Here is a 230686-nt window from a genome sequence, read left to right as displayed (position 1 = left end):
AGAAAATGAATTTAGCCGTTTCACCTTTATTAACAGAAACAAAGCCTTTATCCATATAACTCAGAATTGGGTGCGCCACATTTTTTGCAATGATTTTCGGTGTAAATAACGTTTCTTGATAAGCATTTTTTAAAGTATTCAGCTTTTGCCATTTTTCATCACTATTGACCATTCCCCATGCCACATCTTTTTCAGGGAAGCCTTCATAATATTGCAGGTCAATTGCATCGACGGCAGAGTTCGCCATCTTCAACGGTCCACTCACACCCGGTTCTTTATCCGCTTCAATGATAAAACTGTTCTTTGGTGTGGCTAAATTACACAGTTTATCCGTCGCGCACTTCTTCGAATCTTTAATATTGAGAACATTGTCCAGCTCATCATAACCTGGCTTCAAGTTTAACCCTTTAAGGTGGGACTCCATCGCTTCAAGTGCTTGTTTTTTAAATTCAGGGGAGCTATTCGTAATGATAGGATTAAACACGGGATCCATCGTACCAATTTCCGGCTTATGATGGATATTCACTTTACAGCCAGGGAATGCCCCCGCAGTAAAGAACTGCGCAGTTGCAATCGTTCGCTGTAGGCTATTAGTGTAAATATAGATATCATCGCTGCTGGTTGGACATAATTCATTCACAAATAATTTATTGCTATCGAGCCACTCTCTAAAATAGTGCCCCATATACACTTCGAGCGCCCCACCCTTTGTCGTTAAATAGCCACTTTCTGCATCCCATGCTGGCCACTTTTTATCGGTTATTTCAGTCAGGATCCCTGTATTAACAATAGGAGTACGTAAATTATGACGACTTAGAACTAAAACTTGGTCTAATTCCATATTTTGTGCATTATCTGTACTTGCCAGTGCGGGGGCGATTGGTGCTAATAACGCCGCAGATAAACACACTGTTAGCATTTTATATTTCATCAGCATACTCCTACCATAGTTTTTAAATTGATTAACATAATCAAACAATAAACACTGCAATAAAATAAAGTATAGTGCTTATATGAATTTCGGAAACATATCCTCTAATAATGAAGCAGTTATCTTTTTTTTCTGCGATTAATATCCCAAAAATGCTCCTTAACTAAAATAACCATCAAATATTGACATTAACTAGCCATAATTTAAGATGAATTTTCACTATAAGGATAAAATGCAATGAATATTCAGCCCGCCACTGTCGAACATTACGATGAGATCATTCATCTTTGGGAGGCTTCTGTAAGAGCAACTCATGATTTTCTGCCAGAAAAGAACATAGAAATGCTAAAAACACCCATTAGGGAACAATACTTACCTAATTTGTCTGTTTTTGTGACTTTTGATCCTAACGGCAAAATAGCGGGCTTTTTAGGTACGGGCGAAAATCGTCTAGAAATGTTGTTTATTCCCCCCCTTGCAAGAGGGACAGGCATTGGTAAACAACTCCTGAATTACGCCATTGAACACTTAGGTGTGAATGAAGTTGATGTGAATGAGCAAAATCCGCAAGCAGTTGGTTTCTATCAACACATGGGATTTGTTCAATATGCTCGTTCCGAACTTGATGGGGAAGGAAATCCATTTCCTTTACTGCATATGCGATTAGCTAAATAGCGACAGATTGTTATAGATAATGGCTATTCATCACTGTATTCACCAGAAAATGATTAAATACGTCATACTGACTAAACGTAAAAGGCGTATTTAAGCTTAAAATTTCCAGCTTATGAGGCGCATACTGGGCGTTATAGCATGGATGGTGATGGACATAGTCATTTCTGACAAAGCCATTTTTTTCATAGAAATGAAGACGTTTTCTTGCAACTTCATCGACTAATGGGTCTATCTCCAACACTATCTGTGGGTACAACTGGCACAGTGCGGTCAACGATTTTTGGCCGTAACCTGCCCCACGAATATGTTGGTCAATCGCAAAATGTTCAATATAGAAAAAGGCATCAATAGCCCACCCACCGATAAATCCAACAAACTGATTGTTGTCTGTAATTTTATATAAATAGTATTGCTCTAGAGGGAGTAATGCCGCTCGCCCTGCATAAGAACGTTTTTCATGGTCAGGAAATGAAATATCGTATAGCGCATTAATTAATTCATTATCGTGTTTATCATTTACAGAAATTCTTACCAGCTCAACCATTTCCCCTCCTAAATGACTCAATACAATCAACCTCAAATAAGACATTCTTTAAACATAAAAAAGCCACTGTCATTGTGTAACCTTTTCGGTAACGTCAACAACAGTGGCTTATATTACTTAATTGACAGCGAAATTACTGGCTTTTTTCAGCTTCCGCTTTGGCTTCTTTCGCTTCAACATCGCGATACCAACGTGGGTGATGTTTCTTCGCCCAGCGACGGCTAACTTTACCTTCAATCATGCCGTTGATAGATCCTTTAACCCAAAATGCCATATACATGTGGATTAAAATTGCATGGATCAGAATAATTGCCGCTAATGCATGAATCAAAATACTCCAACGCACCATCCAGATTGGGAATAAATGTGCGAAATAAGGACGCCACATGATAATCCCGGTGACCAAAAGTACAAAAATCATACTCATGATACTCCAGAACATCATTTTTTGACCGGCGTTGTATTTGCCCACATCAGCCACTTTATGTTCATTACCTTTGAGAACTTGAACAATATTCAGTAGCCAAGGAATATCTTTTCTATCTGGGATATTGTGTTTTACAAAGCGCACAAACATAAACATCAGCACGACGAAAATAAGCACACCGAAGAAAGGATGCAAAATTCGTCCCATCTGTGGCGTACCGAAAGTTTCAGTCAGCCACTTCAAGGTTGGGAAAAACAGTGCAATACCCGACAATGCGACTAAGAAGAAGCTGATAACCACTGTCCAGTGGCACGCCCGGTCAATAAATTTAGTCCGAACGATCATTTTGCTCTTTTTACTCATGGTCATCTTTCTCCTCTTCATCATCCACTTCTTTGTTTGGACCAATACCCACATAGTGGAAAATCAGCCCTGCAAATGTGGCGATAAAGCCCGCTACCGATAATGGTTTCAGGATGCTTTGCCATAGATTAATTGGTGTATCAATCTGTGGGTCTTTTGGTAATCCATGATAAAGCTCAGGTTTATCCGCATGATGTAGCACGTACACCACATGAGTTCCCCCAACACCTTCAGGATCATAAATGCCAGCTTGGGCATAACCCCGTTTTTGCAGTTTTTCAACACGCTCCGCGCCGTATTCCAGCATTTCGTTTTTAGTACCAAAACGAATAGCACCTGTCGGGCAAGTTTTCACGCAAGCCGGTTCTTGCCCCACGGCAACACGGTCAACACATAATGTACATTTGTACACACGATTATCTTTTGGATTTAATCGAGGAATGTTGAACGGGCAACCCGCGATACAGTAACCACAACCAATACAGTGTTCCGATTGGAAATCCACAATACCGTTAGCATATTGAATAATCGCACCCGCAGATGGGCATGACTTCAAGCAACCTGGATCGGTACAGTGCATACAGCCATCCTTACGGATAAGCCATTCCAATTTGCCTTGCTCACTGACTTCGCTAAAACGCATCACTGTCCAAGATTTGGCACTTAAATCGGTTGGGTTATCGTAAACCCCAACGCAGTGTCCTACTTCATCACGGATATCATTCCATTCTGAACATGCCACCTGACAGGCTTTACAGCCGATACAGGATGACACGTCAATCAGTTTGCAGACTTCAAATTTATCGTCACGCGCCTGTGGTGGAGGCGTAATGCTATTGGTCGCGGAACGTTTAATAATGTCTTGAGATTGCATGGACATAGTTCCCTCCCTTACGCCTTCTCAATGTTAACTAAAAACGCTTTATACTCAGGAGTCTGAGAGTTAGCGTCCCCCACAGATGGCGTTAACGTGTTGGTAATAAAGCCTTTTTGCGTTGCACCCTCAAAGCCCCAGTGAATAGGTAGACCCACTGTTTCAATCGGTTTACCGTCAACCATCAGGGTTTGCAGACGTGGTGTTACCACGGCAATCGCTTTAATAAAGCCGCGTTTACTGCTGACTTTAACCTTATCACCCAAAGCGATACCTTTGGATTTCGCTAAGGTTTCACTGATTTCCACAAACTGTTCTGGCTGAGCAATGGCGTTCAAGCGCGCATGCTTCGTCCAAGTGTGGAAATGCTCTGTTAAGCGATAAGTGGTTCCGACATACGGGAATTCTTTATGATCGCCAAGACGTTTCTTGTCATCTTCAAAAATTCGCGCAGCAGGGTTAGAAACTACATTTGGATGTAGTGGGTTAGTTCCCAATGGCGTTTCAAATGGCTCGTAGTGCTCAGGGAATGGACCTTCTGCCATCTTATCAATTGCAAACAGACGACCTAAACCTTCTGGCTGCATAATAAATGGTCCAGTACCGACTTCTGGTGCCGAAGCGTTAAAGTCAGGAACATCGTTTCCGACCCACTTCTTACCGTTCCACTCAATCAGAACCAGATCTTTATTCCATGGCTTACCTTTGGTATCACAAGAGGCACGGTTATAGATAACACGGCGGTTTAATGGCCATGCCCATGCCCAACCCAATGTATTACCAATGCCGGATGGGTCGCTGTTATCGCGATTCGCCATCTGATTGCCTTTTTCGGTCCAGCTACCCGTGTAGATCCAGCAAGAAGATGCCGTTGAACCATCCGCGCGTAACAGAGCGAATGAATTCAGAAGCTCGCCTTTTTTCGCTTGTAAGTTGCCATCAGCATCATATAAGTCGACCAGTGCAACCCCGTTGTTCTCTTTCGCCACTTCTTCCGATTCCGGATGGAATTGACGTTTATAATCCCAACGCATTTGCAGCAATGGTTCGCGACCTTTACCACCTTCTTGTTCATACATCTCACGGATTTTGTGCAAGATACCCGTTAAGATTTGACCATCGTTACGCGCTTCACCCGGGGCGTCCGCCGCTTTCCAATGCCACTGTAACCAGCGACCGGAGTTAGCAATGGAGCCATCTTCTTCCGCAAAGCAGGTTGAAGGTAGACGGAAAACTTCCGTTTGAATGGAAGCTGGGTCAACGTCGTTCATTTCGCCGTGATTCTGCCAGAAGTTCGCTGTTTCGGTGGTTAATGGGTCAACCACGATTAAATATTTCAGCTTACTTAAGCAGCTAACCACTTTGTTTTTATCTGGGAACGAGGCAACTGGGTTAAAGCCTTGGCAGATGTAGCCGTTGACTTTATCTTTGCTCATCATGTCAAAATACTTCATAACATCATAAGCTTGATCCCATTTAGGTAACCAATCAAAGCCCCATTGGTTCTCTGGTTGAGCCGCATCACCGTAGAATGATTTCATCAAGCTGACGAAGAATTTCGGATAGTTGCTCCAGTAGTTAACCTGATTGGGTAATGTGGCTTTTGGCGTATTCGCGGCTAAATAGCTATCAACATCTAACTGTTTTTCTGATGGCAGCGTTAAATAGCCCGGAAGGCTCGTCGATAGCAGACCTAAATCTGTTAAGCCTTGAATGTTTGAGTGTCCACGTAGCGCATTCACCCCACCACCACAAATCCCCATGTTGCCTAAAAGCAGCTGGATCATCGCCATGGTACGGATGTTTTGCGCGCCCACTGTATGCTGAGTCCAACCTAATGCGTACAGGAATGTCCCCGCTTTATCTGCGGCGCTCGTGGTTGCCAGAATTTCACACACTTTTAAGAAGTCTGCTTGTGATGTACCACAGATTCGTTCAACCATTTCAGGGGTATAGCGGGAAACGTGTTTTCTTAGCAGATTCCAAACACAACGCGGATCTTGTAACGTGTCATCACGTAATGCATGACCATTTTCATCAAACTTATAGTTCCAACTGGTTTTGTCATAACGACCTTTTTCAGCGTCATAGCCACTGAATAAGCCATCGTTAAAGTCAAAATCATCTCTAACAATCAAAGATGCGTTGGTATAGTTCTGAACGTATTCTGCATTTATTTTATTATTTTCAATAAGATAAAGTAGAACACCAGAAAGGAAGGTAATATCCGTTCCTGAACGAATTGGCACGTAATGATCGGCCACCGATGCGGTACGCGTGAAGCGCGGGTCTACCACAATCAAGGTTGCATCATTATTGTTTTTCGCTTCAATCGCCCAACGGAATCCGACAGGGTGAGCTTCAGCGGCGTTACCGCCCATCACCACAATCACATTGGCGTTTTTAATATCAACCCAGTGGTTGGTCATCGCACCGCGACCAAATGTTGGAGCAAGACTTGCTACCGTTGGTCCGTGTCAGACACGCGCTTGGTTGTCGACCGCTAACATACCGAGCGATCGTGCGAATTTTTGGGTTAACATCCCCGTTTCATTGCTAGCCGCAGAGGCGCAAAGCATCCCTGTTGATAACCAGCGATTGACAGTGGCGCCTTGTTCATTTTTTTCAATAAAGTTGGCATCACGGTCATCTTTCATTAAGCGGGCAATGCGCGTAAAAGCATCGTCCCAGCTAATGCGTTCCCATTTATTCGAGCCTGGTGCGCGATATTCAGGATAACGTAAACGACTGTCACTACGAATGTAATCCAGTAACCCCGCCCCTTTCGGACACAGAGCACCGCGATTCACTGGATGATCGGCATCACCCTCAACGTGGAAGATGGCAGAGCGAGCATTCATTGCCCCATCACCCATACTATAAATCAGCAATCCACAACCCACGGAACAATAGGTACAAGTATTACGCGTTTCTTTCGAACGCAATAATTTATTTTCACGTACATTAGCCATTGCCATTCCTGGCATAAAACCTAACGCAGCTACAGTTGTACCTGCCATCCCGCCGGCGCAGATTTTAAAAAACTTTCTGCGACTGACGTTCATTATTAACCTCTTTTTATTTTTGTATATTCGCGGGAGAGAATATCAGTCACTTGTAATTAGATATTGCCTAAAATCAATGAAAGTGAAAATAAAGGTTAATTAATGTCATTTAGGTAGTTAATTAGCCATTAAAAATACCACTTAATGGGTAATTATTGTTAAATTGATTTGGATCAATTAGATAGATTATTTGAATTAAGTAATAAATTAAGTTAAATAAAGATAATGCAAATGAATTTTAATTAGATTAGAAAATGTTTTCTATATTGTGGTTTATACCTACATAAAAATAGATAACCAATCCATATATTAAGCTAGACATTTAAAATTAACTTAATATATGGATAATTATTATTTCCAACCGCTAATAATAATACCAGCACCAAGTAAAACCACCAGCGCACCAATCAAATCTGTAGCGGCAAGGGAAACACCATCAACGACTTTTAGCCAGATCAATGCCGTCACAATATAAATGCCTCCATAGGTTGCATAAATACGTCCGCTGGCTTCAGGGTGTAACGTTAACAACCAAACAAACAGTATTAAACTGAGTACGGTGGGTACTAACAGCCAAATACTTCCCTGTTTTTTCATCCATAAATAAGGGAAGTAGCAACCTAAAATTTCTGCTATCGCAGTTAAAAAAAATAATCCAATAATTTTTAATGACATAAAAATGTTTTCTTCTCAATAAAATCACTATTTATGCCACCTAATAATAGGTGGCATATTGTTTAAGCTTGCTTAACAAATAGCAGAGATACACGTCTTGCAATAGGCAAAACAAATAATACTGTTGGGAATGCAATCATCCATGAAATAGCCCATGAACTAATCCAAGGCTCATAAATTTCGGAGGTGAATCCTAGCGCACGAAGAGTACTTATTAGTGAAACAATACCGCTCATCACCAAAGATAAAAAGAAAGGCACCAGAAAAAATAGGGCTCTCATAGGAAGTTTAGGTATACCTAATACATAATTACGGTCTTGATATGACATACAGTCTCCATTAATCAGCGGATACACAACAGCATATAACTGTTGGTACAACAAAGTTATATGCGTTGATTAACGTAAACGCTTACGAGTCTTAGAGACCAATTGAGAATCATTCTAATCTTTAGATATACTTTGTCAATATACCTTTTTACACCTGCCCTAATCCATTTTATGCAGATTATCCTGATAAGGAATTAAGCACTTCACTATTGCAAATTCTACCTATCCATTTATTATACGCCGTATAATAAATTAGAGCGAGAATACAGTGATGACGACTGGACATGTATTTATTGCAACCAGCATTGATGGCTTTATAGCCCGTGAAAACGGCGATATCAGCTGGTTACTTCAATTAGATTCAACCGGTGAAGATCACGGTTATGATACATTTATTGCCAATATTGATGTGATTATTATGGGTAGAGGTACCTATGAGACAATAAAACATGTTCAACCTTGGTTTTATAATCGTCCGGTCATTGTGCTATCAAAAGTACTCGCTCAAGAAACTATCCCTGAAGAATTAATAGGAAAAGTACGCTTCATTGACCTATCCCCTAAAGAAGTCATGCAGATGCTAAAAGTAGAGGGATATCATCATGCCTATATTGATGGCGGGAAAGTAGTTCAATCTTTTATTTCTGAAGGCTTGATTCATGATCTTATCATCACTCGAATCCCCATTTTATTAGGTTCTGGTCGCCCATTGCTTGGTAAAATTCCTAACGATATTCACTTATACCATACACAAACTAAAACCTTTGATTCTGGATTTATCCAATCCCACTATGAAATAAAACAATCCTCGGATGAAGGCGAATAATGATGGATAAAGCATTGGTAGCAATAACACGAACGGTAGGACGCCCAAATAAGAAACAACCAAAAATATCAGCGGAGGCAATTGTCAGTGCAGCAATCATATTTATTGATTCCCATGGATTCTCAGCACTCAGTATGCGATCGCTCGCTAAAGAAATGGGCATTAACCCCATGACAATTTATTACTATTTTGAAGACAAAGAGTGTTTAGTCAAATCGATTGCTAACCATGTTTACGCTAAGGTAATGCCTTGTTTATCGAGAACACCCATCGAACAAATCAAGCACCTCTTAACTGAATACCGAGAATGTATTGTTCGTTATCCTGAATTAACGTTATCAATATTTAATCACCCAAATGCGTTTCCTGAAGAGGCACAGCGGATAACCAATACTCTAATCGAGCTTGCGATAGAATTAAAATACTCTTTAGAGCAAGCCACGCTCTGGATACATATTTTAATTGATTTTACTCATGGCGCTGCACTCGCTGTATCAAATAGGAAAAATATGGATAATTACATCAGCGATATAAATTATTACCACCAAAGTATTGATGCTTTATTATATAATTTAAATAATGACTATATTTAATAACATAGCTAAGATACTAAACAATGGTTTTGAATAATATTATTTATTAGTTAGTTAAATAATTTATTCCCATTGTAATTAACGTTTTCAGGTATATTTCTTTGCTCACATAAACATTTAGAATATTTAATTTAATTAAATAGAGAAAATATGAGCAAAATTAATACATATATTACAAAAACGTCTATATTCCTCCCCGGTGAAGCCGTTGATAATAAAAATATAGAACATGTTTTAGGTTATATTGGTGAAAAGGCATCCCGTTCCCTTCGAATTGTGCTGAAAAGTAATGGAATCAAAAAACGCCATTATGTCCTCAACCCTTCCTCTGGCGTGGCTAATTTTAACAATGCACAAGTTACTGCAAAATCCATTCATGGATTAGTTGATAGTGATTTTTCCCTCAATGATATTGAATGCCTAGCCACAGGCACGACGCTGCCCGATCAACTAATGCCAGGTCACGGCGTCATGGTTCATGGGGAACTTGGAAATAAACCCTGTGAAGTTGTTTCAACATCCGGCATTTGCTTAGCAGGCTTAACTTCGTTGAAATATGCTTATTTGTCCGTCAGTTCTGGAACAACTACCAATGCAGTTTCAGCCGCATCAGAAGTTGTCTCTCCCGTTTTACATGCACGTAATTTCCAAGCTGAAAATGAGGCATTGGTCGAACAATTAGTTCAGCGCCCAGAAATTGCTTTTGAAAAAGACTTTCTACGTTGGATGCTTTCCGATGGAGCCGGTGCATTCTTGCTGAAAAATCAACCTAATCCACATAGCTTATCATTACGCATTGATTGGATTGATATCTCATCGTACGCGAATGAAATTCCTGCATGTATGTATGCTGGGGCAGAAAAAGACAGTGACGGAAAATTAATTAGTTGGAAGCAGTTGAAACAAGAAGAATGGATTACACGTTCAATTTTTTCCATTAAACAAGATGTACGTTTACTTAATGAAAATATCATCGCCTTAGCGCTAAAAAAACCACTACAAAAAGTCATCGAAAAATATGGAATTTCAGCAAATAATATAGACTGGTTCCTTCCCCACATTTCATCCGAATATTTTCGTCAACCGGTATCTGAATGCTTGACTGACCTCAACTTTGCGATCCCTCAAGAGCGTTGGTTTACCAATCTCTCAGAGCGAGGAAATACTGGCTCTGCCTCAATCTACATCATGATCCATGAATTATTACATTCAGGGCGTTTAAATAAAGGCGAAAAACTCTTATGCTTTGTTCCTGAAAGTGGTCGTTTCTCTGGTGGATTTATGCATCTAACCGTTGTTTAATTCACTGTTATTAAAAAAAGATATGCTAACCACCTGTTCAAATGGACAATTAAGAATAAATGCAAAAAACTAACTTCTGATAGATAGGTCGTAGAAAAACTACGACCTTGGTAATATTGAGCGGTCTAACTTATTTTTTCGTCGCTAAAATTACACTAGATGCTTTGACAATAGCGGTAACTTTACTGCCTGCCTCTAATTTCATCTCTTCAATGCTATTATTTGTCACAACGGCAGATAATTTCGTTCCGGCATTCGTTGTCAAATGAACAACAGCATTCACACTACCTGTTTCAATCCCATCAATACGTCCACTGAACTGGTTACGAGCCGAAAAAAGATACTCGTGCTCATCCGAAACTAAGACAACCCATGGCGCCTTAATAATCGCAACAGCCTGCTTACCTTTTGCCAAGCCTAACAACTGAGTGCTATTTTTCGTGATCACCGCAGAAATTGTTTCACCATTACCTAAGCTTAAAACCACTTCATCATTAACGGCACCAGCCACAACTGATTCGACCGTTCCTGTAAGCTGATTACGTGCTGAAATTGACATAGAAAACCTCATTTAATGGAACATCAATGAATATTGAAACGATAGTAAGCTTTTTAAATATTGTTTACAAATAATCAAATTTTTTGATCCTTACAAGTGAGTGACGAATCACATTTAGACTTTGAAGCCATAAAATTTATTGTTCTCATGAAAAAAAATGACTTATTTGTGAATTTTAAGTTTTAATTGTTAAATATTAGATCCTAAATTTTAATTAATACCTCACCAGCATATCCTAATTTTTATTTTCATGGGAATAATCTTACTTTTATTTAAAACTGAATGAAAAAAATTAAAAGGCAACAACAATTTATTTAGTTTGTGTAATACGTGAATTCACTATAATTTAATCAACAGGAAACCTTTAATTTATTCCATATAATTACACACAGAAAAATTAACCATTTTATTTAAGAGAATTTTAAAATGAGAAAAATTCAAAAAAGCTATTTATTCTCTATTATGTCAATTTTATTAACCTTTAATGCTGCTGCGGGTGAATTAAAAAATGACTCATTTCCAAGTAGAGCACTAACTAGCTTGCAACCTTCTGATATCCAAAACCAAATTAATAAAGCAGAGATGGAAGCTATTCAGATTGGAACACAATATACCGATAGTAAAGCGGCAGAATTAAATACTGCAATAGAAGCTTCTGAAAAAAATAGTCAAAGTTATACAAATAAAAAAGTGACTGAGTTAAATACTCGAATTTTAACTTCAACAACTCAAGCTATTAGCGTTGGAACCAATTATACTGATGAGCAAGTGAAAATTTTAGATTCCAAGATTCAAAACGCTCAGGCTAATGCTGCCACCGAAAGTAGCCAATATACCGATCAAAAAACTGAGCAATTAAATAAAAATATTAAAGAATCGCAATCCAACGCCATTACTGAAAGTCATCAATACACCGACCAGAAAACTCAGCAACTGAATAATAATATTAAAGAATCGCAATTCAATGCCATTACTGAAAGTCATCAGTATACTGACCAGAAAGCACAGCAGCTGAATAATAATATTAAGGAATCGCAATCCAATGCCATTACTGAAAGTCATCAATACACCGACCAGAAAACTCAGCAACTGAATAATAATATTAAAGAATCGCAATCCAATGCAATTACTGAAAGCAATCAGTATACTGACCAGAAAGCACAGCAGCTGAATAATAATATTAAAGAGTCACAATCTAGTGCGATAACAGAAAGTCACCATTATACAAATCAAAAAGCTGAACAATTAAATACCTCGATTAAAAGTGCTCAATCGAAAGCAATCAGTGATAGTAGAAACTACACAAATCAACGTGTTGATATGTTAGAACAAAATATGAATGGCAGACTCAACTCACTGGATAACAAAATGGATAAAAATGCCGATCGAGCTAACGCGGGTATCGCATCTGTTTCTGCAATGGCTAACATCCCGTATACCAACAACACCAATTTTAGTATGGGAATGGGTTTAGGAAATTATCGTAATGGCAACGCCGTCGCATTTGGTGGACAATATCATGTCAATGATAATATGAATATTCGTAGCTCCATTAGTTGGAATAATGAAGACAGTGCAGTTTATGGTGCTGGTATTGCAGTTGGTTTTTAAACTTATTTCCCAATCAAAAACACCCTCATATAAACTAAAAAAGACTCACTGATATTCATTTATCAATGGGTCTTTTTCGTAAAATTAATTTATAGGTATTATATTAATCCGCGGAGCAACCTGTTGTAAACGGTGCTTTTGTGGTTAAAGCCGCTATCGCTTCACGATAACAAAGCTCCAGTTTTGCTCGGCTATCTGCCGTAATATCAAGATCCACCAAATAACCATCATTAATACCGTAGATCCAACCGTGAACCATAATATCCTGCCCTCTTTTCCATGCAGATTGTAATACGGTGGAGTGGCCCAGATTATAAACTTGCTCAATCACGTTCAATTCACATAAGCGATTAATACGCTCTGTTGGTTTCAGTTCACCTAACATCCTACTATGTTTAAACCAAATATCTCGAATATGCAGCAGCCAATTATCAATTAAACCTAATTCCTTATTGTTAATCGCAGCCTCAACACCACCACAGCCATAATGCCCACAGACAATAATATGTTCCACTTTGAGCACATCAATAGCATATTGAATAGCAGATAAACAGTTGAGATCCGTGTGAACCACCAGATTCGCTATATTTCGATGAACAAATAGATCGCCAGGGCCAACTTTAATTAATTTTTCAGAAGGTACTCGGCTATCGGAGCAACCAATCCATAAAAATTTAGGTTGTTGGTCTTTTGATAATTGTCGAAAAAAGCTAGGGTCTTGTTCTTTAATCGACGTTGCCCATTCCCTGTTATTCACAAATAATTCTTTAATTTTATCCATCGCCATGTGGCACGCTCACTTACAAATCTTGCTATATATGATATTTAAAACGTGTTTATCAAAACGCAATCAATTTAATTAATATGCCTAAATTTACCAGAAGATTACTCTCAATCGGTTAATATGCAAAAAGTAATTTGTAGAGTGCGTGGTGTTGCTCGCCGAGCCACCACCGTTCACATTGGTCAACAAAGAGCCAGCTGCGTTCGTGACAAACTGCTCACCCACGGAGACTTTGCCGGTACTGAACCCGCCACTTTGGCTATCGACCTTGTAGTCAGCTTTGTTTTTGATATCCCCAAAGCCCAGCGTCCCCGTGTCGAGTGTGTTTTTGTCTTTGTCTGCCGTCCATGCGATAGCCGCCCCATCCAGTTGGGTGTGTCTATCAACGGTGATATCAAAGCCGCCTTTGCCCGCTTGAATGCCCGTTTGTTTATCCACCGATTGATAATCGCTGTGCATCTCGGTTTTAGTGGCATTGATGCTGCTGTTCACACCACTCGCTTGGCTAACGCTGCCACCCGCACTCATGCTGGTCTGTTTGGAATCGTATTGGTCGATGGTTTGCTGGCTCGACAGGGTTAAGTCGCCGCCGACCGTGGCTTTGACCGTTTCGCCTTTGAGGTGCGCCCCTGTCACTTTCTAGCGTAGTGATTGATTAGATGAGTGAATTTGAAGGTATATATGTGAGTATGGAAATAGGGATATAACTAAATACGTCTGTAAAATTGAAACACCGACAGCTAAAGAAGAAGGGGTTAAAACCAGACACTATACAGTGGGTTTCCCCGAGCCGCGGTAAACCCAACCCCAGCCCACAACTGACGCTCAGCGGTAAATGGTTGAGTGAGTTAGGGTTTACGGTGGGTAGCAACGTCACTCTCACCCGCCAAGCCGGACAATTGATTATCCAGCGGGTTGAGGGGTGTGAGATCGTTAAGGTAAATCCCAGTATAGAACTGGGATCCAACTATTTATTTGAAGTTAAGCTATAAGTAAAAATAATTTTTATATTCTTATTTTTTACTATTTTTTTGTTCTTCATAATTTTGTAAGTATTTCTCTAAAGGAAATGCGGTTCCTAATTCATGCAATTCCCCTGTATCTTTATCTATAACAAAAGGTGCATTTCCAGCGAGCTGAGCAGAAAACTCTCCTGTTTCAAGGTATTCTTTTGATTGGTAACAAAAGAACCATCCTTCAGAAAAGCGTCCTTGCAACGTAATTACTAATGGAGAATCAGTATGTTTCAAGTATTCATCAGCTTTTTTTATTGCATCATCAAAAGTAATCATTAGTTTGTTCTCAATAGTTGAAATGATTTAAATTGGCTTAAATCCGCAGGTTTGCCCGTTTGTCCATCAAGATACCTAATAGTCCCATTTTGGTTAACAACATTAAATACATGCCCGGTTTGTCCCGGGCCATAGGAACCATAGACAATCCCCCTAGATCCTGAACCTGCATTTAACATTTGCTTAGAGATATTATCGGCCGTAGGTACACTTGTAAATTTAGCCCCATATTGTTTTTCTAATACACTAAGTGGTACCCCTTTGTTACTTGGATTTGGCAATGCTGACGCAGGGTTTCCAGATAAAGTAGAGTCAGTGGCAATAGAGCAGTTAACGCAATTATGGGTACGTCCTGATTCAGGATATCCAGGATTAACATCTCGTATTCCCAATGAGGTAATCCCTCTTGTCCAGTGATAGACACCTGCTTAATGACAAAACACGGGGTTTCCGGCGGAAATTGCAGTTGCGTTTTAGTTATCGGAGCCAATAGACTCACATCAGGGGCTTTTGCCTCAAACTGTTGCTGATGAGCTTGTTGCTGTTGATTCTGATGGTTAAATAAGCGATCTGTGTTGTCTGGTTTTAACAATGAAGCTGTAACTTGTGTAGGGAAACAGAACGGAAAAAACACTAATCCAACAAATATTGAGCGAGTCGTAATCATTAATTTTTTTACATCCATGTCGTATTTATTAAAAAACGACAAAACTTTACATTAATTCTTACAAATGACAATAAGTTAAATTTACATTTTTTGTTAAAAGAGTAATAAGAAGGGAAATTTTACACAAGCAAGTAATAGAAATTAAATTTCAATTTAAATTCAATTATTTAATAGAGAAAAAGCTAATTGATATTCTAATGAAATCTATTTTCCCCACTTAAAAAGAAACCGATTGCTTATCGCCTTGTTAAACTAATTCAATAAATTATAAACTTTGATTTTATATAAAACATAAGAAAAATTACGTTATTTCATCTGGTAAAGTTACGTGTGTTTCAGAATATTCTTGATATGTAATCAGACTAGCAATCTTAATTTTTCTACGCTTCTGCCATTTGCATTTTTAGCCAAAATGCTTGCTGGCATGCGTTAAAAAACTCTTTTCTTTGAGGTAAAACAGAACACCCCGCAGAATCAATAACTTGCCAAATAATCCAACGCTCAGGACATTGGCTATCATTATCGGGAATAGATAATTCAATTTCTTCAGAGCATTGAAGAATAACCCCGTCATGAAATCGCCACTGCCGGATAATTTGCATAACTTCCGACTGGGCATCTTGCTGGCGCTGATCAAAAATAACTTCACATACGGCCTGCTTTTTCATGGTACCTAATATGTATTTTGCTAACATAGTTTCGTTTTTTTCATAAAAATATCGAGCCAATCGCATGCTTAAACAACCTTTATAAACACCTAAAAATCTTAACTCCGTAAAATAATTAGATATCAATTACAAAGTCTAAATAAAACCTAAAAAATACCGTTAATCCTATATCCTCTATTACACTTAAATTATACGTTACTTTATCATTTCAAAAACGAAAGGTTTGTTATGTTTAAAAAATTACTTTTATCGATCATTTTAAGCTGTACGGTTGTTTCTGGCGCTATAGCCAATTCGACCTGTTTGCCTGTGACTAATCAAAGTTTAACGAAAAGCGGTTTACCAACCCCTAAAAATAGCACCTCTTTTGCAAACTACACAGAGGTCACTAATAGCGTTTTCAGTGCCATAACTAAAGATATGACCTCAGAAGAGAGAAATGATGTAGTGTGCACCAAAGATGCCTTTAGCTATTCTATCTATATGTCTAATGAGCAGAAAATCGCGAAGATATGTGAAACAAAAAGCGGCTGTGATGATTTAAAAACCATTTTCCTGGTTATTGCTAACATCGACATTAATGAAGGAACGGAAGCAAAATTAAAAGCGGCAATGGCAAAAGCAGGTATTACAGAAACCAACATTAGAGATACTCCGGCAAAACTAGAGCAATTTATAGGCCAGTACGAAACACAGTTTACCCAGCATTTTGGCGATTTAGAGTAAGGTTACTTTCCAGTCAAACCTAATATCGTTGAGAAATTTAAAAAACGGCTTTATAGTTTTTATCTAATTTTAACTTCCTGTCGATACAAAAAAGCCCTCATATTGAGGGCTTTAGTATTTTTATATCTACATTAATGTCAACAACAGGCTGTACTTAACTTAGAAACGATACAGGCTAAATGCTTTCGGATTAATGATTGGCTCTTTACCTAATAGGATATCTGCGGTCATTTCAGAGGAAACTGGGCTTTCAGTCATACCCCAGCCAGTTGCTGTGTTAATAACCAGACCTGGATATTCCTTAACTTCAGAAATAATTGGGTTTTCATCTGGTGCGATAGCCATCGCTCCGCTCCACTGGTCAATTAATTTAGAGTCTTTAAATGCAGGGAACTCAGTTTTCAATTTTTCTAGAGATGAATTCAGTTCTGGTAAGTCTGGTAATGCCGTCATATCACGGTTTTTCTCAAATGGAGAAACTTCATCTAATTTCCAGCTGGTCTCTTGGGTAAACGAGTTAATCAGCTGTTCGTTTAATGAAATATGAACAGGGAAGTCTGGCAATGCTAACAATGGCAGGTATTTATAGCCATAAGTGAAGGATTCTTTAACAACAGGTGCCACTATCACGCGTGGAGAAGTTGCATAGGTTCCATCGGCTTGTTCACGGAAGTAAATATTGCCCGGCAGAGCAACGTTTCCACCCGGTGCATTTGGTGCCGCGCTAATCAATTGTTGTGATTGATAAGCTGGTAATGTTGGAACATCTACACCCAGATTTTGCATGAACAGACGAGACCAAACGCCGCCCGCAACAACAACTTGAGAAGTTTTGATTGCGCCTTTTTCAGTCACAACATCAGAGATCACACCCGCTTGAGTTTCTAAGCCACGCGCTGCACAGTTGGTATAGATTTTAATACCAATTTTCTTCGCGTATTCAGCCATAACGAATGCAGTAACTTCTGCATCGAAACTACCAGAATCTTCTTCGAAACCTGCAATTTTCCAATCAGACTTAGCACCCCGAAGACGCTGATTTAACTCGCTTCCTTCGATCATGCGTGTTTTGAATGGAATATCAGAGCCAACGTTTTTATGGCGCTCATCCATCCACTGGCGAACGTGAACCAGATCTTCTTCATCCAAAGGGACTTCTACACGACCTTGAGTACGATAAGTGGTATCAACACCCACCTTCGCATTCATATCACGCCAGCGATGTTTGCCTAAATGGTGTAATAAGAAGGTTTCATCGGTCATTTTGTATGTAATTGCCTGACCATAGAATCGAGATGATTGCTCTCCCGCAATGTTCCCTTTTTCTACAATCACGACAGATAACCCACGCTCAGCAAGGTTAATCGCCGTCATTACACCTAAGATACCAGCCCCAATAACAACAACATCAGATTGTTGTGGCAATGCGCCAGGCGTTCCTTCAACAAAACCAACACGTGGTTTACCCGGAACAAATCGCCCTTCACGAGTCAACATCGGAGTTAAAATACCGGCTCCCGCTGCGACAGCGACTACAGAACCACCAATAATAAATTTTCTTCTGGTTATTGCCATTTCGACACAATTCCTTATACACGATCAATATTACTTACCTAACAATTTCACCATTTTATATTATTTGTTAATCATTCGTAAACTATTAGTAAATCATGTTTATTTTATGTGTAATCCCACTTTTTTGTCTAATTACTCAGTTAAAAATAAATAAAAACTTCATTTGTTAATTTTTAAAAATTTTATCATCTCATTGAAAATTATTGATTTAATTGTATTTTTCCGGCGAAAATAATAGCCCTTTGATTTTAAAGGAAAACACATAATAATCCATCATTTTTAGATTATTATTCATTAGCAACTAATGCTTATCGCTATGAAATAATCTCACTTAAAGGCTAACATTATGTGATTAGATCTAAATCACCCATTATGTTAGTAAAAAATACAGATTTTATGAGTGGCGTATGGGTAAGTTATATATTGATATTGCAGATAGGTGTTGAATTTCGAGAATTATGACTACGGTACAAAAATGTTAGAGGATGGCTTCACACATCAAAGCATCAATCAATACTCCGAATCATTTAACTATAATGCCAATCGAACCATCATTGCGTTATGGAGTTGCACTCCTTTCACAATAACTTCTCGACGTTCAACTATTTCAAATTGATGATTTTTAAAAAATTCTTCAGCTGATAAGCTGACATATGACCATAGCTTGTTGATGCTTTTCGTATTAGCCACTTCAACAAGTTTATTCATAAGTGCGGCACCAATTCCGCAGCGAGGCTTCATAACAAAAAAATGGTCAATATACCCGTCATCTTGAAGATCTGCATATCCAACAATCTCTTCATCAATATATGCAATAAACGGCTTTAATGTGTCCATTTTGCTTTGCCAATGCTCACGCTCATATAAATCAGGCGCCCAAGCTTCAAGCTGTTCTTCTGTATAATACGCAGCTGCAATACGATGAACTGAGGTATAAAATATTTCATGCAGTTTTTCTGCATTCTGAGGTTGATAAGACTTTATTTGAATTTTCATATAAATCAGATAGTCACACCTCCAATATCTTTTAAAAACAAGATATTACCCTACACAACTAGGGATGTTGTATTTTAATTCCATTTTCGGGCTTGCGCTTAAACATAATCGTCGTGGATTCAAGAATACCACCAACCGATTGAGCGAAATCAGGAATTTCACCACTTATCTGCCATCCAAGGGAATTATATAAGCTAACCGTTATCCCTTTAGTATTGGTATCCAATGTTAAAAGCCTCAATCCTAAGTTCCATGCAACTTGCTCAGCCTCTTGCATCAATTCTCTTGCAAGTCCTTTACGCCTATATTCAGGTAACACCAATAACTTACAAATTTCTCCTCGGTGTTTACCATTTGGTTTTGCGCATAATTCAAGACCAACAACCCCAACGATTTGATTGTCTAGCTCTGCTGAGATCAGCTTAAAACTATTCGTTGATAACGAATGATTGACGTCAATCCAATAGTTTCTCATCTCATTAATTTGAGCTTCTGCATCAGTATATCCAACGCTTGCACCGCCAAGGACGCACTTATAAAGTACGTTAACAAGCTCATCGATTTTATTTTCACTTAGTTTTTTATCATAGCAATTAATTATCATATTGAGGCCTCAAATTAGAGATACCATTACACAGAATATAATTAGATTTAATCTATGTCTTAATTGAGTTTGCTTGTAACCAAAATCTAGCGAATTGGTTCGAGTTTCCCAGATAATTTGGAGTTAGTTTAAGTATAGAGGGCTGAATTAATAGGGAATGTACAATATCTTTTGGCTTGTCACGCTTAATTGCTTTATTGGCTAGTTCCATAAACCGCCAGTATTGCATAGCGAAATAGTAGCGATTTAAAACGGTATCAGTAAACGTCGGTAGAATGAAATTTTGCTAGAGTGTTTGATAACCTTTGGAATTTATTTGGAATTGAAAGATTTCAGGAGACTTGATTGGAAGTGAAGATGGCGGAGGAGAGAACCATACACGGTTATTATTTCATTGATAATTAATGTTTATTATAATTCCAACTTTCATTTTATACAATTTTCTATACAACCAAGGTCATTGCTAGGCTGTTTTTGATGCCTAATTTTTCTTGGCTTAATGAAACATCTAAGCTGCATAAATATCATCAATGTATAGTTTTATTGCAGATAATGAAATGCCAGCCAGAAATACCCCTCCCTGTAACCTGCCCGTATATTTCACTGACTCCGTTTCAAACGGAATGAGTGATTATCACTGATGCGATTTCAAATAACGGCAATGATTATTTGCGCACCTCAATAAGAGATGTACAAAATAGAATGGGTAGGCTGGTGGACTTATTCGAATTGTCCCGATATTTTCGGGTTAGTTGAACTGATCATCTTTTAGGGAGTTAGTCGCAGGCTAGGCTAGTAATTACAGCTAAATACGCTATTAGCTCAACAAAATGTTGACCTTTCGTTGAAGTACGTTTACCTCGCCACTATCTTGTAAGCATTGGTACAACTGGCTTTAAAGTTCATTTAGCCATGATCAATTCGGATTTATGTAAGGTAACACTAAGCGTATAGCCCCCATTTACATAATGTCAAAATTTCTAGGACGTTAGGTCAACGTAATGTCAAAATTGATGTGGCTAATGTCAATAAAGTGTACTGACACTGCCGTCCTCACTAACAACAAAAAATACTAACCGCAAGCGTTCAATGACTAAGTCTGGAACCTTATTTATTTGGGCTAAATATTGTTTTGTGTTCGGCACAGCTATACCGTATTTGTAGTCATCGTTATCCATCCTGAATATGATTTGTCCTATCGCTGTTTTAAAATCTACACCTATCGATTTAGATTGCCCTTTGGCCTCAATCATCCATGACTCTCTCGATTCAGGGTGAACACAAGATAAATCGACATTAGGTTTATTTTCAATATTAAATCCCTTACTGATAAAATGCTTCTCTATTGATTCCTGTACAAAGGATTCGTTGGGATATATATGTTCTCTGTGATATCCCTTCTTTTTTATATTATTCATAATAAGTCATTCTTCTTTCCAATATTCTATTTATGTCAATACTAAACTAAATCAACTCTTATATTTCTCTTTCGCTAACAGGTAACTATCTGCGCCCCTGCGAGCCAATAACCATTAGACCATTCGTAGAGACCTGTAGCAGTTACTGTATTTCCTTTCTGGCCGGTCATAAGCTCCAGCGCATTAATATCGAATGCCACTATCTTTAATGGGTACGGGCTGCGCTTGTCACTCTCAGCCTGAATAGTCATTGTGGCCATAACTTTACCTATGGCGGTTCTAACTCTTTCAGGGGCTTTTGTTACCGTTCCTGATGTAGTGATCCTGATTAATTTTGCTTTTCTCATTGCTGGTTTATTCATTCAGTATAATTATAATACCCACGTTGAATTATTCTTTCTTTGTAACAAGCTCAGTGCCTTTATAAGTATTTTACTCCATTAATTGCTCGCTAATTCAATGAATGTATCAATCCAACATAATTGAATTTAAAGTATGAAAAAAGTTAATGAAATCATCATGATTTTACCGTTTTACTGATAGGAATATGTAATGAAATCATTATTATCAAAGCCATTACTTTTGCTTTATACAATCTACGCATGTAGTTCTTTCAGTGATGAAAACTTAAATGCTGGGTACGCAAAATTACTAGCTCTCTCATTAACCGATGATATTAGTGCCTCAAAACTTAATTCTGATGGATTTAACTACGAGAAATACTCTTTACCGTATGAATTTAAAAACCTTTACATAACAGATGATTATTCCTTTTCTATACAATTAAAAAGTAATTACCTTAAAGTTAAATCTTCACGAATTACTATTGATTCTGTAGGCGATCTACGCGCCCGTTGGGACATTTTGAGTATCTCCGCTTCACCAAAGGTTACCTACCAAATAAACGAAAGACTTAGCCTAGAAAACGAGCTTGAATTTGGTTATGCAAATATGAGTAATAAATCCTCATTCCATGGTAGCCAGCTAATGAGAGATACATTGCGTGATGAGGGGTTGTTAGATTGGAATATGAACTCATTTCATATCACGCCTAAAATTGGACTAAAAAATACAAATAAGTTAGACAATAATGATGAAATAAATATATACGGGCATCTATCGTATATGTTTGCTAATGGCTTAGGGAATGAAAAAAAACTAAACATTAATAGTAATACAGGGACATGGTCCATTGGTGGCGAATACATTATGACTGACCTAATCAGCTTAAATGGTATAAACTTCAATCTTATCTTATCTAATGATCTTGGTGGATTCTATGGAAACAACTATAGAGAACTGTCATTTGGCTTTATTAATAACACTTCGTTAGCATTAGAAACCCCCATTAATATTTATGATAATCAAGTAAAATTACGAGCTGGGGTTGGCTATTTATCAAGCGATAACGCCCATGGAATAGCCTTAACGTTGGGAATAAGGTAAGCATTCAACTTCCACCAGAGCGATGGGCTGTTATTTTGCCCCTATGTCACTAGCCCATCGTGTCAGCCTCCTAATACTACTTGCTAACCTATCGTATCCTTTAAGTATTGTCCTTATTTATGGGTAAAACTCCATCTAACGGCTTCTATTACTTCACGTTGTAATATGGCTATACCGCCAAAGGTGTATCGATATACCTTGATTGTGCTGAGTTGGATCAATCGACCAACAAAATAATTGTAGGTAACTACGAAAGTTTTGTAGTTTAAATTTTACTCATCCCAAAGTGACGGTTTCGGGTAAATCAAATAGTCGATACGAATAATATCATTTCGCTGGCAACCAGAGTGGCAACCTCTCTTTTGGCAACCAAATTTTCAGCTCTAGCCTTAACTTTTGCCTTTAAATCTCGTTCCCATCATTTTTTCTTAGCGCATTTACTTATCGCTTGATGGGGTTATATCTCATATTGGGAGACTATTTCTCTTATAGACATTACGCCAATTCGGTAAGCCGACTCTAGTCTTTTAGACATATTCATATCCTCAAAAAAAATTAAAGAACTCACTATGATGAGCTGTGTTATTTGCAATAAAAAACCCGCTGTAGCGGGTTAATAACAATGTTGATTTTGCTTTACTTGCATTCAGGCTTGCTTGGCATCGGCATCCAGTGAGTAATATGATTACGGCTATGTTGAACGCTCCCAACCAACCTTACATTTGTGAACTCGCCAGAGTAACTAGCTACTCCAATTCCATTTTCTGTATAAACAATAAACATAGAGAATACATCGTTTGTTTTTGGTAAAGAGTCGATTACGGAAATCCAATTCATCATAAGGCCTTTGTTATTTGTATAGGGCTGTAGATTATTACATAAAAATGTATTTCGAGGTTCATCTTTGTAATATCTACTTGAGATTACTACCTTTTTAAGGTTGTGGTCATTCACGATTAACGTATAGTGACGCTTATTCATAAACTATTATTCTCTACTTTGCCCCGATCATCTGGGGCATTTTTATTTCTAATCGCTTCGGTTTCTCGTATAACTTTATCGAAGGATAACCTAGAGAAGCATTAATTATTGTCATGCATTGATTGTGCTAAATCGGAGTAATCAAAATCTATCAATCTACCAGCACAAAACATACCATTTTGCTGGCAATCAAGTCATAGATGAAAATATGTTATTTCAATGCGTACCATTCTGCGTACTTTTCACAACATTATGATTTAATTTGATTATAACGAATCATTAGAATGAACAATCTCCCCTCTGCGTACCTATTTTATTTTAGCTGGGCTTATAAACTTGTTTGATACGATGTCAGGTTTTGACAAGTTCTGATGCCAACATTCAGCGGATGAAATATCCAGCAAAATATCGCCTTTTTGGTGGATACCAAAGCGGATACCTTATTAGCAATTTTAACTATCGCCAAAACAGGTATCCTCAACGATGATCCCCCCCCTAACGCTCATACGCTATAGCTGGTGGAACGCGTACTGTCGTTTCTGTAGTTGATTTGACGCTATCAGAAGGCATAGATAAAGGGCACATTATCACTAAACAGATTAATGAGGCTGGCTATCAAACGAAAGGCGGCACGGCGTGGGATAAAAATATTTATTCAGAGTGGAAGAGCCATAAGGGTATAAAATTAAAATATATGTTATAAGACCCTTAGTTAGTATAAATAGTTAATTTTGCTTATCTAACTCACCCGTTTAATCTAAAAGGGATTGAGCGAATAAAAAATCAGGGTAGTTTTACTTTAATTCTTACCCTCCCCATATAACCATGAAATTAATAAGGAGAATGTTATGAGCGAGGTTACTTTTGTATGTAGTGAGTGTGAAAAAGAAAGTTCAGTAGAATCGAATGATTACGAGACGGAAACCGAAGTCGATGAGGGTGGTATGGGAACTCGAGTTGAGTATTGGACTGAAATTGAAACTGAATGCGAGTGTGGGAATAAAATAGAAATAATGCTCAATGATACTGAGTATCCGGAAGGTAGTTTCGAGGGTGAAACAGTCCATTCATTTTCAGGTGCAGATAGTGTAACTATTGGTTAATACTTAACTTTCTGTAATGATAAGGAAGACCAGTCTTTATAGATTGGTCTTCTTTCAGAATTGATGCTTTCAAAGTTGTGGGTTACATATGCTTCATGAGTGTTTATTAGACATGTTACGCTGGAAACCATACCATGATTCAATGTCTTCGCCGTCACAAAGCCTTTCTTTAATTGATGCTAGGAAGGTATCTCTAGCTGTTTCTGATGCGAGAAAAAGATTTTCACTGTGATGGTTTGAGCTTACAACCCAAGTGTTGTCTTTATTCCCTTTTGCACATTTATATAATCCACGATCACTTACATCTAGTACTGCTTCATAAAGGGCTATAACCTCTTCATGATCACTGTCTACATCATCTAGCCATGTATCAAAATCAGTAGTAGACGGCATATTAAACCTCCATTTGCGTCGGTGTTTATTCTCATTGTGGATTAATGTTTAACTTAACAAGTTTTAGCCCCATGAGAAATAGTAATAAAAATCCTAATGCCCCAATGTGGTACTAATCAAAACAGAGTGAAAAATAGTCATGCGATATTTTTCACTCTGTCAATAATAACCTCACCATACTTTAAGTTATACAACTACCTTACCAATCCTTATCATCCGTAATGTTATCAACATGGTAGTATTTATCCTTAAGAAACCTTGAGATTTTATCCGAATTAACGTTAGGATTTGTTAGGATTGAACACATGTTAAACCTTAAAAACTCAGCTACGGTACACATCTATATAATAATATATTTAAACTCACATAAATCAGTGATGATATGCATTTCAATCCTAATATTAAAAATAAATTATTAAGCAACATCCTCATTACTTGCTGTAATAAATCCTAAATCAGCTCCAAATGCTTCCCGAGGAAATCCTCTAGAAGACAATCCCATGTGGTTAAAGCTACATCCTGGCATGTTCGGCTTGGAATCTATAAGGTCGGCAACTTGTCTAAGCCAATTTGAGTTTGGCGCAATACGTTTAACTAAATACCAAATAACACAAACTAACCCATAGATTCGTTCTTTTTGAAGATTGGTAGAGATCAGTGAATCAAAATAAGCTGTTTGCGGTATCATTAAAGGCACATATTTACGATTCCATATTCTCGAATGATGTGCACATCTATTACGTAATATATTCAATCCATTTAACCAGTTAGCAAATGATTGAGTGTTATTTATATCGAATCGCCGTGTGATTTTTTTTTGCAAATTGCCTTTGAGCATTAAATAATATTTCGACATTTGCCCAAAATCCCACGTTTCAACCGCAACCCAAAATGGAATTTCCTTTTCCTGATCAAGATGCCAATGAATACACTCATCTCTACTCGTCTTTATTTTTCCATTAAGAGCAGTTAGCCATTGTTCGAATTTGCTATTTTCCCCTGACGTAAATCGAGGGTTCATAAAAGAAGCTTTTCTGTATGCAAGAGGGTCTAATCGACCTATTTCATGCGCAATAACTGACCTAATATGTATTTCTATGCGTTCTAAAGCATCTAGCATCAATAAACGAAGTTTTTTATCAAACAAATAGAGGTCATAGGCACTTTCAAAAGTTGTTCCAGATAGAAACTGGTCTGTTCTGCGTGAAAGGTTATCATCACCAGTAACAATTATTCTAGCTGTATACCAAAACCCTGATAACCGATAATAACCAACCTGAGTTAATTTTTTTATCGCTCGCTCATGGTCAGAAATATGCATTCCCCTTTCAAGTAAAAGGCTTAATTGCTCGGCATATTCCTTATGTGGTTTAGCTGCTATCATAATGATTTATTTAATTTTATCTGAATCATAAAATAGAAGGCCCGACCATGAGACTCACAAGGCATTTAAGCATGGAGAAACAGGGGATCGGGCTCAGTTGAGATAAAATTTACTACATATGCTAAAGAAGTCAATAGAGACAATAACGCTAGCTTTTCCCTTATTCAGACTTTTACATACCTAAAACTCAATATATAGGCAATTAAAATTCCACATGCACTATATATAGGTTTATTGATATCACCTATTAATGTGCAAGAAAAATATTTATCAACACATCGTGATATTAGTCTCAAATAAAAAATTAATAGTGTTTGTTATACTCAACTCAATATTGAACAGAACTACATGAAAAGCAGTTGACCTTAACATTTCTGTACATCCAAATTTGCGCACTAATTACGCCAACCATTGCCGCGACAGACTTTGAGCCGGTTATCACTCTGCGCAATTCGCAGTTCCGTGCGCAATTTCTAGATTGACCTTAGCATTTCTTAGCATTCGATTTGAGCACAAATCACCTCTAAGCGTTGATACATCTAGCTTTACCGTAGTTCGCACCTTGCGCACTAATTCGCAGAATGCCGATACATGCGTGCACAAATAATTTATATATTTTTTAAGGTGATAGCCATTCATGCGACTGGGTAGCGATTAATTGAATTACAATTTAATGCGTGAGGTTTCGTGAGGAGACATTGACTAAGAATACAAGGCTTTATTACGTTATCCTTATCTTAATACCCGATGTTAACTTATCTACAAATGGTATAAATGCCTGCCAGTAATAATCATCTAATCTTGCTCGTTCTGCTACTAACTTATCGAATGTAACCCACCTCATGCCTTTAGGTTTTCTAAAGTCATAAACATATTTAGTGAAATCACTAACATCTGAGCTATAGCCCCAAATAGCAAACCGCCCCACTCTAACCTTACGCCTTAGTCGATCTCAATGGCTACTTATTCGTGCTGCTCACAAATAGATCAAACCCAAAGGAGTTAATTGTCACCCTTATGGGTACTGTGGCGTTTTACCTTATATGCTTTTGGTGTATTCGTCGCAGGGGGATTTTGTTGTTTTAGCGCCAGTGTTTTAGTGGCCATTTAAATATCTATATATACAAAAAACGATTTTTCTTTGGGATAACGGGATAAGTTACTTATTTCCATTTAATTTCATAAGGTTAACTTATCCCAAACACTCTATTTTCTTATCCCAAACTTTTTATTTTTGGGATAACTTTGCCTTTTTATTAACATTTACAACAATTTATTATCATTTATTTTGGGATAACTTGGGATAACATGGGATAAATAGAGATAACTTAACCAGCTAATTTTATTACTCTTTTTATTTCTTATCCCGTTATCCCACTTATCCCAACGTTTTTGATTCATCACGGAAACTTTGTTCTGGTAGGCTATTCCTCCTCGCTATCAATTAAGACAACAAATCGCTGTTGGCTGCCATTGATACTGATAGTTTTACCGTCTACACGCCCTGATTCTGGTCTGACTAAAATACCTACCTCGTCGAGTGCCTCCGCCCCCAGTTTCTTTTGAATGCCTGAGAGTATTTCATCTTCGAACACAGACGGGATTATGTGATATTCGTTCTTGCCATCCTCTCTGCGCCCCGAAACTAAATAGCCTGCAAGGTTTGTTATCCTCCCCGCGTAAGTTCGGTCTAAATCTCCGTTACGCTTGCCGTAGGTGTAGGGTTGAAAACGGGTTAATCCATAGCGTTGAATAAAATCCCTTGCCCGTTTGACGACTTGGTATTTTTCGCGGTTACCCGTTCCGTAGTTCTCCAGCCACTCATTGAAACTATTACGAATAAAACGACTACACTCCGCTACATTCCAGCCAGTGATTGACGTTGATAACTCTGCGGTAGCGTCCAGCATGGCAAAACGTGTGGCGACTCGCTTAACCTGTGGCGACGCATCTTCAGGTAAACTTGATAACCATTCATTTTCTTTGAAGGTCACTTTCTGGTTGGCTGTGTCCTGATTATTAGCGAGATACTCAATCCATGCTCGACCAACTGCCCCACAATGCCGCGTTGATGCGCGTTTGATGGCGCGTGAATGCAAATCACCGTCATCAAGACTGTGAAACTCGACAGTATCAGTAAATGGTACGCTGACCAGACGCACTAACTGCCCCGCTTTTGGGGTGACACCATTACGAATGAGGTATGTTTCAAAATCTTCCTCACCCGTTGATAACGCCACAATAGCCCAACGTAAAACAGCTTTGTTTCCGCCGTCTTTATTACCTTGGATGCGCCCCGTACCATTGAATAAACTGTAGGCACTTCCTGCTACATGTCGCACATCATTACCCTGTCCAATTTCGTCAATCGGCATAAATCCATCATTTCGTGAAGCTGCTTCAATCGTTAGCCCGTACTTTGTCGCATCCCATGTTAATTTCAGTTCATCGGGTACACCGTAAATACTTGAGGCGGCTTCTACCGTAGTGGTTTTCCCTGCGGAGGATTGAGCAAATAAATGAATACCAAACGAGCTACCCCCTGATAGAGAGTTTAGTGGCGCAGCTAAGGCGACTAATCCACCTAAAATCATCGATTGGTTGCCTTTCATTAAATTACCGACATTCTTTCGCCAGCTTTCAGCCGTTCCCCTGACGATATAGCCCGCAACAGCAGACGTTCCACCACAAAAGGCAACAGGACGACTAGGCGTACCAATAATGTGACCATCTGGCATCACGTATGCCCCATCATGCCAACCCGCGGTATGTGTGATTGTCCATTCGTCGCGCTTTCCTTTTCGTTGAAGATAGTTCGCCAACAAATCTAACTGACCACGCTTCGTGGTGATATTGACACCCCGTGAGCGCAATCGCCCCCATCCTTGAGGTGAGCCTAGCTCACGCCTTGGAATAGCTTCATAGATAATACGATTGCTACCTTCTTGCCTCATCTGAATAACTAAATAACTGTCTTTCCCATCAGAGCCAATGCCTACCGTCTCCATTTCATCCGAAAACCATGTTTCTTTTTCGTCAATGTCACCCGTCGTATTGTTTTGCTTACGTTCGATGTAATACAAACCACCGTGTCGTTTATCAAAAAAGGGGGCTAAATCATCGTGAGTTTTGATTTTCTTTTTCGCATCGATGCGGATCACGTTGTCCTTTTTCACTACGTTACCTTCCTGTTTAGCCAACTCAGCACTAAACACCTGTTTTGCTGCCTCAATACCGTGTGATAGACGGTAATCATCCCAATCGGCTTTATCATCAGTAGTAGGCGGTAAAACCGCAATACCATTAACTGCCTTAGCTGCTTTCTCAGCCGCAAGCTTTCCCGTGTTTGGTTGGTCGGGCTTAATATCGTTATCCCCTGCAATGATAATCTTGCTCTCTGGGTATTTACTCCGCATTACCTTAGCCACATGAATTAAATTACCCGCATCAATTGCTGCCACCGCATAGGCTTCAGGATTGAGTAAATGGCACGTCATAGCAGTAGCTAATCCCTCGGTAATAATTACCGTCGAAATGCTTACAGGTTCATTAATAGGGTAGTAACTGCCATTCTTCGCACTATCGAGTAACAACCGTTTATCGCCATTGGGTTTAATGGTTTGTGCGGCTGTAATAACGCCGCCAGCATCCACTAATGGAATGATAAGAGAACCGTCCGGCAATAAATCCATCTCAAAACCGTGTAACCCTTTTGCCTTGAGATAATCCGATTCTCCTTGCTGAACATGCTCAATAAGCCGGTTATATCGCGCCGTAAAACGTTGAAGTTTTTCTCGCTGCTGGTTAGCTTGGTTTTCTGCTCGTTGTGCTCTCTGGGCTTCCTGTTGCGCTTTTACGTCATCGTTACAGCAAACGGGTGGATTGGCTGAACGAGTATCTATTCCGATAATATCAGCGACCGCTTTTGCGGCTTCGGTGACGCTGACACCAAGAACACGCTGAACTAAATCTAACCCATCACCTGAGCCACACTGGTTACAAATAAACGTACCGTTACCGTCTTTATCATCAAATCGAAAACGGTCTTTACCGCCGCAATGAGGACAAGCGGTATGCTTATTGAGAGGCACTTCTGCCCCAAGATTAGAGAGTATGGTTTGCCATTGCCCGTTCGCTTTTAATTTCACCTCGCGGATAACATCAATCGATTTCATTTCGTCGCCTCCGCCAGTGATTGCCAAATTTCACCATTTAAATCACAAGCAATAGCAATAAGGTCTAAAAGTTCTTTAGAGCACTCAGTCGCCGCCTGCTCCAATATCACGGCAAATAACGAACTACATTGCTGAGCCTTGTAAGCAGCGGCATCTAATGGAAGAGGATTACACACGTTTCACCTCCGATTTTTCCTGAACCTCCAATACCTCTATGCCGATCAGCGTAGCAATGCGTTCCAGCCAGTAGTAAAGCTCCTGTTTTTTCGGATCATCAATCGATGGCAATACTTCGCATAAAACATGGATTAAGCCCTTTCTCACTCTCAGCAAACGGCTACGGCTTCGTTCTTCTGGTGGAAGGTAATCGACATGCCCAAGCATTTCGTCAATTTCAGCTTGGATACGGAAATAATTGTCGGGGAGTAAACTGTTCATACGCTTTCTCCTTCAGCAAAACGAGCAGAGAACAAGCAAGGAGAATCAGGCAGCATTGAACGAGCCTCTTGTTCGCTGGAAGCAATAACGATGAAATACTTAAATTGCTGGCATGAGAAAAAGCGCCATAGGAATTTAGGGCGAGTTTGGGTAGACTTATACATAGCCATAGTGTTACTCCGATTAACATTGTGGTTAAACGCCTCGATAGTGTTGGTAGCACTTCGGGGCGTTGCCTTTTGGTGAATCGCACCTTCACTTTTAAATTTATCTCCAAGTGAATCGCACTTCAACCCTTTCCTTGCATTTTTTTTTGCGTATACTGACTCGCACCAATCGCATGGAGATCTAGTAATGGCGACAAGTTCAACTAACAATAAATCCCAACAGCTAAATGCCCGCTTTCCACATGAAGTAGTAGCCGATTTAGAGAAAAATTTAGAAGATGGTGAGAGTAAAGCGCAATTTATAGTTACCGCAGTAAAAGCAGAAATTAAACGCAGACAACGCAAAGCCAAGCAATCAAACGAATAACTAATAATCTGCCTCCGCTGAACAAACAGATTAAGAATACCTACGCCATCTTTTTTTTGGTTACCATTACTTGATAGGGAAGCATCTAAAGTGCTTCCCTTTTTTGTGAACTGACAAAACTCGATATCATTCTTTGTAGTGCTGCCAATAACAAAGTGAAAAAATTCACCTTTAGCAAATGATGTATATTCTCCACGTTTTAGATTGGTAAAATGCTTTACTAAATGATGACCTACTAGTAGAGATTCACTAACTTGGTAGGCATTTGTAATGATACTCATCATATTAGCCACCAATCCGCGTCATAGGGCTCATCAAACTAGCAAACTGCTCAATGCGTTGACTGACTTCACGTAACGCTTGAGTCGCCGATAACCCCGAGTTAATGGCATCCTGAAATGCCGCCTGTTCAATCTTCTGCATACAGACTAATAACCCTAACTGCTGTTCATCTGCGATTGCTCGCTCACCAGTAAGTAAGCCTGTTAATCGATTTTCGGTACGAGCTAGATTAATGTAATGATATTTCTCTGCGCCTAAGTCTCGGAGTGCGTCGCGTGACTCATGATAATGTGGTAGATATTCACGTCGAATAGGTTCAGCCGCGCATTTCTTACTAAATGCTTTGGTTACATCTAGCTTGAATTGCGTCATCTGTTCATGATTACGACCACGAACAATACGGCACATAAAATCAAATTGGTTTTCATTGAGTAGAGCGTATTTATTAATACTCGCACCCGTTGAATGTGAGCACGTCTCCGTTTGAAACGGAAGCGTGCCAAATTGACGTAAATTCTTTGCATTCTTTTTTACTAATTCAAAAAGGTTCTTATGTTTAATTCCGATGCGTTTAGCAAACAGGCGGCTATCTATTCTCGGCTCAGTTCTGTGTTGAATTAAAATAGGCTCTTGGCTGATTTCAGGGTGTGAAAATCCCTGACCCATTACGGTCATTTTATTTTTCATGGTCTTATGTCCTTATTACTCGATTGGGTACAACGATAAAATTAATTCAGATTGTGATTTTGAAATACCTTCATATCCGCCAGCATTGGCGCGGTGGTTGATGAGGTTAATTACCTTCAGCGCGTCTTTCTGGCTGCGAATACGATAACGGTAATGTGATCCAATGCCGTCAGGGTTCAGTTCGTCAATGCGCTCTAATTTAATATTTAGCTTTCTTTCTAGCTCCGAAGAATAATTACGACCTGACGATAAATGGCAGTGAATTAATATTTCATTCTCGGTAAATCCATTAATTCCTGTACCTAACATATATAAACGGGCGCGGTGTTTTTTCGGTGGCTTCTTTTCCATTAAGCTACCTCATTAGAACGAGATTCAGCAATTTTATTGGCGATCCACTCATCCACTTCCGATTCAACGAAAGCAATAGAGCGAGAACCTATTTTTACTGGCTTTGGAAATTGACCTGTTCCAATGAGATGATAAATCCACGCTTTACCATAGCCAGTACGACGCATAGCTTCAGGTAAACGAATGAGGTTTTCTTTAATTGGATTGACTACTGGCATGCTGCCCTCTGCTATCTAGTTAATACTACGCCTTGATAGACGCTCTTAGACTCAGGGGTATATTTGCATGAAAAAATGCTTTTTGATCATACCCTCAGGCATGATGGATGTCGGCAATAAAATTACCCTTAGGGCTAAGGGTGATCCTTAATAATATTTCAATAAATACCCTAAGGGTAAGTCACAGCTATGCCCTCAGGGTAAGGATACCACGATACAATTTACACTGAGGGTTAGGGTATTTTTAACGTTTGATCGGGCAAGCCACCTGTTCTATAGCTTTAGCTTGAGCATTTGAAAATTTTTTACTATCTTCTAATTCTTTAATAATCGCCTCTTGGTTTCCTCTGGTCATCCTGTCGTTTTCTGGGTCATATTTCGCCCATTCCCGATTTCTGATTTGAATTGCCAAATAAAGGGGATCATCTTCTCTGTACCTTTTTAAAAGAATAGGTCGCTCGCTTTCAAGCTTACGAAGTTGCTTCCTTAAGGAGTCAACTTCCATTTTTAGTTTTTCTACATCAGCTTCGCTTGTAGGTTTGTTATCAATATTAGTTGATACATTTGGAACAACATCTTCCAATGGAATAGATAAATCTATACCCAGCTTATCAGCTAACGTTTTTAAGTCTGACCGCCTAAATCCATATTTATCAAAATGAGGCGCAGACCAATGATCATTATTCAACCAACCTGCCATTATTTTACCTCTTAACTCTCAATCAAAATGGGATATCTAGATCTTCAAAATCCATTGGTGGCTCAGATGGCATAGGAGGTTCTGTAACCTCTGGCATGTACGTTTGCTCATGAATAACCTTGAGTAACGATTCTAGTTCAACATCTTCATAGCCACCGTCAGTTTCCTCAATAGTTCGCGCAATACCTTGCTTAACCCAAGCAGGTAATTCTTTGTTAGCATTTTCTATATATAAGAAATCAGCTATCTGAGATTCACTCACATGTGGCTGCTGTAACCTAATCCGTGTAATTAATTCTCTCAAGCTGATAAATTCATTTTCCCGAGCCTTGAGTGCCTCTGCAATATCGATCATAACGTCACCTCACGACCTCTGTAGTAGGAGCTATGTCAGCTAGTAGAGGTGTACTAGTTTTCGGGGATCAGCCTAGACATAGCTTTATTCTTAACAGTCTATAAAAGTCTACTACAGGCTATTTTTACTGTCTATTTGTCCAGTAGATTTATTTCAAACATAAAAAAACCAGCCGTTTTATTGGCTGGCTATTGCTGGTGGGTTAAGCGCGTTTAAAGTTACCATGAATCACATTATCGCCGTTCTCTAATGCGTCCATGTAATCTGCATACCATTGAAGCATTTCTCTACGACCATCAATATACTGAGCGTGGTTATACGTTCCACGTATAGAGTTTTTATCGACATGCGCTAACTGTGTTTCAATCCATGCTGAGTTATAGCCTTGCTCATGTAGGATGGTGCTCATTGTGTGCCTAAATCCGTGACCTGTGGCTCTCCCACTATAACCCATGCGCCTAATCATCGTATTAAGTGCCATATCTGATATGTGCTTTCTATAATCAGTACGGCTGGGGAATATATATTGATAACTTCCACTAATGGAGTGTATTTGCTTCAGCAAATCAATAACCTGATCCGATAGTGGTACAATATGAGGGCGGCGCATCTTCATTTTTTCAGCCGGTATTTCCCATACTCCAGTATCAAAGTTAATTTCTGACCATTCTGCTTTTCTCAATTCTCCTGGTCGAACTCCAGTTAAAATAAGTACTCTTAGTGCCACTCTAACAATCTGGCTACCCATATACTTATCTATAGAAGAAAGAAACTCTGGTAATTCACTTACTGAAAGGTAGGCGTAGTGCTCACGTTTATGTGGAACAAAGGCGCTAGCTAAATCTGGTGCAGGGTTATACTCTGCCCTACCAGTAATAATGGCGTACCTCCACACCTCACCACAACGTTGGCGCACTTTCTTTAGCTTCTCCGTTGCTCCGCGCTTTTCCATAATAGAAAGCACGTCGAGTAGTTCCATTGGTTTGATCTCGGCAATCGGGCGATTACCTATATAGGGGAAGACGTCTTTTTCGAAAGCATCCATCATGTCATCACGATAACCAACAGACCAGCGATCCTTTCTGCCCTCATACCATTCAAGAGCAATATTTTTAAAGGTGTTTACAGTTTTGTTAATTATTGCCGCTTTTTCTGCTTTTCTGACTTCACTTGGATTAATGCCATTGGCAACCTGTTTTCGCGCTTCATCTCTTTTCGCTCTTGCTTCGTTGAGAGTGACAACAGGATAGATACCTAACGATATCATTTTAGTTTTGCCTGCGAACTGATAGCGATAACGCCAACCTTTCGAACCATTAGTTTCAACTAATAAAGATAGTCCGTTACCATCCGCCAGCGTGTATGCCTTTTCTTTTGGTTTGGCGCGTTTAATTGCCATGTCAGTTAGCTTCATAAATCACCAATATTGTATAGGAAAATCGTAGAGGAAATTTCTATACAAAAAACTATACAATAAATTGTAGAGATTTAGAAAGACGTTAGTAGACTTAGGTAGAGTGAGATTTCGTTAGAATGCTTGATTTTACTGGGATTAGTAGACTTTGAGAGACTTGATTGGAAGTGAAGATGGCGGAGGAGGAGAGATTCGAACTCTCGGATGGTTTCCCATCGGCGGTTTTCAAGACCGCTGCCTTCAGCCGCTCGGCCACCCCTCCGCAATGACGAGCACTATAATCATCTGCGCTTTCAATGTAAACCCCTAATTTGTTCGTTCGCTTTAAAAATAGACGCACATTGATTCAATGGATGAAATTATCAACATTTTTTCCTATTCCAACAGGGTTTACTTGGGTTATTGCTGGTTTTTTGCTAAATTTGCGGTCTACTTTTGTTTGGATAGAAATTAAGTATGTTGGTTTTTAATAATCAAGAAATTGAAACAGACTCGCAAGGCTACCTACTTGATAGCCAACAATGGAGCGAAGATCTTATTCCGCTACTCGCTGCGCAAGAAGAAATTGAACTCACTGACGAGCATCTCGAAATTATCCGTTTCGTTCGTGCGTTCTATTTAGAATTTAATACATCACCAGCGATCAGAATGTTAGTTAAAGCGGTTTCTCAGCAGTTTGGGGAAGAAAAAGGCAACAGCCGTTATTTATATCGACTGTTTCCTCAAGGTCCTGCGAAGCAAGCGACAAAACTTGCAGGTCTTCCTAAACCCGTAAAATGTATTTAAGAACACGCTAATAGCGGACGGAAAAATCCGCTATTGGTTCCGTATGCCAATTTTCACTAAAGTAGTGATCGATTTTAGCGCCTGGAGGCCCGCCTGCTTTCAGCCAGTCATCGACAAATTCAATATCCTGCTCGGAACCATAAATAGCCAGTTTCACACTGCCATCATCCCGGTTATAAACAAAACCTTTGATCCCATTTTGATTCGCCCAATGATAGGTTTGGTAACGAAACCCAACACCTTGGACTCGTCCATAAATATAGAAATAACGACCTGTTGCTGTCATATAAGCCTCCGATGTCATTACTTAATCAATTAAAACCCTCTGACGCAGTTGTTTTTTATTCATTCAGCAGATAATCTGATTATTGAGGCACTGCTTTTCGTTATTACTTAAAGACAGTGTATTGCGTTATGAGTAATTGTCCACACATTGGCTTGAAAACGCACAGCACTGCCCACATGTAGTTTACAGTACAAGCAAGGCTTTTAAGGAGGTCGCTATGATGATCACCAGTAAATATGGAATCGGGCAACAAGTCAGACACAAACTTCTCGGCTACCTTGGGGTAGTTGTTGATGTTGACCCTGAATACTCGCTCGACCAACCACATGATGATGACATTGCATCCAACAGTACATTACGCGATCTGCCTTGGTATCATGTCGTCATGGAAGATGATAATGGGGAAGCGGTTCATACTTATTTAGCAGAAGCACAGATTACTTATGAGATGACTGATGACCATCCAGAACAACCTTCTATGGATGAGTTAGCAGAATCGATAAGATCCCAACTACAAGCTCCGCGTCTACGTAACTGATCATGAACGCAATCCAGTAAAGCAGCCCACCAGCTGCTTTATTTTTTCACATTACCGTCGATGAACTCACGATGCTTATTTTTCTAAACCTAATGCTGGAATTTCTTGTTTAGGGCATTTATCCATCACGCACTGTAACCCCGCATTCACGGCAATTTTTTGTGCCTCTTCGCTAATAACCCCTTTTTGTAGCCATAAGACTTTAGCTTTAATAGCGACAGCTTCATGAGCAACACCGACTGCTGCATCAGCGTTTCTAAAAACATCAACCATATCAACAGGATTAGGGATTTCACTCAGCTGTGCATAAACTTGCTGTCCTAATAATGTTTGCCCCGCGAGCTTCGGACTCACCGGAATAACCTGATACCCCTGATGTAAGAGATATTCCATGACTTCATAGCTTGGGCGGTCTGTACGGTCACTCGCGCCAACTAATGCAATTGTCTTAACGCTCGTTAGAATTTCAGCAATTTCTTGATCTCTCATCAAAATATCTCCCAAAATCAGTAAACTATTCATATACATTATGATATATGTTGTACATCTTTGTTCACTCAATTTTTAAGATGCGTGACAGCTATCTATTTGTGATGCCAATCTTGTTTAAGGGAACCTCATGGAATCTACCACCCGAAAAATCGCAGCTTCAAAAAATATTGCTTTAGTTGCCCATGACCACTGTAAATCATCCTTGCTCGGTTGGGTAACCAAAAATAAAACGAAATTAAGCTCACACAAGCTGTTTGCAACAGGTACTACTGGGAGCTTAGTCAATAAAGAAACACGTTTACCCGTTACCGGTATGTTGAGCGGCCCAATGGGCGGTGACCAACAAATTGGTGCCATGATTGCAGAGCAGAAAATCGACCTACTCATTTTCTTTTGGGATCCGTTAAATGCCGTTCCTCACGATCCAGATGTCAAAGCGCTTCTGCGATTAGCCACTGTATGGAACATTCCTGTTGCCACTAACCCTGCTACTGCTGATTTTCTGATTACCTCCCCTTTCTTTGATGGGGAAATTGATATTGTGATCCCTGATTATCAAAGCTATTTAAATAAACGCACTAATTAATAGTACGCCTGAAAATAGTCGTAAATGAATAAAAAACTGCGCCATCAGTATACTCAATGGCGCAGTTTTCATTTTTAAGCTCTGAATTTTAATAAGCGATTTTTAAGGTTTTTTCTGTCTAGGTACGCCCATTTGCCTTAGCTCTTCAACAAATTCGGATGGATTATCAGGGTTATACAATAACCATGCTTGCTGCTTCGCTCTCGTCAACGCCACATAAAATAGTCGTCGCTCTTCCGCATGTTCAAAATGTTCTGGTTGCGGCAGCAAAGCGTCTTCAATAATCGACTCCCGCGCAGGCGCTGGGAATCCCTCTTTACCACCATTTAAACCACAAATAATGACATGATCCGCTTGTTGACCTTTCGATGCATGCATGGTCATAAATTGAATTTTCAATTTCGGCCAGCGTGTTTCCGCTTTATTAAGAATTTCCGGTTTTAAATAATGGTAACGAGCCAAAATTAAGATATTTTCATCATCTAAAACATAACCACTCATTTTATCCAGCAAACGCTCTAGCGCATCTTCATACAATAAAACAACTGATTTCTTATTACCTTTTGTTAGGCTATTTAATGGCTTATCTAACTGGCTTGGGTTCTGTAACACAAAACGATTCGCAACATCACCAATGCGCTCATTAAACCGGTATGTTGTATCTAATGCGCATAAATCCCCTTCACCAAAATGCGTTTTAAATGACGTCGTCAAATCCAATTCAGCGCCACTAAAGCGATAGATTGCCTGCCAATCATCACCAACCGCAAATAAACAGGTTTGCTTATTTTGTTGGCGTAATGCATGTAATAATTTGGCTCTCAGTGGTGAAATATCTTGGAATTCATCAACTAAAATATGTTTCCACGGGCTAATAAAACGCCCTTTTTCAATAATATTGACCGCTTGATGGATAAGACCGGAGAAATCAATCGCACCTTCATCTTTGAGAGCACTCTTCCAAGCTTTCAATAACGGAGCCATTAAACGAATTCGTTTTTGGAATAGCGCACGAATTTCTTCCCGCGTATTGTCAATCATCTCTTTTTGGCTACCGCCATGAGAGCGGATCAAACTCAACCAGCGTTCTAGTCGAACGACCACTTTGCGACTAATTTTTTCATCATTCCAAAACTCACCGTCAGGAATATTCCACTGCAATTCTTCTGACAGCCACTCTCGCCAACCTTTCGCTTGGGCTTTTTTACTGGAGCACTGCTCTCGCCATTCATTCAACAAGAGAGATTGACGTTTGTCGGTATCCGACTCTAACGCACTAATTACCGGTGACTTATTGCTACCTTCGCGGATAATCTGCAATGCAAGTGCGTGAAATGTCTTCGCTTCAATCTCTTTTTGTTGTAAACGAGACTGAATCCGCTCATTCATCTCTTCCGCAGCTTTACGCCCAAACGCCAACAATAAGATTTGCTCAGGTTTAGCCAGCTCTCTTAATAGAAGCCATCCTGCCCTTGCAACCAGCACCGATGTTTTTCCGCTGCCCGCTCCCGCTAAAACTAAAACATTATCTTCGCCATTAATGACTGATAATGATTGAGAATAATTTAATGGAGAGGATTCAATATGTTGGAAAAAATCATCGTAGCGCGTTAGAACTGACTGGCACCAATTCTGGTTATTTTGCTTACGGCATTGCTCACTATTCGTTAGCCACTGCCTGCAAAATTGGTAATGTGCGGCACAGTTTTCAAATAAAGGCATGCGAACGAGGGGTAAAGGAAGTGATGAAAACTGCTGAGTGATCCTTTCTTTTATTGATTGCAAGCTACGTAAACTTAACCACGCATCTTGCTGAGTTTGTTGTAAAATCGACTGGGTTAAAGACGTTAATACTTGAGCACTGACCTCGCTCATTTCGACGCTCCATTGCTGCCATTTTTCATTCAAAAAATGGTAGAAACGCTGAGTTTGTTTCCACTCTGTGCCGTGTAAACGAACGACTTGTTCATCTAAAACTTCAAATTCCAATTCCCCCCAGACGATCCCTCGCTTACAGCGAATATCGACTAGCTCATTGAAGGGAATAAGATATTGATGGTTTTCACCACTAACTTCGATGCCTGCATTAAGTAAGCGAACCCGATTATAGGGATGCTGAGCCAGGCGCTGTCCAATCTGTGTCGATTTCAGTTCCATACGTTCTGCACCTGTGTGAATCATTCGTGAAAATAATCAAAGCATAATTGCTAATAGTTTTTTATTCTACGTAAACACGTTATTCTATATAGATAAGGATTTGTCTTACCACTGAGGTACTTTGTGCTAACGCTGCTAACCAGTTATCGTCGTGTGCTCTATAACAGCCATATTTTATATTATATCCGAATCTTAATTGCGCTGACAGGCACAACCTTGGTTCCATGGCTTTTAGGCTTAGAGCCTAAAGTCACGATCCCTTTAACTCTAGGCGTTGTCGCTGCCGCACTCACTGACTTAGATGATAGATTGACTGGCAGAATAAAAAATTTAATTATCACTTTATTCTGTTTTTTAATTGCCTCAGTCTCTATTGAGTTACTTTTTCCTTACCCCGTTTTATTCTTTTTTGGGTTAGCATTCTCAACCTGCGGTTTTATCTTACTTGGCGCATTAGGGCAACGTTATGCCACTATCGCTTTCGGTGCTCTGCTAATTGCAATATACACCATGCTGGGCGTACCTATTTTTGATACTTGGTATATCCAACCAGCGCTCTTATTAACTGGCGCCATTTGGTACAACATTCTCACTCTCATCGGGCATATCCTTTTCCCTGTTCGCCCACTACAAGATGCCATTACGCAGTGTTATCAGCAGCTTTCGGCTTATCTTGATGCAAAGGCAAACTTATTTGATCCTGATCTTGAAGATGACTATCAGCAATCAGTCTATGATTTAGCCTTAGTAAACAGTACGTTAGTCAGTACAATGAATCAGGCAAAAATATCGCTACTCAGCCGATTGAAAGGCGATAGAGGTCAGCGAGGCACGCGTAATACATTGCAATATTACTTTGTCGCCCAAGATATTCATGAACGAGCTAGTTCATCACATATTCAATATCAACAGCTTAGCCGTCGTTTACGTCATTGTGATATTTTGTTTCGCTTTCAACGCTTATTAACCATGCAAGCCAGAGCCTGCCAGCAGGTTGCTCAATCCGTGTTATGGCGCAAGCAGTATCAACATAATCCACGCTTTGAGCGCACATTTACGTATATTGAAAACTCCTTGCAGCTACTCCAGCAACAATCTCCTGAATTGCATGAAATCAAAGCATTACGAAATTTGCTAAAAAACCTCAAAGGAATTGATGTCCAACTAAAAGGCTTGAGCTTAGGCCAAGCTTCTTGGCAGCAAAATAATAAGCAAATTGAGCAGTTATCTGACGAATCAGTCTCGGGTATTCGTGATGTATTTGCCCGCTTCAAACATCATTTAACCCCAAAATCCTCGCTGTTTCGCCATGCAGTGAGAATGTCAGCCTTGCTTTGCACTGGCTACGTGATTATTCAATTATTTGATTTGGAACGCGGTTATTGGATCTTACTCACTAGCTTATTTGTTTGCCAACCCAACTATAATGCGACAAAGCGCCGTCTAGCATTACGTATTACAGGCACTTTGTTAGGCATAGCCATTGGGTTACCTTTACTCAATATCGTGCCATCCATTGAGGGGCAACTCACCCTAATCGTTATCACCGGGCTATTGTTCTTCATGTTCCGTAGCAGCCAATATGCTCAAGCAACACTGTTTATTACATTGCTAGTGCTATTTTGTTTCAATTTACTCGGTGAAGGTTTCGAAGTCGCATTACCTCGAATTATCGACACTCTAATTGGCTGTTTTATCGCATTACTTGCCGTCAGTTTTATTTGGCCTGACTGGAAATTTCGACAGTTACCGCAAGTAGTGCAGAAAACGATGGATAGCAACTGCCGTTATTTAGATGCGATTTTACAGCAATATTATCACGGTAAAGATAATAGCTTGGAGTACCGTGTTGCGAGACGTGACGCCCATAATAATGATGCAGAATTTGCTTCAATTGTTTCAAATATGGCATCGGATCCTAAGTCATACCAAATCACGCAAGAACAAGCGTTCCGCTTACTGTGTTTAAACCATACATTACTGAGCTATATTTCAGCACTCGGCGCCCATCGAGAGCAAATGCAAAACGAAGCGAATCTCACCTTATTAAATGATGCAATCTGCTATATCGAATCGTCTATTCAAGTCACATCCTTAGATCCCGCTATTATTGATGAAAAGTCAGAGCGCCTAAGAGTGAGCTTACTGAATCGCATTGACCATGCCTCTAGCGATGACGATGAGAAAACAGTCTTGATCATGGAACAAACTAAATTACTGGTTGAATTAATTCCTGAAATAAAATCAATGATTAAACAGATTAGCTTGTCATAAAATAAACTGATGAGCGGGCATTAAAACCTATAAATGGTCATGCCCGCTGATTTGAAAGAATGAAAATTAGTTCATGCTGTTAAACCAGTTAATGAGCTCCTGCCGAGTTCGAGAAGGTAATACTTCACTATGGCACCCCTCAATAGCCGCAGCCAATCCAATCAACTGTTTTACACTTGGTATCAGCTTCCCATGCTGTTTTAGTTTCAAGAAGCACGCTTTAGCCCCAATCATAATGAGGTCTTCAGCATGGAAAATCCCAATTTTCCCAAGCGCCCTCTCCATTGCCATGTTCATATTAGGCAAGTCCTTGATGCGTACCGCCGCTGACTCTCTTTGTTGAGTTTCTTCCATGGCTGAACGGTAAGCTAATTCAATAATGTGACTCAATATTGATGGGTTACACCAGGCCTCTTCCGGAAGTTGGTAATAGCGCATCTCTAGAGGAATGCCTCTTTTGCTGTATACCAACCGCTCAAACCCAACTGATTCAAAATAGCTACGAGAAAACAGGCACCCACGAACATAGAATTGCCCATCCAGTACTAACCCCACCAGTGCATTATCAATGCACAAACAGTATCCACCGAAATGGTTTTTCTTTTTTAGCGCGCCAAACTGCCCCAAAATTTGTTGTAAAAGGGAACTTCTTTCATTTTGTAATGACACTTTTCCATCTCCTTATGAATAAAAAAAACACAATCGTCCTTGAGCTTCAAGCAATAAAAAAACAACTGTTTTTACATATAATTATGTTTAATCGATTTTAAAGTTTCAGTTAAAAATGCCAAGTATAACTCGCATAAAAACCACAAAGTTGCGAAGCGCTTTGTAAAAATAGCCTTGATATTGTATAAATATACAGTTACTGTATGTTCATACAGCACTTATCTCCATGAAACATTGTTCTACATGTAAAATTGTAGCGAGGTGAATTATGAGTATTTCTACTTGGAATAGCGCAACAACACATTCTCTTAATCATTTTACTAATGATAGCTTCACGCATGATCGTCTTACACATAGCAATTTAGGAAACGTAACCCCAGCAATGAGTTTTGCTAATGGTGCAATACAACAAGGTATGGTGAGCGAGCTAGTCTATAACGAACAACACCCAATTATGGATTACATCTTGCTACCGATGTTGCGCCAGTTTGGTATTCAATCACGTTGGCTATTATGGCTGAGCCCAGATAAAAAACTGAGTAAACACTGGTTAGAGCAAGCTGGTTTACCCACCAACAAAATCATGCAATTTAACCAAGTTAATTCAATTACGACCATTGATGCCATGGAAAAAGCATTAAGAAGCGGTAATTACAGTGTCGTATTAGGATGGTTGCCAGAAATAAATGAGCAAGATTTTATTCTTTTACAAAATGCGGCAGAAGCAGGTCATTCGATGGGATTCATTATGAGACCAGAAAAAACATATAATACAAGCTCAGCGGATATTAGACATCAAAACCTTTTAAAGATTCACGCCAATAACATTCACTAAACAATAATAAGATTTTTCTTACGAAATTTTACATTCATCAAGATAATTATAAAGAAATATATTTAAATTCTTTAAAAACAATAAGATGCGTTTATTAACAACAAAATGGGTAATATATTTATCTCTCTGATTTCAACGGTAAAAAAAGACTTTTTTTAACCTTTATTGCTTACCATACTTGTATCTTTTGGAGTTCGTTGTAGACTTTAGCCTGTTAAGCTCATGACATTATTTTTTTACTTTTCGTAAATTTTTGTGGATAATGTCAGCTGAACCTAGCAATTAAATTGAACCAATGGCAAATAATAAGGCTCACGAAGCCAAGCCAATATTGGATGATAACGAGGCGTAAAAATGAAAAAGACAGCTATCGCGGTAGCAGTAGCAGTGGCAGCATTTGCAACTGTTGCACAAGCAGCTCCAAAAGATAACACTTGGTACACTGGTGGTAAATTAGGTTGGTCTCACTACGAGCACGCTAAATTTACTGATGAAGACGGTGACACCGTTGGTACTGGCAAAAAAACTCGTGACCAATTAGGTGCGGGTCTGTACGCAGGTTACCAATACAACCAGTACATGGGCTTCGAAATGGGCTACGACTGGTTTGGTAAAATGAAGTACAAAGGTGAAAACCCAGGTAGCGTTTCTTCAATGGGTGTTTCTCTGACTACCAAACTGAGCTATCCAATCATGGAAGACTTAGACGTTTATACTCGTCTGGGTGGTATGGTTTACCGTACAGAAGCTAAAGTTAACGCTCTTGGTAAAGAAACTGACACTGGCGTTTCTCCAGTTTACGCACTGGGTCTTGAGTATGCTATCACTCCAGAATTAGCGACTCGTTTAGACTACCAGTGGGTTAGCCGCATGGGCGACAAAGACAACATCGGTGTTAGCCCAGATAACGGCATGCTGAGCGTTGGTCTTGCATACCGTTTCGGTCAAGAAGCAGCTCCAGTTGTTGCTCCAGCAGTAGTTGCTGAGCCAGCAGCTCCAGTTGTTGAAAACAAACGCTTCACTCTGCGTTCAGACGTTCTGTTTAACTTCAACAAAGCGACTCTGAAACCAGAAGGTCAGCAAGCACTGAACGAACTGTACAACGAACTGAGCAACATCGACCCAACTCAAGGTCGCGTGCTGGTAGTTGGTTTCACAGACCGTATCGGTTCACAAAACTACAACCTGCCACTGTCACAAAAACGTGCTCAGTCAGTAGTAGACTACTTAGTATCTAAAGGCGTTCCAGCAAGCGCAATCGCTGCTGAAGGTCGTGGTAAAGAAGATCCAGTAACTGGTAACAAATGTGACGCAGTTAAAGGCCGTGCAGCTCTGATCGAGTGCTTAGCGCCAGACCGTCGCGTTGAAATCGAAATCCAAGGTACAACTGAAGTTGTAACTCAACCAGGCGCTTAATTTATAGCCCTAGTTTGAATTTCGAACTAAATATAAAAAGCCCCAATTTTTTGGGGCTTTTTTTTCATCCTTAGAAATAAAGATCGTTACAGTAATCCATTTGTTCAACTGCAAATCGTTACTCTTTCTCCGACTTACCTAAGATCGCTTGAAGATCATGCTTCAATAAACTCATTTGGCTCTCATACTTATCTTTATGTTCCGCATCTTCAATTAGCTGAATAATCGTCTCTGATAAGGTTTTATTCCGTTTTACTGCCAAATTAGATAGTCGTTGCCAAACCGAATAATTTAAATCAATCGACTTTTTTCGAGTATGTGGATGTTCAGCATTAAAGTGACGTTTACGACGCGCACGAATACTCTGTTTCATACGGTTATCTAATTGAGGGGACATGTGATCTGCAATCCACTTCAATACATCCACAGGCGTATTTTCCAGCTTTAACAACAGCTCAATTGCCTCTTGCTCCGCACTTCTTTCTATATATCGGGTAATAGGCTCCCCGCTTCTCGCTTTATTGACTAGATATTCCCATTTCCAGCCACATTCAAGATTTTCAAGTTGCTGATATTTCATATTTTTTCCCGAAGAAAATCGTACCTATCATTATATTAGCAATAATATAAGAAAAATGCTCAAGGTGGATTTCATTTAATCGATTATCCATTGATTAACACAAAGAAAATAACAGTAAATAAAAAAATAGTGTACAATTCGCATCCACACGTTAACAAACCACTAAAATCGCATGTCCACTTTTGAACACATACTTCTTATCTATGGGATTGGAGGAGTATGTTCAGCGTTATTCGCCCTGCTAGTAACCAAAGATCCTAGTTTTTGCATGAGATTATTGAGCGCGCTTCTGATTGGCTTTACATGGCCACTGAGTTTACCCGTCGCACTCATGTTTTCTTTATTCTAACTCGATATTTCGACAAATATTGCTGCAAGATTAGCGTTCAAAGGCTAATATAACAATCTTAAGCCGAAAATATTTTAAGGTAATAAATTAGCCTGAAATTGTATATAAAACAGACGGCATAGAAATAAACTCAGGCATATGCGCCCTGCTGATTGGCAGGCATTTATTGATAACCATACTAATAGCAGATAATTATAGTGATCAGTCAAGAATTAACATGGCAAGGCCTAACTCCTAACTTATCGTCTTTTCAGACAAAATTTGTCTCTTCAGCGACGTTGACTCCAGCAACATTGGCTGATATTCAACCAAGATTATTCGATGGGATGCAGCATTTCATTCGTGAATATGCTCAAACGCGCTTTATGTTCATCAAGTCTGACGAAAGTGAAGAGTATCTCAAACTATTTACTGACACTATCACCCCGCTATTGGATAAAACCCAAGCTATCAATGGGGACTATCAGTTATCTGAAGATAAACAACGATATCAATGGCAAAACGATGTTACTGGTCGTTTTTCCTCACAAGAAAAAATTGCTTATCGACACTGGATTGAACCGGAACAACTGTTCGGCTATATCACACCAAATCAAAATCTAGTCCCAGGTTTGCTACACCAAATTAACGGTGGAGTCCTCGTTATTTCTGCTACCTCGTTGGTTACTCAGCCATTAATGTGGACTCGGCTAAAAAATATGGTGACTCGCCGTCAATTAGAGTGGCTGCCACATAGTGAAAATCAAACCTTACCGATTGAAATTGAACCACAACCACTTGAACTCAAAGTGATTGTGGTTGGTGATAGACTCATACTAGAAGAGTTCGAATTTGCAGCGCCTGAGCTATTTGATTGTTCAATATATGCAGAATATGAGCCTCTCATGTTTTTCGAAGACGAAGAACAATTAAGCTTATGGATGAATTTTATTAAATTCATTATCAACAGCAACCAGCTACCTGAAATTGCAGCTGACGGCTGGCCTCAGTTTATTTTGCAAGCGACACGTTGTTGCGAAGATAAGTACAATTTACCGCTCGATATTAACTGGCTAACTCGAAGCTTAATCAATGCGGCTCAATACGCTAACGAAGGTCATTTAACGGCTGAATCATTCTCTCAAGCCGAAGAAAATCGTTTATGGCGTCATTCTTTCCTTGTTGAACGCAATCAAGACGACATCCTGCAAGAGCAAGTTTTGATTAAAACTGAAGGAGAAGTTGTTGGGCAAATTAACGGGCTATCTGTCTTACAGTATCCGGGATACCCTGACGCAATTGGTGAACCATCACGGATCACCTGCGTGGCACATCTAGGCGATGGTGAGTTTACCGACGTCGAGCGCAAAGCAGAATTAGGTGGCAATATTCATGCAAAAGGCATGATGATTATGCAGGCCTACTTAAACTACGAATTAAAATTAGAGCAACCTCAGCCTTTCTCTGCCTCCATTGTATTTGAACAATCTTACGGTGAAGTTGACGGTGATAGCGCTTCATTAGCTGAACTGTGTGCCTTAATTAGCGCATTATCATTACAGCCTATCGACCAACAAATTGCCGTCACTGGCGCGGTTGACCAATTTGGCTATGTTCAGCCTATCGGTGGTGTTAACGAAAAGATTGAAGGATTTTTTGATATCTGCGACAAGCGCGAGCTGACAGGTAATCAAGGTGTCATCATCCCAATGTCTAATGTCCGCCACCTATGTTTAAAAGAAGAAGTGATTAAAGCCGTCAAAGAGGAAAAATTCCATATTTGGCCGGTAGAACACGTTGCTCAAGCAATTTCTCTATTAACGAAACAACCTTACTTTGAACAACAAGTAGAAGGTGATAACGTACACTTGTTAGCTTTAATTCAAGAACGCATAAACCAAGCAAATTCACCGGATAAGTCTAGATTACCTTGGTTTTTAAAGTGGATGGGCTAAGTAAAGATTGAGTAAATATTAGCTGATCGGAGTTGTTCAGCGTACAAGTGTAAGCTATTCTGTTGGCCTACACATAATAAAGGCTATCTGAAGATCATGGTTGATAAACGCGAATCCTATACAAAAGAAGATTTAGAGGCTTCTGGAAGAGGCGAATTATTTGGGGAAAATGGTCCTCCATTGCCATCAGGTAATATGTTGATGATGGATCGCATCATCAAAATGACCGAAGATGGTGGTACATTTGATAAAGGCTACGTTGAAGCTGAACTGGATATCAATCCAGATTTATGGTTCTTTGGTTGCCACTTCACGAATGACCCTGTTATGCCAGGTTGCTTAGGTCTTGATGCTATGTGGCAACTGGTTGGTTTTTACCTCGGCTGGTTAGGCGGTGAAGGTAAAGGTCGTGCGTTAGGTGTTGGTGAAGTGAAATTCACTGGACAAGTATTACCGACCGCAAAAAAAGTCACTTACCGTATTAACTTTAAACGCGTGATTAACCGCAAGTTAATTATGGGATTAGCTGATGGTGAAGTGCTGGTAGACGGCAAACTGATTTATGCTGCAACAGACCTGAAAGTCGGCTTATTTAAGGATACAAGCGCGTTCTAATCGTAGCTTGCCTTAAATGCAAACCTCCGCAAATGCGGAGGTTTATAATTTCAGGGGGATGGTATTAAATTATGCGTCTAATTAATTTCCGCAAAATAATTTAATGATCCTCGTTAAATGACCAATTAAACGGCTACTGCCGCTCTGTCCTCCATCGCTTTTCGCCAACCACCTAGCCAATGCGAACGGGCATCTACTGCCTGATAAGGACATAATTCTTTGGAACGTCCGGTTAAGCCTGCTTGATAACCTCTTGATAACGCTCTTTCTAAACGATCTCGCTTCTGTCTTTTCATGCCTTACTTCCCTCATCATTTAAATGGAAAAGAAAACAGCATCTATTTTTTGTTAATAGATACACTATACAAATAGCGCCCGTCCATGAGAAATGCAAGTAAAGAATTTCATATTATTGTCATAATTATGATAAATGTGACCTACATTTCGAGATAATCACAACCTACTGATATTCAAATGAATAAAAATAAATTCATTATTTATCAGTTAATTAAGTTTTTTAATATTCACTTTTTGAATTGTAAAATAACAAAAAAATGCACTACGTTTTACGGTAGTGCATTCATTTCACAACAAAATCATGATCAAATTATGGCTTGCTTATCTCTTGCGCAATATCTGCCGCCACTTTTTGCCAACCACTCGCTAATGTTCTGACTAATTCAGGATAACCATCTTCTTGCTGTTCTAATTGGATATCAAAGTTGCGGCGTACAACTTTGTCGCCACGCATCAATGTCCAAAATCCCTGCACTAACACTTTCCCATCATAACGACCATTAAATGCCGTTAGAGTGATATCTAACGTCTCAGGTGAGTTCTGCAAAGGTTGTAATGAGATAAATCTATCCGGTAGAGCAGAAGATAGCTCACGCACCATTGATTGCCCTAATTGTTGCTCTAACGGGCTTGCCCATAAATGCGCACTCGCATTTGAATAAGCCACATCGGACGTTTGGTAAGTTATCCCATTTGATGTCAGCACATCCGCCAGCGTAATACGCTGTAACCAGATTTGTCCTTTATCCATCACGGCCACAGATTGAACTTCAGGGGCCTTCATCGGTAATTGATAATACATTTTTTCTGGGGTGCTACTACAAGCCGCCAGGAGAAAAACGCCTATCGCTAATAGATATCTCATTATTTTTTCACTCCTTTAGGCACAACGTCCTTGCTTGGTTCTGCTTCAAACACGAGCGCATTGCTCTTATTATTCAGCGTGCGCAGTAGTGGTTGTACTTCACGCAGTACTTGATCTAAACGCTGCATATCATCAACCATCTTATTATAGGCTGGTGAGCCTGGTTGGAAGCCTTGCATCGTTTTGTTTATCTCTTTCAGTGATTTTTGCATGTCAGCAGGTAAACTCTGGAACTCTTTGCTAGACATCAATTTATTCAACTGTGTAAACATCACATTTGCTTCTTGAACCAGTTTTTGACCTTCAGCTAATGTTTGCGTTGTTTGTTTCAACATAGGCTCAATTGGCATATTGTTGATTTTATCCAGTACAGCAATCACTTTCTGTTGGATCTGCGCTAAACCACCACTATGTGTTGGAATAATTTTATAGCCAGCAATAACATAAGGGCCTTTGTACTCTGGCACATCTGGAATAAAGTCGAGGTCGATATACAGTGCACCCGTTAATAAATTACCGGACTTTAACGAGGCTCTTAAGCCATTTTTCATCGCCAGATTCAGTTCATTTTTCAGGTTAAAGTCTTTACCAACATCCTTAGAAAAACGCTCTGGTTCGATATGAATAAGAACAGGAATACGGAAGTTATTATCCAGTGATTGATCCAGACCCGCTGTATAGAATGGCACTTGTGCCACTGTACCTAAGCGAATACCGCGGAATTCTACTGGCGCACCCGGCTGTAAACCGCGCACAGAATCAGAGAAGAACAGCACAAAATCTTGGTATGTGGTGTATAACGAATCCTGAATACTTGATTGGGTATCAAACAGTTCGAACTGTGCATTCTCTTTAACTGTTTCTCCTGGTACCCACCCTTCAGGCACATCAAAACTCACGCCACCAGTTAATAATGTCGCCACCGACCCCATAGAAACATGCACACCTTGGGAAGACATATCAAAGGCAATACCGCTATCTTTCCAGAAACGCACGTTGCTACTAATTAACTTGTCATATGGTGCATTGATAAACAGCTGATAACGCATATCGCGTTTATCCATATCAAAATTACTGGTTTCAACAGATCCGACACGATAACCACGGAATAACACAGGGTCGCCAGCATTTAACTGCCCTGCTTTGTCACTGGTTAAAATAATCCGTTTACCTTTAGCATCAGGAGACGCCAAAGGCGGCGTATCTAATAACGTAAACTCAAAATGTTCTTTTGCCGCTAACCCCGGCTGCAATTCAATATAAGCCCCTGATAACAGAGTACCTAGCCCTGTTACCCCATCACGACCTATCGTAGGTTTCACTATCCAAAAGGCAGAATCAGAGCGTAGCAAACCTTCCATTTCAGGATTCAAGCGGGCTTTAATAATCACGCGGCTAAAATTAGCATCGAGGGTGACGCTTTCAACCACCCCAATATCCACGCTACGGCTTTTAATTTTGGTTTTACCTGCTTCAACCCCTTCCGCACTGTAAGTGATTAACGTCACTTCTGGGCCTTGATGGCTGAAATGGTAAAACATGATCCAAGCACCGATGAGTAGAGTCACAATCGGGATCACCCAAACCGGTGACCAGCTCTTTAACTTACTCACTTTAGCATTGACCTGTGGTGTTTCTTGATCTGTCACCCTGCGGCTCCTTCTTGTTCAACAGTCTTAACTGCATCTCTCTTTTCACAACGATCCCATGTTAAGCGAGGATCAAATGTCATTGCGGCAAACATCGTTAAAATCACCACTACACCGAAGAAAATAACCCCCAGTGCCGGTACGATATTCATTAACTGCCCCATTTGAACCAATGCAGTCAAAATGGTAATCACAAACACATCGATCATTGACCAGCGACCAACATACTCCACCAACTCATAAATAAAATGCATTCGATGAGGATCACGGTTACCAAACCCTTTAGAGTCGAGGCATAGCCACGCTATACCAATCATTTTCAAGGAAGGCACCATAATACTGGCAATAAAAATAATCATGGCGACGGGGAATGAACCATCTTCCCAAAGAAGGATCACACCATCCATGATAGTAGAAGGCAGCCCACTACCTAAGGCGTTTGTTGTCATCACCGGCAGAACGTTTGCGGGAATATAAAGCAAAATAGAAGTTAACAATAATGCCAAAGTCCACTGCAAACTTTGCTTTTTACGTACGCTACCATGAGCATGGCAACGCGGACATTCATGTTGGTCTGCTGGCAAAATTGCCGTACAAACTAAACATAAACGCACATCTTGACTAATTCCTGTTTTCCCAACAATCAGCGGCTTATTGAGTTTGGGCGCCTCTTCAATTCGGTTCCATAACCAATGTCGATCTAGGCACTGGAACGCTCGCACTTGCATCATACAAAATGCGCAATAAGGGAGAAAACTCATCCCAATGCCAATATCACCATAAGCAATTAACTTAACAAAACTAACTAATACCCCCGCCAAAAAAATCTCCGCCATACACCATGATTTCATCTGAAAGAGAATTCGGGTTATAAGCACTTTGATCGATTTGGGAAGGTGAACCTGCAGCCCTAACAAGATGATAGTCACCATGCAAAATGCAGGAATAATCAAAGAAAATAGGAGAAAAAACAGCGCTAAGCCGCTGTAACGCGTCCCCATAATAATCTCGATGATTTGAAACATGGAGATTTCATTCTCAATGCCAGCTGCACTCATTTTTACAAATGGGAAAAGACAGGCAATTACCAGCATAATCAATGCACTAAATGCATATGCTGCGGGTTGCCTGTAAGGATAACGCCACTTGGATATGAGTGTTGTTTCACAACGCGGACATGTGGCTTTATTTCCTTGTTCCAATTCAGGAACAGCAACCATCATGTCGCACTGTGGACAGAGCACATGTTCATGGGGCTCATGAGAACACAAGGTGTTTTCTCTCCTTTTGATTCAAGCCGTCATATCAACCGTTTTTCAACAGCTCTAGCTCCTGCCAACGATCAAACGCCTGTTCTAACTCTTGTTCTTTAGCGGCAAGTTCAGTTAACGCTTGCTCAGTCACATCATGTGGCTGATTAAAGAAATCTGCATCGCCAATTTGTGCTTGAAGAGTTTCAATTTCCCCTTCAAGTTGCTCTAATTTCGCCGGTAATTGCTCTAATTCACGCAATAAATTATAGCTAAGCTTATTTGCACGTTTAGGAGCTTCTTTTGGCTTAGATTCTTTTTCTGGCGCAGCTACTTTACTGGTTTGCTCTGATTTCAGACGTACGGTTTGTGCTCTTTGTTGTTGAGCATCATTATAGCCCCCCACAAAGCGGTTAATTTCGCCGTTACCTTCGAAAATCCAGCACTCTGTTACGCTGTTATCCACGAATTCTCTATCATGGCTAACTAATAAAACGGTACCTTGATACCCATCCACCAGCTCTTCCAGTAACTCTAATGTTTCAACATCAAGGTCGTTGGTTGGTTCATCGAGGATCAGCAAATTACTTGGTTTTAAGAATAAACGCGCTAATAATAAGCGGTTACGCTCACCACCGGATAACGCTCTTACAGGCGTCATCGCGCGTTTTGGCGGGAACATAAAGTCTTGCAGGTAACCCAATACATGACGAGGTTTACCATTAACCATGACCTCTTGCTTACCTTCCGCAAGGTTATCCATAACAGTTTTATCTGGGTCCAGTGCTGCGCGGTGCTGGTCGAAATACGCAACTTCAAGTTTAGTCCCACAGTGAACGCGTCCACTATCTGCTTGTAAATCGCCGAGCATTAAACGTAACAGTGTGGTTTTACCACAACCGTTAGGTCCTACCAATGCAATTTTATCGCCACGCATCACTTGCGCAGAGAAATCTTTCACTAAAACTTTATTATCAACTTGATAATTAACGTTTTCTAACTCAAATACAATTTTACCGGAACGCGCTGCTTCACCCACTTGCATACGCGCAGTGCCCATCACTTCGCGACGTTCCGAGCGTTCTACTCGCAATGCTTTCAGCGCGCGAACACGGCCTTCATTACGGGTACGACGCGCTTTGATCCCTTGACGGATCCAGGCTTCTTCCTGTGCTAATTTGCGATCAAACTCCGCATTTTGCATCTCTTCAACACGCAGCGCTTCTTCTTTATTGATCAGATAATCATCATAGTTACCCGGCCAAGAAGCGAGCTGACCACGGTCTAAATCGATAATACGGGTTGCCATATTACGAATGAAAGAACGGTCATGGGAAATAAAGACGATGCTACCTTGGAAATCTTTCAAAAAGGTTTCTAACCATAAAATGGTTTCAATATCTAAGTGGTTAGTCGGCTCATCTAAGAAAAGCACGCGAGGATTGCTGACCAAGGCACGTCCTAATGCCGCTTTACGCAACCAACCACCAGATAATGAAGATAACTCCGCATCCGCCGGTAAACCCAGTTTTTTGAGCACATCATTAATACGCGAGTCTAATAACCAGAGATTTAAGTTATCCAGAACTTCTTGAAGGTCTGCCAGCTTATTTAAGTTTTTCTCGCTTGGATCAGATTCCACCAGCTTAGCAACATGGTGATAATCTTTTAAATATTGTGCTTGTTCAGCAACACCTTCGGCCACAAAGTCAAAAATAGTGCCTTCCACGTTACGCGGTGGATCCTGCTGTAAGCGAGCAACAATTAAATCTTGTTCATAAGTTAATGAACCATCATCCAGTGGCTGCTCTTTCGTCAAGACACGCATCAGGGTCGATTTTCCTGCCCCGTTGCGACCCACTAAACAAACACGTTCATTATCTTCAATATGAATTTCAGTATTGTCTAACAGAGGCGCATCACTAAACGCGAGGTATGCACCCGATAAATTAATCAAAGCCATTAATTCTGTTCCTTACTCTGCGTGGCTAATTAACCAGCAGTTGTGAATTTGACGGTTACGTGCGAAGTCTTCTGACAGTGTCTTAGCGGTGATTTCTTGTGCTTTTAGGCCAAGTTCAGTCAGTGCTTCGAGATCCATTTTAAATCCGCGCTTGTTGTTGGAGAACATCACGGTACCACCGCGACGCAACATACGTTTCAAATGGGTGATTAATTGCACATGGTCACGTTGAACGTCAAAGGTTCCATCCATACGTTTCGAGTTTGAGAACGTCGGTGGATCGATGAAAATCAAGTCAAATTGCTCATCAGTATTGGCTAACCAATTCAAACAATCCGCTTGCATTAAACGGTGCTGGCGACCTGTAAGCTGGTTGGCTTGCAAGTTTTTCTCTGCCCACTCTAAATAGGTACGAGACATATCCACAGAGGTTGTGCTCTTCGCACCACCTAGCCCCGCATGAACGGTGGCAGTACCGGTGTAGCAAAAGAGGTTTAAGAAGTCCTTACCACGGCTCATTTCACCTAACATACGACGAGCAATACGGTGGTCGAGGAATAACCCAGTATCCAGATAGTCAGTTAAGTTAACTAACAATTTAGCGTTATATTCATTCACTAAAAAGAAATCATCTTTCTGCGCTAATTTTTCGTACTGTTGTTTACCTTTTTGGCGCTGACGCGTTTTCAATACTAATTGATTCGAGGTTAACTCAAGGACATTCATTGTCGCGGTGATCACATCGAACAGGCGCTGACGCGCTTTACGCTCATCAACGGTTTTTGGCGGTGCGTATTCTTGAATAACGACTTTGTCGCCATAAATATCCACAGCCACATTGTATTCAGGTAAATCCGCATCATATAGACGGTAGCAATCAACACCTTGCTGCTTCGCCCATTTCACCAGTTTTTTCTGGTTTTTACGTAAACGGTTAGCAAAATCTGGTGAAATTTCCGCAATAGTTTCTGATGGCGTTTCCGCTAATTGATAGTTTTTCTGTACACAATCCAGTGGACCATTTTTCGCTTTAAATTCACGTTCAGAACGTAATTGTAAGCAACTTAATAATTCAGGAGATGCGCTGAAAATCGATAAACGCCAGCCTGGGAAACGCGCTTTCACAATACGACCAAATTGGCTATGTAATGCGATTAATGCTGGTTCACTTTCCAGACGCTCACCGTATGGTGGGTTACTGATAATGGTTCCCTTGATATCCGTTTTAACTGGGTTTTCCAGCGCCGCAGCATCACCATGATTGAAAGTGATTAAATCTTGCAATCCTGCACGACGAGCATTAGCACGCGCCATATCCAGCACACGCTTATCAATATCAAAACCATAGAAACGGGAAGTGGTATCTTTCAAGCCTTGGCGGAAACGTACCTGAGCTTCCGTGACAACTTCACGCCATAATTCAGGGTTATGTTTCAACCATGCATTGAATCCCCAATGCTGGCGATATAATCCCGGCGCTCTATCTGCGGCAATCATTGCCGCTTCAATTAATAGTGTTCCAGAACCACACATTGGGTCGACCATTGGAGTATTTTTCTGCCAACCTGAACGACTAATAATTGCTGCGGCTAACGTCTCTTTTAATGGTGCTTGTCCGGCAAGGTCACGATAACCACGAATGTGCAGTGAATCTCCGCTCAAGTCGAGTGCCACACTTGCGCGTTCTTTATTTAAGTAGACGTTAATACGAATATCGGCTTCTTGGCGAGCAACATTCGGGCGCTGGTCTAATTTACGCACAAAGCTGTCGACGATGGCATCTTTCACTTTCAATGCCCCGTATTGGCTATTGCGGATCTCTTCGTTGGTTCCAGTGAAATGCACCACAAATGTGTCATTCACATCGAAGATTTCAGACCAATCAATCGCTTGAACACCCAGATATAAATCAAGATCGCTATAGACATCAAAATCATTCAACGGTAATAAAATACGGGATGCCAGTCGACTCCACAGCAGACTTTGATACATCACACGGTCATCAGCCTGAAAATAGACGCCCCCTTGTGCCACTTTGCACTGGCTAGCGCCTAGCGCTTCCAATTCAGTTTTCAGTAGTTCTTCCAGGCCTCGAGCTGTGCTGGCAAACAGAAAATTCATAGTATTTATTACCGATTTCGATGAAAAATTGTTGCGCATTATAGCTAATCTCATGCACTTGTCATAAAGTTGCTGCACAACAATTATAGGATTAAAAAATGATTACGCTTTCGCGCCTGTATACACACCCAGTCAAGTCAATGAGGGGCATTCGTCTATCTCATGGTTACGCTGATATCAGCGGATTGACGTTTGATCGTAACTTTATGGTCACCACATTAGAAGGTAAGTTTATCACTGCGCGCAAATATCCGCAGATGTTATTATTTACCCCGGCTATGCTCAATAATGGGCTTTATCTAAAAGCACCTAATGGTGAAAGCGCCACCGTATTGTATCAGGACTTTAATGAGAAGCAGAGTCCTACAGAAGTTTGGGGCAATCATTTTCATGCACTTATTGCACCTGATGAGATAAATAGTTGGTTAAGCAGCTTTTTTGACGAGCCAGTCCAACTAAGATGGTTAAGTCCTGAACTATCTCGTCGAGTCAAAAAGCACCAAGACGTTCCCTTATCTTTCGCCGATGGCTACCCATTTTTACTTATCAATGAAGCCTCAGTACAAGAGCTACAACGCCGCTGTCCTGCCAGCGTAAAACTCGAACAATTTCGCGGTAACTTAATTATTACCGGCGCTAAGCCGTTCGAAGAAGATAGTTGGAAACGCATTCAAATTGGTGATGTAATCTTCACCTTAGATAAACCTTGTAGCCGCTGTATTTTGACCACCGTCAGCCCAGAAAAAGGGATCAAACACCCCCATGCAGAGCCTCTTGCTACACTGCAAACCTTCCGGATGGATGACTCCGGTGATGTGGATTTTGGACAAAATGCATTAATCGAAAATACGGGGATCATCCGCGTTGGAGATACCCTCACTGTATTGGAAACTAAGCAGCCAAAACAGTATCCATTACGCGATAGAGAAGCGCCTATTGCTCAGGCTACAAAGCCAACTCCAACCACCGTAAACCTAGTTTTTGAAGAGATAGAATATAGTGGAAATACTGAGCATGTGATCCTTGAACAGCTTGAATCTCACGGACTTTCAATCCCTTATTCATGCCGCGCGGGAATTTGTGGACGTTGCCGAATTTCACTGCTTGAAGGGGAAGTTACCCCACTAAAACAAAGCGCTATCAAAGATAATGGAGATATTTTAGCTTGTAGCTGTATTCCAAAAACTGCCATCAAGCTTGCTTTTAATCAAGCTGATTAAATAAAAATAAAGCCTCAACTAAGAAAATAATCTTTTAGTTGAGGCTCTTAATTACAGATAAATTTTTCCCATATTCTTCAGCTACATTTATCGTAAAAATTTTATCATGCCTATTTTTCATTTTATTTATTTTACATGGAAAACTTTATTCCGCACATAAGTAATCGAAATACGAATATGATCATCAGTGATCAATTACATAGCATTTCCATATAATAGACGCTTGGTTCTCGATTGATAATGCATCATTCGATCGTTCATGATCTTAATTGGATCACAGAATCGTAAAGTACGATCCGGTAATTCTAATGATGGCTCAGCTAATAAACATAAGCTTGCTGAGTGACCCGCTTCTGCAATAATAAATGTTGAATAAACATTGGTATTTTCTAAGCACACTTGAATTAACTGACCACGTTCTGGCGTACTCATAAAATGGAAACTGGAAAAATACCAACTTTTTGGCATTTGGGGCTTTAAAAAGCGGTAAGCAACTAGGCTATTTAAGACTAATTCCGCTCTCTCTTCATAACTAATATTTAATCTCTTGGCTTGCTCATCAAATAAATAAAACTCTGCCGCATCTTCAATACTAAAAGGCATTTCATTTTGTGCAGAAACAGTCAACATTTTAGCTGGAAAACAAGACCGAAATATCATGCCGTTGGCGAGATCTAACATCACTCTGTCATGGTCACGATCAAAATACCAACGCCAATGATCATCAGGTTTAATATTCATAAACGATCCTTTAGCGATGTTATAAGCAAATAAGCTTTGTTTGGATCCTTTATTAAGATCCCTTTAAACATATCTCTGTTATATCCTAAAGCTTAAAAGAAAAAGATACACGACAGACTGATCAATATTAAGCAAACGTCAATATCGGCTTTTTTAAAAACGAATTAATCAGATGAGCGAAAACTATATGTAGCAAAGCTATAACTATATGCCGCACAACTACACGTATAACTTGTCATTTAATGGATATAATTTATGTTCAATCTTAATATAGGATAAAAGGGGGAATAAATAAACCCCCCTTGTATAATTAATCACCATTTTTTAGATGTGATTAACAATATCCTTTATTAATTTTGGTCCGTGGTAAATAAAACCAGAATAAATTTGGATTAATGATGCCCCTGCTTCCATTTTTTCTCTGGCTGCAGTTAATGAATCAATACCACCAACACCAATAATTGGTAACCTTCCATTTAATTCACGGGAAATAAGTTTAATGACCTGGGTACTCTTTAATTGCACCGGACGACCACTTAAACCACCCGCTTCATTACAGTAATTTAAACCTTGAACTAAAGAACGATCCAATGTGGTGTTCGTCGCAATAACGCCATCAATATTATGTCTCACTAAACTGTCAGCCACTTGCACAATTTCTTCTTCAGTTAAATCCGGTGCAATTTTGACCGCAACAGGAACATATTTCTGATGGAGTGATTGCAATGCTAATTGCTTCTCTTTAATGCCACTTAATAAATCATCCAGCGCTTCCCCATATTGTAATGTGCGTAATCCAGGGGTATTTGGTGATGAAATATTAATCGCGATATACCCTGCGTGGGCATACACTTTATCCATACAAATTAAATAATCGTCTTTACCATGCTCAACGGGCGTATCTTTATTCTTACCAATATTAATCCCGATAATCCCGCCGTAGGTTGATTTTTTAACGTTCTCAACAAGGTTATCAACCCCTTTATTGTTGAAACCCATGCGGTTAATAATCCCTTCCGCTTCAACAACTCTGAATAATCTTGGTTTGTCATTTCCATCTTGAGGACGTGGTGTAACGGTTCCAATTTCTACAAAACCAAATCCCATAGCACCAAACGCATCAATGCACTCGCCATTTTTGTCGAGTCCTGCGGCTAGACCTAATGGATTTTTAAAGGAGAGTCCCATACAGGTAACGGGTTTGGTTGCAATGGATTGACGAAGGAGGAATTGGAGAGGAGAGTGGTTTAAACGCTGAAGCTGACGAAACGTTAATTCATGGGCCTTTTCAGGGTCGAGCTGAAACAGTGCCTTTCGGGCAAGGTGATATAACATAGCTATTAACCTACTTTCTGTCTAAGTACGATTGAATATGCATTTCTCTACACGACACACTCAAACTCAGCGCGTGCAAAAATACCCCCAAACCTGTTTTACCAAATAGGGTTTGTGAGTATACAAGTGAGATTGGCTTGATAAAACGGCACATATGCTACCCCAACTGTGGGGTAATAATCCATGAAAATATCACTAAAAGTGCTAATTGTTTTGATCTTCTACCATAAAAAAGCCCTTAGACTCGAAAATCTAAGGGCTTACATGCATTTATTCTAAGAATTAACTGCCTACTATCCTAAGAATTAACTTTCTAGCGCTTTAGTTATCTTCTCAAACAGATCTCCAGAAAGATTTTCTAACCCTTTCAGTTTTTCCAGAACCTCACGCATTAAACCTTGGCGCTTCGCATCATAACGTTTAAAGCGGATTAATGGCTCAATTAATCGCGATGCCACTTGCGGGTTACGGGTATTCAGATCCACTAAGATCTCATACAGGAATTGATAACCACTGCTATCTTCCGCGTGGAAGTTAACTGGGTTACCCGCCGTAAATGAACCCACTAATGCACGGACACGGTTCGGGTTAGTCATGCTAAATGAGCGATGATTTAATAGTTCACGTACTTTTGCCAGAGTGTTTTTAGCTGGATTGGTGCCTTGCAGCGTAAACCATTTATCCATCACCAAGCCATCATGATGCCAACGATCGTCAAAATCTGACATCAGCTCAGCATGACATGGCAAGCCCGCTTCGTTTGCAGCGGTTAATGCCGCGAGTGAATCGGTCATATTATCCGCACTGCGATATTGAGCTTCCACCAGCTTATTCGCTAACTCACGATCGTCCGCTGCCGCCAAATATTGCAAGCATGTATTACGCAGTGAACGCAGTGCAATATCGCCGTGATCAACGCGATATCCATCAATATTAATCGAACGATAAACAGTTAAGAATTCATCGTGCATTTCATTCGCTAGAGTTGAGTGGATAAACTCAATTGCGTTATGGATTGCCACAGGATCAATAACACTAAACAACTCCGCAATTTCATTTTCTGAAGGCAGAGTCAAAATTAAAGCCGCTAATGCAGGGTCAATATTATCACTGAGCAATACAGCGCGGAATGCATCCACAACATGCTCAGGCAGAACTAGCGCTTCCCCTTTATGCAGTTTTTCTACGTTAATTTTGGCGTAGTTATTAATCAGTTGCTGCGCCGCATCCCAGCGAGAAAATTCATTGCTCGCATGCTGCATTAAAAATGCCAGTTGTGCATCCGTATATGGATAATCCAATTTTACTGGCGCAGAAAACTCACGTAATAAAGAAGGCACCGGGCGAGAAGTCACATGGTCAAATACAAAACTTTGTGACGCTTGAGTGACATTTAAGACTGAGTTAACCAAGCTTCCATCACGCTTAAGTGGGATCACTGCACCATCTTCACCGTACAATTCGATATCCAATGGAATATGCAAAGGCTGTTTTTCTGCTTGGTCGGCAGTTGGTGGCGTCATTTGGCTAACATGCAGCGTATATTGTTGCTTTTCTGGCGAATATTCATCACGAACGGTCAACACTGGCGTTCCTGATTGACTATACCAGCGACGGAACAGAGACAAATCCACGTTCGATGCATCTTCCATCGCCTGCACGAAATCATCACAGGTTGCAGCGCTACCATCATGGCGATGAACATACAGCTGGATCCCTGCTTGGAACATCTCTTCTCCAAGCAAAGTGTGGATCATGCGGATGACTTCAGACCCTTTTTCATACACTGTCAGTGTATAAAAGTTGTTCATCTCGATCACTTTTTCAGGGCGGATCGGGTGAGCCATTGGACTTGCATCTTCCGCAAACTGCGCCGCCCGCATGACTTTGACATTATTAATACGGTTAACTGAACGTGAACCTAAATCAGAGCTAAATTCTTGATCTCGGAATACGGTCAACCCTTCTTTTAAACTTAATTGGAACCAGTCACGACAAGTAATACGGTTGCCTGTCCAGTTATGGAAATATTCGTGACCAATCACAGATTCAATATTCAGATAATCTTTATCTGTGGCAGTTTCGCTTTTCGCTAAAACGTACTTCGAGTTAAATACATTCAGACCTTTATTTTCCATTGCGCCCATATTGAAGAAATCAACGGCAACAATCATATAAATATCAAGGTCATATTCTAAACCGAAACGCTCTTCGTCCCATTTCATTGCATTTTGCAGGGATTTCATGGCCCATGGCGCACGGTCTAAGTTGCCTTTATCAACAAATAACTCTAATGCGACTTTGCGACCAGTACGAGTCACAAACTCATCGCGTAACACATCAAAGTCCCCTGCGACCAATGCAAATAAGTAACTTGGTTTCGGGAATGGGTCTTCCCATTTTACCCAATGGCGACCATCGTCCAATTCACCTTCCGCGATGCGGTTACCGTTAGAAAGTAAATAAGGATAGCGAGATTTGTCTGCTGTAATTTTGGTGGTGTAACGCGCTAAAACATCGGGGCGATCTTGGTAATAAGTAATGTGGCGGAAACCTTCTGCCTCGCACTGAGTACACAAAGCTTCACCAGAAACATATAAACCTTCTAACGCACTGTTTTTCTCAGGGCTAATCTCATTAACAATACTCAGTGTAAACGCCTCTGGTAGCGATTCAATGATAAGCTTGCCTGATTCTTCTTTATAGTTTGTCCACGCTTTACCATCGACTTTAAGGCTAATAAGAGTTAAATCTTCACCAAATAATTCTAAGGTGGAAGATTGCGGATTAAGGCGTTTCACCTTACTGATAGCGGTCACTTTGGTTTTGGCGGGATCAAGGTCAAAATCAAGGGATATTTCTGTAATTGTATAATCAGGTGCTTGATAATCTTGACGATATTTCGCTTGTCTTAACTGAGTCATAGGTAACCTTTTTATTCGTTATATCCGTGTCATAGTCTCTTTCTACTGTATACAATACTATAAGATGAACTAATGTGAATGGACTTGAGAAACATTTTCATCACAAATTGCGATATTTTTCTATTATTTCCCATCAAATTTATGAGAGTAGTATCCAACTTTGTGGGCATGCGGTTTGCCTGTTGGTGCTATAGATCTATTAAATCTAAATTTACATGTTAGTATCATTCAGTGATTATTGTTCTGAGTATGTTATCGAACAGTAAATGAAGATTCGTTTAGAATAATGACCACGTTGAACGCGTTTAACTCAACAGTTAATTGGGTGGATTAAAGTTGAATTATCTTCCAACAACATACAGATAGAATAAAACTTCTATCTTTTGTTAAAGCGGGTATACTTTTTCAACTTTAACGATTTAGCAATTAGTCAGCTCCGCGAGGAACTCTGCGCGCATGAATTTAGACGTAACACCGATTATTACATCACTGCTGGATACCGATGCTTATAAGCTTCATATGCAGCAAGCCGTTTTTCACCGCTACAACCAAGTTCCCGTTGTCGCTGAATTTCGTTGCCGTAGCAGTGATATTTTAGGTGCCTATGCCAATGAGATTGAACAACAGATTCAATTGATGGCACAGCTTTCTCTTTCGGATGATGAATATCAGTACCTGCGTACTCTGCCCTTTTTCACCGAAGACTACCTCTCATGGCTAAAAACATTCCGCTTTAATCCTGAGCAAGTTGTCGTCAGTGTTGCTGATAATGGTCAACTGGCAATGCGAATCAGTGGTCCGTGGCGCGAAGTGATTATGTGGGAAGTGCCACTATTAGCGTTAGTGAGTGAAATTGTTCAACGTGACAGACACCCTACCATTACCGCTGATGATGCTGTTAACCAACTGCACAAATTATTGGGACTATTTTATCAAGAAGCCAGCGAACGCCAATTGAATCTATCGGGTTTTAAGTTGATGGATTTCGGTACTCGTCGCCGTTTTTCCTATAAAGTGCAAGCGGCTATCGTGGGTATGCTCAAGCAAGAATTCCCTTATTTAGTGGGTACCAGTAACTACAAATTGGCTCGTGAATTGGGCTTAATGCCTGTAGGCACTCAAGCGCATGAATGGTTCCAAGCTCATCAACAGATAAGCCCTGAACTCGCCAATAGCCAACGTGAAGCCCTACAAAGCTGGCTAGATGAGTACCCAAATCATCTAGGTATCGCCCTCACCGACTGTATTACGATGGATGCTTTCTTGCGTGATTTTGACCGCGAATTTGCTAATCGTTACCAAGGATTACGTCACGATTCTGGGGATCCTATTGAATGGGGTGAAAAAGCCATCGCCCATTATCAAAAATTGGGCATTGACCCACTGAGTAAAACGCTGGTGTTCTCCGATAATTTAGACCTGCAAAAAGCCTTGGAGCTATACCACTATTTCCACAAACGGATCAATTTAGTGTTTGGCATTGGCACAAGACTTACATGCAACATTCCGAACGTGGTTCCGATGAATATCGTGATCAAGCTGGTGGAATGTAATGGCAAGCCCGTTGCTAAATTATCCGATAGCCCCGGAAAAACCATCTGTGAAGATGATGAATTTGTGAATCAGCTACGCAAAGCCTTTGACCTTCCTAAAATGGAAAAAGCCTGCTAAAAACAAATTAATAACCCGATAGCGATTTTTTACTTGTTTCCTGCCAAATGGCAAGTAACATAGCAGATTACCCCTGAAATATGGGATTTCGGAAAAGATGTCGGGTTATCGCTTTTTCTTATCGTGAGTTTTCTTCTTATATAGTGTTTCTTTGTAAACCCTTAAGCAGTCAACCCCAATAACGCATACTCGTCATCTCATATCGTTAATATTATTTAAAAGAGAGTAATTTTTATGATCGTTGCGCCTGTAGTCGATGTACTGCAAGGCCGTGTGGCGGTGGGCTCTGAAGTCACCGTTCAAGGCTGGGTACGTACAAGGAGAGATTCAAAAGCTGGTTTTTCTTTCCTCGCCGTTTATGACGGTTCATGCTTTAACCCATTACAGGCTATCATCAATAATAATTTATCTAATTATAATGACGAAGTCCTGCATTTAACCACAGGCTGCTCTGTGGAAGTCACCGGTGTCGTGACAGAATCTCAAGGTCAAGGCCAATCTTTTGAATTGCAAGCAACGTCCGTGAAAGTCGTTGGTTGGGTTGAAGATCCTGACACTTACCCAATGGCAGCCAAACGCCACAGCGTCGAGTTTTTACGTGAAGCCGCTCACTTGCGCCCACGCACTAACTTAATCGGTGCTGTTGCACGTGTTCGCCACACATTAGCGCAAGCTCTGCATCGTTTCTTTGATGAACAGGGTTTCTTCTGGGTCTCTACCCCACTTATCACAGCTTCAGATACTGAAGGCGCAGGTGAAATGTTCCGTGTTTCTACACTGGACTACAACAACTTGCCACGTAATGACAAAGGCGAAGTGGATTTCAGCGAAGATTTCTTCGGTCGCGAAGCCTTCTTAACCGTTTCTGGTCAGCTGAACGGCGAAGCTTATGCGACTGCATTAAGCAAAATCTACACCTTTGGTCCAACTTTCCGTGCTGAAAACTCCAACACCAGCCGCCACTTGGCTGAATTCTGGATGTTAGAGCCTGAAGTGGCATTTGCTAACTTAGATGACATCGCGGGTCTGGCTGAAAAAATGCTGAAATATGCATTTAAAGCGGCATTAACAGAGCGTCGTGATGACCTTGAATTCTTTGCTGAGCGTGTTGATAAAGACGTGATTAACCGTCTGGAACGTTTCGTGAATTCTGATTTTGCACAAGTCGACTATACCGATGCGATCAAAATTCTCGAAACTTGTGGTCAGAAATTCGAAAACCCAGTTTACTGGGGTGTCGATATGTCTTCTGAACATGAACGTTACTTAGCAGAGCAGCACTTTAAAGCGCCTGTGGTGGTTAAAAACTACCCGAAAGATATTAAAGCTTTCTATATGCGCCTTAACGAAGACGGTAAAACCGTTGCTGCGATGGACGTCTTAGCCCCTGGTATTGGCGAAATCATCGGTGGTTCTCAGCGTGAAGAACGTTTAGATAGACTGGATGCACGTTTAGAAGAAATGGGCATGAATAAAGAAGATTACTGGTGGTATCGTGATCTACGCCGTTACGGTACCGTGCCTCATTCTGGTTTCGGTCTTGGTTTTGAGCGTTTAATTGCTTACGTCACTGGCGTCAGCAACGTACGTGAAGTGATCCCATTCCCACGTACCCCAAGAAACGCGGCATTCTAATGACTATTGCCCGTTATACGGCTTAAATGGTTATTCATATCGGGTCACTAAGTGGCCCGATATTGTTATCTCTACTGTTTATTATTAACTATTGGCCCTGATTGAATATTTTGAGAGCACTGTCACAGTTTTCCTTTTACTACCCTATTTTTTGCTTTTTTATTAACGATTCCTATTCCGACTAAGAATAATCTGCTTTGAGCGTGTTGCCATTCTTATTTGTCAGTACACTTTTCCCTCATCAATGAATGATATCGTTCGAAAAAAGTTCAATTTGTCTTTCAAAAAAGTTCCCTCTTTTTTGTAAAATTTTTTCAACTGGTAGGATGAGTGATCATTTTTTACTCTATTTTTTACATTTAGAAACACCTTGTTACCATTTGTTTCAGAATCTTCGTTTTTGTAGCATTTTGGGGGTAGATAAATTTATCTACCAATGGAACACTGGACGCCGACTAAAGACGACACTAATCTCTCATAAATAGTTCAAAAGAAATTTATGGATTATTTTTGGCAGTGGCAGGTGTCCGAATAACACCAATGAGGGTAATAATAATGATGAAACGCAATATTCTTGCAATGGTTATCCCAGCTCTGTTAGCTGCTGGTGCAGCAAACGCAGCTGAAATCTACAACAAAGACGGCAACAAATTAGACCTGTACGGTAAAGTTGACGTTCGTCACTACTTCGCTAACTCAGAAAGCGGCGAAGACGGCGACGATTCACGTGTTCGTTTAGGTGTTAAAGGTGACACTCAAATCACTGACCAACTGACTGGTTTTGGTCGTTTCGAGTGGGAAACTAAGACTAACAAAACTGAAACCAACAACGATAACAAAAACCGTTTAGCTTACGCTGGCCTGAAATTCAAAGATTTCGGTTCTATCGACTACGGCCGTAACTACGGTGTTATCTATGACACGAACGCATGGACCGACGTTTTCCCATTATGGGGCGGCGACACCATGGCTCAAACTGACACGTTCATGACTTCACGTAACCGTAACCTGTTAACTTACCGTAACAACAACATGTTCGGTTATGTTGATGGTCTGAGCTTCGCTCTGCAATACCAAGGCAAAAACACTGATTCTAACAAATCAGGCGCTTCTAAAGAAGCTGTAGATACCAATGGTAATGTAACTGGCTGGAAAGATGGTTACAAAGACAACGGTGACGGTTACGGTTTCTCTACCGCTTATGACTTAGGTTGGGGCGTGACTCTGGGTGGTGGTTATTCTAACTCTGCTCGTACTGAAGCTCAAAAATACGGTAATTCTGCTGCACGCGGTGACCGTGCTCAAGCATGGAACGTTGGTGGTAAATTTGACGCTAACAACGTTTACTTAGCAGCTATGTACGGTGAAACTCTGAACACGACTCACTTCGGTTCAGCTCACGAAATTGCTAACAAAACTCAAAACGTTGAATTAGTAGCTCAATACCTGTTCGACTTCGGCCTGAAACCATCTTTAGGTTATAACCAATCTAAAGCTAAAGACATCGCTGGCGGCGACGGTGACATCGTTAAATACATCTCTGTAGGTTCTTACTACTACTTCAACAAAAACATGTCTGCAGTTGTTGATTACAAAATCAACCTGCTGAAAGACAATGACTTCTCTGAAGCTCATGGTCTGATGACTGACAACGTAGTTGGTCTGGGCTTAGTTTACCAATTCTAATTATCAGTTAACTGATAATCTGAAAACAGTAAATCATGTTTTTGAAAGCAGCGCTCCGGCGCTGCTTTTTTATTGCTCGCATTTTATTCCCCCACCATCGAATCTGCTAACCGTCTTATTTGTTAATAATCCCACTAATTAGATTAACTCACTGGTCTATACTCAATTTTTGGTTAAATTTGATGTAATGGCTATCTAGCTCACAAGATCACACCAATTTTTAGTAAAACAATTGGCAAAAACCCTCTTCCAAGTTACTCTGATGGCTCGACATTTTCCGTTATACCTCTTTTCAGCTAAACCACAGAGTTTTGGAATCGACAATATGTTTGAGAAAATCATTTCTGCCCCAGCTGACCCTATCCTCGGTCTTGCTGATAGTTTCCGTGCTGATCCTCGCGATAACAAAATCAACCTCGGTATCGGTGTCTACAAAGACGAATCAGGTAAAACCCCTGTTCTAGACACCGTCAAAAAAGCAGAGAAATTCCTGCTAGAAAACGAGAATACCAAAAACTACCTCGCGATTAGCGGAATGCCGGAGTTTGGTCGTGTCACTCAAACGCTGCTGTTTGGTGCTAACCATGAAATCATCAGCTCACAACGTGCTCATACAGCGCAAGCACCTGGTGGTACAGGCGCCCTGCGTATCGCTGCCGATTTCATTGCTAAACAAACTAACGCAAAACGTGTTTGGATCAGCAACCCAACGTGGCCTAACCATAAGAATATTTTCGAAGCAGCTGGCTTAGAAGTGCTGACTTACAATTACTACGATGCCGCCAACCACGGTATGGACTTTACTGGCATGCTGAACAGCCTGTCATCTGCGGTTGCTGGTGATGTGATTGTTCTTCATGGCTGCTGCCATAACCCAACTGGTATTGACCCAACACCAGAGCAATGGACCCAACTGGCTGCTCTGTGTGCTGAAAAAGGGTTATTACCTGTATTCGACTTCGCTTACCAAGGTTTTGCGAAAGGTTTAGATGAAGATGCAGAAGGCTTACGCATTTTCACCAAAAACAACCCAGAAATGATTGTTGCTAGCTCATTCTCGAAAAACTTCGGTCTGTACAATGAGCGTGTGGGTGCTTGCACCATCATCGCCAAAGATAGCGATAACGCTGAGCGCGCATTTAGCCAAGCGAAAGCGGTTATTCGTGCTAACTACTCAAACCCACCAGCACACGGTGCGGCGGTTGTTACCACTATCCTGTCTGATGAAACATTAAAAGCTGAGTGGATCCAAGAACTCACTTCAATGCGCGAGCGTATCAAACGTATGCGTCAACTGCTGGTTAAAACATTGGAAGAGAAAGGCGCTAAACAAGACTTTAGCTTCATTATCAACCAAAATGGTATGTTCTCCTTCAGTGGGCTGACTAAAGAGCAGGTAGAGCGTCTACGTAGCGAATTTGGTATCTATGCCGTAAGCTCTGGCCGTATCAACGTGGCTGGCTTAACACTGGAAAACATGGTTCCACTGTGTGATGCCATTGTGAAAGTGCTTTAAGATTCAATTTGAATCTGATGAATTGCAAAACACCCCATATGGGGTGTTTTTTTGTTTTTACATCAATAAGGATTACAGAACGTTAAGAAAATGCTCTGTTGTAGACACCGCGCCCCAATGAGGCACTGGCGAATTCTTTTTAGATTGATTTTCCAAATTGCTTTCATGCTCAATCCGCTGCTCTGCAAGCAGTTGAATCAAACGGTCAATCGTTAAATCCACATTCTGTTGTGAAAGCTTTTGATGATTGTTTATATGGCTCACCTGCATCACATTAGCCATCGAGCCTTGGTGATTATTATGACGTAGCGTGACCGTTCTTCCGCTGTATGACTGATAGGTTGTCTCCGCAATGCTAGGAGATACTTCCTGATAACTGATAGCATCTATCTTAAAGTCAATCAGAGCCACTTGATTACGCCCTTCAAAATCATTAATGGCCACATTTCCTTGCCCATGACCACTCACAATATAGAGATCATCGCCTTTCTCGCCGGAAAGCTTGTCATTGCCCGTTAAGGAAACCAAAACATCCTGCCCCATACCTTGTGCCAGTAAGATATCATTACCCTCTCCGCCATACAGGACATTCTCACCACCAAAAGCAATCAGTTTATCATTCCCATTCCCGCCCTTAATCACGCGACCTTGAGATGAATGGTCAACAATTTCATCATCGCCATCTAAGGTGTCGATCAATAAGTGTTCGTTAGGGGTCTTTATTAAGATGCCATCATTACCTGCGGTTTGTTTCAATGGCTTAGCTATTCCCTTTAATGTTTCAGCTAATTCACTCACTGGCTTCCAGGTTGCCAGTCGACCAGACTGTTTAGCTAAATCCTGTTGAGTCGATAAGTAGTCCACTAATGGGGTCATTCCATTTTTTGTCGGCAAGAAATATTCCGCACCTAACTGCTCATAGTGATGTACTGTAACACTGGCTTTTCTGCCATCTGTTAGTTGTTTGATTTTGACGATTTTTCCCGCTTGAGAGACATAAAGGTGATACTGAATTTCCCCGAAGGCATCCTCAATCACTTGTGGTTTAAAGTTAATTAAGTGAATGTGGTTGTCACCGAGATTGTCTTCCAAATAAACTACGCCAGAATGGTTTCCATCAATAACATAGTGGTCATTCCCAGCTTCCCCCATTAAGGTGTCATTTCCTTGGCTTGACAACAGTAAGTCATCGCCTTCACCACCACTCAAAAAATTGTCTCCGGCGCCACCATATAACACATTATTACCATCAATAGCTTTGATATTGTCATCCCCCTCACCACCTATCAGTATGTAGCTTTCTCCACTTTTGTTGATAATTATGTCATCACCACCTTTCCCATCAATGATATGCCGCTCAGACAAATAGCCTACAGGTAATATAATTTCATCGGCACTTTCACTACTCTTAGAAACAGGTTTCAGTGGCGTAAGACTCTGAGTCTGCAAATCTAATGAAAACACATTGCTGTTTCTATCCTGAATCAAAATAATATCGGTCAATTTGTCATCAACATTGACGAAATTAATCGCTAATTGCCGCTGACCGAATTTATCCTTGCTATATAGCGTTAACCCCTCCATTGACAATGCATAACCATTATCGGTAGGCAGAAGTAAAATGACTTTATCATCTGCCGTAAATTGCCCATTAACCGATGCAAAATCAAAGGTGATTGTCGAACGCTCATCTTCCGCATGTACGATTTGATAGGTATCTATTCCGCGGCTGGCATGAATGTAACTTCCAGAACTAATCAGTGATAATAGATTGTTCTTATCATCCCCCTGATACACCAAATTATCTGCTCGCCCAACTGGCGTAAACCATCCCCAACTTGGAGCTATATGATAGCGATTTTGGTTGATGGTAATGGCGTTTAACGTTTCATCAATTTTGACTGATTTACCATCCGAACTTGTGAGTTGGTCATTTTCTTGAATATAGCTAATATTGAAGAATTGAGTCGGCATCCCTTCATCTAACGCTTTTATCTGGCTGGTCATCACAAAACCATCTTTCGTATGTAACCGATAAGTATGGCTGGCTTTTTGTTGACCTTGGCTCACCGTAGTTACGTTATTCAAGACAATCGTCACCGAGCTCTCGACATTGCTGTAAGTAAAATCATCCACCTTGGAGCTAGGTAATGAAATGACGAGATACAAGTTATTATCTTGAAGATAGACCTGTTTTATTTCATTCAGTGAATACGCTAGGCTAACAATGCTTTGAGATTGGCTGGACTCATCAATAACCACTTTTACGTGATACTGTTGATGGTTATGTTGGTAGATTGGGTTAAGCGTCGTTTTTGTTTTGACTGCTTTTAGTTTCCTATCCCAATAACGGTTCGTCAGATAAAGGTTATCCACATCCGTCGTCCAATCAAAACGTCGGATATGGTAACTATCATCGCCCTGACCGCCCACTGCCGTTCCTTGGGTTAAAATCAGTTTATCGTTACCACCTTCCCCAATAAGTAAATCTTTACCCAATCCACCATCAAGAATATTAGCCATATCATTGCCACGTAACTGGTCATTGCTATTTCCTTTGATGAGGATATTCTCGATACTTTGTAAATGGGCAACCGAAATAAATTGATGTGTAAACTGATGTTTATAGTGCAGACTATTTAACGCTAAATTGGCATGGACATCATAACCTTCAGGTAAGCCATCGACCACTATTGTGTCTTGTCCTTGCTGACCATCTAGGTACTTTGTTGGTTTATTATCATCACGGGAACGAAGTGACGTTAAACTACTGTCCCGAATATAAAACAGGTCGTCTTTATTTCCCCCCGCAAAGTATTTTTCCCCAGAAAGAACTTGGAAGGCATTTTTTTGTTCTTGATGGCCGATAAGCAAGTCATTGCCGTTCCCTGTATTCCAACTCGTTCCTCGGCTATACGGGTTCTTAAGATAAAGGCTAATGCCTTTTTTATCATTAACTAAATGCTCACTTTCTAGTCGCTCGTTTTCACGTAATATCTGTTGCCCTAATACCCCAAACTCTCTTTTCTTTGAATAAAAACTAAGTTGTTCAGGGGCCGATTTCGCTAATTGGTCTTCTAACGATAATGTCGCATCACCATTTGATATACGATGGCGAGTTTGAAATTCATCAAGTAACGGGTTTTTGTAGACCAAATTTAAATAATAGCGTTCGTGGGTTGGTACACTTCCTGTACGCTTTTGGTCAATAACCTCTTTGGCTTTTTTATGTGGGCGAAAATGTTCCCGTAGATTCCGATTTCTATCACCATAAAGATTTGCTAAATTTCGATACCAAGCCGTCTTTCTTATCACCTTATTCGCAAAGATAAACTCGACCTCTTCCTCAGTGAACGATGGTGCGCCTTTTGCCGTATAGGTTGCAACCCAAGTATGCATACCATGATATACATTTGCTAGAGTTCCGTAAAAATGATTACCGTAGTCATCAACTAAATAATATCGGGGCTCATTTTCATAAGTGGGTTTCTCTATAACCGTCAAATGATGATCAAAGCCGGCTTGTAAAATACCGTTTCTAAACTGTGCAAGATCCATTTGCCACTCTTGTTCTTTAAATGCATTGATATATAACTGGGTACTCATTTCTTGTTGGCTACGTAACGTGGGCTCTAGTCCTAGCGCCCCACGGATCCCTTCCTCTAATTCACGATCCCAATCAATATCAATCACTGCTTTAATCTTTTCGACAGCACGAACACCGTTATAGACCCAGCCGCCAACCAGTAATATTCCGCCAATAACTAATCCCGCCACAGGGACTGAGGAAGCGCCTACCAATACCGCAATAACCGTAACACCATTGACCACCGCACTAACAATCGAAAATGACGCATTAACAATTAAATCTTGGCGCTGTTTCGGGTCTGTCACACTATCTAACTTAGATAGGCTATCGTAGGCTTGGTAAATATCAATGCCCATCCCAACTAAATTAAAAATCACCACAACACCGATCGATATCCTTGCTCTAACAAGTGAAGTAGCATTTTTATTTGAGGCGATATTGAGCAACATCGGCTGTATTATCATGTCACCGTAATTAAAAAAGGCTGAAGCGCAAAGTAAATAAAATTGTTTTTCTAATTCTTTAGCCTCTTCGGCGCTAATATCAGGGTTATCCAATCTATTTAAAATTGAATAAGCCCCAATGAGGCTTTGGATAGCCCCGGCCCCCCCCATGCTTTGCCCAAAGCGATTAGCAATCCGGTGAAATAATGGAAGTCGAGTACCGGCCTGCCTAATATTTTGTAATGTGGTTGATGAAATAGACTCGTGTTGAAGATCTACATCGTTTGCTAAATATTTAAATTGTTTTTTAAGCACGCCAGACTCAGCAAAGTTTGCATCACGTTCCACCAATTGATAAATATCCGCAGAACTTAATTGCTCATTAAATATTTTCATAAACGCAATATCATCTTTATTCCCGTCCATTAACGTAAAATACATCGCCAATTTTTCAGGTGAAAAGCGTATATTCTTATGCAGATTAGGTAATGCCATATCTCCATGAGTAATAGGCTTCCCATCTATCGTCGCACCAAGATGCTGTAATTTAGAAAAGGCTATTTTTTCTCCATTTAATTCAACCCAACGATTTTGAGTCGAATTAAACTCCGCCTGTTCCATAATTAACGTTCGCTGATTTAACGGTTCAGATAGCGCCACTTTCAATTCATTATCTTCAAGATTGATAAATTGAAGGTTGGTTCTAAAATCGCCATCGCTAGTTAATTGAAATCCTGCCGCGACTCCCCGAGAAATAGATTGTCCATCAGCAAGCTCTATCGTTTGATTAAAATAGTTTTTTAAATGTTGTTTGAACTGATGCTTTGCAGTCTGAAGAGAGGCATTTTTACTGGTAAATTGGATGCCCTGAGGGTCAAATAAACTGAATTCATAAACACCATTACGTTTCACGTAAATAACGGTATAGCTCGTCACTTTCCCTTTCAAGAATACAATCCCATTTACCGAGTCAGCCTCAGTGGAAAATAGTGTTGAGATTGATTGATCAGCAATCGTGGTCCCACTATTTTTAACTCGCGTATTGATATCCTGCTCATATTGCTGCATTTTATCCAGCAATACCTCATCAGAGTCCGTTAAAATACCTTGTTGTTTAGCCCATTCAAGTTGTGCTTTTTGCTCTAAGAAATTTCTCGCGGCATAACTGTCTGTCAGATGATATTCAATGGCATATACAGCACCTAAAGTTTGGTCGATAGATTGAGCCGGCTTATCTGAGCGAATTATTCCATGATTAATTAAACCGCTATGATATCCCGTCTCCATTCTATTTTGATAATTCAATAACTGATTATATTGTTTCAAACGTTGAGTTTGGTTATTTTCATAAGCATCTAATGCCTCTGAAAATGAAAGCCCTTTCAGGGGTGCGTTTTCCCCATCAAAATGGCTATCACTAATCTGGCTAAACCCCTCTAATTTATCACTAAAAAGCATAAATTTATTATGGTCAGTAACCAAATCTAATATTTTTCCTTTATCAATCCCATCACCTGCCGGAAATAGAGATTTAAGTAACTCAATTGAGTGATCACTCAGATTATTTAATACCGACAAATCATTTTTAATGGCTAACAGCAACATTTGCATTTTTATTGCTTGTCGCGGGTGAGACGATTGCAGATCCGGCTCAGTACTCTCCGATAACCATGAACGTAGCTGAGTTTTATCTTTGTTCAGCGATTGATTATATTCCGCATTGACGAACGGGTCGTGAAGTGCAATTTTGAATTTTCGTTGGTCAAAATTCCCGTGCTCATTCGTAAAATCGTCTGCTAAATAAGGATGATCCGTCAAACGGATCACGTTAAGATCCTGTTCTCCTAGTGCTACTTTTTCAAACAACGCTTGAATTTGTTGCCCTTTTGTTGTGGATACCGCTCCTCGCTCATGAGTAAATTTCGACAATACTTTAGTCTCGAGCCCATGCTGTTTTAACGTCGCTTCAAGCTCAGAAGTAAAGCTGCGATGTTCCGCAGCCTCGGTGATCATCCCCTTACTCAAGGAGTGATATAGAATAAGTTGTCGCTCCATTTCACTATCGTAGTGCTGACGCTGTTGTTGAATTGCCGCAACATCCACATTAAGCTCGAATGGATTGACTAAGCTTTTTTTCCGCGCCAATTCAATCCGCCCTTCAATAAAGCTGTCTGATATTTTACGTTTGGGATCAAAATATTGCCCAATATCTCCTTCGCTCCATTTTTTATTTAATGGCGCACGATAACCTTGGTTAATGAGTAGTTGCTGGAAATTAGAAAGCTGCTCAACATCATTAATAATAATGGCGCCTTGAGCGTTCATCTGAAAATAGGTGGATATCGCTTCGGAGGAGCCTGTTAAGGTATTTCGCGCCTTTAATTTTTCAGGTAAAAAAAACGTAATCGGGAAGTTTTCTTTCATGACGCTTGCCGGGTTTGCATCATCAGCCCCATGATGAATTAACTCCATACCATTTGTACGGTCAAGTCCCTTGTTTAGCTTATTTTTGATCTCTTTAATTCTGTTATTAGTGATGCCATTGTCCCGACCTTCATGCTTATTATATTCGGCTTCATTGGTATAAAACGCTTTCTGGCGTGAGGTTAGCTCATTATAATTCACACTGGCTTTCCACTCTGCCCAAGTTGGCATTTCACTCACTTTGACATAGTGTTCCAGCTCTGAAATTGGGAAAATAATACTGAATAAATCATAATCGGCGGTCATTGCTTTTCCTGTTATAGGATCAGCAATAACATGGAATGGTTTAATATTACCGTCATCTTCATGGTATACATGCCAGAAGTATTTTCCATCTCGATTTATTTTTTTTAACAAAAAAACCTTTTCCTGCCCATCAAGAATGGATATTGTTTTACTGTATTCACTACTATTAACTGTCTCTAATGGTTTAATTTCATTATATACAGTTAATTCATTGACTCTCTCTGGTGTTAGCTCAAGAATAGTCGATTTTGCATATCCATCATCAATCGCCAGTTGTGTATATGAATTATATTTATTTTTATTTTCACGCCCTGATCGTTTAGCATATTCCTGTAGTACAGGAATAAAGCCACAGTGTGGTCCCCAATCTGAGCTTTTGCTTTTAATCTTTAATCCTTTACTACTATACTCCCCAGATAAAATTAAACTCGCTGATTTTTTATCTACAGGGCGAATACCTATGATAATATTCTCTTCATTTGCAATTTTCGCAATCACTGTTTGGTGGGATTCAGGTATCCCAGTAATAATCTTTCTATCATCAGAATTAATGGGTCTTAACTCTAAATTAATATCCTTATAATTAACTTTAGTATTATTAAGATCGAGCTTTAATTTCGATTCAATGTTAAAATCGTTAATATCAAAATTTTTATCTACCTTGTAAACCAATCCTTCATTACGAGAGATGAAAATATCGCCCCCTAATTCTGATAAATTCATGGAGTTTCTTTCTATTAAAGAATTTAATTCAAAACCATCAATAACATCTGTATATATGTGAAATGTTTTACCATTAATTTCAGATTTAATTTTAATTAATCTTTCTTCAGGATTAAAGCCTTTATAAATGATCCTGTCTCTATCGTTAATATCTATAGATACTTCTCTTTCTGCTAGCAATACATTTTCCGTAATTTTAATTTCAGATTCATTTAACTCTCTTAAATTAACATTACCATCATAGTTATACTTATAATAACCTATTTTAAAATCATTATTTTTCAATTGATTGAAGTTGTAACTATCTGATTGGTTTAATACGAAATCCTTTAAGAAATTAAAAAACGCCTCTTGGTTATCATATTTTTTGATTCCTGAGATTGGATCGAAAAATGTGAACTCCCAAGACTTTGTCGCTGTATTAAAATCTGCCGTTATTGCCATCACATGAGTTTCTGAACAGAATTTGTATCTTAGGGGATCGTGTCCATGACTAGTTTCATTATTTAACTTCATTATGAATTCATTTAATGAAATCTCTTTTTTAAAATGATTATCATATTTACTCCCTTTATGTAACTGATCCCTCTTCATCCCTCTTAATGTGTTTAAAGATTCAGCTTTAGTATAATTATCTCTCTGAATATCATTAAAAATAACCTTTAAAAAAATCTTCGCATCATGTTTAGTAAAATTTTTATCCATTGGTCTATTTATTTCACTAAAATGTTCTTTTAACTTTATAAACAAGGGATCTTTTGAAATTTCGAGGCCTTCGTTTGACTTAAAGAAATCATCATCAGCAATAAGTGCAGAATAATATTTCCTAGATTTTATTTTTTGTGATTCGGTAACAGATTTATAATACTCACCTTTAAATTGACTATCCTCATATGTCGTATTTATAACGTAATCAATATAGTCTTTGAAACTTCTCCCATTAATATCCTCATACGTAGTTTGTTCAAAATAATTATAATTTCTTACGGAACTTTCATAAATTTCCTGATGCTTAACTGCATCAAAAACAAACTCATTTAAGAGCGCTTTCGCATGTATTTTTAATGCGTCTGAACGTGTTTGCCTTAAGGCATCCTGACCTGTTTCATGATTATTGACTACATCTAATAGAGTGTTTAATTGCTTAATATAATCAATATGTTGGTTATTACTCGCGTATATTAAATATTCATTTGATAGACCATAACAATAGCCTGGTGCCTTCGTATGACTAATACCATATTCGCTTAATAATTTATTTCTTAACATCTCATTTTCAATAGAGTTTGCATATAAATGTAAGTTAACTTGACCAAAATCCATTTGGAATTCCTCATATATTTTATAAATATTCAATCAATATTTAGTCATATTGAATTAATTTTATAAATAGATTAAAAACATAAAAAATCAATAACAATAAAAATTAATTAATTACAATTAATTTGAAGACTAAAAATATCAAGATATTTTTAATTTAGCCAATTTAATATAAAAAATAAGATTCAATTCAATAAACCAAAAGTTATTAATATTAATTTATTAAGCCCATCATTAAGCTTAATGGTAGAAATGTGAATTAATTATCAGAGGTGGGAATAAAAATGCCCCATAAATGGGGCACTTTTATTTATATTTTTACCAAACCGGTAATTCATCCTGTAAGAAAGGATTAGAAATACGCTCATGCCCTAATGTGGACATCGGACCGTGTCCCGGAATAAAGTGATAATCATCACCAAGAGGCAGTAATTTGTTCTTAATCGATGCGATAAGATCTTGATGGTTCCCGCGAGGGAAATCGCTGCGCCCAACTCCACCTTTAAACAACACATCGCCCATGGAGATGAGTTTGTCAGCATGGTTCACAAAAACAATGTGACCGGGTGTATGGCCAGGGCAATGCAGCACATCAAATTGAATATTTCCACACGTGATGCTATCCCCCTCTTCTAACCAATGATCTGGTGTGAAATCAGGGCAATCACCGATATAAAACATCGCATTTTGCTCAGCGAGATTTTCAATCCAGAACGCATCTTCTTTCTGTGGACCATAAATCGGTACACCGAAATGTTTTGCAAGGGGAGCTGAGGCGCCAATATGGTCAGAATGACCGTGGGTAAGTAAGATTTTTGTTAATGTTAATCCGCGGCTTTCAATGGCGGCAATCAGCTTTTCAGCCTCACCACCGGGATCAACAATCACTGCATTCATTGAGGTTTCATCCCAGATAACCTGGCAGTTTTGCATAAACGGGGTTACTGGGATAATAGTATATTTCATCGAACAATCACTCCATAATCTGTGTCACCTACGCACAGATTACCATGTTCTCACTGGACCTGTATCGATATGAATGAAATTGCTTTTCGGATAATAGCCCACACCGCCAGCACTCATTTTTAATGCCGCTTTACGGATGTTACTTAGCTGTAAGCCTTCAATATGGAAATCCATCGCTTGCCCACGGGTATGGTAGCTTTGTTTAGCCACACCTGAGCCCTTACGACGCAATGCATTATTCGTTTCTAATGAACGGTAACCCGAAATCAGCTGAACTGGCTTATTGGTTCCCATCATCATTTGCAGTAAATAAATTTGGTCAAATAACTTAGGGTCAATGGTTTTCACTTTCTCACAACGATAATCACGGAAAAGGTGATTTAAGCGAGCTAATTCAGATTTATTATAACGGCGACCATCGAAAAATTCGGTCTTTAAAAACTCACCTGTATTTAAGTTTTGAAAACGTAAAATTCTTGGGCGAGGTGTACTCATTGCAGCAAGTACATGATTAGGTAATAGTCCCAGACCGATTGCGGCAGCACCAATTCCCAACCACTTTCTGCGGTTTTGATCAATCATATCCATAGGTGATAACTCAGGTGTTAATTATTCGGTAAATATACATTTCAACTTCATCAGTCTAGCAAAGGATATTTAGCTTTAATGTATAATTATGTAAAGAATTGCGTAAATTAAGGAAAATCCATCACTTTTATGCAAAAAGGTGAGTGAAATCACTTATAACATGCCGATTAAGACGACTTTAATTCCTTACTGCGTATGATATGTAAACACAATGCATTCAATATATAAATATATTAAAACGGAATTGTTAGGAAGATTTAGGAATTAATGCAGGAAATAGCATCGAGGAGCCTAAGCTCCTCGAGTAATAGTCACTATTTTAAAATTACTTTGATTGCAGGAAGATATTTTTCTGCGTTATCAATACTGCCATCATATTGATAGATATCAGCCCGGTATTGCGGTTGGTCATCTTTATCAACCCACGCAGTTTGATAATAAAGGTACACAGGAATACGGTCAGGAATATTCACATAACGTGTTGAACCTTCTTTTAGTGCCCCATCAATACGAGTCTGAGCCCAACCTGCATCCCCCAATAATATCGTCGCTAGCTCACTAGCTTTATTTACGCGAACACAGCCTGAACTGATTGCTCGGGCATTTTTATTAAACAAGCTATGGTTTGGTGTATCATGCAAATAAATCGCATCTGAGCTTGGCATATTAAACTTATAACGCCCTAAAGAGTTACTTGAGCCTGGTGCTTGACGAATGCGATAAGGGAAATTTGCTGGCGTAATATTTTCCCAGTCGATTGTATAAGGGTCAATTTCATAAGCATCTTGCCCCCAACCTGAATAAACCGTATAGCCTTTACGGCTAAAGTAGCTTGGATCCATTTTACCTTTCGGTGCAATATCCTTACGCGCCAAACTTGTTGGCACGCTCCAAGGTGGGTTAATCACCACATTATTCAGTGCGCTGCTCATAATTGGCGTTTTACGATCTGCACGTCCAACAATCACTTTCGAATCCAAAATGATGTCGTTATTCAGATAAAAATCCAATGTGTACGCAGGAATATTCACCAAGATTCCAGTACCGCTACTTTCCGGCACAATACGTAAACGCTGAATATTCAGTGCCATCAGCCCCGCTTTTTGTTTTGGCTGCATATTGAGCCAAACGCGCGTGCCTTTACCAATCACACCATCTGCTTCTAAACCATATTGAAGCTGAAATTTTTTCACTGCGTCCACTAAGTCATCGCTATACACACGGGCATTGGCGGTGACTTTATTGATCTCTTCTGGCGGTGCGGATGCATCAACGGCTTCACCAACCGCAGAGGCTTCCAATAATCCATCTCGCACTAAAATCTCACGGAGCGTAATAACATCATCACTGGCTTGCCCCGGTTTTAATGCTTTTGTACCCGTAATTTCTAACGTATCCTCCGGCAATGCGAGCTGTTTTAGCATCTCTTTACGCATCGGTTGATACATCGCGTGTTTCGGTGCTTGAGCCTTCACCCACTCACCCAGACGATGTTCAGATTCAGCCTCTAACCACGGTTTCATTTGTGCCGCAGTCGGTGCAATAATTTTATAAGGGCGGCTGGTGTATAACCAATATTGTCCCGTTGACTCAACAGAAGAAAGATACTGTAAATAACCCAACATAGCGTCGGATAAAATAGCATCACGCCCCATTTCGCTCAGCTGGCTATTTTCCAATGAAACTAACCATTCGCTAAATTGAGGTTGGAAACCCGCTAAGGCAAGCTCGGCTAATTGTTGTTGAAACTGACTAATTGCTGTTTCATCTTGCCATAACAATTGCATTTGCCTGTCTGCATAAATTTTTGCCAACTGGTCCGCAAACACCAATTTTGTTTCTACAGGCAAAGATGCGTTAAGCTTTTCCAAGCTCTCTTTTGCCGTGACTTTACTCACCTCTTCAGCGACGACTGATTGAGGCTGTTGAATTTCCATACTGTTTTGCTGCGTATTTTCTGCTGCGGAAAATGCAGGGAACTGCATCGCCATCAGCCCACATAATACTGAGATCTGCAGAGCTTTCACTCTTCTCTTTGCCATACATCCACCTTAAAGTTACTACATGGATAACATTATTTTTTTATTATAGTGACACTATTTGATTATATTTAACTCTGAGAAGAATGTTATAGGAATTGACTAATTTTGTCTTTATTGATGAAAAAGTTATTGAGGTAGGCTATCTGAAATGAGCACTATTTATAAAAACAGCATGAGAAATAGAATTGTTTGCATTTTCCACCAAAACTAAACGATATAACATATCAAATATTGACGTCTTTTATTCTCTCAATAGAATTAATTTAATATAAGTTATATTAAATTGCCGGAATACGTCATCAATAAATAAACACTATTTTGTTAGTTAAAGGCGAATAATCACCTTTAACTAACTTTTTATCGAATATTAATATTCGGAATTGATAACAACTTCCTCACCAAAGCGACCCGCTTTTGGCAACGGTTGGTAAGAGGAGTTTGAAGCACGGAGAATACGAATCCCACGAATATCTAACTCATGAGCCGCAGCAATATCCGCATCAGCATCACCATAATAGATAGTTAATTTATGGTCACGCATCCAGCTTACTTTATTATTTTTACCAGGTTCATCACCAGCAAAAATGACCGGATTCATTTTATCCGCAGGAATTCTTAAGCCTTCTTGCACATATTGAGTCACAGTTTCAGTTTTAGTCTGTGTACGACCTGTAATAAAGTAAACTTTATCACCGCGTTCTAAGTGCATTTTAACTAAATCGATGCCCACTTGTTTTGGCATACTGAATTTATCCCACTCATTATTCATTTTTTCCCAGAATTGAGGGTTTTTCAGATAGCTAAAATCATTTGGAGAGAATTCAAGTTTTCCACGGTAAAAACCTGGGCTTGAAAATAAAACGGTGTCATCAATATCAAAACCCACCGCCATTGGCGCTTTACCTTCTAAACTCTGTTTAATCTGCTCAACAGAGACCCAATGAACCGGTTGTTGTGCCGCTAATTCCGCAACTGTCACTCCAGTGCTGACGGTTTCTGGCATTGGAATTTTGGCTTGAGATGTTGCCGTAAAGCTCAACGCTAATGCAATTGCACTTAACGTTAGTGTGATTTTCTTCATGTTCGATCCTTATAATAGTTTTATTTCGTGATTAACTACTCACGGACTGCAATGATAAAAGTTTTCATTACATAAAAATGAGATTCAAATCTCATTGCGGTCATCTATTAATGATTTACAGGGAAATGAAGATAATAAAAATAAAGAAATTAAAAATACAAAGATAATAAAAAACCGACACAGTTTCCTATGTCGGTTTTATTATCTAAAAACAAAAATTAATTATTGAGGTAATGCTTGCGGAGCAGGATTATCCTGACCAAAACCTTTTAACCCAACGACGTGAACATGTTCCGTATTACCAGTCACTTTACGCACCAGTTTATATGTGGTTCCTTTCTCTGGGCTGATGTTTTCCGGCGCAGCAATAATAAGCTGCATTTCCAGTCGGTCACATAACTCAAATAACGTGGCGATAGACTTCGCATCCAAACGCGCCGCTTCATCCAAGAACAGTAAGCGACATGGAATGATATCTTTCGCACGCAGTCGGCGAGCTTCTTCTTCCCAGCTCTGGACAACCATCACTAAGATAGACATACCCGTACCAATCGCTTCACCGGTTGATAACGCCCCACTTTCTGCTTTTAACCAACCATCAGAGCCGCGGTTAACTTCAACTTCTAACTCTAAGTAGTTACGGTAATCTAACAGTTCTTCACCAATGGTTTGCGGCAGGCGTTGCCCCATATCCATCTGTGGGTTCAGGCGTTGATACAGTTTCGCCATCGCTTCAGAGAAGGTTAAACGTTGGCTAGTAAACAGGTCTTGGTGTAATTCGCTCTCTTCGGATAGCACGCTCAGCAATAAGGCGTGGCTTTCGCGAATATTCACATTCAATCTAACCCCTTTAACCTGACCAAATGCCACCGCTTGTAAGCCTTGGTTCAGCATACGAATACGGTTTTGCTCACGCTGGATAGTTTTACGAATGATATTCGCCACACTCTTCGAGCTAATTGCCAGTTTTTGCTCACGGGCAGTTAACTCTTCGGTCAGACGCGCTAACTCAATTTCCATCTGTTCAATCGCATCGATTGGGTCATCGGTACGAATAATATCTTGGCGAATACGCTCACGCAGATGTTGGTAAACCGCAATAAAGAACTGAATTTTACGTTCAGGATGTTTAGGATCTTCAGACATGCGCAGTACATCACGCAGATGTTCGTTATCCGCCACCGCTAAACGCAGCGCTCCTAACGCCTTATCTGACATCGAACGTAAACTATCACCATCGGTATAAGCCAATTCGCGACGATGCAGACGACGCTCAACGCCATTATCTTTCACCAAGCGCATCACGGCACACCAGCCCGCTTTCGCCATCACGACTTGCTCACGGATTTGGTAATAATCTTTTTCCAGCTTACGCAGACGTTTTTGCAGGTTATCCATTTCCGCTTCACATAACGTCAGTTGTTTTTCTAACTGGTTGATGCGACTACGGTTTGCCATAACAGATTGATGTAATTCATCACGGCGAATGCTGGCACGCTCTTGTGCATCAGGGTCCGCTTTCACGCCCATTTCTTGCATTTCTGCTTCAAGTTCTTTCAACATTTCTTGCTTGGTGTCGAATGAACTGCGCAGCGATGCCAAAACTTGATGATATTGCGTGCTTTGCGCTTGTTGCTGGCGTAATAGCTCACGGGCACGAGTTCTATCGGCTTCCGCATGCTCTAAACGCTGGCGCAGTTTTTCATTCAAGTCCGCATTTTCATTGACCATACCCGTCGAATCACTGTAACTAAAGTGTGCGCGACGTTGAGCCACTTCCACCAAAGCAAAGGCTTGTTGCTTCGCATTTTGCTGGGTATGTTTCGCCAATTCATAATCTTTACGCAGTTGATCATGTTGCTCAGGATCACTGAGTAATACCGTCACAATCGGCTCTAACTTCGCCAGATTATTACCGTGTTTATTGATGAAATGAGCCGCTTCCTCAGCTTCAGAAAGCTCTTCTCGGATCTCTTCAACGCGATCAACCAGCGTTTCATCCATCAACAAATTCACTTGCGGCAATAAACGATTTAATGCCAGTAAATTTTCTTTACCTTGAGCGAACTGTTGGCGTTGTTGCTGGGTCTGTTCTTCAAATTGGTTCAGTCCACGCTCTAATTCAGTACGTTTTTGATTTAATGTACGAATTTCAGCTTCAGGATCCGCTTCAAATGCCACTGAAATATGCTGACCGATAAAGCGGCTAAATGCTTGGTGAGCACGCTGAATTTTTTGCACATCAAACGACAAGGTCGCATAACGTTCCGCCAATTCATCACGCTCAGCACTCAGTGACTCTAAATGACTCTCACGGGCAGCTCGACCAAATAGCGGTAACTCTGGGTAGCGGGAATAGCGCCATTGACGCTCTGATGAACGGACTAATACCGCATTTTCAAACTCTTGAGCATCAAAAACGCTGTCATCAAATGAAGATGGATCCCCCTCGATAAAGTACACATCATCAGGGCAATCTTGTAGATTTTCTAGCTGCTCACGAACCACAGCCAAATCTTGTACCACGATACCGTGGCGCGCAGGGCCGTACAATGCAGAGAAATACGCCGCATCTTCAATGGTAATATCGTCGTAGATTTCAGATAACAACACGCCATTAAAGCGCTCTGCCAGTGCCAGCATGCGCCCATCTTCGGCACCACTAGGCTGGCTTAAACGTTCGATTTGCTTATCGAGGTCACGGCGTTGCGCTGCAACTTCATCACGTTCAACCGTAATTTCCCTTTCTTGCTCAAGAAGTTGTTGCATAAATTCAGTCACTTCAGTGCTATTTTCGAAAGTTTCACCCGATTGTTCATTGAGTTGAGTCAGTGCTTCTTGCGCCATAATCCACGCAGGCGCTTTAGCGGAAAGCTGGCTGATACGCTGGCGAATTTGTTCCAACTCTTGGCGCATTTGCATGCGTTTTTCGCCACTTTCATTAACGCCAGTACTTAACTCTTCTTGCAGAATTTCCAACTCCGCCATCAAGGCATCAAGCTCGTCCGGCTCAACACTTTGCCCATAACGTTTACAGAATTCGCTCAGTAATTTTTCAGCATTACGCTGGCTGTCTAAACGCTGTTGCAGTTCAGATAATTGCATACGCAGCGGCTGAACACGCTCTGCTAAATGTTGTTGCGATGACCAGTCGCGCAGTAATGAACGCGCTTGCGTATATGCATCCCTGCGGCTCACATCACCTAACATAGTTTTCACCAGTTGATACGCTTGCTCAAACTGGCTATGAGCCGCATCCGCCACGCTCATTTTTTGCTCTAAAGCGAGTAAGGCTTCTGTGGCTTGCTGCTCTTTGGCTTCAAAGGTTTCCAGCCATTCATCGATATTTTCAATGGTCAGATCAGGTAGCTGGCAGAGTTCGCGAGCACGGTTTAAAGCATGAAGTGCTTGCTGATATTGAATTGCACGAGTTTGCTGTACATCCAACGCTTGCTGGTAATCTGCAAGCTGGTTTTTCAACTCATCCACTTCAATTTCAGCCGCTTGCGCACGAGCATCAAGCTCTTCGTGTTTTTCTGTGGCTTCAGCGACAACTTCACTTTGCTCTTCAAGACGATAAGTCAGCTCTTCAATATCGGCTTGGTAACGGTCAATTTTTTCTTGATGACGTAACGCCGCTTGCACCAGATTTAAGTGGTCACTTGCCGCTTGGTAATCCGCTTCGATTTCCGTCGACGCTTCGTTTTGTTCATTTAATTCACGCGCCATTTCCACACTACGAACTTGTTCAACGCGCAGCTGTTTGCGGTTGCTATACAGTTCGTTACGGGCGGCCAATGCCGCATCTAAGTGAATTCGACGTTCATTTGAGTGACGCATATAGTCCGCAGATACATAGTCTGTGGCTTCGCTGATCAAATGTTTGAATAAATCACGGTCAGATTGTGTTACGCGAATGGCTTCCAGTGTTAAACGGTTTTCACGTAATGCCGCTTCCATATCTTGGAATGCTTTACGTACACCGCTGTTTTCCGGTAATAAATAATCACGCAGTGAGCGAGTGATCGCGCTTGAAATACCGCCATATAAGGAGGCTTCAATCAAACGGTAATATTTACTACGATCCCCTGCTGAACGTAGACGTTTTGGTAGCACACCCAATTCAAATAATACTGAGTGGTAGTCCGTGATCGAGTTAAATTGCTTAAATTGGATGCCTTCTTGTTTTTCTACGCGCTCTTTCAGGTCATTCAATGGAATAACCTTAGCTTGGCGCCCTTCAAACACTTCCGTTAATACTTCCGTTGGCACTGTGGCTAATGGCACGCCTTGGATCATAAACGGTTTGATATCGACTTTTTTATCGCGCCCAGCAACTTGCTGTAAGCGAACACCGACCATAACTCGTTGATGTTTAGAGTTTAAGACATCCAGTACGGCATAACAGACACCAGGACGCAGTTTTCCGTGTAGACCTTTATCACGGGAACCCGAGGTGGCCCCTGCTTCTGTGGTATTACGGAAGTGCAGTAACGTTAAGTCAGGGATCATGGCGGTAATAAAGGCCGCCATGGTGGTGGATTTACCCGCACCATTTCCCCCAGATAGGGTTGTGACTAATTCATCAAGGTCAAAAGTACGAGCAAAAAAGCCGTTCCAGTTCACCAGCGTCAGTGAGCGAAATTTTCCGCGTTCAATCATTCTTGTTCATCCTCTTCACTGTCAGCCAGGTCTTGACTCTCATCCGTTTCGTCTTCATCGCTGTCTCTTAGCGATAATTCCCCTTCAAGAGAGACCGCTTCACCATCACGGATCATGCGTAATTGTGCTTCTTGTGGATTATCGCCACTACGCACATCCGCACCAAAGCGGAATACAGACTCATTAATAATAAATTTGCTGGAGTCATTTTGCAGGAAATAGACCATACCTAAACGGCGTAAACGGTTTAAGGAGGTTCTCAGTTTTTCCTGCAATTTTTGTTTATCAAGGTCTGAACCTGTGGAGCGTTGGTTAACAAATTTCAGTAATTTGCTTTCGTCGGCCAGCGACAATAATTCTTCAAACAGCTCTTGAGAGGTAAAGACCCCTTGGTTGGTTAGACGCTCAGGACTCAAATAGAGGTAGCACAGAATTTTACCCACCATCATGTCCAGTTCGGACAAAACAGAACGGGGAATTAAGGTGCTTGAGCGGGGACGCAAATAGAAAAAGCCTTCTGGCGCCCGGATCAGTTCAACATTATAACGAGCATAAAATTGCTCTAACGATTCCTGAAAATCCATTAAAAATGCATGATTATCAAGGTCATCAATACTAATATGGCGACCAGCACGCAGTTGGCTGTCCAGCTCAGGAAAAATAGGGTTAGCTAGTGCTTGAGCCAGTTTAACTGGCATAAATTGTTCAATATTTGTCGATGACATGTGCCTGTACCTTGGCTCCGTGATCATTAATAGCGCGCCATTCTGCCGGTAATCCCGCCAGATCAGCCTCTGCGATACCTAGTTTTACAGCCTGATCGATAATAATACGCGCAACATCAAAATGGCGTTTCTGTGGGTATTGCGTCAGATAACTCTGTAATACGTGACCGACATCCAGCGGTTTGTTATCCGTTTTATAGAACGCAAGTTGCGCTTCGATTAACGCCGCTAATTGGTCATTAAGTTCACTGAACTCTTCAAATTCCAGATCAGGTGGGAGTTCCCCCATCACCTCTTGATCATGAAGTGCCAGCTCCTCATCACGCATATCAAAAAGCCTATCCGCATTGGCATAGGTGAGTGCCCAAGGGCTATCGAGGTACTGCTGTACAGATTGACGTAAACGTTGAGAAAATATACGGTTTTTATCCATATCAATCGCTGTACGGATAAATTTGTGAACATGTCGGTCGTAACCAATCCATAAATCAATGGATTGCTGCCCCCAACTCACAATACGGTCTAGCTTGTTTTGCAAATCAAAGATCAGCCGGTCAACCATTTCCGAGAACTGCGGTGCGTTCATATTCGCTTCTTGGATGCGCAATAAATTTGCCTGTAGCTTATCGCCAGCTGCTTCTAAAGTGTCTTGCAATTCTCTTAATGTACCGGACGTTTCAGAAAGTAGCTGCTCACAATTGGCAATCGCTGCCTGCCAGTCTTGGTTTAAAAGTGCAGCAATATCATCTTTAACGCTGTTTTGTTGCTCGTCCATAATTCGCTGTGACAGGTCAATACTGTCAAAAATTTCAGCGACTGAATATTTTAATGGCGCAAAAACATGACGGTGCCAATAAAATTCATCACCACCTTCTTCGGCTGATTCCGCTGCACGCTGTAGCTCTCCCGCCACAATCGATAACTGCATCGACAATCTTAATGTCGAAAATTCGCGTTGACGAATATAGTAATCACTAATGCCAATGCCGAGTGGCGTTAGGCGATAAATCGCATTTCCTTCGACAATGTCGCTGGCAAAACGGTTAAATATTTTTTGGCGAACCATGTCGTTGATGGCGTTATTCGCTCTGACTGCCAGTGATTCGGTGGTTTGTTCGAAGCCTTTGCACACTTCTCGAAACGCATCCACCAGCTCCCCTTCACTCATTTCACCGTTAACCCGCTCACTGTTAAGCACTGCGACGGCCAGCAAAAATGCTAAGCGCTCTGCGGGTAGGGAAATCGCAAAATCATTTTTTCGTGCCCAAGACACGAGTTCAGGGACGGTCTGGGAAAAATCACTCATAAATCGTCCTTTTGGGTTTGTTTGCGTGCCATGACATGAATATATCGCCCCATGCTGATATAGGGTTCTTCACGACAATATTGTTGTTCAAGCGCCAATAACGCTGGAAAGTCTTTTTGTTGTAATTGTCTACTTTGCAAATAATCATGGAACACTCTGACGCCACTTTTGCCTAAAATATCCATACCGCAACCAATAAGCCACTCGTCAACTTGTTGAGGGAAAAGCGGATTCTGTGGCGATAATGAACGTTTGCGACGACGCTGGATATGAGGAGTTGCGAGATGAAAATTACCTAAAATTGCATTACGCATCACCAAGCCATTTGCATTATAGAACATGACAGAAAATATGCCTTCCGGTCTGATAATCTCTGCCAGTTGCTCTAATGCATATTTTTGGTCGCTAATCCATTCAAGTACCGCATGAAACAAGACAAAATCAACTGGTTCATCAAGGTGTTGAGCGATATCTTGAACAGCGCAGTGAACAAAGCTGATATTCTCGCTAATTCCTTGTTCATCAGCAAGCACCGATGCCCGTTCTAACATTTCTTCGGATAAATCGCAAAGAATAACCTGATGACCCATTGCAGCTAATTGACGAGAAAAATGCCCTTCTCCGCCGCCCGCATCTAATATGCGTAATGTTTGACCTTTAAAATGCGTTTCCAGTAACTGGGTAAGATCTTGCCAAACTACCGCTTCGCGAATTTTTCCTTTTGTCGTTCCATAAATATTTTTTGCAAATTTATCGACAATATCATCAAAGTTGCGGTCTGCCATCTGCGTTCCAGTTACCTATCATGAGTTATTTACAGCATATCAAAACCAAGAATTATAACAGATAATCTAGCTGTTTTTGCATAGTACTTTATTTTGTATCCGATTTATTTTACATGGCATTTTATTGCTGATGCAGCTACATTTGTCCCTATTCGCTTACATTATCTTCATAACAGGCTTTCTATGTTATTTCTGCTTAAAAAATACCTTGGTTCACTATTAATGCCTCTGCCCTTATTATTGATTATTGGGGGAATTGGACTGATTTTATTATGGTTTACCCGCTGGCAAAAAAGTGGAAAATCCTTGGTGACATTAAGCCTTGTTATCATCTCGCTATTAGGGCTACAACCCATTTCTGATCGGCTACTGGCGCCCGTTGAAGGCCCTTATAATAAACGTTATGAGCTTATCACCACGAATCCACCTAAAGAGATAAAATATATTGTGGTTTTGGGCGGCGGGTTTACCTATAACCCAGACTGGAGTCCTAGCTCGAATTTGCTCAGTAACAGCTTGCCTCGAGTCACTGAAGGGGTACGTCTTTATCTGCAGCATCCCGGCAGCAAATTGATTTTTACTGGCGGTAAAGCCAGTAGCCCAATCAGTAGCGCCGAAGTCGCATCCATGGTTGCTCAATCTTTAGGAGTTCCAGCGACAGATACAATCCCGCTAACCGAACCGAAAGATACGCAAGAAGAAGCCTATGAAGTTGAAAAAATTATTGGTAAGCAGCCGTTCTTGTTAGTGACTTCAGCGAACCATTTACCCCGTGCGTTGAAGATGTTTACGAGTCGTGGAATGCAGCCTTATCCAGCCCCAGCCAATCAATTGGTGATCACCAGCGATTTGAATCCTTGGGAGCGCTACATTCCTTCCGCATTTTATTTTAGCCACAGCGAGCGGGCATGGTATGAGCTCATTGGTTCAATTTGGTGGCACTTAAAGCCCGATAACACCCAGCCAATCGAAGATAATCAGGCAGAGTAAAATACAAAGGGGAAACTTATTCAGTTTCCCCTTGTTTTATCAGACCATTATTCACACTAGAAATTATGGCTGAAATTCTTGTCTTACCAATTCGAGATCTTCTGGTGTATCCACCCCTGCGCCCGGTGCCTTTTCAGCAACCGCCACATGAATTTTCTCACCATACCAAAGCACGCGAAGCTGCTCTAGCATCTCGATTTTCTCTAATGGGCTAGCATCCCACGCGATATAACGACGAATAAAGCCAGCGCGATAAGCGTAGATACCAATGTGGCGCAAGAAAGTATCACCGATGGTCTCTTTACTCTTTGCAAATTGGTCTCTATCCCACGGAATTGTCGCTCGAGAAAAATAAAGCGCGTAACCGTCTTTATCCATCACAACCTTCACCGCATTCGGATTAAAGGCTTCTTGCGCACTATGAATAGGGACAGCGAGTGTCCCCATATTTGCCTGACTACCTTGCAAATTATGAGCGACTTGGCGAATAATTTCTGGTGGGATCAGCGGTTCATCACCCTGCACATTGACAATAATTTCGTCATCGGAAAAGCCGTAAGTGTCAATCACTTCAGCCAAACGTTCCGTGCCAGATTGATGATCGGGATTGGTCATACAAGCTTCCCCACCCGCTGCGATGACCGCTGCAGCGACATCGGGGTGGTCAGTTGCAATAATGACTCGACTGGCGCCTGATTTAATCGCTTGCTCCATGACACGAACAACCATCGGTTTACCGTGAATATCTGCTAAAGGCTTACCCGGTAATCGTGTTGAAGCGTAACGCGCAGGAATAATGACGGTAAACATAGGATTACAGTCCTTCGTCTAAAGCAACTTTACGCGCTTCGTTCTCAAGTAAAACGGGGATACCATCACGAACAGGAAAAGCGAGATGATCAAATTTGCAGATTAATTCGAGGTTTTCTTTGTTGTAACTTAGTTTGCCGTGGCAGGATGGGCAAGCAACAATTTCAAGTAAACGGTGATCCATGTTTTCTCCCAAATGGATTTAAACTCACTTGGCGTCAGGATATCACATGCAGGTATCACCGTTAACTCTATTCTTGCTTATTAAGATCTCCTGCGAAGAATGAGAGGATAGTGCAGGAGAAATATTTATGTTAAGAATTCAATTAGTAAGCGATAACGTCTCTTGCCGTTATACCATCTGAATTACGAGTAACAGAGAACTCGACGTTTTGACCTTCAGATAAAGATTTGATTTTTTTATTCGCAATTGATTTGGTTGTTACGAAGATATCATCGCCACCATTACGAGGTGAAATAAAGCCGTAACCTTCTTTTGCGTCAAACCATTTAACTTGGCCCATATGTAATTGAAAATTCATATTAAAACTCCTTCTTGTTCCGAGAACAATTTTTTATATTTGTATCATTACTCTCTACACGTTATTCCATTTATTTTGCTGAACTATTTATTTCGATCAGTTCATTCTGAACTATCTATTCAAGCCAATCTATTAACATAATTAAGAGTAATTAACTTAACCAATTTATGCATCAAATGTTTATGCATATCTTATAACGACCCAAGTGTAGGTTTCAGGCACCACACATTTACCGTGAACTTAACAGTCTATTTTGACATTATGATGACAACACGAAATAGTAGAGTAAGTAGTGTCTTGCGAGGATAAGTGACTAACTCAAGAACGGGTCGTAAAATTAAAGCTAGCAAATAATCCACTTATTAATGTATTGCAACTTGGTACATAATAAGTAGATCTGCATCACATTGCAGGTATTATTATCTGAAATTAATCCTAAAAGCAAGCTGTTTTATTTCAGATAAGTGATTTTATTTCACTTAAGATTCGTTTTTCGCCTATTTTATCAAAATTCGCTTCCACAGGAAGATACCACCAATTGTCCTGTGCAAAGGAATGACATTTGACCGCATCCTTTTCAGTCATTAGCAAATTTTGACTTGTCTCTGCTAAAGGGGCGAGTTGCTGCTGGCTATAAGCTTGATGATCAGAAAATGCATGGGTATTAATGAGCGTTAATCCCTTGCTTTCTAAAGAAGAGAAAAAACGAGGTGGATGACCTATTCCCGCCATCGCAACCACATTGTTAAGCTCAGTGACTGCGCATTTTTCGCCTGTAGCTAAGTTCACTGCCATTTCCCCTTCTAGGGACATCAGTGTTTCATTTGGGTTAGGAATACCACCATTTACAATCAAGGCATTCACTGTTTTTAATCGCCCTGCACGTTCACGCATTGGCCCAGCGGGTAACCACCAGCCATTACCAAAACGACGCTGCCCATCAATGACAACGATTTCATAGTCACGTTGCAATGCGTAATGCTGTAAACCATCGTCTGTAACAATAATATCTAATTGATAGTTATCGAGTAATGCTTTAATGGCATCACTACGTTTTGGTGCCACTGCAACAGGCGCATGAGTACGATGATAAATCAAAACTGGCTCATCCCCTGCAACTGCCGTCGTTGTTGTTTGATCTAACACTAGTGGATAATGGTCAGATTGACCTCCATACCCACGAGAAACAACCCCAACACTAACACCTTGTTTCATGAGCGATTCAACTAGCCAAATAACCACAGGGGTCTTTCCATTTCCCCCTGCAGTTAAATTCCCCACAACCACAACAGGTACAGGAGCTTTCCATGAGCGAAGTAATCCGGTTTTATAGCCGATATGACGCACTAACGTTATCAATCCATACAGGAAGGATAACGGAAGCAACAAAATATAGAGCCATGATTTACCGGACCAAATTCGCTCAATCATTCTTAAATTGGATCCTATGCAATTGTGCGTATGCCCCATTTTTCGCTAATAGCGTTGAGTGGTCACCACGTTCAATGATATGCCCATCTTGTACAACCAATATTTGATCCGCATTTTCAATAGTGGATAAACGGTGAGCAATAACTAATGAAGTTCTATTCTTCTGTAATTCATCTAACGCAGCTTGAATTGCACGCTCTGATTCAGTATCCAGAGCGGATGTTGCTTCATCTAAAATCAAGATTGGCGCATCACGTAATAATGCACGAGCAATTGCAATACGCTGGCGTTGACCACCGGAAAGCATCACACCATTTTCACCAATCATCGTATCTAAGCCATTATCCAGCTTTTGTATAAAGTCCATGGCGTAAGCCATTTCAGCGGCTTTTTCAATTTCTGCTCGGCTATATCGCCCGTCTGTCGCATAGGCAATATTATTTGCAACAGTATCGTTGAATAAATATACGTGCTGGGAAACCAGAGCCACTTGGCTACGCAATGACTCTAAGGTGTAATCACGAATATCATGCCCATCAATACGGATACTGCCCTTATCGATATCATAGAAGCGGGTAATTAAGTTAGCGATGGTCGATTTACCTGAACCCGAGCGCCCCACTAAAGCAACGGATTTGCCTGCAGGAAGCGTAAAAGAAACATCCTCTAGTGCAGGGTGTTCTTTGGTTTGATAAGTAAACGTGACTGAGTCGAACTCAATATCACCTTTCACTTGAGTCAGAACTTTCGTTCCTTCATCCTTCTCTTTTTCAGTATCTAAAATCGCAAATAACGTTTGGCAAGCTGCCATTCCACGCTGGAATTGCGCATTAACGTTAGTTAGAGACTTAAGTGGGCGCATTAACGCAAACATGGACGAGAAAACAACACCTATCGTACCTGGTGATAATTGCTCTTTAATTTCAGGGAAACTTGCTGCGTACAAAACAAACGCTAATGCAAAAGAGGCAATCATCTGAACAATAGGATCAGAAATAGCTGAGGCGCTAACCATCTTCATATTTTGACGGCGCATATTATTGCTGACTTTATCAAAACGTTCAGTTTCGACTTTCTGCCCACCAAAAATGAGGACTTCTTTATGCCCTTTAAGCATCTGCTCAGCGCTAGTCGTCACATGTCCCATACCCGTTTGCATGTTTTTGCTAATTTTACGAAAACGCTTAGAAACTACGCGGATGGTGATAGAGACGACAGGAGCAATAGCAATCAAAATCAACGACAATTGCCAGCTGTTATAAAACATAATACCAAATAACGCGATGATATAAGTTCCTTCGCGAATAATGGTAATGAGAGCACCAGATGCCGAAGATGCAACCTGCTCTGAATCATAGGTAATACGCGATAATAAAGTCCCTGTGGATTGCTGGTCAAAATAGCTCACCGGCATTCCCATCATATGACCAAATAATTTGCGGCGCATACTCATCACTACTTTTCCTGACACCCAAGAAACGCAGTATGTAGAGACGAAACTTGAAGATCCACGCACGATCATCAAGCCCAAAATTGCCAACGGTAACCACTTCAATGTGTTGTTATCCGCTTTACCAAAACCGTCATCTAATAATGGTTTCAATAAAGAAATCATAAACGCATCACCTGCGGCGTTGATGATAAGAGCAATTGCTGCAACAACTAATCCAATTTTAAAAGGCGCAATGGTTGGCCATAGGCGCTTAAATGTTTGCTTTGTCGATAGGTCTTGATCATTCATGCTTTTATTACCAGACTTAATGTAAGCGCACTATTCTACAAGGGAAATTGGCGATCACCAAACCACAGATGATACCAACGTGGATTAATTTCTTTTCTGTAACGCAAAATTTCCATTTTTTCTTTTTTAAAACATATTGTTACCTGCCCCTCCTCCGCCGTATTTAGCCACTGAATATTCTTTTTAGCATAGCGCAAATAGACTTTATCTGATGGTATTTTCCATGGGCTATATCTCGCAGAGGAAACTAGTGCCAACGTTGGCTGTACTTTTCGTATAAATAACGGTGTAGAAGATGTATTACTCCCATGATGAGGAACAAATAAAATATCCGCTTTGAGCTGCCCATCATTTTGTAATACTAGCTTTTTTTCACCTTGTTTTTCCAAATCACCCGTAAGCAATAGTCGCCGATGCCCATCACTAACCTGAATTACACAAGAGTCATTATTGTGCGATATCTCAGCTAATTTCTCGGGCCACAATACTTCGAACCTTAACATTCCCCATTGCCAACGTTATCCTTGATAACAAGGAAGATGATTGAGCTGACCAAAACTGCTACGTAGATTTAACCATGGATATGCTTCAATTAAATCGGAGATACCACCAGTATGATCAAGGTGATTGTGACTTAAAATTACGTTAATAGGCGTGATTTGATGATGCTTTAAGAAAGGGATAATTTGCCGTTTAGCGTTGCTTCCATCACGCCAGCGGTTTCCCGTATCATATAAAATCCCTTGTTGATTTTGCACCATAACCACAGCAAGCCCATGCCCAATATCCAACATGGTTAAGCACCAGTCATGCTCTTCGTGCTGGCTTTGGCTCTTAGTGAAAAATAATAAAAAACCAATGCAACTTAATAAACCAAGGTAATTTTTATACCAACCAAATAATATAATAAAAGCAAATACCCAACAAAAAAACACGGTGTAAATAGACATTGTGTTAATTTCAGTCCAAAACCCGCTTAAATATGTCAGCGGCCTTAGCCCAAACTCAAGGATATTATCTATTAATCCGAAAGCAACATTATGCCAAGCGCTAAGAGGCAACAATAGCGTGCTAAAAATAACGGGTACTACTACCCAAGTAATAAGAGGCACAAACCATAAGTTTGCAAATAAGCTCATGACATTAATGCCGTTAAACAACAATACTTGAATAGGTATTAGTAAAATCAATAAACCAATTTGCAGATGAATTAGTGGCACTATTTTTCCCATGATTGGATGACAACTCAACGTAGACGAAATGGGAAAAACACGAAACCAATACAGAATAGCTAACACAGCAAAGCTTGATAACCAAAAGCTATCGGAAAGGATGGCAAGAGGATCAAACAATAAAATCCCAGCAATACTCCATAACGCCCATTGCCACGGAAAACAGAAAAATGGCTGCTTACGAACATAAATCCAAAGTAGCAATGCAAATACAGCGCGAGTTGCTGGAATCGCAAAATTCGACAACCAAGCATAGAGTAAGGCAAATATAACGCCTGAAAATAATGGTAAATTCTCACCTATCCATTTAACAGGTAAGAAAAATTGCAATAAGCGAGCGCATAAGTAACCAATTAAATAGGCGATTCCAATATGCAATCCAGAGATTGCGATCAAGTGTGTCAATCCTGTTGATTGCAATAATTGTATATGTTCGACAGAAAGCCTTCCTCTTTCCCCAAACATTAACGCATAAATAATTCCATGATTTTGTCGTGTCGAAAGTATTTCGTCGAACTGGTCAATAATTTTTTGCCGTAGAGAACATTGCTGACCAACTTGTACTGCTTGTTTGACTTTTAGTGTACCGATGACTCGTTGAGCAATGAAATGCCTTTGCAGATCAAATCCGCCCTCATTCAGAGAAGCATGAACAGGATTTAGCTTGCCAACAACCCGCCATTGCTGCCCTGCACAGACTTTTTCATGATTATTTTGTTTTAAATTCCATGAAGCATAGAGCGGAGGAAAAATTCGTATTCCATCGACTCTGTCTATTCTCGCTCTCTTTTTAGCATCATCCTGATTGAGTGGAATGCTAACAATCGTAATATCCCATTGCCGATGAGCACTACTTAGAAAGTCGATTTTCTTTCGCACTTCAACACCATGCCAGCAAGCCCAAAGGAACCCCGCTCCCATTAATGCCAAAAATCGAATGCGCTTATTGCGCCAAATAATAACCAAAGTGACTAGCAGAATAATACCGACCACTAAATAGTGACTAGAACTAGGAATATTTTGCAAGAAAAGTAGCGGTAACGTACCGATAATCAGTGCAATAGAGGCTTCTATATAAGAGAGCGTATTTTGGTAATACTGGCTATAGTTTCCCATTGACCTTAAACCTACCCACGATTATTTCTGTGCAGATAAGTTAAAGGCATCCACTGGGATTCAATAACCCTGTAAGTAAAAATTTAAAGCGTGATTCCAAAATAATGTGTAATGCAAAAGAATTAAAAATTGAGCTGCGAAGCGCTTCGCAAAAATAGCCACAAATGATGGATTAATTAAGGTGCTCGAGAGAAATATAGGGAAAATTGAAAGGGGAGATTGCAGAAATAAAAAAAACAGCGCTATATCAATATAGGCGCTGTTTTATAGTAATAATTAAGATTTACAGTCGATTATTGGCCGTAAATATTTACACGGTCGCGTAACTCTTTACCTGGTTTAAAGTGGGGAACATATTTACCTTCCAGTTCCACTTTATCACCTGTTTTTGGGTTACGGCCAACGCGTGGAGCACGGTAGTGAAGAGAAAAACTGCCGAATCCACGGACTTCAATACGCTCGCCTTCAGCTAACGTATCAGCCATATGCTCAAGTATTTCCTTTACAGCTTCCTCAACGGTTTTCGCTGAAAGATGAGACTGCTGGCTAGCCAGTCTTTCAATTAATTCAGACTTGGTCATAGTACCTCCCTAAACTACCGATACAAAGGGGTAACCGAAGTTACCCCCACTTAATTATTCGCCTTTAGCTGCTTTGAAAGCTTCAGCCATTGCATTGTTGCCGAATGCAGTATCTTCTTGCTTGTTCACAGCTGCGACAGCGTCTTTCTCATCAGCTTCGTCTTTAGCGCGAACAGACAGGTTGATTACACGGTTTTTACGGTCAACACCAGTGTATTTAGCTTCAACATCATCACCAACGTTCAGAACCAGAGTTGCATCTTCAACACGATCACGTGAAGCTTCTGATGCACGCAGGTAACCTTCAACGCCCAGAGTCAGCTCTACAGTTGCACCTTTAGCATCAACTGCGATTACTTTACCAGTAACGATTGCGCCTTTCTTGGTTGCTGCCAGGTAGTTGTTGAATGGATCTTCAGCTAACTGTTTAACGCCCAGAGAGATACGCTCACGCTCTGCGTCGACTTGCAGAACAACAGCTGCGATTTCGTCACCTTTTTTGTAGTCACGAACTGCTTCTTCGCCTGCAACGTTCCAGGAGATGTCAGACAGGTGAACCAGGCCATCGATGCCGCCGTCCAGACCAATGAAGATACCGAAGTCAGTGATTGACTTGATCTTACCTTCAACACGGTCGCCTTTGTTGTGAGTCTCAGCAAATTGCTGCCATGGGTTAGATTTGCATTGTTTCAGGCCTAAAGAGATACGACGACGTTCTTCATCGATATCCAGAACCATAACTTCAACAACATCACCAACGTTAACAACTTTAGATGGGTGGATGTTTTTGTTAGTCCAATCCATTTCTGAAACGTGAACCAGACCTTCAACGCCTTCTTCGATTTCTACGAAGCAACCGTAGTCAGTCAGGTTAGTAACGCGACCAGTCAGTTTAGTACCTTCTGGGTAACGTTTAGCGATTGCGACCCAAGGATCTTCGCCCAGTTGTTTCAGACCCAGAGAAACACGAGTGCGCTCACGGTCGAATTTCAGAACTTTAACATTGATTTCATCACCAACGTTGACGATTTCGCTTGGGTGTTTAACACGTTTCCAAGCCATGTCAGTGATGTGCAGCAGGCCGTCAACACCGCCCAGATCAACGAATGCACCGTAGTCAGTAAGGTTCTTAACGATACCTTTAACTTCCATGCCTTCTTGCAGATTTTCCAGCAGTTGATCGCGCTCAGCGCTGCTTTCAGATTCAATTACAGCACGACGAGAAACAACAACGTTGTTGCGTTTCTGATCCAGCTTGATTACTTTGAACTCAAGCTCTTTGCCTTCCAAGTGCGTAGTATCACGAACTGGGCGTACATCTACCAGTGAACCTGGTAAGAAAGCACGAATGCCGTTCAGTTCTACAGTGAAACCACCTTTAACTTTACCGTTGATAACACCAGTTACAGTTTCAGCTTCTTCGTAAGCTTTTTCCAGCATCAGCCATGCTTCATGACGTTTAGCTTTCTCACGAGACAGAATAGTTTCACCGAAACCATCTTCTACTGCATCCAGAGCTACATCGATTTCGTCGCCAACTTGGATTTCCAGCTCACCCTGAGCATTTTTGAACTGTTCTACTGGGATAGCAGATTCTGATTTAAGACCTGCGTCTACCAGGACTACGTCTTTATCGATAGCAACTACTGTACCGCGTACAATAGAACCAGGACGAGTTTCAATATTCTGCAGGGATTCTTCAAAGAGTTGAGCAAAAGATTCAGTCATATTAATGATCTTCAAGTGTCTTATATTAACGTCCATCTAGCATCCCGCCAAATGGGGTTGTTTCACATACCCCACAACATTCCTTGTCGCAAGGTTTTAACCATGCTAGAAAATAACCAGCATGGAGGTAATTGCGTATATTATCTAATTATAAGCTAAAATAAAGCCTATTATCACGATAATTGTAGAATTTTTTTCGCGTAGGTGCGTGCTTTTTCAATAACTTCCTCAATAGACATACTTGTGGAATCCAGCACTAACGCATCTTTAGCGGCAATAAGAGGAGCAACCGGACGGTTACGATCCCGATAATCGCGCTCTTGAATTTCGGTCAAAAGTCGCTCAAAGTTAACATCAAACCCTTTCTCCTGCAACTGCTTCATCCGGCGATGAGCTCGCTCCTCGGCGGAGGCATCCAGAAAAATTTTCACTGGCGCATCAGGAAAAACTACCGTACCCATATCACGGCCATCAGCGATTAAACCGGGCATCATTCTAAATGCTCGCTGGCGTCTTAACAGTGCTTCTCGCACGCGTGGGAACGTGGCTGTTTGAGATGCGGTGTTCCCGACGGTTTCTTGCCTAATTTCATTAGACACATCTTCACCTTCGAGAATAACTTTTAAACGATTTTCTTCAGGTACAAAACGCACATCTAAATTTGCAGCTAAAGGCACTAAAGCATCTTCAGATTGAATATCGACGTGGTGATGCAGAGCCGCTAACGCTAATACGCGGTAAATCGCACCAGAGTCTAATAATTGCCATCCAAATTCATTTGCTAATGCTTGGCAAAGAGTACCCTTACCCGCTCCGCTTGGTCCATCAACGGTGATTACAGGGGCGATAGCCACCATAAAAAATCTCCTTTCCTGCAAATAGCTTCAGCTACCCGCAATTAAAATCTGTGGGAGTATTATACCTACTCATCGATATTGTGAAATACGCAGGTGAGTTTGTTACAAATAAAAATAGATGAAGGTAAGGAAAATGAAAGGAAAAAATTGGTTGATAACACATTGATGTTAATCAACCAATCCAATTCAGTTAGTGACTTAATCGTGCGAGTTGCTGGAAATAATCAGGGAAAGTTTTTGCTGTACAACCCGGATCTAGAATCGTCACAGGGGTATCGGAAAGCGCTACCAACGAGAAGCACATCGCAATACGATGGTCATTATAGGTTTCGATTTCAGCGTGTTTTATCTGGGCTGGTGGTACGACACGGATAAAATCATGCCCTTCTTCTACTTCCGCGCCCACTTTACGCAGTTCGGTCGCCATTGCATATAAGCGATCTGTTTCTTTTACTCGCCAGTTATAAATATTACGAATAACTGTCTCGCCCTTTGCAAATAGAGCGACCGTTCCGATAGTCATCGCTGCATCGGGAATAGCGTTCATATCCATATCAATGCCGTTCAGAGTGCCACGCTCACATTCAACGTAATCATCCCCCCAGCGGATAATTGCGCCCATTTTTTCCAAAACGTTAGCGAATTTCGTATCACCCTGTAAGCTGTTGCAACCTATCCCAGTGACTCGAACGACGCCACCTTTAATCGCTGCTGCTGCAAGGAAATAGGAAGCGGAAGACGCATCCCCCTCGACAAGGTACTCACCCGGGGATACGTACTGCTGCTGGCCTTTAATCACAAACTTTTGGTATTGATGATTTTCAACATCCACACCGAAGGTTTTCATTAATGCCAGCGTAATGTCGATATACGGTTTGGAAACCAAATCGCCTGCAATCGTAATGACTGTGTCCTGAGAAGCTAAAGGCGCTGCCATTAGTAATGCGGTTAAAAATTGGCTAGAAACCGAGCCATCTACGGAAATATTCCCACCAACAAAGCCACCGTTTAAGCGCATCGGAGGGTAATTTTCTTGTTCAAGATAATCAATATCAGCACCACCTTCTCTTAAAGCATCAACTAAGTGACCAATTGGGCGCTCTTTCATTCTAGGCTCGCCTGTCAGCACAATATTATTTGCGCATAATGACAGTGCTGCTGTTAATGGACGCATCGCTGTGCCCGCATTACCTAAAAAGATCTCAAGCTCACCTTGATGAGATAAACAGCCATTTATCCCTTCAACTTGGCAACGAGTTTTATCTTCAGATAATTGATATTTAACACCTAGTAGGCTTAATGCATTCAGCATATGGCGAATATCATCACTGTCTAATAAGTTAGTCAGTACCGTGGTGCCTTTTGCCATGGCGGCTAATAGAAGTGCGCGGTTGGAGACACTTTTTGATCCCGGCAGATTAATGGTGCCATTAATTGAAGAAATTGGTTGTAATGTCAGGGATTGCATGAAAAGTGATTTCTCCGATGTGATTTGCTACTTTTTTATCGTTATTTAAATTAATAAGCCGACTCGTTCTTCCTGAGCAAATCGGCTTGACTACTAGTACATCATAAATTAGGCATGATGGCGTTCAAAATCAGCCATAAAGTCGACTAACGCCTGAACACCCGCCAACGGCATCGCATTGTAAATAGATGCACGCATTCCGCCAGAAACCTTGTGGCCTTTTAGTGATAATAACCCTTGGTTTTTAGCATCTTCGATAAATGTTGCATCCAGTGCAGGGTTTTGCATTTGGAATGGTACGTTCATCCAAGAGCGGTTTTCTACCGCGACGCGGTTAATATAGAATTCACTGTCATCAATTGCGCTATACAGTAACTGTGATTTTTCATAGTTACGTTTTGCAATTTCCTGCAATCCGCCTTGCTCTTTTAACCATTTGAAAACCATACCCGCTAAATACCAAGCAAAAGTTGGCGGAGTATTGAACATGGATTCATATTGCGCAAGTACCGTGTAATCGAAAACAGATGGCGTTTGAGGTGAAGCTTTGCCTAGTAGGTCTTCACGAATGATAACCAGCGTTAAACCTGCTGGACCAATATTTTTCTGTGCACCGGCATAAATCACACCATAGCGACTTACATCGATAGGTTTAGATAAAATCGCAGATGAATAGTCAGCAACAATAATTTTGTCCGCAGGGAAATCAGGCTCTTCATGGATAGCTAAGCCACCAATGGTTTCATTCGGGCAATAATGAACATAGGCTGCATCTTTGCTTAATGGCCATTCGCTCATTGGTTTGATGCTGACAACACCGTTATTTTCTTGAACGACATCAATCACATTCGGTGTGCAATATTTTGCAGCTTCTTTCGCCGCAGATTCCGACCAATAGCCACTGACAATGTAGTCAGCTGTCGTTTTATCGCCTAACAGGTTCATTGGCAGTGTGGCAAAGTGAGCACGAGCACCACCATGACAGAATAAAACTTTATAGTTATCAGGGATATTTAATAAGTCGCGTAAATCTTGTTCTGCTTCTTTCGCAACTTCAATAAAATCCTTCCCGCGATGGCTCACTTCCATCACAGAAACCCCTAAACCTTTCCAGTTACAAAATTCTTGCTCTGCACGGCGCATGACTTCAATGGGTAACATTGCCGGCCCTGCGCTAAAATTATAAACCTGACTCATTGACCTTACCTACCTTCAATATTGTTAGTTAACATCACTCAGATACCTAAAGTTGTATCATTCCGTGCCACTAGCTGCAACGGTTATTACGTATCGATGACAAAAACAAAAGGTCAAATTTGAAGGGTAAAAAAAGAAAACAATTTTGTTAATAGCGTCACAGAATCAGCTACCGCAATTTTATGAAGTAATGTGTGCTAAAAAGGGGATAAAATCTCGAATCTGCTTTATTTTGTAGTCGGGGATTTAATGATGAAAAGCGGGCGATTACCACCCGCTTTAAAGACAATAATTAGCTAATGACTTTACTGACGATTTCAATCGCTTCTTTCTCAATCAAGTGAAGATGTTCTTCACCACGGAAGCTTTCACAGTAAATTTTGTAGGCTTCTTCAGTACCTGATGGGCGAGCGGCAAACCAACCATAGTCAGTCATGATTTTTAACCCACCAATTGATGCACCGTTGCCCGGAGCCGCCGTTAAACGCTGAGTGATTTTATCACCCGCTAATGTGTCCGCTGATACCATTTCTGGTGATAATTTGCTTAACTTAGCTTTCTGCTCGTGGGTCGCTTTCGCTTGGATACGACTGTAGATTGGAGCACCAAATTTTTCAGCAAGTTTATTATAACGCTGCTGAGGATTTTCCCCTGTTACGGCTGTAATTTCTGCAGCCAGTAGGCATAAAATAATGCCGTCTTTATCCGTCGACCACGGCGTGCCATCAAATTTTAAAAATGAAGCGCCAGCACTCTCTTCACCACCAAAACCAAGGCTGCCGTTAAATAAACCATCCACAAACCATTTAAAACCGACAGGCACTTCAATGAGTTCACGGCCAATATCATTAACAACACGGTCAATCATGGCGCTGGAAACTAACGTTTTACCTACAGCAACTTCTTTGCCCCATTGAGGGCGGTGTTGGAATAGATAATCAATAGCAACAGCAAGATAGTGGTTAGGATTCATTAACCCGCTTGGGGTGACAATACCGTGGCGATCATAATCTGGATCGTTCGCAAACGCTAAATCAAACTTTTCCTTCATGCCCAGCAAGCCTGCCATCGCCCAACGGGATGAACAGTCCATGCGGATCACACCATCGTGGTCTAATGGCATAAAGCGGAATGTTTGGTCTAGCTGGTCATTAACAATTTCAATATCTAATTGATAATACTCTGCAATTTTTTTCCAGTATTCAATACCGGAACCACCCAGAGGGTCGACACCGATTTTTAACCCTGACTTTTGGATAGCTTGCATATCCACCACTTCACCGAGCGCGCGAACGTATGGCATCACCAGATCTTGTTCTGTGACAAAACCGCTGGCCATGGCATCAGCAAAATCTAAGCACTTCACGCCATCCAGATCGGCTGCAAGTAACTGATTAGCATTCTGTTCAATAACCGAGGTTAAATCTGTATCTGCAGGACCACCGTTAGCTGGATTATATTTAATCCCGCCATCTTCTGGTGGGTTATGGGATGGTGTGATTACGATGCCATCAGCAACGTCTTGATGTGCTTTGTTATAGCTTAAAATCGCGTGGGAGATAGCCGGCGTTGGGGTAAAACCGTTATCTTCTTGAACAATAACATGAACTTGGTTAGCGGCTAATACTTCAATCACCGACATAAAGGCGGCTTCTGACAGCGCATGGGTATCTTTACCCACATAACAAGGCCCTGTTACCCCTTGCTGCTTACGCAGATCCGCTATCGCTTGAGCGATTGCCAGAATGTGGTTTTCATTAAAGTTTTTACGCAGTGAGCTACCACGATGCCCAGATGTCCCAAACTTAACAGCCTGAGAAGACACATCGGGATCTGGCTGTTGGGTATAATATTGAGCCGTTAACTGAGCAACGTTAATCAAATCACTTTGAAATGGAAGCTGCCCTGCTCGTTCATGAATTGCCACTTGTTATCTCCCAAAGCACTGATGCTTAGCGTGAAACACCAGTGACTTCACAATGTTTAGATGACTATCGAGATTAGATAGTATTACTAAGGTTAAATTGTATTTACCAAAGTTAAATCGTATTGCCAACTTTTTCGATGACATTCGCAGGAAAGTTCATCTCTTGCATAATCGCATCAATCATACTGCGCTTGCGATTGGTATTGGTGTTAGTGATCACCCAATACGGCGTGCCGGGTATATGGCGAGGTTTTGATTGCTTGCCCGCGGCCAGTAATGTTTGCTCATCACCCGCAAAATAAACACGGGTACGGCCATGCATGGATTCTGTTGCGCTCTCAAAGCTTTTCGCATCTAAGCTATATAGCGTTGAAAGAATTAGCATAAAGCGATCAATCGCCTTATTTTTCTCTGCATAAGCATCAGATAATAATAATTCTCTGATCACTCTCACAGGGTTTTGAGCAACCACCTTGGTATTCATCACCGGCGCATCTTGCGGTGCTAACGGTGCTACACTCACTTCTTTTGCGGGTACTGGCTGCTGCGCGGATTTGAAATTTAGCATACGGCGTAAAATATCCGATGCACTTTCACCGATATGCTGTGTGTGACTTGCAATATAGCGGTAAAGCTCTTCATCAACTTCTATCGTTTTCATTTTTTCCCAGTACTTTCTTAATCTAAAATTCGCGCCAGATTATAAGCCAGATTTAAAAAAAACAAAACAATTAAAATTTCAATAACTTAAAACAAACAACGAGTTAAGTTTCATGGGATTTCAGTAGGTTACCTTGTTATGATTATACAGATTTGGTTTTTTGGCATCACCATGCCATGATAAGTCTTCAATCTGACAAACAACATCAATCGTAGTCCAAATATGACCGAATTACTCAATTATACAATCCATAAACCTGAAAATCCGATCACCGTCACCCCCGTCGTTTTGATCCATGGACTCTTTGGTGACCTGAATAATTTAGGTGTTTTAGGTCGTGACTTACAAAACTATTTCGATACTATTCAAATCGATGTGCGCAATCATGGTGACTCATTTCGTTCTGACGAAATGGAATACCAACAGATGGCCGAAGATGTGATTTCACTCGTAAAATCCCTTGGTTACGACAATGCCATTCTTATTGGACATTCTATGGGTGGAAAAATTGCCATGGCTGCCAGTGAAATAGCACCTGATTTCATCGAAAAAATTGTGGCCATCGATATCGCACCTGTCGCTTACAACGTTCGCCGCCATGACGAAATTATTGCAGCGCTAGAAGCAACAACTCAAGCGCACGCTAAAACCCGTCAAGAGGCTAGCGGCATTATGCGCAAATTCATTCCCGAAGAAGGTGTCATTCAATTCTTACTAAAATCCTTTAAACAAGGTGAGTGGAAATTCAACCTTTCGGCAATCAAAGCTAACTATGAAAAGATCATCGGGTGGAAAACGGTGCCTGCATGGGATAAACCCGTGTTACTGATCCCCGGCGGAAACTCACCCTATGTGCAAGCCGAGTACCGCGACAGCATTGCAGCTCAGTTTCCTCAAGCCAAAGCTTGGGTGGTTGCTGATGCTGGGCATTGGGTTCATGCCGAAAAGCCGGAGCATGTACTACGAGCGATTCACCGATTTTTAGCTATTCACGACTAATCTATCCGCCTTGACTCCTACAATCCTGATATTGAATATTCAAATCTTCAATATCAGGATAAAAGACATCCACTAAATATATTCATATTCAAATAATAAGACGAACTTCAATACACTTGTAATTATGATGACTGTATTATCTACCTTGACTAAATAATTATATTTTTCAAATCGATATATACACAGGCATTATTAAATATACAGGATGATGAATATACACAATGGAAAGTGTCAAAACACAATCAACATTATATTTTATTAGCGTTATTGCAAAACTTTCTGGCGAAATTGATTATGATGATTTCAAACAGAAAACAGAGAATATAAATCAAATTCAAGATTATATTAAAACAATAAAAGATAATTATCAGATTAAATGCAAGAACAAGCATCAGCGCGATAAAAGTATCACAAAACTACCATTCCCTACCATTCTTTATGATAACAATGGTCACGCTTTTCTGTTAGCTAATCATAATCAAGAACAAGTACTCATTCAGCGTTTTGGTCATCCTGCACCTGAAATATGGAGCCATGAAGAGCTACAGAAAAATTGGAATGGGAATTGGCTTCACGTCAAAGTTAAACAAGGAAAATTCGATATTTCATGGTTCCAAACGGAATTTATGAAGTACCGTACAATTATCACTTGGGTATTAGTTTTCTCTTTTATTTTACAAATATTAGCGCTAGCCTCCCCCATTGTGATGCAGGTTATTATGGATAAGGTACTTATTCATAATAGTTTATCAACCTTGGATGTTTTAATTTTCGGTTTAATCGTCGCGGCGATTGTTGAAGTCATATTAAAAGGGTTACGAGAGTATATTTATAATCATACCGTCAATCGAATTGACATGACGTTAGGATTAAAGTTAGTTAATCACTTATTGCACCTGCCTATTTCATTTTTTAAAAATCGACAAATTGGCGCCATTGTTACTCGAGTTAAAGAATTGGAAACTATTCGCGAATTCTTAACCAATAGCTTTTTCACTCTGTGTGTCGATGTTCTGTTCTTGTTCGTTTTCATCTATGTAATGAACTTGCTTTCCAGCACCCTCACTTTACTTTTCCTCTGTTCTATTCCTTGTTATTTATTGGTCGCTTGGTGGCTCACACCGAAAATTGAAGCCGCAGCTCAGCAACAATTTGCCAATATTGCAGTGAATACCTCATTCTTGACAGAAAGCGTTAATGGGATTGAAACCGCCAAGAGCTTATCCATTGAGCCAAGCTTTACCCGTCGGTGGGATAAACAAACGGCAGATATGAGCCAAACCAATTTTGTGTCTGGGCAAATCAGTTCACGCTCTGAACATATTGTCATGGTCATTGAAAAGGTGACGAGCGCTATCATTTTATGGGTTGGTGCATCTGAAGTTCTTGCACTGCAATTGACTATTGGGCAATTCATTGCCTTTCATATGATGGTCAATCATGCAAACCAGCCTCTCGTAAAACTGGTCAAATTATGGGGAGATTATATTCGAACCAAAGTGGCAGTAGAAAAGCTGTCACAGATCATTAATCTTCCGCAAGAACAGAGTAAAAAAGGAAATGAATCTCGACTCAGTGGCAATATTCAATTGCATAACATTAGCTTCCGTTATCAACCTAATATGCCGACCGTCCTCAATAACTTTAACCTTTCAATAAAAGCCGGGGAAACCATCGGTATTGTCGGGACATCGGGATCAGGGAAAAGTACGCTAGCACGATTAATGTTGCGTTTATATACCCCAGAGCAAGGGGGGATCTATCTTGATGGAATGCCGATTTCATCGATTAATCTACCATCTCTACGACAACAAATTGGCATTGTTTTACAAGAAAATTTCCTATTTCATCAATCTGTTTTCGATAACATTGCACAAACTCGTCCCAATGCCTCAATGGATGAGGTTGTGATTGCCGCAAAAATGGCGGGTGCCCACGATTTCATCCTTAAATTACCGATGGGCTATGACACCATTTTAGCTGAAGGCGGATCCTCTCTTTCTGGAGGGCAGCGCCAACGCATCGCCATTGCCAGAACACTGTTGTCGGATCCGAAGATCATTATTTTCGATGAGGCCACCAGCGCCTTAGATGATGAATCCCAAGCTATCATCCAAGAAAATATGCAAGAAATAGCCAAAGGACGTACCGTAATTACTATTGCCCACCGCCTTTCGACGATCCGTAATCACCAGAGAATTATCGTAATGCAGCAAGGGCAAATTGTTGAGCAAGGCAGCCATCAACAATTAATCGAGAACAATCAATTCTATACACATTTATGGACGCTTCAGCAGTCTCTTAAATAATGACACGGATGTTAACCATGAAAAAAAAACCAGCGCTCTCTCGCTATAATAGTTTTCTACCTGCACATTTATCTATTCTAAAAACACCGCCTTCTTATTTGGCATTTACCATAGCCATCAGTATTAGTGTTGGTATTTTTATCGCTATTGCTTGGTCTTATTTTGGCAAATTAGATGTTCAAGCGACTACTCAAGGAAAACTCATCGTTTCGGGTCGCACCCAAACCATTCAAGCTTTTGAATTAAGCCGCTTACAGCAAATTCACGTTGAAGATGGGCAACAGGTAAAGCAAGGGGATCCACTGCTCAGCGTTAAAGTATTAGGCGTAGACCAAGATATCCTTAGTCAGCACTACCAAAAAAACTTTCACGCCAGTGAAGAAATGATCCACCATGCCCTACTCAACCAGCAATCCATTGAAATTTCTGCTTATTACAGCCAGCTATCAGCTGCTGAGCAAGCTCAAGCACAACTCAGCTATCAAACCATTAAAAAAGAGTATGAAACCTTACTCAACGAAATAACCAATGAAATTCAGCTTAATCGCGTTAACTTTCAAGCAAGAGAACGAGAGTTAAAAGACATCAATATCTTAATGAATAATATTAAAAAACGGCTCGATGCGCATACCGCCCTGAGTCAAAAACAGTTAATCAGTCAAAAAGAATTTTTAGAACAGGAGCGCGAATTACTGCTCGCAAGAAAAGAAAAAACCACCAAACAATCCGAACTCTCTATATTAAATAGCCAACATCATGCTTTGCTCGAAAAGCAAGATAGGATTAATGCGCAAAAACACCAAGAATGGCATGAGAAATATCAGCAAGCTAAATTCAAATTTGTTTCTCTTGAACAGGAATTGATTAAAAACCAAGAGAGAAATCAGCTTGAAGTTATTCGTGCTCCAGTAGATGGGACCGTGCAACAAATTGCGGTTTATACCCTTGGAGCTGTATTACAACCAGCACAGCAATTGATGGTTATTGTGCCCAATAATCATGTGCAATTAGCTGAAGTCAAAATACTCAATAAAGATATCGGCTTTATTCAAGAAGGTTTAAAAGCGGATGTCAAAATTGACGCCTTCCCTTATACCCGCTATGGGACTATCGAAGGCGAGGTATTGTCCATTTCCCGCGATAGCACGCAAGATGACAATCTCGGTCTCGTTTATTTAGCGCAAATTGGTTTAAGCAGCAAACAGCTATTGGTGGAAGGCGAGCAAATTGAAATGACTCCAGGCTTGTCTATTGTCGCTGAAATAAAAACAGATAAACGGCGATTAATTGATTACCTGTTAAGCCCAATAAATGAATATACCGCCACAGCCATGAGAGAGAAGTAATCGATGGAACAGCAAAATAACAATGGCTTGGAAGCCTTAATATGGATTGCTAATCATTTTCAAAAAAATGTCACTCAAGAACAATTAATGCATGCCATTGGTATGCAGAATGACTCCCCCACAGATTTTGAAATCAGACAATGTGCACAGATTATTGGTTATGAAACAGAGCTCATTTCTCTCACTCGACAACAGATGCAGGATATTCCATTACCTGCTTTGGTGTTGATTAATCAACGCTGGCATATTATCACCCAAAATTCACCACTCACCGTGATTTCCCCTAAAGGAGACGGTGAGGAATCATGGGATAAATCCACCAAATACAATTACTCCGTCATTTTAATTAAAGAGCAGTTGGAGAAAGAACAAAAAAGAGCGTTTGGCATCAGTTGGTTTATTCCATCTATTATTCGCCAACGTTTTAAACTCAAAAATGTCTTTATTCTTGCCGCAATTGTGCAATTTTTTGCGCTGGTAAGCCCTCTACTATTTCAAAACTTAATCGATAAAGTACTTGTCGGGCGCAGCTTGCCTAATTTACATGTTCTTGCTTTAGGCATATTAGCCATTGCTATTGCAGAGCCTGTTTACAGCTTTATTCGTAATAAAGTTTTTAGCCATACCAGCACCCAAATTAGTGCTGAACTTTCGGGGAAAATTTATCGTCATTTAATGGCTCTCCCTCTTAATTATTTTAAATTAAGGCCAACAGGGAAAATTATCGCCCGCGTCCGTGAATTAGCCCATATTCGCCAATTCTTAACTGGCTCAACCCTGATGCTGTTTATTGATTTTATCTTTGTGATCCTTTTTATTGCGGTCTTATTTTCGTATAGCAGCGTGATGACATGGACACTGGTAGGCTCGATGGGCGTCTTTTTTGTTCTGTGGATGATCTTAGGTCCAATCATTCGCCAGCAAACTGAAAAATCCTACCAAGCCGATGAAAATGGGCTCACATTTTTAACTGAATCAATAACTGGAATCGAAACCGTAAAAACGACGGCAACTGAAAAATACTTTTTTAAGCGCTGGCAAAAATTACTCAGTCAACAGTTGATACAAGGTTTCAAAGTGTCCATGCGTAGCGTGGTCGCGACCCAATTGATGACATTAGTGAGCAAAATAACCACCGCTGTTTTATTGTGGATCGGCGTAAATGAAGTATTAGCGGGAAACATCAGCCCCGGTGAACTTGTTGCTTTTAATATGTTAAGCGCCCACGTTACTCAGCCTATTCTACGCTTTGCTCAAATTTGGCAAGACTTCCAACATACCATCATATCTCTACGTCGCGTTGGCGACATTCTTGATAAACCTATAGAAAATGAACGCCAAGGCATTGCTAGCTCAAGCACCATTCAAGGGGAAATTGAGTTTCAAAATATCCGCTTTCGCTATCAACCAGAAACCCCTGAAGTGCTAAGTAACCTGACTTTATCCATCAAAGCCGGAGAATTTATTGGTATCACAGGGCCATCTGGTTCAGGAAAAAGTACCCTCACCAAATTGTTACAACGGCTATATATCCCTCAACATGGGCAAGTTATTGTGGATGGAATGGATTTAGCGGTGACAGATACTGTGGCGCTACGCCGCCGAATGAGTGTCGTCCTTCAAGAAAGCACCCTTTTTGTAGGAACAATTGCAGAAAATATCCGATTAAGTTACCCACAAGCGAGCGAACAGCAATTAATCCATGCAGCAAAACTGGCGGGAGCCTATGAGTTTATTATGTCTCTGCCTGAAAACTTTAATTATCATTTATCTGAAAAAGGATTAAATCTCTCTGGTGGTCAACGTCAGCGTATTGCGCTTGCTCGGGCTTTAATTACTGAACCTGATATTTTAATTCTCGATGAGGCCACTTCTGCGCTGGATTATGAATCAGAATCCGCCATCATGAAAAGCATGCCGTTAATCACGCAAGGCAGAACTGTGATTAGCATTGCGCATCGTCTCAATACCATTATGAACGCCGATAAAATTTACGTGATACGAAATGGTGAGGTCGCCGAAGCGGAAACTCATCAGAACCTTCTAAAACTGAATGGCCTTTATGCCAATTTATGGCAACAACAGACGCGTTAACCTGAATAAAAAAGCATCACTTACTCTTTGGGTGATGCTTTTTTCTTAAAAGTGCTTTTTTTTTAATCTATTAAATGAATTAGCGGGGTATGCACCTATGGTACTAGGGGTTCAGCTAGGGTATCATTGCCCGCTGAATTACTGGCACACCCCTTCCGTTAGCAATAGTAGATATGGCAAAAGAACAAACTGACCGCACCACACTGGATTTGTTCGCAGAAGAACGCAGGCCTGGGCGACCAAAAACTAGCCCGTTGTCGCGGGATGAACAATTACGAATCAATAAACGAAATCAGCTAAAACGGGACAAAGTCAAAGGGCTACGTCGAGTTGAGCTGAAATTAAATGAAGACGCTGTCGCGGTCTTAAACCAATTAGCTGAAGAGAAAAACATAAGCCGAAGTGAGCTAATTGAAGAAATTTTGATGGCTCAACTTGAGCAGGTTAGTGAGACAATTGATCACTAGCCGTATCTGGGTAAATCACACAAATTTGACAGACTAACACTGTTTTTTTCGCCAAAATAAGGCGCAAAATTTTACCTATTTTCGTTCTATTTTTAGTTCTAGCAGAATCGGTAATTTATACTCTCTACTAGAAAAACAAGAGGTTAATCACTTTATGGCAGTTATAGGCATTTTCTTCGGAAGTGACACAGGTAACACAGAAAATATTGCCAAAATGATCCAAGAAAGATTAGGCAAAGATGTTGCAGAAGTTCACGATATTGCTAAATGCAGCAAAGAAGATATCGAAGCGTTTGATATCCTACTTCTTGGCATCCCTACGTGGTACTACGGTGAAGCTCAGTGTGATTGGGATGATTTCTTCCCAACATTGGAAGAAATTGATTTTGACGGCAAGCTTGTCGCACTGTTTGGTTGTGGAGACCAAGAAGACTACGCAGAATATTTCTGTGATGCGATGGGAACTATCCGTGACATCATTGAGCCGCGTGGTGCAGTGATCGTCGGTCATTGGCCAACTGAAGGCTACCACTTTGAAGTTTCTAAAGGTATGGCGGACGATAACCACTTTATCGGTCTTGCTATCGATGAAGATCGTCAACCAGAACTGACCGAAGAGCGTGTTGACGCTTGGGTTAAACAAATCTCTGAAGAGATGTCTCTGGCTGAAATCCTTGGCTAATAATGACATAGATTGTCAATTAAAAGCGGGAGCCATTCGATATGATGGATTAATCCCTCTATCTAATGAACTCGCTTTTAAGAACGAATCAAAATAATGAGACAATGCATGGTTTCTATTTTTATTTTCCATGCCTATAATTGTAAATCAGTTTAGAAGACAACTGGATTTTTGTTAAAAACGTCTCATTATTGTTAAATTTATGATTTAAAATACAGGACAAGCCCGCATGACAGACAATAATAAAGCATTGAAAAATGCAGGACTCAAAGTCACTCTTCCAAGATTAAAGATTTTGGAAGTACTTCAGGAGCCTGAGTGCCATCACGTCAGTGCGGAAGATCTCTACAAAAAGCTGATTGATATTGGTGAAGAAATCGGGTTAGCCACTGTTTACCGCGTATTAAACCAATTTGATGATGCTGGTATTGTGACTCGTCACAATTTCGAAGGTGGAAAATCCGTATTTGAATTAACTCAGCAACACCACCATGACCACTTGATCTGTTTAGATTGTGGCAAGGTTATCGAATTCACTGACGAATCAATTGAAAAGCGTCAGCATGACATCGCTGCTCGTCACGGTATCAAACTCTCTAACCACAGTTTATATTTGTACGGTCACTGTGCTGAAGGCGATTGTCGTGAAAATAGTGCTGCGCACGAAGCTAAATAATGACTTAATCAGGCGCGAATAACTAAAAGCGCGCTTTATTTAATGAATCATTTAATGTTAATTATACCCACTTAATGTTTATTAGTGGGTATTTTTATTTGAACATACTTAACATTTCCCTATTTCTGCTCTTTAGCTGAAAATTAGCGACTATTTTTTAAAAATACATAGCTTTATTTCTTCAGATAAAACCAAAATCATCCTCTATTCTTTAATTTGTTATGTGCTATTTTAATTTATACTAATTATCAAATTTGTGTGTAAGAGATTAAGGAATGAAGAAAACATATCTGTTTTTGAACATAAGTTTTTTCTTCTGGTTTCTTACTTTGATAGCGTGGTTTTTTAGATATACCATCGTGGCATCCGTTGCCTTTATATCTTCGATCATTTGTTTAGTTTTATACTTCAATTACAAAAAGGTTAGTCGCATGTTCAATAAAAAACAAAGCAAACCAGAACCCACTCCCACTATCAATAAAGAAGAAATCATGCAGCAAATTGCTGAGGAAAAAATGCAAGTATCGTCACCAATGATCAGCGAAGAAAAAACCAATACTATCATCGCCAAAGATGTTGTATTTGAAGGCAATATTACCTCCAATGAACAGGTTCATATCTATGGCACAGTCATTGGCAACATTGCTGGTAAAAATAATACCGTTAAAATCATGCAAAATGGTCAAGTTACCGGCAATATCACCAGCAATGAGTTGTGGGTAAACGGTAAAGTGGAAGGGGAATGTATTTCAGAAACCATTAGTATTGATACTAATGGTGAAATCTACGGCACGATTCGCTATTCAAATTTATCCATCAAAAAAGGCGGAATTTTTTCTGGTTTAGCAGAAGTCAAATCTGCGGTTAAATCAGAAGGTAATGTTGCCGTATTTAAAGAAAAATCCAAACAAGGAAAACCAGAAGCTCAAACACCTGACGTGGGTTCTTTATAATTAAATTTGTTAAATAGATGATATAGAATTGCTCGATAATAACTGATTTACCTTATTTATAGGTATTTATTGTCGAGTTATTTTGATTATACAAATTAACTCATCCCCAAAAGAACACGGCTTATACGTAATAAAAATAGAATAAAGGCGACATCTCTGCCGCCTATTATTAAATATTAATATTGTTCAAACATCTCTTGGATTTTTTTCGGATCTTTCGTTTGTGTTAATGCTAATTGCAGTAATACACGAGATTTTTGTGGATTCAATCTTTCAGATGCTACAAACCCATATTCATTATCATTCACTTCTGCGTTTCGCGTTGTATAGCCCGTCGGTACACGGCTAGAACGCACCACGACAACATCATCTTTCGCTGCATTGGCTAATGCATCAAAAATAGTTTTGTACATATTCCCGTTACCAACACCAGCACTCACAATACCTTTAGCGCCTTCTTCGCGCAGTGCTTTTACTGGTGCTGAAGATGCATTCGCATAGTTATAGACAATACCCACTTCCGGTAATTTATCTAACTTACTGACATCAAAAACAGGTTTATCACCACGAGGCTGAGGTGCTTGATAATAGGTGACTTTACCATCATGAATATAACCTTCTGCCCCCGCATTCACGGCATCAAAGGCTTGAACTTCTGTTGTGCTCATTTTCATGACATTGCGACCTTGGATCACTTTGTCATTCATCGCCATCAGCACGCCACGCTCTCCTGCAGATTTATCAGATGCTAATACGACAGCATTGTATAGGTTCAATGGACCGTCAGCGCCCAAAGCCGTGGAAGGACGCATTGCCCCCACCATCACAATCGGTTTTTTGCAGGCAGTAGTTAAATCAAGGAAAAAGGCTGTTTCCTCCATGGTGTCAGTACCATGAGTGATCACAAAGCCATCAGTTTTATTACAATCTTGATTAATTTTTTTGGCGAGAGTTAACCAAACTTGGTCATTCATATCTTGAGAACCGATATTCACCAGCTGCTCACCACTCAGGTTAGCAATTTTTTTAGTCTCTGGTACTGCATTGAGTAAAGAGTCAATTCCTACTTTCCCTGCTTGGTAGCTTGAACCTGTTGCAGATTCGCCACCACCCGCAATGGTTCCACCCGTTGCCAACACCGTAATATTCGGTTGTGCGAATGCGGATGCAGCAAACAGTGAAACCAGTGTGGCTAACAGCGCTTTATTTCGGTTTTTCATCCTATTTTCCTTTAACTAAAATTAACGAGCATAATATTAAAAATAAACTCACGTTATTATGTGGATTTAATCTGAGAGTTTTGTGATCGACTTTGTCATTTTAGTAAATTTTAATTTTTTGCTATTTTTCTGTCTTGAATAAAAAGCGTGAGCTCAACATAAAAAGCGTGAGCCCTAGGCAAAAAGTCCGTATCATAGCCGCTATCTGAAACAAGCCATTTACAAGTGACTGACAATGAGCCAAACATTTATTCCCGGCAAAGATGCCGCACTCGAAGACTCCATTGATGCATTCCAAACCAAACTGAAAAATTTAGGATTCGATATCGAAGAAGCCTCTTGGCTGAATCCGGTTCCAAATGTTTGGTCCGTTCATATTCGTGACAAAGAGTGCCCGCTGTGCTTTACCAACGGTAAAGGCGCAAGTAAAAAAGCGGCTTTAGCCTCTGCTCTCGGTGAATATTTTGAGCGTTTATCCACCAACTATTTCTTCGCAGATTTCTATTTAGGTAAATCCATCGCTGAGGGGGATTTCGTTCATTATCCTAATGAGAAATGGTTCCCGTTAACTGAAGATGATAGCCTGCCAGCCGGTTTGCTGGATGAGCGCTTGGTTGCTTTCTATGATCCTGACAATGCACTCGCAGGAAGCCAGCTGATTGACCTGCAATCAGGTAATGAAGAACGCGGTATTTGTGCCCTGCCATTTACACGTCAATCTGATAACAGCACCGTCTATATTCCAATGAATATCGTCGGCAACTTGTATGTGTCTAATGGAATGTCAGCCGGAAACACCGCAAACGAAGCCCGTGTACAAGGGTTATCCGAAGTGTTCGAGCGCTTTGTTAAAAATAAAATTATTGCCGAAAGCATTAGTTTACCAACGATCCCTACCGATGTGATGGCTCGCTACCCTGGTGTAGTCGCAGCGATTGAAACACTGGAAAACGAAGGCTTCCCTATCTTCTGTTACGACGCCTCTTTGGGTGGACAATTCCCAGTCATCTGCGTGGTGCTGTTTAACCCACAGAACGGGACTTGTTTTGCCTCTTTCGGCGCGCACCCTGATTTTGGTGTTGCCTTAGAGCGTACAGTCACTGAATTACTGCAAGGTCGTGGACTGAAAGATTTGGACGTGTTTAACGCCCCAACCTTTGATGATGAAGAAGTTGGTGAGCACACAAACTTAGAAACTCACTTTATCGATTCTAGCGGTTTAATTAGCTGGGATATGTTTAAAGACGATGCAGATTATCCATTCGCAGACTGGAGCTTTAAAGGCACCACGACAGAAGAATTTGCAACGTTAATGGCAATCTTCAACAAACTTGACGCAGAAGTGTATATCGCTGATTACAGTCATTTAGGTGTGTATGCCTGCCGTATTTTAGTACCAGGTATGTCAGATATCTATCCTGTAGAAGATTTACATATTGCCAACAATGCAATGGGTGCTTACCTGCGCGACACCATTATGTCCCTCCCTGATAGTCAGTGGGAAAAAGAAGATTATCTTGCTCTCATTGAACAGTTAGATGATGACGGATTAGATGACTTTACCCGTGTGCGAGAACTATTAGGTTTGGCTGTTGGTAAAGACAATGGCTGGAGCAATCTACGTATTGGCGAATTGAAATCAATGTTAGCCTTAGCGGGTGGCGATCTTGAACAAGCACTGGCTTGGGTTGAATGGACACAAGACTTCAATAGCTCCGTCTTCACGCCAGAACGCGCTAACTACTACCGCTGCTTGCATACTTTGCTGCTGCTTTCCCAAGAAGAAGAGAGAGAGCCTGCTCAGTATTATCAAGCATTTGTCCGTATGTATGGTCAAGAGGCGGTAGATGCGGCGTCAGCAGCAATTGCGGGTGAATCAAGCTTCTACGGATTATGGTCTATTGATGAAGAGCTCAAAGCATTACCCGCTCATCAAGGGCTTTTAGCAGCTTACGAAAAGCTACAAAAAGCTAAGCGTGCTAATGCTTAATAAGAAAGCCCTCCACTAAATCCATAGGTTTGTTGGGGGTTTAAGGTGATTTGAGATAAAAGCCTCTGGGCTTTTATCTTTACTTAAGCAATATTTAATTTCAATCACATAATAATTATCGAGATTCATTAACAATCATCTGTAACATTTTACTTATCGAGAGCGTTTTGAGCTGTTTTATAAAATTTTTTTATAAAATTTAAAAAATATTTTTTACATTGAAATCAAATAATTAGATGAAATTTTGACGTTTTTTGCACTGTTTTCACCCCGTTCTCTCAACACTTCATGATCCACATCAAATTTATCGTCACACCCGTTTGTTACTATAATTGCGTGCTATAATTAATCAACTTTGTAAGAGAGTGTTAGTATGAAAGCTGACAACCCTTTTAATTTATTATCTCCTGCTGTCATGGCGCAAGTTGCTGATGATGCAGGTGTTTATAAAACGAACAAACACCCAGCAATTACCTACTTGTCAGCATTCACTGCTGGTATCTTTATCTCTATCGCTTTCGTTTTCTATATTACTGCAACGACAGGTGCAGCAAGTGCTCCTTACGGTTTTACTAAACTGATTGGCGGTATCTGCTTCTCCCTTGGACTAATGTTAGTTGTTGTATGCGGTGCTGACTTATTTACATCCACTGTTCTGACCATCGTATCTAAAGCAACGGGCAAAATTACTTGGGGAAAAATGTTCCTCAATTGGTTCAACGTTTATATTGGCAACTTAATTGGCGCACTGTTTTTTGTCGCTATTATTTGGTTTGCAGGCCAATATGCTGCGGCGAATGGGCAATGGGGGTTAAACGTTCTCCAAACGGCTAACTACAAATTGCACCATACTTTTGTTGAAGCTGTCTTTTTAGGTATTTTAGCTAACTTAATGGTTTGCTTAGCAGTTTGGATGAGCTATGCCGGTCGTAGCCTAACTGACAAACTGGTAGTATTAGTTCTACCAATCGCAATGTTTGTCGCTAGTGGCTTTGAACATAGTATTGCAAATATGTTTATGATCCCTCTAGCTATCATGATTAAAGAATTCGCCCCTGTTGAATTTTGGTCAAATATCAACATGGCACCAGAACAATTTTCTAACTTAACAGTTGGAAACTTTATTACCGAAAATTTAATACCAGTAACTATCGGAAATATTATTGGCGGCGCTGTGTTAGTCGGCCTCGTTTACTGGTTAATGCATCTACGTAATAGCGAAAAACATTAATCGAAATTGGTTAATATGTTCGGTATTACAAGTACACAAAGATTTATTAAGATCCCTCAAAGATCCATTGTTAAAAGGTAAAAGTATCATGTCCGAATTAAATGAAAAATTCGCTTTAGCATGGCAAGGTTTTAGCCAAGGTGACTGGCAGAATAACGTCAACGTCCGTGACTTTATTCAGAAAAACTATACTCCGTATGAAGGTGATGAATCTTTCTTAGCAGGCTCTACTCCAGCGACTGATAAGCTGTGGGAAAAAGTCATGGAAGGGATCAAAATCGAAAACCGCACTCACGCGCCAGTTGATTTTGATACAGACGTTGCGTCAACAATCACTTCCCATGATGCGGGTTACATTAGCAAAGACTTAGAAACTGTCGTTGGTTTACAAACTGACGCACCTCTGAAACGTGGTCTTATCCCGTTCGGTGGTATCAAAATGGTTGAAGGTTCATGTAAAGCTTACGATCGTACTTTAGATCCTAGCCTGAAAAAAATCTTCACAGAATACCGTAAAACCCATAACCAAGGTGTTTTCGATGTTTATACTCCAGACATCTTAAAATGCCGTAAATCCGGTATCTTAACCGGTTTACCAGATGCTTATGGTCGTGGTCGTATCATCGGTGACTACCGTCGCGTTGCGCTGTACGGTATTGATTTCCTGATGAAAGACAAGTTCAACCAATTCACCTCTCTGCAAGAAAGATTAGAGAAAGGTGAAGACCTGCAAATGACTATCCAACTGCGCGAAGAAATTGCTGAACAGCACCGTGCACTGGGTCAAATCAAAGAGATGGCTGCTAAATATGGCTACGACATCTCCGGTCCTGCAACTAACGCACAAGAAGCTGTTCAATGGACTTACTTCGGTTACTTAGCCGCTGTTAAATCTCAAAACGGTGCAGCGATGTCATTTGGTCGTGTATCTACGTTCTTAGACGTGTACATCCAACGTGACTTAGAAGCAGGTAAAATCACAGAAGAACAAGCGCAAGAACTGATTGACCATTTAGTCATGAAACTGCGTATGGTTCGTTTCTTACGTACTCCTGAATACGATGAGCTGTTCTCTGGTGACCCAATCTGGGCAACAGAATCACTGGCTGGTATGGGTCTTGATGGCCGTACTATGGTGACTAAAAACACTTTCCGTTTCCTGAACACACTGTATACCATGGGCCCATCTCCAGAGCCTAACATGACTATCCTGTGGTCAGAGAAACTGCCAATGAACTTCAAAAAGTTCGCAGCAAAAGTGTCTATCGATACTTCATCTGTACAGTATGAAAACGATGACTTAATGCGTCCTGACTTCAACAATGATGACTACGCAATCGCATGTTGCGTGAGCCCAATGATTGTTGGTAAACAAATGCAGTTCTTCGGTGCTCGTGCAAACTTAGCGAAAACTATGCTGTACACCATCAACGGTGGTGTGGACGAAAAACTGAAAATGCAAGTCGGTCCTAAACATGCTCCAATCATGGACGAAGTTCTTGATTTCGATACCGTGATGGACAAAATGGACCACTTTATGGATTGGTTAGCAACTCAGTACGTCACTGCGCTGAACTGCATCCACTTCATGCACGATAAATACAGCTATGAAGCAGCACTGATGGCACTTCATGACCGTGATGTTTACCGTACAATGGCATGTGGTATCGCAGGTCTATCTGTTGCAGCTGACTCACTGTCTGCTATCAAATACGCAAAAGTTAAACCAATTCGTGACGAAGATGGTATTGCTATCGACTTCGAAATCGAAGGTGAATACCCACAATTTGGTAACAACGACCCACGTGTTGATGATATCGCTTGTGACTTAGTAGAACGTTTCATGAAGAAAATCCAGAAACTGCCTACTTACCGTAACGCGGTTCCAACTCAGTCAGTTCTGACCATCACTTCTAACGTTGTGTATGGTAAGAAAACAGGTAACACCCCTGATGGTCGTCGTGCTGGCGCTCCATTCGGACCAGGCGCTAACCCAATGCACGGCCGTGACCAAAAAGGTGCGGTTGCATCACTGACTTCAGTGGCTAAACTGCCGTTTGCTTACGCGAAAGATGGTATTTCTTATACCTTCTCTATCGTTCCAAATGCATTAGGTAAAGACGACGAAGTGCGTAAAACTAACTTAGCGGGTCTGATGGATGGTTACTTCCACCATGAATCCTCTATCGAGGGTGGTCAGCACTTAAACGTGAACGTTATGAACCGCGAAATGCTGTTAGACGCAATGGAAAACCCGGAGAAATATCCGCAGCTGACTATCCGTGTATCAGGATATGCAGTGCGCTTTAACTCTCTGACTAAAGAACAGCAGCAAGACGTTATTACTCGTACTTTCACCAGTACTCTGTAAGACTTTGCTAAGATTCTATAACGTAAAATAAATAAAAGGCCCCTCCCATTGGGGCCTTTCTATCTTAGTCAAAGATAACAAATTATAATTCTACATTCTGTGAGTTCCTGCTATGTCAACAACGCAAAAGACTATTCCAACGACTGAAATTTCGACCACCTCGCCACCTGCGACGTTTGGGCGAATTCACTCCTTCGAATCCTGTGGTACCGTCGACGGACCAGGGATCCGCTTTATTGTCTTCTTTCAAGGCTGCCTAATGCGCTGCCTGTATTGCCATAATCGTGATACATGGGATACCCATACCGGTAACATGGTCACTGTTGATGAGTTAATGAAAGAAGCCGTCACTTATCGCCATTTTATGAACGCTACAGGTGGTGGTGTAACCGCATCTGGTGGTGAAGCTATTTTACAGGCTGATTTTGTCCGTGATTGGTTCCGCGCTTGTAAAAAAGAAAACATCCATACCTGTTTAGACACTAATGGATTTGTTCGTCGTTATGACCCCGTCATTGATGAGCTGATGGAAGTCACTGATCTTGTCATGCTTGACTTAAAACAGCTTAATGATGAGATCCACCAAAAACTCGTGGGTGTTTCCAATCATCGCACCTTAGAATTTGCTCGCTACCTCGCTAAGCGCAATCAAAAAACCTGGATCCGCTATGTCGTTGTCCCAGGCTGGAGTGACGATGACCACTCTGTCCATATGCTCGGTGAGTTTGTGAAAGATATGGATAATATCGAGAAAATTGAGCTGCTCCCTTACCATGAGCTGGGTAAACACAAATGGGAAACCATGGGTGAAGAATACAAACTTGATGGCGTGAGACCACCGTCAAAAGAAGTGATGGAAAGAGTAAAAAGCATCCTCGAAAGCTACGGCAAAAAAGTCATGTACTAATTTAAAATGGGGCTTCCTTCGGGGAGCCTCTTTATTATCCCTTCTTCTACACTACCCCACCTATTTCCTCGTAACCAGATTACTCTGCTTTGATAATGTTGAGTTTTTAGGCATAATCCCCAAGTTAAATTTAATTTATAAATCAATAGCAGCATAACACTATAATAAACATTGCTAATTCATCACTACCAATAGGTCATTTACCATGAATAATGAACACGATCATGTCGATAACGACATATCACCTGTAGCGCCAGCACCTGAAACACCATCACTTCAAGAGCCCGTTGATAGCTTTGTATTTACGCCTGAACCTCGCGCCGTTCAAGCAGGAGAAGGCGTTGAATGGATCAGCCAAGCGTGGGCGCTGGTCAAAGAAAAATTAGGCATGTGGATCCTGATTAACGTTGTCTTTTTCCTGATTATCTTCGCCATGGCTTTTCTACCCATTGTCAGCATGTTTGTGAGTTTTGTTACTCCCGTTTTCGTCGGGGGGATCATTGCGATTTGTGAAAACCAACGCAAAACTGGCGAAGCGGATATTGGTTTACTTTTCTCTGGGTTCCAAAAGAAATTTGGTGAGCTATTTGCCATCGGCGCCATAAACTTTGCTGCCAATATGGTCGGAATGTTAATTGCATTTCTGATTGCTGGTTCGGCCATTTTTAGCTTAGTGATGCAAGCTGACCAATACGATGGTATTTCAGATGCAGCCTTATTTGCATCAACTGGAACATTTGTTTTTGCGGGCATTGTCATGGCATTAGCTAGCTTATTTGGCACTGCACTAACATGGTTTGCTCCCGCTCTTATCATGAATCATGATTTCAAAATTGGCACATCCATCTCCGCCAGCTTACAAGCAGTGAAGAAAAACCTATTACCTGGTTTCTTATTCTTCCTGATTGCCATGGTGCTAATGTTTGTCTCCATTATCCCATTCGGCTTAGGATTATTTATCTCGATGCCAATTATGTACGCAACTTACTACAGTACGTACCGCAGTATCTTTTTTACCGAGTCTAAACAGTCACAAACCAGTTCATTGATTGTGTAATTAAAGCGGACGAAGCTCACTAATTTCTTTGGAAGTTTTGCACTGAGCTCATCAACATTGACTGAAATTATCTCCTGACACCTCAGCGTTAAGTTACAACGATGAGGTGTTTTTTAATTACTAAAATCAGTAAATAAAATCATTTATAACAACAAGTTAGTCCGTCAAGCTATTATCCAGAATTAGGACTAACTTTTTTCCGCTTCTTAAAAAATATTGGTTAGTATTTCGTCGTCAACCGCTCGGGATAAGGATCGATATGTCTATTCACTTAGTTTCTAAACCCCATGATTCTGCATTCAAAGGCTTTATGACTAAGCTTGGTAATGCAAGGGATTTCTTCGAGGCACATTTACCAAGTCGTATTACACAATACTGTAATTTCGATACTTTAATACTAACGAGTGCTTCATTTATAGATAAAACGCTGCGTTCTCGCTTGTCTGATTTGCTCTATAGAGTCGAAACAAAACAAGGTTCGGGTTACTTCTATCTATTAGTTGAGCACCAATCGACTCCAGATAAATTAATGGGCTGGCGCTTAATGCATTACGCGTTCTCCGCAATGAATCAACATCTACAACAGGGTCATCATGCTTTACCCCTTATCGTCCCTATTCAGTTTTATCATGGTGATCCGTCGCCTTACCCTTATTCACGCTCATGGACAGACTGCTTTCAGTGGTCAGATTTAGCCCATGACCTTTATTGTAATCCCCTACCACTAATTGACGTAAATGCTGTCAGCGATGATGAAATTCTTACCCACCGGAAGGTGGCTGCAATGGAGTTAGCGTTCAAGTATTCAATCCGACAGGGTGACATTGTTCTGCTATCTAAACGCTTAGCACATGTGATTAAAGAAAATGAAAATCATCGAGATGATGTGATTCTAATTATTAACTATCTATTTAGTGTGATGGATTCCACTGATTACACTCAAATAGTACAGGCTTTAATCAATCAAACTGAAAAATATGAGGAAACTATTATGAATATTGCACAGAGACTCAGGGATGAAGGAATGCAAAAAGGTATAGAACAAGGCATAGAGCAAGGTATAGAGCAGGCGAGAAAAGAAGAAATTATTAACACTCGTCAGCGCATGAGGTCACTGGTCATAACGAGTTTAAGCCTGGGGCTCAGTATTGATGTTATTAGCCAAATCTCGGGATTGTCCCATTCAGAAATTCAAGTGTTGAGCTTGTGACTTAACCACTTATTTTTACAATAAAAAAGCTGAGCCCAGTCTAAAACCAAGCTCAGCCTTCAACATCAAACATATCAATTAGCCGATATATTCTAAGCCTTTCATATATGGACGTAAGACTGCTGGTACTTCAATGCGTCCATCCGCTTGCTGATAGTTTTCTAACACAGCAACCAGAGTACGACCCACCGCTAAACCAGAACCATTCAATGTATGAACCAGTTGGGTTTTCTTGTCACTCTTACCACGGAAACGCGCTTGCATACGGCGAGCTTGGAAGTCCCACATGTTTGAGCAAGAAGAAATCTCACGGTATGTATTTTGCGCTGGCAGCCAAACTTCTAAATCGTAAGTTTTGCGTGAACCAAAGCCAATATCCCCAGTACACAGCAGCACTTTACGGTATGGCAGCTCCAGTAATTGCAGAACTTTTTCCGCGTGACCTGTTAACTCTTCCAGTGCTGCCATTGATTTCTCAGGGTGCACGATTTGCACTAATTCAACTTTATCAAATTGGTGCATACGGATAAGGCCACGAGTATCACGACCATAAGAGCCCGCTTCTGAACGGAAACATGGTGTATGAGCCGTCATTTTCAGAGGAAGTGAATCTTCATCTAAAATTTCATCACGCACTAAGTTAGTTACTGGTACTTCCGCGGTTGGGATCAGTGCATAAGTGCTGCTATCCGCTTCTTCTTCCAACGGTTTAGTGTGGAATAAATCTTCACCAAATTTTGGCAGCTGACCAGTACCATACAACGTGTCATGGTTGACTAAATAAGGAACATACAACTCTTGATAGCCATGCTGTTCAGTGTGTAAATCCAGCATAAATTGCGCTAATGCACGGTGCATACGCGCGATTTGACCTTTCATCACAACAAAACGAGCACCTGTCAATTTCACTGCCGCTGGAAAATCTAAACCACCAGCCAGTTCACCTAAGCTCACATGATCTTTGACTTCAAAATCATATTGGCGAGGTTGCCCCCAACGAGTGATTTCTAAGTTTTCTGAGTCATCTTTACCGTCAGGCACTTCATCATCAGGAATATTCGGGATACTTAATGCAATATCACGGATTTCTTGTTGCAGCTTATCTAACTCTGCTTTAGCAGCATCCAATTTTTCGCCTAATTGGTTCACTTCCAGACGCAATGGCTCAATGTCTTCACCACGCGCTTTCGCTGCACCAATAGTTTTCGATCGCGAGTTACGGTCTGCTTGCAGGGTTTCAGTTTCAACTTGTAAAACTTTGCGGCGTTCTTCTAATTCACGCAGCTTTTCCACATCAAGGGTAAAACCCCTGCGAGCCAGTTTTGTAGCAACCGCGTCTAGCTCCGTACGCAGTAAATTTGGATCGAGCATGCTTATCCTGTGATTTTGTTAGTCAATTGTGAGAGCGAATATAACGCGCTCCGGCGTTATATTTAGAATATTTTATTGCTTTATAACCTTACCGCATTGACCCGATTAGCGATAGCGTTTTGTTGTGCTAATTTGATCTTGTTGGGCTAACCAGTCGAGTTTTTCAGCAATTTTGCCTTCTAGCCCGCGTGCCGTTGGGTAATAGTATTGCGTCGCTTTCATCGGTTCAGGGAAATAGTTTTCACCCGCCGCATAAGCATTAGGTTCATCGTGAGCATAACGATACTCTTTACCGACACCTAACTCTTTCATTAATTTGGTAGGGGCATTTCTTAAATGTTCAGGAACATCATAATCTGGCTGCATTTGAGCATCTTTAATTGCGGCTTTATATGCAGTGTAAACGGCATTACTTTTCGGTGCGCATGCAAGATAAACAATGGCTTGAGCAATCGCTCGCTCCCCTTCCGCCGGGCCTACACGAGTAAAACAATCCCATGCTGAAATCGCCACTTGCATAGCTCGAGGGTCGGCATTCCCGACATCTTCAGAGGCAATCGCTAATAAACGACGAGCCACATATAGAGGATCACCGCCCGCGGTAATAATCCGAGCATACCAATAAAGCGCAGCATCGGGAGCTGAACCACGAACTGATTTATGCAACGCAGAAATCAAATCATAGTAACGGTCACCCTTATTATCGAAACGCGCTGCGCGTTCACCACTCACTTCTTTGAGCAACTCGGCAGTTAACACTCGTTGACCTTGGTTATCCGCCTCCGCCATATCCGACATCATTTCCAGCAGATTCAATGAGCGCCTTGCATCCCCATTAACCAAGTCAGCGATCATTTTTCGGGTACTATCTGGAAGAACGATATTTTGTCCACCTAAACCCCGGGTGCTATCGCCCAATGCCTGTAACAGCACTTCTTCAATTTCACTACTTTCTAAGGATTTTAATAGATAGACTCTTGCGCGAGAAAGCAGTGCCGAGTTGAGTTCGAATGATGGGTTTTCGGTAGTCGCACCAATAAAAGTGATGGTACCGTCTTCAATATGAGGTAAAAAAGCATCTTGCTGGCTTTTATTAAAGCGGTGAACTTCATCCACAAACAAAATGGTTCTTCGCCCTGCACTGCGATTTTGGCGCGCTTTTTCGATAGATTCACGGATCTCTTTGATCCCTGAAGTTACCGCAGAAATACGCTCGATATCCGCTTGTGCATAGTGACCAATAATTTCAGCCAACGTAGTTTTCCCCGTTCCCGGAGGTCCCCACAAGATCATTGAGTGTAAATGACCCGCCTTAATCGCACGTGGTAATGGTTTACCTTCGGCAAGTAAATGTGTTTGACCAATATATTGCTCAAGCGTTTCTGGCCGCATACGCGCAGCCAGAGGTTGGAATTCATTTTGTGAAAAATCGAGAGATAAGTTACCCACGAGACCCTCTTTACTCCCTAGATATTAGTGAGCGCGAGAACGCTGGTCATCCAATGTGACCCCTTTTGGTACTGTAAATTTGAATTTACTTGGGTCAACTGGGCCATTTTTTTGCTGTTTTAATTGATAGGCGCTGGTTTGTCCGTCTTGTTCAACCGCAGCAAATTTCTCAATCGTCCCTTTTGGGTTAACCGTAATAGAGAAACTTTTTAATGTCCCGTTAGATTGTTTTGGTTTCAGATCAAACGTATTGCCTTGTTGGACAATAGAATACTGTTTCCAATCCTGCGGATTGTTGCGAGTTAATAGCAGGAATGGCGTATCTTGGGTAGCATCAGCTAAGTTTGTCACCGTCACTTGCTCAACAAATGGGTTGTAAAACCACAGGTTTTTACCGTCTGATACCAGAACACTTTCATCCGGCGAAGTCATATTCCAGTTAAATAAGTTAGGTCGTTCAATCCACAAGTCACCGACACCCTCTTGGATAAGATCACCTTCAGGGCTAGTTACTTTCTGAGAAAAGCTCGCTTGGAAGCTATTCACTTTACTCAGACGATCTTGAAGGTCTTGACTCGCATCTGCCAATACTTGACCTACGTTTAAACTCAGGGCTAATGCACCTAACAACATCATTTTTTTCATCGAGAAAAGACCTTAAAATTAATACCACAAGGGGCGTATGTCTTTATACACCCCTTGAATTAAACCAGCAATTATCACATGAAATATTAATATCCCATTGATGGCGGGGCTAATACTTCTCGGTTTCCATTATGCCCCGGTTCACTGACAATCCCTTGGTCTTCCATTTGCTCAACAATCCGAGCTGCGCGGTTGTAACCGATACGGAATTGACGTTGTACACCGGAGATGGATACCCTTTGTTTTTCAACAACAAATTCGACAGCTTGATCAAATAACGGGTCGAGATCCTCATCACCATTATCTGAACTTCCACCGCCTTCACTATCATCGCTACATGTCGTGATGCTATCAATATATTGCGGTTTCCCGCGTGCTTTCCAATCATTTACGACAGCGTGAACTTCTTGGTCACGGACAAATGCACCGTGAACACGCACTGGAATCGATGAGTTTGGTGGCAGATACAACATATCCCCCATACCCAGCAGTGATTCAGCACCACCTTGGTCAAGAATAGTGCGCGAGTCAATCTTACTCGATACCGTAAAGGCAATACGCGTTGGAATATTGGCTTTAATTAACCCAGTAATGATGTCAACCGATGGACGTTGGGTCGCTAAAACGAGGTGGATACCGGCTGCACGCGCTTTTTGTGCTAAACGAGCAATCAACTCTTCCACTTTCTTCCCTGCGGTCATCATTAAGTCCGCAAATTCGTCCACCATCACCACGATATAAGGTTCTTTTTTCAGCATTGGATGTTCCATATCCATACTGTCGCCAGGCTTCCAGAATGGATCTGGGATTGGGCGATTCATATCCGCTGCCGCTTTAATTTTGTCGTTGTAACCCGCGAGATTACGTACGCCTAATGCTGACATCAGTTTATAACGGCGTTCCATTTCATTGACACACCAGCGCAGCGCATTTGCCGCATCTTTCATGTCAGTAACGACTTCAGTTAACAGGTGCGGGATCCCTTCATAGATAGAAAGTTCCAGCATTTTCGGGTCTATCATAATAAAGCGAACATCTTCAGGCTTCGCTTTATATAAGATACTCAGGATCATCGCATTGACCCCAACCGATTTACCGGATCCCGTTGTACCCGCCACTAATAAGTGCGGCATTTTTGCCAAATCGGCAACAACTGGATCACCTTCGATATCTTTCCCTAAAACAATCGTCAGCGGCGATGGATTTTTTCTAAAATCATCACAGTCTAAAACTTCACTCAAATAAACGGTTTGACGTTTTTCATTCGGTAACTCTAAACCAACATAGGGTTTACCTGGAATCACCTCAACAACACGAACCGCTGTTGTCGACAATGAACGCGCAAGATCTCGGGATAACGTGGAAATTCGAGCTGCTTTCACTCCCGGCGCAAGATCCAACTCAAAACGGGTGATTACGGGACCTGGAGAGAAGCCAACCACTTCAGCTTTAACCCGATAATCGTTCAAGCGTGCTTCAATTAACCTTGCGGTTTGCTCTAATTTGAACATATCCACTGGCTCTTCTTGCTCTGGTGGACTCGCCAGTAGGTCAAGCGACGGCATTGGCGTCGTTGGTTTCGGTAACGGTTGGTCGTTACGTACTAAGAATGGGTGGAATAAACTATCCTGCTGTGGCTGCTGTGGCTGCTGTGGCTGCCCCGCAGGATGAGCAACAAATTCATTTCCATTATTTGCCGGTGTTATTGGCTGTTCTTGCGTTATCGAATGTGCTTGCACTGGCGGTTCGGTAAATGACGGCATAAACAGCGGCGCTGCAGGTTCATCATCGACTAAATCATCCACCGGCGAGAAACGCTCAAATGCCGATAATGGCGTACTTAAATCAATTTTAGGTTCAAAATCATCCAGATCATTATCCTGCTCATGCTCATCATCAGCATGGGCAGTAAAGCGATGGATATCTGAAGGTGAAGTTGGCTCTATTTGCTTTGTAGGCTCAAAAGCTGGCGTAAATGCTGGAGCAGAAGCCCAACGATGTTCAATTTCTGGCTGAGTAAACGTACTCGCAGGCATATAATCTTGATGAGTTTCTGGCTCTGGCGCAATATCTGAAGCGGCAACAGAATCAACCGCAGGCTGGTTAACCTGGAATGCAGCGTCAAACTCCTGCATATCCGTATCTGGCTCGCCGTAGCGTTGACGTTGCTGCTCTAAGAATTGAACGCGCAACAACCTTTCTTGCTCTAGCTCATCATTAGTTTTCACTTCATTTTCAGGTTCTTCAGTCGCAGACCATTGCTGATATACCTGCTCACGCTGAGATGCCTCTTCTTGACGACGTTGAAGCTCTGCATCACGCTGAGATGGAATACGAATACCATACAGCTCACGGCGAGTCGGTAAACGAACTGGATTTGGACGAGGTAATTCTGGTTCCAGATTCTTTTTCACTTGCGCGTGGCGTTCCATCGCTGCAATCGAAATACCCGCAGCTGCTAGTGCCGCAGGATCAGCAACACGGCTAGTTACCGAAGATTCACTCTCATCAGGGCTTCCCATATCAATGGTTGGCTCTAAAGGTGTAAACTGTGGCGATGTAAATACTGGGGCTGTAGGCTTAGACTCAAAAACAGGTTCCGGAGCAAAAACGGGCTCAGGCGTAAATGTTGGTTCTTGAGGCATAACAGGCGCAGGAGAAGATGCCTGAGTCGGTGCCACTTGAGGCTGATAATCATCAGGCACTTCAAAATGGTAAGTTTGCGGCTCTTTGGTCGCGGAAAATGTCGGTAAAGCTGTATTTTCTGCTGGTTGAGCAATAAAGGTAGGCTGCTCTGCCAAAGAAGCGCTTGGCTGGGCTTGCTCAATAATGGATTGCGGCGCAGCCGTTAATAGAGGATCCGCCATAACCTGTGGCTCAGTCGCAAGCTGCACATCCTCAGAAACGAGCTCAGAGACTGTTGGGGCGGAAAACAGAACATCATCCGCATCAAATTGTTGGTTTTCATCATTTGCTTGATGTTCAGCGATTTGAGCACGCTGTAGCGCCTCTTCCGTCTCTTCAACATCATAATCGTAGTCATCAAGTTCATCACCACGGGCACGGTTTGTTAGCAATGTGATAGGAAGTAATATCCCTGCCCCTATTTTTTCTGCGATCGTCAGCCAAGACCAACCCGTGAATAGGGTGAAACTGATTGCCCAGAGGAATAACAGCGCTAAGGTAGCGCCCAATGAGTTAAACCACGGCATAATTGCATTACTGAATACACTACCAATGACCCCGCCAGAGGCGAAGTTGGGTAAATCATCAAAGTTGAGCGCGGCTAAACCACAAGATGAAAGGATCAGCGCTAACCCGCCAATGAGGCGTAAAGAGAGCGAGAAAAAGTCAATATAGCGGCGTTGGCTTTCATAGTGATAAATTGCCCAACACCCGAGTAACAATAATGGCGGGATCGCAAACGCGAGAATACCAAATGCAGAAAACAGGATATCCGCACTCCATGAGCCAATACTTCCCCCTAAATTTTTAACGGGGGCATCCCAGTTAGTTTGCGACCAACTCGGGTCAGAAGGATTAAAACTCCATAGCGCGACCATAAGAAAAATCGCACAGAGGCAGATTGCCAACAAAATCACCTCTAATAGCCGTCTACCGCTACTGAGCTTTTTAAATTTGATGTACTTATCTTCGGTATATTCTTGGCTCATTATTGTTTCTTTACTGACTGATGTTCTTGCTTAATACGTGATTATCCTATGATTATTCTAACACTAATCCCCTAAACGCGCCTGCATTAAGACGATTAAGACAAATTATCACACCATAGAGACCATAAGACTCAGTATTTCATCTTACGAATAGGGTTTCAAACTCTATTTAAGGTCAAAATTCTTAATTGTTTATAGCTTTAAAATCAATAAATTGAAATGAAAATTTCTGACTAATTTTGAGTCTATCGCGGACAGTGACAAGAGAATGTTCGAAAAAGAACCATTGGGAGAATTAAAGAGAAAAATTATGGCGCTTAAAAACGGAACAACGCTGAGTAAACCCAGCGTTGAAACAGCAGTGCGACAACAATGCAGATTGCTGTGCAGGAATGATGAACACAAAGTGCAATTAGCGAGTTTTAATCACTAAACGGTTGCTTTGTTTCACTTCTTCCATAACTACGTAGGTACGAGTGTCATTTACACCCGGAAGGCGTAATAACGTTTCACCTAGCAGTTTACGATATGCGGACATATCTGGCACACGCGTTTTCAACAGATAGTCAAAGTCACCGGAAACGAGGTGACACTCTTGAATTTCTTCAAGTTTTTGAACTGCTGTGTTGAATTGTTCGAACACATCTGGCGCGCCACGGTTTAAAGTGATTTCAACGAAAACCAGCAGCGATGCATCTAAATAATGTGGATTCAACAGTGCGGTATAACCAGAAATGAAACCCTGTCTTTCAAGACGACGAACACGCTCTAAACATGGCGTTGGAGATAAACCAACACGCTTAGATAGTTCAACGTTAGAGATACGCCCGTCTTTTTGCAATTCGTTCAGTATATTCCTGTCAATACGGTCAAGGTCTTTGCCAGGACGCTTTTTATTGTCAATCATCTCTTATCTCTCTTTCTTTAATTGTTATTTTCTACATCTTATAAAACGGCACCATCTATACGTCAGTCTTCCTAAGCGGACTAGCGGGCGTGGAACCTATTCTATTCGTCATAACTGAAGTTCTCGTAAACCGAAACATATTTACTTTTGGAGCGGCTTACAATCGTCGCGACATTGCTTGAATGTGTGACGTAAAGTTAATTTTCCAGTAAGAACAAAAATGCGCCATTTCCATTGACCTGCTAGATAATTAACTCTTAGATAGATGTTTTCGCAAATGCGCAGCCGATTGTCAAAGTAAATGAATAAAAATCAGTACAAGATTTCGGTTTTTTTTTCAGTAAAACGTTTCGCAGACGCAATTCAAGATAATTCCTAAAATTACCGTTTCGTGATTAAAGCACTTTCCCTCTCATTATTTAACTCTTAATTGGTATTGCCTATCAGAATGATTTGTACCCTTCCGATGAATGAATGGTTAAATCACTTTTGTTACCCCCCTATTTCTCCTACAATCGTCCTTATGCTTTTTTGAGACTAAAAAGAGGAATTCATGAGCACAACCACACATCGCAAGTTAATCATTTTAGGTTCAGGCCCTGCCGGTTATACCGCAGCCGTTTACGCAGCTCGCGCAAATTTACACCCTGCACTGATTACTGGGGTGGAAAAAGGCGGTCAATTAACCACAACCACGGAAGTTGAAAACTGGCCGGGTGATCCTGAAGGCTTAACCGGTCCAGGACTCATGGAACGCATGCATACTCATGCGGAAAAATTCGAAACTGAAATCATCAACGACCACATTACAAAAGTGGATTTTCAGCAGCGCCCTTTCCGCCTGTTTGGTGATGATACAGAATATACGTGTGACGCATTGATCATTGCGACAGGCGCATCTGCTCGTTACATCGGTCTGCCATCAGAAGAAGCATTTAAAGGTCGCGGGGTTTCTGCTTGTGCAACTTGTGACGGTTTCTTCTATCGTAACCAAAAAGTTGCGGTTGTCGGTGGTGGTAATACTGCCGTTGAAGAAGCACTGTATCTTTCTAATATCGCGTCTGAAGTACATTTAATTCACCGTCGCGATAGCTTTAGAGCGGAAAAAATTCTGGTTAATCGTCTGATGGATAAAGTTGAAAATGGGAACATCGTTCTACATACCGACAATACATTAGACGAAGTTCTGGGTGATGATATGGGCGTTACAGGCGTTCGTTTACGTTGCACCAAAACCAATAAAACGGAAGATGTTGCTGTCATGGGCGCCTTTATTGCTATCGGTCATAGCCCTAACACCGCAATTTTTGACGGTCAATTAGCCTTAAATAATGGCTATATTAAAGTGCAATCCGGCACCAACGGTAACGCAACTCAAACATCCGTTGAAGGAATTTTTGCTGCTGGCGATGTTATGGATCACATCTACCGCCAAGCAATTACTTCAGCCGGTACTGGCTGCATGGCAGCATTAGATGCGGAACGTTACCTAGACGGGTTAGCAGACAAGAAATAATTTTTTAATCTAAAAATAGAAGCCCCATTTTTGCGTTGTCGTTCATTAAGTTCGCAGCGAAATAGAATGGGGCTTTTTATTTATTCCTATTTTAAAAATAAAGCGCTATTCCATTCTGAATTAGGAGCAAGTTTATTTTCCTCTTTTTACCCCATGCCTATACTCAATTTTATTATCTTGTTCATTCAAATAAGGAAGTGACATGGAGCCACAAACGCAGAAAGAGCCTATCAATAAGCTGGCGTATTTCATTGTTATCTTGCTATCGGTTATTCAAGGAATTGTCATCACCGCCACTCTTGATTATTCCATAGAAATTCCATTAAGCCCTACATGGGCTTATTTACCCATGATGTTGGCTATTTTTGTTCCTTCGGTTATCAGCTTTCTTATTACCAATGCCAAACAAGCGGTGTTTTATCTCAATATTATCCTAACGATTGTGCTTGTTTTTTGGATCAATACTTGGCAAAGCCTCGATGTCGGCACTTCGAACAACAATGACGCATTCCTCTCGATTACGACGCTCACTGTCCTGATTTTTTTTATATTACCTTGGATGCAAAACCGTCAGGCTACAGGAACTTGGAAAGCTAATTACAGCTGCTTAGTTGGGCACTATTTCCGTAACACCTTATTTGGTCTTTTCGCCTGTGCCATTGGGGGCTTATTAGCCCTGATAGTCAAACAAGCCAGCTTTTTATTTGGCATTGTCAATCTGTCAACACTCAGCCAATTTCTTGGTCACTACATTGTCCTTTGGGTGGCCTTTTTAGTTGGTTTTAATACCAGCTTGCTCTTTTTGCGCTCCAAATTGGTGATGCAACTGAACAACATCGCCAAATATTTCTCGCAGTTTTTCCTACCCTTACTCAGTTTAATCGCTGTAATTTTCTTAGCAGGCTTGGTTGTTTCCATATTAACTGGTGTGCATTACACAGCTTCAGAGCTAGGTTCTGGCACCATGCTCTGCTTTGTGATTTTAAATATTATCTTTATTAATGCCCTTTATGGTGATGGCACAACCCAATTCCAATTTAAATCGATTATCAATGGCTTTGTACTGATCAGCATCGTCTTATTAAATGCATTTTCTGCACTTTCTCTGTACGGTATTTTCATTCGCGTTAGCCAATATAGCTGGAGTGTGAGTAGGCTATATGCATTTACTATTGCGCTATTTTTAGCCCTGATTATTTTAGCTTACAGCATCGCAATCATTATAAAACGACACCGCTGGGCATTCTCCCTCGGCGCTATCAATAAGGTCGCTATTCTTGGTTTAATCGCCACTATCTTAGTGATTAATAGCCCTATTGGTGATTTCCAACGTATTGCGGTCAACAGCATTATGGCGGCCGTTGAGAAAGGCAAAATTAAAATTAACTACGATTTGTCTTATGACTTAGAGAAGTTAGGAGTACGGGGAAAAGAGGCGTTAGCAAAATTGGAGCAAGATCCTGATACGAAAGCACAGCTCAAAGTTGGCACTTACTCTGATGTCCCTAAACCGCTTAAAGAGGTTCTTATCATCGCCAAAGGTAGCCAACCACTACCGCAAAGCTGGTTTGATATAGAAGATGAAATCCGAGATGCATGGAATTGCACCAATTATTATAGCAACTATGAATGTCTTGGATTTATGGCCGATGCAAACCACGATGGAACAAACGAAGTGGTGATGTGCTACTCCATGCCCGAGTCCCTTGATTATGAATGTACTATTTGGCAGTCCGTGGATAACACATGGAAATTAGTCGATACGCAAAGAGAGGTATTCGATGATATGCAATCCAAAAAAACAGCATGGGATAAGCTACTCAACAACCAGTTTATATTGAAACCAAAAACCTGGTTGCAAATTGTTCCTGAATAACACACAAAAATCCCCCAAAATTATTTCAACCTAAAATGTAGGTGGCTTAACAATTATAAATTAAGCCACCTTATTTTTTCTTTGTAATAACGGTAACATCCTCTGTTAGTTCAAATTTAATTATATTACGCCCATATAATTTACCTTTATAAAACATATCGATAACAAAAATTGTTCTATTCAAATAACTGGCTTTTATTATGTAACATATCTGATGGAAGCTGTTATGATAGGCAAAAATTCGGTGAGATTTGATGACAAAGTCAACTATCTTAACTGCACTCAATAACATGAAAACTACACCTGCTAACTAAATCATTATGGATAAATCAAGACAGACTGAATTGGTGCGTTGGTTAAAGCAACACAGCGCTCCTGCTAAGCGTTGGCTCCGAATTTCTATGCTATTAGGCATAGTCAGCGGTTTATTAATTATTGCGCAGGCTTGGTTCCTCGCTGTGATCCTTCAAGCCCTCATGATGGACCACATTCCACGAGAGCAACTCCTCACTGACTTTGCATTATTAATTAGTGTCTTTATTTTACGCGGTGTTGTTCACTATCTTCGTGAACGCGCGGGCTACCGATGTGGACAAGTTGTCAGGCAGCAAGTCCGCAGTATGGTATTAGATAAACTGCAAGAGTTAGGCCCTGTCTGGGTCAAGGGTAAGCCAGCAGGAAGCTGGGCAACGATTATTCTTGAGCAGATTGAAGACATGCAGGATTACTATTCTCGCTATCTACCACAAATGTATTTAGCCACCATCATCCCAATCATGATCTTGATTGCCATCTTCCCATTTAACTGGGCAGCTGCGCTGATTTTATTTGCAACCGCACCGTTAATTCCGATTTTCATGGCACTGGTAGGACTCGGTGCTGCCGATGCTAACCGCCGTAACTTCCTTGCCTTAAGCCGTTTGAGTGGTAGTTTCCTCGACCGTTTACGAGGATTAGACACCCTACGCTTATTTTTCCGTGGCAAAGCTGAAGTCTCCCAGATTCGTGAATCCACCGAAGACTTCCGTTCTCGCACCATGGAAGTGCTGCGTATGGCATTTTTATCGTCGGGAGTCTTGGAGTTTTTCGCATCAATCTCCATTGCGGTTGTCGCCGTTTATTTCGGATTTTCGTATCTTGGAGAGTTAAGTTTCGGCAGTTATGGCCTGCCAGTCACATTATTTGCAGGTTTCCTTGCGCTGATTTTATCCCCAGAATTTTTCCAGCCGCTGCGCGACCTAGGCACTTACTATCATGCAAAAGCCCAAGCAGTAGGCGCCGCGGAATCTCTGGTGACCTTACTCGAAAGTCAAGGTGACGAACAATTACCACAAGGCGATAAGGTAATTGATGAACAACCTATTCGCATTGAAGCCAAGCAGCTGGAAGTTCTCTCCCATGATGGCACTATCCTGGCGGGTCCTCTCGATTTCACCATTGAGCCGCAACAACGCATCGCCTTAGTAGGTCAAAGTGGTGCGGGTAAAAGCTCCCTATTAAACTTATTACTTGGCTTCTTGCCTTACCGTGGTTCCATCACTATTAATGGCAATGAGCTCAATCAATTATGCCCTGAACAGTGGCGTGCTTTGGTCGGCTGGGTTGGGCAAAACCCACATTTACCTGAACAAACATTGCAGGAAAATATTTGCCTAGGGAAGCCAAATGCGACTGAGTCAGAAATTCAGTCTGCGATCGAAAAAGCCTATGTCGCGGAATTTCTACCAAACTTACCGGATGGCTTAAATACTCGCTTAGGTGATTTCGCCGCACGTCTTTCTGTTGGGCAAGCCCAGCGTGTCGCTGTCGCTCGTGTACTCTTAAAACCCTCTCGCTTGTTGCTATTAGATGAACCAGCAGCCAGCTTAGATGCTCACAGCGAACAGCGTGTGATGGAAACATTGAATCAATTATCTGAGCAGCAAACCACGTTATTAGTGACCCATTTACTTGAAGAAACCATCGATTATGACCAAATTTGGGTCATGTCTAACGGAAAAATTATCCAGCGTGGTGATTACCAACAACTGAGCCAGTCTGAAGGTGCTTTTGCCCAGTTACTCGCTCATCGCCAAGAGGAGCTTTGAAAATGAAAGTGTTACTCCCCTTCTTAGCCCTCTATCGCCGTCATTGGTTTTTGATTTCCTTAGGGATTATTCTGGCAATTGTCACGCTGCTTTCCAGTATTGGCCTCCTCACGTTATCGGGATGGTTCTTAGCCGGTGCGGCTATCGTCGGTGCGCCGGGGATCTTTTTCTTTAACTATATGTTGCCTGCGGCTGGGGTTCGTGGTGCGGCTATTTTCCGTACCGCAGGACGCTACGCCGAGCGCTTAGTCAGCCACGATGCGACATTTAAAGTGTTAGCACATCTGCGCGTGTTCGCCTTCAGTAAGGTGTTACCGCTCTCTCCGGGTGGGATCAGCCGTTTCCGCCAAGGAGATCTATTAAACCGACTGGTTGCGGATGTCGAAACCCTAGACCACCTTTACTTACGTGTTCTCTCGCCGATTGTCAGTGCTTTCTTTGTCACGTTTGTCCTGATCATTGGTTTAAGTTTCCTTGATCCTCGCCTTGCATGGACATTAGGTGGCGTTATGCTGTTCCTGCTGTTTACGATGCCATTTGTATTTTATCGTGCAGGTAAACCGATTGGACGCGAACTGACTGAACTGCGCGGAAATTACCGCACAGTATTAACTTCAGCATTGCAAGGTCAAGCCGAATTAGCCTTGTTTGGCGCGACTGCGCGTTTTCGTCAAAATTTATCAAACATCGAAAACTCATGGCAAGGTCGCCAGCAGCAACAAGCGGCACTGACAGGTTTATCTCAAGCCATCATTCTGTGTGCATCAGGACTAACCGCGACCTTGCTTTTATGGATGGCAGCTGAACATGTTGGCGGAAATACACAACCCGGTGCGCTGATTGCCTTATTTGTTTTCTGTGCATTAGCCTCGTTTGAAGCCTTAGGGCCTGTTGCCGTCGCATTCCAACATATGGGGCAAGTGATCGCATCAGCCACCCGCGTCTCTCAGTTAATGCATGCAAAACCGGAAGTGAATTTTGTCAGCCAAGGCACTACGCTCGATTCTCTTGAGAGCCTGACCATCGATAACGTCACGTTCACTTATCCAGAACAGCCTTTCGCCGTATTGAAAAATGTCTCCTTATCGATTAAACAAGGCCAACACATTGCATTATTAGGGAAAACGGGCTGCGGTAAATCAACTCTGCTGCAATTGCTCACCCGCGCTTGGGATGTGGACAGTGGCGTGATATCAATTAATGGTCAGCCAATTCAAGCTTACAGCGAAGAATCGCTACGGGGCGTAATGTCCGTAGTTCCTCAGCGCGTTCATGTGTTCAGCGATACCCTTCGCAACAATTTATTATTAGCCAACGAACAAGCCTCAGATGAGCAACTTTGCGATGTACTCACCCAAGTGGGCTTAGATAATTTGTTGGATAATCAGCTAAAATTAAACGCCTGGATGGGTGAAGGCGGTCGCCAATTATCAGGAGGAGAGCAGCGCCGCTTAGGTATCGCTCGCGCCCTTCTGCACAATACGCCGCTGGTATTAATGGATGAGCCAACAGAAGGGTTAGATGCCCATACTGAGCAGCAAATTCTTAGCTTACTCAAACAAAAATGTGCTGACAAAACGCTACTGGTGATCACCCATCGTATGCAAGGTTTAGAACAAATGGATACCATTTGTGTGATGGATAATGGCGAAATTATTGAGCAAGGCTCACACCCACAATTGTTAGCTGAGCAAGGTCGTTATTATCAATTCCGTCAACGTCATTTGGTTCAGCAAACTCGCTGAGGTGCACCATGTACCAATTAGACGATGATTCATACCTGTTCCCGCCCGTGTCTGAAGCGATGCGGGAACCTAATGGGTTACTGGCGATCGGCGGTGATTTATCATCTCGACGCTTACAAGCGGCTTACTATGATGGTATTTTCCCGTGGTTTAACCCCGGTGAAGTCCCATTGTGGTGGTCCCCTGATCCGCGAGCAGTCTTGAAAGTGGGCGACCTGCATATCAGCCGTTCCATGATCAAAACATTAAAAAAATCCCCTTATCGCATTACCATAAATCATGCGTTCAAAGAGGTGATAGCGGCTTGTGCAGTACGCAAGGAAGGCACGTGGATCCTACCCTCTGTGCAAGCGGGCTATCTCGCACTACACCAAGAGGGACACGCCCACTCTATTGAGGCTTGGCATGGTGATCAGCTGGTGGGGGGCTTGTATGGCGTGAACATGGGGCACCTGTTTTGTGGGGAGTCAATGTTCAGTAGAATGAATGATGCGTCCAAATGTGCTTTTATTACATTCTATTTTCATTTTTTGCGCTATAATGGGCAACTTTTTGATTGTCAGGTACTTAACCACCACACCGCTTCACTTGGCGCGACGGAGATCTCCCGCAGGGATTTTCTGCATATTCTTTATCGGTGGCGTGACCTGCGGATTGACCCAGCATGCTGGTTACCACAGTCAATTGATTTACCTCAATCATTTGAAAAATCACCACTTTTTAAGCGATAGAAAGTGGCAATACAGTAATTTTATCCCCAACTATTTTAAAGAAAGATCGCTTTAAAATGCGACACTTCTTTACTTAGTGTGGGTTTTTGGGCATTATCTTGCCCGTAAAAAATCACGGTTATTAGACTTAGAGGATTAGATGGCCAAAGAAGATAATATTGAAATGCAGGGAACGGTTTTGGATACCCTGCCAAATACAATGTTCCGCGTTGAACTGGAAAACGGTCACGTCGTGACTGCGCACATCTCTGGTAAAATGCGTAAAAACTACATCCGCATTCTGACAGGCGACAAGGTAACTGTAGAGTTAACTCCTTACGACCTGAGCAAAGGCCGCATCATTTTCCGTAGCCGCTGATTTTCGATTTTCAGGCAAGGCCTGACAAGACCACAGGTGCCTAAGACACCTGTGGTACTAGCTATTGTCAGATTACAGCATCCTCTGGAGAGGCCTTGTGTACGCTACTGAAGCTGTATGTCAGTGTGTGACTCTTTTCATCAAGCCCGATACTCACCGAGCCACCATTCATTAATGAACCAAACAGGAGTTCATTCGCTAATGGTTTCTTCAGGTTATCCTGAATGACACGCGCCATAGGTCGGGCACCCATTGCTTTGTCATACCCTTTCTCACACAACCAACGACGAGCTGCTTGGCTGACCTCAATCGAGACACCCTTCTCATCCAACTGAGCTTGCAGCTCAACAATGAATTTATCCACCACTTGCGTGATGATATCCATCGACAGCGCATTAAACCAAATAATGCCATCAAGACGGTTACGGAATTCCGGTGAAAATGTCTTTTTAATTTCAGACATCGCATCCGTACTATTATCTTGCTCTGCAAAGCCTATCGAACGGCGCTGGGTTTCTTGTACCCCTGCGTTGGTAGTCATGACCACAATCACATTACGGAAATCCGCTTTACGTCCGTTATTATCCGTCAACGTACCGTGATCCATCACTTGCAGAAGAATGTTAAACACATCAGGGTGCGCTTTTTCAATTTCGTCCAATAACACGACGGAATGCGGATGCTTAATGACGGCATCGGTCAGTAAACCACCTTGGTCAAAACCAACATATCCCGGAGGAGCACCAATCAGTCGGCTAACTGTATGGCGTTCCATATATTCGGACATATCAAAGCGTAGCAGTTTCACATCCAATGCTTTTGCCAGCTGCACGGTGACTTCCGTTTTACCCACACCAGTTGGTCCTGCAAACAAGAATGAGCCGACAGGCTTATGATCTAACCCTAAGCCTGCGCGATTCATTTTAATCGCCTCAGACAGCGCCTCAATCGCTTTATCTTGTCCAAAGACTAACATCTTCAGGCGTGAGTCTAAGGTTCTCAAACGGTCTTTATCGCTCGAGGAAACCGTTTTTTCTGGAATACGCGCAATACGCGCCACCACAGTTTCGATTTCAGGTACACCGATGGTTTTCTTGCGCTTGCTTGGCGCCACTAAACGGGTTCTAGCTCCCGCTTCATCGATAACATCAATGGCTTTATCCGGCAGATGACGATCGGTAATGTATTTCACCGATAAATCTACTGCCGCCTGAATCGCTTTCGCGGTGTAGCGCACATCATGGTGAGACTCATATTTCGGTTTCAATCCATTAATGATACGCACGGTTTCTTCAGGGGTAGGCTCCACAATATCAATTTTTTGGAAGCGTCGAGCCAGCGCTCTATCTTTCTCAAAGATATTGCTGAATTCTTGATAGGTAGTAGAGCCAATCACCCGGATACGCCCACTTGATAACAGCGGCTTAATCAAGTTTGCAGCGTCTACCTGTCCACCCGATGCCGCACCGGCACCGATAATCGTATGAATTTCATCGATAAACAAAATGCTTTTCGGGTCTTTTTCCAACATTTTCAGCAGCGCTTTAAAACGTTTTTCAAAATCACCGCGATATTTAGTACCTGCCAACAATGAGCCGATATCCAGTGAGTAGATTGTGCAATCTTTCATCACTTCAGGCACATCATTTTGCTCAATACGCCATGCTAAGCCCTCGGCGATCGCCGTTTTACCTACGCCGGATTCCCCAACCAATAATGGGTTATTTTTACGGCGACGGCATAACACTTGAATGGTACGCTCTAATTCAGCCTGACGTCCCACCAGCGGGTCGATATTCCCTTTCTTAGCCTGTTGGTTCAGATTGGTGGTGAAGTTGTCCATATGGTCTTCTGAGACCGGTTGCTCTTCATTTGGTGGGGTATTGTTTGCGGCATCATCCTCCGATGAAGAAGAATCTTCACCTTTAATGGTACCGTGGGAAATATAATTAACGACATCAAGGCGGCTAACATCATGCTTACGTAATAAATAAGCCGCCTGGGATTCTTGTTCGCTAAAAATTGCCACTAGCACATTCGCACCAGTCACTTCGCTGCGTCCTGATGATTGAACATGAAAAACAGCACGTTGCAGTACGCGCTGGAAACTCAAAGTCGGTTGAGTGTCTCGTGTATCATTCTCAGGTAATAGCGGCGTAGTTTGGGCAATAAAATGTTCGAGTTCTTGTCTCAGGGCAACCAAGTCGACCTTACAAGCCTCTAAAGCTTCACGCGCAGAGATATTGCTCAATAATGCCAGCAATAGGTGCTCCACAGTCATAAATTCATGGCGATTGTCTTTCGCTCTGGTAAAAGCAACATTTAGACTAAGCTCCAATTCTTGATTGAGCATAAGCACCTCCCAAAATTGATATTAAGACTCTTCAGACTTTCTCTATAGTACACAATAAAGGATATTCATGTTCCCTTGCAAAAGCATTGACTTGAGCGGCTTTTGTTTCTGCAACTTCAGCAGTATAGACACCGCAAATACCTTTACCTTGAAAATGTACATCTAACATTATCTGTGTAGCGCGTTCTTCATCAAAAGAAAAGTATTTTTGTAACACCTCAACAACAAAATCCATCGGAGTATAATCATCATTATTTAACAATACTTTATACATCGATGGTGGTTGCAGCGTCTTTTCAACTTCATCTTTAAAAATTGTGTCAGTTTTAAATGTGCCCAGAAAATCACTCATTACTTTCGTGCTCAGTCGTGTTGCTCAGTGTGGAAATTCAATTTAAGCATAGCCTTTATTATCAATGATATCTATTCACTAAATAGCAATTCAATAAAGCTAAGCCATTAAAAATACTTTGTCTTCATTTTGGTACTGAATTCTCAATTTATCCCAGTGTACCATGGGCTGATAACTAACTTACAGCATCTAAATTTTGTGATATACGTCAAAAAATTTAAAATTTCACGAAAAACGCTCATCGGATTATTTTCAGTTTATTCAAAAAGCCAAAATCCGACTCTTGACCAAATATCCCTATTCAATACAGTATGAAATGCGAGCGATTAACTTCGTATTTATACCTAGTTTGCATGTGTATTTTATTCATGCGCTTAATAATAACTTAACCCATTGATTAATAATTATTTAAATGGCATTAACCCTTAGTTTTATGTCATTTTCAACTATCATTTAACCTCTTGATTTAACGATATTCTTTAAATGGTTTTGGGGAAGTCATTTTCTTAGCCATAAGATAAATTTCACCTTATTTCTTGACCTCCACTAACACTTTACTGTATATAATTACAGTTATTATTTACCTGTTTTTATATACAGTATTTTATGTAAGGAGGATGCACGATGGTTACGATTAAAGTTCGCTTCGCTGCGAGTATGAAAGGCAAGTTACCCATGGGAACTTTCGACGCGCTGAGAAATGAGATCACAAAAAGATTGAGCCCTAAATATCCAGATCTCAATATCGATATAAGTTGGGGTTCTCAGGCTAATGTGTCTATTGATGGTCTTGGAAAGAATGAAAAGAAAACCTACATTGAAGAAACACTGGAAGAAATATGGAATGATGGGGACTGGATGCCTGAAATGAAAGAAACTGAAGAGGTAGAATATTTCGATAAGTGATCTGAATGCGCCAACAACTCGAGCTGGCGCAGTTTTTCAGTTACTTCTTTCGCTACACATTTAACTTCAATTTCTAGGCTGAACTGAAAACTCAACCAGAACAATGAATTGACAATTCCTAAAATAACTCAAGTTTTGTAACACTTATTTTCTTTGCTTCATATTCATGAACCCCTATCATTTCCGTTTTACTAAGGAGATTTTTCATGAACAAATTAGGACTGTTAATCACATTGCTTGTAGTATCCACATCCACATTTGCTGAATGTGATTTCAAAAAAGCGGCTCGGAATAAAGTACTCGATCAAAAAATTGGGATTTCCGGTAATTGTGATACTCAAAAAGCCGCCAAAACTCAGGCTACGAATAAAATTGATGAGACATTAGATATTGACTCAAAAAAAATCAAAAATGAAAGCTTAGAAAAGAAAGAACATATTGAAAAAAAAGCCAATACGACAAAAAAAGTGATTGATGTTGTCAAGTGATCATTAGGAGCTAGTTTTATACTAGCTCCACGTGAGTGGGTAAATAATAATTTACCCCTTTCCTTCAAGTACTTTAATCCTCCCCGCCAGTTCTTTTATCACTGTGATTAGCGTCCCTTTAGATATTCCATTCACCGGATCGGCTTCCATCAAAATTTCTCCTGCAGCATCGCCGATGCCGATATTTCCCCTAGCAGCTTTCTGAGCGACCTCACCCTTTTCTTTTATTTCAGACAGCACATTATCTATCTGAAAATAAGGAATAGTCTCTACCACGGCCTTAATGGTAATCGTCCGCGTAGATTTAATGCCCGACAACGCCCCCTCGACCGTTAGCACGCAACTCCCTGCAGATAGAGCCATCACAAGCCCATCACTGGAGAAAACCGCAATCGCCGGATCGCTGCTGCTGTATAACAAGGTTTCCGTGTGATTTTGGGGTGCAACTGTCACGACAGATTGGTATTCCTCTCCAGCAAACAAAGCCGGCACCGCAGCCAAAGAGAGCGATGTTAAATAGCGCTGACTAACCACGGGAATTGTACTCACTAGCCCTGTTGAAAGGGATGCCACAATACTCGCGGTGCCTGAGCCAACTAATTTAACTAATCCCGAGGAGGTTACTGTGCAGACCGACTCATCCGTCGTTCGATAACTCACAGGGTATTGTGCCGCCATGTTTTCTGGCAGTACAGTGGCTTTTAATTGGGTCTGCGTACTCACTTTTCCGGTTATCGAACCTGGCGCTATTATTAGGTTTGTCGGTCCCGCAGCACCTTCGGTTGCACTGGCTAAATCCGTTTTAATAATAAACATTACCGCAATATTTTTAGGTCGCGTTTCATCCGCAGTGCGGGTCATTGATGCGCTATCAAATGAGACTTGCTTCCCCCAGTCATCCCCGCCACCATTTTTATAGTTAGTGTTCCAAGTCGCCCCCGCCTTAAACACCCCTGAAAAAGTTCCACGCCAACGGTTTGCTACCGGAAATCCCCCAGTAATACGCTGCATGGCATCTTCCTGGACTGAACCCAATAACCTTGTAGAATCCGGATCTACTGCCGAGCCATGCGCCCACCCTCGAGGAAAACGTCCCCGAAAGTCGGGTAACTTTCCATCTGGGTATAATTTGGTGAGTTCAGGGTTTTCTTTTGTATCAAATCGCTGCCCGTTTAGTTCGAGCCAGCCTTCAGGGAGCACCTCTGACAACCACATCATAATAGAGCCCACGGGCACCAGATACGGCTTCATATCAATAACCGCTTGGGCTATTCGGTTTTTTAAGTATTGTGTACGATTTGCGAGCTGTTTCGCCTGAACATTCGAAATTCCATCAGAACCACCGACCACGCGATCGGTTTTTTCTATCTGGTAAATTCCCTCTTCCCAGACTTCTTCTTCAATTAAATTTGTCATAAATATCCTGTGTCGTTCGGCGTAAATAGAACGAAGGTAATTAAAAAATCCAAATACAATATTCATAATTGTAAATTGAAATATATTTCTACGTTTATCTACTTTTTTTTACATCATTGATAACGTGTCATCATGATAAATGAGATAAATTAAACGACGATAACCAACAGCAATGACATAGCACACGCCTATATAGCTTAGGCTTAGCTCAACCCCCATACAAACGGTCTCACATGGGGTTGAGCCTTTTTTATATGTGTGGCTTAAATTCTTCCTCCGACTCTGGTACACCATACAAGCTCAAGATCGCCGAAAATAATGAATCGGACACATTCGGTGAGCAAATATCTCCTTCATTAATTAGCAATATTCCCCGCTGTGCCAGTTGGGTTAAGAATGCAATAAAATGCTCGTCCGTCTGCTGGTAATCAATCCGTTCCTTCAGTTCAGTCAGTGTTTTCATATCAATCTTGTTACCTCCATCCGATTGGGATTTGACTGTAATCGTTCAGAGCTATGCAGTTTTTGAATGCATCCACGCGCCAAGCGATATTTGCCGAAGACAGCTTCGGGTGCCGATCAATGAATGGCATAGCCTCGCCGGTCAAACTCCGGCAATCGGCAAACATAGACTGACATTGACTCAACTTAGGGAGGAATTCCTCCGTCAAAATATCACTGACAGACGATCTGAGGGCGCTACAGCCATTGAATACACCTTCCATATTTTCTACACCGAGATTGGTTGCAAATAATCCCACTGGAATGACAGTTAACGCTTCGCATTCGGAAAAAGCACGGTTAAAACCAGTGACTTTGGTCTGATACCTGAAAAGCGAGTCCGGCAAGATGGACAAGGAGGTGCAGCGCTGGAAAACACCTCCGAAGTAGATAACCGCTGTGTTATACCTGAACAGGTCTGCTGGGATTACGGTCAGTAAGCGGTTATCTAAAAACGCGCCTACAAAATTAGTAACCGAAGGGCTGTCCGAGAAAATACCCTCCGGAATGGATGTCAGAGATGAGCAACCGGCGAAAACATTACTGTAAGTTGTCACCCGGCTCTTCCCGGAAAATAACGCAGGCGGCATCGCTGTCAGTGATGAGCAACCACCAAATGTATAGTTGAATGTTGTCACCAGCGGGCTGGCCTGAAACAGCTTTTCAGGAACAGCGGTGAGTGTGCGGCAAGTACGAAACACATAACTATAATCAAGAACATTGATGCAGTCTCGGAATAGGGATTCCGGCAATGCGGTAAGTGATGAGCAGCCCTGAAAGGCATACGCAAAAGTTGTCGCGGAACGGCAACCAGCGAAAAGATCTTCGGGTAGTGCTTTCAGTGATGAACACTCGTAAAATACATAGTTAAACGCAGTGGCTTTCTCCATACCAGCGAAAACACCGTCCGGCAGTGTAGTGAGCGATGAGCAGCCGTGAAAGGCCTGTAAAAACGTTGTCACTAGGTGACTTGCCTGAAACAGTTTTTTCGGGATAGTGGTAAGCGATGTGCAATCTTTGAATGCCAGCGCGTACGTATTTACCCCTATGCAGTCACTGAAAAGCCCTTCCGGCAGTGTGGTGAGTGATGAGCAGCCCTGAAAGGCATTCGAAAATGTTGTCACGGAATGGCAATCAGCAAACAGATTTTCGGGCAGCACCCTCAGTGATGAACACTCATAAAATACGAAGTCGCCCATGGTGGCTTTTTCCATACCAGCGAAAAGCCCGTCCGGCAGTGTAGTCAGTGATGAGCAGCCGCGAAAGGTATTCGAAAATGTTGTCACGGAACGGCAATCTGCAAATAAGCCGGCGGGCAGCGATTTCAGTGACGAGCAGCTCTGAAACAGATAACTGACGTTTGACAGCCTGCTCATACCGGCAAAAATACCGTCCGGCAATGTGGTGAGTGAGGAGCAATTGTAAAATGCACGCTCTGCACTGGCGATATTCGGGCAGTCATCAAAAACCCCCTTATGAAGCGTTGTCAACCACTTTTGACCTTCACACCAGGTAAGTCTCCCCTGCTTACTCACTACTTTAACAAGCTCAAGCAGTTGCGCGCGCATATCAATATTGGCGGCCGAATGAAAATGCACCTCCCTGGCATTGCGGATAGTTATTTTAAATGGGGTGTTTAACGGCAAATCGCGCGAAGAGTACATCGGTTTATACCCACCACTTTGAACGCCCAACCTGAAATCCTGACACGCTTCCCCGTCATCGAATTCCAGCCAGATGTCGGACGGATCGTCATTACCACTAACATGACACAAGGTCTGACTTTGCTTCGTCAGTCTGATGATAGCGGTGGTGTAAGGCCCCTCTATCTGGGCAAAGACCGGATCGGATGTGAGGTGTATAGCTTGATTAAGCGGATCCAATATGTCAGTTGTCGCAGTTATCGCCCATCCTCCAGGCGGTAATACCCAATCAGCAGTAAAATACCCCTGATTATCCGCCAATGTTTGTAGGGTTTCCGTTTTTCCATTCGCCTTTATCGCAGTAAGCGTTACCCATGTCGCTTTTAGTGACGACTGCCAATTCGTCATAATCTGTCCGGATAGCCGCGCAGTTGAATCGCCTACTCCCCCACTTTGACTGTCAATACTCAGCATTAAACTGGCCTTATATAACGGTAAAAATTGATCTAAATGGCAACGAGCCGGCGCTATCAATAATAACGTCGCCCGTAATGCTCGCTCCTCTTCCGCGCTTAATCGAGGTCCTAAAATAATGTCATAAATCGCCCACGCATTCTCCTGACCGTAGGTATAGACGCCGTCATGCTCCCCTGTTCCGTCATAATGTAAATTCCCAATCCCTTCAATCAGTTCAATTTCACCATAACCCAATACACGCATCACTTCACGAATAGACCAGGGCGTTCCTTTATATCGATGTAATTCAAGTGCCCCTTGTAATAGCTCCTGCTTTGTTTCATTGTCATCAGCTTGCCCCCACACAGGTTCATCTATAAGCGAAAACTGCCCGGCTAATGTTGAAAGCATCGGTTCAGTCATACTGCCAATGCGTGACCAGAGCGTTATTAAAGGGATCACGTCGTTGACAACAATGAGCTCTTTATCGAGTGACTCTGCGGTGGCTTGAATGGCTTTATCTTGACGGAGACTATCAGGAAGAATGTCAATAAATTTCGTGGTATTAAGTGGTTTACCTTGTGTCATGATTTACTGTCCTCGATGCCACCAAACGTCACGCGAGCCGTATTATTGATAAATTGAGCAACTTCACCACGCATCAACGCTTGATAAGGCAATCCCGTTATTTCCACACGCCACGCCCCCGCAGCACGACAACGCTCAATCAAAGCATCAGGGTTAATATTTCGACCTATCACACTCGTTTGCCACCCCTCATAGTCTATGACAGCGGATTTTATGGCCGCCTGTATCGCTGGAAAGTAACCTTCTTGGTTCTGAGTAATAAACCATTTAAGTTGATAATCTCGACTCACGGCAATAGGCGGATCCACCCGCACAGTGTCACAAAGCGGCCGAGTCTTTTCTGCATTTAACACGTCACGAACCGCGCGTATTTCCTTACTGTTGGCCGTAGGAATAGTGCCCCCAACCAATAAAATGCGCAGTTGAACAACACCAGGTTCAGGTGAATAAACCGCTACATCAGCAATGTGTGTCGACGTTGAACGGGCCCAATATTCGTAAGCCAATATCGGTCCAGCTACGCTAAAGCTTTCGGGAGCAAGCGCAATCCGTAAACGATAAGGCTCATCTTGCTCTTGCTCAGCACCCCCTGTTGCTTCTGTCGTATTCACCACTTTAGTGATGTAGGGAAGCGGGTCGACAAGCCTATTCAATTGTCCAGCGACAAATGCATTCCCTGATAACCCCGGGGTCAAACTCACTGCAGTCACTTGAATCGCTGTTGTCCCTGCGAGTATTGTGGCTAAGCTGTTGGTCTCAAAATAAATGGCGCCATCCGAGGTGACTCGAGTCCCTTTCGGTACAGCGACATTAAAATTAAGCGGTGCATCCAAGGAAAATTGCAGTTCGGTTTGAGCGGCGATAGCTTCGGTGCGATAACTCCCCACCAGTGCGCCAATATGATCAAGAAAATACCCCTTCGCATAGCGTAATAAGTTCATTTTTCCCGCATGGTTAATTTGCACTTTTTGTTGTGAAATCACCGCTGCCAAAGTGGATAAAAACAAACGAACCGGATCGCCTGGGTATAACACCGTGTTAGCGAGCCTTTCATAAAGTTGAATGATATTTTCTTCCGTTTTCCCGGTATCGGTATCCACAAATTCCACGTCAGGCAATAACGCAAATAAATCGCTAATTGAATTCACAGTAAGACTCCAGGCTTGATTTGTATACTGACAATAGGCCGTAACTCACCCTCACGGGTATTCTCTGTAGTTTGTTCGAAGGACACCGCAACCACTTTCACGCGCGGCTCTTGCTTTTCAATTTCAGCGACAAGATGAGCGCGGTAACGTGATATTGCAGCCGGTGTCGGTTGGTCAATAAGACGGCTATCCACGCCAAAATGCCGATCGAGAAAAACACTGCCCCGAGTTGTGGCCAGAATAGTGCGGACATTTTGATAGATTTCGTCTATGCCTATTGCCCCGATCTGGATTTCAGATAAGGGTTCACCACCAATGAGAAGTGTCATAGTGCTTTCCGTAAGTTAAACAAGGAGGTGTGTTATTGCAGAAAAGGGAACTGAATTTGAATGTGATAAAATTCAGGCAATAAAAAACCCACCGGAGTGGGTGGGCTATTTGAATCTAGCTTTGAGTGGTTTACTTTTCCAACTTTTAACTAACCATTCGAACTCTTGATAATAGGTGTTTGTTTTTTCGTTCTCTCGCACTGAGTCGATAAATGGTTTCGCCTGTGCATATAATCTTAACGCTGAGTTATACGTGGCCTTTTTAAGCATTCTATCATCATATATTCCCTCTTGAATGCCTATAGCTATCCTTTCATAATGATTTAAAACATACCTTATATGCCTGCACTCATCTGTATCAATCTTTTCCCTACAAGCAAAATGTCTCATATTTTTATCTGGAGAGTTGTGCAACTCCGAAAGGCACTTATTTCCATCCAGTAACTGTTTATCTGTTCTGCTGACAAACAAAAAATCAGCAGTCTGTTTTTTTCTTGCTACAACTCTCATCGTCCAAACAGAGGCTACAGCAACAAGAATACCCACAAAAAGACCTACTGTTTTTGTCACCTCAGATGTCATTAGATAAACAAACCAATTATCACCTTCCATGAATATCTCCATATAAAAACGGGAGGTATAAACCTCCCGCAGTATGTTTTATTGTTTCTTGGATCTTATTTAGAATCCGTCAAACTCGTCACGAATGTAATTAATCATAAAACCTCCTGGCCAACATGATTAGCTATAGAGTTATTATGCAGGCGCTTAAATATGGTAAGCGCTATAACAAGTTTGGACGTGTTTCTTGCACCAACACACCATAACTATACTGCATCGCTCGAAAGCTGAAAGGCATATACTCAGAACAATCACGAACTGTCATATGCCTTGTGGTAATAATATGAGGGTTAACACGCCTATGTCAACGTCAGATCTACTTTATATTTATTAATTGTCGTGAATAGCACAATTAACACAACGGCAAATACAATATGTAGTGGCGGATTATAAAACAAGACACTACTCATAATGTTAATCTTATTTCACATTAATTATACACCAATAACTACTATCAATAAATAACGTTATAATTAATAGATAACCCACCAAAATACTGTATACATAGACAATGATGCCTACCTCCGTGTCTATGGCATTTCTATTATTCCTTCATTTAGCTTTCATGGTGTAAACTTGTCTACTCACATGAAACAATCTATGTAAAAGAAAATATGAAATACACATTATTACTACTGACATCAATCCTCATGGTTGGGTGCCAAGGAAAGAGCTATTCAGAATTAACGCCAGCAGAAAAGGCGGAAGTCAGAGCCATGCATGATAAAAATGCCAAAGCATCTAGAAAATGTAACCGAATCGAAAACCAATCTAAACGTACTGATTGCTTTCTTGATAGAGACGATGAAGATTTCAACCGAATCTATTAGCCTAAAATATCAGCCCCCTTCCCCGTAGGGCATCCATGCCCTATCTTTTATTTTTCAGAGATAGAGAAGCCTTTATGAGATTATCATCTTAGTGACAGGGTCAATTTTAGGTGCGGGGGTTAATGTACGTTTTTGGATTGGCTCTGAGGCACCCGGTAAACGTGCCGGTCCCCCCTTGCCTGTTTCATTACGCCGAATATCATCTTGTCGGGTCTTTTGCTGCGCTTGGGTCGGTAAAATCTCAATATACTCCACTAAGTTAACTTCACCGATTAACACTAAGGGTTTCCCTGTCGCGGAAGTATGCACCCATTCATCAGACACCGAACGTAACGTATATTGACCGAAAGAACGTGATCCCATCATTAAAATGTGGGGTACACCCTCGGATTTCATTTGCCGTAAACGTTCGATCTCTTGGTGCGGTGACACCCCTAGACTGGCATTAAACACCATGGTTAAATCCAGCGTATCTAGCGACTCCCCCATAAATTCGCTAATCGGCTTCCCCCCTGCCACTTCATGATCCGCAAAGATGGCCTCACTTTGTCGCTCAAAAGACTCAAACGTTCGCACTTGTGAAGGACTGACCTGAAACACAATGTCACCCAATGAACCCAGTTGAATAAGTTGACTGAAAACATCCCCTGCCAATTGAAGGGCCGTGACATTCAAGCTATCAGAACGTGCCATTTCCTGTCCCTTAGTGTTTATGGTGGTTAGAGTTGCCGCCCTCATCAAGGATACTCCCCGTAGCGCTAATATCCCCATCCACATCCACATTACCTTTCACCTGACCTTTAATTTCTAAGCTTCCTTCAATCACAACTTGCCCGTTCAGGGTAATGACCGGTGCCGTCACTTGCACGGATCCAGTGGCGCTAACGACCGCTTTCTCAACCCCCTCAAGCACCAATGTATTCGTGCTTCTGTCAACATAGAGTCGGGCCCCTTGCGTCATTAACCAGTCAATCACACGATCTTGATGACTGTCTGAAGGCGGCATATTTTGCTGACTATACACACTGCCAACCACAAATCCCGTTTCATCCCCTGAGGGTAAAAACAGACACACCACCTGTTCACCAATATCAGGAAGCCCGCCACAATCTTTATCGCGCCCCGTACGACGAAAAATGACACGTAAATCATGCGAGACCACATTGTCGAGATCGGGAAACTGGACACGGACGGTTTTCTGGCCATTGTTCGTGGAAACGACATGTCCCACACGCACAATATCCGTCAAATAATGTAACTGCTCATTCAAACTATTCATTTAATACCCCATAACCCCGCGTAAACTCACGTCAGACCGCAAGCCGTCACTTTTGCTCCAACTGTGTGAAACTTCATCAATCACATAACTTGCCGCATCCCAACGCCCAAAGTCGCGCACCGCCGTCACCATACCCGCTCGTAACGCTAAGTTCCCCATCAGCGACAAAGAACCGGTGAGCTCACGACGATTTTGATTGCGAAGCAGGGATTTCGCCAACACCTCGGCTTCAGCTAATGAGCTACATCGACGATGCACATTAAGCACTTTCCCTACCGAGGGTAAAGGGATCCCTTCATCCTTTTGTTTTTGGGCTTTATGAGGTGCTTGTGCAGGGATCAGCATTTTTGTCACAGGGTCAATTTGGACGACCGATATCGCGCCCGATCCACTCACCGTTTCGCACTCTATCGTGCCCGATCGTCCTTCTGGCGTGTATTGGTAGGTGAGTAACTTCTGACTTTTTGTGTCGAGGTATTTAACCTGACAGGCGGTATAAATATCACTGCTGCTGGCGCGAAACTGATAAAATAGCATCCCGTCATAATTTTTTTGCAGCGTGAGGGCGATAGGTTGCTTATCGTATAGACTGTCTTGATAAACAATCAATTTACGGTGAGATAACCGAACTTGCAGCCCAGCATACTCAGCGACTTTCAATATAAAGGCTAAATCTGACTGTTTTTTTTGGTCGAAACGGTCAAATATCGGATCATAATCACTGTCAAAATAGACAGTAAACCCGTGCTTTTTAGCCAGTTGCTGAACAATTTCAGATAATCGAATATTTTCCCAAGCCCGTGTTTGAACATCGCCGCGAATTTTCGAGGTCACGCCCACGGATAATGCGCCAATGGCAAACAGTGAAGGCGGTCCACTGTCGGTGACGTCATCAATTTCAAACTGACCACAATCGAGCGTGAAGCTATCACCAGGCTGGTACCAGTTTTCCACAAGGAGTTTTGCCGTTAATGTGGCGCCGCGCGCCGGAAACCACCCATGACTCCACAGCTGAGGGACATTTTGAAACGTGATATTGAGTTCATCAGATTCACCGTGTTTAGCGCGCTCAATGAAACTGAAAGCCACAATGTGGTTAGAGACATCCTCACTAATATCCACACCGTTATAGGTCACCAATAACCGGCTTCGCCGGACAAGTTCTAACATACACTACTCCTTGAGCCACGGTGGTATCGGTAATGAAGACTTCCCTGCAGGCGTGGCGGGAATAGTCAATGTCAGCCCTGCCGGGAAAAATAACAGATGCAAATAGTCAGGATTCGCCTCTTGCAAAAGGTACGCCAATGTTTCGCAGCCATAAATGTCTAGTGCTAACACATCCCACGTATCCCCCTGTACAGTTTGATAAGTCCATTGCATCAAAACACCCCTTTGCGCTGTTGTTGATACATAAATTCGCCCATCATGCGCTTAAACTCCCCCATTTTAGACTCCAGTGCGGAAGAGATTTTATCGGCAACGGCCTGTGGATTATCCGCACCTGTCACGGTAATTTGCGGTGAAAATGCCGGGAATGTGATGTTATTGGGTGCCATTGAGGCGCCTGACATCGAGGCTAATGCGGTACGGTCTTCTGTCATGCCCAACTCTGCCGCTGCTTGGCCGACTAAAGCACGACCACGTGCGGGCCGGGTTAAAGGGATCACCATCTCACGCCCTGCCTCGCCGATTTGGGCGATTTGTGGTCGATTGACGATCCCGCCATTGGCATAGGCAGGTAAAGACACATCCGGTACCACCGTTTCACTGCCACCGGTGATCCAATCCGGTAACCAACCGGTCACGCTATCAACAATACTGCCTTTTATTTTGTTCCAATAATTGAGCAAACCATCAGCAAAGGAACCGATAAATTTAGCCCCCTCTTCCCCCAGATCCACGCCAGTGAAATATTTAATTACCCCGTTAATGGCTTTCGCGATGAGCGTCAGCGGGTTGAATTTTTTGATAACCTCCATGATGCCATTAAGAAATCCACCATCAAAGGCCTGAACGATCTCATCAATAGCGCCAGTAAAATAGGTATTGACCCCGTTCCAGAGGTATTTGATATCGGCGACCACCTCATCCCAATGGGTGTACAGCAAATACCCCGCAGCGATCAATCCTGCAATCGCTGCAACAACCAACCCTATAGGGTTTGCCAATAACGCAGCACCGAATTTCCAGATGACCGGGATGGCGGTTTTAAGCGCACCGACCACCCCGCCTACACCTTTGACAAGACCAACCAGCCAGCCGGCAAACTGCAGGCCTTTAAGAACAACAAATGCGCCTGCAATCAATTTCAAGATACGCTGCCAACCACCCATGGATTGAGCAATGCCATCCACATATGCCCAGCCAGTACGAATGTCACTGATCAATATGGGTAAATATTCTTTGAGTTTTTTAATTGCCTCACTAACCTTGTTAATCACCCCATCAATTTTTGCGCCAATGAGCCCGCGATTGGCTTTTATCCACGCATTCACCTCATGAACAACGGGCAATAACACGGGTAACAATTTACGTCCAAGTGTCGAAGCAATACCCGCGGCTGCATTTTGGGCATAGCTCAACCCATCCGCAAACTCCCCGGCTATCACGGCATCAGCATCATTGAACACCAAACCCAGCGCCACTCCCTCACGCTGCATTTCAGTGAGGGCTCGGCTCCCTTTCTCGAGGACGGGCACCATATTCGCGCCGGATTTTCCCATCAAGGCCATGGCTAAATCCGCTTTATAGATCCCCTCCGGCATACTAGCAAACACGTCAGACAATTCGCGCATCATCTGTTCGCTGGACTTCAACTTTCCACTGCTGTCACGAATACCAATACCCGCGCGACGAAATGCCAATTGTGCCGATGCAGATCCTTGTGCTGCAAGCGCCAGGGTTTTATTGAGGCTTTTAAAGCCATCGTTCATCTGCTCTTGAGAGACGCCAACACTACCCGCCGCATACTGCCATTGGCTTAACGTCCCTTGATTAATCCCTAATTGTGATGAAAGCTTATTCAATTCAGCTCCGGCTGCCGCGGCATTTTTGGCTAGCATCAAAAAGCCCACGCCGCCGCCCCCAAGAGCACCACCGGTCAATGCGGCTGAAATGCTAACAATTTTTTTGCTGATCCCGCCAACTTGAGCCTGTACCTGACTTGCCGCCTTACCAATGTTGCTAATGGATGCCGTGGCTTTCTTTGTGGCCGTGGATAAGCTGCCATCCATTTTTCCAGACAGCTTCCACGCCAACTCCAACATACGAGACATGGTTATTTTTTCTCCTTAGGTTGGATTTTTTTCCACACCACTGCCGATGCGTGACACCAGTGATTAATATTACGAAGGGGTAATGCCATGAAAAAAGAGAGGTCGGTGTAGGAGAAGCGGGAGAGCATCAGTGCGGTCACCCGCAGCTCATCAACCGAGGTCAGCGCTAACTGAGCAAAAAACCCTGTACCAATAACGTCACCTTACTGGCATCTTTAATGGAAAGTTGCAGCAAATAATTGCGGTTGATGCGTGCTGCACGTGCAGCCACCGCAAGCAAAAAAGGCTTACACAACTCATGCGCGGTATTAATTTCAACCCCCTCTGAACGGACTTGCATTTCTGCTGCTTCCAGGTCTTCTCCGGTTAACTCCCCGAGACGAAGCTCCAGCGTCGTGTATTTTGTGCCATCAATGATCAGCGGCTTAGACAGCGTCACCACTTCAAGATCATTCACTTTCACGTCTTTCTTTTCAGTTGTTGTCTTTTTCGTTTTCATCGGTTTCTCACATGCCAATCGCGTCACGCGCTTCTTGTAATAAGTCTTCACCATCAACCACATAAATCATGTTGTATTTATCAATTTCCATGATCACCTCGCTGCCAAACACCTCTTTGAAATAGGTCACTTCAAATTCCAAGGTACGGTCTTGTGTTTCCCCCATCGCAAGCTTGCCCGGTGTCAGGTTTTTCGGCGTTGCACGGGTAATAAATTTATGCTGAACAGTGCCGTATTTCCCCGTCGACGGATCTTGAGTTTGTACGGCAGCCCACAATTCAATGTGGTGTGCTTGCTGCTTTTGGATCTTTTTAAAATCCGAGGTTACGGTACGAAAATTCAAGGTCATACTCATTCCCTGAAAAAGCCCTTTCACCGGACTATCAACCGTGCCCGCAATACCTGCCCCTTTGATCTCGGTCGTAATCGCTTGAACTTCAGGTAAATCCGCTTGTACTGTACCCAGTAAGGCGTACCCGTCTAGATACACCTGATAAATGACTGTCGCTTCTGTGTGTGACATACCGCCTCCTTAGCTAAACAACGTTGAAAGGTAATCAGGGTCATACTCTAACTTGAAGTGAATTTGCTCTGCCGGTGATGCGGTACCCAGGTACACATGAAAAACGGATAAGCCGTCCATCAAATCCGTGAGGCCGTTTTCATCCGCATTAAATTCAATTCGCCCACCAAGGATGTAGCCATTCGCGGTCATGGTGTTGAGTGTGATTTGCTCGCTGTTCACAATGGTTTGAACCCGTCGACGTGTCATGGCACCATCCACTTTTTGCCACCATGTGAGTGTCAGGTTATTACCGTACCAACCAAATAAGCGACGATTAGTCAGAAAATTATCTTTAATGTCTGTCACATCCGGAAAACAGGCGGTGCGGTTGCCCCATAACTTCCAACCCCCAACAAAATTGAGTGCCGTGGCAATCCCATTGGCATTGAGATAATTAGCCTGATCTAATGTGAGCCAAACATCTCCGTTCCCCGCCGTCATTCCCTGCATCTGCAGCCGTTTATTGGATGGGCTAACATACGGAACATCGTCATTATCTGCATCGGTCTGTGCAATCAACCCCGCCACCTGCGTGGCCATGCGCATCACTTTTCCGTTGAACACCACGCGAGGCCAACACAAATACAAATCTTCTTGCTGCAGATTATTTTTATTTTTGTACTCGGGCACTTGTCGATAGTCGGTGAGGTTGTTAATGGGCAAATCAGCCAGTGCCACTGCGCGAAATACCCCATTCAAGGTACTGGCTTTCATTGCCATGATGGCGGCAACGGAGGGATCATCACTGAACCCCGGTGCGAGAATGAGCCCGGGAACAAGACGATATTGCGGAAACACTTGATCCAACAGCTGTAAACCCGTGACCGCGCCTGTTTGACTGTCCACGCCACCGATAGCGTCAGAAGCTGTGACTAACTCTGGTTTTGCGTAGCTGTAACTTACCCTTAATGTCAGTGCGTTTGCGAGTTTCCCCTCACTTGAGAGCAAAATTTGCCCACGCATCGCATCAACGCTATAGTCAATGCCTTCTTTAGCCTCTTCAATACCTTCCGCGATCACGCAATCAACCGTGATCACATCGACATAGCTCAATTGCCCCACGCCTGCCACGACATTGACCGATTCATCCAAAACAGCGGCTTTGTGTTTTGACGGATCAAACAGATTGATAAATAACATCGGTGCAGTAGCATACAAGATAAAACCTGCATAAGCCGCTTCAGATAACCCCCATCGCTCAAAGTCATCCTCCGGGGTACACCCCAATGTCGCCACGGCTTCGGCATAGGTATAACACAGGGCGATATCCCCTTTTTTTGCTGCCGTCATTGACTGACCCAAACGATGGATGGGTGCGCACCCGACCACCACCGAAATCGCGGCACTGACTTTTCGTGTTGGTACCAACGATGTCGGTTTTTGTGTTGTTTTAACCCCATGAAAAAATGTCATACATTCCCCTTATTCAATGAAGAAACCCATGCGCTCGCTTTCCGATAACAGCCTGAAAGAAAACACCCGCCATCGAGGATGTCACGTCGTGCTTTCGCTACCTGCTCAGACGAAACAAACAACGGCGCCAAAAAGGGATATCGCTCAATACAAGATTGAAGTTCGCGCGGTAATGCGCCGCGAAATATCGTCCCAGGTAAGAGTGAAAATTGCGTGGTCGCCACACGTGGCCCCACATAAATACGCTGTGTCATAAAGTGAACCCAAAGTAGATGAATGGAATGTTGTGCTCCCCCGTTTTGGTGAGCGCAAATTTTGAGCTAGCTAGTCGATAAGCGATTGTGCGGGCAAAAAGAGTGAGCGTGAAAATGAGGTTTCAATCACCATATGGAAGATCGGTCCCGCTTCTTGCAATCCAGCATCGTACGGCCCCAAAGCACGCGGCGCGCCAATCAGCCATTTTAACGGTTGTGTGTGCAAAAACGTGTTATCCGCCCAAAAACGCCGTCCCGCAAGGGTTATTAATAGGTGGTCACATAAATTCATCACATCCTCAACACCACGTTCGTAGCTCGCCCGGCTTTCCGCACTGAATACACCACAAACAATGGCGACATGAATGTCATAATCCGCTTGTGCTTCACCCTCAAGCGTCCCGTCAATCGGTCGCACCAGAATAAAGGGGGCATCCGTTTCCGGTTCACCTTGACTCTCGACATGCGAAGGTTGAGACCCTCGACGAGGGGGCAACTGCCCGATATACACCGACGGTACTCGATACCGCTCCCCTTCACTGCTGTTTTGCTGGCGTGCTTCGGTTCGCATCACCCAATCTGACAAACTGGCGGTGAGCGTGTCACGAATATCACGCAATAATAAAAATGAGTTCATGGCCTTCACCTATTCGGTAAAAAACGCCTGACTTGCTGTTGAAAGTTAGCGTCAAAACGTGCCCGTGCTTTTTCAAGCACAATAGGCTCAATGTTTTCCCTTTCGGCAAATTGCGGTACCGAAGGTTCAAACACCTCCTCAATCGCCTGACGGGGCGGCATGCGATTTTTCATAAATTTGTCGGGGGAGCGCTGGAATATCCCCACATGCCCCGTTGCCGGCATGATCGCCACAAACGCATGACGAAACACGGTTCGGGAACCGTCTTTCAAAAAAGAAGCCCCTCCCCGGGTTTTACCGCTCATCGCCTTGCTGGGTTTCGGTGCAAACAAATACGCCGGTAAAGGCGAACCTTTTATCAGTACAGCGGCGGACGGTGAGGCGGATTGGACGCTGGCTTTAATAAACGAGAACGATTTAAAGACCCGTGCGCGCTTTAACCCCGTCTGTGCGGTAATAAGCCGGGTGGCATCGGTACGCATTCCGGCTAATGTTCGGTTAATGGCGGCGGCCTGAGCTTTACTGCTGTTTTTCCCTAAATCCTTCAACACCGAATTTGAGATCCCCAACCGCTCTGCCGTGATATCGCATCGCATCAGCTTACCCCCTTCGGCGCTCCAACGTGATCAGTAAAAAGCCTGGCGGCTTCTTCACCTCGCGCACCAACCAATATTCACTATCAATCAAGACTTCTTCATAGCTGACCGGATGCGGGGAAAGAGCTTCACTGCCGCACACAAGGCGGCGAATTTCAATATCGACACCTTGAGCGTACTGCGCCTCAAGTGGGATATTGGCATCCTCCACCATCATAATGGGGTGCCCGTTCCACATCACCTCTTGCCCCAACTCGTTAGGATTGAGAAAAATCGTCGCGATATCACGCTGAACCTGATCACGAAACGGGCTTATCATCTCAACCCCCTTCTTTGCGTAACGCTTTCACGCTATTTTCTAGCGCTTTTTTACTCAGCCCCTCACGGACCGCCTTGCCCGCCGCCGTCAATTCCGCTTCCAGTTCTTCAACGGTCATGTCTTTGGGATCGATTTTTTCTAGCACCGCAGTAATCAGACTCTCATCATTCGACGGGGTGATCTCCGCATTCGGTACCGAATCGATTGACGCCACTGGCATCACAACGCTCCCTGCAGACTGAGTGTCTACCGTGGCAACCAGCACAGCACCCTCTGTACTTACCGTACCGCACCCTAGCCGCACCAAACGCGCAGCTTGCGTCTGAGTCAGGGACAGAACGTCCCCCGCCGCGTAATCAACCCCATCATGAGTCACTGGAGCCGTTAATATCATCTCGCATTTTTCGCTCATATTCCCTCCCACTAAGACAGTACACGGGAGACCATAAAGGCATCCACTTGAAACAGGTTTGGCATAGGCGCAGACTCCAGCTGTAACCAACGTGCCGAACCGTTCTGTTCAATCCATGACAACGGAAAACGCGGCATCGCATCCAGTGCATACTGATTCTGGATCATGCCATATTGCATAATGCAGCCTGCATTGGTGTTACCGAGTAAAATTGCATCATCCGGAATAATGGGTTCATCCTGCTCCGTTTCCGGGTTAAACCACAGTTCATTGTAGGTAAAGAGGTCAATATTGGACGGCGCCAAACGACCATGCCACTGTACGCCGTCTTCATCATCAAACGACTCAACCTGCCCCATTTGACCGACAAAGAAATTACGAATATCCAGGCGTTCTTGGATTTTTTCATTGTCCAGTAACGCCCAAGCAACATCGCGCCCCATAATGGCCAGATTAGGTTTTAAACCACAGCGGGCAATAATGTTCTGACTCCACTTGTCCAGGTCGCGCATCGGATCACTGGTCGGGGTATCCCAGCAGCTGCCGCCCGAAAGCGTGATTTTGTGTTTACCGTCCTCGTAACCAAAATCGACCACATGATTGAGACCTTCCCCCAAGACATGCACACGCCCTTGGATCAGCGCTTGTCCTGCCATCACCTCTTCACGACGGGCTAAACGATCTTCCAGCGTGGTCAAATCTTCACCCAATAAACGGGCTGCGCGTTGCAGGGGCGTCAGTGGCTGAGAATAATCCTCACCAAAACTACGGGTCACCACATCTCCGGGGCGCGTTGCGACTAATTCTTTGGTGTAACCCGGTTTTACGGTGTTGGTCACATAACCGCTGCGCTCAACCACTTTCCCGTTCATCAGGGGATTCACCATCGCAGCAACAGTGCGCTTCCCTTTGCGAATATCCAAATCCACCGTCTCAGTAACATGCGTCTTGATGCGGTTGAAAAATTTGCTCATCAGAAAGCGGCGCGGCTTAGGAATTTGGCTCAGTGCCGCCACTAACATGCGCGGCTGATAAATATCGACTTGATTTGTCACTTTTGGCATAACTACCCCTCTTATTCGTTCCAGTTCGCTTCAGTATCAAGGAAGAAAATTCCCTGAGTACGTGCAATATCTTCGTATTGATCTGCAGTATCGGTGCCACCAAACACCAGCGCACGGCGATTAAATTCACCTGTCAGGTACACCACACTGACTTTATCTTCTTCAGTCGCGTCCACCTCTTCACTTAAAACGCCGTAAAACGTCAACGTGTCGTCGCGACTGTCTGCTAAAACGCCTTTTTTATCCGCGTTTAACGCGATCACCGAACCAACTGGATAACGATGACCGGCTAATAAATTAACGCCTTTGGTGCTGCGATACATTTCGCCGGCAAGCAAATTCACCGGGGTAAATTGACCAATTTGTGTTGTCATTGTGGCTTTCTCCCTAAGTGCGTATGAGCACCCTTTTTGATGTGTTCAAGTACCGATTTTTCCGCGGCTGCCTTGGTGCTCGCTGCCGTGCTCGCATTCGGTGCCGGTGGGGCATAAAAATTCGCATCCTCACGCAGATCGTCTTGCATTTCCGTGCGGCGCTGTTTTTCTGCGCGGAAAATCTGGCGCATCGTTGAAGCCACCGTTCGCGGGCGATCAAATTTTGCACTCTGCAGCATCGACTCTCGACCGGGACCCGACAAATCCTCCAGTGCTTGAATACGGCGGCGCTCACGACGTGCGCCGCGGCGAAGAATCGCGTTAAAGAGATTAGGATGCGTTTTTGCAAAACGATTAGTTGCCTTGTGCGTTGCATGGGATTCCCTTTCTTCATCCTCATCCTGTGCATCAGGATCGTGTTCTTCTTCGATGGGCTCTTCGCTGTCATCGGAAGCATTGGGATCGTCTTCATCGTCTTGATTATCAGACGCCGTACCATTCGAAGTGTCCTCCGGTAATTCGTCGTCTTCCTGATTATCACTACCGTCTAAAATCGGATCCTCTTCTTTACCCGGGAAGGTTTCCTCCGCTTGATGCCCTCGCTGTTGTGCTTGGTGTTTTTTACGATTGTATGCGGCCATATCTGACCCTCCGTTATGATGTGAAATTGAATGATCTTGAGCCAGCAATGTGACCACTTCGCGCAAACTGCTTAGCTCATCCGCCATACCCACGGCAATGGCGGGCTCGGCTAGCAACGTACCTCCCTGTCCAAACTGAGTAATCACGTCATCTGCTGTCGTTGTTCTAAAGAGGGCAACATCACTGATAAAAATATCTGCCAGGCCATCTAATTCAGTTTGTAATGCCGCACGCCCTTCATCACTGTCGCGTGATAACCGTTTATTCGGTGACTGGGAGGACACGACTTCAAACTCTTTGATGCCTTGCTTTTTGAGGGCTTCACTGCTGTCAGTCCATGCGGCCACCACACCAATCGAACCAAGTGACGCTGTTTTATCGGTAAAAATGTACGAGGTGGCAGCGGCTAACCAGTACGCCGCGCTGCAAGCACTGCCGCTGACATAAGCCACCAACGGTTTAATCTCGCGCGAGGCGTAAATATGATTCGCCAGCTCATGAATACCCGTGACCTCACCGCCAGGACTGTCAATGCGTAAAATGATGCTACCCACACAGGGATCGGACAGTGCATCATCCAGTGCATGGGTTATGTATTCACACGTCGCGGCTCCGCTAATATCTGAAAAAAAATCGGCGCGGGCAAAAATCGGGCCGGTAATATCAATGACCGCAACCCCCGGAGGCGCCGGCTCGATTAACCCCCCCGCTTGATATCGATCTGACTCACTCGCCGCTAAGCTCGGATCGTTACCGTCGCGGTTAGCAATCGCCATCAAGGTATCCAGCATGTCCGGGCGGATCGCCCATGGTTGCCGAGTGAGTGCGCTAAGCACCCGTTGACACGGCTTTTTAGCCATCGGTTTCCCCTTCATTATTTTGTTGATTCATCACGCCCGGCTGAAAAGTCACTGAGCCAAATTGAATCTTGTGATACTGACAAAGTGTCTGCTCTTGAGCTTGGGCGGTTAGAATATAATCAAAATCCATCCCCGTAAGTTCAGCCGCTTCCGCTGCGCGCGTGGAAAAACCACACTCCACACGCATATTTGCCGCCGTGACCTCTTTTATCGGGTCAAGCTGTCCCTGCGTCGGTCCAACCCAGATCGCCTCACAATAGGCTTGCCTCAGACGCTGTGAGTTCAGAAATCCTGGTGCATCAATCACCCCTTTGCTGATCACCTCATACAAAAAGGCTTCGTAGACGGGGCGGCATAGTGTAGTGATCAGCCATGCGCGACGCACCTTAAACGACTTCCACGCCTCCAATAACGCGGCGCGGCTGGCGCTGTAGTTGTTAGTGAATTGCTTCATCAACACTTCATGCGGTAGCTCAAGCGCCATACCGATTTGCTTCATGGTGGCGACAAAGAACGGGTCAAATTGTGCAGAAGGCCTCGTGGACTCCATCACCTTGAACTTTTCGCCATTAATCCCATCGATATAAGTGCCCACTTCCAAATTGGGACGGGATTTCTCTTTTTGCCCCCCTTCTTCAGCGTACGCATTGCTAATATCCGTCGTGTCAACGTTTTCCCGCTCCACAAACACCGCCAGCATGGCATTTATCACGGCGGCGGTGAGTTCCGCCTGGGAATATTTACTGATTTGCTGCAAGGGTTCGATAACCGGCGCAAGCACCGGCTCGCCGCGAGCTTGGTCAATGTATTCGTGCTCCATAATGTGCAGCACATTCACCCGCCCTGTCTTTTCACCGTAATACGGGACGCGCTGCCATGTGGGCATTTGAAAACTGAGTTGATCGCCTGGATGAGGCGTTCGTATATGAATGGCAATGGGAATGCGATTTTCATCGTACTCGATGCCGCCCGCAATCTCGGCGGTGTCCTCCCTGCCATCAGGATTACACACCCGCGCCGCATCAATCAGCTGCAGCTTTAGCTCAAACTCGGTACCGGGGCGCTGTACCCACGGCATCAGAATAAACACATCTCCCGATAGCTGTTGCGAACTGTTCGCGAGTCGCTGTATCTGAGAAAACGTCATCTTGCGGTTGAAATCACAACTGAGCGGATGTTCTGACCACAGCTCAAATTCACGCTCGACCTGATTCGCCCAATCCCTTGCCCCCTCCGGCGTCATCCCCAATAAGGCGGCGTCGGGTGTTGAGCGCATTAAAAGCCCTGAGCCAATGACGTTTGCTGCAATGGTTTTAATCGCACCACGCGCAGCGGGAGCATTACGGTATAAATCCTGGGAGCGCGCTCGCAACACCTCAAGATCAGGTAATAACGTACTGTTCGCAGTTAAGTCATTCGAATGCCAATTTTCCAGAGAGCCTTCGTTACTGACGCCGCGATAGCTTCCACCCGAAACTAACCCACCCCGAAATTGACTGGCCATAGCCTGCCGCGTTTGCTGGGCGAGAATACCTGTCCGGGCTTTTTCCCGTGACAATGCCCATGTCGGGGAAAGCGTACGGATGGCTTTTTCAAGGATTTGCATTAACGGCCTCTCCGATTACTTCGTGCAAAACTGAAGCTGCCAAACCGAAGCCCACCACCTGATAACGAGGCAATCAATTGCTGCTTTAATCGCTGCAGCGCAAGCACGTCAGCCCGCGTAATAGATTGCCCTGCGATACTGTAAGATTGCGCACCACTGAGCACGGCACTGATAGCGACATCAATTTGGGCTAATTGGTATTGCAATCGTTCTCTTGGCGTGAAACCCGCCATCTCCGGCTGTAATTTCGCAATGGCATCTTGCAAAGACTGAGTCGTCATAAGACCTCCAAATAAAAAAACCGACTCAACGTCGGTATCAAAACAGGTTAAGTTCGTCGCATCGTACCCGGCGCGGTTGGCGCCTCGGGTAACACGTCTTTGCGCGAAGGTGGCTCTTTCGGGGGCACGACAGGCGCTGTGGGTTTTGGAATATTCGCTAACGTCTCCCAGCGCGGGTTTAAAATACGAACAGCGGCGGTACCATAAACACGTAAGTCAAACGGTTCGTTCGCCACTCCGTCAGGCTTTTCCCACACCAACACGGTATTGCCGTTTTTGCGACGCTTAACCAGTTTTTCACTGATAAGGCCCGCGTAATATTCAGGGGTATAGCCCTTACCCGGATCGGTTGGAAAGTGACAATAGCCACCACCTTGCTTATTTTGCTGCAGGCGACTGTAAACAATGTTTTTGCCTTGCGTCACCCCCAGTGTAAATAACGCTGCATTGACTTTGTTATTGCGAGTGGGTTTTGACAGTAATGGGCGATCCGCCATGCTGCCGCCTTTAATTGAAAAAACAAGCTGGCGCTCACGGGCCTTTGTGTAGGTATACACGGTATCGGTGAAACTCCCGCCGGAGTCCACGACCGTAATCGAAATACGCATTGGACGGCCATCTTCACGGTAATACACCGTGCGACGAATAATATCGAGTTGCTCCCATACAGATAGATTGAGTGGATCACGACTAACTAACTGTTTCAAATCCCCATAAATCGCACCATACTGAATACCCCACGCCTCTTCATCAACTCCCCAACCGCAAATTTCATACTCAATACGGTCTTTTTGAGTATCGACGGCTAACGTCAGTAACAACACGGATTGAGGCACTTCCGCTGAATAATTTTCACGTCGGCGTTCTAAATACTCAGCAGACAAGGATTCCCCTGACTCTTCGTAAGGCAATCCTAAAATGGTATTCGTGAAAACCTTCATCTCTTCCGGCTTTCCTTCCGCCTGCTCAAACTGCCGGGCAATCTCAGCCCACGGCATCCAACCTGGGGGCGAGTAAAGGGAGGACAAATGGAAGCCTGCTCGCCAATGTCCTGGATTTGTTGCTATCCATTCGCCTTCAGCGAGCATCCAGCGCTTATAATTCTCCTCAATCAGAACCCCACAGTGAACACAGACCAAAGCCGCGGCGGCGGTTTCCCCTTTTTCCCACAATAAATTGCCAAACTCGATCACCTGCATCTCTTTACAGTGGGGACATGGCACATGAAAATAGCGCTGATCACTGTCCTCCCATAAATCCCATGTTCGGGAAAGACCTTTTAAGGTCGGTGTTGAAGAATAGAATATTTTGGCGTTCGGAAAAGTCGCTGTACGTCTCAGGGCAAGCCCTATCGGATCGCCTTCATCCCCTGCAGAGCCTGGATAACGGTCAATTTCATCAAAATAAATGGCACTAATGGGCATTGATGCCAATGACGCGGGACTGTTAGCGCCGCTTAAAATTAACGTTCCATTGATAAAGTCTTTTTGTAACAATGTATTACCGTTATTACGAAATAACTTATCACTCAACTTTTCACATTGCAGTAACGAGGGACCAATACGCTGTTTACTCCAGCGTTGTGCAGTTTGTTCGGTGGGCTGTAGCGCCATCAAGGGACCCGGTTGCTGATCTATCAAATACATCAACCAATTTGTACCCGCTTCCGAGGCACCAATTTGGGAGCCCTTTGCAAACACAATTTCCCGCGTGGGACTGGATGCGGAAAGCTCATCCATTATCCCCTTTAAATACGGCGTTCTATTCGTTCGCCAAGGACCCGGTGAGCTACTGCCTGATTTGGGTAATATGCGATAGGCATCCGCCCATTCACTTACGGTGAGAGTGGAAAGCCGCGCAAAACCACATGTGTAGGCGCCTCCCCAATACCCCATGTCACACCTCTTTAATTTTACTCTCCATCAGGTCAATCAGATTATTAACCTCACCGATCAGTAATTGCTTGATTTCGTGCTGGTCAGTCATGACGGCTAATTCGGGCGCTAAACGTGCAGGCCAAGTGTGCATTAAACTGGTCACCGCTGCGCCGCAAGCGCGGGCATCTTGTGCGACCAACTCTTTATCAATGAGTTCACCTTGTGCTTTTCGCACATCAATATCCGCTAAGGCCGCTAAACGTGCCTCACGGATCGCGCGGCTACGGTTAATTTTGTCGGCATCTTCCAGTTTCTCAAAGTCGTCTCCCAGTAGCAATAAAAGCCATGAATCCACTCCCTGACTTATTTCCTTGACCGGATCGGATTGCCCATCAAACGGAACTGCGGGTGTGACTTGCTCAACATGCGCCTTCGAGGCTGATGTGGGTTTATTAATTTTTCGGTTGTTCAGGTGTGCCAGACCAAAAACCTTCCGAGCATCCTTCCGGGAAAATAACGGCTTGCCTGTTTTGCTTTCGCCTGATGGTTTCAATCTGCCTGATCTCACACCGTCAGATACGGTTCCCTTACTCAGCGAAAACTCACGAGCTATCTGTGCCTGTGTCAATAAATCATCACTCATATCACCTCACCTAAAAAAGTTCGTCTGAAAATAAAAAAGTTCGCCTGAAAATAAAAAAGTTCGTCTGGACTCAAAAAGTTCGGCAAAAAGTTCGTCCGAACTTTTTTAAAATCACCACCCTCTTATAAATCAAATGGATAACAACACCGAGTATCAGAAAAGTTCGTCCGAAATTTTTTTAGGTGTCTGTCTAAAGGGTGCAGGTCGCAAGCCCTCGCAGTGGTTTTTCTGTCTCACAGTACCTTGACGGGGGGTATGATTATTTTTACCGCCAGGCGGGGCGCGCGTATCAGACAAAAACAATCCCATCCGTCCGCACCGTTCGCCCTGCAGTGTGAAGCAACAGGTGTCACCCGCCATAATCAATCTGTATTCGTATAGCTTCTTCATAAGTGGCATCCCGCCAACCCGTTAAGAAATGACGCCCGGCATCAGGTATCGGATCCGGATAGCGAGAACGTTTTAATTCCGTTTCGACCTGCAATATTGATAAGCCTGTGAATGCCTGACGCCTCACCCTGAAGCGCCCGGTCAAACCAACCTCGGTATTTCGATATTCGGGTGTTGCCATCTGTATCAGGGATCCTCTGGTGGGGAATAAAAATAAAATTGCCGTCTCTCCAGCTGTCACGTCATTTCTTCTACCCACAGCAAACGTTACTGTGACATGCCCGACAAATAACCAAAACGGTGGTATTCGTTGTTTTTGATTCTCACTATGCGCGCACTATACAAGGAAGGTAGGTCATAGCTAACACGTGAGACAGCGACAACGCCACGCATAAAAAAGGCCGCTAAGCGACCTGTTCATCTACAAATAATAATTTTGGCTGAGTGCTTACCTTACTTAGTAATGAGCCTTTGCCACATAGGAAAATCAGCCCATCGAAGCGCACCAACTATAACTGATTACCTCAAAGACTCATTACCTAAATATTGGCTCGATGTTTTTAGATGTGTGTGCATGTGGTGCACAGGGTGAAATGCGTGATACTGATTGCAAACTTTGACCTAATTTTACTTTTGCTTTCGTTACGTGACCTTGGAAGGTGTATATTGAGTCATAGAAATAAGTCCTTTTCATTGAAGTAAAAATCCTTTTCAGCCTCTAACCCATAGAGGCTATTTTTTGTCATTAAAAAGCCCCGCTATTGCGAGGCTCGTTGATATTTTTTATTAAAAGAGATGATTAAATCTTCTTCACTCAGCGCCCTTTGGAAGATAAACCGACAGTCAGAACAGCTTATTTGCGATAATTCCAACTCCATACTGCTATTCAGTGATAATCCATCAGACGAATCACACTCTGGACAATCTCCGAAATCACTCACATACTCGGTATATTCATCGGAATCCTTATATTGTGAACAATTAATGTGATGTGATTTAGGAATGAATGGCGTTAATGTGCCGCAACTCACACAGAAATCACCCTCTTCACATTCGCCTAGCCATTTAAGATTTTTATCTAATTCCTTAAACTTCTCAGGATGTACAGGGACAGAGACAAATATTTTGATAAGACTAAATCGCTCCCTTTTCATTTAATCACCTGTCTTAAACGCCTATTGGGTTTGTGAGTTATTATAATGAATTATTGTGGTTCAGCTGGGGACAACTCACCTTCCTCAAACCAGCCGTCAGTTCCACGGCCATCCGCTGCCAGATAATGAATGAGATACTGATTCGGGCCGTTATGATATTCAGCACGGGCTTTCACATGACCTTCCTCACCACTGATAGTGACTTGTACTACCTGACCTAATTCGTGTTTAAACATTTTATTTCTTCTACTCTTTTAAACAATGACCACTATGACGGAATCTCATTTAAAGAAACTTTGTGATTAACCATGAAAACTAGCCTATTACGACCTTCATATTCGCAATATCACTTCCGTATCTGCTTACACTTAATCTCTCGATGAATAACCTTAAGCTGGTATTATTCACAAACCCAATAATATTTGGGTTATTCAAATTCATAAGCATTCTTTAGCACATTCACCCTGCTCTATGCAGGGTCTTTTTTATCTTCCCACTTCAGTTTTCCGTATTACTTTCTTATTAAAAGTATACTTTACTACTTAATAAAATTTTCATTACATAAGAGAGCGGCATCAATGTATATGTATACTAATCCCATTACACTCTTACTCATATTTATCCCTATCCTTGCCTGCATGCTATTCATTATTGCTCAAGATAAAAAACAACCAGATGTAATGACAATTTTTTTAAAGTTTTCTATCTACTTGTTAAGTGCCCTCACCTTCATGAATGTCATTTTTTTTGCAAGAGCATTTACTGATTGGTATTAACGTAACTACTCCATTCTAATGCAATGTTGAATTATTTCTAACTACCTCAATCTCTCGAATGGATTTCTTGTCCGCTACTTGATTGGTTTACCCATCTTGATAGCCCATTCATCGTAAGGTGTGAATTGGTGAATAAAGTCAGCTAAATCCAATAACCAATCAGGCCACCAATTACGAACGGCAACACGACACTGACCATGAACATCACCAACATAAACTGGAACTATTCCCATAAATAATGCGTAGTGGTCATAGTTTTGTTTAATTTGTTCTTCAGTGAGTCGCTTAAAAATAGCCATTAGCGCAAACACTCCGTTCTAATGTAATCTTGCAAGCCAAGTATCATTTGCTTGGATTCTGCGATTCGTTGTCTGAGTAACCAATAATTTCCGATAGCGGGGTCAGTAGGTCTGGCGCTTGTTCCATCATCCAAGCCGGAGGTGGAATCGGTTTCGACTTTCGGACAACTGGCTCTGATGTACACCCGCTCAGGATTGCGCTCAGCAGCAATACGCAACTGGTCAATTTCAGCTTTTGCATTTGTGAGCTCCGTTGTGTGTTTGGTGTCGAGTTCGTGAAGGGAGTTAATGCGCTTTTCGTAATCTGTGGTGATAGCTACTTGCTCACTGAATTTATCATTCAATAGCGAGTAATCACCTTTCAAGTCACCATAGCTACCCATTACCCACCAAAGCCAAAATAGCAAAATGGCACAAGCGGCCATTAATGCTTTAGTTAGCGTGGTCATCATTCATTTAACCTCGCTTGCTCTTCCATTAATGGCTTATGAAAGTTTTTATTGAAAATACCCTGTAGTGACTCTTTCCGCTGGTAATAATCCCATCCCATTGAGATAAATACCGTATTAGCGCGCTGTAGCTCTGTAATCGCCTTTATTTGCCACTTGGTCAGGTAATCACGGATAGCTTCATCCTTGCCTATCTCATTTTCCTTTTTGAACTTGGCTGATTTTTTACCCAGAACAATACCGTTGATTAAATCCGCTTCTGTACTATAGTGAAAATACTGAGTTTCTTTTCCCTCTAACTGGCGCGTTGATTTTAGCGCATCTGACATTGGACGATATTCAACCCTCGCGACATCGCGCTGCCGTTGGATTTCCTCTTCTTTTTTAGCCTTTTCGCGAAATTGGATAAAACTATCGACTAATCGAACTTGTCCGTCCTTCGCTTTTTCACCACCAATAAATGGCATTGCAATCAGAAAGCCGCGCTCAGTTAATTCATAACAAGGTAATTCTTTTTTCTGTTTAGTGACATAAGAGGAGGCTCTGAAATCGGAGGCTCCTAAATGTTGAGATGCAATTAACGACTCAATGCTATTCATTACACGGAAGTGATCTCTTCCGAATTCATTAGCGATGACGTCCGTTGTTACTACTGGTTGCTTGCCTGACTTTTTAATTAATTGCTTCATAGTGTCTACCTGTTTAGTAATGAACCCTTGCCGAAATATGAAATCAGCCCATCGAAGCGACACCAGCTATAACTGATCCCCTCAAAGGCTCATTACCTAAATATTGGCTCGATGTGATTTGCACTTTCGGTGTGCATAAATCGCGGATATAAAAAAGGCCTCGCGATTGCGAAGCCTATATGTTTGCTGGAGTTAAATTTCTTACAACAATCGCCATGCTTTTTCGAACGTAGTCTCGCTGTAGGGTTGATGGCCTAATAAAACCTTGGTTAATGAGCTTAATTGCTTCCCCATCGTGCTTTATATCCTCTCACATCAATATGTGTGAATGTCCTGTAGCGACCAATGCCGTAGCTATCAGGAAACTCAGACTCCAAATAATCAGCAACCCTTTTCGGTGCCACATCTTTAACCTTGATATCTGCAGCTGTACCAAATAAGTGCTGAGATTTAGGAGTGCCGCCTACATTTTCATTATGGCTGGCACAGCGACGACCACTAACAATCACTACCGGCTTGCCAAAATGAGCGCGAACGCCTTCAAGAATTTCAACCAACTTAGGTTCAACTTGATTTGCGCCACACCCGTCTTTACATGCGAATTCATTACTATCAAAATGTTCACTTAACTTAGTCATTTCTGGCTCCAAAACGATTTTTAATTGCTTGTATAATTAATTCAAAAAGTGCATACACCTTCTTGGTACCGAGAAAACCAATTGCTGCCCCACAAAATTCCGCCAGCAGCTCCCATTCATCTGCATGCCCATTCCGTGATAACCACCAGTCAAGAAATCGGATCGACCCAACACTTATCAAACCACAAGTGATAGCCTCACCTAATGATTGCTTCCAATGCGAACCGTCTCGGCGTTCTCTGATATAGGCGATTATCGTCGCAACTGAAAAACCACCCAATAAAGGAAAGTAAGACTGCAGCCAGCGCAACACTTGCTCCCACCATTCAATTTTATCTGGCATAGACACCCCCCCCCTTATGGAGGACTCCAGTTTATTAAGGTAATAGAACGCCACCAGCTACAGAAGCTAGTGTGGGTTAATCAATTCAGTTGATATTTAGGCAATAAAAAAGGCCACCGAAGTGACCTTTAACTCTATGGAGATAATTAGCCATAAGCTTTGATAATTTTTATCTCACTTCAATCATTGTTTATTGTTCTTATCTGTACTTCTTATAAACTGAATCATTACTGATGAATTAAACAGAAAAGACATCAATTCTATGGATATACTCAATCCATAAAACAACGACAATAGGCTTGCAAAGTAAGTAACTCCGTTTTGATTAAAAATCTTACAAATAGAAGCCACACATAAAACTACTATGAAAACAGATAAAGGATACCCCATATCAACAGGAATAATATACTCGCTTATCTGGCTTTTTCCTGATTCATGACGCCTTTTAAGATGATACATAAAATCACTAGGCATAATAAACATTAACGCATAAACACCAATCCCAAACCCTAATATGCTAGGGAATATACTTAATACAGTATCTGCAGGATTCCATGGCGCCTCACTCGATGACGACCCTTCAAGAAAAAACATAATAATCGTGAAAATAAGAACTATAAGGAATTTTTTAAGGATCCTACTCCACCAGCATTTCCATGGTGCAATCACCTTATTGCACCGGGGTTCCCCCTTAAAAGCATAAGCATTCGCAATACGGAAAATAGAGCCTACGATCGGGATAGATCTAATTCTTGAATAAATCAGATATTTCATAGGCTTAGTCATATTCCTTCCTATTTTACTCTTCTTTGTTAAAGATATTTCTATTAACTTTAATGGCTTTTAACGCCTTCTTAGCTTTTTCATTTGCTAGAGAAATCAAGTTCTTAATACCCAAAGCACGGTTCTTTGTTCCTGGCGTTCTATCCGTCTCTTTGAGCTTTTCTTTGACAGGATAGTCTTCCATCTTGTATTTCTGTAATTCATTGTGTTCATCTCTATAGCTAACTTCAGCATTACCAAATTTTGCAGCCAAAATTAACTGAGCTTTTGCATTTTTTGGTAAATCATTCATCAAAGAGCCTTTAAAGCTTCGATAGCTTGTTTCCCACTTGTGTACTTCATTGGTTTTCAGCTCTAATTCAATTTCACCAGCCAAATTTCTCATCTCATCTTCTGAATCAAAATCAAAATCATCTGAGTTAGAGAATGTCACCTCTCCTTTATAGGTCTTATACCCCTTCTTAGGGATCAAGAAAAAATCTCGTATTGATTCGGCCGAGGTCAATTCTATGATTTCTAAACTATGATTTGGGAAAAGTTTAGTTGCATGGTATCCCAATACTTCATTTAATGAGCCAATTAAAGCGTTCCTAGTAGGCAGTCCTCTTGCGTCCTGAATGGCTAGAATATGTAAGCTGGGATCAAATACATATTCGAACTGAAATCTACGGCTACTATTATTTCCAGATGATGTATAACTAACCTTCCCACTCTCTGTATCAACTAACGTGTTAACATCATCAAACTTAAGAAAATACCCATGAATTAAATATTGCTTTCCGCCTTCTGCGGGGTAAGAGTATGTTGATGCTGAGAATGTAGAAAAAACATATCACCGATAAGCTTTGCAGAAATAGAACTTAACTTTTGTTTTTCTTCCCTTAAACCCTCAAGCTGTTTCTCAACTGATTTAAAAAGTTGGCAATATCCGGTTACTCCAACTTCTGAATCTTTTTTCCTATCCATAGGTAAGAGCTGAATATTATAGAATTTAAAAGTAGCCATATATTTTTCCTTATATAAACATAAGGAAAATTTTATATAAAAAAAACCGCAATTCAATGTAATTAACTACATTCGATAGATTATATCACATTTTAAATAACTGTTTTTACATACAGTGTCATTTTTCAATATTCAAAAAAAAACCCGCGATTGCGAGGCCTTAAATTTGTTTAATGCGACTAGGCATAGAATGTCCATTATTAGAAGATAATAAGCCAGTTTCGGACAAAATGCAAATACACTGTAAATTTAACCAGGTATGATGCCAATACGAACCCTGCTAAACTTAAGTTAAATTTAAATCGCATTACTTAGTGCTCTGCTGCAATAATGCTCAGTAATAATCAAAGAAGGGATACTTAATGGCTATAGGATATTTTTTACGCGTTGGTGATAAAACAACATGTGGCGGCCAGATTTTGACGGGTGATAATACCTTTATATTTCATGGGAGATCTGCTGCACGTCAGGGAGATCTTGTCACCTGTGGTAAACATTCAGGAACATACAACATACTTGGTGGGATTAGCAATGTATGGGGAAATGGCAGAATGATGGCAGGAACATTGGATAGCTTCAGTTCGTGCCCTTGTAAAGCAAGATTGATAAACTCCATCACAGATTGCTACAGTAAAGAAGATGAAAAAATGTCTCGCGCATACAGCCCCACAGTTACCAAAGATGCCATTCAGAAACCGACTAGCCAACCCAATAATAACTTTTCTAGCCCTACACCAATCAATAGCATTAATAGAATAAGAATTGATGCTCAGCATTTAATTGATTGCGCTGATGAGTTGTGCGAAAAACATCTCTATTACCCGGAAACTAAAGTTTCATTCAGAAACGATATAAAAGCCGTTGCTGATCAAGTGGTCTATGAGGTTGAGTCTGGACAAAAAAACTATGATCAAGGTGCTGCTGAGCTTAAAGAAAAAGAGCTTGATTTAGTCGAAGAATCTAAATTCTGGCTTTTAAATGGACTTTCTATCTTGGGTGGTGCGGCACAAATTTGGGCTGGTGGAGCGTTATGTGTCACTGGTGGAGGATGCTTCATTGGTGCAATGTTAGTCGCACATGGAGCCAATAACATATATGAAGGAGCCATGGGTTTTAAAGAAGGAAGGATGGACTCTCAAGGTTTCTTACGTGATGGCTACATAGCCGTGGCAACCGAATTAGGATTTGATAAGTCAGTGGGAATATTAGCTTATGATGCGGCTGACTTTGGTTTATCTCTCCATGGGAAGTTAAAACTCGTTCCTAAACTGAATGAGTTCAATCAAGTTGAAAAACCACTGTTTTTAACGAAACATGCAAGACAGGATATGGAGATGGCTTACAACCAAATTGGGCAACACCTTTTAGCATTGGAATTAGCACTTGATACCATATCTATTTATAAGCTAAATGATGACATAAAAAATGCATTTTTCCTCGAGAAGCAATCTGGCGAAGTCATGATGTTCGTCAAAGAACCAGAAAAAGTGTCTAATGTTAAGCATATTATTACTGATGACTGCACATTGATTATAGGGATCGCAAGCGAAACCGAGGGGTCTATTTATTATGAGTGCCCCAACCCTAACAATAGTAATGAAATGATTCGTATTGAAAGAGGAGAGGATTAAATAGATGACTCCTCATCTGGTCTACTATCTTTTTTTTGTGGTTGGTGTAATAGCTTACAGAGAAATACTAAAATACTATCGTCCCCTTGAAATGAGAACAAAAAAAATAAAATACATCAGACGAATACTGATTATTTCACTCTATCTGATTGCTGGACGAGGGCTTTACCTTACATCAAAGTTGGAGGGAGATACCTTATTCAATATGTTTTTCCTTATTTCTTCTGCCGCTATTTTATTTATCTGTCTTTATATGATAAGAAAACTAGAAATTTTACGTAATTAATTTTATTAAATCAAATGGGCAGGCTAGTTAAGTTTGCCCATTTATAATAATTAAAATGCATATAAAACTATTTTGTCACTTTACTAAACTCTTTTTCCGCTGTGCTCTCTTCAATAAAGCACTTACTAGTTAATTTTTCATAGAACGGCTTCCAATTTCTACGCCATGTTCTTTCGTTAAGATCAGGCACCAAGTGCTTTATTGCATTAAATGCCACAGACGACGGCATACGGTTGAAGCCTTTACCCGCACAACGAGGGCAATCTTTATAAACTGGTACCCCTTGTAATTCGGTCTGTACCTCATCTAATACCTTTCCCCGCCCTTTACAGCGACAACGGTGTGCTATTTGGCCTTTACCATTACAAGGAACACACAACTCCCCGACCTCTTCGCTTTCAACCCAAGGCTCAATAATCACAGTTCCATCCAGTTTAGTTATGCCAGGATGCTTAGTGACATCCTTGCGGCTATAAATAAGGCCTTTACCATTACACGCTGAACATGGGAAAACCGCGCCAGCTGAACGGGCATAATCTTCAAATGCCATTCTTGCCAAAATAATTAAGCAATAACCCAGTTTTTTACCCGCTGCTTTACCCACCAGCTTTGGTGTGATTTTTTTAGCGTATTGGGTTAAGGATTCCACCGTAGAAAACTTATCTTCTTCGCTAACATCATTTTTTGCCAAAAAGGCTGCCATACCAAATTCAGCTTTTGATTCCGCCATACCCATAGCTGCCATGATATCCGTACCTGTAATTCTGTCAGGTGATGTGCAGCCAGCTACATTGCCAAATGTAGGTGACTTAGGGTGAAAGTTTTTAAGTGCATTTTCTAATTTCATGATATCCGCCTCTACCAACCAAAAACACCCAAACCGATTGACCGATCGAGAAATTTAAATAATAAAACTAACTGGCTACCGTTTTCTTGCTCCCACTGCTTTGGATCTTTGTGTAACTCGCTATGGTGAACTCGACACAGTGGGATAGTGAACAAGTCATGAGCTTTTGTGCCTATGCCACCCTGCCCGTAGCCGATAATGTGATGGGCATCGTCAGCTGTGGCGCCACAAACGCAACAAAGCTGTGATTTAACCCATTTCAGATAATCGTTACTAGTCCAGCGCTGGAGCTTAGGAAACTTCATAAAGCTTGCTGGTGGCTCAGGATTTACAGTCAAATCCAATACCTGCTTTATCTCTTCAATACCATTCACCTCGTCGCTGAAAAATGATGGAGAAAGAGAGATAGGCCCTACTGATTTATCGTGTAATGAATTAGGCAACGGGATAATTAACATGCGCCCCGTGAATTTGTGTAATTCACTCACTCCTGGTCTAAAGATTGCTAATCCAAGTTCCGGTACCGTACTTGCGGTAAGAATTGAAGCCTCACGCATACGCTTTGTGCTCCATCCATTGACCAGCTATCCAGTTGACACCTTTTGCTGTAAACCGTGCTTGTGCAAACGCATATTCAGTGCCTTGCGTAACACCAGTTTTCATTTCAAATCGTCCAGCGTCTAAATGCTGCTGATATGGGGTCAATATATTGTTGAGTCGGTACATGATTCTTTTATCAAGTAAAAAGCCCCTAAATTCTGGCTCTTTCACATCAAGTAGCTTGCAGACTTGTCTAAATGTCATTGCACCAGTGGCGGAGACGTATCTATCAACAAACTCAACCTTTGGCGCCGCTTCGATTAGTTTATTTTCAAGCTGCTGCTTTTCTTCTTCCAGATCCGCAGCTAAGCGTAGTGCTTCTGAAAATGTTGTCGGTACCAGCTTTTGGTTTTCTAACTCTTGCCATCTATCCACCAGCCTCGCAGTGAACTCTGGTGATAGTTGAGCTACAACAACATAACTATCGCGCTTATTTAATTGATAAACCTGCACCGTCTGATTTTGATGATTTTTAACCTCCCCCATTGGGGGAAGTTGAATTGTTCCTCGTGTAGCAAGCCTTTCAATTGATTGCTTCACTTTGTCATGACGAGACTCGACTAACTCTGATATCTCTACGCTGGACATTGTTAATGTTTTTATCGCTAATTGATTCATGCTTTTTCTCCACGTTTTACGCAACCGCATTTGCGCTGTCATGTAAGCTGATCGTAATTTCAAACCGACCGCCCTTTACTACCCCACACCATTGCATATCAACACGCTTAACTTGCTCATCATCTTTCCAGACGTTTGCGTGTGTCAGGGCATCGAATGGCGCTTTCAAATAGTTGTCTATATCTCTCCTATGGTTTGTGGGTGGGTACATCTTCACAATGACTGACACATCGCCGGTGATTGCCATTGGTCGCTTGCGTAGCTGCTCATACACGGCAGCTATCGCATTAGCTCTGAACTTGCGACCATTTTCACTAATTAGGGTCTTTTTCCCGACGTGGCGCCAGTATGTATTGACGCTAGGCGGGAACGGCAAAATAAAAGTGATTGGCTTACTCATTGGAAACCACCTTATTCCAGATTTTAACCGCTTCAGGCTTATCATTTATCGCTGGGCCTTTGGCGCCACAACCGTGGCAATAAACATAAAACCAAGTGCGATACTCAAGTGTTTCGATGTGCAGATCCTCGCTACCGCATTTGCACTGGTGAATCTCTGGCATCTTGTCTTTCATGCTCTAACTCCCGCCAGTAGTTTATCTAGTTGTTTAAGCAAAGGACTTCCCATATCGCCGATGTAAGCTTTTTCAACAACAGTTATCCCGCAGAAAATATCCTCTTTATCCCTTTCCTTCTTTTCCTTGAACACTGGCTCAGTATCTTTTCCTCTAGCAGCCTTTAACTTCGTTATTGCCATCGGATCTACTTCATAGTGATAAACTTCAATGTTTTTATGGGATGCTTTTCGTTTTCCAATTGCCTTAACGCATCCGAGATCTACCGACATCTTTATCGCGTGATTAGCTTCTGAGTATGTGAAGCCAAGAAGTCTTTCTACATGACGCTGAGTGAATACATCTAAGTGCCTAATAGCTTTGATGACATCGATGCTTCTTAGATAAACATTGTCTCTCATGCCGCCTTCCCTAAAATTGCTTTACCTATTTCCATTAAGCGATTTTTTGAAACGTGAGTCCCAATTGCCTTTGGTTCTACAAATGGGCGCCAGATAAGAAGAATTGAGCCTTTACTATTGCCTTTTTTTTCTTTTCCCGTATTGGGATCAACAAAATTAATACGACCATCGATGATAGTTCGGACTTCATCAACGCTTTTTAGCGCCAATGAGTACCAGGATGTTGATTTATCCGCTGGCAATAACATCACTATTGGCTGGTTTTGCCTTGTGCATTGTTCAGCAGCTTTGGCGATCCATGGTTTAATCTTGCTATAAGGCGGGTTACACCATATGGCGCCACGACTACCCCAATCACTTTTTAATGCATCGTGCTCTAACGTTAAAAAATAGGGGCACAAGGCATTTTGTTCATTTGCTGCAGCATCTAACCAGAAACCAAATTCAAGCGTTAAAGCTTCAAATAACCACTGAGGTGTTTGCCAGCAATCTTTATCTTCTGGTGCGGTATTGCTTGAATAAACAGCCATCAGATAACACCTCGCTGCTGGTGGAGCTTTGTAAACATACGAATGCGCTTGTAACGTTGCTGAACATTGAAATGCTCTGATACTGAACTTAAGTGATTGAATTTGTTACAGGAAACCAAACCGCGTCGAGAGTCATTCCAGCAACCTCGCAATTCACGAATAACCCACCAACGGCGCAGCTGATGCAACATGGCGACAATGCCAAAAACGTTAGTACCGTAGATTTTTTTAGCTTCACTGCGCATCACGCTGTCACCTCTCTCGCTGCTTGTTCTGCTGCCTGCTGCCAAATACCTGCCCATGCCTTGCGTCCAACAAAGTCAGTCATACGACGAACGCCAGATTTACCCGCTAACTCAGCGGCAATTTCTTCGATACGGTTTTGTGGTTTTGAACGGGAACCGATGATGCGAGTGAATGCCTCGTCACGCTCAACTTGGTCAATGGAAACCTTTTGCTCACCCGCTAAACGGAGTGTTAAATCATCCCACTGGGTGCGTAGTGTTCTTGGGCACTGAACGTTTTTCTTCCAAAATTCATCCTGGCTAACACGTTTGTAGAATTGGCAAATCTCTTTGTGAGTTCGACCGTCTTGGCTGACCATTAAGCGAACATCGTTAGCCCATTCAGTGAAGTTGGGCTCTTTCGGTTCTTGCAGCCCAAGCTCTTTGAAGACTTCACACTTGCGGCTAAACAGCCATTCAGCACATTTTAGGTCATCCGCAGATCCCCATTTCTGGAAGTTAGGGCTGTAAATCACCGCCTCTGGGTAACGATTTAAAAAATCAATTTTAGGCTTGTCGCTGGATTCGCTAGAATTCTGCGACGAAGAGTTAGTTACTGATGGATCTTGTTTTGAAGTTACTGACGGATCGCCCTCAGATTCTGACGGGTCAAAACAGTTATTTTTGCTTGATTCTGACGGGACAGATTTTGATGCAACAGATTTTGACGCGTCAGGTTTTGACGTATCAGATTCTGCTGGTTGAGGTAATGCGGCTCTCGCTGCTGAGGCTAATTTATTAACATTAAGCTGATAGATATTGCTCGCGTTACGGTTTCCTTTTCTGCGCTTTTCTCTTGATAACCAACCGTCTTTTTCCAAATCTTTGATAGCGGTACGCACAGTGCTTTCACCCGCACCAATCTGGCGGGCAATTGTTGGGACGGATGGCCAACACACGCCCTCATCATTTGAGAAGTCAGCGAGACGAGCCATGATAGCAACGGAGGTGATCTTCAAACCTGCCGGCGCACAGCCATCCCAAACATAACTTGATAGTTTTACGCTCATACTTGCTACCTACTCGACTCTTGTGAATTCAGCTTGAAATTTATATAGCGGGACAAAGCACTCATGCTCATAGCCTTCTCGCATATAGATGACCCGTTGTTTCTCTCTGTCATAACGAATAACTCGAACAGGAATACCTCGTCTGTCACGATAAATACGATTGAGGTTATTGGGGTCTTCATTGGACATGAGCCTCTCTCCCGCTATTTGAATTAAAATCATCTACTAACCAGCGCATAAACTGGTAGTTGGTTTCTTCATAGCCATTTGGTAATTTAATCTCATAGACGAAACGACCATTACGCAATGAAACACGTACTTGCGGATGACTCGTTAAATTTGCTAAACTGCTCATGCTAGTTACTCCACACAAGTTGTTATTAGCAACCGACGCTCGGGACCGCATATCCTGAGCGTCACCCTTTCCAGCGTTACTCATCATTTAGTCACCCCATAAACTGTTTTTAATGACTCAATAAACCCAGCGGCATAACCAAATACTTTTGCTGACTTGCGATCTATCGCCTTAATCTCATCATCAGTAAGGACGCCGTCAGAAATGCTGTTTTGAATCAATATGGATAACGCGCCTTGCATTGCGCCAAGGTTCATTCGTATTTCAAATAACTCAACCGTATCTAGGCTCTCTGGTACAGCCTTTGTTGCAGGCACGATTGAATGACGTTCCATGTGATAGCCCACCAGCAACTTAGTGCCGGATAATTCTTCCATTGCTTCCAAATCATCATTTTCAAAGAAACGACAGCCATTTTTTCATACAGATTGTTGTTGAATGTGGTTTCGCTCATACCTAAAGCAGCTGCCATTGCAGAACGACCACCAGGCATTGCCTTGCACATTTGTTTAACGACTTCTTTTAGTGTTTGTTTGCACATATCTACAATTCCGTTGTTTTGTTTGTAGTTAACTCTGTTAGTTGGTTTTGTTATTGTTTGCCTGTTCCAATTAATTCATAAAGGTCCGGCCTTATTTCATGAGGTAAAACTGCATTGTTGGTAGCTTTCACAATAGACATAACCAATCTTGCATCTACACCGCCACCATGAAGCCATCGCCAAACCGTCGGCTGGCTCACGCCACACAGGTCAGCTAATTTTTTTTGCCCCCCAGCAATATCAATTGCTTTTTGAATTGCTTTGTTTTTCATTTTTTAACCCTTTTAGTATTGTCGTGAGATAAATAATAGCAATGAGTATTAATTTATACAATAGCAATGAGAATTTGATTTTTAATACGCATGACTATAAATTCGCATTCATGAAAACGACACTGTCTGAACGCCTCCAAGAGGCTATGAAATATAGGGGCAATATGACGCAAGGTGCTTTAGCTGAAGCATCGGGTGTTGCTCAGCCCACAATCTGGCGCTTAGTGAATGGAAAAGCTAAAGGATCGGTAAAATTAGTTGATATAGCTAATGCTCTTGGCGTGAATGTTGATTGGCTGGCAAATGGCATCGGCGAAATGGAAGGCCCTAATAGCGAACAAAAGTTTAGACTAGATAAATCTCTTAACATTTCAGTTTGGGATGAGTCTGGCGAAACTGATGATTTCGTTATATCCCCTATGGGTAAGCCATTATCATCTTATCGTGCGTATGTACTGAGCCGCAATACGGGGTGCGCTGAGGCACCGAACGGAAGTATTGCTATCGTAGATACTGAGATAACACCAGGAACGGGGGATCTGGTGATAGCACAGGTTAACAATTCTATTTCTGTATATAAATTTTTAGATGGTGGTAGTCACGGCTTCCTATCAGTTGATGATAACAGAGTGCCATTAATTGAGTTATCCTCTGCACAATTTATCGGTGTTGTCGTCTTTCTTGTTCGTGATTTCAGAAGGTAGCTTGTTTTTTCTTTTTGACTAACAAGCACCTCTCTATACTCACCAACCCCATTCCTCACCAAAACTATCACCATCGTCTCATTCCTCTCGAATATAACATTATAGCTTTTGGTTGCTCACTGTATATTTATACAGTAAATTGTTTTATACTTTATATTCTCAGGTAAAATTTGCAAGAATTATTCTATGTTAATTCCAATACCCTTTCGTATTTTTATGAAAATGAAAAAATAATCTCTTAGATTTCATTATCATACGCATCGCACCAAAATATATAGAATATACCTATTGCTATATTTAATACTTATTGCTATATTTACCTTATCGATACAAACGACTAGGTGGGTACAATGCAAACTAATTCAAATGAACCAATCGTAACTTTTAGTGTGCCAATGTCGCAGGAAGATGCACAGGCGTGGATTCTTCAAAAAGCTGCTGAATTCAATACGCTGGAGTCGCTTAAGGCTAAACAAGCTCAGTTAGAACAAGATAAAGTCGAACTGCAGCGCAAAATTGAAAAGCTCGATGATGAAATTTTCGAGCAGTCCGAACGCTGTAAAGTCACTATTAGTGCTTAATTAAATTTAAATGTGTGGGGTATTAGGTATGAGTGACGAAGATAATTTAGATGGTGAGCAATGGATTATTACATATGAGGGCGATAATTTTTTATTTAAAAGATTATTTAACGGAAAAGTTCTAGAGAGCTACTTCCCCGTTAAGCGTGATAAGGCAACATTATATGCTGCTGCTATTGTGAATGATTTTGAACCACCAAAGAACCTTAAAGTACCCGAAAAAACACTTGATTATGGAAAGTGTTTAAACACCCAAGAAGTTGCACCAAAAGAACCTGTTATTATCGCTAACGGTTACTCAGAAGATGAAATATTCAAATGGATGAGAGAAAAAGTAAACGCCCATACAAATCGCCAAATGGCAATAAAGCAACTTGAATTACTAGAAAAGGGTCGGGCATCTTATGAGGATGATATACGCAGAGCTACTCAACAATCTGCATTAACGCTCTCTGACCCATTATCGGATCCCATTCGTCATAAAGGTAATCATCAAAACTGAAATTAGCGTTTTGATAATTTAACTGGGTTAAGTAGCCCTGTAAATAACTAGGAAGGCGATCAAAAGAGAATTCATCATTAATTGAAAATAAAGTATCTTTAAATGATAACTTCTCAATCACAGATATATGCCAATGGTGTTTACTTAAAATTAAATGAATAAGGGCGCTTTCTCCATTCAATGGATTAAATATATTGGCAAATTTCTGACGATATTCGTGAAGTATGACATTTAATGTCAGTAAGCATAATGCTCTGTTGTTAACTTTTAATGTGTATTCTACTGAAGCTAGAGGTTTTACGTTCCGAACCCTAACTACATTATTTTTAATCTCGGAGAAGAGATTGCTTAAAGTTGATGAGGTAATTGGTTTTATGTCTGTAATGAATGGTATCAAATATTGACTTTGAGTCATTTGTATTTCCTTCTTTCTGCTGGGGTAAGGGAAATATAGCAAAGTTCCTTCTGTTGGGGAATAGCAGGAACCACAGCCGCCTGATGTGGCTAAGTTAGCTCAGGCATCTCATTAACGTGTGGAGTGATGGAGTATAGGAATGCTAATTTTAACTCGTCGTGAAGGTGAATCGCTGAATATCGGTGATGATATTAAAGTCACTGTTCTGGGTATTAAAGGTAACCAAGTGCGGATTGGTATTGAAGCACCAAAAGATACAAGTATTCACCGCGAAGAAATCTATCTCCGGATCCAAGCTGAAAATAATAATGCCAGTGCTAGTTAGTAGTTATTGATAATTTTGGTGGCGACCTGAATCTTCCAAACTATGAGGATGATGATAATGTTCTGTTCAGTAGCCACCCTTTTTTTACATCACACATAAGACCGCTGATATTTAATCAGTTCATACGGGTAAATATGTCTAATCAATATTAGCGGTCTTATCTGTGGAGTAATAACCTTTAATGAGGATCAACTCATGAGTGAAAGTAAAAAAACAAATGTACCGGAATTCCTTGGGGAATTAGATGGTGGTGTATTTGAAAATAAAGTTTCCGCTGTATTAAATGATGTTGCATTAGGTGTTTTAAATAACGGTGGAAAAGGGAAAGTTATTATTGAAATGGATATTTCCCGCTTGAATAACTCAATTGAAGAAAAGCGAGTTATGATTTCCCATAAACTTAAGTTTGCTGCACCAACGCCTCGCGGCAAGCGCTCTGAAGAAGATACCACCGAAACACCGATGTATGTCAATAAAGGCGGTAAACTTTCAGTTATGCAAGAAGATCAGGGGCAATTATTCGCTATCAATGGCGATCCTGATGGGAAATTAAGACAAGTTAATTAATTTCTTTTTTTATTTAAATACCAATCTTTAAAAATACTTTATTAAATAAGTAGGAGCTTTTATGTCTCAATTAAATGGTGATGCTATTTCTCAAATTACAGAACTAGCTATTTCTGGTATTCGTTTAGGTGCTGTAGAAAATATGCCTTGCCCTGCTGTTGCCAAACCTGACGGGCTTGAAATTGTTAATCTAGAGAAATACCAAGTAGGACGTTATCGCTTCCGTGGAGCATTAAGAACCACCAGCATTAGCGATTTCGTTAAATATAGTATTGGTTATTCTGATGCAGATGGTGTTCGTTGTTTTATCGATGCTGAAGATATGAGTGCAAAAACTATCTTTAACATTGGTACGATTGCAAAACCTGGTCACGCAGATAACTCCGCTGTTATTGGACTGAAAAAGACATCACCTTTTACAGCCGTTCTATCCATTAATGGTCGCAAGCAAGGACAAAAAGAACTTGCCGAGTGGCTGGAAGATTGGCGCGAATTCTTATTAGCGTTCGATGCTGAAGGCAATGTTTTAGATATCAAGCAGGCTATTGGTGCTGTACGTCGAATTACCATCGAATCAAGTCGTTCATCTGATCATGAAGATAGTGATTTTTCAGCTAAACGTTCAGTTATGGAAAATGTAGAAGCGAAAAGCAAAGATATTATGCCTGCCGCTTTCGAATTTAAATGTACTCCTTACGAAGAATTGCAAGAACGTGCAATTAAGCTTCGCTATAGCATTTTAACTTCACACGACACTCCTACTTTAGTGCTTCGTATTGTTCAACTCGAAAATTTAGAAGAACAAATAGCACAAGAATTCCGTGATCTACTTGCTTCTAAATTCGAAGGTTCTCAGATCGAAACATTCATTGGGAATTTTTCAGCTTAATTAATTTATGTGCCACTGATCTGGTGGCGCTATTTCTCAATGAAGAAGCTACTAACGACGAAATAGACGATTTAATCGAAGAAGAAATTTCAAACTGGAGTTAAAGCTCAGTGTCGGGATATAAAAAAACCGCCATCTAGGGGTTATTAGATGGCGGTAAAGATTGCTTAGGTATTTCTACTTTCTCTATAAAAGCAATTTAATCATAGTTCATAACATGGATTTAACAAAAAAGTTAGATAAAAAATGCCGACGCATGGGGGCATCGGCAATATGCTCAAAAGAAACTATTTAAAGGACGCTCCATTTTAAATGAGCTAAATAGAGATTACATCTAATCCACTCTAAATATAAGTGAATTTTCAGTGAAATATTTTACTCGATAGGATTAGCGTAATAGCGTAATAGCGTAATAGCGTAATAAATGAATATGAAATTAAAAAAATGCCGACACATCGGTATCGGCAATAAAATAATGCGAGCTAATGTACTTCTCCAAATAATAAGCACTCAGAATATACACCTGAATTAACTGATACTTAACTCAATTTTAAGTGAAATTTTTTGCTCGATAGGATTAAATTTAAACAGTGAAGAGAAATAAATATGAAGGTTGAGCAATCTCAAGTCACTAAGCTAGTAATAACAAATGTGAATAATCATGACCCTAGGAAAGTTATTATCTGTGGTTATGACTACGATCTATATAACGGCCAACTCTCGAGCTGGCGAAAAGAGGTAAAGACAACTGCAGCAAATGGACACGCAGGTTCAGTAAAGCGTACCGAGTGTTTGTGGTTGAATTTTTAATCTGCATGCGGGCAGATATGTGGAGATAATTATGTCTAGAATGGTATCTCTAGAAGCATGGGCAAAACTGGAATTCGGTGATGATGCGCCCAGCAAGCAAGTGTTATTGAAGTATGCGAAAGCGAACATGATGGTACCACCAGCCTTAAAAGTTGGTAAGAAATGGATGGTAGATCGTGATTCCCGCTGGGTGGGTATTGTTTCAAAACCTCAATTACCGAATTGCTCAAACGATAAACTTCAAAGGATATTATCTGATGGCAGCTAGACCCCGCGCTCATAAAATCACTATTCCAAATTTGTATCGGAAGTTAGATAAACGAAACGGAAAGGTTTATTGGCAATATAAACACCCGTTAACAGGTAGGTTTCATAGCCTCGGCACGGACGCCGAGGAAGCCGAGCAAGTAGCAGCTCAAGCAAATGTGATCATAGCTGAACAGCAAACAAAACAAATACTCAGTATCAATGACAGGCTTTCAAATATTAAAAATAAGAAAATTGGCATTAGCGTGTCCAATTGGATTGATAAATATTTAGAAATACAGCAAGAACGAATGGACCAAGGCGAGTTAAAACTAAACTCATATAAGCAAAAAATTAAGCCGCTAAATTTATTTAAACAGCATTGTGGGATGATGTCCTTAAAAGATATAACTGCGCTTGAAGTCGTTAAAATAACAGACGAAGTAAAGGCACTCGGACATAACCGAATGGCTCAAGTAGTCAGATCCGTGATTGTTGATGTGTTTAAAGAGGCTCAGCATGTTGGCCATGTTCCACCAGGGTATAACCCTGCTCTTGCAACCAAGAAACCTAGAAGCAAAGTGAAGCGAGAGCGCTTATCGCTGGATGAATGGAAGGCTATCTATCAGCAAGCAGCTATGCACCCTCATTACTTACAGCATGGGATGCTATTAGCTCTAATTACAGGGCAGCGCCTTGGTGATATCACAAAAATGAAATTCTCGGATGTTTGGGATGGAATGTTGCACATTGAGCAAGAAAAAACAGGGACGAAAATTGCCATCCCATTAACGCTGAAGTGTGATGCTATAGAAATGACGCTTGGTGATGTGATCTCCATGTGTAGGGATCTTGTTGTTAGCCCTTACCTACTTCACCATCGCCATTCTATTGCTAGGGGTAAAAAAGGCGGGGCAATATCAAATACCTCATTAACGGCCGCGTTTAAAAATGCACGTAATAAATGTGGAATTACTTGGTCGAAAGGTGCTGAACCAACCTTTCATGAACAACGTTCTCTTTCTGAAAGGATATATCGAGAACAAGGATTGGATACTCAAAGATTGTTAGGTCACAGGTCGAAAGTAATGACCGATAATTACAACGATGATCGCGGTAAAGAGTGGAAAATTGTCGTAATTTAAAGACTCAAATTTTTAAATGTTTTGGGGAGTATTTTTGGTGGGATTTTGGGGAAGAAAATAATTGCTTATAAAACAAACATAAACACCATAATACTCCTTATGCGTTTAATCATAATAAGAAAATCGATATTTTAATAAATCAATATATACAATAAGTTAAAAACAGATAAAAAACATTATCGAAATAAAACATTAATTTAATTTACGTGTAATAAAAAACTCTTCTGGTATACATATGCATTTTATGCATGTATATAAACAGTCAGTAGCAAACTTGAAGGACAGAAATATGAATACAGGTACGGTTAAGTGGTTCAATAATGCCAAAGGTTTTGGTTTTATTTGCCCAGAAGATGGCGGAGATGATGTATTTGCACATTATTCCACAATCCAGATGGATGGTTACCGGACACTCAAAGCGGGTCAAAAGGTCAGCTACACGCTTATGATTGACGGACCTAAAGGCGCGCATGCTACCGCCATTATCCCAATTATCGAAAGTGGTGAAGCGAAAACAGAATAAGCTAGGGTAATAGAGCACAGTTAATTATTTTTAAGGGGTAAATAATTAACTGTGGCTATTCCAAATTAACGACGTTCTAAATTAAGACAGTCTAAAACAAATATTATTGTTCATCCGTTGCCTGCAAATGATGCATATCACCATACAATTCAGTTAATAACTGATATTGCTCTTCATCATAGAACGCGCATTGCCCTTCACCGAAAGCTTTTGCGACTTCAATCATAAATTTCACAGTCGCAGCAATGTCTACTTCATGGCTGGCTCCCGTTGAACAACCCGGTACAACAGTTTCAGTGCAAATGGCGACACCAACAACCGGAACCGTCGTTGAAACTGCTGGTTGCATAATACTATTGAGGTGATGAAGCCCATTGCCATAAGGCGTGATATCTTGGATAGATAGCGGGAAAGTCACTGCATTTTGTCCGCTACTCCACTCCATTAAACGCAATAGATCCTCAGAAACAGGTAGGATATACCCCGATTTAACCGTCGGTGATAGCGCATAACCCTTATGGTTAATTAAGCGATTTCCTTTGGTGGTATCCACCGATAAAATTGCATCAGCTTCAGGGATCCCTTCATGAAGATTCATCGTTGCGTCTTCAAGGGGGGAATCCATAAAATCGACGGGTGTATGCGGACGAGTTGGTGCATTTGGACAGATATGCGTTGTAATGATCACATCCCCCTGTAATGCATCTCCTCTTTGCTGCATTTCAGCCAATTTTAATCCCGTTGTGATGGCAGCAATTGCGCCATCCGCATCAGAAACAACCCCAATGCGCGAAGGCCTGGCTCCCAATCCACCTAAACGCCCGATGATCCCTAACGTTGGTGCATTCTTACCTTGGGACTTGCCTTGTAAACCCGGAATGGTGATTCTGACGAAATCGCTTTGGCCTTTTTGATCGACAACCGTCGTTGAAATGACTTGAACTGAGGGGAAATCCTGGAACAACTGAACAACATCATGCCCACTAACATTCGCACAATCGAGCAGCTCATAAACGCACAAAGTTTGCTTTAGAGTCATTGTACTTCCTTTAATTCTAATTATTTTTTTTAGAGTTTTAGAGTAAACGGGCACCAAAAGAGCACCCGTTTACTCTGAATACCCCTTAACTAAAGACAAAGGGTATATTTCCTGATGAAGGCGTATTCACGCACTTTGAATGGTATTTAATTATTATTTACTGCAACTACTCATTACTGAACTTTTACTACTGATACTGCTGGATATCACAAGGTTTTTTGACTACTTGGTACTACGCTCTAACCAATAAGGATCCCCAACCATACATCCTAGGTAAGAAGCCTTACGGTAAAGATCTTGGGACAACTGCACGATAATCTCATCGGTCATTTGCGACGCAGGGAGACTCAAACACAACGCATACAACGTATTTTGTGAAGGGTCATATACTGTACTGGATACAGAAGCGACACCGGCAACTGACTCATTGACTGAAAACTCCCAACCTCGTTCAGTGATCACGCTAATGCGCTCATTTAAACTAGCTCGAGACTCTTCAGGCTCTAAATTAATTAAGTTTATGCGCTCATTTATCGGCAAACGTGCTAATAATGCGCGTCCCGTTGATGTGCCACCAATAGGTAAACGCGTTCCCGGCTGCGTAACCACTTGCAGCATGCTGTTACCAATTCGTGCATGAACAACACGGACTTTATCTTCATCTAACGCAGATACATAACTGGTAAACCCCGTATCTTTCGTCAAACTGTCTAATGCTTCTAACGCCATATCAATTAAATGGTTCATGCCACGAGCTCGGTGGGCAATCTCCATAATCAACAAACCTGGACGATAAATCGGCGCGTTATTTTTCTTTTCGAGTAAACCAAGTTCTGCCATTTGCTTTAACAGACGTGAGGCAGAGCTTTTCGGCATCGATAATTCATTGACCAACGTGGTGACCGTTAGCTCATTACCTGAGCGTAAAAATAGGCGATACACGTCGACAACACTTGTTAAAATACTCATACCTGAGTTTCCTGCACTAGCAAGCCATAATCCAGAGGCTTTCTATCTCTTAAATAAGGCACACTTAAACGCGTATGCGCCTGAAGACGAAAATCAATCTCACCAACTAACAACTGTTCTTGTTCGCAAGATGCCTCACACAAAACTTGCCCACGCGGGCCCATAATTTTACTGCCGCCAAATAGGTGTAAATCTTCTTCATGCCCCCAGCGATTTACCGCTAGAAGATGCGTGCCATTTTCTAAAGCACGACACGCTGTATTAATATCCCACATATCGCGGTCTTGAATACACCAGGCAGAAGGCGCAATCAGTAACTCAGCGCCTTGTAAAGTGAGGATCCGCGCTACTTCAGGGAAGCCCATGTCGTAGCAAATCATCACACCAATTTTACCGATTGGCGTATCAAACACGGGGAAAGTATCCCCGTTTTTGAACCACTGTTTTTCAATACCAAACGCATGAACCTTACGAAATACACCGCTGATATTTTCACAGCCAGGATTCCATACGCCCACTGAGTTATACACTTCGCCTAGACGGCTACCGCGTTCGGCAAATCCCGCTACAATCGTGATATCTAAGCGGGAAGCCAATTGACTAAACATACGATATGTTTCGCTGCCGTCAAAATCGCTGAGATCCCATAATTGAGTAGATAACAGATCACCACGATAACCGGTTGTGGCTAGCTCAGGGAAACAGATAAGTTTCGCCCCTTGCGATGCCGCTTGTTCGCACAATTGCGCCATGCGTTGCAAATTACCTGTCTTATTTCCTAGCTCAGAATCGAACTGAGCTAGCGCAACTTTAACTCGGTTATCAGTCATCCATTTGCCCTCAATCTAAATGAGAAACTTGGCGGAAGTGAATGCCTTTTTCGCCTCGGAATGCCGCTAATAAGCGCATACCAATCCAATAAGCCACCGCACCAACCAGCAAAGAGTTCAACGCTGGAACGCCAATATCTGCACCAAAAGGTCCTAGAGCAGAGGTTCCCCAGCCAACAACGACCGCACAGCACCATGCCACTAAAGTTACTGGGTTATACGCTTCACAACGCGTTGGTAAAATGCCTTGTTCTCGGGTGATATCCAGCTCTTTTCTGTCACGTTTTAACAAGTAATAATCGACAACCATAATACCCGCGACAGGCGGAATCGAAATACCAAGATAAATTAAGAAACTAATAAAGTTATCTAAAATGCCTAACATGGAAGCCACGGTACCAAAAATACCAATAATCCATGTTAAATAACGGCGGTCAAAACGCTTATTAAAAATAGCGTTCAACAGTGTGGAGAAGCCGAGTGATGAAGAGTAGAGATTGATATCATTCATTTTAATTGTTGAGAAGATAACAATCGATGCACCTAGCAACCCAGTTAACGCCATCATCAAATCAAAAACTTGGCTTGTGCGTAATGCTAAAGCCATTAATACCGCTATCATGTTGACGAAAAGCTCGCCACAGAATGTACCAATCAACGTCATCCAGAACACATCTTTCGGCTTATGCATAAAGCGACTGATGTCTGGTGTTGTTACAGCAGAGATGATAAAACCACCCGCAACCATCGTAATTGCAGCTGGCATTGTCATTAAAGGCCCGGCAGGTTCAGTGGCATTAATTAATAAACTAATGTCCTGTCCCGATAATAAATTATAAGTAGCCCAACCTAGTGCGAATAAAAATAGCGGTGTTGAAATATTCGCGGTAATAGATAAAAAGCGATACCCATATACCGTAATAATTGTCACCGCAATGCCTGTAATAAGCGACCAGGTCCCTGGTGTTAGCACGTTAGTCGCTTTATACATACCATCCGCGAAGAAACCATTTTGGACACCGAACCAACCCATTAAGGAGATAGCAATGGCTCCTCCAATTAATGCCGATCCTAGTTTTCCAAAACCAGACCACCGAGACAGTAGACTGATTGACATTCCTTCACGGCAAGCTGCCGCTCCGAGACCCCAACTGACGACCTGTAAAATTACAGAACCGAGCATTGTTGCCCAAAACGCCTGCCAAAACGTTAATCCATAACCAAGCGCTGCACCTAGCATCACTTGCGAAACGCAAGCGAGTGAACCGATACGGAGGATCAACACTTCATAAAACGGTCGACGAGCACTTTGCGGTACCCGCGCCAGAGAATAATCTTCACCTGCTTTATTTGCCATTTTTTATCCTGCTGTGTATGAGTCTTTACTTGTGATTTTTTGGCTTTTCGCTAAAGTTCCATTTAACGGAACCAGGTTTCATTTATTCTACAAGACGAATAATATCCACGATCGGTACTAAATCGCAAGTAGAATTTACCTTTTTGATAGCTTTTTTATTATCGGTTATTTAAATGGGAGGAGAAATAGGAGGGGGTAAAAACAAAATAAGCTGTAAATTAATAGGTTAAAAAACCCACATTTGATTAGAGAAATTTCACAAAATGAGTGTTCATCGATAGATAATTCTAATTTAGACACGCAAATATAGAGTAAATTATCTTTTCATTGCCGTTAATCTCACAAAATATTCGACCTAAACAGCTATTCACTAATTATTTTATCTAATAAATTGCCTTATTAGTGAGAAAAAAGTTGTAGAGATCCCCCTCTACAACTTTTCAAATAATCACTGATGGATAAATTACTCTCTTGCTAATGCATCAATCGGATTTAATCTCGCCGCATTTCTCGCGGGTAGGAAACCAAAAATAATCCCAATCGCCGTTGAACAGGCAAATGCACTGACAAGTGCAATTGGATCAAATGCAAATGTCCAGCCTGGCAGCGCCATTTGAGCAATCAGACTGACGCCATAAGATAAGCCAATTCCCATTAAGCCACCGATAAGACACACTAACACCGCCTCAATAAGAAATTGCTGCATCACATCCATCGTACGAGCACCAACCGCCATACGAATACCAATTTCACGGGTTCTTTCTGTCACAGACACCAACATAATATTCATCACTCCAATCCCCCCAACCACAAGGGAAATTACGGCGACTAAAGTCAAAAAGAGCTGCATAGTTTGGGTGGTTTTTTCCGCTGTTTTGACCAATGTATCAATATTATAGGTAAAAATATCCTTCTTACCGTGACGCAAAGTCAGCAAACGGGTCAGTTGCTGCTCAGCCACTTTCGCATCAATGCCATCCTTCACTCTAACCACAATGCTGTCATAGTAAGAACGGTTAATCAGCTTACTGTTAATTGTCGTGTCGGGTAAAAACACTTCTAGGCTTTTACTGGAACCAAAAATTGACTTTTGTTCTCCTAATACACCAATGACAGTGGCGGGCATATTTCCGATGAGCAATGTCTCACCCACGACATTCTGTTTGTTCGGAAAAAATCGTCGTTTCGTATTACCGTCAATCACAACTACAGGCGCACGCCGATCAAGCATATCCTGAGTAAATCCCATCCCTTCAGCGAATTTATTACCATAAACTTGGAAATAACCTACCCCCACTCCTGCGACTCGAGCCACCGCATCTAAATTCCCTTTACGTAATCGAGCAGAGGTATCAATGGAGCCAGTCACCGACTGAACATAAGGCTGCTGAGCAATGGCAGAAATATCGGAGGCTTTCAACGCTTGGCGATTTTCTGGGTCATCGCTGCCAAAATCTTTTCCGGGATACACCGAAATTGTATTGGTACCAATCGATTTAATATCATTCAATACCATCCCTTTGGCCGCATCGCCAATTACCATGATGGATACCACTGAGGCAATACCAATCACAATTCCCAGCATCGTCAGCAAGGTGCGCATTTTATTCACTACCATCGCGCGCCACGCCATCAATAAAGCTTCACTGAATCGGCTAATCCATTGCCCTAATGGATTTTTCTTCATCGCGACTTTTGCCGGGAACTCAACTTTCTTCGTTACTAACACACCAGAATCATTGATGATTTCGCCATCTTTGATTTCAACGATCCGCTCTGCTTGCTGCGCGACTTTCGGGTCATGGGTAACGATGATCACCGTATGCCCTTGGGCACAAAGATCTTTTAAGATCTTCATGACCTCTTCCCCTGAATGGCTATCCAGCGCCCCCGTCGGCTCATCCGCCAAAATAACCTGTCCGCCATTCATCAGAGCGCGAGCAATACTGACCCTTTGTTGCTGCCCCCCCGACAATTGGCTTGGGCGATAATGAACTCGTTCACCTAAGCCTAAACGTTGAAGTAATTGCTCTGCCCGTTCCTGTCGCTGAGACTTGCCTGCTCCGGCATAAATAGCGGGGATCTCAACATTTTGCTCCGCACTCAAATGGCTCAGTAAGTGATAACGCTGGAAGATAAACCCAAAATGTTCACGTCGTAATTGTGCCAATTGGTCATTATTCAATGTCGCAATATTTTGACCTGCAACGAAATATTCCCCTGATGAGGGTTTATCCAAGCATCCCAAAATATTCATCAACGTCGATTTTCCCGACCCTGACGCACCAATAATCGCCACCATTTCACCGGCATTTATTTTCAACGAAACATCTTTGAGTACGGTGATCTCCTGCTCACCCGCAGGATAGCGCCGCGTAATATTATGCAGCTCCAGTAAAGTCGTCATCATTACAATTCCGTATCGCTGCTGCGACCGACGATGACCTTATCCCCTTCTTGCAACCCTTTAATCACTTCCACTGAAACATCGTTACGACTGCCAATTTCAATGTTTCTCTTTTGCGGTATCCCATCATTCAAAACTTCCACTTCATAAACTTGCGGAGTGACTTCGTTTCCTAAAGCGAGTAACGGAAGGAGCAGCACATTTTTATGGGATTCAAGCTCAATCACTACCTGTGCAGTCATTTGTAGCTTTAAAAGATGTTGAGGGTTTGGCACTTCAAAACGGGCATAGTAGAAAATTGCATCGTTAATCTTTTCAGGGGTCGGTAGGATATCTTTCAGTTTTCCCGCGAATTTTTTATCTGGGGCGCCTAACACTGTAAAAGATGCACTTTGTCCCGGCTCAAGGTAGATAACATCCGCTTCGGAAACTTCTGCTTTGACCAACATTGTATCCAAATCAGCTAACGTTAAAATCGTTGGTGCCTCTTGAGCTGCAATCACCGTTTGCCCTTGTAATGTCTTGATAAACGTCACAATACCATCCATTGGCGCTGTAATTTGGGTGTACTTCAGATTCGTTTTTGCAGTATCTAAAGAGGCGCGATTACGTTTAATCTGCGACTGATACGTGGCCACCTTCGCTTTATTCACTTCCACATCGGTTCTGGCTTTATCCAGCTCTTGCTGAGCCACCGCTTGTACTTTTGATAGGCTTAAATGACGTTGATAAGTCACTTGCGCAAGCTTTAATTCAGCCTGAGCCAATGCTAAATTGGATTCTAATTCATGGATAGTTTCTTGAGATTCAGTGACTTCGTTTTGCGCTTTTTGCGGATCAATAACGGCGAGCAGATCGCCTTTTTTAACAGTATCACCTTCTTTAACGTACAGTGTTTGCAGTTGACCGCTAACCTGCGCCCCCACATCTACTTTACGTACAGCATCTAATTTACCCGTCGCCATAACCCGCTTATCGAGGTCACCACGAGTCACATCAACCGTTTGGTAGCTCTCTGGCTGCTGGTTACCAAGAAAAAACCATGCGGTCGCCAGCGCCGCGAGTAGGACAAATATGCCATAAATCCATTTTTTTCTTGATGCTGCCTTCATTAACGCTGTTCCTATTTTCAATCAGAGGGCCGCCCCTCTCTTGAAAATAAGATAGCTGAATAATTATCACTCTTCACTAAACAGATTTAAGATTAACTGCAATTTATATTAATACGCCTTACCGCGTGCCAACCATGCGACTCTTGAGAACATATTTCTCAGAGCTAATGGTACAGCTTCAGGGCCTAATTCAGCGGCACGGTTTACTGTCGCCAGCGCTAAGTCAGGTTTTGACGTCCGTGCAATCGCTTTTAAAATCACGCGGCGAGTGGATACTCGAGCATTTTCAGGAATTTCTGCAATTTCATGGTACAAACCTTGAAACCCTTCGCGATACAAAAAATGTTCCATATCCGGTGCAGGCAACATGGTTAACCGGTCTCTATCTGGCGAATTAATTTTGTTGGCGTAATGCGTCGCCGTTGCGGCATATTTTCGCCCTGCTTCATCCCCATCAGTTAATACATGCCATTCAATGCCCATTTTATTGGCAAATTTTAATAAAGGTTTTAAGCCACTTTGTGCAAAGGCAATTACCTTAATGCCTTCTGTTTCGAAGAAATAATTACACTGCCTCGCAAATTCACTCATTAGCCAAATTTCCGTTTCACCTTCAACCAGTAGCCAACAACGGGCAAATAATGCGGAAGGTCGATTAAAACGAATATGGAAAGAGATTTTACGTAACTCTTCGGCACTTAAATCCTGAGGATTCAAACGATATGCAGACACTTTATTGGTATCACGGACGAGTCGGCATAAGCTATCAATTGGCGCTTGGGAAAGTAAGTCACCAGAATTGGTTGTGGTGATCCGCTGCAAGGAGAATAAACTAAACAGCCCCCACGCAATAGACAACATAATCGGGTGTAACCGTGTTTCAGGGTCTTCCACAATAATAATTGGGCGAGCATGTTTATCCAGCTCAATATTCCCTTTAGATTGCAGTAACGATGAAAACATCCCTAAGATAATCAGGCGAATATTACGTTGATTCGGCTTCGCTATTAATCGGTTAATATTATCCAATGCCTGCCACCCCCGCTTACGAGGCTCGATACTAATCATTGGATTATCCGTTTTCACCATATGACCGCTTTTCCCTGAAAAATAGTGGCTCAACAATTGCTGCATCGCGTCCACCCCATCTTCAAGGTCATTATCACTTAAGCGTTCAGGATTATTCACCAGCGCCATCGTCAATTCTTTAATCTGATGATTAAAGTTTTCACGGAAATTGTTGCTTCCGCTGACTATCGTCTCGGGGTTTATACTATTTAAGAAACGCGCATCTCGTAAGCGAATTACGGGATATAAACGGACAATTTCTTTAATATACTTACCCACATTATCAAGGGATAATTTATTACCCCCAGAATTTAAGAAGCACTTATCTACCGTAACGCTGTTATCATCTTTTAGCTCCGCACTTACTCGGAATAAAATATGTTTTAAGTCATCCCCATTATCGACCCAAACAGAAGCTAGATTTTGGAAACGATAAGAATGATGGCGACCAGGACGACTCTCACAGAACTTTAAGACAATCTGCAAAGTACGAAAACGTGTTTCATCATCCCCTGTAGGATGGTGAAAATCATTAGCTGTGAATTGGTATTCGCGATGTTCGGGAGAGAGCAAAATATCTAAGGCATCGAGTAAACTTGATTTCCCCCATGAGTTTTCCCCGATGAGAACGGTATTATTATTAAGTTCTAAAGAAAGTCGGTTGATCCCTCTAAATCCGTATATTTCCACACGTTCCAGATACATATCTCTCTCCTTGCTATCGAAAACTGAGTTTGATTGTAACATCTTGACCACTCAAGGATCCGTGAAACAACCTGAACTATCTCAAATAAAAGCTTACTCATTAAGCCAATTAATTACTATACGAGTCAACACAGTACAAAAAAAACACGTTGCGATACATGTCCCTGTATTGAGCTTATTTAGTTGGTGATATAGGATGTTTATGCTTTATTTTCCAGCATTTTTCTCCTATTTTTAGTTAATCAGCCATTGAAAAATATTTATCACCTGCGTGATATTTAGCATCACAGGCTAAATTTATTCATGTTTCGATAGCAATGTTCATGAATGTTTAAATATAATCTGTTGTTTATATTGGCATAAATTTATATTGGCATAAATTAGTGTAGTTAATGCAGTAAAACAAAATGAAATAAAAGGGCACTAACATGTATTCAGGCTTGCTGATTATTCTTTTACCTCTGTTTCTGGGTTACTTGATACCTATAAAAAATAAAAATGTTCTTCATCGAGTTCATCAGTCTTTAAATTCGATGGTGTACGTCATTTTATTTTTAATGGGTATTACCCTTGCTTTGCTTGAAAACCTCAGCGCACATTTAGTGTCCATCTTAATTTATGCCCTGACCTTCTTCGCCTGCATTTTTGGCCTCAATGCGCTTTCTTTAATTCTCCTGGATAAACTTGATCCGTGGAAAGTCCCACAGCACAAGCAAGAAAAGCCCCCTTCACGTATCAAAATGGTATTTGAATCCTTGCAGCTGTGTGGTGTCTTACTCATTGGCTTTTTAGTAGGATTAACGGGGTTTAAATTCTTACATTATGCGGATAAAGGCAGCCAAGTGGCGCTAATGTTGCTGCTGTTACTGGTTGGGGTACAACTGCGTAATAGTGGCATGCATATTCGACAGATTTTAATTAACCGCCGAGGAACAACGATTGCCTTAGTCATGGGGGTTAGCGCCCTTATCGGTGGGGCAGCCGCAGCCTTTTTCCTTGGGCTTCCTATCAAAATGGGGTTAGCTATCGCCTCTGGATTCGGTTGGTATTCACTTACCGGTATCTTAATTACCGATGCTTATGGTCCTGTGATGGGCAGCGCCGCATTTTTTAATGATCTGTTGCGAGAATTAACTGCCATCATGTTGATTCCATTAATCATTAATCGCTATCGTTCTACTGCATTGGGAATTTGTGGCTCTACGTCTATGGACTTTACTTTGCCAGTATTGCAGCGTAGTGGTGGCGTGTCGATTGTCCCCGCGGCTATCGTTCACGGCTTCGTTTTAAGTCTAATTACGCCAATCCTTATGGCCTTCTTTACATAAGTAGAATTTCAGTCACAATAGCCGTTAATTTAGGTATCACAGGAAATTAACATGACGGGTAAACAACGAGTTTTAGTACTAGGTGCAAGTGGCTATATTGGGCAAAATTTAATTCCTAAATTATTGGAAGAAGGTCATGAAGTCACTGCCGCCGCCCGACGTGTAGACTGGATGCTATCCCAAGGTTGGTCGGATACTCGCTGTATCTATGTGGATTTACACCAGCCTGAAACCCTGAAAAATATCATGGACGAGGTGGATATTGTTTACTTCCTCGTTCATAGCATGGCGGATCAAGCCAATCTTATTGAACGTGAACGTGAAGCGGCACGCAATGTACAAAATGCGCTGCAAGGCTCTAACGTCAAGCAGGTGATTTATCTCAGCGCACTGCAACATGGGCATACTTATTCCCCGCATTTAATTGCCAGACGCTTAACAGGGGAGATTCTGCGCGAAAGTGGTATTCCTGTGACTGAAATTCGCGCATCCATAATTGTTGGTTCAGGTTCTGCGGCCTTCGAAATTATGCGCGATATGGTATATAACCTCGCCATTTTGACGCCGCCTCGTTGGGTACGTTCAAAATCATCCCCGATTGCCCTTGAAAATATCCTGTATTACCTCACCCAGTTAGCCCAACTTCCCGTGACAGAAAGTCGAGTGTTAGATGCGGGAGGTCCTGAATATATAAGCTACCAAGAGCTCTTCAAGCGCTTTATTAAAGTCTCAGGAAAGCGTCGCTTGTTAATTCCAATTCCGATCCCTGTCAGCATGATCTCCGTGCACTTTATTAGCTTGATAACTTCAGTGCCGCCGACTATTGCCAAAGAGTTGATCCAAGGCTTACAACACGATCTGCCTGCGGACGATAAACTCATTCGCGAGCTTATCCCGCAAACGCTGATTTCATTTGATGATGCAGTCAGAACCACATTAGCGGAAGAAGCCAGTGCCATTGATAACTCTGATTGGGGTTACGATCCCGAGGTGAGAAAACGCTGGCGACCAGGTTACGGCTACTACCCTAAACAAGCGGGTTTTACTTTTAGCACCACCGCATCCACTGAATCGCTCTGGCATACCGTACAGCAAATTGGTGGAAAAGAAGGCTATTTTTACGCCAATATCCTTTGGAAAACACGCGCCATTATGGACGATATGATGTTGAATAAAGTCAAATATGGCAGACCTGATCGTGACACCTTACAGGTTGGTGATGAAGTTGATGGTTGGCGAGTCATTAATATGGAACCAAATAAACAACTTAGCTTACTTTTTGGTATGAAAGCACCAGGTTTAGGTCGATTAACTTTCACTATTCATGATAGTGGAAACCTACGCTCCATTGATGTTCGTGCATGGTGGCACCCAGCGGGTTTCAGCGGATTACTCTATTGGTTTGCGATGATGCCAGCGCATCTGTTCATCTTTAAAGGCATGGCTAAGCGTATTAGTGAATTGGCTATTCAACGGGACAAAAAGCTTGTGACAGCACCGATAGTGGAAGATAGCTCCAATAAGCCAGAATAAATTTAGCGTAAAAAACCAAATTTTTATGCATAAAACATTGCATAAATATGCTTACAGGATTAATATCGCGGGTAGTTAATTTAGATATTATTGGTAAGCATGAGCATTCAATTAAAAAACATAAACTGTTTCTACGGTAACCATCAGGCACTCTTTGATATCAACTTAGAGTGCTCTGCTGGTGAAACCATGGTATTACTCGGGCCAAGTGGCGCAGGTAAAAGCTCCTTACTGCGCGTACTGAACCTGCTAGAAATGCCTCGTTCAGGTCAACTCAATGTTGCCAACCATACTTTTGATTTTGCCAAAACACCAGATGCGAAAGCCATTCGCGATCTGCGCCAAAATGTAGGCATGGTTTTCCAACAATATAATCTCTGGCCTCACTTAAGTGTGATGGATAACCTGATTGAAGCGCCATGCCGCGTTTTGAAGCTATCCAAACAGCAAGCACAAGAAAAAGCCGCTAAGCTGTTAGAGCGCTTACGTTTATCGCAATTTGCTGACCGTTATCCCCTGCATTTATCCGGTGGACAGCAACAACGTGTCGCGATTGCTCGTGCCTTGATGATGGAACCTCAAGTTCTGTTATTTGATGAGCCAACAGCCGCACTTGACCCTGAAATTACAGCGCAAGTGGTGGATATTATTCGTGAACTTTCAGCAACGGGGATCACCCAAGTTATAGTGACCCATGAAGTTGAAATTGCCCGTAAAACCGCAAGCCGTGTGGTCTATATGGAAAACGGTCATATTGTAGAGCAAGGAGATGCTAGCCACTTCGCTGCACCTCAAACCGAAGCATTTGCAAATTATCTATCCCATTAATAGATTCTGTCCCACTAATAGATATAGGATTAAGCAATGAAAAAATTATTATTAGCTACATTATTAGGCGCTGTAACCCTATCTGCGGCGGCGGCGGAAAAAGAGACCATCCGTTTTGCAACTGAAGCAACTTACGCCCCGTTTGAAATGTTTGATAAAAACAACCAAATCGTAGGTTTTGACGTGGATCTGGCAAATGCAATGTGTGAAAAAATGAATGCAACCTGCACATTCACACACCAATCTTTTGATAGCTTAATTCCAAGCCTGAAATTCCGTCGCTTTGAAGCGTTAATGGCGGGTATCGATATTACCCCTGAGCGTCAACAACAAGTGGATTTCACCGAAACTTACTATCCGAACTCCGCTGAGTTTATTGCAGTAAAAGATAAGATTACTGCCGTTGACCAGTTAAAAGGTAAAAAAATCGGGGTACAAAACGGTACCACACACCAGAAATACATTCTGGAACAACATAAAGATATGACGGTTGTCCCTTATGATAACTACCAATCTGCCATTTTAGATCTGCAAAACGGTCGTATTAATGCGGTATTCGGTGACACAGCTGTTGCTGATGAGTGGTTAAAAGCGAAAGGTAATGAAAACTTAGCCGCTGTGGGCGACAAAGTGACCGATCCACAATATTTTGGTATTGGTTTAGGTATCGCTGTTCGTAAAGGCAACAAAGAGTTGCTGGATAAGATGAACAAAGCCTTATCTGAAGTTAAAGCCGATGGCACCTACGATGCTATCCATAAAAAATGGTTTCAACAGTAGTCGATATAATTAATGAATGATTTATTCTTTTTAGCAAGTGCCGCCGGTATTACCGTCGGCCTTGCCGTTTTAGCGCTAGTCCTTGGATTGGTTCTCGCAATGCTATTTACCGCGTGGGAATCTGTTCGGTTCAAACCTCTCGCCTTTTTAGGAACCTGCTGGGTCACGCTTATCCGTGGTTTACCTGAACTACTGGTGGTGCTGTTTGTCTATTTTGGAACCCTCCAGCTTATTAACCTGTTAGGTGATGGTATCGCCATTAACTTAGGTTTCTGGCAAGGTACTTTCCAAATTGACCCGAGCATTTTCTTTGCTGATAGCGGCGAATTTGACTACACACCATTCTTCTGTGGTGTAGTTGCGCTCGCGCTGTTATATGCATCTTACGCCTCCCAGACCTTGCGTGGTGCCTTGAAAGCCGTACCTTATGGTCAATGGGAAGCGGGATTAGCACTTGGATTAAGCAAACGCACCATTTTCTTTCGCTATATCATGCCACAAATGTGGCGCCATGCCCTTCCAGGCTTAGGTAACCAATGGTTAGTGTTACTCAAAGATACCGCGTTAGTCTCCTTAATTAGTGTCAATGACTTAATGCTACAAACCAAAACCATTGTGAACCGTACCCATGAACCATTTACTTGGTACGCTATTGTGGGTCTGATTTACCTCGCTATCACCCTCTTAAGCCAATTGGTGCTAAAACGTATTGAACTACGCACCACGCGTTTTGAACGGAGTGATGCGAAATGATCGATTTAATTCTGCAAATATTACCGGGATTACCGACCAGCTTGTCGCTGACCTTCAGTGCATTATTAGTGGCTTTTATCTTAGCCATCTTCTTTACGCTGATCTTATCCCTCAAAACTCCCGTCGTTTCACAAGCGGTTAAAGCATATATCACCCTATTTACGGGTACGCCGTTATTGGTGCAATTCTTCTTGATTTATAATGGTCCAAGCCAATTTAAGTCACTACAAGATTACCCAATGCTATGGGAATTTATTTCGACACCATGGGTTTGTGCGATGGTAGCGCTGGCATTAAACAGTGCGGCCTATTCCACCCTGTTATTCCACGGTGCGGTAAAAGCCATTCCATCCGGCCAGTGGCAATCTTGTCAAGCGCTCGGGATGAGTAAACTGCAAACCATGCGGATTATTCTACCTTATGCATTTAAACGCTCGCTTTCGTCCTATTCCAACGAAGTGGTGCTGATTTTCAAAAGTACCTCTCTCGCCAGTACCATTACGATGCTGGATATTATGGGCTACAGTAGCCAAGTATTTGGACAGACATGGGATGTGATGGCGTTTGTCGCGGCAGGGATTATCTATCTTGTGGTGAATGCGATTCTGACATTAATTATGCGTCTGATTGAGCGTAAAGCACTGGCTTTTGAACATCGTAGCTAAAAATTAACAGATTGTTTTTAAATGAAAAAGCTTGGCCTTATGCCAAGCTTTTTTGTATGAAAAACATACATAACCAATCATTTCTATATATTATATTGTTTTTTGAAAGATAGACCTTTTTTGTATTGGTAGCATGAATCATTGCAAAATTATACTGATTAAATAAGGCTATCGAGATGATTACACACTCTAAATTTTCCGTTCCCTTTCAACAAGAACCTATTGTTAATTACATAGCAACAAATATCCCCGATCTATTTCAGAATAAGCTTATCAAAGTATCAAATATTAGTCCTATTCAAGCGGGTATTTGCTCCGGTCTTTCCAACTATTTTATGATGTATGAAAGTCATAATCTTGGTTCCCAATATATCAAAAAACTTAGTGACGCATTTCATATCATATCGAGTCAAGAGCATCCCAAAAACACGCTGGATAAATATGTTTTAAATTCCACTAAAAAATTTAAAATGGCTGAATTTAACACTTTGATTTATCAAGCTATCAATGAGCAAGCCGACTACATAAATTCACTTGAATTAAATAAACTCGCATTGGACATTAATAATATCTCTGTCAGAGATATTTACCCGCAAGAAGACAATGTTAGATATTTAAATAAGCTACTAAAATCAGGTGAAATTAATAGAAGGTTAAATATGCCTGATACATTCCTCATTAACTATAATTTCCCTGCTAATTTAGCTTTTTTTATAGACAAAATACTGGATAGAAACTGTTCCAGCAGCTTGCATTTATCCCAGGAAGAAATAGTGCCAATAAGAGAAAAATTGACCCATAAAATACCGTTAACAACCAATGATGCCCATTTAATTTTGACTGCCTTTTTAAAATTTGAAGTAGACAAAATGAGTCTAATTTCTGTTGATAGACGAATTCGTGCAGGGTTAATCAACAATGATGCTCAACCACTGGAAAACAGACAAAATACCAATCATTATGGCGAGTTAAAAACACTAGCTGATATAGAAATGGATATTGGTGAATCAATAAAAAGCAAAGGTTATTATTACTCTCTCGTAGAAACAATCGACCACTGTATGGCTATTTCTGCCAAAAGCAATAGCAAGAAAGTAATATATACATTTTTTGATCCAAACAATGGCATTCTATTTGATGAAGATAGCTACAGCTTTTTCAAGCAATTATCCCAATTTTTCGATGAATTTAGTACCAATGATCAAACTGAACATTCTTATGCTGGTCATGTATTACTTAACGTCCGCATAATTGATAAAATAGCCAACAGCCAAAACAAACTTAGCTTACCTGAATTTTCTGATGAAGATATTCAAACTAATATAAAAAATGTACTCATAAAAAATAAAGTAAATATAGTATTACCCAATAATTTCAAAATAAAACTGAAAAGCCATGACTTAATAAGTAATATAACCAAAATCACCATTTATAAGGGGCTAAAAAAATGGAATATCGATTCAAATGAAACTGACGTTAAAAAAATGATTTCAACTATTACTGAAAAACTCTCATTAATAAAAAACACAAAAGGTAATTTATCTATTGATAAATATGGAGAAATTCATAATAGATAGGCGTAAACCTATCTATTTTAATCACTATTTTCGCTTCAATAAACTCAATACTTCATAGTGTGCAGTATGCGGAAACATATCAAACAGTTGAACTTTGCAAACTTCGTATCCTGATAATAATTCAAAGTCTTGCGCCATAGTTTGGGCATTACAGCTAGAATAGAGAATATACTCAGGATGCATATCAGATAAATAATTGCATAAATTCTTACCGATACCACGGCGAGGTGGATTCACCAGCACTAAATCAGGAATATCTTGGCGGCTGGTGGCAAAATTTGTGGAATCTAACGCTTGGAACTCAACGTGCTGCAAACCCAGCTCTTGGGCAGACTGACGAGCACACTCAATGGCTGGCGCACTAATTTCAATTCCCGTTAGCTTGGTCGTCTTATCCGCGCAATGCAAACCAAAGCCACCCACGCCACAAAACAGATCCCATAAGCTAGTGATATTCAATTCTTTTACCCACTCTCGAGCAGTTTGATATAACTGAGATGCCACGATAGGGTTAGTTTGGAAAAAACTTTGCGGGCGAATAAACAGCGGAACTTGGTTAAATTCATCCCGCAGCACATGTTGCTCAGTGAACATAATTTCTTGTTCACCTTCTAAAATAGCCATATGTACGGGTTGAATATTGGCGGTGATCACGGCTAATTGCGGCAATTTTTCTTGTAACCAAGGTAATGCTTTCTGCAATTGCACGATTTTTTTATCGGAACGCAAGACAAAGCGCAACATAAATTGTTTGGTATGCCAGCTTTGAGTCAGCAAAATATATTTTAGCTCACCGCGCTTACGTTCAATGTTATAGGGGGTTAACCCAGCTCTCGCGATAAAAGGAATAAGCTGCGCGAAGACTTGCGAAAATTCAGAGGGATATAACGGGCATTCCGTCAGACTGACAGCGACACCATCACGGTTAACAATACCCAAAATCGGTTTTTCAACGCTACCACTGACAACCATTTTGGCTTTATTACGAAATCCTTCAAATGGCCCCGTCACGGGCGTCAAAAATAAAGATGACGCCAAAGAAGGCAATAAAGATTGCAGATTATCTTGTTTACGGGCAATTTGCTGTTCTGGCGATAATTCTAGCCACTGACAGGAGCGACATTCTCCTGCCAAATATTGTTCACAATGCATAGGGTATTTAGTGAATAATCACGGAAGGTTTATCATCAAGGTCGGATTCAGTGTCGTCATCATTATCATCCGACTCTAACTCTTCATACTCATCTTGGTTTGCATACAGTAGATTATTACTGAAAATTTCAAACACAATACCGGAAATTTGCTCTTCGGCTTGTTGTAAGAAATGGCTAAATTGGCGATAAGTAATTCCGGCTTCTAACGAAAATGATTGGCTAACCACCAACTTAGGTAGATTTTCATTATTAATTTCGAGAAAAACTTTTGCCGTTAATGAACTGGCGTTAATTTGGCTAATATTTGCCACCAGCGTAATAATCGCGGTAGGTTTAAGTTCTGCCAATGCTGAGAGTACTAACACATTATTAATAATGTCTAATTTAGCATCAAAGATCCCATCAATATTTTGCATATGAGGGAGATGCAAAGCAGCACAAGAATCACACTCGAAATAAGACGTTTTGAGTTGGTCAAGCCACTCTCGCAGCTGTGAGATATCTGGGTAACAAATAGAATCCATGAGCAATAACCTTCTTCAACTCAAAATAGCGATATACCAAAAATAACCATATTCATGCTAACCAAGTACTCATACTAACAAATCATTCATTCTAACAAATAGAAAGCGGACAATTTTCACACATAGCCAATCTAAACACCAGTAAAACCATGCCCTGCTCTACTTTTCGTCTGGTTTATCATCATCTCGCGTCGTCTCTTTTGGTTGATTGCGACGGTCACGACTCGCGCCACCCGATTTATTATCAATTCCCAAAAAAGTAAGACCATGCACAGCTCGCCAGATAATATTGATCATTGCCGGAATTAAGCAGCCCATCCCGACCAGCACCATAGAAACAATCGCGCCAGAGCTGGCTAGCCATTCCGGCAGCGTAATATAGTCATTAGTGGCAAGTAATACGGTGATTAGTAATAATATTCCTATACCCTCAAGAAATAGAACGGGTTTTGGCATATCCGCTAGTGAGCGCATCGTCCCTTTAGTCTCTTTTATGGGTTTTTGCTGTTGTTCCATGATGTTTTCCTTCGTTTTATTGCCTTATACTGACAGTATCGTCACCACCACTAGCAAATTATATATACTGCCTATAGCTATGAAAGGAAAATTCAACTTTTATTTAGAAGCTGATGTTGGCATAGTATTGGGCATTATTATTTCGTATCTGAATAGTCATTAGAATCTGAGTTCTAAATTTAAGGAGATATTATGTACACTGTTATTTTTGGTCGCCCTGGTTGCCCATACTGTGTTCGTGCTAAAGAACTTGCAGAAAAACTGAAAAATGAACGTGACGACTTCGACTATCGCTATGTTGATATCCAAGCGGAAGGTATCTCTAAAGAAGACTTATCCAAAACCGTTGGTAAAACTGTAGAAACCGTTCCTCAAATCTTTATCGATGAAAAACACATCGGTGGCTGCACTGACTTTGAAGCATACGCTAAAGAAAATCTGAGCCTGTATAAGTAATCAATCTTACAAGACATTTTCTTTTATAAAGCCCCAGATGAGCCTCTCGTTTGGGGCTTTATTTTTACTTTTTGTGCTATGCAAAAATATTTTCATCAAAAATTGCACTTTTTCTGATCATCATGAGAACTTTCCTCTTTTGTTGCAGTCTTAATTAGTGCCACTGCTTTTCTTTGATGTCCCCATATTGAGGAGCCCGATAGCCATTTGATTCTTTCATGCTATCGGGTTTTTTGTGTCTAGAACTTTTGCATTGCCCTGATAAATCACTGTTATTGAGCAAATATTGATTGAGTTAATGTTTAACAAAAAGTAAATTTGTCAGCTTGAGTAGCAAGGTCTAGAGCGTGTCTTGATTCACCCCTTCCCATTGCTATGTCCCATCTTCTTGAGAACTAATGTCCGAGGTACTCCGATCGTGCTGGAACAACTAAATCTGGATCTTTTTAATCTGATCAACGCAACGCCTGAATCCGCAAGTGGTACTATTGCGTTAGCCACGGTGATCGCCAAACGCTTGATCCTTATTTTTCCGCTATTTACTGTTGCATGCTGGTTTTGGGGTGCACAGCCAAACATGACTCGCCAACGTACCTTTGCCTGTAAAACGGCTTACGCCATTGTGATTGGCTTAGTGATTTCGTGGTTGATTGGTTATTTTGCACCACATGAACGTCCTTTCGTGATGGGAATTGGCTCTAATTTCTTAGATCACGACGCAACTCCGTCTTTCCCGAGTAACCATGGAACTATCGTCTTCACGTTTGTTTTTGCTTTCTTATTCTGGTTAAGAACCTGGGTTGGCTTCGTGTTTATGGTTCCTGCCATCGTTATTGCATGGTCTCGTATTTATCTTGGCGTTCACTGGCCGTTAGACATGATTGGTGCATTTATCTTAGGTGCTATTTCTTGCGGTTTATCTCAGTTGATTTGGGCAATGGGCGGCAGTGTTATTCAGCAGCCAATCACTCGTCTTTACCACCTCGTATTTGGTTCTCTCATTCGTAAAGGATGGATGCAACCTTAATTGGTTATTTAAAGTACTGACCTATTATTAATGTCAGTACTTTCCCCCTTCATTTTTCCCACCATTAAATATTGAGCTAAATCAAAGTTTGTTTTCATTTATTTTTAGCATCAATAACTTTATTTGAATTTATCAAATAAACATTCAAACAATTAATTAACAAATATTTCGTAACGATTTCTTATTATTTTTTGCGGCGAAAAATAAGTATTCTATTTTCGTTCTTAAATCCCCTAAAATAATTAACATATTTTTCAAGGGCATTAATTAACCAAAAAAATTAATCACGTTATTAATCAATTAATGTAAAGATGAAAATACCATATTTATCATGATGTTATATAAATTTCAAAATTGAGTTTTCTCTAAGGAATAACGTGATATTTCCTTCTGTATTTTCAAGTTATTGATCATCCGATTGACGTTAAATTTTTTATTAACATGATAACGGTTTTAATGTTTTGTATTTTTATATAAATAAATTTGTCGAGTATTCATTTTATGAACATTACCAAAAAACGACAAAAAACAGCACTAAGCCAAATTCCATTAACAATTTTATAAAAACCACTGAAAGCTGGCAAACGCAGGGGATATTTCTCTTTTGAGATAATGATCACGGCATTTTGTTCTGCTAAAATGTAGATTCTCACACTCAAAATCCACTTTTAAAAATTACTTATAAAATTGCAAAACTGATTGAAAATGAATTTCATATTCATCTTAGTTTTATTTCCAATCAGATTGTTACGTATAAAACCATTATTAATGGCTAGACAGTGTATTAACCGATTGTTTATTTACTAACCACTAATTAAACCGTCGATTAATCGTACAAAAAGATTAAGAGCCTAGTGAAATAGGCACCCAATTTTTATTTTTTGACTTTTATTTTTGGAGACTATTATGGATACAACAAAAGTTGGTTCCATCAACAAAACAGCCTCGCAAACAGGGAATACTACCGCTTGGCGTAAAACAGACACCGTGTGGATGCTCGGTCTTTATGGTACCGCTATCGGCGCTGGTGTTTTATTCTTGCCTATCAATGCGGGTATGAGTGGATTACTGCCAGTATTACTGATGTTAGTACTTGCTTTCCCAATGACATTTTTTGCTCACCGTGGTTTAACACGCTTTGTCCTTTCCGGTTCAAAGAAAGACGGTGACATTACCGAAGTGGTAGAAGAGCATTTTGGTCGTACAGCAGGTAACTGGATCACCCTGCTCTATTTCTTTGCTATTTATCCTATTTTGTTAGTTTATGGTGTTTCTATCACTAACAACGTTAACAAATTCCTGACTGAACTATTAGGCGTTGGTGCACCACCACGTTGGTTGCTGGCACTGATTTTAGTCGGTGGCGTTATGGCAATCGTGGCATTCGGTGAAAAATATATTGTTAAAGTCATGAGTATGCTGGTGTTCCCATTCATCGCCGTACTGGTCGCTTTCTCTCTGTATATGGTTCCACATTGGAGCACCGATGCTCTGAGCACATTATCTTTAGATAACGTGACTGAAGCGGCTACAGCATCCGGTGGACAAAGCATTTGGATCACTATCTGGTTAACAATCCCAGTTATGGTTTTCGCGTTTAACCATTCACCAATCATCTCTGCTTTCTCTGTTGCAAAACGTGAAGAGTATGATGAAGCGGCAGAGAAAAAATGCTCACGCATTCTGGCTTCTGCGCACATCCTGATGGTTCTGACTGTAATGTTCTTCGTCATCAGCTGTGTATTCACACTGTCTTCAGCAGACCTTGCTGCAGCTAAAGCGCAAAATATCAGTATCCTTGACTACCTGTCTGGCTATTTTGATCAGCCGTTTATCAAGTATGCCGCAGCTATCATCGCCTTTATCGCTATCATCAAATCATTCTTAGGCCACTACTTAGGTGCTCGTGAAGGTTTCAATGGTTTAGTTGAGCGTGCATATCGCGCAAAAGGCAAAACAGTTGATGTTAAAAAATTAAATCGTGGTACTGCACTGTTCATGTTAGTAACAACTTGGATTGTTGCAACATTGAACCCTGGAGTACTGGATATCATTGAAAGTCTGGGTGGCCCAGTTATCGCAATCCTGCTGTTCTTAATGCCAATGTATGCAATCAGCAAAGTTCCTGCGATGCGTAAATACTCCGGTAAACTCAGCAATATCTTCGTTGTCATCATGGGTCTGGTCGCTATCTCCGCTGCAACTTACAAGTTATTCTTCTAATTAAAAAAATTAGCAAATAATTAAGTAAATCTAAGCCCTCAATTAACCTATATCAATCTGGTTAATTGAGGGATCTTCTATAATCATCTTACTGACAACAAATACCCTGTAATTGGCAGTTTGATGGGGATCCTTCAATATAGGAAGACAGAATATGATTAGCGTATTCGACATTTTTAAAATCGGTATCGGACCATCCAGCTCACACACTGTCGGCCCTATGAAAGCCGGTAAGCAGTTTGTCGATGACCTCATCCAGCAAAATCTTCTCACTAAAACCACACGTATTTCCGTCGATGTTTATGGCTCTTTATCCCTAACAGGTAAAGGACACGCCACCGATATGGCGATTATTATGGGTTTGGCGGGTAATCTGCCTGATACGATTGATATTGATGCTATCCCAGCATTTATGCGCAATGTTGAGCAAACTGGCAAACTACTGCTGGCAAATGGTCAACATGAAGTCGATTTTCCAACTGAAGGTGGGATGAATTTCCATTCAACTAACCTACCATTACACGAAAACGGAATGACAATTACCGCGTTTGATGGCGATAACGTTCTGTATACCAAGAATTATTACTCCATTGGCGGTGGCTTTATCGTCGATGAAGAACATTTCGGTCAAGAAACTGAAAATGCGGTTCAAGTCCCTTACCCATACAAATATGCGGCTGATTTACAAAAACATTGTAAAGAAACGGGGTTATCTTTGTCTGCATTAGTAATGCAAAACGAGTTAGCCCTGCACAGCAAAGAAGAGATCTCTGAATATCTGGCTGCGGTGTGGGATGTCATGAAAGCGGGCATTGAACGCGGCGTGAGCACCGAAGGTTTATTACCAGGTCCACTGCGCGTTCCTCGCCGTGCGGCGGCATTGCGCCGTCAATTAGTGACTTCTGACAATAACAATATTGACCCAATGGCGGTGATTGACTGGATCAACATGTACGCCCTTGCTGTCAATGAAGAGAACGCCGCCGGTGGCCGTGTTGTTACTGCCCCAACGAATGGTGCGTGCGGAATTATTCCTGCGGTATTGGCTTACTACGATAAATTTATTCGCCCAGTCAACGAAAACTCTTATACCCGCTATTTCTTAGTTTCAGGCGTGATTGGTACGCTGTACAAAATGAATGCGTCCATCTCTGGTGCAGAGGTTGGTTGCCAAGGTGAAGTCGGTGTAGCCTGTTCCATGGCTGCTGCTGGTTTGGCTGAATTAATGGGGGGCAGCCCAGAGCAAGTGTGCGTCGCGGCTGAAATCGCCATGGAGCATAACTTAGGCTTAACCTGTGACCCTGTGGGTGGGCAAGTCCAAGTACCTTGTATCGAACGTAATGCAATTGCATCTGTTAAGGCTGTGAATGCCGCTCGTATGGCATTACGCCGTGTGAGCGCGCCAAGCGTGTGCCTCGATAAAGTCATCGAAACCATGTATGAAACAGGTAAAGATATCAACGCAAAATACCGTGAAACTTCCCAAGGCGGTTTGGCGATTAAGTTAGGTCATTGCGAATAATTTAATTTCTATCATATGAAAGGCCTGCAAATGCAGGCCTTTTGATTGCTGGCTAAGTACTATTACCAGACTTGATATGGTGTTTTCGTTGAGACTAATACACTAACAGTATCGACAGCGCCTTTAACTGAACTCCCAGCATCTAAAACAACTTCTTCAATAGTTTGAGTGAAAGCACTCGCCCCTTCCGCTATTTTATTGGCGAGCTGATCACTATCAATCTCAAACTTCACCTCATTTTTCACATACGAATTACTAATGCTATCACCACCACGAATAGAGCCTGAATTATCCCCTGAATTTTGTGCAAATCCAGCAGATGAACGACCCTCTGATGTTTTTGTCTCACGAGAGTACGAGGTAGTTGTATACGTCGTTGTCGTAGTTTCAGGTGAGTTGATTAAGATATCTTGACCTTCATTTACCAAACCACCCATTTTGTTAAACACCAGTTCTATCCGGTCAAATTTTTCCATGTCTGTTTTAACGGACTCCTCAAAGAGACGATATTCTTCAGCCAGTTTGGTGTAAGAGTGAAGTTCGTTTTGCAATAGAGAGTCTAACTTTTTTTTCTCTGCTTCTAAAACGCTAATTTTTTCTTGCAGTTGAGAAACCTTAGAGCCGCTCTCAGACTCTTTTTCAACTTTCTTATCTAAAATGCTCTTTAAGTTGTCAATATCATTTTCTAAACGCTGGATTTTAGCATTTAAACCCGCTTGGTTTTTTCCTTCATCTGCAAGCTTGTCATTCAAAGCGGCAATTTCTTTTTGTTTGTCACCAATCTTACCTTGAATTTCAGCAATTTTTTCTTCTTGTTTTTTATTACGATCTTGCTGGACTTTTAAGCGCTCTTCGAGTTTCTCTTTATCACCACTCGTCTTATCTAATTTAACTTCCAGCTCGTTGATCTCTTGCTTGCCCGCATCAACCTGAGCTTTGAGTTTGTCTATTTCACCACGTTGAGCTTTCATATCAGAGCGAAGTTGATTCACATCTCCTTTAGCCTTCATCAGTTCATTATTTAATGACTGCTTTTCTTCTTCACTTTGAGCAAGAAGCTGTTGCGCCGCATTCAGCTTATCTTGCGTGTCTTTTGATTGAGAAGCTTGATCTGCTAATGCTTGCTGCTGTTTTTGCAATTCTACTTTTTGTGATGCAATTTCTTTTTTCAGTGCTGACAACTCATTAGTTTTGCGAGTGATTTCTTTATTTGCCTCCGCCAATTGCTTTTGCATTCCTTGGTATTTTTCAATACCGCTTTGCAACTCACGAATAGCATTACCGCCTTTAATATATGAATTTTCATGGTTAACAGAACCAAATTCATTCGTTGCGGAACCACCATTAAGTTCATTGTTATTTAAACCAAAGTTGGTACTATCTCCCCCCTCAACGTCCCCATTGTTAACACCATTATTACGCGCAAGCCCACCTTGCATTATATGATTGTTAGTATGCAGGTTTAATGTATTACCGCCATCTACAGAACCGCCCCCTTTACCAGAATCAATCGCATCACCGGATTTCATAACGCCACTATTTTCACCGCGATTATCCGCACGACCACCATTAACACTGTTTTCCCCAATCCCTTTGGTATTTTTTTGTAAGGACAGCTGATGCATTCTTTCTTCCATGGAAATGCCCATTGATAATTCTCCATTTCAATTAATTAAATTAATAAATATATTATGAAATTGCATGAGATAATTTCAACCATTGATATTTAAATAATAGTAAAATAGTTAGCACTCAAACAATTAAAATGATTATTAAATTGAATTGGAAATATTTCAATTGAAGTTTATCTGTAAGTTTATTTAATGTTATTCATTACAAAAAAAAGAGACCTCATAAAGAGGTCTCCATATATTAATTTTATAATTAGGTTTTAATCATCCAAAAATGGCATTCCACCAGCCAGTAATGGTTTTCATGATGTAATCCCAAATACGACCGATAAACCCCGCTTCCTCTACAGCTTGTTTTGCAACCAATGGGTGCTGTTCAATCACTTCACCATTCAAAATAAAGTTAATTGTGCCCACCTTTTGGTTCAATGCTAAAGGTGCTTCAATGGAATCATTATCTAGTTTAATGTCCACTTTTAGGTTTTGTAGCTGACCTTTTGGAATAGTCACTGCCACATCTTTTTCGACCCCTAAAGGCACTTCTGAAATGTCACCAAACCAAACACGTTGTTTCTGTAAAACAGCATCCCCTTTAATCGGCGTCACTGTTTCAAAGAAACGGAAGCCCCAAGTGAGCAGCTTTTCGCTTTCAGAAAAACGAACACGGTCACTTGGCGCACCTAAAACTACCGAAATCAAGCGCATAGGACCATCAGTTGCTGATGCGACTAGGTTATGACCAGCACCACTAGTATGCCCTGTTTTCACGCCATCAACATGAAGATTTTGGCTCCACAATAAACGGTTACGGTTAGGTTGACGGATATTATTGAACGTAAACTCTTTCTCTTTGTGCAATACATACTCATCAGGCACATCGCGGATCAGCGCTTGCGCTAACACAGCCATATCCCGAGCGGTACTGTATTGCCCTTCAGAATCTAAACCATGTACGGTTTTAAAATGGGTATTGGTTAAGCCAATTTTTTGGACGTAGCCATTCATCAGGTCAACAAAAGATTCTTGACTCCCCGCAACGTGCTCAGCCAAGGCAATACTGGCATCATTCCCAGATTGAATTACCACGCCTTTATTTAAATCCAACACCGAAACACGGTCTTTCGGTTTCAAGAACATCAAGGAAGACCCTTTTAAAATCGGATTTCCTGTCGCCCATGCGGCTTCACTCACTGTCACCATATCTTGCGGCGTAATTTTTCCTGCTTTGACCGCTTGCCCGACCACATAACTGGTCATGATCTTGGTTAGACTTGCAGGATCCAAACGCTCATCAGGATTACCCGAAGCCAAAATTTTACCGCTGTTATAATCCATTAATACAAACGCTTTTGCGTCAACTTGTGGAGCAACTGGTGTCTGAGCGGCATAACTACTTGTGCTCATCACAACGAATAGACTGAATCCGATACCTGTTCCTCGAATTGCTGAGGACAATGTTGTTTTATTCATTGGTTACTCCTTTACTATTAGTGTTGCTATTACCATTCAAAGCGTTCATCACAATCAAACCATGTTTAATAAAATATTCACTAGAAACCAAAAATGCAGTCAAATTCATCGAGATACTGCAAAATATTACGCTAATTAAAATCCCCCCATACCCTAAACAAAATAAGTGATGATGACCACCGCAATTAATAAATAATAAAGTTTCTCAATTCATTAATTTCATCTATCTTGTTTAGGTCAAAAATACCGTCTTTAAGTTAAAACATAGTCATGGGAGATTCCAATGTTAACTGTCTGGGGACGTACTAACTCTTCAAACGTGAAAAAAGTACTGTGGTGCTTGAAAGAGCTGAATATTCCTTATAATCAAAAAGATGTTGGTGGCCCATTCGGTGGTGTTGATACACCTGAATATAAGAAAATGAATCCAAACAGCACAATTCCAACTTTACAGGATGAAGGCTTTACCCTGTGGGAATCCAATGCAATTTTACGTTACCTTACGGAAAAGTATGATCATTCTCACCTATTGTTAGCAACTGATCTGCAAGAAAAAGCAGCGGCAGATAAATGGATGGATTGGAGCAGCGCTAATTTGTTTGACCATATCAAGCAGATGATGAACAAAATCGTTCGCGTTCCTGAAGCGGATAGAGACCCGGCTCAAGCCAAAGTCATTTATCAAAATATCGAAAAGCTGCTGAAAATTGCGGATGATACTCTGGCGACTCAAGCCTATTTTAGCGGAGATAAATTTGGTATTGCGGATATTGCCATTGCGCCACTGTTCTACCCATGGCATGAAATTGTGACAGAACGCCCTGAATTTCCTCATTTAGAGTGCTGGTATCAAACACTGACCAAGCGCCCTGCATTCCAAGAAATTGTGATGTTACCTATCAAATAAGCATTTAGCGTGGCGTTCGTATTGAGCGCCACGGTTTTCATTTAACTCATCGGCATATAAAGTGGGTGAGTAAACTCATACTCAAACCCCATTTCTTGGCAAATTCGATTTCCATCGATTGTTTTCCCCGCAGCCTCATGCTCTTCAAGCGCAAATTCTGGCGGTGTTAAGCCTAATGATTTTGCTGCTTCAGTGTAAAACTGCCGACGCGTCGGGTGCTCAGGCGCACATAAATTATAGGTATGCCCACCATTAGACTGCTGGATCAACAGCAAAATTGCGGCGATCACATCATCTTGATGCACCATATTAACTGGCTGATTAGCCCCTTTGACTTGTTGTTTACCTGCTAAGAAGCGCCCTGCATGGCGCTTTTCACCCACAAGACCGGCTAATCTCAGTACGTCCACCTGAATATTGGGTAAGTCATGCAGCCATTGCTCAACCGCAATTAACGCTTGTGCTGAGGCTGTTTCGCCAAGTAACGGTGCATTTTCATTAATGACGCCATCCACATCACCATAGACAGAAGTCGATGATGTTAAGATAACCCGAGGAATTTGATAGCTAATTGCGCTATCAACTAATTGCTCAATCGCCACAATATACTCAGAAAGGCTGACTTTTGATGGTGGTAATAAAATTACCATCACATCCGCCTCCTCCATTAATTCACTCAAATCATCGGTATCGCATTGTAATTCTGGCATCAATTGCAGTTGATAACAGTCAATACCCACCCTTTTGGCAGCTTCAACACCATCCAAACTCGTTTTCGTTCCTGCGACCGTCATTCCCTGCGACATCAAGCGACTCGCTAAAGGAACCCCTAACCAACCTAAACCAATAATGGTGATTTTTTTCATAAGACTGTCCCGCATCCTGAGAAAGTGATTGCATCAATGCCTCATAGATTAGCTGAAAATCATTCAACTTCCGAAGCTATTTTCCAAGGGATTAATCACTATAAAAAACCGGGAACTAATTATTATGAGTTATTTTGAAAAAAAGGGTTGCATTCATAGTGTGAAATCGGATAGCTTGATTAGTATTGAATGTTTAAGCAATTATCCAAATAACTAAACGGAAGCTATTATGACTCGTATTTCACGCAACCATCATCATCACCATCATCCTGATTAGTCTTTCGGGCGATGTGTGCTGGAAGACGATCAACGACTCTTCCGGTGGCTGAAATGCGAATTGAGAAAACCCTCGGAAGATTATCTTCCGAGGGTTTTTTTATTATTAATCAAAAAGATATTTTTGGGATGTGGAGCAAAATTATGTTGGACAAATCACGTTTACGTATCGCAATACAGAAATCAGGACGTCTAAGCGAAGAGTCAAGAGAGCTACTGGCTCGCTGCGGCATTAAAATCAATTTACAACAGCAGCGACTGATTGCTTATGCAGAAAATATGCCTATTGATTTACTTCGTGTACGTGATGACGATATCCCAGGGCTGGTAATGGACGGTGTAGTTGACCTCGGTATCATCGGCGAAAACGTCCTTGAAGAAGAAGTTTTAAGCCGCCAAGCTCGCGGTGAAAATCCGCAATTTACCACTTTACGCCGCCTTGATTTTGGTGGTTGCCGCCTCTCTTTAGCTGCCCCATTAGACTTCAATTATACGGGCGCAGAATGTTTAAATGGCTCCCGTGTCGCCACCTCTTACCCGCACTTACTTAAGCGCTATTTCGATGAGAAAGGCGTGAAATTTAAATCCTGCTTACTGAATGGTTCTGTGGAAGTTGCCCCTCGCGCTGGCTTAGCGGATGCGATTTGTGACCTCGTCTCGACAGGAGCCACTCTTGAAGCAAACGGCTTAAAAGAAGTGGAAGTCATCTACCGCTCAAAAGCGTGCTTAATCCAGCGTGACGGGGAAATGTCTGCCGATAAGCAACAGTTAATTGACCGCATGATGACGCGTATTCAAGGGGTTATCCAAGCGCGCGAATCAAAATACATCATGCTACACGCGCCAAGTGACCGTTTAGAAGAAGTTATTTCCCTGTTACCAGGTGCTGAGCGACCAACTATTTTGCCATTAGCAGGCGACCAAAGCCGTGTTGCCATGCACATGGTCAGCTCAGAAACCCTATTCTGGGAAACCATGGAAAAACTAAAATCCTTGGGTGCAAGTTCAATTCTTGTTTTACCAATTGAAAAAATGATGGAGTAATTCGCCATGGAACTGGGATTCAATCAACCAATTCGCTGGTCAGACTGCCTTGAAGAGCAGCAAGAAGCTTTACTGATGCGCCCTGCTATTGCCGCCTCTGGCAACATTAGCGCCGCAGTCAGTCAAATTATTGACCAAGTGCGTACAGAGGGAGATGCTGCCCTCATCGCCCTGAGCCAACGTTTTGATAAAACAGACATTACCTCTGTTCGTGTTTCACAAGAAGCCGTTGATGAAGCCCAAGCTCGCCTTGGCGATAACATTAAAGCGGCAATGAACACGGCGATTGGCAATATTCGCCGCTTCCATGAAGCCCAAAAACCTGCGCCGATCACCGTTGAAACTCAAGCTGGCGTGGTTTGCCAACAAGTGACCCGCCCGATTGATTCTGTCGGGCTGTATATTCCGGGCGGCTCCGCACCATTGCTATCTACTGTCATGATGCTGGGAACGCCTGCAAATATCGCCGGATGCCGCAACATTATTCTCTGCTCGCCTCCACCGATTGCAGACGAAATTTTATATGCAGCCAAACTGTGCGGTATCACTGACATTTTCCAAGTCGGTGGCGCCCAAGCTATTGCTGCAATGGCATTTGGTACCCAAAGCATTCCGAGTGTTGATAAAATTTTTGGACCCGGCAATGCCTATGTGACGGAAGCCAAACGCCAAGTTAGCCAAAGCTACCAAGGCGCAGCCATTGATATGCCTGCGGGGCCATCCGAAGTATTAGTGATTGCCGATAGCCAAGCTAACCCTGCATTTACGGCATCAGATTTGCTCTCCCAAGCAGAACACGGGCCAGATTCTCAGGTCATTTTACTCACCGACGACGCGGATTTTGCACAGCGCGTTATTGAAGAGACCGAAAAGCAACTTGCGGTGTTATCTCGTGCATCTATTGCCCGTGAAGCCCTTAGCGCAAGCCGAGTGATCATCGCGGACTCTATCAACCAATGTGTTGAAATCAGTAACCGCTACGGGCCTGAACACTTGATTTTGCAAACTCGCAATGCCGATGATTTGGTTGAGTCCATCACCAGTGCAGGATCGGTATTTGTAGGAGATTGGTCGCCAGAATCCGCAGGGGATTACGCTTCAGGCACCAACCACGTATTACCAACTTATGGTTACACATCAACCTATTCAAGCCTTGGTTTAGCCGATTTTATGAAGCGAATGACAGTCCAAAAACTGTCGGCTCAAGGGTTACTAGGATTAGCCAACACCATAGAAACTTTGGCTCAAGCGGAGCAGCTGACTGCTCACAAAAACGCCGTTACCTTACGAGTCACCGAACTAAAAAAACAAAATCAGGAGTGAACCATGAGCCAGACGTTTAATGCAGCCAGCCTTGCACGCGAAAATGTAAAAGTAATGACCCCGTATATGTCTGCTCGTCGTCTTGGAGGGAATGGGGATGTATGGCTCAATGCCAACGAATACCCAACGGCGCCAGATTATCAGTTTATTGAGCGTAATCTTAACCGTTACCCAGAGGCACAACCTGCCGGCGTGATTAACAATTATGCCGCCTATGCTGGGTTATCTCCTGAACAAGTATTGGTGTGCCGTGGCGCTGATGAATCTATCGAATTATTAATCCGCGCATTTTGCGAGCCCGGTAAAGACGCAGTGATGTTCTGCCCACCAACATACGGTATGTACAGCGTCAGCGCAGAAACTTTTGGTGTAGAACAGAAAAAAATTCTGTCGTTGCCAGATTGGTCACTGAATGTCGCCGCTATCCGCGAAAACTTATCGAATACCAAGCTGATTTACATCTGTAGCCCAAATAACCCAACGGGCAACATCATCGATAATAAAGCGCTGTTGGAAGTATTAGAAATGGCGGCTGACCGTGCGCTGGTGGTTGTCGATGAAGCTTACATTGAATTTTGCCCTGAATTTAGCGTCGCTAGCTGGCTTGCCAAATACCCGAACTTAGTGATTTTAAGAACCTTATCAAAGGCGTTTGCACTGGCAGGTTTACGCTGTGGATTTACCTTAGCATCCCCTGAAGTGATTGAAGTTTTACTGAAAGTCATCGCCCCTTATCCGCTATCTACCCCTGTGGCTCTGATAGCGGAAAAAGCCCTGAATGCTGATGGCATCGCCATCATGAAAAAACGCGTGTTAGAAATTCGCGATAATCGCATTGCGCTTTCAGAAGCTTTACGTGAATTGTCTGTCGTTGAAACCGTCTACCCAAGTGAAACCAACTATATTCTGGTGCGTTTTACCGATGGCGCGAAAGTGTTTAAAGCCCTGTGGGATCAAGGCATTATTTTACGCGACCAAAGCAAGCAACCGGGGCTGGTTAACTGCCTGCGTATCACCATTGGTACTGAAATTGAAAACGTCCGTGTTATTGAAGCGATTAAAGCACTTTGCTAATTAGGAAATAATCATGAGCCAGAAAATTCTTTTTATCGACCGTGATGGAACATTAATTACTGAACCACCGACAGATTATCAAGTGGATAGCCTCAGTAAGCTCGCCTTTGAAAATGATGTCATTCCAAGCCTATTAGCACTGCAAAAAGCCAATTATCGCTTAGTAATGATCACCAACCAAGACGGTTTAGGCACCAAGAGCTTCCCCACGGAAGATTTCAATCCACCACACAATTTAATGATGCAGGTATTTGAATCTCAAGGTATCCGTTTTGATGATGTGCTGATTTGCCCACACATGCCTGCAGACAATTGCGGCTGTCGCAAACCAAAAACTAAGCTGGTAGAAAGCTACCTCAAAGACGGTGTTCTCGATATCGAAAACAGCTATGTCATCGGCGACCGCGAGACAGATATTCAGCTCGCCCAAAATATAGGAATTAAAGGGCTACGTTACAGTTCCAAAGAGCTGGACTGGAATACCATCACCAATCAACTCACTAAACGTAACCGCTATGCCTTAGTTGAACGCGTAACCAAAGAAACCAACATCCAAGTAGAAGTGTGGCTTGACCAAGAAGGCGGTAGCAAAATCAACACTGGCGTTGGCTTCTTTGACCACATGTTGGATCAAATCGCCACCCACGGCGGCTTCCGCTTACGCATTGAAGTTAATGGCGACCTGTTCATTGACGATCACCACACCGTCGAAGATACCGGCTTGGCATTAGGCGAAGCACTACGCGTCGCACTTGGTGACAAACGTGGCATTGCCCGTTTTGGTTTCGTATTACCGATGGACGAATGCCAAGCACGCTGCGCGCTGGATATTTCTGGACGTCCGCACCTGGAATACAAAGCAGAATTTAAATATCAGCGTGTTGGCGACCTGAGTACTGAGATGATCGAGCACTTCTTCAGTTCGTTATCCTATGCGATGGGCTGCACGCTACACCTGAAAACGAAAGGGAAAAACGATCACCACAAAGCGGAAAGCCTGTTTAAAGTCTTTGGTCGTACCTTACGCCAAGCGATTCGCGTTGAAGGGGATACCTTGCCAAGTTCGAAAGGAGTTCTGTAATGAAAGTTGTGATCCTCGATACTGGTTGCGCAAACTTAGCGTCCGTCGCCTATGCCGTTAAGCGCCTAGGTTATGAGCCAACCGTGAGCCGCGATACCAACACTATTTTACAAGCAGATAAAGTCTTTCTACCGGGTGTTGGCACTGCCAGCGCCGCCATGGAAAAACTGGCAGAGCGTGAACTCATTCCGTTAATTAAAGCGCTAACCCAACCTGTTTTGGGTATCTGTCTAGGTATGCAATTACTCGGCAGTATCAGTGAAGAAGGTCAAACAGAAATTCCATTGTTAGGATTGATCGACAGCCCCGTTCGCAAAATGGATGCAAACGGCTTACCTGTCCCTCACAGTGGCTGGAATCAAGTGAAAGCACTCGCGGGCAATCCCCTGTTTAAGGGAATTAGCGACGATGCCTATTTTTATTTCGTACACAGCTATTCAATGCCTATTTCCGCCAACACCATCGCGCAAACACAATATGGCAACCTGTTTAGTAGTGCCGTGAATAAAGATAACTTCTATGGCGTGCAGTTCCACCCAGAACGTTCGGGTGCTGCGGGTGCTCGCTTGATCCAAAACTTCTTGGAGATGTAAAAACCATGATTATTCCAGCATTAGACTTAATTGATGGCACCGTGGTGCGTTTACATCAAGGGGACTACGCCAAACAAACGGACTATGGCACAGACCCACTTCCTCGCTTACAAGATTATGAAAAGCAAGGGGCAAAATTGCTGCACTTAGTGGATTTAACTGGGGCTAAAGATCCACAGAAACGCCAAATTCCCCTACTGAAAAAACTGTTGGCAGGCGTGACCGTTCCAGTGCAAGTTGGGGGAGGAATTCGTACTGAAGAAGATGTCAAAGCGCTGTTGGACGCAGGGGCGACTCGCGTGGTGATTGGCTCGACGGCAGTGACCCAACCAGAGTTAGTCAAAACATGGTTCCAACGTTATGGTGGCGACGCTATCGTACTGGCGCTGGATGTGCGTATTAATCCTCAAGGTATCAAAGAGATTGCCATTAGTGGTTGGCAAGAAAACTCAAACTTATCCCTTGAGCAAGCCATTGAAATGTATCGCCCTTATGGCTTAAAACATGTGCTGTGCACCGATATTTCCAAAGATGGCACGCTGGCGGGTTCCAATGTGGATTTATACCGCGAAATCAGCCAAAAATTCCCTGATATCGCGGTACAAGCCTCTGGCGGAATTGGTAATTTAAACGATATCGCCGCACTGCCAGCTTCTGGCGCAGCAGGCGTGATTGTGGGTCGTGCATTATTAGAAGGTAAATTTACCGTAACGGAGGCAATCCAATGCTGGCAAAACGCATAATTCCTTGTTTGGATGTCCGTGACGGACAAGTGGTTAAAGGGGTGCAATTTCGCAACCATGAAATCATCGGTGATATCGTCCCACTGGCTCAACGCTATGCCCAAGAAGGTGCTGACGAGTTAGTGTTCTATGATATTACTGCCTCGTCTGACGGGCGTGTTGTCGATAAAAGCTGGGTCTCCAAAGTGGCCGAAGTGATTGACATTCCATTCTGCGTTGCGGGTGGGATCAAAAGCGTCGAAGACGCCGCGCAAATCCTCTCTTTTGGTGCGGATAAAATTTCTATCAACTCCCCTGCGCTGTCCGACCCTACGCTGATTAGCCGTCTGGCTGATCGCTTTGGCGTTCAGTGTATTGTGGTCGGTATCGACACATGGTTTGATGCAGAGACAAACGAATATTTGGTTTATCAATTCACTGGCGATGAAAAGCGCACCACCCAAACCCGCTGGAAAACCCTTGATTGGGTGAAAGAAGTTCAGGAGCGTGGCGCTGGAGAAATTGTTCTCAATATGATGAACCAAGACGGTGTACGTCAAGGTTACGATCTGGTACAACTGAAAAAAGTTCGTGAAGTGTGCCAAGTTCCACTGATCGCCTCCGGCGGTGCAGGGGAAAAAATCCACTTCCTAGACGCCTTTACTGACGCTGGCGTCGATGGCGCTTTAGCCGCTTCGGTGTTCCACAAGCAGATTATTAACATCGGTGACTTAAAGCAGTACTTAGCAGAAAATGGAGTTCAAATAAGAGTATGTTAACCACAGAACAATGTAATCAGCTTGCATGGCAAAAAGTCGATAACCTGATGCCAGTCATCGTCCAGCACGCTATTTCTGGCGATGTTCTGATGCTGGGTTATATGAACCAAGAAGCGCTGAAAGTGACCTTAGAATGTCGTAAAGTCACCTTTTTCTCTCGCACCAAACAACGTTTGTGGACCAAAGGGGAAACCTCCAACAATTTTCTGAATTTGGTGGATATTGTTGCTGACTGCGATAACGATACACTGCTTGCCATGGCGCTACCTGATGGTCCCACCTGCCATAACGGCACCACCAGCTGCTTTGCGCCGGCTCAAAGCGAATGGGGCTTTTTATATGAATTAGAAACCTTACTGAAAGAGCGCAAAAATGCCTCACCAGAAAGTTCATATACGGCCCGCCTGTATGCTAGCGGTACCAAGCGTATTGCACAAAAAGTAGGTGAAGAAGGCGTTGAAACCGCACTCGCTGCCACGGTTAATGACCGCGAAGAGCTAACTAACGAAGCCGCCGATTTGATGTATCACTTAATGGTTTTACTGCAAGATCAAGACCTTGATTTAACTGCTATTATCAAACGTTTGAAAGAGCGCCATCAGTAACTTGCTTAAGGCGCTGGCATTATTAAGCGCCTTTTTCTTTTTACTCACTGAAATATAAAGTAAAACCTTTCTTTTCGATCATTCCTCATCACAGCCTTATGAAAACCGCATTGACGATAGCGTTATATTGAATATCATCCATCACTGCTAATTTTAAATTCATTCAATATCAATAGATTACTCATTTCAATATGAGCCAATATTGGATTACTGGTGATTATTTAATATGGATATAAAAACGCTTAACTTGGGATGGTGGAACATTGGCATTTCCCCGCCTATCAAACAAAGAAATGAAAAAATAAATGGTGTCATTACGCTAGCAGAAAATTATATTTCTCAATTTTTAAACCAACGAGACTTAGATTTTTTTGCCTTATGCGAAGTTTCAGAAAACGAATCCGTTTTCCTATCTCATATTGCAAAAAAGACAAAACGAATGTTTATTAATTTAAGCAGTAAAGTCAATAACGTTATTATTGATATTGCTATTATTTATAGCTCAGAGAAATTGGAATATGTCAATCACAGTTATTTGACAAAAACACAGCCTGACGGAAAATCATTACGTGCTGGTGTTAAAGCTGTTTTTAAAGAAATAAAAAACAATGATATTATTATTTTTTATTTATCTCATTGGCCATCAAAACTAAGAAACAATGAATCTATCCGTGAGAATATTGCGACTTATATACGCCAAGATATCGATAATATGTTAAGTTTGGATATCAATACTAAAATTATTTGTATGGGTGACTACAATACTCAGCCTTACTCCGTTGCATTAAGAAAAAAACTCTTTGCCACAAGAGATTTTCACATTATTAATAAAAAAAAGCGGTTACTATTCAATCCATTTTGGAAAATATTAGCTGATGGTCAATATAACAACATAGGTACTTACTTTCATAGCAGCCCTTCATTAAATCGCTGGTATGTCTTCGACCAAATGCTTTTTTCTTCTACTTTTGTTTCAACAGAATCAACTGGAATTAAACTTGACATTGATAGTATTGACTGTCACAGAACAATTAATGATAGTAATAATAAAATCATAGATAA

At 41.8% G+C, this 230686-nt stretch carries 218 protein-coding genes, 1 tRNA gene, 1 pseudogene and 1 other annotated feature (2 of these 221 only partly in view); of the genes and pseudogenes, 79 read left to right on the top strand and 141 right to left on the bottom strand.

The annotated features are described in order from the left end of the window. Positions 1–931: the 5' portion of a bifunctional glucose-1-phosphatase/inositol phosphatase gene (gene agp / locus ACY3ZI_RS07405; protein ID WP_487376822.1), read on the bottom strand. It extends 323 nt beyond the left edge of the window; the window shows 931 of its 1254 coding nt (coding positions 1–931); its start codon is at positions 929–931; its stop codon lies off the left edge, out of view. A gap of 237 nt (positions 932–1168) precedes the next feature. Between agp and ACY3ZI_RS07400 the strand changes: the two genes are divergently transcribed. Next, a complete protein-coding gene (locus ACY3ZI_RS07400) occupies positions 1169–1606 on the top strand; it encodes a GNAT family N-acetyltransferase (RefSeq protein ID WP_487376820.1) in 438 nt (145 codons plus the stop codon). A 10-nt stretch (positions 1607–1616) separates the two neighbouring features. Here the strand turns inward: ACY3ZI_RS07400 and ACY3ZI_RS07395 are convergent, their stop codons facing one another. The 6 genes from ACY3ZI_RS07395 to ACY3ZI_RS07370 all read right to left on the bottom strand — a co-directional run bounded on the left by ACY3ZI_RS07395 (position 1617) and on the right by ACY3ZI_RS07370 (position 7883). Then, complete coding sequence (locus tag ACY3ZI_RS07395) at positions 1617–2150, bottom strand: GNAT family N-acetyltransferase (protein WP_487376818.1); 534 nt, start codon at positions 2148–2150, stop codon at positions 1617–1619. Between the two features lie 133 nt (positions 2151–2283). Continuing rightward, positions 2284–2940 carry a formate dehydrogenase-N subunit gamma gene (fdnI, locus tag ACY3ZI_RS07390; RefSeq protein ID WP_036951972.1) on the bottom strand — a complete coding sequence of 219 codons (657 nt, stop codon included), beginning with the start codon at positions 2938–2940 and terminating at the stop codon, positions 2284–2286. After that, positions 2933–3820, bottom strand: coding sequence for a formate dehydrogenase subunit beta (gene fdxH, locus ACY3ZI_RS07385; RefSeq protein ID WP_165906918.1), 888 nt, complete (start codon positions 3818–3820; stop codon positions 2933–2935). The genes fdnI and fdxH overlap by 8 nt, the downstream gene beginning before the upstream one ends. An 11-nt stretch (positions 3821–3831) precedes the next feature. Continuing rightward, positions 3832–6879, bottom strand: a complete 3048-nt coding sequence (gene fdnG, locus ACY3ZI_RS07380; RefSeq protein ID WP_211885172.1) for a formate dehydrogenase-N subunit alpha — start codon at positions 6877–6879, stop codon at positions 3832–3834. Positions 6880–7230: 351 nt separating this feature from the next. Then, the gene (locus ACY3ZI_RS07375) at positions 7231–7554 is read right to left on the bottom strand and encodes a YnfA family protein (protein ID WP_211885171.1); all 324 of its coding nucleotides are present in this window, start codon (positions 7552–7554) and stop codon (positions 7231–7233) included. A 62-nt stretch (positions 7555–7616) separates the two neighbouring features. Continuing rightward, positions 7617–7883, bottom strand: a complete 267-nt coding sequence (locus ACY3ZI_RS07370; RefSeq protein WP_036951591.1) for a DUF2798 domain-containing protein — start codon at positions 7881–7883, stop codon at positions 7617–7619. Positions 7884–8154: 271 nt separating this feature from the next. On the opposite strand from ACY3ZI_RS07370, the gene ACY3ZI_RS07365 reads away from it, so the two are divergent. The 3 genes from ACY3ZI_RS07365 (at position 8155) to ACY3ZI_RS07355 (ending at position 10604) form a co-directional block, all read left to right on the top strand. Beyond that, positions 8155–8709, top strand: coding sequence for a dihydrofolate reductase family protein (locus ACY3ZI_RS07365; protein ID WP_487376814.1), 555 nt, complete (start codon positions 8155–8157; stop codon positions 8707–8709). Next, positions 8709–9302: a TetR/AcrR family transcriptional regulator gene (locus ACY3ZI_RS07360; RefSeq protein WP_211885168.1), complete on the top strand. Its 594-nt coding sequence runs from the start codon at positions 8709–8711 to the stop codon at positions 9300–9302. Before ACY3ZI_RS07365 ends, ACY3ZI_RS07360 begins: the two co-directional genes overlap by 1 nt. Before the next feature lie 150 nt (positions 9303–9452). After that, a complete protein-coding gene (locus ACY3ZI_RS07355; RefSeq protein ID WP_036951597.1) occupies positions 9453–10604 on the top strand; it encodes a beta-ketoacyl-ACP synthase III in 1152 nt (383 codons plus the stop codon). A gap of 130 nt (positions 10605–10734) precedes the next feature. Here the strand turns inward: ACY3ZI_RS07355 and ACY3ZI_RS07350 are convergent, their stop codons facing one another. After that, the gene (locus ACY3ZI_RS07350; protein WP_036951599.1) at positions 10735–11163 is read right to left on the bottom strand and encodes a TOBE domain-containing protein; all 429 of its coding nucleotides are present in this window, start codon (positions 11161–11163) and stop codon (positions 10735–10737) included. Positions 11164–11589: 426 nt separating this feature from the next. Between ACY3ZI_RS07350 and ACY3ZI_RS07345 the strand changes: the two genes are divergently transcribed. Beyond that, a complete protein-coding gene (locus ACY3ZI_RS07345; RefSeq protein ID WP_487376811.1) occupies positions 11590–12774 on the top strand; it encodes a YadA C-terminal domain-containing protein in 1185 nt (394 codons plus the stop codon). Between the two features lie 103 nt (positions 12775–12877). Here the strand turns inward: ACY3ZI_RS07345 and can are convergent, their stop codons facing one another. Both can and ACY3ZI_RS07335 read right to left on the bottom strand, forming a co-directional pair. After that, a complete protein-coding gene (can, locus tag ACY3ZI_RS07340; protein WP_211885166.1) occupies positions 12878–13561 on the bottom strand; it encodes a carbonate dehydratase in 684 nt (227 codons plus the stop codon). A gap of 87 nt (positions 13562–13648) precedes the next feature. Then, positions 13649–14194 (bottom strand): hemagglutinin repeat-containing protein, encoded by a 546-nt coding sequence (locus ACY3ZI_RS07335; RefSeq protein WP_487376809.1) that lies wholly within the window; start codon positions 14192–14194, stop codon positions 13649–13651. A gap of 89 nt (positions 14195–14283) precedes the next feature. Here ACY3ZI_RS07335 and ACY3ZI_RS07330 point away from each other — a divergent pair, with 89 nt between their 5' ends. Further along, positions 14284–14550: a SymE family type I addiction module toxin gene (locus tag ACY3ZI_RS07330; RefSeq protein ID WP_487376807.1), complete on the top strand. Its 267-nt coding sequence runs from the start codon at positions 14284–14286 to the stop codon at positions 14548–14550. A 21-nt stretch (positions 14551–14571) separates the two neighbouring features. Here the strand turns inward: ACY3ZI_RS07330 and ACY3ZI_RS07325 are convergent, their stop codons facing one another. The 4 genes from ACY3ZI_RS07325 to ACY3ZI_RS07310 form a co-directional block, all read right to left on the bottom strand. Continuing rightward, entirely contained in the window at positions 14572–14850 is a 279-nt protein-coding gene (locus ACY3ZI_RS07325; protein WP_487376805.1) for a YrhB domain-containing protein, read from the bottom strand. Next, on the bottom strand, positions 14850–15131 hold the full coding sequence (locus tag ACY3ZI_RS07320) for a toxin glutamine deamidase domain-containing protein (RefSeq protein ID WP_487376803.1): 282 nt from the start codon (positions 15129–15131) through the stop codon (positions 14850–14852). The genes ACY3ZI_RS07325 and ACY3ZI_RS07320 overlap by 1 nt, the downstream gene beginning before the upstream one ends. Then, positions 15089–15517 carry a hypothetical protein gene (locus tag ACY3ZI_RS07315; RefSeq protein ID WP_487376801.1) on the bottom strand — a complete coding sequence of 143 codons (429 nt, stop codon included), beginning with the start codon at positions 15515–15517 and terminating at the stop codon, positions 15089–15091. Before ACY3ZI_RS07315 ends, ACY3ZI_RS07320 begins: the two co-directional genes overlap by 43 nt. A gap of 380 nt (positions 15518–15897) precedes the next feature. Further along, complete coding sequence (locus ACY3ZI_RS07310; protein WP_487376799.1) at positions 15898–16251, bottom strand: hypothetical protein; 354 nt, start codon at positions 16249–16251, stop codon at positions 15898–15900. A gap of 162 nt (positions 16252–16413) precedes the next feature. Between ACY3ZI_RS07310 and ACY3ZI_RS07305 the strand changes: the two genes are divergently transcribed. Further along, entirely contained in the window at positions 16414–16911 is a 498-nt protein-coding gene (locus ACY3ZI_RS07305; RefSeq protein WP_211885165.1) for a hypothetical protein, read from the top strand. 159 nt (positions 16912–17070) lie between these two features. On the opposite strand, the gene ACY3ZI_RS07300 is transcribed toward ACY3ZI_RS07305, so the two are convergent. The 5 genes from ACY3ZI_RS07300 to ACY3ZI_RS07280 all read right to left on the bottom strand — a co-directional run bounded on the left by ACY3ZI_RS07300 (position 17071) and on the right by ACY3ZI_RS07280 (position 21764). Further along, positions 17071–18486 (bottom strand): NAD(P)/FAD-dependent oxidoreductase, encoded by a 1416-nt coding sequence (locus ACY3ZI_RS07300; RefSeq protein WP_036951608.1) that lies wholly within the window; start codon positions 18484–18486, stop codon positions 17071–17073. 531 nt (positions 18487–19017) lie between these two features. Beyond that, the gene (locus tag ACY3ZI_RS07295; protein ID WP_211885163.1) at positions 19018–19482 is read right to left on the bottom strand and encodes a GNAT family N-acetyltransferase; all 465 of its coding nucleotides are present in this window, start codon (positions 19480–19482) and stop codon (positions 19018–19020) included. A 58-nt stretch (positions 19483–19540) separates the two neighbouring features. Next, positions 19541–20086 (bottom strand): GNAT family N-acetyltransferase, encoded by a 546-nt coding sequence (locus tag ACY3ZI_RS07290; protein ID WP_487376796.1) that lies wholly within the window; start codon positions 20084–20086, stop codon positions 19541–19543. A gap of 1025 nt (positions 20087–21111) precedes the next feature. After that, entirely contained in the window at positions 21112–21504 is a 393-nt protein-coding gene (locus ACY3ZI_RS07285; protein WP_194952185.1) for a hypothetical protein, read from the bottom strand. 74 nt (positions 21505–21578) lie between these two features. Continuing rightward, a complete protein-coding gene (locus ACY3ZI_RS07280) occupies positions 21579–21764 on the bottom strand; it encodes a hypothetical protein (RefSeq protein ID WP_487376794.1) in 186 nt (61 codons plus the stop codon). A 292-nt stretch (positions 21765–22056) separates the two neighbouring features. On the opposite strand from ACY3ZI_RS07280, the gene ACY3ZI_RS07275 reads away from it, so the two are divergent. Continuing rightward, the gene (locus tag ACY3ZI_RS07275) at positions 22057–22950 is read left to right on the top strand and encodes a Solitary outer membrane autotransporter beta-barrel domain (protein ID WP_487376792.1); all 894 of its coding nucleotides are present in this window, start codon (positions 22057–22059) and stop codon (positions 22948–22950) included. 636 nt (positions 22951–23586) lie between these two features. Here ACY3ZI_RS07275 and ACY3ZI_RS07270 read toward each other — a convergent pair. Further along, entirely contained in the window at positions 23587–23733 is a 147-nt protein-coding gene (locus ACY3ZI_RS07270) for a hypothetical protein (RefSeq protein ID WP_487377469.1), read from the bottom strand. A 1046-nt stretch (positions 23734–24779) separates the two neighbouring features. Between ACY3ZI_RS07270 and ACY3ZI_RS07265 the strand changes: the two genes are divergently transcribed. Then, entirely contained in the window at positions 24780–25034 is a 255-nt protein-coding gene (locus ACY3ZI_RS07265) for a hypothetical protein (RefSeq protein WP_487376790.1), read from the top strand. A gap of 93 nt (positions 25035–25127) precedes the next feature. Here the strand turns inward: ACY3ZI_RS07265 and ACY3ZI_RS07260 are convergent, their stop codons facing one another. The 6 genes from ACY3ZI_RS07260 to ACY3ZI_RS07235 all read right to left on the bottom strand — a co-directional run bounded on the left by ACY3ZI_RS07260 (position 25128) and on the right by ACY3ZI_RS07235 (position 31588). After that, complete coding sequence (locus ACY3ZI_RS07260) at positions 25128–25427, bottom strand: hypothetical protein (RefSeq protein ID WP_487376788.1); 300 nt, start codon at positions 25425–25427, stop codon at positions 25128–25130. Positions 25428–25842: 415 nt separating this feature from the next. Then, positions 25843–26811, bottom strand: coding sequence for an Abi family protein (locus ACY3ZI_RS07255; RefSeq protein ID WP_487376786.1), 969 nt, complete (start codon positions 26809–26811; stop codon positions 25843–25845). Between the two features lie 1424 nt (positions 26812–28235). Continuing rightward, positions 28236–30986 carry a DUF927 domain-containing protein gene (locus ACY3ZI_RS07250; RefSeq protein ID WP_487376784.1) on the bottom strand — a complete coding sequence of 917 codons (2751 nt, stop codon included), beginning with the start codon at positions 30984–30986 and terminating at the stop codon, positions 28236–28238. Then, positions 30983–31162, bottom strand: coding sequence for a hypothetical protein (locus tag ACY3ZI_RS07245; RefSeq protein ID WP_108478884.1), 180 nt, complete (start codon positions 31160–31162; stop codon positions 30983–30985). Before ACY3ZI_RS07245 ends, ACY3ZI_RS07250 begins: the two co-directional genes overlap by 4 nt. Further along, positions 31155–31424, bottom strand: coding sequence for a hypothetical protein (locus tag ACY3ZI_RS07240; protein ID WP_487376782.1), 270 nt, complete (start codon positions 31422–31424; stop codon positions 31155–31157). Before ACY3ZI_RS07240 ends, ACY3ZI_RS07245 begins: the two co-directional genes overlap by 8 nt. Then, a complete protein-coding gene (locus ACY3ZI_RS07235; RefSeq protein WP_230085084.1) occupies positions 31421–31588 on the bottom strand; it encodes a host cell division inhibitor Icd-like protein in 168 nt (55 codons plus the stop codon). The genes ACY3ZI_RS07240 and ACY3ZI_RS07235 overlap by 4 nt, the downstream gene beginning before the upstream one ends. 190 nt (positions 31589–31778) lie before the next feature. On the opposite strand from ACY3ZI_RS07235, the gene ACY3ZI_RS07230 reads away from it, so the two are divergent. Further along, entirely contained in the window at positions 31779–31958 is a 180-nt protein-coding gene (locus tag ACY3ZI_RS07230) for a YlcI/YnfO family protein (RefSeq protein ID WP_255312649.1), read from the top strand. A 285-nt stretch (positions 31959–32243) separates the two neighbouring features. On the opposite strand, the gene ACY3ZI_RS07225 is transcribed toward ACY3ZI_RS07230, so the two are convergent. The 7 genes from ACY3ZI_RS07225 to ACY3ZI_RS07195 form a co-directional block, all read right to left on the bottom strand. Next, entirely contained in the window at positions 32244–32927 is a 684-nt protein-coding gene (locus ACY3ZI_RS07225; RefSeq protein ID WP_487376778.1) for a Rha family transcriptional regulator, read from the bottom strand. Between the two features lie 15 nt (positions 32928–32942). Beyond that, positions 32943–33278, bottom strand: a complete 336-nt coding sequence (locus tag ACY3ZI_RS07220) for a hypothetical protein (protein ID WP_487376776.1) — start codon at positions 33276–33278, stop codon at positions 32943–32945. Then, a complete protein-coding gene (locus ACY3ZI_RS07215) occupies positions 33278–33496 on the bottom strand; it encodes a helix-turn-helix transcriptional regulator (RefSeq protein WP_224120651.1) in 219 nt (72 codons plus the stop codon). The genes ACY3ZI_RS07220 and ACY3ZI_RS07215 overlap by 1 nt, the downstream gene beginning before the upstream one ends. 244 nt (positions 33497–33740) lie before the next feature. Beyond that, positions 33741–34196: a hypothetical protein gene (locus ACY3ZI_RS07210; protein WP_487376773.1), complete on the bottom strand. Its 456-nt coding sequence runs from the start codon at positions 34194–34196 to the stop codon at positions 33741–33743. Positions 34197–34218: 22 nt separating this feature from the next. Beyond that, entirely contained in the window at positions 34219–34551 is a 333-nt protein-coding gene (locus ACY3ZI_RS07205; RefSeq protein WP_407901395.1) for a hypothetical protein, read from the bottom strand. Positions 34552–34753: 202 nt separating this feature from the next. Then, entirely contained in the window at positions 34754–35965 is a 1212-nt protein-coding gene (locus tag ACY3ZI_RS07200) for a tyrosine-type recombinase/integrase (RefSeq protein ID WP_487376766.1), read from the bottom strand. A gap of 174 nt (positions 35966–36139) precedes the next feature. Beyond that, positions 36140–36227, bottom strand: a tRNA-Ser gene (locus tag ACY3ZI_RS07195). 194 nt (positions 36228–36421) lie between these two features. On the opposite strand from ACY3ZI_RS07195, the gene ACY3ZI_RS07190 reads away from it, so the two are divergent. Beyond that, entirely contained in the window at positions 36422–36751 is a 330-nt protein-coding gene (locus ACY3ZI_RS07190; RefSeq protein WP_036951672.1) for a TusE/DsrC/DsvC family sulfur relay protein, read from the top strand. 7 nt (positions 36752–36758) lie between these two features. Here ACY3ZI_RS07190 and ACY3ZI_RS07185 read toward each other — a convergent pair whose 3' ends face one another. Next, on the bottom strand, positions 36759–37037 hold the full coding sequence (locus ACY3ZI_RS07185) for an acylphosphatase (RefSeq protein WP_230082502.1): 279 nt from the start codon (positions 37035–37037) through the stop codon (positions 36759–36761). Between the two features lie 217 nt (positions 37038–37254). Between ACY3ZI_RS07185 and hspQ the strand changes: the two genes are divergently transcribed. After that, entirely contained in the window at positions 37255–37575 is a 321-nt protein-coding gene (gene hspQ, locus ACY3ZI_RS07180; protein WP_006813539.1) for a heat shock protein HspQ, read from the top strand. 75 nt (positions 37576–37650) lie between these two features. Here the strand turns inward: hspQ and ACY3ZI_RS07175 are convergent, their stop codons facing one another. Further along, the gene (locus ACY3ZI_RS07175) at positions 37651–38064 is read right to left on the bottom strand and encodes a CoA-binding protein (RefSeq protein ID WP_211885161.1); all 414 of its coding nucleotides are present in this window, start codon (positions 38062–38064) and stop codon (positions 37651–37653) included. A gap of 130 nt (positions 38065–38194) precedes the next feature. On the opposite strand from ACY3ZI_RS07175, the gene ACY3ZI_RS07170 reads away from it, so the two are divergent. Further along, the gene (locus ACY3ZI_RS07170; protein WP_211885160.1) at positions 38195–38653 is read left to right on the top strand and encodes a methylglyoxal synthase; all 459 of its coding nucleotides are present in this window, start codon (positions 38195–38197) and stop codon (positions 38651–38653) included. A 102-nt stretch (positions 38654–38755) separates the two neighbouring features. Here the strand turns inward: ACY3ZI_RS07170 and helD are convergent, their stop codons facing one another. Next, a complete protein-coding gene (gene helD, locus ACY3ZI_RS07165) occupies positions 38756–40810 on the bottom strand; it encodes a DNA helicase IV (protein ID WP_211885158.1) in 2055 nt (684 codons plus the stop codon). Between the two features lie 123 nt (positions 40811–40933). Here helD and yccS point away from each other — a divergent pair, with 123 nt between their 5' ends. Beyond that, entirely contained in the window at positions 40934–43084 is a 2151-nt protein-coding gene (gene yccS, locus ACY3ZI_RS07160) for a YccS family putative transporter (RefSeq protein ID WP_211885157.1), read from the top strand. Between the two features lie 66 nt (positions 43085–43150). On the opposite strand, the gene ACY3ZI_RS07155 is transcribed toward yccS, so the two are convergent. Next, complete coding sequence (locus ACY3ZI_RS07155; protein WP_187128929.1) at positions 43151–43753, bottom strand: TfoX/Sxy family DNA transformation protein; 603 nt, start codon at positions 43751–43753, stop codon at positions 43151–43153. 268 nt (positions 43754–44021) lie between these two features. Between ACY3ZI_RS07155 and sulA the strand changes: the two genes are divergently transcribed. Both sulA and ompA read left to right on the top strand, forming a co-directional pair. Beyond that, the gene (gene sulA, locus ACY3ZI_RS07150; protein ID WP_211885156.1) at positions 44022–44588 is read left to right on the top strand and encodes an SOS-induced cell division inhibitor SulA; all 567 of its coding nucleotides are present in this window, start codon (positions 44022–44024) and stop codon (positions 44586–44588) included. 354 nt (positions 44589–44942) lie between these two features. Beyond that, positions 44943–46004 (top strand): porin OmpA, encoded by a 1062-nt coding sequence (gene ompA, locus ACY3ZI_RS07145; protein WP_211885155.1) that lies wholly within the window; start codon positions 44943–44945, stop codon positions 46002–46004. Positions 46005–46122: 118 nt separating this feature from the next. On the opposite strand, the gene matP is transcribed toward ompA, so the two are convergent. Beyond that, a complete protein-coding gene (matP, locus tag ACY3ZI_RS07140) occupies positions 46123–46584 on the bottom strand; it encodes a macrodomain Ter protein MatP (protein WP_108478890.1) in 462 nt (153 codons plus the stop codon). A gap of 172 nt (positions 46585–46756) precedes the next feature. Here matP and ACY3ZI_RS07135 point away from each other — a divergent pair, with 172 nt between their 5' ends. From ACY3ZI_RS07135 to fabA, 3 genes are all read left to right on the top strand, one after another. Further along, complete coding sequence (locus tag ACY3ZI_RS07135; protein WP_071992149.1) at positions 46757–46933, top strand: GhoT/OrtT family toxin; 177 nt, start codon at positions 46757–46759, stop codon at positions 46931–46933. Between the two features lie 197 nt (positions 46934–47130). Next, on the top strand, positions 47131–48867 hold the full coding sequence (locus ACY3ZI_RS07130) for an AAA family ATPase (protein ID WP_211885152.1): 1737 nt from the start codon (positions 47131–47133) through the stop codon (positions 48865–48867). A gap of 96 nt (positions 48868–48963) precedes the next feature. Beyond that, positions 48964–49482 carry a bifunctional 3-hydroxydecanoyl-ACP dehydratase/trans-2-decenoyl-ACP isomerase gene (gene fabA, locus ACY3ZI_RS07125; RefSeq protein WP_036951692.1) on the top strand — a complete coding sequence of 173 codons (519 nt, stop codon included), beginning with the start codon at positions 48964–48966 and terminating at the stop codon, positions 49480–49482. A 125-nt stretch (positions 49483–49607) separates the two neighbouring features. On the opposite strand, the gene rmf is transcribed toward fabA, so the two are convergent. From rmf to rlmKL, 6 genes are all read right to left on the bottom strand, one after another. Beyond that, positions 49608–49778, bottom strand: coding sequence for a ribosome modulation factor (gene rmf / locus ACY3ZI_RS07120; RefSeq protein WP_036951696.1), 171 nt, complete (start codon positions 49776–49778; stop codon positions 49608–49610). A gap of 311 nt (positions 49779–50089) precedes the next feature. Further along, positions 50090–50644: a membrane integrity-associated transporter subunit PqiC gene (gene pqiC, locus ACY3ZI_RS07115; protein WP_108478892.1), complete on the bottom strand. Its 555-nt coding sequence runs from the start codon at positions 50642–50644 to the stop codon at positions 50090–50092. After that, entirely contained in the window at positions 50644–52293 is a 1650-nt protein-coding gene (gene pqiB, locus ACY3ZI_RS07110; RefSeq protein ID WP_211885151.1) for an intermembrane transport protein PqiB, read from the bottom strand. Before pqiB ends, pqiC begins: the two co-directional genes overlap by 1 nt. Continuing rightward, on the bottom strand, positions 52290–53564 hold the full coding sequence (pqiA, locus tag ACY3ZI_RS07105; RefSeq protein ID WP_132494521.1) for a membrane integrity-associated transporter subunit PqiA: 1275 nt from the start codon (positions 53562–53564) through the stop codon (positions 52290–52292). Before pqiA ends, pqiB begins: the two co-directional genes overlap by 4 nt. 34 nt (positions 53565–53598) lie before the next feature. Further along, positions 53599–55506, bottom strand: a complete 1908-nt coding sequence (locus tag ACY3ZI_RS07100) for an ABC transporter ATP-binding protein (RefSeq protein ID WP_211885150.1) — start codon at positions 55504–55506, stop codon at positions 53599–53601. Positions 55507–55518: 12 nt separating this feature from the next. Further along, positions 55519–57627: a bifunctional 23S rRNA (guanine(2069)-N(7))-methyltransferase RlmK/23S rRNA (guanine(2445)-N(2))-methyltransferase RlmL gene (rlmKL, locus tag ACY3ZI_RS07095; protein ID WP_211885149.1), complete on the bottom strand. Its 2109-nt coding sequence runs from the start codon at positions 57625–57627 to the stop codon at positions 55519–55521. A 98-nt stretch (positions 57628–57725) separates the two neighbouring features. On the opposite strand from rlmKL, the gene ACY3ZI_RS07090 reads away from it, so the two are divergent. Next, positions 57726–58847 carry a YcbX family protein gene (locus ACY3ZI_RS07090; protein WP_487376750.1) on the top strand — a complete coding sequence of 374 codons (1122 nt, stop codon included), beginning with the start codon at positions 57726–57728 and terminating at the stop codon, positions 58845–58847. A gap of 195 nt (positions 58848–59042) precedes the next feature. Here ACY3ZI_RS07090 and ACY3ZI_RS07085 read toward each other — a convergent pair whose 3' ends face one another. The 3 genes from ACY3ZI_RS07085 to pepN form a co-directional block, all read right to left on the bottom strand. Beyond that, positions 59043–59588 (bottom strand): cell division protein ZapC, encoded by a 546-nt coding sequence (locus tag ACY3ZI_RS07085; protein ID WP_154600317.1) that lies wholly within the window; start codon positions 59586–59588, stop codon positions 59043–59045. A 324-nt stretch (positions 59589–59912) separates the two neighbouring features. Then, on the bottom strand, positions 59913–60923 hold the full coding sequence (gene pyrD / locus ACY3ZI_RS07080) for a quinone-dependent dihydroorotate dehydrogenase (RefSeq protein WP_036951716.1): 1011 nt from the start codon (positions 60921–60923) through the stop codon (positions 59913–59915). A 305-nt stretch (positions 60924–61228) separates the two neighbouring features. Beyond that, positions 61229–63847 (bottom strand): aminopeptidase N, encoded by a 2619-nt coding sequence (gene pepN, locus ACY3ZI_RS07075; protein WP_487376747.1) that lies wholly within the window; start codon positions 63845–63847, stop codon positions 61229–61231. Between the two features lie 456 nt (positions 63848–64303). Between pepN and pncB the strand changes: the two genes are divergently transcribed. The 4 genes from pncB (at position 64304) to ACY3ZI_RS07055 (ending at position 70355) form a co-directional block, all read left to right on the top strand. Continuing rightward, a complete protein-coding gene (pncB, locus tag ACY3ZI_RS07070) occupies positions 64304–65518 on the top strand; it encodes a nicotinate phosphoribosyltransferase (protein ID WP_211885142.1) in 1215 nt (404 codons plus the stop codon). Positions 65519–65752: 234 nt separating this feature from the next. Further along, on the top strand, positions 65753–67153 hold the full coding sequence (gene asnS, locus ACY3ZI_RS07065; protein WP_036951723.1) for an asparagine--tRNA ligase: 1401 nt from the start codon (positions 65753–65755) through the stop codon (positions 67151–67153). Positions 67154–67708: 555 nt separating this feature from the next. Continuing rightward, on the top strand, positions 67709–68839 hold the full coding sequence (locus ACY3ZI_RS07060) for a porin (protein ID WP_487376744.1): 1131 nt from the start codon (positions 67709–67711) through the stop codon (positions 68837–68839). A gap of 325 nt (positions 68840–69164) precedes the next feature. Further along, positions 69165–70355 carry an amino acid aminotransferase gene (locus tag ACY3ZI_RS07055; RefSeq protein WP_487376742.1) on the top strand — a complete coding sequence of 397 codons (1191 nt, stop codon included), beginning with the start codon at positions 69165–69167 and terminating at the stop codon, positions 70353–70355. 72 nt (positions 70356–70427) lie between these two features. Here ACY3ZI_RS07055 and ACY3ZI_RS07050 read toward each other — a convergent pair whose 3' ends face one another. From ACY3ZI_RS07050 to cmoM, 9 genes are all read right to left on the bottom strand, one after another. Beyond that, entirely contained in the window at positions 70428–79163 is an 8736-nt protein-coding gene (locus tag ACY3ZI_RS07050) for an anthrax toxin-like adenylyl cyclase domain-containing protein (protein ID WP_487376740.1), read from the bottom strand. Between the two features lie 315 nt (positions 79164–79478). After that, positions 79479–80126 (bottom strand): MBL fold metallo-hydrolase, encoded by a 648-nt coding sequence (locus tag ACY3ZI_RS07045; RefSeq protein WP_132494500.1) that lies wholly within the window; start codon positions 80124–80126, stop codon positions 79479–79481. 39 nt (positions 80127–80165) lie between these two features. Beyond that, a complete protein-coding gene (mepK, locus tag ACY3ZI_RS07040) occupies positions 80166–80714 on the bottom strand; it encodes a peptidoglycan L,D-endopeptidase MepK (protein ID WP_211885138.1) in 549 nt (182 codons plus the stop codon). Positions 80715–81028: 314 nt separating this feature from the next. After that, positions 81029–82756 (bottom strand): L,D-transpeptidase, encoded by a 1728-nt coding sequence (gene ldtD / locus ACY3ZI_RS07035; RefSeq protein WP_211885136.1) that lies wholly within the window; start codon positions 82754–82756, stop codon positions 81029–81031. A 367-nt stretch (positions 82757–83123) separates the two neighbouring features. Further along, positions 83124–83837, bottom strand: a complete 714-nt coding sequence (aphA, locus tag ACY3ZI_RS07030) for an acid phosphatase AphA (RefSeq protein WP_154604241.1) — start codon at positions 83835–83837, stop codon at positions 83124–83126. 222 nt (positions 83838–84059) lie between these two features. After that, positions 84060–88499: a chromosome partition protein MukB gene (gene mukB / locus ACY3ZI_RS07025; RefSeq protein ID WP_211885130.1), complete on the bottom strand. Its 4440-nt coding sequence runs from the start codon at positions 88497–88499 to the stop codon at positions 84060–84062. Beyond that, the gene (gene mukE / locus ACY3ZI_RS07020; protein ID WP_036951742.1) at positions 88496–89224 is read right to left on the bottom strand and encodes a chromosome partition protein MukE; all 729 of its coding nucleotides are present in this window, start codon (positions 89222–89224) and stop codon (positions 88496–88498) included. The genes mukB and mukE overlap by 4 nt, the downstream gene beginning before the upstream one ends. Beyond that, the gene (gene mukF, locus ACY3ZI_RS07015; protein WP_132494492.1) at positions 89205–90530 is read right to left on the bottom strand and encodes a chromosome partition protein MukF; all 1326 of its coding nucleotides are present in this window, start codon (positions 90528–90530) and stop codon (positions 89205–89207) included. The genes mukE and mukF overlap by 20 nt, the downstream gene beginning before the upstream one ends. After that, entirely contained in the window at positions 90527–91315 is a 789-nt protein-coding gene (gene cmoM, locus ACY3ZI_RS07010) for a tRNA uridine 5-oxyacetic acid(34) methyltransferase CmoM (RefSeq protein ID WP_211885129.1), read from the bottom strand. Before cmoM ends, mukF begins: the two co-directional genes overlap by 4 nt. A 183-nt stretch (positions 91316–91498) precedes the next feature. Between cmoM and elyC the strand changes: the two genes are divergently transcribed. Beyond that, positions 91499–92305, top strand: coding sequence for an envelope biogenesis factor ElyC (gene elyC / locus ACY3ZI_RS07005; protein ID WP_211885127.1), 807 nt, complete (start codon positions 91499–91501; stop codon positions 92303–92305). A gap of 63 nt (positions 92306–92368) precedes the next feature. On the opposite strand, the gene kdsB is transcribed toward elyC, so the two are convergent. The 13 genes and pseudogenes from kdsB to seqA all read right to left on the bottom strand — a co-directional run bounded on the left by kdsB (position 92369) and on the right by seqA (position 107596). Further along, positions 92369–93115, bottom strand: a complete 747-nt coding sequence (gene kdsB / locus ACY3ZI_RS07000) for a 3-deoxy-manno-octulosonate cytidylyltransferase (protein ID WP_154639096.1) — start codon at positions 93113–93115, stop codon at positions 92369–92371. 4 nt (positions 93116–93119) lie between these two features. Then, on the bottom strand, positions 93120–93299 hold the full coding sequence (locus ACY3ZI_RS06995) for a Trm112 family protein (protein ID WP_036951756.1): 180 nt from the start codon (positions 93297–93299) through the stop codon (positions 93120–93122). 142 nt (positions 93300–93441) lie between these two features. Beyond that, positions 93442–93657 carry a cold-shock protein gene (locus ACY3ZI_RS06990; RefSeq protein WP_036951758.1) on the bottom strand — a complete coding sequence of 72 codons (216 nt, stop codon included), beginning with the start codon at positions 93655–93657 and terminating at the stop codon, positions 93442–93444. A gap of 456 nt (positions 93658–94113) precedes the next feature. Beyond that, positions 94114–95088 (bottom strand): tetraacyldisaccharide 4'-kinase, encoded by a 975-nt coding sequence (gene lpxK / locus ACY3ZI_RS06985; protein ID WP_211885126.1) that lies wholly within the window; start codon positions 95086–95088, stop codon positions 94114–94116. Beyond that, entirely contained in the window at positions 95081–96829 is a 1749-nt protein-coding gene (msbA, locus tag ACY3ZI_RS06980; RefSeq protein ID WP_036951762.1) for a lipid A ABC transporter ATP-binding protein/permease MsbA, read from the bottom strand. Before msbA ends, lpxK begins: the two co-directional genes overlap by 8 nt. A 35-nt stretch (positions 96830–96864) precedes the next feature. Continuing rightward, positions 96865–99177, bottom strand: a pseudogene (locus ACY3ZI_RS06975) (DNA internalization-related competence protein ComEC/Rec2). A gap of 293 nt (positions 99178–99470) precedes the next feature. After that, positions 99471–99758, bottom strand: a complete 288-nt coding sequence (ihfB, locus tag ACY3ZI_RS06970; RefSeq protein ID WP_006657810.1) for an integration host factor subunit beta — start codon at positions 99756–99758, stop codon at positions 99471–99473. 54 nt (positions 99759–99812) lie between these two features. After that, positions 99813–101486: a 30S ribosomal protein S1 gene (gene rpsA, locus ACY3ZI_RS06965; protein ID WP_006662163.1), complete on the bottom strand. Its 1674-nt coding sequence runs from the start codon at positions 101484–101486 to the stop codon at positions 99813–99815. Between the two features lie 173 nt (positions 101487–101659). Next, positions 101660–102343: a (d)CMP kinase gene (cmk, locus tag ACY3ZI_RS06960; protein ID WP_036951769.1), complete on the bottom strand. Its 684-nt coding sequence runs from the start codon at positions 102341–102343 to the stop codon at positions 101660–101662. A 190-nt stretch (positions 102344–102533) separates the two neighbouring features. After that, entirely contained in the window at positions 102534–103811 is a 1278-nt protein-coding gene (gene aroA, locus ACY3ZI_RS06955) for a 3-phosphoshikimate 1-carboxyvinyltransferase (RefSeq protein ID WP_487376727.1), read from the bottom strand. Positions 103812–103919: 108 nt separating this feature from the next. Continuing rightward, positions 103920–105008 (bottom strand): 3-phosphoserine/phosphohydroxythreonine transaminase, encoded by a 1089-nt coding sequence (serC, locus tag ACY3ZI_RS06950; RefSeq protein ID WP_211885124.1) that lies wholly within the window; start codon positions 105006–105008, stop codon positions 103920–103922. Between the two features lie 292 nt (positions 105009–105300). Further along, complete coding sequence (gene pgm / locus ACY3ZI_RS06945; RefSeq protein ID WP_211885122.1) at positions 105301–106935, bottom strand: phosphoglucomutase (alpha-D-glucose-1,6-bisphosphate-dependent); 1635 nt, start codon at positions 106933–106935, stop codon at positions 105301–105303. Positions 106936–107047: 112 nt separating this feature from the next. Further along, positions 107048–107596 (bottom strand): replication initiation negative regulator SeqA, encoded by a 549-nt coding sequence (seqA, locus tag ACY3ZI_RS06940; protein ID WP_154604253.1) that lies wholly within the window; start codon positions 107594–107596, stop codon positions 107048–107050. A 222-nt stretch (positions 107597–107818) separates the two neighbouring features. On the opposite strand from seqA, the gene ybfF reads away from it, so the two are divergent. The 8 genes from ybfF to ACY3ZI_RS06900 all read left to right on the top strand — a co-directional run bounded on the left by ybfF (position 107819) and on the right by ACY3ZI_RS06900 (position 117122). Further along, a complete protein-coding gene (gene ybfF / locus ACY3ZI_RS06935) occupies positions 107819–108595 on the top strand; it encodes an esterase (RefSeq protein ID WP_036951782.1) in 777 nt (258 codons plus the stop codon). Positions 108596–108816: 221 nt separating this feature from the next. Further along, positions 108817–110904, top strand: a complete 2088-nt coding sequence (locus ACY3ZI_RS06930; RefSeq protein WP_487376717.1) for a peptidase domain-containing ABC transporter — start codon at positions 108817–108819, stop codon at positions 110902–110904. Between the two features lie 17 nt (positions 110905–110921). After that, the gene (locus ACY3ZI_RS06925; RefSeq protein WP_249215368.1) at positions 110922–112250 is read left to right on the top strand and encodes an HlyD family type I secretion periplasmic adaptor subunit; all 1329 of its coding nucleotides are present in this window, start codon (positions 110922–110924) and stop codon (positions 112248–112250) included. A 3-nt stretch (positions 112251–112253) separates the two neighbouring features. After that, entirely contained in the window at positions 112254–114344 is a 2091-nt protein-coding gene (locus ACY3ZI_RS06920) for a type I secretion system permease/ATPase (protein WP_487376712.1), read from the top strand. 173 nt (positions 114345–114517) lie between these two features. Further along, positions 114518–114811 (top strand): LexA regulated protein, encoded by a 294-nt coding sequence (gene ybfE, locus ACY3ZI_RS06915; RefSeq protein ID WP_006662178.1) that lies wholly within the window; start codon positions 114518–114520, stop codon positions 114809–114811. 154 nt (positions 114812–114965) lie between these two features. Further along, a complete protein-coding gene (fldA, locus tag ACY3ZI_RS06910; RefSeq protein WP_036951795.1) occupies positions 114966–115493 on the top strand; it encodes a flavodoxin FldA in 528 nt (175 codons plus the stop codon). Positions 115494–115722: 229 nt separating this feature from the next. Then, complete coding sequence (gene fur / locus ACY3ZI_RS06905) at positions 115723–116169, top strand: ferric iron uptake transcriptional regulator (RefSeq protein WP_036951797.1); 447 nt, start codon at positions 115723–115725, stop codon at positions 116167–116169. Positions 116170–116600: 431 nt separating this feature from the next. Next, entirely contained in the window at positions 116601–117122 is a 522-nt protein-coding gene (locus ACY3ZI_RS06900; RefSeq protein ID WP_230082503.1) for a bactofilin family protein, read from the top strand. Positions 117123–117298: 176 nt separating this feature from the next. On the opposite strand, the gene ansB is transcribed toward ACY3ZI_RS06900, so the two are convergent. Beyond that, positions 117299–118342, bottom strand: coding sequence for an L-asparaginase 2 (gene ansB, locus ACY3ZI_RS06895; RefSeq protein WP_487376698.1), 1044 nt, complete (start codon positions 118340–118342; stop codon positions 117299–117301). Positions 118343–118577: 235 nt separating this feature from the next. On the opposite strand from ansB, the gene ycaO reads away from it, so the two are divergent. The 6 genes from ycaO to ACY3ZI_RS06865 all read left to right on the top strand — a co-directional run bounded on the left by ycaO (position 118578) and on the right by ACY3ZI_RS06865 (position 127108). Next, a complete protein-coding gene (ycaO, locus tag ACY3ZI_RS06890; RefSeq protein ID WP_108478917.1) occupies positions 118578–120332 on the top strand; it encodes a 30S ribosomal protein S12 methylthiotransferase accessory factor YcaO in 1755 nt (584 codons plus the stop codon). Positions 120333–120705: 373 nt separating this feature from the next. Next, complete coding sequence (gene focA, locus ACY3ZI_RS06885) at positions 120706–121563, top strand: formate transporter FocA (RefSeq protein WP_487376696.1); 858 nt, start codon at positions 120706–120708, stop codon at positions 121561–121563. An 88-nt stretch (positions 121564–121651) separates the two neighbouring features. Beyond that, the gene (pflB, locus tag ACY3ZI_RS06880; protein WP_211885036.1) at positions 121652–123934 is read left to right on the top strand and encodes a formate C-acetyltransferase; all 2283 of its coding nucleotides are present in this window, start codon (positions 121652–121654) and stop codon (positions 123932–123934) included. Between the two features lie 112 nt (positions 123935–124046). After that, on the top strand, positions 124047–124841 hold the full coding sequence (gene pflA, locus ACY3ZI_RS06875) for a pyruvate formate lyase 1-activating protein (protein WP_036951813.1): 795 nt from the start codon (positions 124047–124049) through the stop codon (positions 124839–124841). 205 nt (positions 124842–125046) lie between these two features. Next, complete coding sequence (locus tag ACY3ZI_RS06870; RefSeq protein ID WP_211885035.1) at positions 125047–125898, top strand: BPSS1780 family membrane protein; 852 nt, start codon at positions 125047–125049, stop codon at positions 125896–125898. Positions 125899–126157: 259 nt separating this feature from the next. Then, a complete protein-coding gene (locus tag ACY3ZI_RS06865; protein WP_211885033.1) occupies positions 126158–127108 on the top strand; it encodes an Rpn family recombination-promoting nuclease/putative transposase in 951 nt (316 codons plus the stop codon). A 78-nt stretch (positions 127109–127186) separates the two neighbouring features. Here ACY3ZI_RS06865 and serS read toward each other — a convergent pair whose 3' ends face one another. From serS to lrp, 5 genes are all read right to left on the bottom strand, one after another. Further along, positions 127187–128479 (bottom strand): serine--tRNA ligase, encoded by a 1293-nt coding sequence (gene serS / locus ACY3ZI_RS06860; RefSeq protein ID WP_132494457.1) that lies wholly within the window; start codon positions 128477–128479, stop codon positions 127187–127189. 105 nt (positions 128480–128584) lie between these two features. After that, positions 128585–129928 (bottom strand): replication-associated recombination protein A, encoded by a 1344-nt coding sequence (locus ACY3ZI_RS06855; protein WP_036951822.1) that lies wholly within the window; start codon positions 129926–129928, stop codon positions 128585–128587. A gap of 24 nt (positions 129929–129952) precedes the next feature. Beyond that, a complete protein-coding gene (lolA, locus tag ACY3ZI_RS06850) occupies positions 129953–130573 on the bottom strand; it encodes an outer membrane lipoprotein periplasmic chaperone LolA (RefSeq protein ID WP_211885031.1) in 621 nt (206 codons plus the stop codon). Positions 130574–130659: 86 nt separating this feature from the next. After that, complete coding sequence (locus ACY3ZI_RS06845) at positions 130660–134247, bottom strand: DNA translocase FtsK 4TM domain-containing protein (protein ID WP_487376692.1); 3588 nt, start codon at positions 134245–134247, stop codon at positions 130660–130662. Between the two features lie 412 nt (positions 134248–134659). Then, complete coding sequence (gene lrp, locus ACY3ZI_RS06840) at positions 134660–135154, bottom strand: leucine-responsive transcriptional regulator Lrp (RefSeq protein WP_004918089.1); 495 nt, start codon at positions 135152–135154, stop codon at positions 134660–134662. Between the two features lie 553 nt (positions 135155–135707). On the opposite strand from lrp, the gene trxB reads away from it, so the two are divergent. The 6 genes from trxB (at position 135708) to infA (ending at position 143467) form a co-directional block, all read left to right on the top strand. Beyond that, positions 135708–136670 (top strand): thioredoxin-disulfide reductase, encoded by a 963-nt coding sequence (gene trxB / locus ACY3ZI_RS06835; protein WP_211885029.1) that lies wholly within the window; start codon positions 135708–135710, stop codon positions 136668–136670. Positions 136671–136872: 202 nt separating this feature from the next. Continuing rightward, positions 136873–138546: a DUF7057 domain-containing protein gene (locus ACY3ZI_RS06830; RefSeq protein ID WP_487376689.1), complete on the top strand. Its 1674-nt coding sequence runs from the start codon at positions 136873–136875 to the stop codon at positions 138544–138546. Positions 138547–138866: 320 nt separating this feature from the next. Continuing rightward, positions 138867–140633 carry a heme ABC transporter permease/ATP-binding protein CydD gene (gene cydD / locus ACY3ZI_RS06825; protein WP_211885027.1) on the top strand — a complete coding sequence of 589 codons (1767 nt, stop codon included), beginning with the start codon at positions 138867–138869 and terminating at the stop codon, positions 140631–140633. Between the two features lie 2 nt (positions 140634–140635). After that, positions 140636–142378: a heme ABC transporter ATP-binding protein/permease CydC gene (gene cydC, locus ACY3ZI_RS06820; RefSeq protein ID WP_211885026.1), complete on the top strand. Its 1743-nt coding sequence runs from the start codon at positions 140636–140638 to the stop codon at positions 142376–142378. An 8-nt stretch (positions 142379–142386) separates the two neighbouring features. Next, positions 142387–143109, top strand: coding sequence for a leucyl/phenylalanyl-tRNA--protein transferase (aat, locus tag ACY3ZI_RS06815; RefSeq protein ID WP_211885025.1), 723 nt, complete (start codon positions 142387–142389; stop codon positions 143107–143109). Positions 143110–143248: 139 nt separating this feature from the next. Next, positions 143249–143467: a translation initiation factor IF-1 gene (gene infA / locus ACY3ZI_RS06810; protein WP_004244560.1), complete on the top strand. Its 219-nt coding sequence runs from the start codon at positions 143249–143251 to the stop codon at positions 143465–143467. Positions 143468–143534: 67 nt separating this feature from the next. On the opposite strand, the gene clpA is transcribed toward infA, so the two are convergent. After that, positions 143535–145820 (bottom strand): ATP-dependent Clp protease ATP-binding subunit ClpA, encoded by a 2286-nt coding sequence (gene clpA, locus ACY3ZI_RS06805; protein WP_487376675.1) that lies wholly within the window; start codon positions 145818–145820, stop codon positions 143535–143537. A 31-nt stretch (positions 145821–145851) separates the two neighbouring features. Beyond that, complete coding sequence (gene clpS, locus ACY3ZI_RS06800; RefSeq protein ID WP_036951847.1) at positions 145852–146172, bottom strand: ATP-dependent Clp protease adapter ClpS; 321 nt, start codon at positions 146170–146172, stop codon at positions 145852–145854. 624 nt (positions 146173–146796) lie between these two features. Here clpS and ACY3ZI_RS06795 point away from each other — a divergent pair. Then, positions 146797–147078 (top strand): DinI-like family protein, encoded by a 282-nt coding sequence (locus ACY3ZI_RS06795; RefSeq protein WP_487376672.1) that lies wholly within the window; start codon positions 146797–146799, stop codon positions 147076–147078. 206 nt (positions 147079–147284) lie between these two features. Next, complete coding sequence (locus ACY3ZI_RS06790; protein ID WP_487376670.1) at positions 147285–147566, top strand: hypothetical protein; 282 nt, start codon at positions 147285–147287, stop codon at positions 147564–147566. Positions 147567–147617: 51 nt separating this feature from the next. On the opposite strand, the gene ACY3ZI_RS06785 is transcribed toward ACY3ZI_RS06790, so the two are convergent. From ACY3ZI_RS06785 to ACY3ZI_RS06760, 6 genes are all read right to left on the bottom strand, one after another. Next, on the bottom strand, positions 147618–148982 hold the full coding sequence (locus ACY3ZI_RS06785) for a tail fiber protein (protein ID WP_487376668.1): 1365 nt from the start codon (positions 148980–148982) through the stop codon (positions 147618–147620). 250 nt (positions 148983–149232) lie between these two features. Beyond that, a complete protein-coding gene (locus ACY3ZI_RS06780) occupies positions 149233–149445 on the bottom strand; it encodes a hypothetical protein (RefSeq protein WP_487376666.1) in 213 nt (70 codons plus the stop codon). Between the two features lie 10 nt (positions 149446–149455). Continuing rightward, complete coding sequence (locus ACY3ZI_RS06775) at positions 149456–152170, bottom strand: phage tail protein (protein WP_487376663.1); 2715 nt, start codon at positions 152168–152170, stop codon at positions 149456–149458. Then, positions 152167–153318, bottom strand: coding sequence for a baseplate assembly protein (locus ACY3ZI_RS06770; RefSeq protein WP_487376661.1), 1152 nt, complete (start codon positions 153316–153318; stop codon positions 152167–152169). The genes ACY3ZI_RS06775 and ACY3ZI_RS06770 overlap by 4 nt, the downstream gene beginning before the upstream one ends. Further along, positions 153315–153647 (bottom strand): GPW/gp25 family protein, encoded by a 333-nt coding sequence (locus ACY3ZI_RS06765; protein ID WP_487376659.1) that lies wholly within the window; start codon positions 153645–153647, stop codon positions 153315–153317. The genes ACY3ZI_RS06770 and ACY3ZI_RS06765 overlap by 4 nt, the downstream gene beginning before the upstream one ends. A 105-nt stretch (positions 153648–153752) precedes the next feature. Further along, on the bottom strand, positions 153753–154259 hold the full coding sequence (locus ACY3ZI_RS06760; RefSeq protein ID WP_260798050.1) for a DUF4760 domain-containing protein: 507 nt from the start codon (positions 154257–154259) through the stop codon (positions 153753–153755). Positions 154260–154882: 623 nt separating this feature from the next. On the opposite strand from ACY3ZI_RS06760, the gene ACY3ZI_RS06755 reads away from it, so the two are divergent. Further along, positions 154883–155098: a hypothetical protein gene (locus ACY3ZI_RS06755; protein ID WP_487376657.1), complete on the top strand. Its 216-nt coding sequence runs from the start codon at positions 154883–154885 to the stop codon at positions 155096–155098. Positions 155099–155170: 72 nt separating this feature from the next. Here the strand turns inward: ACY3ZI_RS06755 and ACY3ZI_RS06750 are convergent, their stop codons facing one another. The 31 genes from ACY3ZI_RS06750 to ACY3ZI_RS06600 form a co-directional block, all read right to left on the bottom strand. Further along, positions 155171–155791, bottom strand: coding sequence for a phage tail protein (locus tag ACY3ZI_RS06750; protein ID WP_487376655.1), 621 nt, complete (start codon positions 155789–155791; stop codon positions 155171–155173). A 10-nt stretch (positions 155792–155801) separates the two neighbouring features. Then, positions 155802–156377 (bottom strand): phage baseplate assembly protein V, encoded by a 576-nt coding sequence (locus ACY3ZI_RS06745; RefSeq protein WP_487376653.1) that lies wholly within the window; start codon positions 156375–156377, stop codon positions 155802–155804. Then, positions 156378–157547, bottom strand: a complete 1170-nt coding sequence (locus ACY3ZI_RS06740) for a phage late control D family protein (RefSeq protein WP_487376651.1) — start codon at positions 157545–157547, stop codon at positions 156378–156380. A 3-nt stretch (positions 157548–157550) separates the two neighbouring features. Next, positions 157551–157760, bottom strand: coding sequence for a tail protein X (locus tag ACY3ZI_RS06735; protein ID WP_487376649.1), 210 nt, complete (start codon positions 157758–157760; stop codon positions 157551–157553). Then, positions 157760–159655 (bottom strand): phage tail tape measure protein, encoded by a 1896-nt coding sequence (locus ACY3ZI_RS06730; RefSeq protein WP_487376647.1) that lies wholly within the window; start codon positions 159653–159655, stop codon positions 157760–157762. Before ACY3ZI_RS06730 ends, ACY3ZI_RS06735 begins: the two co-directional genes overlap by 1 nt. A 166-nt stretch (positions 159656–159821) precedes the next feature. Continuing rightward, complete coding sequence (locus ACY3ZI_RS06725) at positions 159822–160172, bottom strand: phage tail assembly protein (RefSeq protein ID WP_487376645.1); 351 nt, start codon at positions 160170–160172, stop codon at positions 159822–159824. Next, positions 160162–160677 (bottom strand): phage major tail tube protein, encoded by a 516-nt coding sequence (locus ACY3ZI_RS06720; RefSeq protein ID WP_487376643.1) that lies wholly within the window; start codon positions 160675–160677, stop codon positions 160162–160164. Before ACY3ZI_RS06720 ends, ACY3ZI_RS06725 begins: the two co-directional genes overlap by 11 nt. Positions 160678–160686: 9 nt before the next feature. Further along, a complete protein-coding gene (locus tag ACY3ZI_RS06715; RefSeq protein WP_487376641.1) occupies positions 160687–162132 on the bottom strand; it encodes a phage tail sheath family protein in 1446 nt (481 codons plus the stop codon). After that, positions 162129–162386, bottom strand: a complete 258-nt coding sequence (locus tag ACY3ZI_RS06710; RefSeq protein ID WP_487376639.1) for a hypothetical protein — start codon at positions 162384–162386, stop codon at positions 162129–162131. Before ACY3ZI_RS06710 ends, ACY3ZI_RS06715 begins: the two co-directional genes overlap by 4 nt. 70 nt (positions 162387–162456) lie before the next feature. Continuing rightward, positions 162457–163023 (bottom strand): hypothetical protein, encoded by a 567-nt coding sequence (locus ACY3ZI_RS06705; protein WP_487376637.1) that lies wholly within the window; start codon positions 163021–163023, stop codon positions 162457–162459. 5 nt (positions 163024–163028) lie between these two features. Then, positions 163029–163619, bottom strand: a complete 591-nt coding sequence (locus ACY3ZI_RS06700) for a phage tail protein (RefSeq protein WP_487376635.1) — start codon at positions 163617–163619, stop codon at positions 163029–163031. Between the two features lie 4 nt (positions 163620–163623). Then, positions 163624–163938, bottom strand: a complete 315-nt coding sequence (locus ACY3ZI_RS06695; protein ID WP_487376633.1) for a hypothetical protein — start codon at positions 163936–163938, stop codon at positions 163624–163626. Between the two features lies 1 nt (position 163939). After that, entirely contained in the window at positions 163940–164350 is a 411-nt protein-coding gene (locus ACY3ZI_RS06690; RefSeq protein ID WP_487376631.1) for a DUF7210 family protein, read from the bottom strand. An 11-nt stretch (positions 164351–164361) separates the two neighbouring features. Continuing rightward, positions 164362–165414, bottom strand: coding sequence for a major capsid protein (locus ACY3ZI_RS06685; RefSeq protein WP_487376629.1), 1053 nt, complete (start codon positions 165412–165414; stop codon positions 164362–164364). Positions 165415–165425: 11 nt separating this feature from the next. Beyond that, positions 165426–165788 carry a head decoration protein gene (locus ACY3ZI_RS06680; RefSeq protein ID WP_487376627.1) on the bottom strand — a complete coding sequence of 121 codons (363 nt, stop codon included), beginning with the start codon at positions 165786–165788 and terminating at the stop codon, positions 165426–165428. Next, positions 165785–167290: a S49 family peptidase gene (locus ACY3ZI_RS06675; RefSeq protein WP_487376625.1), complete on the bottom strand. Its 1506-nt coding sequence runs from the start codon at positions 167288–167290 to the stop codon at positions 165785–165787. Before ACY3ZI_RS06675 ends, ACY3ZI_RS06680 begins: the two co-directional genes overlap by 4 nt. Continuing rightward, a complete protein-coding gene (locus ACY3ZI_RS06670) occupies positions 167283–168896 on the bottom strand; it encodes a phage portal protein (RefSeq protein ID WP_487376623.1) in 1614 nt (537 codons plus the stop codon). The genes ACY3ZI_RS06675 and ACY3ZI_RS06670 overlap by 8 nt, the downstream gene beginning before the upstream one ends. Next, positions 168896–169177: a hypothetical protein gene (locus ACY3ZI_RS06665; RefSeq protein WP_487376622.1), complete on the bottom strand. Its 282-nt coding sequence runs from the start codon at positions 169175–169177 to the stop codon at positions 168896–168898. The genes ACY3ZI_RS06670 and ACY3ZI_RS06665 overlap by 1 nt, the downstream gene beginning before the upstream one ends. A 47-nt stretch (positions 169178–169224) precedes the next feature. After that, positions 169225–171072 (bottom strand): phage terminase large subunit family protein, encoded by a 1848-nt coding sequence (locus ACY3ZI_RS06660; RefSeq protein ID WP_487376620.1) that lies wholly within the window; start codon positions 171070–171072, stop codon positions 169225–169227. 1 nt (position 171073) lies between these two features. After that, positions 171074–171697: a hypothetical protein gene (locus tag ACY3ZI_RS06655; protein ID WP_487376618.1), complete on the bottom strand. Its 624-nt coding sequence runs from the start codon at positions 171695–171697 to the stop codon at positions 171074–171076. 349 nt (positions 171698–172046) lie between these two features. Continuing rightward, positions 172047–172268: a hypothetical protein gene (locus ACY3ZI_RS06650; RefSeq protein ID WP_487376616.1), complete on the bottom strand. Its 222-nt coding sequence runs from the start codon at positions 172266–172268 to the stop codon at positions 172047–172049. A gap of 577 nt (positions 172269–172845) precedes the next feature. Then, a complete protein-coding gene (locus ACY3ZI_RS06645) occupies positions 172846–173241 on the bottom strand; it encodes a hypothetical protein (RefSeq protein WP_487376614.1) in 396 nt (131 codons plus the stop codon). 50 nt (positions 173242–173291) lie between these two features. Continuing rightward, positions 173292–173477: a hypothetical protein gene (locus ACY3ZI_RS06640; protein WP_036413632.1), complete on the bottom strand. Its 186-nt coding sequence runs from the start codon at positions 173475–173477 to the stop codon at positions 173292–173294. A gap of 614 nt (positions 173478–174091) precedes the next feature. Then, positions 174092–174316 (bottom strand): hypothetical protein, encoded by a 225-nt coding sequence (locus ACY3ZI_RS06635; RefSeq protein WP_487376612.1) that lies wholly within the window; start codon positions 174314–174316, stop codon positions 174092–174094. Beyond that, positions 174316–174765 carry a lysis protein gene (locus ACY3ZI_RS06630; protein WP_487377467.1) on the bottom strand — a complete coding sequence of 150 codons (450 nt, stop codon included), beginning with the start codon at positions 174763–174765 and terminating at the stop codon, positions 174316–174318. The genes ACY3ZI_RS06635 and ACY3ZI_RS06630 overlap by 1 nt, the downstream gene beginning before the upstream one ends. Next, positions 174765–175454 carry a Rha family transcriptional regulator gene (locus ACY3ZI_RS06625; RefSeq protein ID WP_487376610.1) on the bottom strand — a complete coding sequence of 230 codons (690 nt, stop codon included), beginning with the start codon at positions 175452–175454 and terminating at the stop codon, positions 174765–174767. The genes ACY3ZI_RS06630 and ACY3ZI_RS06625 overlap by 1 nt, the downstream gene beginning before the upstream one ends. Before the next feature lie 278 nt (positions 175455–175732). Then, complete coding sequence (locus ACY3ZI_RS06620) at positions 175733–176092, bottom strand: D-Ala-D-Ala carboxypeptidase family metallohydrolase (RefSeq protein WP_487376608.1); 360 nt, start codon at positions 176090–176092, stop codon at positions 175733–175735. Beyond that, the gene (locus ACY3ZI_RS06615) at positions 176085–176435 is read right to left on the bottom strand and encodes a phage holin family protein (protein ID WP_487376606.1); all 351 of its coding nucleotides are present in this window, start codon (positions 176433–176435) and stop codon (positions 176085–176087) included. The genes ACY3ZI_RS06620 and ACY3ZI_RS06615 overlap by 8 nt, the downstream gene beginning before the upstream one ends. A 183-nt stretch (positions 176436–176618) precedes the next feature. Continuing rightward, positions 176619–177221, bottom strand: coding sequence for a hypothetical protein (locus ACY3ZI_RS06610; protein ID WP_487376604.1), 603 nt, complete (start codon positions 177219–177221; stop codon positions 176619–176621). Between the two features lie 13 nt (positions 177222–177234). Continuing rightward, the gene (locus ACY3ZI_RS06605; protein WP_487377465.1) at positions 177235–177984 is read right to left on the bottom strand and encodes a DUF4747 family protein; all 750 of its coding nucleotides are present in this window, start codon (positions 177982–177984) and stop codon (positions 177235–177237) included. Then, positions 177984–178223, bottom strand: a complete 240-nt coding sequence (locus tag ACY3ZI_RS06600; RefSeq protein WP_487376602.1) for a hypothetical protein — start codon at positions 178221–178223, stop codon at positions 177984–177986. The genes ACY3ZI_RS06605 and ACY3ZI_RS06600 overlap by 1 nt, the downstream gene beginning before the upstream one ends. A gap of 362 nt (positions 178224–178585) precedes the next feature. Here ACY3ZI_RS06600 and ACY3ZI_RS06595 point away from each other — a divergent pair, with 362 nt between their 5' ends. After that, entirely contained in the window at positions 178586–179854 is a 1269-nt protein-coding gene (locus ACY3ZI_RS06595; protein WP_487376601.1) for a DUF4225 domain-containing protein, read from the top strand. 353 nt (positions 179855–180207) lie between these two features. Here ACY3ZI_RS06595 and ACY3ZI_RS06590 read toward each other — a convergent pair whose 3' ends face one another. The 13 genes from ACY3ZI_RS06590 to ACY3ZI_RS06530 all read right to left on the bottom strand — a co-directional run bounded on the left by ACY3ZI_RS06590 (position 180208) and on the right by ACY3ZI_RS06530 (position 186173). Next, positions 180208–180987, bottom strand: coding sequence for an antitermination protein Q (locus ACY3ZI_RS06590; protein ID WP_487376599.1), 780 nt, complete (start codon positions 180985–180987; stop codon positions 180208–180210). A gap of 11 nt (positions 180988–180998) precedes the next feature. Next, a complete protein-coding gene (locus ACY3ZI_RS06585; RefSeq protein WP_487376597.1) occupies positions 180999–181544 on the bottom strand; it encodes a DUF968 domain-containing protein in 546 nt (181 codons plus the stop codon). Beyond that, a complete protein-coding gene (locus tag ACY3ZI_RS06580; RefSeq protein ID WP_487376595.1) occupies positions 181537–182205 on the bottom strand; it encodes a phage antirepressor KilAC domain-containing protein in 669 nt (222 codons plus the stop codon). The genes ACY3ZI_RS06585 and ACY3ZI_RS06580 overlap by 8 nt, the downstream gene beginning before the upstream one ends. A gap of 16 nt (positions 182206–182221) precedes the next feature. Further along, complete coding sequence (locus tag ACY3ZI_RS06575; protein ID WP_487376594.1) at positions 182222–182605, bottom strand: RusA family crossover junction endodeoxyribonuclease; 384 nt, start codon at positions 182603–182605, stop codon at positions 182222–182224. Further along, complete coding sequence (locus ACY3ZI_RS06570; protein WP_487376592.1) at positions 182598–182780, bottom strand: hypothetical protein; 183 nt, start codon at positions 182778–182780, stop codon at positions 182598–182600. The genes ACY3ZI_RS06575 and ACY3ZI_RS06570 overlap by 8 nt, the downstream gene beginning before the upstream one ends. Next, complete coding sequence (locus ACY3ZI_RS06565; RefSeq protein ID WP_487376590.1) at positions 182777–183181, bottom strand: hypothetical protein; 405 nt, start codon at positions 183179–183181, stop codon at positions 182777–182779. The genes ACY3ZI_RS06570 and ACY3ZI_RS06565 overlap by 4 nt, the downstream gene beginning before the upstream one ends. Next, positions 183178–183711 (bottom strand): phage N-6-adenine-methyltransferase, encoded by a 534-nt coding sequence (locus ACY3ZI_RS06560; protein ID WP_487376588.1) that lies wholly within the window; start codon positions 183709–183711, stop codon positions 183178–183180. Before ACY3ZI_RS06560 ends, ACY3ZI_RS06565 begins: the two co-directional genes overlap by 4 nt. Then, complete coding sequence (locus tag ACY3ZI_RS06555; RefSeq protein ID WP_487376586.1) at positions 183711–183956, bottom strand: hypothetical protein; 246 nt, start codon at positions 183954–183956, stop codon at positions 183711–183713. The genes ACY3ZI_RS06560 and ACY3ZI_RS06555 overlap by 1 nt, the downstream gene beginning before the upstream one ends. Continuing rightward, on the bottom strand, positions 183956–185005 hold the full coding sequence (locus ACY3ZI_RS06550; protein ID WP_487376584.1) for a helix-turn-helix domain-containing protein: 1050 nt from the start codon (positions 185003–185005) through the stop codon (positions 183956–183958). Before ACY3ZI_RS06550 ends, ACY3ZI_RS06555 begins: the two co-directional genes overlap by 1 nt. A gap of 9 nt (positions 185006–185014) precedes the next feature. Beyond that, positions 185015–185194 (bottom strand): DUF4222 domain-containing protein, encoded by a 180-nt coding sequence (locus tag ACY3ZI_RS06545; RefSeq protein WP_487376581.1) that lies wholly within the window; start codon positions 185192–185194, stop codon positions 185015–185017. Next, the gene (locus tag ACY3ZI_RS06540; RefSeq protein WP_487376576.1) at positions 185184–185360 is read right to left on the bottom strand and encodes a hypothetical protein; all 177 of its coding nucleotides are present in this window, start codon (positions 185358–185360) and stop codon (positions 185184–185186) included. The genes ACY3ZI_RS06545 and ACY3ZI_RS06540 overlap by 11 nt, the downstream gene beginning before the upstream one ends. An 83-nt stretch (positions 185361–185443) precedes the next feature. Beyond that, positions 185444–185737, bottom strand: coding sequence for a phage regulatory CII family protein (locus tag ACY3ZI_RS06535; protein WP_487376571.1), 294 nt, complete (start codon positions 185735–185737; stop codon positions 185444–185446). Between the two features lie 214 nt (positions 185738–185951). Beyond that, the gene (locus tag ACY3ZI_RS06530; protein ID WP_006657725.1) at positions 185952–186173 is read right to left on the bottom strand and encodes a helix-turn-helix domain-containing protein; all 222 of its coding nucleotides are present in this window, start codon (positions 186171–186173) and stop codon (positions 185952–185954) included. A 41-nt stretch (positions 186174–186214) separates the two neighbouring features. Here ACY3ZI_RS06530 and ACY3ZI_RS06525 point away from each other — a divergent pair, with 41 nt between their 5' ends. The 3 genes from ACY3ZI_RS06525 (at position 186215) to ACY3ZI_RS06515 (ending at position 187960) form a co-directional block, all read left to right on the top strand. Beyond that, positions 186215–186877, top strand: a complete 663-nt coding sequence (locus ACY3ZI_RS06525) for a helix-turn-helix domain-containing protein (protein WP_487376564.1) — start codon at positions 186215–186217, stop codon at positions 186875–186877. A 350-nt stretch (positions 186878–187227) separates the two neighbouring features. Beyond that, positions 187228–187458, top strand: coding sequence for a hypothetical protein (locus ACY3ZI_RS06520; protein ID WP_487376561.1), 231 nt, complete (start codon positions 187228–187230; stop codon positions 187456–187458). Between the two features lie 28 nt (positions 187459–187486). Continuing rightward, positions 187487–187960 carry a hypothetical protein gene (locus ACY3ZI_RS06515; protein WP_487376559.1) on the top strand — a complete coding sequence of 158 codons (474 nt, stop codon included), beginning with the start codon at positions 187487–187489 and terminating at the stop codon, positions 187958–187960. Here ACY3ZI_RS06515 and ACY3ZI_RS06510 read toward each other — a convergent pair. Continuing rightward, positions 187884–188375, bottom strand: a complete 492-nt coding sequence (locus tag ACY3ZI_RS06510; protein ID WP_487376557.1) for an ECs1072 family phage-associated protein — start codon at positions 188373–188375, stop codon at positions 187884–187886. The genes ACY3ZI_RS06515 and ACY3ZI_RS06510 overlap by 77 nt on opposite strands. 139 nt (positions 188376–188514) lie before the next feature. Here ACY3ZI_RS06510 and csrA point away from each other — a divergent pair, with 139 nt between their 5' ends. The 6 genes from csrA (at position 188515) to cspD (ending at position 192880) form a co-directional block, all read left to right on the top strand. Continuing rightward, complete coding sequence (csrA, locus tag ACY3ZI_RS06505; protein ID WP_487376554.1) at positions 188515–188700, top strand: carbon storage regulator CsrA; 186 nt, start codon at positions 188515–188517, stop codon at positions 188698–188700. Positions 188701–188895: 195 nt separating this feature from the next. After that, positions 188896–189267 carry a hypothetical protein gene (locus ACY3ZI_RS06500; RefSeq protein ID WP_112860229.1) on the top strand — a complete coding sequence of 124 codons (372 nt, stop codon included), beginning with the start codon at positions 188896–188898 and terminating at the stop codon, positions 189265–189267. A gap of 61 nt (positions 189268–189328) precedes the next feature. Continuing rightward, positions 189329–190156: a YfdQ family protein gene (locus ACY3ZI_RS06495; protein WP_487376552.1), complete on the top strand. Its 828-nt coding sequence runs from the start codon at positions 189329–189331 to the stop codon at positions 190154–190156. Positions 190157–190997: 841 nt separating this feature from the next. Next, entirely contained in the window at positions 190998–191234 is a 237-nt protein-coding gene (locus ACY3ZI_RS06490; RefSeq protein ID WP_006662242.1) for a hypothetical protein, read from the top strand. Beyond that, positions 191224–192357, top strand: a complete 1134-nt coding sequence (locus tag ACY3ZI_RS06485; RefSeq protein ID WP_487376550.1) for a phage integrase Arm DNA-binding domain-containing protein — start codon at positions 191224–191226, stop codon at positions 192355–192357. Before ACY3ZI_RS06490 ends, ACY3ZI_RS06485 begins: the two co-directional genes overlap by 11 nt. Positions 192358–192646: 289 nt before the next feature. Beyond that, a complete protein-coding gene (gene cspD, locus ACY3ZI_RS06480; RefSeq protein ID WP_036951850.1) occupies positions 192647–192880 on the top strand; it encodes a cold shock domain-containing protein CspD in 234 nt (77 codons plus the stop codon). A gap of 103 nt (positions 192881–192983) precedes the next feature. On the opposite strand, the gene ACY3ZI_RS06475 is transcribed toward cspD, so the two are convergent. The 7 genes from ACY3ZI_RS06475 to ACY3ZI_RS06445 all read right to left on the bottom strand — a co-directional run bounded on the left by ACY3ZI_RS06475 (position 192984) and on the right by ACY3ZI_RS06445 (position 202367). After that, on the bottom strand, positions 192984–193919 hold the full coding sequence (locus ACY3ZI_RS06475; protein WP_108478965.1) for a DUF1177 domain-containing protein: 936 nt from the start codon (positions 193917–193919) through the stop codon (positions 192984–192986). 222 nt (positions 193920–194141) lie between these two features. Next, positions 194142–194888 carry an IclR family transcriptional regulator gene (locus ACY3ZI_RS06470; RefSeq protein ID WP_036983690.1) on the bottom strand — a complete coding sequence of 249 codons (747 nt, stop codon included), beginning with the start codon at positions 194886–194888 and terminating at the stop codon, positions 194142–194144. Then, positions 194885–195718, bottom strand: a complete 834-nt coding sequence (locus ACY3ZI_RS06465) for a nitrilase-related carbon-nitrogen hydrolase (RefSeq protein WP_211885023.1) — start codon at positions 195716–195718, stop codon at positions 194885–194887. The genes ACY3ZI_RS06470 and ACY3ZI_RS06465 overlap by 4 nt, the downstream gene beginning before the upstream one ends. Before the next feature lie 10 nt (positions 195719–195728). Further along, positions 195729–197075, bottom strand: coding sequence for a purine-cytosine permease family protein (locus ACY3ZI_RS06460; RefSeq protein WP_036951857.1), 1347 nt, complete (start codon positions 197073–197075; stop codon positions 195729–195731). A gap of 463 nt (positions 197076–197538) precedes the next feature. Beyond that, entirely contained in the window at positions 197539–199482 is a 1944-nt protein-coding gene (macB, locus tag ACY3ZI_RS06455) for a macrolide ABC transporter ATP-binding protein/permease MacB (protein WP_487377463.1), read from the bottom strand. A 2-nt stretch (positions 199483–199484) separates the two neighbouring features. Continuing rightward, on the bottom strand, positions 199485–200594 hold the full coding sequence (gene macA / locus ACY3ZI_RS06450; protein WP_211885022.1) for a macrolide transporter subunit MacA: 1110 nt from the start codon (positions 200592–200594) through the stop codon (positions 199485–199487). A gap of 108 nt (positions 200595–200702) precedes the next feature. Beyond that, positions 200703–202367, bottom strand: a complete 1665-nt coding sequence (locus ACY3ZI_RS06445) for an ATP-dependent nuclease (RefSeq protein ID WP_036951861.1) — start codon at positions 202365–202367, stop codon at positions 200703–200705. Positions 202368–202795: 428 nt separating this feature from the next. Between ACY3ZI_RS06445 and ACY3ZI_RS06440 the strand changes: the two genes are divergently transcribed. The 7 genes from ACY3ZI_RS06440 (at position 202796) to ACY3ZI_RS06410 (ending at position 209831) form a co-directional block, all read left to right on the top strand. Next, positions 202796–203695, top strand: a complete 900-nt coding sequence (locus ACY3ZI_RS06440; protein ID WP_036951864.1) for a LysO family transporter — start codon at positions 202796–202798, stop codon at positions 203693–203695. A 51-nt stretch (positions 203696–203746) separates the two neighbouring features. Then, positions 203747–205228 carry a DUF2867 domain-containing protein gene (locus tag ACY3ZI_RS06435; RefSeq protein WP_132494437.1) on the top strand — a complete coding sequence of 494 codons (1482 nt, stop codon included), beginning with the start codon at positions 203747–203749 and terminating at the stop codon, positions 205226–205228. Positions 205229–205327: 99 nt separating this feature from the next. Then, on the top strand, positions 205328–206056 hold the full coding sequence (artP, locus tag ACY3ZI_RS06430) for an arginine ABC transporter ATP-binding protein ArtP (protein WP_036951870.1): 729 nt from the start codon (positions 205328–205330) through the stop codon (positions 206054–206056). 36 nt (positions 206057–206092) lie between these two features. Next, on the top strand, positions 206093–206836 hold the full coding sequence (gene artJ, locus ACY3ZI_RS06425) for an arginine ABC transporter substrate-binding protein (protein ID WP_036951873.1): 744 nt from the start codon (positions 206093–206095) through the stop codon (positions 206834–206836). A gap of 12 nt (positions 206837–206848) precedes the next feature. Beyond that, on the top strand, positions 206849–207589 hold the full coding sequence (gene artQ, locus ACY3ZI_RS06420; RefSeq protein WP_036951876.1) for an arginine ABC transporter permease ArtQ: 741 nt from the start codon (positions 206849–206851) through the stop codon (positions 207587–207589). Beyond that, a complete protein-coding gene (gene artM / locus ACY3ZI_RS06415; protein ID WP_211885021.1) occupies positions 207586–208254 on the top strand; it encodes an arginine ABC transporter permease ArtM in 669 nt (222 codons plus the stop codon). The genes artQ and artM overlap by 4 nt, the downstream gene beginning before the upstream one ends. 176 nt (positions 208255–208430) lie before the next feature. Further along, positions 208431–209831, top strand: coding sequence for a hypothetical protein (locus tag ACY3ZI_RS06410; RefSeq protein WP_487376544.1), 1401 nt, complete (start codon positions 208431–208433; stop codon positions 209829–209831). Between the two features lie 24 nt (positions 209832–209855). Here the strand turns inward: ACY3ZI_RS06410 and rlmC are convergent, their stop codons facing one another. The 3 genes from rlmC to ACY3ZI_RS06395 form a co-directional block, all read right to left on the bottom strand. Then, positions 209856–210983: a 23S rRNA (uracil(747)-C(5))-methyltransferase RlmC gene (gene rlmC, locus ACY3ZI_RS06405; protein WP_487376542.1), complete on the bottom strand. Its 1128-nt coding sequence runs from the start codon at positions 210981–210983 to the stop codon at positions 209856–209858. A gap of 7 nt (positions 210984–210990) precedes the next feature. Next, complete coding sequence (locus ACY3ZI_RS06400) at positions 210991–211509, bottom strand: YbjN domain-containing protein (RefSeq protein ID WP_036951887.1); 519 nt, start codon at positions 211507–211509, stop codon at positions 210991–210993. Positions 211510–211668: 159 nt separating this feature from the next. After that, positions 211669–212025: a YbjC family protein gene (locus tag ACY3ZI_RS06395; protein ID WP_211885018.1), complete on the bottom strand. Its 357-nt coding sequence runs from the start codon at positions 212023–212025 to the stop codon at positions 211669–211671. Between the two features lie 192 nt (positions 212026–212217). Between ACY3ZI_RS06395 and ACY3ZI_RS06390 the strand changes: the two genes are divergently transcribed. The 4 genes from ACY3ZI_RS06390 (at position 212218) to ACY3ZI_RS06375 (ending at position 217253) form a co-directional block, all read left to right on the top strand. Then, positions 212218–212481: a GrxA family glutaredoxin gene (locus tag ACY3ZI_RS06390; RefSeq protein ID WP_006657693.1), complete on the top strand. Its 264-nt coding sequence runs from the start codon at positions 212218–212220 to the stop codon at positions 212479–212481. Between the two features lie 418 nt (positions 212482–212899). Beyond that, positions 212900–213508 carry an undecaprenyl-diphosphate phosphatase gene (ybjG, locus tag ACY3ZI_RS06385; protein ID WP_211885017.1) on the top strand — a complete coding sequence of 203 codons (609 nt, stop codon included), beginning with the start codon at positions 212900–212902 and terminating at the stop codon, positions 213506–213508. Between the two features lie 906 nt (positions 213509–214414). Then, positions 214415–215731, top strand: a complete 1317-nt coding sequence (locus ACY3ZI_RS06380) for a serine/threonine transporter (protein ID WP_487376538.1) — start codon at positions 214415–214417, stop codon at positions 215729–215731. Positions 215732–215885: 154 nt separating this feature from the next. Continuing rightward, the gene (locus ACY3ZI_RS06375) at positions 215886–217253 is read left to right on the top strand and encodes an L-serine ammonia-lyase (protein ID WP_211885015.1); all 1368 of its coding nucleotides are present in this window, start codon (positions 215886–215888) and stop codon (positions 217251–217253) included. A 62-nt stretch (positions 217254–217315) separates the two neighbouring features. On the opposite strand, the gene ACY3ZI_RS06370 is transcribed toward ACY3ZI_RS06375, so the two are convergent. Next, positions 217316–218878, bottom strand: coding sequence for a coiled-coil domain-containing protein (locus ACY3ZI_RS06370; RefSeq protein WP_249216033.1), 1563 nt, complete (start codon positions 218876–218878; stop codon positions 217316–217318). A gap of 270 nt (positions 218879–219148) precedes the next feature. Further along, positions 219149–220354 (bottom strand): serine hydrolase, encoded by a 1206-nt coding sequence (locus tag ACY3ZI_RS06365; RefSeq protein WP_487376535.1) that lies wholly within the window; start codon positions 220352–220354, stop codon positions 219149–219151. A gap of 283 nt (positions 220355–220637) precedes the next feature. Between ACY3ZI_RS06365 and ACY3ZI_RS06360 the strand changes: the two genes are divergently transcribed. Then, on the top strand, positions 220638–221261 hold the full coding sequence (locus ACY3ZI_RS06360) for a glutathione S-transferase family protein (RefSeq protein ID WP_487376533.1): 624 nt from the start codon (positions 220638–220640) through the stop codon (positions 221259–221261). A gap of 41 nt (positions 221262–221302) precedes the next feature. Here the strand turns inward: ACY3ZI_RS06360 and ACY3ZI_RS06355 are convergent, their stop codons facing one another. Beyond that, complete coding sequence (locus tag ACY3ZI_RS06355) at positions 221303–222127, bottom strand: SDR family oxidoreductase (protein ID WP_487376531.1); 825 nt, start codon at positions 222125–222127, stop codon at positions 221303–221305. Between the two features lie 252 nt (positions 222128–222379). Beyond that, positions 222380–222507, top strand: a sequence feature (His leader region). Between the two features lie 40 nt (positions 222508–222547). Here ACY3ZI_RS06355 and hisG point away from each other — a divergent pair. The 9 genes from hisG to ACY3ZI_RS06310 all read left to right on the top strand — a co-directional run. Next, positions 222548–223447 (top strand): ATP phosphoribosyltransferase, encoded by a 900-nt coding sequence (gene hisG, locus ACY3ZI_RS06350; RefSeq protein ID WP_211885010.1) that lies wholly within the window; start codon positions 222548–222550, stop codon positions 223445–223447. 6 nt (positions 223448–223453) lie between these two features. After that, positions 223454–224770: a histidinol dehydrogenase gene (gene hisD, locus ACY3ZI_RS06345; RefSeq protein ID WP_211885009.1), complete on the top strand. Its 1317-nt coding sequence runs from the start codon at positions 223454–223456 to the stop codon at positions 224768–224770. A gap of 3 nt (positions 224771–224773) precedes the next feature. Further along, entirely contained in the window at positions 224774–225844 is a 1071-nt protein-coding gene (gene hisC / locus ACY3ZI_RS06340; protein ID WP_487376527.1) for a histidinol-phosphate transaminase, read from the top strand. Positions 225845–225857: 13 nt separating this feature from the next. Then, positions 225858–226925, top strand: coding sequence for a bifunctional histidinol-phosphatase/imidazoleglycerol-phosphate dehydratase HisB (hisB, locus tag ACY3ZI_RS06335; protein ID WP_487376526.1), 1068 nt, complete (start codon positions 225858–225860; stop codon positions 226923–226925). Next, a complete protein-coding gene (gene hisH, locus ACY3ZI_RS06330; protein WP_323085249.1) occupies positions 226925–227518 on the top strand; it encodes an imidazole glycerol phosphate synthase subunit HisH in 594 nt (197 codons plus the stop codon). Before hisB ends, hisH begins: the two co-directional genes overlap by 1 nt. Before the next feature lie 5 nt (positions 227519–227523). Next, positions 227524–228261 (top strand): 1-(5-phosphoribosyl)-5-[(5-phosphoribosylamino)methylideneamino]imidazole-4-carboxamide isomerase, encoded by a 738-nt coding sequence (gene hisA / locus ACY3ZI_RS06325; RefSeq protein ID WP_211885007.1) that lies wholly within the window; start codon positions 227524–227526, stop codon positions 228259–228261. Continuing rightward, positions 228243–229019, top strand: a complete 777-nt coding sequence (gene hisF / locus ACY3ZI_RS06320) for an imidazole glycerol phosphate synthase subunit HisF (protein ID WP_487376521.1) — start codon at positions 228243–228245, stop codon at positions 229017–229019. Before hisA ends, hisF begins: the two co-directional genes overlap by 19 nt. Further along, positions 229013–229624, top strand: coding sequence for a bifunctional phosphoribosyl-AMP cyclohydrolase/phosphoribosyl-ATP diphosphatase HisIE (gene hisIE, locus ACY3ZI_RS06315; RefSeq protein ID WP_132494404.1), 612 nt, complete (start codon positions 229013–229015; stop codon positions 229622–229624). Before hisF ends, hisIE begins: the two co-directional genes overlap by 7 nt. Positions 229625–229850: 226 nt before the next feature. Continuing rightward, positions 229851–230686, top strand: the 5' portion of a protein-coding gene (locus tag ACY3ZI_RS06310) for an endonuclease/exonuclease/phosphatase family protein (RefSeq protein ID WP_211885005.1). Its footprint extends 58 nt past the window's final position; the window shows 836 of its 894 coding nt (coding positions 1–836); its start codon is at positions 229851–229853; its stop codon lies off the right edge, out of view.

It is taken from the genome of Providencia sp. LY12 (assembly GCF_057621555.1).
This window is presented reverse-complemented; position numbering and strand designations above follow the sequence as displayed.

What these genes read in the sequence shown, in the direction of transcription:
- hisIE (WP_132494404.1), top strand. Translation starts at nt 229,013, where the DNA reads ATGTTAACCACAGAACAATGTAATCAGCTTGCATGGCAAAAAGTCGAT.
- ACY3ZI_RS07270 (WP_487377469.1), bottom strand. Translation starts at nt 23,733, where the DNA reads ATGTTTATTGTTTATACAGAAAATGGAATTGGAGTAGCTAGTTACTCT.
- mepK (WP_211885138.1), bottom strand. Translation starts at nt 80,714, where the DNA reads ATGGATATGATTGATCAAAACCGCAGAAAGTGGTTGGGAATTGGTGCT.
- ACY3ZI_RS06615 (WP_487376606.1), bottom strand. Translation starts at nt 176,435, where the DNA reads ATGCCAGATAAAATTGAATGGTGGGAGCAAGTGTTGCGCTGGCTGCAG.
- ACY3ZI_RS06495 (WP_487376552.1), top strand. Translation starts at nt 189,329, where the DNA reads ATGTCTCAATTAAATGGTGATGCTATTTCTCAAATTACAGAACTAGCT.
- ACY3ZI_RS06780 (WP_487376666.1), bottom strand. Translation starts at nt 149,445, where the DNA reads ATGAAAACACTGACTGAACTGAAGGAACGGATTGATTACCAGCAGACG.
- ACY3ZI_RS06750 (WP_487376655.1), bottom strand. Translation starts at nt 155,791, where the DNA reads ATGGCACGTTCTGATAGCTTGAATGTCACGGCCCTTCAATTGGCAGGG.
- artM (WP_211885021.1), top strand. Translation starts at nt 207,586, where the DNA reads ATGATCGATTTAATTCTGCAAATATTACCGGGATTACCGACCAGCTTG.
- hspQ (WP_006813539.1), top strand. Translation starts at nt 37,255, where the DNA reads ATGATGATCACCAGTAAATATGGAATCGGGCAACAAGTCAGACACAAA.
- ACY3ZI_RS07315 (WP_487376801.1), bottom strand. Translation starts at nt 15,517, where the DNA reads ATGATTACGACTCGCTCAATATTTGTTGGATTAGTGTTTTTTCCGTTC.
- ycaO (WP_108478917.1), top strand. Translation starts at nt 118,578, where the DNA reads ATGAGCCAAACATTTATTCCCGGCAAAGATGCCGCACTCGAAGACTCC.
- pyrD (WP_036951716.1), bottom strand. Translation starts at nt 60,923, where the DNA reads ATGTTATATCACCTTGCCCGAAAGGCACTGTTTCAGCTCGACCCTGAA.
- ACY3ZI_RS07265 (WP_487376790.1), top strand. Translation starts at nt 24,780, where the DNA reads ATGAGCGAGGTTACTTTTGTATGTAGTGAGTGTGAAAAAGAAAGTTCA.
- ACY3ZI_RS06435 (WP_132494437.1), top strand. Translation starts at nt 203,747, where the DNA reads ATGACGGGTAAACAACGAGTTTTAGTACTAGGTGCAAGTGGCTATATT.
- ACY3ZI_RS07060 (WP_487376744.1), top strand. Translation starts at nt 67,709, where the DNA reads ATGATGAAACGCAATATTCTTGCAATGGTTATCCCAGCTCTGTTAGCT.
- rpsA (WP_006662163.1), bottom strand. Translation starts at nt 101,486, where the DNA reads ATGACTGAATCTTTTGCTCAACTCTTTGAAGAATCCCTGCAGAATATT.
- macA (WP_211885022.1), bottom strand. Translation starts at nt 200,594, where the DNA reads ATGAAGGCAGCATCAAGAAAAAAATGGATTTATGGCATATTTGTCCTA.
- ACY3ZI_RS06485 (WP_487376550.1), top strand. Translation starts at nt 191,224, where the DNA reads ATGGCAGCTAGACCCCGCGCTCATAAAATCACTATTCCAAATTTGTAT.
- ACY3ZI_RS06720 (WP_487376643.1), bottom strand. Translation starts at nt 160,677, where the DNA reads ATGTCACACACAGAAGCGACAGTCATTTATCAGGTGTATCTAGACGGG.
- ACY3ZI_RS06570 (WP_487376592.1), bottom strand. Translation starts at nt 182,780, where the DNA reads ATGAAAGACAAGATGCCAGAGATTCACCAGTGCAAATGCGGTAGCGAG.
- ACY3ZI_RS07200 (WP_487376766.1), bottom strand. Translation starts at nt 35,965, where the DNA reads ATGAAGCTAACTGACATGGCAATTAAACGCGCCAAACCAAAAGAAAAG.
- kdsB (WP_154639096.1), bottom strand. Translation starts at nt 93,115, where the DNA reads ATGTTTACCGTCATTATTCCTGCGCGTTACGCTTCAACACGATTACCG.
- ACY3ZI_RS06525 (WP_487376564.1), top strand. Translation starts at nt 186,215, where the DNA reads ATGAGTATTAATTTATACAATAGCAATGAGAATTTGATTTTTAATACG.
- ACY3ZI_RS06595 (WP_487376601.1), top strand. Translation starts at nt 178,586, where the DNA reads ATGGCTATAGGATATTTTTTACGCGTTGGTGATAAAACAACATGTGGC.
- ACY3ZI_RS07090 (WP_487376750.1), top strand. Translation starts at nt 57,726, where the DNA reads ATGATTACGCTTTCGCGCCTGTATACACACCCAGTCAAGTCAATGAGG.
- ACY3ZI_RS06740 (WP_487376651.1), bottom strand. Translation starts at nt 157,547, where the DNA reads ATGTTAGAACTTGTCCGGCGAAGCCGGTTATTGGTGACCTATAACGGT.
- ACY3ZI_RS06355 (WP_487376531.1), bottom strand. Translation starts at nt 222,127, where the DNA reads ATGAAAAAAATCACCATTATTGGTTTAGGTTGGTTAGGGGTTCCTTTA.
- ACY3ZI_RS06845 (WP_487376692.1), bottom strand. Translation starts at nt 134,247, where the DNA reads ATGAGCCAAGAATATACCGAAGATAAGTACATCAAATTTAAAAAGCTC.
- ACY3ZI_RS06995 (WP_036951756.1), bottom strand. Translation starts at nt 93,299, where the DNA reads ATGGATCACCGTTTACTTGAAATTGTTGCTTGCCCATCCTGCCACGGC.
- ybfE (WP_006662178.1), top strand. Translation starts at nt 114,518, where the DNA reads ATGGCAAAAGAACAAACTGACCGCACCACACTGGATTTGTTCGCAGAA.
- ACY3ZI_RS07275 (WP_487376792.1), top strand. Translation starts at nt 22,057, where the DNA reads ATGAAATCATTATTATCAAAGCCATTACTTTTGCTTTATACAATCTAC.
- ACY3ZI_RS07055 (WP_487376742.1), top strand. Translation starts at nt 69,165, where the DNA reads ATGTTTGAGAAAATCATTTCTGCCCCAGCTGACCCTATCCTCGGTCTT.
- ACY3ZI_RS06645 (WP_487376614.1), bottom strand. Translation starts at nt 173,241, where the DNA reads ATGAAAAGGGAGCGATTTAGTCTTATCAAAATATTTGTCTCTGTCCCT.
- matP (WP_108478890.1), bottom strand. Translation starts at nt 46,584, where the DNA reads ATGAAATATCAGCAACTTGAAAATCTTGAATGTGGCTGGAAATGGGAA.
- aroA (WP_487376727.1), bottom strand. Translation starts at nt 103,811, where the DNA reads ATGCAATCCCTGACATTACAACCAATTTCTTCAATTAATGGCACCATT.
- clpA (WP_487376675.1), bottom strand. Translation starts at nt 145,820, where the DNA reads ATGCTCAATCAAGAATTGGAGCTTAGTCTAAATGTTGCTTTTACCAGA.
- helD (WP_211885158.1), bottom strand. Translation starts at nt 40,810, where the DNA reads ATGGAACTGAAATCGACACAGATTGGACAGCGCCTGGCTCAGCATCCC.
- ACY3ZI_RS06395 (WP_211885018.1), bottom strand. Translation starts at nt 212,025, where the DNA reads ATGGAACAACAGCAAAAACCCATAAAAGAGACTAAAGGGACGATGCGC.
- ACY3ZI_RS06665 (WP_487376622.1), bottom strand. Translation starts at nt 169,177, where the DNA reads ATGACGACTCAGTCTTTGCAAGATGCCATTGCGAAATTACAGCCGGAG.
- pflA (WP_036951813.1), top strand. Translation starts at nt 124,047, where the DNA reads ATGTCAACAACGCAAAAGACTATTCCAACGACTGAAATTTCGACCACC.
- ACY3ZI_RS06515 (WP_487376559.1), top strand. Translation starts at nt 187,487, where the DNA reads ATGAGTGACGAAGATAATTTAGATGGTGAGCAATGGATTATTACATAT.
- macB (WP_487377463.1), bottom strand. Translation starts at nt 199,482, where the DNA reads ATGACGACTTTACTGGAGCTGCATAATATTACGCGGCGCTATCCTGCG.
- focA (WP_487376696.1), top strand. Translation starts at nt 120,706, where the DNA reads ATGAAAGCTGACAACCCTTTTAATTTATTATCTCCTGCTGTCATGGCG.
- ACY3ZI_RS07135 (WP_071992149.1), top strand. Translation starts at nt 46,757, where the DNA reads ATGTCCACTTTTGAACACATACTTCTTATCTATGGGATTGGAGGAGTA.
- ACY3ZI_RS07285 (WP_194952185.1), bottom strand. Translation starts at nt 21,504, where the DNA reads ATGAATAATATAAAAAAGAAGGGATATCACAGAGAACATATATATCCC.
- hisH (WP_323085249.1), top strand. Translation starts at nt 226,925, where the DNA reads ATGAAAGTTGTGATCCTCGATACTGGTTGCGCAAACTTAGCGTCCGTC.
- ihfB (WP_006657810.1), bottom strand. Translation starts at nt 99,758, where the DNA reads ATGACCAAGTCTGAATTAATTGAAAGACTGGCTAGCCAGCAGTCTCAT.
- hisG (WP_211885010.1), top strand. Translation starts at nt 222,548, where the DNA reads ATGTTGGACAAATCACGTTTACGTATCGCAATACAGAAATCAGGACGT.
- ACY3ZI_RS07045 (WP_132494500.1), bottom strand. Translation starts at nt 80,126, where the DNA reads ATGAAATATACTATTATCCCAGTAACCCCGTTTATGCAAAACTGCCAG.
- ACY3ZI_RS06710 (WP_487376639.1), bottom strand. Translation starts at nt 162,386, where the DNA reads ATGACACAGCGTATTTATGTGGGGCCACGTGTGGCGACCACGCAATTT.
- ACY3ZI_RS06930 (WP_487376717.1), top strand. Translation starts at nt 108,817, where the DNA reads ATGGAAAGTGTCAAAACACAATCAACATTATATTTTATTAGCGTTATT.
- ACY3ZI_RS07210 (WP_487376773.1), bottom strand. Translation starts at nt 34,196, where the DNA reads ATGGCAGGTTGGTTGAATAATGATCATTGGTCTGCGCCTCATTTTGAT.
- ACY3ZI_RS06585 (WP_487376597.1), bottom strand. Translation starts at nt 181,544, where the DNA reads ATGCGTGAGGCTTCAATTCTTACCGCAAGTACGGTACCGGAACTTGGA.
- hisC (WP_487376527.1), top strand. Translation starts at nt 224,774, where the DNA reads ATGAGCCAGACGTTTAATGCAGCCAGCCTTGCACGCGAAAATGTAAAA.
- rlmKL (WP_211885149.1), bottom strand. Translation starts at nt 57,627, where the DNA reads ATGAATTTTCTGTTTGCCAGCACAGCTCGAGGCCTGGAAGAACTACTG.
- ACY3ZI_RS06530 (WP_006657725.1), bottom strand. Translation starts at nt 186,173, where the DNA reads ATGAAAAACAAAGCAATTCAAAAAGCAATTGATATTGCTGGGGGGCAA.
- ACY3ZI_RS06715 (WP_487376641.1), bottom strand. Translation starts at nt 162,132, where the DNA reads ATGACATTTTTTCATGGGGTTAAAACAACACAAAAACCGACATCGTTG.
- ACY3ZI_RS07290 (WP_487376796.1), bottom strand. Translation starts at nt 20,086, where the DNA reads ATGATAATTAATTGCTATGATAAAAAACTAAGTGAAAATAAAATCGAT.
- ACY3ZI_RS07100 (WP_211885150.1), bottom strand. Translation starts at nt 55,506, where the DNA reads ATGGCTTTGATTAATTTATCGGGTGCATACCTCGCGTTTAGTGATGCG.
- ACY3ZI_RS06830 (WP_487376689.1), top strand. Translation starts at nt 136,873, where the DNA reads ATGGAGCCACAAACGCAGAAAGAGCCTATCAATAAGCTGGCGTATTTC.
- hisD (WP_211885009.1), top strand. Translation starts at nt 223,454, where the DNA reads ATGGAACTGGGATTCAATCAACCAATTCGCTGGTCAGACTGCCTTGAA.
- ACY3ZI_RS06700 (WP_487376635.1), bottom strand. Translation starts at nt 163,619, where the DNA reads ATGCGATGCGATATCACGGCAGAGCGGTTGGGGATCTCAAATTCGGTG.
- hisA (WP_211885007.1), top strand. Translation starts at nt 227,524, where the DNA reads ATGATTATTCCAGCATTAGACTTAATTGATGGCACCGTGGTGCGTTTA.
- cspD (WP_036951850.1), top strand. Translation starts at nt 192,647, where the DNA reads ATGAATACAGGTACGGTTAAGTGGTTCAATAATGCCAAAGGTTTTGGT.
- ACY3ZI_RS07365 (WP_487376814.1), top strand. Translation starts at nt 8,155, where the DNA reads ATGACGACTGGACATGTATTTATTGCAACCAGCATTGATGGCTTTATA.
- ACY3ZI_RS06920 (WP_487376712.1), top strand. Translation starts at nt 112,254, where the DNA reads ATGGAACAGCAAAATAACAATGGCTTGGAAGCCTTAATATGGATTGCT.
- ACY3ZI_RS06380 (WP_487376538.1), top strand. Translation starts at nt 214,415, where the DNA reads ATGGATACAACAAAAGTTGGTTCCATCAACAAAACAGCCTCGCAAACA.
- artQ (WP_036951876.1), top strand. Translation starts at nt 206,849, where the DNA reads ATGAATGATTTATTCTTTTTAGCAAGTGCCGCCGGTATTACCGTCGGC.
- fdxH (WP_165906918.1), bottom strand. Translation starts at nt 3,820, where the DNA reads ATGTCCATGCAATCTCAAGACATTATTAAACGTTCCGCGACCAATAGC.
- ACY3ZI_RS06655 (WP_487376618.1), bottom strand. Translation starts at nt 171,697, where the DNA reads ATGAGTGATGATTTATTGACACAGGCACAGATAGCTCGTGAGTTTTCG.
- cmoM (WP_211885129.1), bottom strand. Translation starts at nt 91,315, where the DNA reads ATGGCAGACCGCAACTTTGATGATATTGTCGATAAATTTGCAAAAAAT.
- ACY3ZI_RS06560 (WP_487376588.1), bottom strand. Translation starts at nt 183,711, where the DNA reads ATGGCTGTTTATTCAAGCAATACCGCACCAGAAGATAAAGATTGCTGG.
- ACY3ZI_RS06735 (WP_487376649.1), bottom strand. Translation starts at nt 157,760, where the DNA reads ATGCAATGGACTTATCAAACTGTACAGGGGGATACGTGGGATGTGTTA.
- ACY3ZI_RS06580 (WP_487376595.1), bottom strand. Translation starts at nt 182,205, where the DNA reads ATGAATCAATTAGCGATAAAAACATTAACAATGTCCAGCGTAGAGATA.
- lrp (WP_004918089.1), bottom strand. Translation starts at nt 135,154, where the DNA reads ATGATTGACAATAAAAAGCGTCCTGGCAAAGACCTTGACCGTATTGAC.
- fldA (WP_036951795.1), top strand. Translation starts at nt 114,966, where the DNA reads ATGGCAGTTATAGGCATTTTCTTCGGAAGTGACACAGGTAACACAGAA.
- ACY3ZI_RS06500 (WP_112860229.1), top strand. Translation starts at nt 188,896, where the DNA reads ATGAGTGAAAGTAAAAAAACAAATGTACCGGAATTCCTTGGGGAATTA.
- ACY3ZI_RS06705 (WP_487376637.1), bottom strand. Translation starts at nt 163,023, where the DNA reads ATGAACTCATTTTTATTATTGCGTGATATTCGTGACACGCTCACCGCC.
- ACY3ZI_RS06400 (WP_036951887.1), bottom strand. Translation starts at nt 211,509, where the DNA reads ATGGATTCTATTTGTTACCCAGATATCTCACAGCTGCGAGAGTGGCTT.
- mukE (WP_036951742.1), bottom strand. Translation starts at nt 89,224, where the DNA reads ATGTCATCGACAAATATTGAACAATTTATGCCAGTTAAACTGGCTCAA.
- ACY3ZI_RS06865 (WP_211885033.1), top strand. Translation starts at nt 126,158, where the DNA reads ATGTCTATTCACTTAGTTTCTAAACCCCATGATTCTGCATTCAAAGGC.
- ACY3ZI_RS07250 (WP_487376784.1), bottom strand. Translation starts at nt 30,986, where the DNA reads ATGAAATCGATTGATGTTATCCGCGAGGTGAAATTAAAAGCGAACGGG.
- ACY3ZI_RS06620 (WP_487376608.1), bottom strand. Translation starts at nt 176,092, where the DNA reads ATGACTAAGTTAAGTGAACATTTTGATAGTAATGAATTCGCATGTAAA.
- ACY3ZI_RS07220 (WP_487376776.1), bottom strand. Translation starts at nt 33,278, where the DNA reads ATGGAAAAGAAGCCACCGAAAAAACACCGCGCCCGTTTATATATGTTA.
- ACY3ZI_RS06690 (WP_487376631.1), bottom strand. Translation starts at nt 164,350, where the DNA reads ATGAGCGAAAAATGCGAGATGATATTAACGGCTCCAGTGACTCATGAT.
- cydC (WP_211885026.1), top strand. Translation starts at nt 140,636, where the DNA reads ATGAAAGTGTTACTCCCCTTCTTAGCCCTCTATCGCCGTCATTGGTTT.
- ACY3ZI_RS06775 (WP_487376663.1), bottom strand. Translation starts at nt 152,170, where the DNA reads ATGACACAAGGTAAACCACTTAATACCACGAAATTTATTGACATTCTT.
- ACY3ZI_RS06610 (WP_487376604.1), bottom strand. Translation starts at nt 177,221, where the DNA reads ATGACTAAGCCTATGAAATATCTGATTTATTCAAGAATTAGATCTATC.
- ACY3ZI_RS06575 (WP_487376594.1), bottom strand. Translation starts at nt 182,605, where the DNA reads ATGAGTAAGCCAATCACTTTTATTTTGCCGTTCCCGCCTAGCGTCAAT.
- ACY3ZI_RS06440 (WP_036951864.1), top strand. Translation starts at nt 202,796, where the DNA reads ATGTATTCAGGCTTGCTGATTATTCTTTTACCTCTGTTTCTGGGTTAC.
- trxB (WP_211885029.1), top strand. Translation starts at nt 135,708, where the DNA reads ATGAGCACAACCACACATCGCAAGTTAATCATTTTAGGTTCAGGCCCT.
- ACY3ZI_RS06370 (WP_249216033.1), bottom strand. Translation starts at nt 218,878, where the DNA reads ATGCATCAGCTGTCCTTACAAAAAAATACCAAAGGGATTGGGGAAAAC.
- ACY3ZI_RS06870 (WP_211885035.1), top strand. Translation starts at nt 125,047, where the DNA reads ATGAATAATGAACACGATCATGTCGATAACGACATATCACCTGTAGCG.
- artJ (WP_036951873.1), top strand. Translation starts at nt 206,093, where the DNA reads ATGAAAAAATTATTATTAGCTACATTATTAGGCGCTGTAACCCTATCT.
- ACY3ZI_RS06695 (WP_487376633.1), bottom strand. Translation starts at nt 163,938, where the DNA reads ATGATAAGCCCGTTTCGTGATCAGGTTCAGCGTGATATCGCGACGATT.
- mukB (WP_211885130.1), bottom strand. Translation starts at nt 88,499, where the DNA reads ATGATTGAACGCGGAAAATTTCGCTCACTGACGCTGGTGAACTGGAAC.
- ACY3ZI_RS06625 (WP_487376610.1), bottom strand. Translation starts at nt 175,454, where the DNA reads ATGAAGCAATTAATTAAAAAGTCAGGCAAGCAACCAGTAGTAACAACG.
- ACY3ZI_RS06670 (WP_487376623.1), bottom strand. Translation starts at nt 168,896, where the DNA reads ATGCAAATCCTTGAAAAAGCCATCCGTACGCTTTCCCCGACATGGGCA.
- ACY3ZI_RS07355 (WP_036951597.1), top strand. Translation starts at nt 9,453, where the DNA reads ATGAGCAAAATTAATACATATATTACAAAAACGTCTATATTCCTCCCC.
- hisF (WP_487376521.1), top strand. Translation starts at nt 228,243, where the DNA reads ATGCTGGCAAAACGCATAATTCCTTGTTTGGATGTCCGTGACGGACAA.
- ACY3ZI_RS06785 (WP_487376668.1), bottom strand. Translation starts at nt 148,982, where the DNA reads ATGACAAATTTAATTGAAGAAGAAGTCTGGGAAGAGGGAATTTACCAG.
- lpxK (WP_211885126.1), bottom strand. Translation starts at nt 95,088, where the DNA reads ATGATTGAGCGAATTTGGTCCGGTAAATCATGGCTCTATATTTTGTTG.
- hisB (WP_487376526.1), top strand. Translation starts at nt 225,858, where the DNA reads ATGAGCCAGAAAATTCTTTTTATCGACCGTGATGGAACATTAATTACT.
- ACY3ZI_RS07185 (WP_230082502.1), bottom strand. Translation starts at nt 37,037, where the DNA reads ATGACAGCAACAGGTCGTTATTTCTATATTTATGGACGAGTCCAAGGT.
- ACY3ZI_RS06410 (WP_487376544.1), top strand. Translation starts at nt 208,431, where the DNA reads ATGATTACACACTCTAAATTTTCCGTTCCCTTTCAACAAGAACCTATT.
- ACY3ZI_RS07085 (WP_154600317.1), bottom strand. Translation starts at nt 59,588, where the DNA reads ATGAATATTAAACCTGATGATCATTGGCGTTGGTATTTTGATCGTGAC.
- seqA (WP_154604253.1), bottom strand. Translation starts at nt 107,596, where the DNA reads ATGAAAACGATAGAAGTTGATGAAGAGCTTTACCGCTATATTGCAAGT.
- ACY3ZI_RS06675 (WP_487376625.1), bottom strand. Translation starts at nt 167,290, where the DNA reads ATGGCTAAAAAGCCGTGTCAACGGGTGCTTAGCGCACTCACTCGGCAA.
- ACY3ZI_RS06640 (WP_036413632.1), bottom strand. Translation starts at nt 173,477, where the DNA reads ATGTTTAAACACGAATTAGGTCAGGTAGTACAAGTCACTATCAGTGGT.
- pncB (WP_211885142.1), top strand. Translation starts at nt 64,304, where the DNA reads ATGAATTTAGACGTAACACCGATTATTACATCACTGCTGGATACCGAT.
- ACY3ZI_RS07300 (WP_036951608.1), bottom strand. Translation starts at nt 18,486, where the DNA reads ATGGCAATAACCAGAAGAAAATTTATTATTGGTGGTTCTGTAGTCGCT.
- lolA (WP_211885031.1), bottom strand. Translation starts at nt 130,573, where the DNA reads ATGAAAAAAATGATGTTGTTAGGTGCATTAGCCCTGAGTTTAAACGTA.
- ACY3ZI_RS07170 (WP_211885160.1), top strand. Translation starts at nt 38,195, where the DNA reads ATGGAATCTACCACCCGAAAAATCGCAGCTTCAAAAAATATTGCTTTA.
- ACY3ZI_RS06745 (WP_487376653.1), bottom strand. Translation starts at nt 156,377, where the DNA reads ATGAATAGTTTGAATGAGCAGTTACATTATTTGACGGATATTGTGCGT.
- artP (WP_036951870.1), top strand. Translation starts at nt 205,328, where the DNA reads ATGAGCATTCAATTAAAAAACATAAACTGTTTCTACGGTAACCATCAG.
- ACY3ZI_RS06925 (WP_249215368.1), top strand. Translation starts at nt 110,922, where the DNA reads ATGAAAAAAAAACCAGCGCTCTCTCGCTATAATAGTTTTCTACCTGCA.
- elyC (WP_211885127.1), top strand. Translation starts at nt 91,499, where the DNA reads ATGTTATTTCTGCTTAAAAAATACCTTGGTTCACTATTAATGCCTCTG.
- ACY3ZI_RS07325 (WP_487376805.1), bottom strand. Translation starts at nt 14,850, where the DNA reads ATGATTACTTTTGATGATGCAATAAAAAAAGCTGATGAATACTTGAAA.
- ACY3ZI_RS07205 (WP_407901395.1), bottom strand. Translation starts at nt 34,551, where the DNA reads ATGATCGATATTGCAGAGGCACTCAAGGCTCGGGAAAATGAATTTATC.
- serS (WP_132494457.1), bottom strand. Translation starts at nt 128,479, where the DNA reads ATGCTCGATCCAAATTTACTGCGTACGGAGCTAGACGCGGTTGCTACA.
- ACY3ZI_RS06390 (WP_006657693.1), top strand. Translation starts at nt 212,218, where the DNA reads ATGTACACTGTTATTTTTGGTCGCCCTGGTTGCCCATACTGTGTTCGT.
- ACY3ZI_RS06790 (WP_487376670.1), top strand. Translation starts at nt 147,285, where the DNA reads ATGAACAAATTAGGACTGTTAATCACATTGCTTGTAGTATCCACATCC.
- ybfF (WP_036951782.1), top strand. Translation starts at nt 107,819, where the DNA reads ATGACCGAATTACTCAATTATACAATCCATAAACCTGAAAATCCGATC.
- ACY3ZI_RS07255 (WP_487376786.1), bottom strand. Translation starts at nt 26,811, where the DNA reads ATGATAGCAGCTAAACCACATAAGGAATATGCCGAGCAATTAAGCCTT.
- ACY3ZI_RS06535 (WP_487376571.1), bottom strand. Translation starts at nt 185,737, where the DNA reads ATGGAAGAATTATCCGGCACTAAGTTGCTGGTGGGCTATCACATGGAA.
- ACY3ZI_RS07050 (WP_487376740.1), bottom strand. Translation starts at nt 79,163, where the DNA reads ATGGATTTTGGTCAAGTTAACTTACATTTATATGCAAACTCTATTGAA.
- msbA (WP_036951762.1), bottom strand. Translation starts at nt 96,829, where the DNA reads ATGAATGATCAAGACCTATCGACAAAGCAAACATTTAAGCGCCTATGG.
- ACY3ZI_RS06490 (WP_006662242.1), top strand. Translation starts at nt 190,998, where the DNA reads ATGTCTAGAATGGTATCTCTAGAAGCATGGGCAAAACTGGAATTCGGT.
- ACY3ZI_RS06900 (WP_230082503.1), top strand. Translation starts at nt 116,601, where the DNA reads ATGTTCAATAAAAAACAAAGCAAACCAGAACCCACTCCCACTATCAAT.
- ansB (WP_487376698.1), bottom strand. Translation starts at nt 118,342, where the DNA reads ATGAAAAACCGAAATAAAGCGCTGTTAGCCACACTGGTTTCACTGTTT.
- ACY3ZI_RS06545 (WP_487376581.1), bottom strand. Translation starts at nt 185,194, where the DNA reads ATGTCCAATGAAGACCCCAATAACCTCAATCGTATTTATCGTGACAGA.
- ACY3ZI_RS07230 (WP_255312649.1), top strand. Translation starts at nt 31,779, where the DNA reads ATGGCGACAAGTTCAACTAACAATAAATCCCAACAGCTAAATGCCCGC.
- clpS (WP_036951847.1), bottom strand. Translation starts at nt 146,172, where the DNA reads ATGAGTGATTTTCTGGGCACATTTAAAACTGACACAATTTTTAAAGAT.
- ACY3ZI_RS06650 (WP_487376616.1), bottom strand. Translation starts at nt 172,268, where the DNA reads ATGGCAACACCCGAATATCGAAATACCGAGGTTGGTTTGACCGGGCGC.
- ACY3ZI_RS06630 (WP_487377467.1), bottom strand. Translation starts at nt 174,765, where the DNA reads ATGACCACGCTAACTAAAGCATTAATGGCCGCTTGTGCCATTTTGCTA.
- ACY3ZI_RS06635 (WP_487376612.1), bottom strand. Translation starts at nt 174,316, where the DNA reads ATGGCTATTTTTAAGCGACTCACTGAAGAACAAATTAAACAAAACTAT.
- ACY3ZI_RS07225 (WP_487376778.1), bottom strand. Translation starts at nt 32,927, where the DNA reads ATGAAAAATAAAATGACCGTAATGGGTCAGGGATTTTCACACCCTGAA.
- fdnI (WP_036951972.1), bottom strand. Translation starts at nt 2,940, where the DNA reads ATGAGTAAAAAGAGCAAAATGATCGTTCGGACTAAATTTATTGACCGG.
- ACY3ZI_RS06660 (WP_487376620.1), bottom strand. Translation starts at nt 171,072, where the DNA reads ATGGGGTATTGGGGAGGCGCCTACACATGTGGTTTTGCGCGGCTTTCC.
- rmf (WP_036951696.1), bottom strand. Translation starts at nt 49,778, where the DNA reads ATGAAAAGACAGAAGCGAGATCGTTTAGAAAGAGCGTTATCAAGAGGT.
- ACY3ZI_RS07400 (WP_487376820.1), top strand. Translation starts at nt 1,169, where the DNA reads ATGAATATTCAGCCCGCCACTGTCGAACATTACGATGAGATCATTCAT.
- ACY3ZI_RS07295 (WP_211885163.1), bottom strand. Translation starts at nt 19,482, where the DNA reads ATGAAAATTCAAATAAAGTCTTATCAACCTCAGAATGCAGAAAAACTG.
- ACY3ZI_RS06600 (WP_487376602.1), bottom strand. Translation starts at nt 178,223, where the DNA reads ATGGCTACTTTTAAATTCTATAATATTCAGCTCTTACCTATGGATAGG.
- fabA (WP_036951692.1), top strand. Translation starts at nt 48,964, where the DNA reads ATGGTTGATAAACGCGAATCCTATACAAAAGAAGATTTAGAGGCTTCT.
- ACY3ZI_RS07350 (WP_036951599.1), bottom strand. Translation starts at nt 11,163, where the DNA reads ATGTCAATTTCAGCACGTAATCAGCTTACAGGAACGGTCGAATCAGTT.
- ACY3ZI_RS07260 (WP_487376788.1), bottom strand. Translation starts at nt 25,427, where the DNA reads ATGCCGTCTACTACTGATTTTGATACATGGCTAGATGATGTAGACAGT.
- ACY3ZI_RS07215 (WP_224120651.1), bottom strand. Translation starts at nt 33,496, where the DNA reads ATGCCAGTAGTCAATCCAATTAAAGAAAACCTCATTCGTTTACCTGAA.
- ACY3ZI_RS07175 (WP_211885161.1), bottom strand. Translation starts at nt 38,064, where the DNA reads ATGAGAGATCAAGAAATTGCTGAAATTCTAACGAGCGTTAAGACAATT.
- ACY3ZI_RS06540 (WP_487376576.1), bottom strand. Translation starts at nt 185,360, where the DNA reads ATGAGCAGTTTAGCAAATTTAACGAGTCATCCGCAAGTACGTGTTTCA.
- ACY3ZI_RS06365 (WP_487376535.1), bottom strand. Translation starts at nt 220,354, where the DNA reads ATGAATAAAACAACATTGTCCTCAGCAATTCGAGGAACAGGTATCGGA.
- ACY3ZI_RS06765 (WP_487376659.1), bottom strand. Translation starts at nt 153,647, where the DNA reads ATGACACTTCTCATTGGTGGTGAACCCTTATCTGAAATCCAGATCGGG.
- ACY3ZI_RS06680 (WP_487376627.1), bottom strand. Translation starts at nt 165,788, where the DNA reads ATGACAACACAAATTGGTCAATTTACCCCGGTGAATTTGCTTGCCGGC.
- ACY3ZI_RS06465 (WP_211885023.1), bottom strand. Translation starts at nt 195,718, where the DNA reads ATGACTGATAACCGAGTTAAAGTTGCGCTAGCTCAGTTCGATTCTGAG.
- ACY3ZI_RS06475 (WP_108478965.1), bottom strand. Translation starts at nt 193,919, where the DNA reads ATGACTCTAAAGCAAACTTTGTGCGTTTATGAGCTGCTCGATTGTGCG.
- ACY3ZI_RS06565 (WP_487376590.1), bottom strand. Translation starts at nt 183,181, where the DNA reads ATGAGAGACAATGTTTATCTAAGAAGCATCGATGTCATCAAAGCTATT.
- ACY3ZI_RS07345 (WP_487376811.1), top strand. Translation starts at nt 11,590, where the DNA reads ATGAGAAAAATTCAAAAAAGCTATTTATTCTCTATTATGTCAATTTTA.
- ACY3ZI_RS06760 (WP_260798050.1), bottom strand. Translation starts at nt 154,259, where the DNA reads ATGGAAGGTGATAATTGGTTTGTTTATCTAATGACATCTGAGGTGACA.
- mukF (WP_132494492.1), bottom strand. Translation starts at nt 90,530, where the DNA reads ATGAGTGATTTTTCCCAGACCGTCCCTGAACTCGTGTCTTGGGCACGA.
- csrA (WP_487376554.1), top strand. Translation starts at nt 188,515, where the DNA reads ATGCTAATTTTAACTCGTCGTGAAGGTGAATCGCTGAATATCGGTGAT.
- cydD (WP_211885027.1), top strand. Translation starts at nt 138,867, where the DNA reads ATGGATAAATCAAGACAGACTGAATTGGTGCGTTGGTTAAAGCAACAC.
- ACY3ZI_RS07190 (WP_036951672.1), top strand. Translation starts at nt 36,422, where the DNA reads ATGTTGGTTTTTAATAATCAAGAAATTGAAACAGACTCGCAAGGCTAC.
- ACY3ZI_RS07395 (WP_487376818.1), bottom strand. Translation starts at nt 2,150, where the DNA reads ATGGTTGAGCTGGTAAGAATTTCTGTAAATGATAAACACGATAATGAA.
- aphA (WP_154604241.1), bottom strand. Translation starts at nt 83,837, where the DNA reads ATGAAGAAAATCACACTAACGTTAAGTGCAATTGCATTAGCGTTGAGC.
- pflB (WP_211885036.1), top strand. Translation starts at nt 121,652, where the DNA reads ATGTCCGAATTAAATGAAAAATTCGCTTTAGCATGGCAAGGTTTTAGC.
- ACY3ZI_RS06990 (WP_036951758.1), bottom strand. Translation starts at nt 93,657, where the DNA reads ATGAATTTTCAATTACATATGGGCCAAGTTAAATGGTTTGACGCAAAA.
- ACY3ZI_RS06590 (WP_487376599.1), bottom strand. Translation starts at nt 180,987, where the DNA reads ATGAAATTAGAAAATGCACTTAAAAACTTTCACCCTAAGTCACCTACA.
- ACY3ZI_RS06360 (WP_487376533.1), top strand. Translation starts at nt 220,638, where the DNA reads ATGTTAACTGTCTGGGGACGTACTAACTCTTCAAACGTGAAAAAAGTA.
- ACY3ZI_RS07240 (WP_487376782.1), bottom strand. Translation starts at nt 31,424, where the DNA reads ATGAACAGTTTACTCCCCGACAATTATTTCCGTATCCAAGCTGAAATT.
- sulA (WP_211885156.1), top strand. Translation starts at nt 44,022, where the DNA reads ATGAGTATTTCTACTTGGAATAGCGCAACAACACATTCTCTTAATCAT.
- cmk (WP_036951769.1), bottom strand. Translation starts at nt 102,343, where the DNA reads ATGGTGGCTATCGCCCCTGTAATCACCGTTGATGGACCAAGCGGAGCG.
- ACY3ZI_RS07375 (WP_211885171.1), bottom strand. Translation starts at nt 7,554, where the DNA reads ATGTCATTAAAAATTATTGGATTATTTTTTTTAACTGCGATAGCAGAA.
- ACY3ZI_RS07310 (WP_487376799.1), bottom strand. Translation starts at nt 16,251, where the DNA reads ATGCGATTGGCTCGATATTTTTATGAAAAAAACGAAACTATGTTAGCA.
- ACY3ZI_RS06445 (WP_036951861.1), bottom strand. Translation starts at nt 202,367, where the DNA reads ATGTATCTGGAACGTGTGGAAATATACGGATTTAGAGGGATCAACCGA.
- ldtD (WP_211885136.1), bottom strand. Translation starts at nt 82,756, where the DNA reads ATGGCAAAGAGAAGAGTGAAAGCTCTGCAGATCTCAGTATTATGTGGG.
- aat (WP_211885025.1), top strand. Translation starts at nt 142,387, where the DNA reads ATGTACCAATTAGACGATGATTCATACCTGTTCCCGCCCGTGTCTGAA.
- ACY3ZI_RS06460 (WP_036951857.1), bottom strand. Translation starts at nt 197,075, where the DNA reads ATGGCAAATAAAGCAGGTGAAGATTATTCTCTGGCGCGGGTACCGCAA.
- ACY3ZI_RS06685 (WP_487376629.1), bottom strand. Translation starts at nt 165,414, where the DNA reads ATGCCAAAAGTGACAAATCAAGTCGATATTTATCAGCCGCGCATGTTA.
- ompA (WP_211885155.1), top strand. Translation starts at nt 44,943, where the DNA reads ATGAAAAAGACAGCTATCGCGGTAGCAGTAGCAGTGGCAGCATTTGCA.
- ACY3ZI_RS06510 (WP_487376557.1), bottom strand. Translation starts at nt 188,375, where the DNA reads ATGACTCAAAGTCAATATTTGATACCATTCATTACAGACATAAAACCA.
- can (WP_211885166.1), bottom strand. Translation starts at nt 13,561, where the DNA reads ATGGCGATGGATAAAATTAAAGAATTATTTGTGAATAACAGGGAATGG.
- ACY3ZI_RS06520 (WP_487376561.1), top strand. Translation starts at nt 187,228, where the DNA reads ATGCAAACTAATTCAAATGAACCAATCGTAACTTTTAGTGTGCCAATG.
- ACY3ZI_RS07305 (WP_211885165.1), top strand. Translation starts at nt 16,414, where the DNA reads ATGTTTAAAAAATTACTTTTATCGATCATTTTAAGCTGTACGGTTGTT.
- ACY3ZI_RS06755 (WP_487376657.1), top strand. Translation starts at nt 154,883, where the DNA reads ATGAAATACACATTATTACTACTGACATCAATCCTCATGGTTGGGTGC.
- asnS (WP_036951723.1), top strand. Translation starts at nt 65,753, where the DNA reads ATGATCGTTGCGCCTGTAGTCGATGTACTGCAAGGCCGTGTGGCGGTG.
- ACY3ZI_RS06795 (WP_487376672.1), top strand. Translation starts at nt 146,797, where the DNA reads ATGGTTACGATTAAAGTTCGCTTCGCTGCGAGTATGAAAGGCAAGTTA.
- ACY3ZI_RS07280 (WP_487376794.1), bottom strand. Translation starts at nt 21,764, where the DNA reads ATGGCCACAATGACTATTCAGGCTGAGAGTGACAAGCGCAGCCCGTAC.
- pqiC (WP_108478892.1), bottom strand. Translation starts at nt 50,644, where the DNA reads ATGAGATATCTATTAGCGATAGGCGTTTTTCTCCTGGCGGCTTGTAGT.
- ACY3ZI_RS06375 (WP_211885015.1), top strand. Translation starts at nt 215,886, where the DNA reads ATGATTAGCGTATTCGACATTTTTAAAATCGGTATCGGACCATCCAGC.
- ACY3ZI_RS06555 (WP_487376586.1), bottom strand. Translation starts at nt 183,956, where the DNA reads ATGCGCAGTGAAGCTAAAAAAATCTACGGTACTAACGTTTTTGGCATT.
- fur (WP_036951797.1), top strand. Translation starts at nt 115,723, where the DNA reads ATGACAGACAATAATAAAGCATTGAAAAATGCAGGACTCAAAGTCACT.
- ACY3ZI_RS06550 (WP_487376584.1), bottom strand. Translation starts at nt 185,005, where the DNA reads ATGAGCGTAAAACTATCAAGTTATGTTTGGGATGGCTGTGCGCCGGCA.
- ACY3ZI_RS07370 (WP_036951591.1), bottom strand. Translation starts at nt 7,883, where the DNA reads ATGTCATATCAAGACCGTAATTATGTATTAGGTATACCTAAACTTCCT.
- rlmC (WP_487376542.1), bottom strand. Translation starts at nt 210,983, where the DNA reads ATGCATTGTGAACAATATTTGGCAGGAGAATGTCGCTCCTGTCAGTGG.
- infA (WP_004244560.1), top strand. Translation starts at nt 143,249, where the DNA reads ATGGCCAAAGAAGATAATATTGAAATGCAGGGAACGGTTTTGGATACC.
- serC (WP_211885124.1), bottom strand. Translation starts at nt 105,008, where the DNA reads ATGAGTCAGGTTTATAATTTTAGCGCAGGGCCGGCAATGTTACCCATT.
- ACY3ZI_RS06730 (WP_487376647.1), bottom strand. Translation starts at nt 159,655, where the DNA reads ATGTCTCGTATGTTGGAGTTGGCGTGGAAGCTGTCTGGAAAAATGGAT.
- pepN (WP_487376747.1), bottom strand. Translation starts at nt 63,847, where the DNA reads ATGACTCAGTTAAGACAAGCGAAATATCGTCAAGATTATCAAGCACCT.
- ACY3ZI_RS06470 (WP_036983690.1), bottom strand. Translation starts at nt 194,888, where the DNA reads ATGAGTATTTTAACAAGTGTTGTCGACGTGTATCGCCTATTTTTACGC.
- ACY3ZI_RS07235 (WP_230085084.1), bottom strand. Translation starts at nt 31,588, where the DNA reads ATGTATAAGTCTACCCAAACTCGCCCTAAATTCCTATGGCGCTTTTTC.
- ACY3ZI_RS07360 (WP_211885168.1), top strand. Translation starts at nt 8,709, where the DNA reads ATGATGGATAAAGCATTGGTAGCAATAACACGAACGGTAGGACGCCCA.